Raw genomic sequence first — 217,941 nt, 5'->3', positions numbered from 1 at the left:
TTTTGGCACGCTGTTGAGTTCTCAAGGAACGGACGCTTCCTTTGTACTCACCCGAGAGACTCTCTCAGGCTTTCCTCCGGGCGCTTCCCTTCGGTCTTGCGTTTCCGACTCTATCAGATCTTTTCTCGACCCGATTTCCTCGGTGCTTTCCAGGTTCCCGCTCTCGCGTTTCCCTTTCCGGCGCTTCCGACTTTATCAGAAGCTTCGAGCCGGTTTGACCGGCCGTCGGTTTCCGAATCATCGGGAGGGGCTTCTCGAAATCAGCGACCAATGATCATTGCTTCCGGAAGCAGATAGTTTACTCACTGCTGCCGACCGGTGAACCCAGTTCCAGGCAACTGTTCGAATCTACCTCCCCACAGGCGCTGTGTCAACAGCTCTTGTGGGGCGAAGGAGACAGTAGCAGTTCGATCAGCGTGTCCGCACATCAGGCAGCTGTCGGGAGGGTCGCGCTGCGTTCCGCCTCTGCGACGTCGCCGGTGTCTCCGGCGCGGACCGCACGACCGCCCAGGACCCAGACGTAGGCGAGGAAGGCCAGCTCGGCGAGGACGCCGATGCTGATGCGGGCCCAGGTCGGGAGGCCCGACGGGGTGACGAAGCCTTCGATGGCCCCCGAGACGAAGAGGACCAGGGCGAGGCCGATGGCCATACCGACGGCGGCGCGGCCCTCCTCGGCGAGGGCTGTGCGTCGGGTGCGCGGGCCCGGGTCGATGAGGGTCCAGCCGAGGCGGAGCCCGGTGCCCGCGGCGACGAAGACCGCTGTCAGTTCGAGCAGACCGTGTGGGAGGACCAGGCCGAGGAAGGTGTCGAGGCGGCCGGCGGAGGACATCAGGCCGAAGCCGACACCCAGGTTGAGCATGTTCTGGAAGAGGATCCACAGGACGGGCAGCCCCAGGAAGACGCCCAGGACCAGGCACATCGCGGCGGCCTGGGCGTTGTTCGTCCACACCTGGGCGGCGAAGGCGGCCGCGGGGTGGCTCGAGTAGTAGGTCTCGTACTCGCCGCCGGGGCGGGTGAGCTCACGCAGTTCGCTGGGGGCCGCGATGGTGGACTGCACTTCAGGGTGGGTGCCGATCCACCAGCCGAGGAGTACGGCCACGGCGGTCGAGAGCAAGGCGGTGGGCACCCACCAGCGGCGCGAACGGTAGACCGCGGCGGGAAAGCCGTGGGCGAGGAAGCGCGTCACATCGCGCCAGGAAGCGCGCCGATTGCCTGTCACAGCACTACGCGCGCGTGCCACCAGCTGACTGAGCCGACCGGTGAGCTGCGGATCAGGGGCGCTGGACTGGATCAGGGAGAGGTGGGTGGCGGTGCGTTGGTAGAGGGCGACGAGTTCGTCGGCCTCAGTGCCGGTGAGGCGGCGCTGACGTCGGAGGAGGGCCTCGAGGCGGTCCCACTCGGCGCGGTGGGCTGAGACGAAGACGTCGAGGTCCATCGGTTTTCCTGCTCCTCGGCTCTTCGTCAGCGACCTGTCTTGAGCGTCAGCTTGTCGTACTGCGGCGCGATGCGCTCTCAGCTTGGCAGACTGGCCGTTACAGGGGCAGAGCAGGGGAAGGGACGGCGGACGTGAGTGAGCTGGTGACCGGCGAGGCGGTGGCGTTGGAGCTGCGCCCCGCGAGGCTGCCCAGCAGGGCGCTGGGCATTGTGCTGGATCTCCTGGTGGCCATGTTCGCCTACGTCGTCGTGACCATGGTTCTGGTCGTCTCCGCGGCTTCCCTGGACGAGGCCGCGCAGATCGCCTTGTCCATCGCCACGTTCCTGCTCGTTCTGGTCGGTGGTCCGATCGCTGTGGAGACGCTGACCCACGGACGTTCGCTCGGGAAGCTGGCGTGCGGGCTGCGCGTGGTGCGGGACGACGGCGGGCCCATACGGTTCCGGCACGCGCTGGTGCGGGGTGCGATCGGTGTGGTCGAGATTCTGCTGACGTTCGGGGTCGTCGCCTGTATCGCGTCGCTCGTATCTGCGCGCGGGCGACGGCTCGGTGACGTGTTCGCGGGGACGCTGGTCGTGCGGGAACGGGTGCCCGTCGGGCACGCGGGTTTCGTGCCGCCTCCCCCGCCCTGGCTCGCCGGACGCTTCTCCGGGCTCGATCTGTCGGCGGTTCCAGATGCGCTGTGGCTCGAGATCCGGCAGTACCTGGGTCGCATGCAGCAGTTGGATCCGGTGGTCGGTTGGACGATGGCCGAACGACTCGCCGCCGATCTCGCGACCCGTACGGGCACTCCGATGCCGCCGGGAGTTCCGCCGGCCGCATATCTGGCGGCCGTGATGCAGGAGCGGCAGGTGCGGGAGGCCCGGCGGACCTTCGGGAACAGTGTGGCGGCCGGTCGGCACGCGGCGGAGGGTGGCGCCGCCGGGGGTCGAGCGACCGGGACCGGTGCAGCAGTAGGGGTGCCGGGCGCTTACGGGCCTCCCGGCGCCCCCGGACCTTCACCTTCTGTGGGCCAGCGACCGCCGGCGGGCGCTCCTCTGCCTTCTGCCTCGGCGCCCCTCCCCGGGTTTCACCCCGGGCAGCCTCAGGCATCGGCTTCTGTGAGCGGGCCCTCGGTCCCCGAGAACGAGCCCCCGGTCGATCGCCCGTCTACCGGGTTCGTGCCGCCGGCGTGACCCTGCCCGGGCCGCGCGGAAGGCCCGGCGGCTCAGGCGTCGCCTTTCCCCTGACGTGCGCGCCTCACCAGAACGCCGATGGCGGTGACTCAAGGTCCTCCAGCTCGATGCCGGGTGCCGCGAGGACCACGTCGCCGGCGATGTGCACGGTGTGCTGTTCGCCGGTGTCCAGGGCTGTGACCTGGTATTCGTCCACGGTCAGGGGGCCGTTGTCAGTGGGGTGTGCTTCGCTTTTCACCAGGGCCCAGGACTGGTCGACGGTGCGCGGGGCGAGGACCGGGTCCGTGAAGGCGACGAGGCGTACGCGGGTTGCGTAGGCGGAAGGGGTGAGGCGTAGGAGACGGGTGATGGCGATGAGAAATGCGGGGGATGTGCCGGTGAAGGCGTGGGCGCGGACGTTGCCTTCCGTGGCCTGAGTGCCGGTGGGGTCTGTGCGGACCCAGGTGACGCCGTCCAGTGCGGCGCCGCGCACCTGCCAGCTCCTCGCGTGGAGTTCGAGGCGGATGGGGCGGCCCAGTTCGTCGAGGGCCAGGTCGACGGAGCCGAGGTGGTCGCCCGAGGGGGTGGTCAGCTGGGAGACGTAGCGCCAGCCGGAGGGGCCGGGGGCGCAGTGGAAGTGCTCGTCTGCGAGGGGGGTGTGATCGTGCGGATCGTGGAGCGAATAACGGCCGCGGGGCATGGGGGTCCTGGATCTTGACGGGCTGACCGGGATCGGTGCGGTCGAAGGCCAAAGGGGCAGGCCCCCGGCACGGGGGTGCGGGGGCCTGCCTCGGAGGACCTGCCGCTGCGGAGCGCGTCAGTGCACGGACGCGCTCGCAGCGGGCGGGAGCGCCGCCCCGGCTCCTACCGACCCGGTACCGAGTTGGTTACCGACTCGGTGACTGCGACCGGCTCAGTAGCGGTAGTGGTCCGACTTGAAGGGGCCCTCGACCTCCACGCCGATGTACGCGGCCTGCTCGGGGCGCAGCTTGGTGAGCTTCACGCCGAGTGCGTCCAGGTGAAGGCGGGCGACCTTCTCGTCGAGGTGCTTGGGGAGCACGTAGACGCCGGTCGGGTACTCGTCGGGCTTGGTGAACAGCTCGATCTGGGCCAGGGTCTGGTCCGCGAAGGAGTTGGACATCACGAACGACGGGTGACCGGTGGCGTTGCCCAGGTTCAGCAGGCGGCCCTCGGAGAGGACGATGATCACCTTGCCGTCAGGGAACGTCCAGGTGTGGACCTGCGGCTTGACCTCGTCCTTGACGATGCCCGGGATCTTCGCGAGGCCGGCCATGTCGATCTCGTTGTCGAAGTGACCGATGTTGCCGACGATCGCCTGGTGCTTCATCTTGGCCATGTCCGAGGCCATGATGATGTCCTTGTTGCCGGTCGTGGTGACGAAGATGTCGGCCTTGTCGATGACCTCGTCGAGGGTCGTGACCTGGTAGCCGTCCATCGCCGCCTGCAGGGCGCAGATCGGGTCGATCTCGGTGACGATGACGCGGGCGCCCTGTCCGCGCAGGGATTCCGCGCAGCCCTTGCCCACGTCGCCGTAGCCGAAGACGACCGCGGTCTTGCCGCCGATGAGGACGTCGGTCGCGCGGTTGATGCCGTCGATCAGGGAGTGGCGGCAGCCGTACTTGTTGTCGAACTTCGACTTGGTGACGGCGTCGTTGACGTTGATCGCCGGGAAGAGGAGGACGCCGTCGCGCTGCATCTCGTACAGGCGGTGGACGCCGGTCGTGGTCTCCTCGGTCACGCCGCGGATCTCGGAGGACAGCTGGGTCCACTTCTGCGAACCGTCCGTGATGGTGCGGTGCAGCAGTTCGAGGATGACGCGGTGCTCGTCGGACTCGGCGGTGTCGACGGAAGGGACCTTGCCGTCCTTCTCGTACTCGACGCCCTTGTGGACGAGGAGGGTGGCGTCACCGCCGTCGTCGAGGATCATGTTCGGGCCGCCGGTGGGGCTGTCCGGCCAGGTCAGGGCCTGCTCGGTGCACCACCAGTACTCCTCCAGGGTCTCGCCCTTCCAGGCGAAGACCGGGACACCCTGGGGGTTGTCCGGGGTGCCGTTCGGGCCGACGGCGATGGCCGCGGCCGCGTGGTCCTGGGTGGAGAAGATGTTGCAGGAGGCCCAGCGGACCCGTGCGCCCAGGGCGGTCAGGGTCTCGATCAGGACGGCCGTCTGCACGGTCATGTGGAGGGAGCCGGTGATACGGGCACCGGCAAGGGGCTGCGCCTCGGCGTACTCCTTGCGGATCGCCATCAGGCCGGGCATCTCGTGCTCGGCGAGGGTGATCTCCTTGCGGCCGAACTCGGCCAGGGAGAGGTCGGCGACCTTGAAGTCCTGTCGGTTTTCGACAGTCGTCATTACGAGCTGCTCCTCGGGGTTGGGGCGAGGTTGGGTACGGCTGGTCTGCGCGGCGGCGGACACACGGGTGCCCGAAGGAGGACACAGGCATGCCCGCGTACACGCAGCGCAGTCCGTCGGAGGCCCTCTCTCCCTCGGTCGGTCCGTGGTGGGACCGCCCGACCGCCATCAGCAGCGACGTCTGGCTCCGTCCCAAGCTACACCGGTCGTCCCGGCCGCCCCAGTCCGCCTTCGTAGACATCCTGCCAAGTACGGCGATGGAGCGGTGTCCCCTGTTTGCGGGAGGGAGAGGCCCGGGAGGGGTGGAGCGGCGGGCGGCAGGCCGGGAGGACCAGGGGGTTTGGCGTCTTTGGCGGCGGGGGCAGGTGTTGGCAGGATGCGTGGAGATCGGAACAAGTGATCGATCCCGCGGGGCGTCCGGGACGGCGGCCCGTGTGACGAAGGCGTGAGGAGATCGATGTGACCAGTCCGGCCGGCCCTCCCCCCACGGGCAGCGGCGACGGCGAGCGGAAGAGGCTGAAACTGCTCGCGGTGACCGCCTGTCCGACCGGCATCGCGCACACGTACATGGCGGCGGAGAAGCTCGCGCAGGCCGCCGAGAGCCGCGGTATCGACATGAAGGTGGAGACGCAGGGATCCATCGGGGCTGAGAACGTCCTCGACGACAACGATGTCAGGACCGCCGACGGCATCATCGTCGCGGCGGACAAGGACGTGGACCTGAGCCGTTTCGTGGGCAAGCGGGTCCTGACCGTCGGGGTCGCCGAGGGGATCCGTCACCCCGAGCGGCTGATCGAGCAGGTGCGGTCCGCGCCCGTACACACGGCGGACGGCGCACCGTCGTCGGCGCCTACGGGCGGGGGCCGGGGCGGTGAGCGGAGCGTGGTGTACAAGGCGCTGATGAACGGCGTCTCGTACATGATCCCGTTCGTGGTAGTGGGTGGTCTGCTGATCGCGGTCTCGCTCGCGCTCGGGGGCGACGCGACGGCCAAGGGCTATGTGATCCCCGAGGGCAGTTTCTGGGCGGACGTGAACGAGATCGGTGTCATCGGCTTCCAGTTGATGATCCCGATCCTGTCCGGCTACATCGCGTATGCCATAGCCGACCGGCCCGCGCTCGTGCCGGGCATGATCGGCGGGTGGATCGCCAACACCGGGTCGCTGTACGACTCGGAGGCCGGGGCCGGGTTCATCGGGGCGATCGTGACCGGGTTCCTCGCCGGGTATCTGGTGCTCGGCATCAAGCAGGTGAAGGTGCCGAGGTTCGTGCAGCCGATCATGCCGATCATCGTGATCCCGATCGTGGCGACGACGGCGTTGGGCCTGTTCTTCATCTACGTCGTCGGGAAGCCGATCTCCTGGGTGTTCGAGCACCTGACCAGCTGGCTCAGCGGGATGACGGGCACGAGTGCGGTGCTGTTGGGCGCGATTCTCGGGCTGATGATCGCGTTCGACATGGGCGGGCCGGTCAACAAGACGGCGTTCCTGTTCGGCACGGGGCTCATCGCGACCGGCAACCAGACGGTCATGGGCATGTGCGCGGCCGCGATCCCGGTGATGCCGCTGGGGCAGGGCCTCGCCACGCTGATCCGCAAGCGGCTGTACACCGAGCAGGAGCGGGAGACGGGGCTCGCCGCGCTGTTCATGGGCTGCTTCGGCATTTCTGAGGGCGCGATCCCGTTCGCGGCGGCGCGGCCGGCACAGGTCATCCCCGCCAACATGCTCGGGGGCGCGGTGGCCGGCGCGGTGGCCGGGCTCGCCGGGGTGGAGGACGCGGTGCCGCACGGCGGGCCGATCGTGGCGGTGCTGGGCGCTGTGAGCGGTGTGCCGATGTTCTTCGTGGCCGTCCTGATCGGCACGGTGGTGACCGCGGTGACGACGGTTCTGCTGGTGGGCTTCGGCGAGCGCGGAGGGCCCGTTGCGCCGGGTGTGGGCGCGGGCGTGCCCGGTGCCGAGCCTGTGCTGGTCGGGGCCGGCGCGGGGGCGCTGGGCGCGGAGCAATCCGTATCGGCACAGGGTGCGAGTGTGGCCGTACCGGCGCAGGGCACGGAAGCGGCCGTATCCGGACAGGCGGCGCGCGCGGACGACGATCAACCTGAGGAGCCGGAGCAGCCGGAGGTTCTCTCCGGGTATCTCAGCGGGCAGACCGTCGAGGTCCGGCTCGAGGCGTCTGACAAGGAGGCCGCGATACGGGAGTTGGCTGGGCTGCTGGCGCGGACCGGGCGGGTCGGGGATGTGGATGAGTTGATACGGGCGGCGTTGCGGCGGGAGGAGCAGGGGACGACCGGGCTCGGTGAGGAGATCGCGATACCGCATGCCAAGACGGACGCGGTGACCGCGCCGGTCGTCGGGTTCGCGCGGTCCTGCGAGGGCGTCGAGTGGGGCTCGTTGGACGGTACGAAGGCCCGGCTGGTGTTCATGATCGCCGTACCGGAGGCGGCCGCGGGGGACGAGCATCTGCGGATCCTGGCGTTGCTGTCGCGGAAGCTGATGGACGGCGGGTTCCGGGAGCGGTTGCTGGGGGCGCCGGACGAGCGGGCCGTGCTTAGGGCGCTGGCCGAGATCCGGTAGCCGCTGGCCTGCCCTCGCCACACGGGCTGTTCATGGTCGGCCGCCACCCTCTGCGGCCGCGGACGTTCCGCGCGGGCGGGGAGCGGCAATGAGCGGTGCGCGGAAACTCGCGGTCACGGCCTGGGGGGTTGCGGTCGTTGGGGATGCTGCTGGCGATCGGGTTCTTCTGGGGTCTGCGGGCCGGCTAGTGCTGCGACCGGAAAGGTTCACCGGCTCGCGACGCCCGGCACGGCACCTCGCCGCGTTGTCGCATCACCCGAGTACATCCAGTACGCGGGTCATGCTCCGCCTTGCGAGGCACCGCACCGGACGCCGCGAGCTTCCCGGCAAACCTTTCCGGTCACAGCACTAGCAGAGCAGCACGGTCTCCAGCGACAGCATTCACCGACGAACCGGCCCGGTGACCGGGTCGCGTTCGAGCGGATCGGCGGGGACGAGGTGCGGCAGGGTGACGTGGTGCTCTCCTCCGTGCCGGAACGTTTCCAGTGCGATGGCGGTGTCATGCACCGGGTCATCGGCGTCGGCGGCGATCACGTCGTGTGCTGCACCGGTGAGGGCGCGGACGAGCACCTGACTGTCAACGGTGAGCCGCTGGACGAGCCGTATGTGAAGGACGGTGTGGTCGACGGACTGAACCGCCCGTACGAGTGAAGGTGCCGAGGGGCGGCTGTTCGTGCTCGGTGGCCATCGGGCGAGGGCGGTGGACTCGCGGCTCTTCACGGACGGCCAGGGAGGGGACGGTGCCGGTCGGTGCCGTACGGGGCCGGGCGACGGACGACGTCATGGGGCTGGGGCTGCTGGGTCTGGCCGGGCTGCTGGGGTGGCGTCGTGGCGTTGACGGGGCTGGGGTTCGGGATCGCCGCCCTGGTCGTACGACGGCGGCGGCCGGTGCCGGTGCGGCCGTCGTGGCCCACGCACGTCTGAGCGCGCGCGGACATGCGTAAGGGGCCCGCCGATCTTGCTCGGCGGGCCCCTATGGCGTGCGCGTGTGCGAGGAGTTCAGTGCTCGGTGGGGTGCTGGGAGGGGCCCCCGGGGGTCGCCTCGCGGTCGGGGCCCTTGGCGGCCTCGGCCTCGCTGTAGATGTCGGGCTCGAGGTAGATCACGCGGGCGATCGGCACGGACTCGCGGATACGGGCCTCGGCGGCGTTGATGGCGGACGCGACCTCGGCGGCCGTGTCGTCGTGCTGAACGGCGATCTTGGCGGCGACCAGCAGTTCCTCGGGGCCGAGGTGGAGCGTGCGCATGTGGATGATGCTGGTGACGGTGTCACCGTCGACGATCGCGGTCTCGATCTTCTTGACCTCTTCGACGCCCGCGGACTCGCCGAGCAGCAGGGACTTGGTCTCGGCAGCCAGGACGAGGGCGATCAGGATGAGCAGGATGCCGATGCACAGGGTGCCGATGCCGTCCCAGACGCCGTCGCCGGTGAGGAGCGCCAGGCCGACGCCGCCGAGGGCGAGGATCAGGCCGACGAGCGCGCCGAAGTCCTCCAGGAGGACGACCGGGAGCTCGGGCGCCTTGGCGCGGCGGACGAACTCCTTCCAGGAGAGGTTGCCGCGCAGGGGGTTGGACTCCCTGATGGCCGTGCGGAAGGAGAAGCCCTCGGCGATTATCGCGAAGACCAGGACGCCCACCGGCCAGTACCAGTGCTCGATCTCGTGCGGGTGCTTGATCTTCTCGTAGCCCTCGTAGATCGCGAACATGCCGCCGACCGAGAACAGGACGATCGAGACGAGGAAGGCGTAGATGTAGCGCTCGCGGCCGTAGCCGAAGGGGTGTTGCGGGGTGGCCTCGCGCTGGGCCTTCTTGCCGCCGAGCAGCAGGAGGAACTGGTTGCCGGAGTCGGCGAGCGAGTGCACCCCCTCGGCGAGCATCGACGACGAACCGCTGAACGCGAACGCCACGAACTTCGATGCCGCGATCGCGAGGTTGGCCCCGAGTGCCGCCACGATCGCCTTGGTGCCGCCTGACGCGCTCATGTGTTCGCGTGTTCCCTTCGCCTTCGTACGTACGCCGTCCAGGCCTTTGCCCGTGCTTTGCCGGTGGGCCATTGTTGCAGCCCGGTCCGGCAGCGGTGGGACGGGCCGTCGGCGGTGCGACCTCAGGCGACGACGGTGGCCCGGAAGACCGTTCCGGCTCCGGACACCTCGGCCGTTTCGCCCGCCGGGACGAAGACCGACTGGCCGGGCGTCAGTTCGTGTTCCCCCGCGCGGACGGTTCCAGCCGTGCAGAGCAGGATCTGCGGGGTCGCGCGGGTGAGGTCGTGGGCGCCGCCGCTCTCGGGGAGGACGTGGCGGGAGAGCCGGAACTCGTCGATGGGGGTCTCGTAGACCTCCTCGCCGTCCGGTGTGGCTTCCGGGCGCAGCACGCCGGGGTCGCCGGCCTCGAAGCGGACGATGCGCAGGAGTTCGGGTACGTCCACGTGTTTGGGGGTGAGGCCGCAGCGCAGGACGTTGTCGGAGTTGGCCATGATCTCTACGCCGAGGCCGCTGAGGTAGGCGTGCGGTATACCGGCTCCGAGGTACAGGGCCTCGCCGGGCTGGAGCCGGACGTGGTTGAGCAGCATCGCCGCGATGACTCCAGGGTCGCCCGGGTAGTGGTGGGCGATGCCCGCGTAGGGGGCGTAGTCGCCGCCGAGTCGGTCGCAGGCGGCCGCGGTCTCGGCGACGGTGTGGGCCATCTCCGCGGGGTCGGCGGTCAGTACGGCGGTGAGGACCTCGCGCAGCGCCGCGTCCTCGGGGTGGGCGCGCAGGACGTCGACGTACGGCTTGAGGGAGTCGACGCCGAGACCCTCGAGGAGGTCGGCCGCGCGGGCCGGGTCGCGGAAACCGCACAGCCCGTCGAACTCGCTGAGGGCGCAGATCAGCTCGGGCTTGTGGTTGGCGTCCTTGTAGTTGCGGTACGGGGCGTCGACGGGAATGTTGCGGCGCTCCTCGTCGGCGTAACCCTCCCGGGCCTGCTCCAGGTCGGGATGCACCTGAAGGGAGAGCGGGGCGCCGGCTGCGAGGATCTTGAGGAGGAACGGCAGGCGGGGGCCGAACTTGGCGACGGCCTTTTCGCCGAGCTCTCGCTTCGGGTCGGCGTCGATGACCTCGACGAGCGTGCCGCGCGCGGTGCGCGAGGGGGCGCCCGGGTGCGCACCCATCCACATCTCCGCCTGCGGTTCACCGGTCGGCTCGGTGCCGAGCAGCTTCGGGATGGCGGTGGGGGAACCCCAGGCGTAGGGGCGCACGGTGTTGTCGAGGCGGTCCATGTACGTCGTGCTTCTCTCTGCTGGTTCTCTCGTACGACTCTCGGGACGGTCCGTAGGCTCTCTCGGCTGCCCTGCGACTCCCTCGGCGTCCGTACGACGCTCAGGTAGTCGTGGTCATGATCGGGCACCCGAGGCGAGCGCCAGGTAAACGGCGGCGAAATCCGTGATGGCGATCAGTTCGGCGAGGGTCTCCAGTTCGCCGCCGGGCTCGGGCTCGAGTTCGCTGATCGGGGTGTCGTGGCTGAGGGCCAGGTCACGGGCGGCGGGGGCGGCGGTGAGGCCGCCGATCGGGCGGTCGCGGAGCAGCACCACGCGCGCGTGGAGGGCGGGCGGTTCCTCGACGCGGTCGCGGAAGAAGTCGTCGGGGTCGGCGCTGGCGGCCAGCGGGCCGGCGAGCAGGGCACTGTGCCCGGCGAGCGCCTCGGGCAGTTCGGCGACGACCGCGGGGGTGCCGGAGAGCTCGGCGAGGGCGGCGGCGAAACGGTGGCCGGCGGGGCCCGCGGAGGTGCCCTCGGTCCAGATCACGGGGAGGGAGTCGGCGAGTTCGGCGGCCAGCGTCTTGGCGGGGTTGCTGTAGGTCGCGATCGCGGGGCCGCAGCGTTCGGCGACCTGGTCGAGGCGGTCGGCGACCTTCTCGAGGGCGTCGGGCTGGGCGGAGATCAGGCCGGCGCGGTCCAGGATCGCGAGGAGCGGGGTGAACAGGGCCCACAGGACGCCGGGGGCGGAGGCGGCGACGGGCGGCTGTTCGTCCTGCTCGTATGGGGCGGTCGCCATGGGCACGAACAGGCCGTGCGAGGTGCTGACCGACTCGGTGAGCGGGGAGCCGGCGGGGGCGACGGCGACGACGGTGACGCCGCGTCGGTAGGCCTGCTCGGCGAGGAGGGCGAGGGACGGTTCGGAGCCGTCGGGGGTGGCGACGATGAGCAGGTCCACGGAGCCGGCCCAGCCGGGGAGTTCCCAGCGCAGGGCGCCGGCGGCGGGGGCCACGCCGGTGGGGGTGAGGCGGATGACGGGGCAGCCGGTGCCGGCGAGGGAGCCGAGGAGGTCGGCGACGCAGGTGGCGGCGGCGCCGGGGCCCGCGATGAGGATCGCGCGCGGGCGGCCGTCGGGTTTGAGGTCGTTGACGCCGGCCTCGGTGGCGTGCCGCAGGGCCGTGCGGACGCGGGCGCCCGCTTCGGCGGCGCCGCGCAGGAGGGCGCGGTGGTCGGCCTCGGCGAGGGCCTCCGGCGTGTCGAGCAGCGATTCGTCGAGCATGGGCGGCAGTCTCCGATCGCCGGGTCGTCGTTGCGCGTTACGCGGGGCGGCGGGCCTCGTCGACGAGGAGGACGGGGATGCCGTCTCGGACGGGGTACGCCAGGCCGCAGTCCTGTCCGGTGCAGATCAGCTCGGTCTCCTGCTCCTTGAGGGGGGCGTGGCAGGCCGGGCAGGCGAGGATCTCCAGGAGGCCGGCTTCGAGCGGCATGGGGGGTCCCTTCGGGGCGGGGGTGTGCGGGTGGGTTGTGCTGGTGGTTCGGGTCCGTGCTTCACGGCTGGTGGCTCAGGTTTGTGGTTGTGCGGATGTGCCTGGTCAGGTTACCGCCGGTGGGGGTGCGGTGTGGGGGTTGGGCGGGGGTGGGGTGGGCTGGGGGGCGGATGGGGTGTGGCCGGGGCTGGGGGTGGGCTGGAGCGGGTGGCGGGGCGGGGGTGGAGCTGGAGCTGGGCGGGAACGGGTCGCGGGGCGGGGCTTGGGCTGGGCGGGGACGGGTCGCGGGGCGGGGCTTGGGCTGGGCGGGAGCGGGTCGCGGGGCGGGGCTTGGGCTGGGCGGGAGCGGGTCGCGGGGCGGAGGTGGAGCTGGGGTGAGGCTGGAGCTGGGTGAGGCTGGGGCGGGGGTCGGTCGCGTAGCCCGGCGCTTACGGGGTGCCGTCCGCGCCCACCCGTGCATCCCCAGCGGCACGACTGCCCGCGGACCAACGGCACGGCTGAGCGCCGCGGGTGCCTGCGGGAAGGAGCGGGGGCTCGGGCAGCTGGCCGAGGCCGCGCGGGACGGCATGACAAACACCTGGGCCGTACCTGGGAACGCCGTGCCTGGGGGCTATGCCCCCAGTTATCCATCGGCCTCAACGGCCTCGTCCTCAATCGCTGATGGGCTGAGACGGCCTACCGCGCAGCCCAACCACCCGCCCCTGCAGCGCGACGCCCAGCCACGCCATCCCTTCGCCGCTCAGCGACCCGTCATTTCCGGCGGCGCGGCAGTGTGAGGGGCGAGCCCCCGGGCCCTGTGCCGTCAGCTCCTGATGATGGACAGGACCTCGTCGCGGATTTCGGTGACCGTTTTCTCGTCGCGGGCCTCGGCGTTGAGGCGGAGGAGGGGTTCGGTGTTGGAGGGGCGGACGTTGAACCACCAGTCGGGGGCGGTGACGGTGAGACCGTCGAGGTCGTCGAGGGTGACGTCCTCGCGGGTCTCGAACGCGGAGCGCACCGCCGCGAGGCGGCCCGCCTGGTCGTCGACGGTGGAGTTGATCTCGCCGGAGGCGGCGTAGCGGTCGTACTGGGCGACGAGGCCCGAGAGCGGGCCGTCCTGGCCGCCGAGGGCCGCGAGGACGTGCAGGGCGGCCAGCATGCCGGTGTCGGCGTTCCAGAAGTCCTTGAAGTAGTAGTGGGCGGAGTGCTCGCCGCCGAAGATCGCGCCGGTGCGCGCCATCTCGGCCTTGATGAAGGAGTGGCCCACGCGCGTGCGGACCGGTGTACCGCCGTTCTCCTTCACGACCTCCGGGACCGACCAGGACGTGATCAGGTTGTGGATGACCGTGCCCTTGCCGCCGTGCTTGGCCAGCTCGCGCGAGGCCACCAGCGCGGTGATCGCGGACGGCGTGACCGGGTCGCCGTGCTCGTCGACGACGAAGCAGCGGTCGGCGTCGCCGTCGAAGGCGATGCCGAGGTCGGCGCCCTCCTCGCGGACCCGCTTTTGCAGGTCCACGATGTTCGCCGGGTCCAGCGGGTTCGCCTCGTGGTTGGGGAACGTGCCGTCAAGCTCGAAGTACATCGGCACGAGCTCCAGGGGCAGGCCCGAGAAGACCGTGGGGACGGTGTGTCCACCCATGCCGTTGCCCGCGTCGACGACGACCTTCAGGGGGCGGACGGAGGTCAGGTCGACGAGGGAGCGCAGGTGTGCCGCGTAGTCCTCCAACGTGTCGGTCTGCGTGATCGTTCCCGTCGTCGCCGCCGGTGCGGGGGCGCCCGTGTCCATCCACTGCTCCGCCAGCTCACGGATCTCGGCCAGGCCGGTGTCCTGCCCGACCGGCGCCGCGCCCGCCCGGCACATCTTGATGCCGTTGTACTGCGCCGGGTTGTGCGAGGCCGTGAACATGGCGCCCGGCAGGTTCAGCGCGCCCGACGCGTAGTACAGCTGGTCGGTCGAGCACAGGCCGATCTCGGTGACGTCGACGCCCTGTGCCGACGCTCCACGCCCGAAGGCCCGCGACAGTCCGGGCGACGAGGGCCGCATGTCGTGGCCGATCACGATCGCATCCGCGCCGGTCACCCGGGCGAAGGCCGCCCCGAAGAACTCGGCCAGCGACTCGTCCCACTGGTCGGGGACGACACCGCGTACGTCGTACGCCTTCACGATCTGCGACAGATCAGCAGCCACGGCGAACCTTCCTGAAAGTCCTATCGGTCATCCCAAACTACCCGTCCGAGGCTGACAGTCCGCTGTGTGGACCGTGAGTGGATTCCAAGCCGTCACCTCAGGTCAGGGCGGCGTTCGCGAACGGTCGAAGAACGACTCAGGGCAGCATCCAGTCCAGCACCGGCGAACTCCGGCCGACCACGATCAGGCACCTCACCTGCAACAGGCCCGCGTTCCACGGCAGCTTTTGCGCAGCAGTCCCCCTCGCGGCCCGTGTGGCCCACGGCCCCGCAGGCGATGGTGAGGTTCTGCGGCGAGATCATCTTGCGCGTGGCCCCGCCCGGACTGTGGGCGGCGGCGAGGACTTCGGGCGACAGCCCCGACTCGCGCGCGGCCGTCACCTGGAGGGCGCCGAGAGCGCGTTGGCGGAGGTGTGCGGCCCGGTGCCGGCGACGCCGAACCAGCCGAGGACTGGTGACAGGAAGGCGAGTGCCGCGTCGGCCGCCGCCACGAAGTGGCCGATGGTGGCGCAACCAGTCCTTGACCGCCGGTAATTGAGCGAGGGAGAAGACCGCGACGATCAGCGCGTACGGGGCGTGGGCGCGGACGACCTCACCGCGAGGGTCGGCCTCGTCGAGCTCCTCGCTGCGCGCCGGTCCGTACGGAGGCGCGGAAAGGACTCGGCGACCGGCACACACGTGTGCGGTACGGCGGCCAGGGCGCCCGCACCCGCCAGGGCGGCGCCGATGGCGGCGAGTTGCGCGGAGACTTAGTTGGAGGCGGCGAACTGGGCGAGACGAAGGCGGATCCATGCCGTAGGCGAGTCAAGCGACCAGGGCGGCCGCCAGGAGCCCTGTGAGGCCCCCCGGGGGCCTGAGGCGGACGCCGCCGAGCAGGCACCAGGACCAGGGCGAGGGGACGAGGGGCAGAGCCGCCACGAGGGCGGCGAGGCCGAGTGAGCCGGCGACGGGTTCCGGTTCCTGGACGTACGCGGACGCCTCCCCGATTCCACCGCGTGGAAAGCGATTTCTCGTTTCGGCTCGAACGCGAGACTGCCGTAAGGGGACTGCCGTAAGGAGACTCAGTTGTCCGGCGAGCGCAGTACCCGCAGATGGCCGCGGCGCGCGACCTCCATCGGGTCGGCTCCGCGCCCCCCGCCGCCACCGGCCCCGGCCTTGCGCTCCTGCGGACGGGCCGCCTCGCGCACCGCGTTGGCAAGCGCTTCCAGATCATCGCCACTGGGGCGCGCGGGAGCGGAGCCGTCGAGGAGCCGGACGACCTCCCACCCGCGCGGGGCGGTGAGGCGCTCGGAGTGCTCGGCGCACAGGTCGTAACAGTGGGGTTCGGCGTAGGTGGCGAGCGGGCCGAGGACCGCGGTCGAGTCGGCGTAGACGTACGTCAGCGTCGCGACGGCGGGTCGGCCGCAAGCGGTGCGCGAACAGCGACGTACAGGGCTCACGACGTTGGACGGTACCGCACTCTTGAGCGGGCCGCGACGACTCTGCCCCAGGTCACCTCACCGTGTCGCCCTGTGAAACGCCCCACACACCTTTCCAGGCGCACGTCGCTGACCTGCATAGACCTACTTGTCCGAGGTGTCGGACGATTCCGGATCCGGTCACCAGTCGGTACAAACGCCGTCAATTGTCTTGAGATTGACGGTCTCGGAGGGATACGGAATCGAGCCCAAGCTTGGCCGGAATGGTCATCTCGCGACATGCCGTACGAGGCCGCCGGGCGTGGCCAGCGCCGCCCGGTGGGGCCGCGTGGGGACCGGCGCGCGACCCCGGCGGGGACTACGCTTCACCAGTGATGGACAACCCCGTACCGCCCCGTGCCGCCGGCCCCGGGCCCCGCCGTCGTGATCGCCACGGCCGGGGCATGCGCGGGCCGATCGCGCCGCCGCAGGTGCCGCTCGCCGCGAGCCGTGCCGAGGTGTTCGCGGACCTGGTGCAGGACTCCGTGGAGCGCCTGGAGCGACGGTGGCCGCAGCTGGCCGACATCGATTTCCTGGTGCTCGAGGTGCCGCGCCTCGACGGGCCCGGCGGGCCCTGGAACGACGAAGCGGTGCCCTTGGGTGGCACGGCGCCCGCGCGGGACGGGCGCCGCGCCCGCGTGGTCGTCTACCGGCGGCCCGTCGAGATCCGCACGAAGGGGCGGGACGAGCGGGCGGCACTGGTGCACGAGGTGGTCGTGGAGCAGGTCGCCGAGCTGCTGGGGCTGACTCCGGAGACGGTGGACCCCCGCTACGGCGAGGACTGACCGGGGCCCGTACCCGCCACACCCGCGCGGAGGACTGACCCCAGGCCCGTCCGCCGCCCCGACGTCCCCTTACTTGTCCAGAACCGAGAGGTCTTGGTCCGCCTCCGGTACCGCCACAGTCCCCCGGTCGTCCGGCAGGGTCTGGACCGTGAAGCCCGGGACACCCTCCTCGGTGGCGGCCAGGGTGCGGGCCGCGTACACCGGGGCGCCCGAGACGGGCTCCACGGTGAGCGCGTACGTGCCCTTCAGGCCGCTGGGGACCGGCGGCTCGACGTCCATGGTCGTGCCGGACTTGATCGTGTACGTCTTCGACGCCGCCGTGCCGCCCTCGCTGCCCGCGGAGGCCGTGACCTTGACCTTGGCGGTGCCGGTCGGAGCGGTCAGGGAGAGCGTGGAGCCCTTGCCGCTGTTGTCGGCGGACGTCGCGCGCGTGCCGACGGGGTTCGTGGCGGGGATGAACGCCGTCTCCTGCTTGCCGCCCTTGCCGCGGACCACGCGGACGGCAGCCACGACCGGCACCGACCGGTCCGTCGGGGTCAGCACCAGCGAGCCGGCCTCCCCGCGCGTGACGTCGCCCAGGTCGACCGCGGTCGTCATACCGCCCTTGACGTGCAGCGTCTCGTTGCCGGCGGGCGTGATCAACCCGGAGGGCGAGGCGAGGCGCACCTTCAGGTCCGCGTCGGCGTCGCCCGGCGTGAAGGCGATCAGGCGCACGGACGTGGCGTCCTTCGGGATGCCCGGCAGGACCAGGCTCGCCGCCGGGTCGGTGGACGCGGGCAGCCAGTCGCCGCCGAGCTTCTCGTCCAGCGCCTGGACGGCGGCCCCGACGCGGCCGCTGCGGACGTTCACGTGCACGGTGAGGTCGTCCTGCTTGGCGTCGGTGAGCGTGGACAGCAGGACCGGCTCGCTGGAGTGCGGCTGGATCGTGATGCCCTCCCCCACCGTGGTCTGCAGGGCGCCGTCCTTGCCGTAGAGCTCGATGTCGACGACGGCGGCGGAGTCGTCCGGGTTGGTCAGGTGCACGTAGTCCGTGCGGTCGGTGGCCGTGCTGGCGCCCGGGAACCAGAACTCCGTATCGGGTGCGGTGCAGTTGACCCCCTGCAGGCCGCGGCCGGTGCCGGCGGCGACCTCGGTCGTCTCCTGGACGGTCCAGCCGGGGGCGAACTTCCCCTCGGCGGTGCCGACGAGCGCGGGCGAGTCGGCACCGGAGGCGTCCACGGTGACGGGCGTGCCGGGTGCCTTGGGAGTGAGGACCGACGTGCCCTCACCCTTGCCCTTCTCGCTCTTCTTGTCCTTCTCGCTCTTCTTGTCCTTCTTGTCCTCGACATCCTTGTCCTTGGCGGACGTGTCGCCCGTCCCGTCGCCCGACTGCTCCGTGGCGGACTCGAGTTCGGCCGTGCCGTCGCTCTCCGCGCCCTTGGTGACGGGCGTGAAGGAGGTGTACGACGTCTCGGCGAGGTCGGAGGTGCTGGGCGCCGGGCAGAGCAGGCTCGTACGTTCCACGGGCAGCTCTGCGGCCGCCTTCGCGCTGTCCGTGCCGGAGCCGGAGGCGTCCGGCGGGGTCAGCGCGGCGAATCCGGTGACGGCGGCGAGCGCGGCCACGCCGGCGAACAGGGAGATGGTCGTGCGGTTCACTGCTGGCTCCCGTCGGGGCGCTCACTGCCGTCGCCGTGCTGCTGCTGTTGCTGTTGCTGTTGCGCCGGGTCGTACGTGGGGTCGTACCCCTGGCCGTACGACGGGTCGTACGACGGGTCGTACGTCTCGTACGTCTGGTCGTACGGCGCCTGGCTCTGGCCGCCGTAGGCGTACGGGTCGTACTGGCCGCCCTGGTAGGGGTCGTAGGTCTGCGTCTGGTCGTACGTGCCCGCCGAGTACGGCTGTTGGGTGCCCTGGTACTGGTCGGCGCCGTAGCCGCCGTCCGCGGCGCCCGGGTAGCTCGCCGCGTCCCACTCACCGTACGGCTGCTGTTGGGGCACCGCCGCGACGGGCTGCTCCTGCGGAGGAGCCGGCGTCTCCTGGGCGGCCTCCTCGGCCTCCGCCTGGGCCCTCAGGCGGCGGGCGCGGCGGCCCTCGCCGGCGACGGGCTGGGCCGGGACGACCGGCTCCTCGGGGAGGTCGTCGTCGACGTCGCGGCGGCGGCCGGGCAGGGCCAGCACGACAAGGACGACGGCGAGCGCGCCCTGGGCCCACAGCCAGGCGGTGTGGCCGATCGGGTCGTCGTAGGTGACGTCCAGCTTTCCGCCGGAGGCGGGGAGTTCGAAGCCCTGGGCCCAGCCGTCGACCGTGGTGCGGGTGAGCGGCTTGCCGTCCAGGGTGGCCGTCCAGCCCTCGGCGGCGGTGTCGGCGAGCCGCAGGATCCGGCCGTCCGCGCCGCTGGGGATCGTGGTGTGGATGTCGACGGGCCCGGCGGCGACCGACTGCGGGGTGCCCGAGCCGGCGGCGGAGACGATGGCCGCGCGCGAGACCTGCTGGTCGACCCGCCACAGGGCGCCGCCGTTCTGCTCGCTGAGCCGGCGCAGTCCGGGCGTGGCGTCCAGGATGCGGGTCACCTCGCGGGGCGCGCCCTTGTGGACCAGGACGTAGCGCACAGCGAACTTGCCGAGCTGGTCGACCTGGTCGGCGCCGGAGCCGGCGACCAGGTTGGCCACGATCTTGTCGAGCTTGGCGTTCTCGCCGTCGGCGGCGGCGAGTTCCGCGTCGCCGAGGCGGGCGCCGGAGCCGCGGACCAGCATGTAGGCGACGTGGGCGGCGGAGTCGCTGTCGAGGACGAGGGTGCGGGCCTGGTCACGGTTGTTGCCGTCCTCGGCGACGAACGCGGGCACCTGGACCGGGTCGCGGCGCTCCAAGGGGTCGTCGGCGCCGCGGATCATCCAGCCGGCGGCGACGAGCAGCGGGCCCGCGGCCGAGGCGAAGGCGATCAGGACGGCGACGGGCTGGCGCCAGCCGAAGCTCTGCTCGGCCACGCGCGCGCGTGCCCCGTCGGCGCCGAGCGCGGCGGCGGCCAGGAGGGCGATGCCGTACACGAGGGTCGCGGGTCCGGCCCAGGTGGAGCCGTTGGAGAGGACGGCGAAGACGAGGCCCACCAGAGCGACGACCCAGGCCGCGACGATGCCGGCCTGCCGCTCGGAGCGCAGCAGGGCGGCGAGAGCGGCCAGGACGATGCCGATGAGCATCAGTCCGCTGACCGTGCCGGGGCCGCCGGGGCTCGCGCCGAGCAGGTCGAGGGCGGAGGCCGCCGAGGAGCCGTACTCCAGGCCGGCTTCCTTGGAGAAGCCGAACGGCAGCAGCGACAGCGACCAGGGCGCGAGGATCAGCAGCGGAGTGCCCAGCTGGGCCAGGAAGCGCAGTCCGTAGGCGGTGAGGTCGGCGCGGCGCACGGCCAGCACACCGATGCCCAGGATCAGCGCGATGGGCCACACGATCGGGGTGAACGCGGTGGTGACGGTCAGCAACAGCGCGTACGCCCAGGTGGCGCGCCAACTGCCGCGTGTGTCGTCGGCCTTGGTGAGGCCCGCGGCGGCGATGCCCGCGCGCGCGATGAGCGGCAGCAGGACGGCCAGGACGGCGGTGCCGATGCGGCCGCCCGCGAGGGCGCCGGTGGCCGCGGGCAGGAAGGCGTAGACGACGGCGGCCCACGCGCGCAGGAGGCGGGATTCGACGAGCGGGCGGGAGGCGAAGTACGCGGTGACGCCGGCGAGCGGGACCGAGCAGATCAGCAGGACCGTGACCGCGAGGCCGGTCGAGCCGAACAGCAGGGAGGCCAGCAGCGCGACGATGGCGAGGTAGGGCGGAGCGGACGGGGTGCCGCCGGCGCCGACGGGGTGCCAGGCGTCCAGGTAGCGCGACCACAGTTCGGAGGCGTCGGCCGGGGCGGGCAGCAGGGTGCCGCCCGCGAGCGCTCCGCCGCCGAGGAGGGCACGGCAGGCGGCCAGGGAGACGAGCAGCAGCACCAGGAAGAGCACGGGGCCCGGCTTGCGGGCGACACGCTTGAGCCGGGCGAACTGTTCGATCTCCAGGAAGTCGGCGTCATCGCCGCCGGGTCCGGACTCGATGGCGCCGCCGTGCCGGCCCGCGCCCGCGGCGGCCTCGGCGTCGGAGCGGCTGACGAGGTTGCCCGCGGCCTGTTCGACGGTGGCCCGCACGGTCGCGCCGGGCGGCGGGAACAGAGCCCGCAGTTCGTCCTTGTCGATGACCGGCTTACCACGTTTGCGTCGCCCGGCGATGATCCGCTCTGGCCGCAGGAGGGTCCCCAGAAGGCCGCGGATCTCGTCGACGGCCTGTCCGGGGACCTTGCCCACGAGGTAGGCGACGGTCCGCAGCAGGGTGCCGAGGACGAGGCGCAGCAGGACCCAGGGCAGGGCCGCGGTACGGGAGTTGACGAGGAGGGTGTAGGCGGCGCCGGCCTTGTCGACCTTGTGCGGGGAGGCGGTGGTGCGTCCGGCGCAGTCGACGGCGCGGCGTTCGCGGGAGGCCGCCTCGGCGTGCCGTACGACCGCGTCGGGGGCGACGAGGACGCGGCGGCCGGCGGCCTGGGCGCGCCAGCACAGGTCGACGTCGTCGCGCATCAGGGGCAGTCGGCGGTCGAAGCCGCCGAGCTGCTCGAAGACGTCACGGCGGATGAGCATGCCGGCGGTGGAGACGGACAGCACGGACCGGACGTGGTCGTGCTGTCCCTGGTCCTGTTCACGGCGGTCCAGGCCGGTCCAGCGGCGGCCGGAGTTGGCGATGGTGACGCCGACCTCCAGGAGCTGACGGCGGTCGTACCAGCCGCGCAGCTTGGGACCGACGACGGCCACGTCGTCGCGGCCCAGATCGAGTTCGTTCTCCACGACGCGCAGCAGCTCGGCGAGGGCGTCGGGCTCGGGGGCGCAGTCGTCGTGCAGCAGCCACAGCCACTGGACCGGCTCGCCGTGCGGGAGCTCCGGCATGTCGTAGGCGTCGTCGCGCCACGAACGCGTGACGGGGTCCCAGCCGCTGGGCCGCTTCAGGTAGGGCAGGTCGTCCGGGGTGAGGACCGGGGCGGTGCGGGCGGCCTCCTCGACGGCCTGGCCGAAACCGGTGCGCCGTGCGAGGTGCAGCACCTGGTCGGCGCCGAGGGCGTCGGAGAGCAGCTGGGCGGAGTCGTCCGCGCTGCCGGTGTCGGCGGCCAGGGCGAACTGGACCGGGCGCTCCTGGCCGAGCAGTCCGGCGAGCGCGTCGGGCAGCCAGCGGGCGCCGTCGTGGGAGACGAGGACCGCGGTCACCACATGACGCGGAAACTCAGGTGTGGCAGCGCCGTCTTGGCGGGCTGCCGTGTGGCTGTGCACGGACATCGAGGTACGGGCCCCGGTTCGATGGACTGCGGTGGACGCCTGTGCCACCAGGGGGCGGCGGGGCGTCTCGGACGAGCGACCACACTATCGGCTGGGCAGGACGACGGCCCGCCGCCTGTGGACAACCCACGGGCGACGGGCCGCTCGTCCTGTGGACAACCAGGGCCTGTCGTTTGGATCACGCCGCAGACGCGGGGTGATCCGAACGAGGCCCGAGCCGCGTGCGGACGCACGCCCTCCGTTCAGGACGCACGCCCTCCGTTCAGACGGCCGCCTTCTTCAGCCGCCGGCGCTCGCGCTCGGACAGACCGCCCCAGATACCGAAGCGCTCGTCGTTGGCGAGGGCGTATTCAAGACATTCGGAACGGACTTCGCAGGCGAGGCAGACCTTCTTGGCCTCGCGGGTCGAGCCGCCCTTCTCGGGGAAGAAGGACTCGGGGTCGGTCTGGGCGCACAGTGCGCGCTCCTGCCAGCCGAGTTCCTCGTCCGCGTCGTCGACCAGCAGTTGCTGCACCAGCTCGGTCATGTGCGCCCCTCGTCTGCTCTTTCGCGTCCCCGTGATGTTGCCGTTACCGTTTTCGGCTGAACGACACGAGTGAAATTACAGGTGTGCTGCTCCGGGCGAGTCAAGCCGAGATCTGCTATTGGGCCCCTTATTCACTCTGCGGAACCAGTCTGGCGCAGAAAGTGTTCAAATCGCCATAAACTCAGGCACGCAGATGAGCCCCCGAGGGGCGTCGGACCCGGAGCAGAGCCTGCACTGGGAAGGACGCCCACGAGTTCGACCCCGTTGCGCCCCGCACGCAGAAGCGAACCGGATCACAGTCGGATCACGGGACCGCAACGAGGCTTGCGCGACCGGATGGACCGCATGTGTCCCGAGGACCGCACGCACAAACCTTTCACCTTCGAGGTGAACCGGATGAGGTGAAACACGTCCCACAACCCGGGTGCCGAGTTGACAGTCGAGGTGTGAACCGATGTCCTTGTGGGCATGCTCGCGAACTTGGCACTCACCTCGACCCGCACCGCCGGGTCCCACGGTGCTGCCCGCGCTCGCTGTAGCTGTTGCTGTCCCAGCTGTTGAGCCCAACGCGCTCCGGCTGCTTTTGAGTCCACCGCGACTCGGCTGCTGTTCTCTCTGCCCCCACCAGGGTTTCCCTCCCGCCCGCGACCCGGGCGGACGGTACGCGTCCCCAGCCAGCCCCCACTCTTCCGCCGAGGAACCACCGCACCTCATGAACAGCGACAGCGACCTCCAGATCGCCGGCGACATCCTCGAAGTCCCGCACCTGCTCCAGGCCCCACGCGAGCACCCGGCCACCGTCGCCGAGTTCGTCGGCCTGGCCCGCTCCATCGCCGCCGACCGCTCCGAGTGGGAGCACCTCGTGCGCTACGACGCGACGACGCGCTGGTACCACCGGCTGCGCACCGGCCCCGGCTACGAGGTGTGGCTGCTGTCCTGGGTGCCCGGGCAGGGCAGCGGGCTGCACGACCACGGCCGCTCCTCCGGAGTGCTGACCGTGCTGGAAGGCACCCTGACCGAGCGCACCGAGCGCGGCACGCGCGCGTTGGGCGCGGGCGCGGAGCGGGTGTTCGCACCCGGGTACGCGCACGAGATGGTGAACGACGCGCTGGAGCCCGCGGTCAGCCTGCACGTCTACTACCCGGCTCTGACGGAGATGCCCATGCACGAGCCGCGGTGCTCGGCCGGCACGGCGCACGGCCCGGTCGACGCCGTGCCGACTGCCTGACGCGTTGTCGTACCCGCCTGCAAGACTGCTCCCATGCGCATTGTGGTTCTGGCAGGCGGCATCGGCGGTGCCCGCTTCCTGCGCGGTCTGAAGCAGGCCGTGCCGGACGCGGACATCACGGTCATCGGCAACACCGGGGACGACATTCACCTCTTCGGACTGAAGGTCTGCCCGGACCTCGACACGGTGATGTACACGCTCGGCGGCGGCATCAACGAGGAGCAGGGCTGGGGGCGGGCCGACGAGACCTTCCACCTGAAGGAGGAGCTCGCCGCGTACGGCGTCGGGCCCGAGTGGTTCGGACTGGGCGACCGGGACTTCGCCACGCACATCGTGCGGACGCAGATGATCGGCGCCGGGTATCCGCTGAGCGCGGTGACCGAGGCGCTGTGCGACCGGTGGAAGCCGGGGGTGCGGCTGATCCCGATGACCGACGACCGCGTGGAGACGCATGTCGCCGTCACGCTGCCCGACAGCGGCTCCGGCGCGGGCTCCGGCGAGCGCAAGGCCGTCCACTTCCAGGAGTACTGGGTGCGGTTGCGGGCCTCCGTGCCGGCCGAGGCCGTCGTGCCGGTCGGCGCCGAGCAGGCCAAGCCCGCGCCCGGCGTCCTGGAGGCCATCGCCGAGGCGGACGTCGTCCTCTTCCCGCCGTCCAACCCGGTCGTCTCCGTCGGCACCATCCTCGCCGTGCCCGGCATCAGGGAGGCCATCGCCGACGCCGGGGTGCCGGTGGTGGGCCTCTCCCCCATCGTCGGGGACGCGCCCGTGCGCGGCATGGCCGACAAGGTGCTCGCGGCGGTCGGCGTGGAGTCCACGGCCGCGGCGGTCGCCGAGCACTACGGCTCGGGGCTGCTCGACGGCTGGCTCGTCGACACGGTGGACGCGGGCGTGGTCGAGCGGATCGAGTCGGCCGGCATCCGCTGCCGGGCCGTACCGCTGATGATGACCGACATCGACGCGACCGCGCGGATGGCCCGCGAGGCGCTGGCGCTGGCCGAGGAGGTACGGGGGGCATGAGCGACGCATCCGCCGACGGCTACCGGGTCTGGGCCGTGCCGGGCCTGCCCGAGGTCGCGCCCGGCGACGACCTCGCCAAGCTGATCGCCGACGCCGCGCCCGGGCTGGTCGACGGGGACGTGCTCCTCGTCACCTCGAAGATCGTCTCCAAGGCGGAGGGTCGCCTGATCGAGGCGGCCGACCGGGAGGCCGCGATCGACGCCGAGACCGTGAGGGTCGTGGCGCGGCGCGGCCCGCTGCGGATCGTGGAGAACCGGCAGGGGCTTGTCATGGCCGCCGCCGGTGTGGATGCCTCCAACACCCCTTCCGGCACGGTGCTGTTGCTGCCCGAGGATCCTGACGCGTCCGCGCGCGCGATCCGGGACGGGCTGCGGGACGCCCTCGGCGTCGAGGTCGGCGTCGTCGTCACCGACACCTTCGGGCGCCCCTGGCGCGCAGGGCTCACCGATGTCGCGATCGGGGCGGCCGGCGTGCGGGTGCTCGACGATCTGCGCGGGGGCACGGACGCGTACGGCAACCCGCTCAGCGCGACGGTCGTGGCGACGGCGGACGAGCTGGCCGCCGCCGGTGATCTGGTGAAGGGCAAGGCCGCCGGGCTGCCCGTCGCCGTCGTGCGCGGACTGCCGCACATGGTCGTCGAGGGCGACGGCGAGGGGGCGCGGGCCATGGTGCGCGGCGCCCGCGACGACATGTTCCGCCTCGGGACGTCGGAGGCGGTACGGCTGGCGGTCACCCAGCGCCGTACGATCCGGGCGTTCACGGACGAGCCAGTCGACCCCGGAGCCGTACGACGGGCGGTCGCCGCGGCCGTGACGGCGCCGGCACCGCACCACACGACGCCATGGCGGTTCGTGCTGTTGGAGTCGGCCGGGGCGAGGACGCGGCTGCTGGACGCGATGCGGGACGCGTGGATCGCGGACCTGCGGCGGGACGGCAAGACGGAGGAGTCCATCGCCAAGCGGGTGCGGCGCGGGGACGTCCTGCGGAACGCGCCCTGTCTGGTGGTGCCGTGTCTCGTCATGGACGGGTCGCACACCTACGGGGACGCGCGGCGGGACGCGGCCGAGCGCGAGATGTTCGTGGTCGCGACGGGCGCCGGCGTGCAGAACCTCCTGGTGGCGCTGGCCGGGGAGCGGCTGGGGTCGGCGTGGGTGTCGTCGACGATGTTCTGCCGGGATGTCGTGCGGGAAGTGCTGGAGCTGCCGGAGGACTGGGATCCGATGGGCGCGGTGGCGGTCGGGCATCCGGCGGAGGAGCCGAGGGCTCGGGGGGAGCGGGATGCGGGAGCGTTCATCGCGGTGCGGTGAGAGGACATACGGTCGCTTCGTCGGCGTACGGCTGACGGGGACCGCCTAGTCTCAGTCTCGTACGGCACCCTTCGACATCCCGGGACTCACTCGTGGCAGGACGTTTCGCTCCCCGGCCCACTCGTACGACCGTGCGCGGCGGGCAGGCCGCTGTGCCCCCGGTGGTGCCGCGGCAGGCCGGTGCGCCGGAGCGGGCGCGCGGGCTGGTGCGGACGTGGGTGCCGGACGGGCCGCTCGATCTGGGGCTGGTGCTCGGGCCGCTGCGGCGTGGGCCCGGGGATCCGACGTTCCGGGCGACGCCGGACGGGTCCGTGTGGCGGACCTGCCTCACCCCTACCGGTCCCGGGACGCTGCGGGTCGTCGCGCTCGGCGGTGGGGTGCGGGGGGAGGCGTGGGGGCCCGGTGCGCAGTGGCTGCTGGAGCAGTTGCCGGAGCTGCTCGGGGCCGCCGACGATCCGTCCGTGTTCGTGCCCCGGCACCGGATCGTCGCGCTCGCTCGGCATCGGCGGCCGGGGCTGCGGTTGACGCGGAGCAGGCGGGTGCTGGAGTCGTTGATCCCGTCGATTCTTGAGCAGAAGGTCACGACCGACGAGGCGTATCGGGCGTGGCGGCTGCTCGTACGGAAGTACGGGGAACCGGCGCCCGGGCCCGCGCCCGAGCGGATGTCCGTCATGCCGGCGCCTCGGACGTGGGCGCTGATTCCGTCGTGGGAGTGGCATCGCGCCGGGGTCGACAACAAGCGGGCCTCGACGATTCTGCGGGCGGTTCGGGTGGCCGGGCGGTTGGAGGAGGCGGCCGGGATGGAGCCGGCGGCGGCTCGGGCGCGGCTGGAGCTGGTCTCCGGGATCGGGCCGTGGACGTCGGCGGAGACGGTGCAGCGCAGTCATGGGGCGGCGGACGAGGTGACCGTCGGGGATCTGCATCTGCCGGGAATCGTGGGATGGGCGTTGGCCGGGGACCGGGATGCGGATGACGCGGTGATGTTGTCGTTGCTGGAGCCGTATGCGGGGCAGCGGCATCGGGCGGCTCGGTTGGTGTTGTTGAGCGGGGTCACGCCGGCGAGGCGAGCGCCGAAGATGCGGCGGGTTGATATCGGGCAGTGGTGAGTGGGTCCGCGGTGCGGAAGGGTGTGCGCGGCCGGGGTGCATGCGGGGCGGCGTGCTGCGGCTGCCGTCGGGGCCCGCGGCGGAGTCGCTGATGGATGCGGTCGCCCCCTCCGCCCCTGCCCTTCCCGTCCCTGGGGGCTGCGCCCCCAGCCCCCTGCTTCGGCCCTGAACGGGCCTTGTCCTCAAACGCCGGACGGGCTGGGGTGCCGTGACCGGCACTGAGATGGCGGGCCGCGAGCGTGTGCCCGTCCGGCGTTCGGCCAGTGGCGGCTACTCGTCGGAGGAGAAGCGCACTGCACCCGCTGGGATTTGCGCGTCGCACCAGACTCGGGCGCCGTCCCGGAGTTCGTTGTCGGGGCCGACGACGGCGCCGTCGCCGATGACGGTGCCGGTGAGGACGGAGCGTTCGCCCACGCGGGCGCGGGTGCCGATGAGCGAGTCGGTGATGACGGCGCCGGGTTCGATGACGGCGCCGGGGAGGATCGTCGAGCCGAACACGCGCGCGCCCTCGGCGACGAACGCGCCCTCGCCGACGACCGTACCGCCCGTCAGCTTCGCGTCGGGCGCGACGGTCGCCGTAGGCAGGACCAGGCGGTCGCCGCAGCGGCCGGGAACCGCGGGGGACGGGGCGCGGCCGAGGACGAGGTCGGCGGAGCCGCGCACGAAGGCCGCCGGGGTGCCGAGGTCGAGCCAGTACGTCGAGTCGACCATGCCCTGCAGGTGCGCTCCGGCTGCCAGGAGGTCGGGGAACGTCTCGCGTTCCACCGAGACCGGGCGGCCGAGCGGGATCGTGTCGATGACAGAGCGGCGGAAGACGTAGGCGCCCGCGTTGATCTGGTCGGTGACGATCTCCTCGGGCGTCTGGGGCTTCTCCAGGAAGGCGAGGACGCGGCCGGTGTCGTCGGTGGGGACGAGGCCGTAGGCGCGCGGGTCCGTCACCTGGGTCAGGTGCAGGGAGACGTCCGCGCCCGTCGTCTCGTGGGTGTCGACGAGTCTGCGGATGTCCAGTCCCGTCAGAATGTCACCGTTGAAGATCAGGACCGGGTCGTCGGGGCCCGAGTGCAGACGGGACGCGACGTTGCGGATCGCGCCGCCCGTGCCCAGGGGCTCCTCCTCCGTGACGTACTCGATGTGGAGTCCGAGCGACGCGCCGTCGCCGAAGTACGGTTCGAAGACCTCCGCCAGATAGCTCGTCGCGAGCACGATGTGTTCCACGCCCGCCGCTCTCGCCCGCGCCAACTGGTGCGTGAGGAACGGCACCCCCGCCGCCCTGACCATGGGTTTGGGCGTGTGCACCGTGAGCGGGCGCAGCCGGGTGCCCTTGCCGCCGACCAGGAGGATCGCTTCTGTCACCTTCGTCTCTGCTTCCTGCCGGGACCGGCCGAACTGTCTTTCGACCGGCCAGTGTATGCAGACCGTTGTGTGGCGCCTTCGATGGCCGTGCGTTGTTGGTTGTCCCCCGCTGCCCGTGCCCCCGAGTCAGCGCCCCTGGTAGCGCGCCGCCGTCGAACGGGCCGCGCCGAGCTTGCCGTAGAGCTGCCTCCCTGGGCATTCCGTGGCAAAGCCGTCCCGGTGTCCGGAGATCACATGCAGTCGTACGTTCTTACCTTTTGCGTAGAGATTGCCACCGCCGGACTTCAGGTATGTCTTTCCGTTCGGATTGGCCCCGAACAGGCCCAGCTTCCACGCCGTCAGCCGGGCGACGCCCTTGACCGCTGAGGAGGACGGTTTGGAGGATCCGAACGTTCCGAGGACGGCGATGCCCATGCTGTTCGTGTTGAACCCGAGGGTGTGGGCGCCCTGGACCGGCTTCGCCACGCCCCCCGCGCGGCCCTCGTAGATGTTTCCGCACTTGTCGACGAGGAAGTTGTAGCCGATGTCGCGCCAGCCCATGCTCTTGACGTGGTAGCGGTAGATACCACGGATGAGCGAGGGCGACTGCGAACACTTGTACTTGTTGCCGGACGCCGTGTGGTGCACGAAGGCGGCCTTCACCTTCTTCGTGTAGACGAACGACCGCTCGCGCAGTGACTCGTCGGCGCCCCAGCCGCGCCGGGTGACGATGTGCGGGCGCGGGCCGATGTACGGCTTCGCGCGCTGCTGCTCCGTCAGTTCGCCGCCGGCCAGGGTGGACAGCTCCTGCTCGGTCTCCGCCTGGGTCAGCGCGGGGATGTCGGTGGCGCCGAGCGGCACGCGCAGAAGGTCGGTGTTGGTGGCGGAGGCCGCGGAGGCCTCCGCGGTCAGGGCGGCCGGGTCGTAGGGGTTGCGCAGGGGGCCGGTGCGCGGGACGTACACCGGGGCGTGGAGCGGCGGGGCGGCGGCGGCTCGCTCGCCGGTGTCGTCGGCGCCCGGGTCGACGAGTTCTAGGCGCAGGCCCGAGGGGAGGGGGGAGGCGGGGCCGGTGGCCGTGCGGGGCCCGCGGGTGTCGGTGGGCGTCTCGGTCGCGGTGGCGGTGGCGCTGTCCGCGCGGACGCGTACCTCCACGCCGTCGGAATCGCCCACCCACAGCGGTGCGGTGGCTCCGCGCACGCGGCCCGAGGTACGTTCCGCGGTGTCGGGGTCGGCGCCGTGGTCGGCGTTGTGCGTCTCCACGTCCTGCCAGTCGGACCAGGTGCCGGTGCCGGCGGCTCGGGTGCGGACCTGGACGCTGCCGTGGAGTTCCGTGGCCGGGTCGTCCCAGACGACGCCGACGAGGGAGAAGTGCCGTACGTCACGACGGGTCAGGCCCTGTTCGGTGGCGGGGCCTCGGGGGCGGGTGAGGGGGGCGAGGGGCAGCGACTGGGTGCTACCGGAGAGGTCCGGGAGCTCGGGAGCCTGGGCACGGGTGTCGGGTGCGGCGGGCGCGCCGGGGACGGTTGCCGCGTCCGCGGCCGGCGCCGCGGGGGTCGCGGCGGCGGGCGGGGTCAGCGGCAGGGCGAGGGCGGCCGCGCAGGTGACACCGATCGAAGAAGCAAGCAATCCATGCATGCTCCCGATCCTGGACATATCTAATTATTTCTGTCCATTGGGGAGCTGACGGGCTGTCGGGGGCCGTTCGTCCGATCCGGTGGTGGAGTGGTGGGGTGGTGGTGGGCCCGGCGGTGGGTGGGAAGGTGTGTCGGCGCGTACGCTTGCGCGGGTGAACGCCACTGATCGCACCCCTGCCGACCTGCTGCGTTCCGCGCTCGCCGCGGACCCCGCGCGGCCCTTGGTGACCTTCTACGACGACGCCACGGGCGAACGGGTCGAATTGTCCGTGGCCACCTTCGCCAATTGGGTGGCCAAGACCGCGAACCTCCTTCAGGACGAGCTGTCCGCGGAACCCGGCGACCGGGTCGCGCTGTTGCTGCCCGCGCACTGGCAGACGGCGGTGTGGTTGCTGGCGTGTTCGTCGGTGGGGGTCGTCGCGGATGTGGGCGGGGACGCCGGGCGGGCCGACTTCGTCGTCGCCGGGCCCGGGGAGTTCGAGGCGGGGCTGGCGTGCGGGGGTGAGCGGTACGCGCTGTCCCTGGCGCCCTTGGGGCGGCGGTTCGTGCCGGCTCCTCCCGAGGGGTACGCCGACTATGCCGTGGACGTGCCGAGCCACGGGGACCGGTTCGCGCCGTACGCGCCGGTGGATCCGGAGGCTCCCGCGCTGATCGTGGCCGGGCGGGAGTTCAGCGGGGCGGAGATCGTGGAGCGGGCGTCCGCGGAGGCGCCGGGGGTCGGGCTCACCGGGCCGGGGGCCCGGGTGCTGTCGGCGCTGCCGTACGACACGTGGGAGGGGCTGGCCGCGGGGTTGTACGCACCGTTGGCGACCGGGGGGTCCGTGGTGTTGTGCCGGCATCTGGAGATGCTGGACGAGGAGGCGGTGGCCAAGCGGATCGAGAGCGAGAGGGTTACGGCCACGGCGCGGTAGCCCTTCGGGGGGCGGGGCCTACGGGGGTGCCGGCGCCGTTTCGCTGTCCGGCGCCCGGTGCCGATGCGTTCGTCGGGGTGGGTCGCGCAGCCCGGCGCTGACGGGGCACCGCCCGCGCCCACCCGTGCCGCCCCAGCGGCACGACTGCCCGCGGGAGGAACGGCGCGGTGAGGCGCGGCGCGCCCACGGGAGGGACGACATCTCAAGCGGCCCAGCACCCAGCCGACCTCCTCCGCCCGCCCCAGCGGCGCGACTGACCACGCGAGGGAAGCCCGGTTGAGCGCCGCACACGCCCGCAGGCGCGACCACATCGCAAGCGCCCCAGCCTCCACCCGGCCCCCTCCACCCCGCCCCAGCGGCGCGACTGACCACGAGAGGGAAGCCCGGTTGAGCGCCGCGCGCCCGCGGGCGGGACGGCGTGGGCTGGCGCCGCGCATGACCGCGGGCGGGGCGGCGCCGTTGAGCGCCGTGCGTGCCGGGGGATGGACAGCGCCTCAAAGCGGCCCAGCGTCCATGCGACCGACCCGCCCCGCGCCCACAGCCGCCCCCGCCCCTCCCCCGTTCGGCCCACCCCCACCCCCCACCGCCGCCTCTCCCGCGTCACCCTCGTAAGTGCAGGTGGGCAGGACGGCCCGTACGTGAGGGGTGGAGGCGGACGTGGGTGATGGCGTGGGCGGTGGGCCGGGGGTGGTGGGGCCCGGGCCTGGGTGTTCCGCGCTGGGGTTGGGGCTCGCGCGGCGGAGGCGGCGGCGTTGGGTGCGGTGGGGAGCGGGTGGGGTCGGCGGGGTCGTGGTGGTGGTCGTGGGAGTGGGGTGGGGGGTCTATCTCAAGCTGGACGGCAACATCACCGCCGACGAAGCGGCCGCGGCCGAACTCAGGCGGTACGAGAAGGAGCGGCCGACCTCGCTTGTGCGGGGCGCGCAGAACATTCTGCTGATCGGGTCGGACTCGCGCTCGGGGGAGGAGAACCGCAAGTACGGGCGGGACAGCGGGACCGAGCGGTCGGACACGACGATCCTGTTGCACCTCGCGGCGAACAGGGACAGCGCGACCGCGATCTCGGTGCCGCGCGACCTGATGGTGGACGTGCCGAGCTGCCGGCGACCCGACGGCACCCGCACCGGCCCCATGTTCGCGATGTTCAACCACGCCTTCCAGATGGGCGGCTCCGCCTGCACCATCCGTACCGTCGAAAAGCTGACCGACATCCGGATCGACCATCACGTCGTCGTCGACTTCCACGGGTTCAAGGAGATGGTGGACGCCGTGGACGGGGTCGAGGTCTGCCTGAAGGAACCCGTCAACGACAAGGCCGCCAAGCTGCGCCTGCCCGCGGGGCGGGTGACGCTCAACGGTGAGCAGGCGCTCGGGTACGTCCGGGCCCGTAAGTCGCTGGGCGACGGGAGCGACACCGACCGCATCGACCGGCAGCAGCGTTTCCTCGGCGCGCTCGTCAACAAGGTGCAGAGCAATGACGTGCTGCTGAATCCGGCGAAGCTGTATCCCGTGCTGGACGCGGCCACTTCTTCCCTCACCATCGACCCGGGCCTGGCCAGTCTGCGCGGTTTGTACCAACTCGTACGCGGAGTGCGAGACATCCCCACCGAACATGTGCGTTTCCTGACCGTTCCGAGGGAGGCTTACATCTACAACGCCAATCGCGACCAGCTCGTGGAGCCCGAGGCGGAGAGGTTGTTCGAGCGAGTACGTCGGGACGCCCCCGTGGAAGTCGCCCCGGGAGGCGGTTCGGGCGTCGAAAAGGCGCGCGGAAACGGCTCGCGGGAGCCCGACGAGCCCACTTCCCCCGCCCCCACGTTCCGCGGAAACACGGCGGCCGAGGACACCTGTGGGTAAAGCGCTTGCCAAGTCGACGAACTCGAGTTCAAAGAAATGGGTGAATTGCCCGCTTGTAGGGACGTGGAATTTGTCACCGTCGTCGCTTGACGCTGAACTGGGCGGATAGTGTGAGCGATCCGGTGCACCCGGCCCAGAGGACCGTCCTGGGGGTCGCGCACTGTTTGTACGAGACCCGAGCGCCTTGGAGGGGGAAAGGCGCCGCGTGGCCCCGACGGAGGATTCGAGACAACCGTGGACGCGCAAGGCCGTGGGCGGGCGGACAACATCGACCCCGCAGACCAGTGGGTGCTCAATCCGAACACCGGTGAATACGAACTGCGACTGAGCGCTTCCGCACCGCAGTCGGCGGTACCCGGACCCCGTAGATCCGCCTCGCGCGGAGCGGGAGCCGGTGCCAACGGCACGGTGCGCAGCCGCACGGCCGCGCCCGGCCGTGACGCGCCGGGCCGGAACGTGCCGGGGCCGCGTCGGCGGCGCGGCGCGCCCGCGCCCGAGGACCCGCTTCCCGGGCGGCGCGGGCGACGGCAGCCGCCGAAGAAGTCGAAGGCGAAGAAGGCGTTGGCCTGGACCGGCGGCACGCTGGCGTTCATCGTGCTCGCCGCGGCCGGAGCGGCGTACCTCTACATCGAGCATCTCAACAACAACATCGCGTCCTCGCCGGACGACGGCGCGAGCACCGGCGGCTTCCAGAAGGACAGGGCCATCAACGTCCTGTTGATCGGCACCGACAAGCGCACCGGCGCGGGCAACGAGGGCTACGGCGACGCCGGCAGCGTCGGCCACGCCGACACCACGCTGCTGGTGCACGTCTCCAAGGACCGTACGAACGGCACCGTGCTCAGCATCCCGCGCGACCTCATCGTGAACGTCCCGGACTGCCCGACCACGCAGGAGGACGGCTCAACCAAGGTCATCCCGGGCACACAGGGCGTCCGCTTCAACACCAGCCTCGGCCAGGACGACCGCACACCCAGCTGCACCATGCGCACGGTCACCGAGCTGACCGGGATCACCCCGGACAACTTCATGGTCGCCGACTTCAACGCGGTCAAGACGCTGACCACGGCGGTCGACGGCGTGGACGTGTGCCTGGCCAAGGACCTCAAGGACCCGGACTCGCACCTGGACCTGAAGAAGGGCACGCGGCACATCGAGGGTGAGACGGCGCTCGCCTTCGTCCGCACCCGGCACGCCGTCGGCTTCGGCGGCGACCTGAGCCGGATCGGGCTGCAACAGCAGTTCCTCAGCGCGCTGATGCGCAAGCTGAAGTCCAACGACACGCTCACCAGCCCGACCAAGATGATCAAGCTGGCCGAGGCCGGCACCAAGGCGCTGACCGTCGACTCCAAGCTGGACAGCATCGGCAAGCTCAAGGACCTCGGTCTGGAGCTGGGCAAGCTCGACACCAAGAACCTGACCTTCGTCACCGTGCCGGTGGTCGACAACCCGGCGGAGAAGGTCAAGGCGACGGTCGTCCTGAACCAGACGCAGGCGCCCCAGGTCTTCCAGGCGATCCAGGACGACGTCTCCTTCACCGCGGTGAAGCAGAAGGAGAAGGAGAAGAAGGACGCGGCGGCCCAGGCCGCGGCCGCCCGTCTGCAGGGCACCAAGTCCGAGGCCTCCGAGGTGCGGGTGCGCGTGCTCAACGGCGGGGCTCCGCCCGGCAGCGCGCAGGAGACTCTCAACTGGCTGCAGAACACCGAGGGCGTGGAGAAGTCCGAGAACGGCGGCAACGCGCCGGCGGAACTGAGCAAGACAACGCTCGAGTACGCGCCCGACCAGGCCGACCAGGCACGCAAGCTGGCCGAGCTCATGGGGCTCTCCGGAGCGGCGATGAAGCCGGGCAAGAGCGTGACCAACTCCCAGGGCCTGCCGGCGATCACGCTGACCCTGGGCAAGGACTTCAAGGGCGCGGGTGTCTCGCTCACCGCTCCGACGAAGGCTCCGGACGTGGAGAAGTCGACTGCGGACAAGGTCGAGTGCGCCAAGTGACCCGACAAGTACGCCAAGTGATCCAAAAAGCAGGTCAAGTCACCTGACTGAGACATCAGGCGACCTAACCAAACGGGTCCGTCGCGCGTCTAACGAGGCGCGGGGCGGACCCGTGTCATGCGCAGGGTGGGGAGGGGCTGGAGTTGGCGGGCAGCAGTGTGCGGGGGGAGGCGCCCGCGGCCGGGGGCAAGACGTCTCCCGAGTCGCGGAGCGAAGAGGCACCGGGCAGGCGTGGCCGGCACGGCGGCGGTGGGGGCCGGCGCCATGGCGGCGGACGCGGAACCGACCGGGGGCCGCGCAAACGCCGTGCGCTGCGCTGGTCGGCGTCGGTGCTGGCGGTGGTGATACTGGGCACCGCGGGCGCCGGTTACCTCTACTACCAGCACCTCAACAACAACATCAAAAAAGACGCCCTGAACATCGGCGACGAAAAGGACCGGGCGGCCAAGACCGAGGCCAACGCGGCCGGTCAGACGCCGCTGAACATCCTCCTCATCGGTTCGGACGCGCGGAACACCAAGGAGAACCAGAAGCTCGGCGGGGCCAAGGACACCTTCGACGGTCCTCCGCTCGCGGACGTCCAGATGCTGCTGCACGTGTCGGCCGACCGCTCCAACATGTCGGTCGTCAGCATGCCGCGCGACACGCTGGTGGACATCCCCAAGTGCACCGACCCGGAGAGCGGCGAGGAGTTCGAGGCGCTCACCCGGAGGATCACGAACCGCTCGCTGAGCCGTGGCGGTCCGGGCTGCACGGTGGCGACCTGGGAGAAGCTCACCGACATCCACATCGACCACTTCATGATGATCGACTTCTCGGGTGTGGTGTCGATGGCGGACGCGATCGGCGGTGTCCCGGTCTGTGTGCGGGCCAACGTGTACTCGCACACCCGCGACGGCAAGGGCTCGGGCCTCAGGCTCAAGGAGGGCACCACCTCCATCAAGGGCAAGCAGGCCCTGCAGTGGCTGCGCACCCGCTACGGCTTCGAGGACAACACCGACCTCGCGCGCGCCAAGGCCCAGCACCAGTACATGAACTCGATGGTCCGCGAGCTGCGTGAGAACGCCACGCTCAGCAATCCGAACAAGCTGCGCAAGCTCGCCGAGGCCGCCACGAAGGCGATCACGGTGGACCCGGACCTGGGCAGCCTCAAGAAGATGTACGACCTGGCCAACGAGCTGAAGAAGGTGCCGACCGAGCGCATCACCATGACGACGATGCCGAACCGGTACGCCGGCGAGCGGGTGGAGCCCACCGAGGACGCCGGCAAACTGTTCCGGCTGGTGCGCGAGGACATCGCCCTCGACGGCAAGGACAAGGACAAGAAGAAGGCCCCCGAGACGCCGGCCACCGAGGACAAGGCCGCCGCGGACGGCGAGATCGCGGTCCAGGTCCACAACGGCACCGCCGACGCCACGCTGGGCGCCGCCCGCGGGCGCGCGACGGCCGTGAAGGAACTGCTGGTCGGCAAGGGCTTCACGCAGGCCGTGGCGGATCCGTCGGCGGCGACGTCCGAGAAGACCACAGTGATCCGCTACCCGAGCGCCGACCTCCAGGGCGACGCGGAGCGGGTGGCCGAGGCCCTCGGCCTCCCCGCGAGCGCGGTGAAGAAGTCCACGGACGTCTCCGGCATCACCCTCGTCGTCGGCGCGGACTGGCGGTCGGGTACGGCCTACAAGGCGCCGAAGGAGGACGACACGACGCCCGATTCGGCGAACGCCCTCAACGCCTCCGACAAGTCGGCGTGCATGGAGATCGCCCCGGGCTTCACCTGGTAGGCCGGGCGCGCGGGCCGGTTCGTCCGGCGGGACTCATCGCGAGGTGAGGACCGCCGGGCGGCGGGAGGCGATGACCTTCCTGGCCAGCGCGCGCGGGCTGGTGAGGAAGCCCCAGCCCCACGACATGTGCATGGTGGCGAGGGCCACGGGGATCTGCAGCCGCGCCTTCAGCGGCAGCCCCTTGCCGGCGGGCAGCGACCCGGCGACGATCGCCGCGAGGTAGCCGCCCGGGACCACGAAGCCCCACGGGGTGAGCAGTCCGCCCACCAGGACCCCGGCGGCGATCGCGCACACGGCGGTCGGCGGGGCGAGGTAGCGCAGGTTGATGGAGCCCTCGTGGTAGCGGGCGACGACGTGCCGCCAACGCCCGTAGTCCTTGTACTGCTTGGCGAGCGCCTTCACGCTGGGCCGCGGCCGGTACGACACCCTCAGCTCCGGCGAGAACCAGATCAGCCCGCCGGCCTCCCGTATGCGGAAGTTGAGCTCCCAGTCCTGGGCGCGGATGAACTCCTCGTTGTAGCCGCCCTGTTGCTCCAGCGCCTCGCGCCGGAACACTCCGAGGTAGACCGTCTCGGCCGGGGCCGCCTGGCCACCCGTGTGGAAGGCGGCGTTGCCGACCCCGATCTTGGAGGTCATCGCGGCCGCGACGGCGTGCTCCCAGTCGTTCTCGCCCTCGGCGTGCATGATGCCGCCGACGTTCTGCGCGCCGGTCTCCTCCAGGAGCCGTACGGCGGTGGCGATGTAGTTCGGCGAGAGCATGCCGTGCCCGTCGACGCGGACGACGATCGGATGGCGGGATGCCTTGATCGCGGCGTTCAGCGCGGCCGGCGTACGGCCGGTGGGGTTGGGCACGGTGTGTACCCGCGCGTCTTCGGCCACGAGCTGGGCGGCGATCTCGTCCGTGCGGTCCGTGGACGGACCGAGGGCGATGACGACCTCCATCTCGCCGGCGTACTCCTGCGCGAGGATCGCTTGGACGGCTCCGCGCAGATGCCGCTCCTCGTTGAGGACGGGCATGATGACGGACACGGCGGGGAGCTGCACGTCGGGGTTGGCGTTCATAGGGGGCTCACGTTACCGCGAACGGGGGACAGCCCCGCGCCCCGCCGGGTGCGCTGCTCCGGGCGACAGATCGTATGGGCCTACGGTGTTCACGGATCCCCCACGTACGGCCGACGCCCGGAGGTGTCCCCTTGCCCACGCCGCCCCGGTCCCCCGCCCGGCCGCAGCGCCCCCCGCACCCGTCCCGCCGCCCGACCCGGCGTCCGCCGCGGCCGCCCGTACGGCGCAGGCGGCCGCGCTGGGCCGTGCGGGCGGCGACGACGCTGTCCGTGGTGGTCCTCGCGGCAGCCGGGATCGGGCACTCGCTGGTCACCAGCCTCGACTCGGACATCGACCGGGTGGATCCCTTCAAGGACATGAAGAACCGGCCCCGCGCGGGTCACGGCATGAACGTCCTGTTGGTCGGCACCGACGGCCGCGAGAAGATCTCGCGGGCGGAGCGGCGCAGATACCGGCTGGGCGGCGCCCCCTGCCACTGCACCGACACGATCATGATCGTGCACATCTCGGCGGACCGGGAGCGGGCGAGCGTGGTGAGCCTGCCGCGCGACTCGTTCGTGGAGACGCCCCCGCACGTCGACCGGACCACCGGCGAGCGGCACGCCGGACATCCGCTGAAGATCAACGCGGCGTACGCGGAGGGCGGGCCGCAGCTGACCGTGCGGACGATCGAGCACATGACCCACGTGAAGATCGACCACTATCTGGAGGTCGACTTCACCAGCTTCATGAAGACGGTGGATGTGCTCGGCGGGGTGAGGATCTGCACCGCCGAGCCGCTGAAGGACACCTACACCGGGCTCGACCTCCCGGCCGGCAAGCACACCCTCACGGGCGGCGCGGCGCTTCAGTACGTGCGCTCCCGGCACGTCGACGCCACCGCCGACCTCAGCCGGATGAAGCGCCAGCAACGTTTCCTGGCGGCCCTGGTGGACCGTGCGAGCTCCTCCGGTGTCCTGCTGAACCCGCTGCGGTTCCGGGACGTGGCGCGGGCGGTGCTGGGGTCGGTGCGGGCGGACCGGGGCTTCGGCACGAACGAACTGCTGGACCTGGGGCGGGCGATGCGGAACTTCTCACCGTCGTCGTCGGAGTTCACGACCGTGCCGATCAGGGACATGGGCTACGCCGTGAAAGGCATCGGCTCGACCCTGAAGTGGGACCCCGTCCGTTCTGAGCGCCTCTTCAGGGCCCTGCGCGACGACAGGCCGCTGTCCGCCGGGCCCCGGCCGCGCAGCCCGTTCCCGCACGTGGAGGTGGCCCCACAGCGGATCCGCGTCCAGGTGGAGAACGGCACGGCGACGAACGGACTCGGCCGGCGGGTCGACGCGGCGCTGGTCGCGGCCGGATTCCGTACGACGGGGCGGCCGGTGACGGCGGACCACACGGTGAAGCGGACGGTCGTCACCCACGACCCGCGCTGGGACCGCTCGGCGCGGTCCCTGGCGGCCGCGCTGCCCGGCAGCGAACTGCGGGCGGTGCCGGGGCTCGGGCCGACACTGAAGGTGATCGCGGGGCCGGACTTCCGCGAGGTGCGTAAGGTGCGGGCGCAGGATCCGGACCGGGCGGAGTCGGGGGTTGTGCGGGGTGACGAGGTGGGGTGCGCGTAGGGCTCCGGCGGTCGGGGGAGGGCGCGCTCAGCAGGCCGTCGAGAGCCGGGGCCGTCTCGGCGTCCTGCCGCCGCGCAGACGGGCCGTCGGGTGGTGCGGCGGGCGTGCGGAGGGGCCATCGGGACCGTGCGAGTCGCCTGCCATGTCATCCGTGGTGGACGGGGCGAGCCTGGTGCCCATGCGTGCCGTGTCGACCGTTCCCCCCCCCACACCCAAGGCGGTGAACAGCAGCGCGGCGAACCGTACCGCCCTCCGGCGGGGCGCATCGCGCGGTCAGTCCTCGTACCCGTCCGCCGCCCGCCTCTCGCGCAGTTCCTTGATGGCGCGGCGGCGGGCCAGGCGGTGGGTGCGGCGGATCTGGGCCTCCTGGTAGCGCCGCTTGTCGCGCTCCGTCTCGGGGATGACGTGCGGCACCCGGCGCGGCTTGCCGTCGGCGTCGACGGCGGCGAAGACCAGGTAGGCCGAGCCGACCTGGGTGGCCGGGGCGGACTCGTTCCAGCGCTCGGCCAGGACCCGCACGCCGACCTCCATGGACGTCCGGCCGGTCCAGTTGACCTGAGCCTTCACATGGACGAGGTCGCCGACGCGAACCGGCTCCAGGAAGACCATCTCGTCCATGGAGGCGGTGACGGCGGGTCCGCCGGAGTGGCGTCCGGCCACCGCGCCCGCCGCGTCGTCGACGAGCTTCATGATCACGCCACCGTGCACGGTCCCCAGCAGGTTCGTGTCGTTGTGGGTCATGATGTGGCTGAGGGTCGTCCGGGAGGCCGCGGTCGGCTTGCCCGGGATATCCGGAGTTTCCGATTCCGCGACGGGGGCCTGTTCTGTCATGGCCTCAACCTTATGCCGAGGTGACATCTGCGGAATTTGTGTCAGCTTCGCAACAGCCGGGCCCTTATTTTCCGACGAACCTTGTAAGGCACATGCCCCTGCCCTGCACACTGGGGCGCATGAACGATTGGCCCGAGGGATGGTCCGACGACAACCGCGGCTCCCGGTACGGAGGCGGCAGCGCGAGCGCACAGCCTGAGAGCGCTCGCGTCATGCGGCAGGTCCGCCGGCCCGCCCCGGGCGCGTACGGCGGCCCCGCCCCCGCGTCGCCGCCGTACGCGGGCGGAGTCCCGCAGCAGCCGTCGTACGTGGACGGCAGCGAGGCCTACGACAGCGGCTACAACACCGGGCAGGTGTACGGCTCCCCCGGCGGCGGAGGGGGCGATCTGCCCGGCTCGCGCATGCGGGAGCCCGGCAGACCCGCGCCGGACTGGCGGCGCCGGATCAAGTGGACGGCGATCACCGTCGTGACCGTGCTGGTGGTGACCACCGTAGGCACGTACTTCTGGGCCGACTCCAAACTCAAGCGCGAGGTCGACCTGTCGACGGTCATCGACCGGCCGGAGGCAGGCGACGGCACCAACTACCTGATCGTCGGCTCCGACAGCCGTGAGGGCATGACCGCCGAGCAGAAGAAGGATCTGCACACCGGGTCCGCCGACGGCAAGCGGACGGACTCGATGATGATCCTGCACGTCGGTGACAGCGGCGACACACTGATCTCACTCCCCCGCGACTCCGACGTGGAGATCCCGTCGTACGTGGGCTCGGAGTCCGGCAAGACCTTCAAGGGCTCGGGCCGGCACACCAAGCTGAACGCCGCGTACGCGGAGGACGGCCCGACGCTGCTGGTCCGCGCGATCGAGTACAACACCGGTCTGCACATCGACCACTACGTCGAGATCGGCTTCAACGGCTTCGCGAACATCGTGGACGCGGTCGGTGGCGTCGACATCACCATCGACAAGGGCTTCAAGGACAAGTACTCGGGCGCCGACTTCAAGGCGGGCAAGCAGACCCTGAACGGCGAGCAGGCGCTCGCCTTCGTCCGCACCCGGCACGCCTTCGCCACGTCCGACCTCCAGCGCACGAAGAACCAGCAGAAGTTCCTGTCCGCCCTCGCCCACCAGGTGGCGACCCCCTCAACCATCCTGAACCCCTTCAAGCTCTACCCGACCATGGGCGCGGGCCTGGACTCCCTGATCGTCGACAAGGACATGGGCCTGTGGGACCTGGCGTCGATGTTCTGGGCAATGAAGGGTGTCAGCGGCGGCGACGGAAAGTCCCTCAACATGCCCATCTCGGGCAATACCCCCAACGGCAACCTTCAGTGGGACAAGACGAAGGTGAAGACGCTGGTGAACGAGCTGAACAGCGGCGAGAAGGTGACGGTTTCCAGCAACTGAGCGCGCGCACGCTGTTCGAGGGGCACCCCTTCCCGGAGTGCCCCTCGACCGCGTTCAGGGGGACGTCACATCGCGGCGCCCGCCATCGTGCGGCACGTCTCGGCGCAGCGGCGACAGGCCTCGGCGCAGCGCATCATCATGGGGTCGTCCGGCATGGACATACACGCCTCGGCGCACATGTCACAGGCCTTGGCGCACATCGCGCACATCTCGGCCGACATCGGCGAGCGGCGCATCATCATGTCCGCGCACATACGGGTCGTCTCGGAGCAGTCCATCAGCGCGCGCATGATGGGCATACGGTCCGGGCCGCCCGCCTGCAGGCAGGAGCTCATGGTCTCCTCGCAGGCGGTGTGGCAGGACATGCATGCCTCGACGCAGGCCTGCATCTCCCTGCTCATGGCGGTCATGCCGGTGGACTGCGTACCGCGCCTCATTCCGGACTGGGTCATGGCTCCTCCTGCGGGTGAGTGTGCCTCGGGCTCTCGTGGGCCCGGGTGCCCTTCCGGCATACGCCTCCCGGCGGCGACGCGCCATCCGGCGGACGTGAATAATCCGCTTCGTGTGCGAAGGGGCCGGTGGAGTTACGGCTTGCGGCCCACCCCGGCGAAGTGCGTGACGTCGACGATGTCGGCCTCCGCCGTGTCGGGGCGCCAGCGCGAGCAGGTGACGACGCCCGGGTCGAGGAGTTCCAGGCCCTCGAAGAAGCGGAGGAGGTCGGTACGGCCGCGCAGGGTCATCGGCGCCGACCCCTGGCTGTTCCAGTACTCCACGGCGCCCGTCATCGCCTCCCCGTCGACCTCGGTGGTGGGGTGGGAGACGACGAGGTGACTGCCGGCGGGAAGGGCGTCCATCAGGCGGCGCACGACGGCGACGGCCTCCTCGGTGTCCATCACGAAGTTGAGGACACCCAGCAGGGTGACGGCCACGGGCCGGTCGAGGTCGAGGGTGCGGGCCGCCTCCCGCAGGATCGCCTCCGGGTCGTGCGCGTCGGCCTGCACATAGGCGGTGGCGCCCTCGACCGTGCTGGTCAGCAGCGCGTGGGCGTGGCTGAGCACGAGGGGGTCGTTGTCGACGTACACGATCCGCGCCTCGGGCGCGACCCGCTGGGCCACCTCGTGCGTGTTGTCGGCGGTCGGCAGACCCGAGCCGATGTCCAGGAACTGCCGTATCCCCGCCTCCCCCGCCAGGTACCGCACCGCCCGAGCCAGGAAGCGGCGGTCGGCGACGGCCGAGCGGGGCAGCGCCGGCACGAAGGAGAGAATCTGGTCCCCGACCTCCTTGTCGACGGGGTAGTGATCCGTCCCGCCCAGCCAGTAGTTCCAGATCCGAGCCGAGTGGGACACATCTGTACGCAGGTCGGACATCGGGTCGGTCTCCTTCGGGCATCAGCGATCGGGGTGTACACCAACGTAATGAGGGAGGCCGCGGACCATAACTGCTTTTGCCTGAACCTGAGTTCCGGGCCCGTGCGAGGATTCCCCGATGATCCCCAGCACTCCCGTACCGGCCGCCGTCCCCGCGGGCCGGATGTCCGCCGACGCCCAGCCGGTGCTGCCCCTGCCGGGCTCCGGCCTGGAACTGCGCCCCTGGGAACCGTCCGACGCCGACGCCCTGGTGGCCGCCGGCCGGGACCCGGCGATCCGGCAGTGGAACCTCCTGGTCGTGGAGACACCCGAGGAGGCACGTCGACGCATCACGCGTATGCACGAGCGCTGGCGGGCCGAGACCGGCGCCGTCTGGGCCGTCGCTCGGCCGGACGGCGGCGAGGTCGTGGGGCTCATCGGGTTCAACGACGTGGACCTCGCGGGCGGCGGCGCCGAGATCGTCTACTGGGTGCTGCCCCCGGCCCGCGGCAACGGGGTCGTGGTCGAGGCGACCCGGCGCGTCAGCCGGTGGGCCCTGGACGACCTCGGCCTGCACCGGCTGCGGCTGTGCCACTCCGTGATGAACGAGGCGTCCTGCCGGGTGGCCGCCAAGGCGGGGTACGCCTTCGAGGGCACGATGCGGGGTGCGCTGCTGCACGCCGACGGGTGGCACGACCAGCATTTGCATGCGCTGGTCCAAGGGGACGTATGAGAAAGGGGCGCCCGGAGATCCGGACGCCCCTCTGTCGTCGACTCGCCTGTGGTTACGGCAGGTTGCGCGCCATCACGATCCGCTGGACCTGGTTCGTGCCCTCGTAGATCTGGGTGATCTTGGCGTCGCGCATCATGCGCTCGACCGGGTAGTCGCGGGTGTATCCGTAGCCGCCCAGCAACTGCACCGCGTCGGTGGTGACCTCCATGGCGACGTCGGAGGCGAAGCACTTGGCCGCCGCGCCCTGGAAGGTGAGGTCGGAATCGCCGCGCTCGGACTTGGCCGCCGCCGCGTACGTCAGCTGGCGGGCCGCCTCGATCTTCATGGCCATGTCGGCGAGCATGAACTGGATGCCCTGGAAGTCGGCGATCGGCTTGCCGAACTGCTTGCGCTCGCGGACGTAGCCCTTGGCGTAGTCGAGGGCGCCCTGGGCGACACCGAGGGCCTGGGCGGCGATGGTGATGCGGGTGTGGTCGAGGGTCTTCATCGCCGTGGCGAAGCCGGTGCCCTCCTCGCCGATCATGCGGTCGGCCGGGATGCGCACGTTGTCGAGGTAGACCTCGCGGGTCGGGGAGCCCTTGATGCCGAGCTTCTTCTCCGGGGCGCCGAAGGAGACACCCGGGTCCGCCTTCTCGACGACGAACGCGGAGATGCCCTTGGAGCGCTTCTCGGGGTCGGTGACCGCCATCACCGTGTAGTAGTCGGACACGCCCGCGTTGGTGATCCAGCGCTTCACGCCGTTGAGGACGTAGTGGTCGCCGTCGCGGACCGCCTTCGTCTTCATGCCGGCCGCGTCGGAGCCCGCGTCGGGCTCGGACAGCGCGTACGAGAACATCGCGTCGCCCTTGGCCAGCGGGGTCAGGTACCTCTTCTTCAGATCCTCCGAGCCGGACAGGATCACCGGGAGGGAGCCCAACTTGTTCACCGCGGGGATCAGGGAGGAGGAGACACAGGCGCGCGCCACCTCCTCGATCACGATCACCGTCGCCAGCGCGTCCGCTCCCGCGCCGCCGTACTCCTCGGGTACGTGCACGGCGTGCAGGTCGTTGGCCACGAGCGCGTCCAGCGCCTCCTGCGGGAAGCGCGCCTCCTCGTCCACCGCTGCGGCGTACGGCGCGATCTTCGCCTCGGCCAGTGAACGGATCGCGTCCCGGAGCATGTCGTGCTCCTCGGACGGGCGGTACAGGTCGAAGTCAGCCGATCCGGCCAAGGTCTCTCACGCTCCAAAAACGCTGGGGTGATGCTGAGGTGATCTCGCTAATTACCGTTAAGTAACTCAAATTTTAGAGCGCCGCCCACGCGACTGATACGTGACCTTGGCGACAGAGGAAAATCTGCCCGGTGAAAGGCTCCGGCACGCCCCGACTATGCTCGCTCCCGCACCGACGACATCCAGACCAGGAGCACCCATGGCCCTCAAGATCACCGTGATCGGCACCGGTTATCTCGGCGCCACGCACGCCGCGGCCATGGCCGAGCTCGGCTTCGAGGTGCTCGCCCTGGACGTCGTCCGCGAGAAGATCGAGAAACTGGAGCGGGGCGAGGCCCCGATGTACGAGCCCGGCCTGGAGGAGCTGCTGCGCCGGCATGTCGCCGGATTCCAGGGTACGACCGGACGGCTGCGCTTCACCCAGGACTGGGCGGAGATCGGCGCGTTCGGCGACGTCCACTTCGTCTGCGTGAACACCCCGCAGAAGCACGGCGAGTACGCCTGCGACATGTCGTACGTCGAGTCCGCCATCGCCTCGCTCGCTCCGCATCTGCACGGGCCCGCTCTCGTCGTCGGCAAGTCGACCGTGCCCGTCGGTTCCGCCGACCGTCTGGCCGCCTACCTGGCCGAGAACGCCCCGGCCGGCGACGACGCCGAGCTGGCCTGGAACCCGGAGTTCCTGCGCGAGGGCTTCGCCGTCGACGACACCCTGCACCCCGACCGGATCGTGGTCGGCGTGCGCAGCGAGCGCGCCGAGAAGCTGCTGCGCGAGGTGTACGCCACCCCGGTCGAGGAAGGGTCGCCGTTCGTCGTGACGGACTTCCCGACCGCCGAGCTGGTGAAGACGTCCGCGAACTCCTTCCTCGCCACCAAGATCTCCTTCATCAACGCGATGGCGGAGGTCTGCGAGGCCGCCGGCGGCGACGTCGCCAAGCTCGCCGAGGCGATCGGCTACGACGACCGGATCGGCAAGAAGTTCCTGCGGGCCGGGATCGGCTTCGGCGGCGGCTGCCTGCCGAAGGACATCCGCGCCTTCATGGCGCGCGCCGGTGAGCTCGGTGCCGACCAGGCGCTGACCTTCCTGCGCGAGATCGACTCCATCAACATGCGCCAGCGCGGCCAGATGGTGGAGCTGGCCCGGCAGGTGCTGGGCGGCGGCCCGTTCCTGGGCAAGCGGGTCGCGGTGCTCGGCGCCACCTTCAAGCCCGACTCCGACGACGTACGGGACTCGCCCGCGCTGAACGTCGCCGGGCAGATCCACCTCCAGGGCGGCCAGGTGACCGTCTACGACCCCAAGGGCATGGAGAACGCCCGCCGGGTCTTCCCCACCCTGGGCTACGCCGACTCGGCGCTGGAAGCGGTCCGGGGCGCCGACGTCGTACTGCACCTGACCGAGTGGCGGGAGTTCCGCGAGCTGGACGCGGCCGCACTCGGCGAGGTCGCGGCGGCCCGGGTGATCCTCGACGGGCGCAACGCCCTCGACCCGGAGCTGTGGCGCAAGGCCGGCTGGACGTACCGGGCGATGGGCCGGCCGACCGCGTAGTACAGCTCCTGGACATGACAGCGACGTCGGTTCGGCCGGGGCTCAGCCGGCCGAACCGACGTCTGTCTGCATTCTGCCTCACGGGACGGCCGCATGGCCGGTGAACTCCCTGTGGGTCACCCCTCCTTGGCGCGGTACCGGCGCATCTTCGCGCGGGCCCCGCACACCTGCATCGAGCACCAACGGCTGCGCCCGGCCGGACTGCGGTCGTAGTACGCCCAGTGGCAGGTGACCGCCTCGCAGGCCTTCAGCCGGGTCCAGGTACCCGCGACGAGCGACTCGGCGACGGCCGCGGCGACGCGGGAGAGCAGCGGGCCGTCGTCGCCGGGTGAGAGGTGGGCCGAGCCGTCCCGCGCGTCGACCGTCACGAGCAGCGGGGCCGCCGCGAGCAGGTCGCCGAGCGGGGTGACCGCGCGGTGCGGGGGGTGGCCGGCGTGGGCGAGCAGGGTCGCGCGCAGCGACTCGCGGAGCTCGCGGGCGTACGGCAGGTCGTCCTCGGCGAGACCGAAGCGCTCGCGCGCGTCGGCCGTGTCGAGGGCGTCCGTGCCCGTCTCGACGTCCAGCGTGTTCACCAGGGACTCGATCAGAGCCAGGCCGCCCGGCGCGGGCGATCTTCCACTCATGGCTGCACGCTACCTCCCGCATTTCCCCTTGCGAGGTTACCGGCTATGCGCAAGCATGCAGTAACGGTTACTGGTTACCCCCTCCTAGGGGTAACCTTCGCCTTCGAGGAGGAGTCATGGCACTCGCCAAGCTGGGACAGGTCGTCCTGGACTGTCCCGACCCGTACGCGCTGGCCGGTTTCTACGCCGAGGTGCTCGGCGGCACCGTCGAGGGAGAGGGGGACTGGGTCGACCTGCAGGTGCCCGGAGGACAGTCGCTGGCCTTCCAGGCCGCCCCCGGTTTCGTACCGCCGGCGTGGCCTGCGGCCGACCACTCGCAGCAGTTCCACCTGGACCTCACCGTCGACGACCTGGACACGGCCGAGAAGGGCGTGCTCGCGCTTGGCGCGAAAGCGCTGGACGCGGCGGACCGCTCGCGCTCGTTCCGTGTGTACGCGGACCCGGCGGGGCACCCGTTCTGCCTCTGCGCCTGCTGAGAACTGCGCGCCGCTGAGAACTGGAGGCCCCATGCCGCCCGTGGCACATCTCCGCTCTGTCGTGATCGACTGCCCCGACCCGCCCGCGCTCGCCGACTTCTACGCCCGGGTCGGCGGCGGCACACCCCAGGCGGAGGACGACGACTGGGTCGTCCTGCAGGTCCCCGGAGGGCCGCGGCTCGCCTTCCAGCGGGCCAAGGGCCTCGCCCCGCCCGAGTGGCCGCGCGCCGACCGCAACGCCCAGCAGTTCCACCTGGACTTCGACGCCGGGGCCACGTGGGAGGAGATCGACGCGGCCCACGAGAAGGTGCTGGCACTGGGCGCGCGGCCGCTGGACCTGGAGGACCGGGAGAAGAAGGACTTCCAGGTGTACGCCGACCCGGCCGGGCACCCGTTCTGCCTGTGCCGGATCGAGCACCCGGAGGGGCTGGACTAGAAGCCCACTGGGGCGTGTTCAGCCGTCCAGCTCGGCGATTTTCGCCGTGGACGGCTCCCTGCGCTGCTGGGCGGCCTTCGCGGTGAAGTCGGCCGTGCGCAGGGCGCGCTGGACGTTGCCCCAGGCGAGGAGGGCGACGTCCGGCTCGGACCAGCCGCGGCGGAGCAGTTCGGCGATGAGGCGCGGGTAGCAGGAGGCGTCGGCGAGGTCCTGGGGGTGCGCCGCGCCGGAGTCGTAGGTGCCCGACAGGCCGACGCTCTGCGGCCCGGCGACCTCGCGGACGTGGTCCAGGTGGTCGGCGACGTCACGGACCGTCGGTCCGGTCTGCTCGGCGGTCAGCGGCACCAGGCACACGCCCTTGGCGGCGCCCAGGTCGGCGAGCAGGTCGTCGGGGAGGTTGACCGGGTGGGGGCGCAGGGCGCGGGCAGCGGAGCGAGTGAACAGCACCGGCGCCTTGGACAGGGCGAGCGTGCGCCGGATCGTGGCCTCGGAGGCGCCGGAGAGGTCGGGGAGCACCCCGAGCCGGTTCATCTCGCGCACGACCTCCTCGCCGAACCGGGTCAGGCCCGCCTCGCTCGCCCAGGACGTGCCGGAGAGGGTGAGCACGCGCAGGCCGAGCGAGTGCAGGACGCGCAGGATGCTCACGGAGTCGTCGACCGCGGCGGCCGCGGCGGGCCCCAGCAGGACGGCGACCCGGCCGCAGTTGCGGGCGTCGATGACCTGCCCGGCACTGCCGGCCAGCCGCAGCCCCTCGGGATGCGCGCCGATCACCGACCGCACCAGGTCCAGCTGCTCCAGGGTCGCCCCCACGGCCCGGTCGACGGCCAGCCCCTCCGGCAGGTGCAGCGACCACAGCAGCGCGCCGACATGCCCGGCGCGCAACCGTGGCACGTCCGTGTCGACGGCGCGCTCGCCGTCCTCCAGGTCGTACCAGGGCAGGTGCCGCAGCGCCCAGGGCAGCCCGCTGTAGCCGTCGGCGACGGGGTGCGCGGCCAGGATGGTGTGGGCGCGCTCCAGAGGGGCGGCATCCGGGTCGGAGACGAGCGTGTACGCGTCGAAGGGATCAGACAGCTCGTCGAGCTCGCCGACCTCGGGAGGGGTGTGCAGTTCGTCCTGGAGGTCTGCCATGGAGGTCTCCGTACGTCGTGATCGGCGTCCTGATCAGCAGTACGGTCACCGTCCCACGGAGGCGAGGGGGCTTCCTGGTGGGTGGGGCGTTCGGGGGTACTCCTCGCGCTTCGGCGGACCGGTCAGCGGCCCTGCGCCACCTGGATGACCTCGTCCAGGGTGTCGCGGGAGCGGATCAGGTCGCGGATCATGCCGTCGATGCCGTCGCGTTCGGCGGTGAGGTTCTCGACCAGCTTGGGGATGGCGACGGTGGAGGGGCCGCCGTCGGTGTCCCGCATTCAAGGGAGCAGTTCCGCGATCTTCGCGCTGTGGAGCCCGGCCGCGAAGAGTTCCTGGACGTGGACGACCCGGTCGCGGCCGCGTCCGGGTGCTCCCAGTGTCCGCCGGGCGTGCGCTCGGGGCGTGAGCCGGCGCCGATCTCGTCGCGCTCGGCCGGCCCTTCCTCGCCCAACCCGACCTCGTGGCGCGGCTGCGGCTGGGGGCGCCGCTCAGCGAGGTGCGGGACCGGTACCTGACGTACGTGGGCGGGGCGACCGGATACACCGACTGCCCCGCCCTCTCACAGGAGGCCCAGGAGTGTCCCAGGAGTCCCAGGAGTCCCGGGGCCCAGGAATCCGACGAGTCCGGTCAGCCGTCGAGCGACTCGATCGTCGCGTTGGACGGCGAGCGCGTGGCCTGAAGGTCGCGGGCCACGTCCTCCGCCGCGCCCAGCACCCGTACCGCGTTCTGCCAGGTCAGCTTGGCCAGGTCGGTCTTCGACCAGCCGCGGTCCAGGAGTTCCGCGATCAGGTTGGGGTAGCCGGAGACGTCGTCGAGGCCGTCGGGTGTGAAGGCCGTGCCGTCGTAGTCGCCGCCGATGCCGAGATGGTCGATGCCGGCGACCTCGCGCATGTGGTCGAGGTGGTCGGCGACCGTGGACGCCGTGGCGATCGGACGGGGGGTGCGCTCCTCGAAGGCGCGGTGGACCTTCATCGCCTCGGCGGTCGTGTCGAGGTGGTGAAAGCCGTGGGCGCGCATGTTCGCGTCGGCCTCGGCCGTCCAGTCGACGGCCGCCTGGAGCACGAACTTCGGCACGAACGTCACCATCGCGACACCGCCGTTGGCGGGCAGCCGCTCCAGCACGTCGTCCGGGATGTTGCGCGGGTGGTCGCACACGGCCCGCGACGAGGAGTGCGAGAAGATCACCGGGGCGCTCGTCGCGTCCAGCGCGTCCCGCATGGTCGTCGCCGCCACGTGGGAGAGGTCGACGAGCATGCCGAGACGATTCATCTCCCGGACCACCTCGCGCCCGAACGCCGAAAGACCGCCGACCGCCGGCTCGTCAGTCGCAGAGTCCGCCCACGCCACGTTGTCGTTGTGCGTGAGGGTCATGTAGCGCACGCCGAGGCCGTACAACCCCCGCAGGGTGCCGAGGGAGTTGGCGATGGAGTGGCCGCCCTCCGCGCCCATGAGCGAGGCGATACGGCCGTCCGCGCGCGCCTCCTCCATGTCGGCGGCCGTCAGCGCGGCGCGCAGGTCCGCCGGATGGCGTGCGATCAACTGCCGTACGCAGTCGATCTGTTCCAGCGTCGCCGGGACGGCGTCGGGCAGATCCGAGCGGACGTACACCGACCAGTACTGCGCGCCGACACCGCCCTCGCGCAGGCGGGGGAGGTCGGTGTGCAGGTGCGCGCTCTGGGAGGTGGCGATGTCGCGGGCGTCGAGGTCGTAGCGGACCTGTTCGCGCAGCGCCCACGGGAGGTCGTTGTGCCCGTCGACGACGGGGAACTCCCGCAGCAGCTGCCGGGCTTGCGCCAGCGAGGTCATCCGCGTCACTTCCCGAAGCCGAAGCCGCTGCCCGAGCCCTCGACCTTGGAGCGCAGGCGCTTGCCCTTCTCGGTGGCCTGGTCGTTCAGTTCCTGCTGGAACTCCCGCATACGGCCGAGGAGTTCCTCGTCGTGCGCGGCAAGGATGCGCGCCGCGAGCAGACCCGCGTTGCGCGCGCCGGCGACCGAGACGGTGGCGACCGGGACACCGGCCGGCATCTGCACGATCGACAGCAGGGAGTCCATGCCGTCCAGGTACTTCAGCGGTACGGGCACGCCGATCACCGGCAGCGGGGTCACCGAGGCGAGCATGCCGGGCAGATGGGCGGCGCCGCCCGCACCCGCGATGATCACCTTGAGCCCCCGGTCCGCGGCCTGCTCGCCGTACGCGATCATCTCGCGCGGCATGCGGTGCGCGGAGACGACGTCGACCTCGTACGCGATCTCGAACTCGTCGAGCGCCTGGGCCGCGGCCTCCATGACGGGCCAGTCGGAGTCCGAACCCATGACGATGCCTACAACGGGGCTCATTCGGTGATCGTGCCTCTCAGGTAGCCGGCTGCGTGACGGGCGCGCTCCAGCACGTCGTCGAGGTCGTCGCCGTAGGTGTTGACGTGGCCGACCTTGCGGCCGGGCTTCACGTCCTTGCCGTACATGTGGATCTTGAGCTGGGGGTCGCGGGCCATGCAGTGCAGGTACGCCGAGTACATGTCCGGGTAGTCGCCGCCCAGGACGTTGACCATGACCGTCCACTTCGCGCGCGAGCGCGGGTCGCCGAGCGGGAGGTCGAGGACCGCGCGGACGTGGTTGGCGAACTGTGAGGTGACCGCGCCGTCCATCGACCAGTGGCCCGAGTTGTGCGGGCGCATCGCCAGCTCGTTGACGAGGATGCGGCCGTCGCGGGTCTGGAACAGCTCGACGGCGAGGTGGCCGACGACACCGAGCTCCTGGGCTATCCGCAGCGCCATCTCCTCGGCGCGCAGGGCGAGGCCCTCGTCGAGGTCGGGGGCGGGCGCGATCACCGTGTCGCAGACGCCGTTGACCTGCTGCGACTCGACGACCGGGTAGGCCACGGCCTGGCCGTGCGGGGAGCGTACGACGTTCGCGGCGAGCTCGCGGACGAAGTCGACCTTCTCCTCGGCGAGCACGGGGACGCCGGCACGGAAGGGGTCGGCGGCCTCCTCGACGGAGTCCACCACCCACACGCCCTTGCCGTCGTAGCCGCCGCGGACGGTTTTGAGGACGACGGGGAAACCGTCGCCCTCCGCGGCGAACGCGGCCACGTCCTGCGGGTCGCTGACGAGACGGTGGCGTGGACACGGCACGCCGATCGCGTCGAGTCTCGCGCGCATCACGCCCTTGTCCTGGGCGTGCACGAGCGCGTCGGGGCCGGGGCGCACGGGGATGCCGTCCGCCTCCAGGGCCCTGAGGTGCTCGGTCGGCACGTGCTCGTGATCGAAGGTGATCACGTCACAGCCGCGCGCGAACTCGCGCAGCGTCTCCAGGTCGCGATAGTCGCCGATGACGACATCGCTGACGACCTGCGCCGCGGAATCCTGAGGAGTGTCACTGAGGAGCTTGAACCTGATGCCCAACGGGATGCCCGCTTCGTGTGTCATACGCGCGAGCTGGCCCCCGCCGACCATGCCGACTACCGGGAACGTCACGCCCCCAGGGTATCGGCCAGGCCACGCGGGCCGGATCCCGCGCCTCTCACCCGCCCCTTTCCGGACTCATAACGGGTGTTTTCCGACCTCTTTCCGAGCTGTGGCCCACCCGTGAGCGGGTCCACAGGAAAACCCTCCGGGGGGTGGTTAGCATGACTGAGTTGACGAAATCCGACCGGACGGGGGCCTGTACGACCATGGAACGTGGTTCCGCAAGGCTTCGACGGCTCGTGCACGAAGTGGCCAAGTTCGGCGCCGTGGGCGGTGCCGGGCTTCTCGTCAACCTGGGCGTGTTCAACCTGGTACGCCACGTCACCGATCTCCAGGTGGTGCGGGCCAGCGTCATCGCGACCGTCGTCGCGATCGTCTTCAACTACGTCGGCTTCCGCTACTTCACGTACCGGGACCGTGACAAGAGCCGCCGCAGCAAGGAACTCACGCTGTTCCTGCTGTTCAGCGTGGTCGGCCTGGTCATCGAGAACGGCATCCTGTACGCGGCGACGTACGGCTTCGGCTGGGACAGCCCGCTGCAGAGCAACGTCTTCAAGTTCCTCGGCATCGGCGTCGCGACGCTCTTCCGCTTCTGGTCCTACCGCAGCTGGGTGTTCCGCACGCTGCCGGCGCGCGAGGCCGTCGCGGACGCGGAATCGTTCCTCGAGGCGGAGGCGAAGGAGAAGCCGAGGACGCGGGTCAGCTGACGCTCGCCGTACGGCGCCGTCTCAGCGGACCGTCGGCTCCTCGTCGTCCGGGGTCAGCGCCCGCTTCACAGGCGTACGGGACAGGAACAGGCCGAAGACCGGCGGCTGGGCCTGGAGCATCTCCAGGCGGCCTCCGTCGGCCTCCGCGAGGTCGCGGGCGACGGCCAGGCCGATGCCCGTGGAGTTGCGTCCGCTGATCGTCCGTTCGAAGATCCGCGCGCCGAGGTCGGCGGGGACGCCGGGGCCCTCGTCGGTCACCTCGACGACCGCCTGGTTGCCGATGACGCGGGTGCGCATCGCGACCGTGCCGCCACCGTGCATCAGCGAGTTCTCGATCAGCGCCGCCAGGACCTGCGCCACGGCGCCGGGCGTGCCGACGGCCTGGAGGTGGCGCTTGCCCGAGCTGACGATCGCGCGGCCCGCGCTGCGGTACGCCGGGCGCCACTCCGCGAGCTGCTGCTGGATGACCTCGTCGAGGTCGAAGGAGACGGCGGAGCCCGTGCGCGGGTCGCGGGAGTTGGTCAGGAGGCGTTCGACGACGTCCGTCAGGCGTTCCACCTGGGTGAGCGCGATGGTCGCCTCCTCCTTCACCGTGTCCGGGTCGTCGGTGAGGGTGATCTCCTCCAGCCGCATGGACAGCGCGGTGAGCGGCGTACGCAGCTGGTGGGAGGCGTCGGCGGCGAGGCGGCGCTCGGCGGTGAGCATACGGGCGATGCGCTCGGCGGAGGAGTCGAGGACGTCCGCGACCCGGTCCAGCTCATGGACGCCGTACCGCTTGTGACGGGGGCGCGGGTCACCCGACCCGAGGCGCTCGGCGGTCTCCGCGAGGTCGGTCAGCGGGGAGGCCAGGCGGTTGGCCTGACGGATCGCGAGGAGGACGGCGGCGATCACCGCGAGCAGCGCCACCGCGCCGATGATCAGCAGCGTGCGGCCGACCTCGCGGGTCACGGTGGAGCGCGGCTCCTCGACCCGGACGAGCTCGCCCTCCTCGCCCCGCTCCTCGGCGTGGATGACGTCTCCAGCCGGTTTGTCGCCGATCTCGATGTCCGGCCGCCCGGGGATATGGATCACGGCGTAACGGTCCTGCGTGACCTGGTCGTGCAGGATGTCCGAGGTGACGTCCTCCTTGCCGAGCAGTCGGCTGTCCACGATGCCGACCAGCCGGACCGCCTCGGAGTCCACGCGTTCCTGGGCGCTGCTGGTGATCGTGCGGCTCTCGACGATCACCAGGGACACGCCGAAGACCGCGATGACGACGAGCACCACGGCGAGCGTGGACTGGATCAGTCGGCGACGCATGTCCTCTTATCCCACACAGCCCGTTGTCCCGAGGGGTGCCCGCGGGCTCAGCTCTTCTCGAAACGGAAGCCCACGCCGCGCACGGTCGCGATGTAGCGGGGGTTCGCCGCGTCGTCGCCGAGCTTCTTGCGCAGCCAGGAGATGTGCATGTCGAGGGTCTTGGTCGACGACCACCAGGTGGTGTCCCAGACCTCGCGCATCAGCTGGTCGCGGGTGACGACCCGGCCCGCGTCCCGCACCAGGACCCGCAGCAGGTCGAACTCCTTGGCGGTGAGCTGGAGCTCCTCGTCGCCCATCCACGCGCGATGCGACTCGACGTCGATGCGCACGCCGTGGGTGGCGGGCGGCTGCTGCGGCTCGGCGGCACCGCGCCGCAGCAGGGCCCGGACACGGGCGAGCAGCTCGGCGAGCCGGAAGGGCTTGGTGACGTAGTCGTCGGCGCCCGCGTCGAGGCCGACCACGGTGTCCACCTCGTCGGCACGCGCGGTCAGGATGAGGATGGGGATGGTGTGCCCCTCGGCGCGCAGTCGGCGGGCCACCTCGAGACCGTCCATGCCGGGCAGGCCGAGGTCCAGCACGACCAGGTCGATGCCGCCCTGGATGCCGGCGTCGAGCGCCGTCGGGCCGTCCTCGCGGACCTCGACCTCGTAACCTTCCCGGCGCAGTGCGCGGGCCAGCGGCTCCGAGATGGACGCATCGTCCTCGGCGAGCAGTACACGGGTCATGAGCTGATGGTAGTCCGCCCGGTGGTCACTCAGAGGTGTGATCGGCGCCTCTGTTTCTTACCGAGGGACATGCCGGACACACCTGCACACAGATCCCTCACGGACCCCCCGCATCACCTGCCGCGATCTTGATGCTGACCTGTGGTCGCGGGGTGTCATCCTGGGATGGACCTTCAAAACAGCGTTCACGGTTCCTTGATCCCCTGTGATACCTGTCTCAAGTCCTTTCATATCCGGCACTGTCCTGCCGTATGGTGAATCTACGCCTGTAGCACCGTGGGGACCTTTGGCGCTCATTTGACGCTGAAGGTCTCTTTTGTGTGCGGGCCGGCAACCGTCGGCCTTGAAAGGAAAGACCCCCAGCAAGGAACGACCATGGCGTCCAGCCTGACGACGGTCCGCCCGGGTACCCCCGGCTCCGGGAAGACCTTCTTCGGCCACCCTCGAGGACTGGCCACTCTCTTCATGACCGAGATGTGGGAGCGCTTCTCCTACTACGGCATGAAGGCCCTGCTCCCGCTGTACCTGGTGGCACCGGGCGGGCTGCACATGAGCGCGGCCACCGCGACCGCGATCTACTCGGTGTACCTGTCCCTGGTGTACCTGCTCACCCTCCCCGGCGGCTGGTTCGCCGACCGCGTCCTCGGCCCCCGCAAGACGGTCGCCGTCGCGGGCGCGGTCATCATGCTGGGCCACCTGACTCTGGCCCTGCCGAGCTCCGGCACCTTCTACGCGGGCCTCGGCCTGGTCGCGATCGGTTCCGGTCTGCTGAAGGCCAACATCTCCACGATGGTCGGCCACCTCTACGACGGCCCGCAGGACCCGCGCCGCGACGGTGGCTTCACGATCTTCTACATCGGCATCAACCTCGGCGCCTTCGCGGCCCCGCTGGTCATCGGCACCGTCGGTGAGAACGTCAACTGGCACCTGGGCTTCGCGCTCGCCGCGCTCGGCATGGCACTGGGTCTCGCCCAGTTCCTGCTCGGCAGCCGCCACCTGAGCGCGCACTCGAGCGTCGTCCCGACGCCGCTCACGGCCGAGCAGAAGACGGCCACGCTGCGCAAGTCGGCGCTGTGGGCGGGTGTCGCGGCCGTCTTCTACGCGATCGTCGGCTTCTCCGGCCACTACACGCTGAACTGGCTGCTGGTCCCGATCACCCTCGCCGGTCTGATCATCCCGGTCCTGGTCATCGCCCGCATCAAGCGGGACAAGGAGCTGGACCGCGCCGAGCAGTCGAAGATGTCCGCGTACATCTGGTTCTTCGTCGCCGCGGCCGTGTTCTGGATGATCTACGACCAGGGTGGCTCGACGGTGTCGCTGTTCGCCGAGTCGTCGGCCAAGAACACCGTCTTCGGCTGGGAGTTCCCGGTCTCCTGGTACCAGTCGGTCAACCCGGTCATGATCATGGCGCTGGCTCCGGTCTTCGCCTGGGCGTGGCTGGCGCTGGCGCGGCGTGACAAGGAGCCGAGCACCGCTGTGAAGTTCACGATGGGCCTGGTCCTGATCGGCGCCTCGTTCTTCCTTTTCCTCGCGCCGCTGTCGATCGCCGAGGGCGGTCACAAGGCGGCCGCGCTGTGGCTGGTGGCGATCTACTTCGTCCAGACCGTCGGTGAGCTGACCATCTCCCCGGTGGGTCTGTCCGTCACGACGAAGATGGCTCCCGCGAAGTACGCCTCCCAGATGATGGGCGTCTGGTTCCTCGCCGTCACCGCCGGTGACGCCACGACCGGCCTGCTCTCCATCGCGGGCGTCAACCTCAACAGGTCGGGCATCGTGGCCCTGGAGGCGGTCCTCGCCGTCATCGCCGGTACGGCGGTGTGGATGTACCGCAAGCGGGTCAAGGAGCTCATGGGCGACGTCAACTGACGTACGTCCGGCTGTCCCGCGCAGGGCGGAGGGCCACCGCGTCTTCGGACGCGGTGGCCCTCCGGGCGTTCGTACGGGGTGGCCTTCCGGCGTTCGTACGGGGTGTGTCAGCGCGTGCGCCTGCCCGGCAGGAACGTGAAGATGCCGCCGCCCAGAAGGACCGCCGTCCCCGCGACCAGGGCCAGGGCCTTGAGGGCGCCGTGGTCGCCGGCGCCGGTCTCGGCGAGGCCGCCCGAGGTGGACGTACCGCCGGAGGACGAGCCGCCGGAGGACGAGCCGCCGGAGGAACCGCCCGAGGACGACGAGCCGCCCGAGGCTCCGCCGGGCTGCTGGGTGGTGTCGAGGGTCAGGGAGACCACCGACGTCTCGGGGGTGCAGGTCGTGGTCGTGCCGAGGGCCTTGATCGTCAGGACACCGGGCGACAACGTCGACTTGCCGTTCGCGCCCGGCTTGTACGTGCCGGTCAGGTCCGGGATCTCGATCGGGTCGCCCGCCTTGATGTCCGACGTGTTGGCCGGGCCCGCCACCTGCACCGTCCCGGTGTCGGCGCCGCCCAGGACGACCTGCATCGACGGCTCGACCGAACCCTTGGGGATGTTCGCCGGGCTGTCCATCACCGACTTCCCGAACCGCACGCTGAGGTCGTAACTCCCGCCGTTCTTCTTGGCGTTGATCTGCACCGGCGACGTCGCCTCCTTGTCGCCGATGGGCGTCTTGCAGGCGTAGGGAACCTGGACCTCCTTGCCCGTGAAGTCGGTCTGCCCGTCGTCGCCGCTCGGGCTCGAACTCGGCGACGCGCTCGGGGACCCGCTGGGCGTGCCGGACGGCGTCGGCGAGGTCGACGGCGAGCCCGTCGGATCGGGCGTGGTGCTCGGCGAACCGCCGCTCCCGGAGGTCACCGTGATGGTCGCCGCCGGCTGCACGGCCTGCGTCGGCGCGCACTTGGTGTCGGTCCCCATGGCGTTGACCACGTACGCGTCCGGCGTCAGCGTCACCTGCCCCGCCGCCGTCAGCTTCAGAGTGCCCTTCATGTCGGACAGCACCATGGCGCCGCCCTTGGGGATCGCCGGGTTCTCACGCGGCCCCTGCATCGCGACGTCGGCGCTCTGCGCGCCGGCCGCCTTGAGGGTGCCGGACGGCTGGACCGAGTTCGCGGGCAGGTCGATGATGTCGGGGTTCTTCGAAGCGGCCTGCGTGAACTTCCAGACGATGTCGACGGTGTCGCCGACCTTCGCCGTCGCCGGGGCGGTGATCTCGACCTTGGTGGTGCCCTCGACGTCGGGCAGGCCTACGCCCGCCGGCGGGATGCACTTGGTCGCGTACGACACCTCGGCGGCCTGCGCGGGGGCGGCCACCGCCAACCCCAGCAGGACGCTCGCCCCGCCGCAGACCAGCGCGACGCCCGCCGCGCCCGCTCTCCTTCGCGTTCTCACATGGGTCCCTTCCTGGTGGGAGTCCTAGGACTCGCCGGGCTGTCGTCGTGCGGGTTGTCGTCGTGTTGTGCGGGGAGCCGGCCGGTCGTGCCCGGGTCGGAGTCCGGGGAGAACCACGGCAGGGTCGCGGCCGTCGGGGACGCGCTCTCGGCGACCCCGAACCTGGGCAGGCGCAGGGTGCGTTCGGGCAGGCTCGGGGCGCGAGGCCGGCTGCGGCCGGGCCGCCGCTGGTGCCCACCGGCCGACCCCGGGTGTCGAGGCCGGACCCGGTCCACCACGGCCAACCCGATACGGAACAAGGCCGTCGGCACGACCACGCAGAGCAGGATCCAGAACAGGGTCACGCCCCAAGGGCGGCCGACGCCCCACGGCTGCTCGGCGAGCACCTTCCCGCCGTACTTCAAGGACACCGTGTAGTCGCCGTGGGCCCCGGCCGCGAGCTCGACCGGCAGTCTGATGCGCGCCTTCTTGCCGGGCGCGAGGGTGCCGCGCCACTGCTGTTCCTGCCACTGCGGGGCGAACACGCCGTGTGAGGTGCCGATCTGGAAGACGGGGTCCTTCACCGGGCCTGAGCCGACGTTTCCGACCGTGAGGACGAGTGTGCGGGACGGGGGCGCCCCGAACCACGTCAGCAGCCCGCTGGAGCCCTCGAGCCGGGTGTCGGTGAGCACGGAGAGGCGTCCGCCGTCGGTCTCCTTCGGCAACGGCTCGACCGGATGCCCGGCGACCTGGAAGACGGCGTCCGCCTCCGCCTTCGCGCCCGTCACGGTCGCCACGTGCACCACACAGGGGCACGGCACGGGTGGTTCGGTCACCGGCAGCTGCCTGCTGAAGCGTCCGTCGGCGTCGGTGGTGACGGCCCGGCCGTCCGCGTTGGCGCAGGAGTTGGTGCCGCCGGGTACACCGCGCGAGGGTACGGACTGGCCGCAGATCAGCATCATCAGCAGGGCACGCGGACGCCAGTCGGTGCCGGTGACGGTGAGGGAACCTCCGGTGCCGGCTTGCGACGTGGAGAGCTTCACGGTGGGCGTGTCCGCCATGGCCGTCCCGGCCAGGGGCAGCAGGAGCATGACGAGCAGCGCGAGCGCCGCCGCCGACGCGGTCGCGATCCGCGCCCTGCCGGTCATGTCAGCGCTCCCGTCAACTCGGGGCTCCGGGTCGGGGATTCGGCGGCTTCGGCGGCTTCGGAGGCTTCGGCGGCTTCGGCAGCTTCGGCAGCTTCGGCAGCTTCGGAGGCTTCATCCTCGGGCCCACGGCGCCTGCGCCGCCGTACGACCGCGGTGGTGACAAGGAGCAGCGCGCCGGCCGCGGCGCCCGCCACCGCGTCCCACGGCACGAACCGTGCGGAGGCATGGGCCGTGTCGTGCGCGCCGCCCGCCGCGGTCACCGTCAGCCGGACGTCGACGGCGTCCAGGGCGGGCGGGTCGGGCCATGGCTCGGTCAGCTTCAGGCGGCTGCCCGGGGCAAGTTCGACTGGCAGGGTACGTGGAGCGCGGTCGAGAACCCGTCCGAGGACGCCGTCCGCGCGCACCGCGAGCCTCGGCACGAGGGCCGTGGTGCCCCGGTTGACCAGCTCGTACGTGATTCGGTCGCCGCGTACGGCCACGTGCTCCACGGTCAGCGCGGCGAGCTCGGGCCCGCCGGTCCGCAGCAGCAGCCGCACGGCGCCCTGCCGGCCGTCGGCGTCCCGCACGACGATCGCGCCGGTACGGTCCCCGGGCGCGCTCCCTGCCGGGACGCGCACGGTGAACGGGACGTCGGCACGGGTGCGGGCGGGGATCCTCACGGCGGTCTCGGCGAAGGCCACGGGCACGCCGGTGCCGGTCAACCGTACGGTGACCGGTCCCGCGCCCCGGTTGGTCACGGACACCGTGTCCCGCAGGGCCGTCCCGGGCACGCCCTCCACGTAGAAGGACGGCCGCCCGGTGCCGGAGGGCGCGACCGACCAGCCATCGGCCGCGGCAGCGGTGGAGGTCATGCCCAGAACGCACAGCGCGGCCAGGAGCAGGACACGGGCGACGTGGCACATCGGCGGCTCCAGCGGTGGTGGCGAGGGCGGCGGGCTTGACGGTGTCGGCGGGCTCGGCGGCGCGGGTGGCTTCGGGGGGCTTGGCGGCCCGGTGGCTGCACTGGTCTCGGCGGGCTCGGCGGCTTCGGCGGGGCTGGGGGCTCGGCGGTCGTATCGGCTACAGCGGTCTCGGGGGCTCCGGCGGTCTTGGGCTCCGAGAGCTCTCGGCGGCGACGAGAGGCTTGGGGCTCGGCGGTTGTACCGACTTCAGCGGGCGGGTCGGCGGAGGTCAGCGGCGGGCGCGTGCCGGCTGGTTCCGGCGGGTCAGCCAGAGGGTGCCGGCGGCGCCGGCGAGGAGGACGGTGCCGCCGAGTGTGGCGAGGGCGACGGCGGAGTCCTCGGGGCCGGTCTGTGGAAGCTCGGCGCCGGAGTCGCCGCCGTTCTGGGTGCCGCCGTTCTGGGAAGCGCCTCCCGACGCCACCGTCACGTCGAGGGTGAGGGACGGCCCGGGGGTGTTGGTGGGGGTGCACGTCGTGGTCGTACCGAGGGCCTTGATGGTGAGCGTGCCGGCCGTGAAGGTGACCTTGCCGCTCTTCTTCGGGGTGTACGTGCCCGACAGGTCGCTGATCTTGATCGGGGTGTCAGCAGGGATGGCGGCCTGGTTGGCGGGGCCGCTGACGGCGAGGATGCCGCTGTCGGCGCCGCCGAGCTTGATGGTGGCGCTCGGGTTCATCGCGCCCTTGCCCAGTTCGACGGGGCTGGACGAGACGCCCTTCTGCCAGGACATGGTGATCTTGTAGCCGGAGCCGCTCTTGACGCCCTTGATGTCGATGGGCGAGACGGCGCTCTTGTCGCCGATGGGTGTCTTGCAGGCGTAGTTGACGTCGACGACGTCGGCCCGGGCCATCGGGGCGGCCCCCCACACCGCCGAGCCGGCCAGGGCCGCGACAGTCGCGAGCGCCGCGGTTCGCTTCTGATACGACACGGTCCCTCATTCCTGACGGCACATCAGATCGGTCCGTCAAGGTACGCCCGGGTACGTGAGGAAGGAAGACACGGGGCGGGCCGGAGTTGTGGGGATCCGTGGCGAGCGCGGGAAGGGCCCGGGGACGGCGCGATGCGGGGCCGGGGTGGGTACGGGAGGGATCCGGAGGCGGCGCGATGCGGGGCCGGGGCGGGCACAGGACGGGGCCGGGCCGCGTGCCGCCCGGGCGGGCGTCCTGGCCGAGCGTGCCGGGCGGTGCGGGGTGACTGGAGGTCGGGCAAGCCACCGAAAGCCGTACGGACGCCGGGCGCCGCTGGAGCCCGGGCCCGCGTAAGCGCTGCTCGGACGGCCGCACGAGGCGTCCCGCAGCGCAGCCTGCGTAAGACGGCGCGGGGCGCGAAAAAACGCGGCACGGCGAGCGCAAGGCCCGGGCGCGTGAGGCGGCGCAGCCTGCGAAACGCTCAACCTGCGCAAGGCGGCGCAGCCTGCCGGGCACGTCAACCCGACGCCCGGCCGTGCAAGGCGGCGCAGCCTGCGTAACGCTCAGCCTGCGTAGCGCTCAGCCTGCGTAACGCGGCGCGTCGCGCAAATCACGGCACGGAGTGCGCAAGGCGGCTCAGCCTGTCCAAGGTCGTGTGGTCCCCTGAAGCGCCGCAGGCGTGTGTGCCGGTCAGGCCGGAGCGCCCAGTTCCGCCCAGACCTTCTTGCCCGTCAGGCCGGGGGTGCGGACGACGCCCCAGTCCAGGCAGAGGCGCTGCACGATGAACATGCCGTGGCCGCCGGGGCGGCCGGCGCGGTGGGGGGTGCGGGGGGCCGGCTGGCCGGTGCCGCGGTCGGAGACCTCGACGCGGATGACCTTGTTGTCGCAGCTGATCTGCAGCTCGTCCGGCCCCTCGGCGTGCAGGCACGCGTTGGTGACCAGCTCGGACACCACGAGCAGCACATCCTCGGCGGCGGCCCGCTGGTCGGCGGTGGCGGCGGGCAGCCAGCCCCACGCGTACAGCGCCTGGCGGGCGAAGTCGCGGGCGAGCGGTACGACGCCGCTCGCGTCGTCGAAGCTCAGCCGTCGGACCTGCCGGCTCGACGGCACCGCTTCGGTCGAGCCCGGCACCGCTTCGGTCGAGCCCGGCGCCGCGGGCCCTCTGGGCGCACCTGACATCTCCACCGCCCCCGGCGCTCCCGTCGAGGCGGGCGGCACGGCCGTACCGCCCCCGGACGCACCGCCCCCCGGCGCGCTCCCCGAGGTCGCCCCGGACCCCGGCGCGCCGCCTCCCTGGAACGCCCCGGAAGCGCCGCTGGGCTCAGGGGAGCCCGGCGAGTAAGGCCGGGTGGTGCTCATCAGCGCTTCACCTCACCGATTCACCAGTTCACGATTCAAAAGTCATTCTGTCCGGTCAGTCAGTACACACGACTCTTGCAGTACACACGGTTCCGGCTCGGTCCGCCGCCGTTCCTTACGGATTCACGGCCGGTCGTCCTCGATTCTGGCGCAGGAACGCCGGTTCCCCGTCCTCCCGTGACCATGTGCCACCGACATGTTCAGGAGGTCTCCTGCCCGACCGAACCGGCAGAACACCCCTCTTTTCGGCGCGGATGGTGTGACGTAGGGGACGCGTCCGCGCACGGGTGCCAGGGGCGCGGCGATGAGCAGGCACGACGGCCAGGCGTCTCACCGGTCCCGTCCGCCGGGTCAGCCGGCGTCGCCGGCCAGGGCCGCCTCGACCGTGTCGTGCACGGTGAAGACCGCGTCCGCGCCGGTGATCTCGAAGACCCGGGCCACCACGGGCAGCATCCCCGCGAGATGCACCCCGCCTCCGGCGGCCTCCGCCTTGAGCCGGGCACCGAGCAGTACGTTCAACCCGGTGGAGTCGCAGAACTCCAGCCGTGAGCAGTCGACGACCAGTCGACTGAAGCCCTTGTCGAGGCAGTCCTCGAGTGGCTCACGCAACAAATCGGCCGTGTGGTGATCCAATTCACCTGCCGGAGTCACGACGGCACTGGAGCCTTCTTGCCGCACCTCCACCAGAAGCCGGCCCGACTGCGCGCTGCCGACCGTCCCGTGGTCCATGCCGTCTCTCTCCCGAGGTCGTGGCTGCTGACTGACGCCCTCGAACACTACGCCTTCCTCACACACTCCGACACCCGAACAACCACCCACAAACGGACATTTACCAACGAAACGCACTTGCGAGGGGCTCGGGAAAGCGGGTAGGGCTAGTAAGGACACGTACCCGACACGGCCGGCTTTGGAGGCGCCGCACACCGCAGTGCACGAACTGGCTCCGGCAGCCATATGCCGAGAACGATGGAGGACATCATGTCACCCCGGCTCGACGCCTCGCATACCCAGACGGCGACGTCGACACCCCCTCCGGAACATCTGGATCCCATCGAACAGGACCACGGCGCTCACGCCGAGCACGACGACTTCCTGTCCGGACTTCCGGAGATACCCCCGTACGACGAGGTGGGTCCCGTCGACGCACGGGCGCTGTCCAAGACGCTCTTCGAGCGGCTGGAGTCCCTCGAGGAGGGCACCCACGAGTACTCGTACGTTCGCAACACCCTCGTCGAACTCAACCTCGCCCTGGTCAAGTTCGCCGCCTCCCGCTTCCGCTCCCGCAGTGAACCGCTCGAGGACATCATCCAGGTCGGCACCATCGGCCTGATCAAGGCGATCGACCGCTTCGAGCTCTCCCGTGGGGTCGAGTTCCCCACGTTCGCGATGCCAACCATCGTCGGCGAGATCAAGCGTTTCTTCCGCGACACCTCGTGGTCCGTGCGCGTCCCGCGCCGGCTTCAGGAACTCCGGCTCGACCTGGCCAAGGCCGGTGACGAGCTCGCCCAGCAACTGGACCGAGCCCCCACGGTCCAGGAGCTCGCGGAGCGCCTCGGCCTGTCCAGGGACGAGGTCGTCGAGGGCATGGCGGCGTCGAACGCGTACACCGCCTCCTCCCTGGACGCCCAGCCCGAGGAGGACGACTCCGAGGGCGCGCTCGCGAACCGGATCGGCTACGAGGACCACGGACTCGAAGGCATCGAGTACGTCGAGTCGTTGAAGCCGCTCATCGCCGAACTCCCGCAGCGGGACAGAAAGATCCTTTCCCTGCGTTTCGTCGCCAACATGACCCAGTCGGAGATCGGCGACGAGCTCGGCATCTCCCAGATGCACGTCTCGCGACTGCTGTCGCGGACGCTCGTACGCCTGCGGAAGGGACTCACGGTCGAGGAGTAACCCGACACGGAGCAACAAAACCCCACAGCCTTGCCGACCTGCCTCGGCGCTCACCCGTAGCGCTCGTGGGCAGGCGGATCAGGCGACCCGTACGCCCCTGCGCCACACCTCCGACACCAGCGGAACGCCCGGGCGGTAGGCCAGGTGGACGTGGCTCGGGGCGTCCAGCAGGGTCAGGTCGGCGCGGGCGCCGGGGCTGAGGCGGCCGATGTCGTCGCGCCGCAGGGCCGCCGCGCCGCCCGCCGTGGCCGACCAGACGGCCTCGTCCGGGGTCATGCGCATGTCCCGGACGGCGAGCGCGATACAGAACGGCACGGACGAGGTGAAGGACGAGCCAGGGTTGCAGTCCGTGGAGAGGGCGACCGTGGCACCCGCGTCCAGGAGACGACGGGCGTCCGGCCACTCGGCGCGGGTGGAGAACTCGGCGCCGGGGAGGAGCGTGGCGACCGTGCCGCTGTTGGCCAGGGCGTCGACGTCGGCGTCCGTCAGGTGGGTGCAGTGGTCGGCGCTGGCCGCGTCGAGTTCCACGGCGAGCTGGACGCCGGGGCCGTAGGACAGCTGGTTGGCGTGGATGCGGGGGTGCAGGCCCTTCTCCTTGCCCGCGGTGAGGATCGCGCGGGCCTGGTCGCCGTCGAAGGCGCCCTTCTCGCAGAAGACGTCGATCCACCGGGCGTACGGGGCGCAGGCGTCGAGCATCTCTCCGGTGACCAGCGCCACATAGGCGGCCGGGTCGTCGGCGTGGTCCGGGGAGACGATGTGGGCGCCGAGGTAGGTGACCTCGTCGGTGTGGGCGGCGGCGATACGCAGGGCGCGGGCCTCGTCCTCGACGGTCAGGCCGTAGCCGGACTTGGTCTCGAAGGTGGTCGTGCCCTGGCGGAGGGCCTCGGCGAGGTAGCGGGTGAGGTTCGTCTCCAGCTCGGCGTCCGTCGCGGCGCGGGTGGCTGCGACGGTCGTACGGATGCCGCCCGCGCTGTAGGGCCGACCGGACATGCGGGCGTTGAACTCCTGCGTACGGTCCCCGGCGAAGACAAGGTGGGAGTGGGAGTCCACGAAGCCCGGGAGGACGGCCCGGCCGCCCGCGTCGACCCGATTGTCAGTGGCGGGTGCTTTGCTTGATTCACCGGTCCACACGACACGGTCGCCGTCGATGACGACGGCCGCGTCCTGGATCAGGCCGAGGGGGGATCCGTCACCGAGGGAAGGGTCGTTGGTGACCAGCGTGGCGATGTTGGTGATGACAGTGGCGCTGCTCATGGTGTCCTCGTGGGTCGTCGTCAGGCGCGCAGGGCTTCGACTGCCTGTGCGAGGGCTCGGGGCACATCCGGCACGAGGGCGTGGACCCCGTCTCGTACGACGTGGCGTCCCCCCACGACCGTGTGCCGTACGTCCGCTGCCGTCGCCGCGAATACGGCCGTCTCGGCGCCGAGCCTGGGCAGCGGCCCCGCTGTCCTGACCGAGTCGAGCGCGATCGTCGTGAGGTCGGCGAGCGCCCCGGCCTCGATGGTGCCCGCGCCCTCCCAGCCAAGGGCGGCGTGGCCGTCGGCGGAGGCGGCCCTCAGCAGGGCTGCGGCCGTCCAGTGGCCCCGGGTGCGGGTGCGCAGGCGCTCGTTCAGCTCCATCGCGCGAGCCTCTTCGAGCAGGTCGATCACGGCGTGGCTGTCGGAGCCGAGGGAGAGGGGGGAGCCGGCCTTCTGAAGGGCGGCGGCCGGGCCGATGCCGTCCGCCAGGTCCCGCTCCGTCGTCGGGCACATGCAGGTGCCGGTCCCGCTGCCACCGATCAGCGCGATGTCCGTGTCCGTGAGGTGCGTGTTGTGGACGCCGGTGGTGCGCGGCCCGAGGACGCCGTGCTCGGCGAGCAGCTGTGTCGGGGTGCAGCCGTGTGCCTCGCGGCAGGCGTCGTTCTCGGCGGTCTGCTCGGAGAGGTGCACATGGAGCGGGGCCCGCCGCTCCTCGGCCCACCGTGCGACGGTCGCCAGCTGCCGGGCGGGCACGGCCCGTACGGAGTGGATGGCCGCCCCGATCCGTGCGTGATCCCGTTCCTTGAGAACTGAACAGCGTTCGGCCCAGGCGTCCGCGCTGCCGTCGGAGAAGCGGATCTGGTGGGTGTTGGGCGGCTGTCCGAAGCCGGAGGAGAGGTAGACGGTGTCGAGGAGGGTGATGCGGACACCGGCGTCGGCGGCGGCCGCGATGAGGGCCTCGCCCATCGCGTTGGGGTCGGCGTAGGGGGTGCCGCCGGGGGCGTGGTGCACGTAGTGGAACTCGCCGACGGCCGTGACTCCGGCCAGCGCCATCTCGGCGTACACGGCCCGCGCGAGCGCGTGGTAGTTCTCCGGGGTGAGCCGGTCGGCCGTGGTGTACATGACCTCGCGCCAGGTCCAGAAGGTGCCGGAGCCGACCTGGACGGTGCCGCGCAGGGCGCGGTGGAAGGCGTGGCTGTGTGCGTTGGCGAGGCCGGGGAGGGTGAGTCCGCGCAGGGTCTCGGCGCCGGGGGGCGGGGTGCCGGTGCCCGTGCGGACGTCGGTGATGCGGCCGTCGCTGATCTCCAGGGTCACCCCCGGCTCGACGTGGGTGTCGAGCCAGGCGTGCTCCAGCCAGTACGTCTGCGTCACGTGCAGGCCAGTCCTTCCAGTACGTCGGCGAGTGCGAGCACCCCGGCCACGCAGTCGTCCTCGGCCGCGAACTCGGCCGGGGAGTGCGAGACGCCCGTGGGGTTGCGCACGAACAGCATGGCGGTCGGGATGCTCCCGGAGAGGATCCCGGCGTCGTGTCCGGCACCTGTACCCAGGACCGGCACCTTGAGTGCCGTCTCCTTGCCGAGAATCCGGGCGAGTTCATCGCGCAGGACGTGGTCGAACTCGACGACGGGCGTGAAGGACTCACGGACCACGTCGAGGTCGACGCCCTGGGCCTCGGCGTACTCCCGGGCGGCCTTCTCGACGCCGGCGACCACCTGGTCGAGGCTCTCCTGGTCGGCGGCGCGGGAATCGAGCCAGCCGCGGACCAGGGAGGGAATCGCGTTGACGCCGTTCGGCTCGACGGCGATCTTCCCGAAGGTGGCGACGGCACCGGCGAGTTGGGCCTCACGGCGGGCGGCGAGCACCGTCTCGGCGTACGACAGCATCGGGTCGCGCCGGTCGACGAGCCGGGTCGTACCGGCGTGGTTGGCCTCGCCCCGGAAGTCGAACCGCCAGCGCCCGTGCGGCCAAATTGCACTCGCGATGCCGACCCGGTCGCCGGACAGGTCGAGGGCGCGCCCCTGCTCGACGTGCAGTTCGACGAACGCACCGATACGGGCCAGTCGCTCGGGGTCCGGCCCGATGCCGTCGGGGTCGTATCCGGCGGCTTCCATGGCCCGGGGCAGCGTGATCCCGTCCCCGTCGGTCAGCCTGTGCGCCTGCTCGACGGTGAGCTGACCCGCGGCCAGCCGGGACCCCACGCAGGCAAGCCCGAACCGGGCCCCCTCCTCGTCACCGAAGTTGACGATGGCAAGGGGCTTGCTGAACGCGACGTCCCGCGCGCGGAGTTCATCAAGCGCGGCGAAGGACGACACGACGCCGAGCGGTCCGTCGAAGGCCCCACCGTCGGGCACGGAGTCGAGATGCGACCCGGTGACGACGGCATCCCCGGTGGCCGGATCCCCGAGCCAGGCCCACTGGTTCCCGTTCCGGTCCACCTCGTAGGCCAGCCCGCGGGCCTCGGCCTGCCCCTGGAACCAGGCCCGGCAGTCGGCGTCGGCGGGGGTCCAGGCGAAACGCCGGTAGCCGTGGGAGTCGGGGTGCCGTCCGAGGGGGTGCAGTTCGCGCCACATCTGGTGAAAGGAGGACCCAGCCGCTGCAGGCCGTGGGCCGGGGGCCGCATCCGCTCCAGGCCGTGGGGCGTCGGCCGCAGCCGCAGCCGCAGCCGCTACAGGTTGTGGGCAGTCGTTCCGCAGGGCGATGGGGGTCCCCCCGGTCGAGCGAAGCCGAGACTGGGGGCGGGTGGGCACAGCCGGACCCGCACCCGGCGACGAGGCATCGGCCCCCACCGGACGGTCGCCGCGCCCGGCGTCCCTGGGGCTCACGTCCCCTCACCCTCACGCATGGGCACCCGCACACCCCGCTCGTCCGCCACCGACTCCGCGATGTCGTACCCGGCATCCACATGCCGGATCACACCCATCCCGGGATCATTCGTCAGCACCCGCCGGATCTTCTCCCCACCCAGCTTCGTGCCGTCGGCCACCGTCACCTGCCCGGCATGGATGGACCGCCCCATCCCGACGCCGCCCCCGTGGTGGAGGGAGACCCAAGACGCCCCCGACGCCACGTTCACCATCGCGTTCAGCAGCGGCCAGTCGGCGATCGCGTCGGACCCGTCGAGCATCGCCTCGGTCTCGCGGTAGGGAGAGGCGACGGACCCGCAGTCCAGGTGGTCCCGTCCGATGGCCAGCGGAGCGGCCAGCTCCCCGCTCGCGATCATGTCGTTGAACCGCTCACCGGCCTTGTCCCGCTCGCCGTAGCCGAGCCAGCAGATGCGCGCGGGCAGGCCCTGGAAGTGGACCCGCTCCCCCGCCAGCTTGATCCAGCGCGCGAGGGACTCGTTCTCGGGGAAGAGGTCCAGGATCGCCTTGTCGGTCTTGGCGATGTCGGACGCCTCACCCGACAGCGCGGCCCAGCGGAACGGTCCCTTGCCCTCGCAGAACAGTGGCCGGATGTAGGCGGGCACGAAGCCGGGGAAGGCGAACGCGCGGTCGTATCCGGCGAGCTGTGCCTCGCCCCGGATGGAGTTGCCGTAGTCGAAGACCTCCGCACCGGCGTCCAGGAAGCCGACCATCGCCTCGACGTGCCGGGCCATCGACTCGCGGGCGCGGGTGGTGAAGCCGGCCGGGTCCTTCGCGGCGGAGGCGGCCATGTCCTCGAAGGCGACGCCGGTAGGCAGGTAGGCCAGCGGGTCGTGGGCCGAGGTCTGGTCGGTGACGATGTCGATGGGGGCGCCCATGGCGAGGAGCTGCGGGAGGAGGTCAGCCGCGTTGCCGAGGACGCCGATGGAGAGCGGCCTGCGCTGGTCACGCGCCTCGACGGCCAGCTGGAGCGCGTGGTCGAGGGAGTCGGCGCGCACGTCGAGGTAGCGGTGCTCGATGCGCCGCTCGATCGCCCGGGGGTCGCAGTCGATGCAGAGGGCGACGCCGTCGTTCATGGTGACGGCGAGCGGCTGGGCGCCGCCCATGCCGCCGAGGCCGGCGGTGAGGGTGATCGTCCCGGCGAGGGTGCCTCCGAACTTCTTCGCGGCGACGGCGGCGAAGGTCTCGTAGGTGCCCTGGAGGATGCCCTGGGTGCCGATGTAGATCCAGGAGCCGGCGGTCATCTGGCCGTACATGGTCAGACCCAGCTGTTCCAGCCGCCGGAACTCCTCCCAGTTGGCCCAGTCGCCGACGAGGTTGGAGTTGGCGATGAGGACGCGCGGGGCCCACTCGTGGGTCTGCATGACGCCGACGGGGCGGCCCGACTGGACGAGCATGGTCTCGTCCTGCTTGAGGGTGCGCAGCGTGCGGACCATGGCGTCGAAGGAGCGCCAGTCGCGGGCCGCCTTGCCGGTGCCGCCGTAGACGACGAGCTTGTCGGGGTGTTCGGCGACCTCGGGGTCGAGGTTGTTCTGCAGCATGCGCAGGGCGGCTTCCTGCTGCCATCCCAGGGCGCTCAGTTCCGTACCGCGCGGCGCTCGGACGGGGCGGGGTCCTGACATGGTCTGCCTCCTGGAGGTTGCACGAGTTATTCACATCCTGACTTCCTGAATAGACCTAGTCAATACATCGGGGTGCCAGCGCGTCCGCGTCGTGGGTGTTTGGCTGGATGTGTGAGCACGGGCATCGAACGGACGGGGGACGCCGTGGGAGACGACAACGGTGCGGACGAGGCGCGGGCGGCCCGGCGCCATGAGGCGGTGCGGGCGGCCGTCGAGCAGGGGCTGCTCGGCCCCGGCGCGCCGCTGGTGGGCCTGCTCGACGTCACCGGCATCCGGGAGTCGGCGGCGTCGCTGCGGGCGGCGTTCGACGCGGTCGTGCCGCCCGGGACGCCGGTGCTGCACGCCTTCGCGGTGAAGGCGACCCCGTTGGTGCCGGTGCTGCGGCTGCTGCGCGAGGTGGGGATCGGCGCGGAGGTGGCGAGCCCGGGAGAGCTGGCGCTGGCGCGGGCGGCGGGGCTGCCTCCGGCCCTGACGGTGCTGGACTCCCCCGCCAAGACGCCTGCCGAGCTGCGGGAGGCGCTGGCGCTGGGGATCGCGGTCAACGTGGACAATCCGCAGGAGCTGGACCGTATCGACGGCCTGATGCTCCCCCATGGCCCCGAAGGCAGGGGAGGTGCCCCCATGGCCGCCAGCCGCTCTCCCCTCGGCATCCGGGTGAACCCGCAGGTCGGGGCGGGTGCCATCGAGGCGTTGTCGACGGCCACGGCGACCTCGAAGTTCGGGGTGGCGTTGCGTGACGAGGGGGCGCGCGAGTGGGTCGTACGGGCGTTCGTGCAGCGGCCGTGGCTGACGCGGCTGCACGCGCACACGGGGTCGCAGGGCGTTCCGCTGTCGCTGATGGCGCAGGGCATCGGGGAGACGTACGCGCTCGCCGAGGAGATCAACCGGCGGATCGGGCGGCGGCAGATCGACACGATCGACATCGGCGGTGGGCTGCCGGTGAACTTCTCCTCGGACGTGACGACGCCGACGTACGCGCAGTACGCGCGGCTGCTGAGCGAGGCGGTGCCGGGGCTGTTCGACGGCCGGTACGGGCTGGTCACCGAGTTCGGACGGTCGCTGCTGGCCAAGCACGGCACGGTGGTGGCGCGGGTGGAGTACGCCAAGAGCGCGGGCGGGCGGCCGGTCGCGGTCACGCACGCGGGCGTGCAGGTCGCGACGCGGACGGTGTACGTGCCGGGGGCATGGCCGCTGAGGATGGCCGCGTACGACGCGAAGGGGCGCCCGAAGGAGGGCCCGGCGGTGGTGCAGGACGTGGCGGGTCCCGCCTGTTTCGCGGGCGACCTGCTGGCGCGGGGGCGCGCGCTGCCGCTCCTGGAACAGGGTGACTACGCGGTGGCGCTGGACACGGGCGCGTACTACTTCGCGCACCACTACGCGTACAACTCCCTCGCCCGGCCCGGCATTTACGGCTTCGCCCCGGACGGGGCCGGGGGTGTCGCCTTCGCGACGGTGCGCGAGCCGCAGACGCCGGAGGAGATCGTGGCGGAGTCGGGAGGGGCGCACGCGGCCGCGCTCACCACCCTGCCGAGGCCCGGGCGCCGTTGACCTACGCCCGTGACCTGCGCAATTGATAGGTGATCAACTCCGCGGAAAAAGACGTCAGCTGACCCATGTTAGCCATAGGGCGCATGTTCCACTGGAAAATGCCAGAACGCTCACCCGCCGCACACACGTTGCGTAGTTTCACTGTCACTCAGCCGAACCCCAGGCGGGAGGGGAGCGACGGTGCCCGGAATCGACGAGTGCCTACTGGAGGCCATGCGGCTGCCCGGTGCGTTGGGCGCATCGCTGGTCGACTGGACGAGCGGGCTGGCCCTGGGCACGGTCGGGGACGCCCCGGGCGGCGACCACGAGGCGTCGGCGGCCGAAGCCGCGGAGCTGGCGCGGCTGGCCGCCGAGCAGCGGGCGTTCGCGCCCGGTGACGACGCCGGAGCGGCGGGCCGCCCGGACCCCCCGGTCGAGGACCTGATCATCAGCAACCGGGACAGCTACCACCTGCTGCGGTTCGTGCCGACGTCGTTCGACAGCAGTGTGTTCCTGCACCTGTGGCTGGGCCGCGCGGACGGCAACCTGGCGCTGGCCCGCATCCGGCTGGGCGAGATGGCCGGACGGCTGGTGCTGGGATGACCGTGATCGGGACGACTCCGCCACCCCGGCTGCCGGTGCGGAACAAGACGACGGCCCACGAGCACGCGGCCACGGCCCTGTCGCCCATGCTGACCCGGCTCGCGGCCGAGCGGGCCACCGGTGTCCTGGTGCGCGAGTGCGGCACGCTCTACCTCGCCGACGGCCATGTCGTGCACGCCGAGAGCCCGCTGGCCCCCGGCCTCGACGTCCTCCTCACGGCCCACGGCACCCTCGACGCCGAGAGCTGGCGGCAGGCCGCGGACCGGGCCGACGAGCGGCACGGCGCCGGCCGTCTCCTGCTCGACGCCCGGCGCGTCACCCGGGGAACGCTGGAGCTGTGCCACCTGGGGGCGCTGTACGACGCCGCGTACTTCGCGCTCGCCCCCAGCAGCACCCCGGGCCGCTTCCGCTACGGCACCGGGCACTGGCTCGGCCCCGTACGGCCGGTCCCGGTCGCGGCCGTGGAGCGCGAGACACTGCGCCGCCGCGAGCTGTTGCACCGCATCTGGCCGGACCCGTGGGCGGACAGCGCGCCGCTGATCCGGACCGCCCCCGGCCCGGCCCCCGCGGTGCCGCCCCGGCAGGTGGCGGTCCTGGCCCTGGTGGATGGCGCCCGCTCGGCGCCGGACATCGCGCGGGAGCTCGGCCGGCCCGCGTTCCACACGCTGGTGGACGTACGACGCCTGACGGCGGCGGGGCTCGTGACCCCGCACGCCCCGCCGCCCGCCCCAAGCCCGTTGCCCGTCGTCACCGACACCGACATCACCCTGCTGAAGAGGCTCAGGGATGCGCTGGAGGCCCTTTGAACGGCAAAGCCCGCGTGCCGAGAGGAGTAACCCGATGGCGGCCGAGCCCCAGATACTCGACGAACTGCGCCGACTGAGATCCCGCGTGCCACAGGTCAACGGCGCCCTCGCGGCCAGCGTGGACGGGCTCGTCCTCGCCCACGACACACCCGGCGTCGAACCGGAGCACGTGGCCGCGCTGACCGCGGCCGCGCTCGGCGTGGCGGTGCGCATGGCGGACGCGACCGGCCGGGGTGACCTGCGCGAACTGCTCGTGCGCGGCGCGTCCGGCTACGTCGCCACGTACGCGGCGGGCCGCACCGCCGTGCTGACGCTGCTCGCCGAGGACCGCGTCAACGTGGGCCGCCTGCACCTGGAGGGCCGCCGCGCCGGCGCCCGCATCGGGGAGCTGGTGGACGCCGAGATCGCCGCCCGGGCGGCGGCCGCCGAGAGCGTGGCCGTCAAACCGGCTCCCCCACGGACCAGAACCACCCGCGCGCCGCGCACCACTGCCACCAACGCGCGCACCACAACCGAGAGTTGAGAGGAAACGAGGAGACCACCATGGCCAACACCGAGACCGCACTGAAGGAAGCGCTCGCCTCCATCGAGGGCGCCACCGGCGCCGCGCTCGTCGACTACACCAGCGGGATGGCGCTGGGCACGATCGGCGGCAGCAAGAACTTCGACCTCAATGTCGCCGCCGCCGGCAACACCGACGTCGTGCGCGCCAAGATGCGCACGATGGAGCACCTCGGTCTGAAAGCCGAGATCGAGGACATCCTGATCACCCTGTCCGGCCAGTACCACCTGATCCGGCTCCTCAAGGGGCGTGGCGGCAACGGCCTCTTCCTCTATCTGGTGCTGGACGCCACCCGGGCGAACCTGGCGATGGCCCGGCACCAGCTCAAGCGGATCGAGGAGGACCTGGAGGTCTGACCCCGGCTCAGGGGTCCTTGCACTGTGCCCGCCCGGGCCGCGCGGCCTGGCACCGCGCCTCGCCGCGTTGCCGCGCCGCACGGCACCGGACCACGCGACCTCATCGGGCGCGCACAGTGCAAGGACCTCTCAGACCAGCGCGGCGGTGCGGCGCCGGGCCCCGCCCGGGGCCGCGTCGCCCGCCGCGATGCCCGTTCCGCGGTACGCCTTGACGGCTTTGCCTGCCGGCCGACCGCCGCGCCGGTCCAGCCAGTCGACACGCACCCACAGCAGCGCGTCCCCGGCCCGCTCGCGCCGCCCGAGCCACGTGGCCTTCAGCCGCAGCCCGGCTCCGCATCCGGCGAGCAGCATGCCGCCGGCGGCGGGCACGGCGAACGCGCTGCCGAGCGCCGCCGCGAAGGCGAGCAGCAGCCACCAGCGGTGCCCCCGGCGCCAGTTGCGTACGGTCACCGCTCGGTCCTGGAGCACGTCGTGCTTGCCCGCGCGGGCCGCCGAGCGGGCGAGGTCGGCGTACCGCCCCCGCCGACGGACGGCCACGAAGGCGAGGGCGAGCAGGAACAGCGCGGCCCCCGCCATGACCCCGATCCGCCGTCCGGTGATGCCGGGCACCAGCACCCCGATGCCCGCCGCGAACACTCCGAGCCACCACAGGGGCGCCGCCCCGGCCCGTACGACGACCGCCACCCGAGCCAGCCCCTGACCTCCGCGTGCCACGTCCCGCCTCCTCGTCGCCTTCGACCCAGCCTTCGACACGGCCTTCCGTACGGCCTTGCGTACGGCCTTCTTGGGCGCGCAGATTAGCGAGCGAAGGTGAGACGAGTCTGAGAGCGACACGGGCCGGGCGTCACTCCACGAACAGCCCCCGCGCCGCCGCCCGCGCGTCGAACTCCTCCAGCCGCGCCTGCGCGTCCGGCAGGTCGTCGCACATCGCCTCCAGGAGCACGCGGCCGAGCAGCATCGGCGCGCAGGCCGTGTCGAAGGCGAGGCCGGTGCCGACGGCGGCGGGCAGCAGCAGGTCGGAAACCTTGGCGACCGGGGCGAAGGCGGAGTCGGCGACGGTGACCACGGTCAGCCCCGCCTCATGGGCGTAGCCGAGGGTGTCGACGACCTCGCGGGGGTGACGCGGCAGCGCGAAGCACAGCAGCGCCGAGGCGCCCGCCCGCACGGCCGCGTCGATACGGTCGTGGATCATCGTGCCGCCCTCGTTGAGCAGCCGTACGTCAGGGTGGACCTTGGCGGCGAAGTACGCGAAGCCGTACGCCTGGGAGGCCGCGGCCCGCAGCCCCAGCACGGGCAGCGGGCGGCTGGCGGCGAGGACCTGCCCGGCCCTGCGCACCGGCCCCGGGTCGGCCAGCAGCTCCGCCAGGTGCCGGAGGTTCTCGATCTCGGCCTCGACGGCCTGCTGGTACTCGTTGTACGAGGCCGGCTGCGCCGTCTGTTCCGTGGGCGCGACCTCGCGCAGGTGCCGGCGCAGCGCCGGGTAGCCGTCGAAGCCGAGGGCGACCGCGAACCGGGTCACCGACGGCTGGCTGACCCCGGCCAGCTCGGCCAGTTCCACGCTGGACAGGAACGGCACGTCGGCGGCGCGGCGCACCATGCAGTGGGCGATGCGCCGCTGGGTCGGCGTGAGCCGGCGCCCCTCGAAGAGCGCCTGCAGCCGTGCGGCAGGGCTGTCGGTCGCGCCCATCACGTGCTCCCCCTCGACCTATTCAGGCACCATCAACTCTGCATGCCGTTATACAGGCGAACGGGCGTCGGCGCACGACCCCCGCAGAGCGCACGTTGAAAATGAGAGTGCGCCGAGGCCTGTGCTCAGGTTGCCGAAACCAGTCCGATGTCCAGCGCGTGGCAGGCGCCGAACGCGCCACCCATGGCCGGGGCCGGCCAGGTCAGCCGGTAGAGGTGGGACCGGCCGCCGGATCATCGATTTTGATATCCCCGACATGGAGCCCAGGCCACCGACTGAAGCGATCAGTCCTGCTGCTCGGCATCCAGCAGTGCCAGGGCGTTGCGGATTCCCTGTTCGAGGAGTTGGTCGGCGAGCTGCCGGTCGGTCAGGGCACGGGAGAGTTGCAGTGTCCCGGCCAGCATGCCGAGGAGGCTGAGTGACTTCAGACGCGCCGACGGCGGATCGTGGGGTGCCAGGCGGGCGGCGAAGCCGTCGATGAGGACCAGGGCGCCGTCGGTGTAGGCCTGCCTGGTGCGATCCGTGGAGCGTCCGATCTCGTCGAGCAGAGCGGCGTTGGGGCAGCCGTCCTCGATGCTGTCGCGCTGCTCGGTGGAGAAGTACCAGCGAATCATCTGTTCGAGTCCGGCACGGCCGGGCGCCGCCTGCGCGACGATGTTCTCGTGCTGTGCGCGCATCTGGTCGGCGACCGCGGTGGCGATGAGTTCCTCCTTGGAGGCGAAGTAGGCGTAGAAGGTGCCGTTGGTCAGGCCCGCGTCCTTCATGAGCGTGGCGACTCCGGAGCCGTCGATGCCGTTGCGCTTGAGCCGCCGGCCGGCCGTCGTGATGATCTGCTGCCTTGTCTCCTGTTTGTGTTCTTTTGTGTACCGCACGATGTGTTCCTCCATCGCAGCCGGGGCTCGGGGACGCCGCCGTCGGTGATTTACAGCCGGTCGCCGCGAACGGCGGTGGCGGAGGGTGAGGCGAGACCGTCCGCGCTGGTCAGGACGGGCTTGTAGGTGCCGTTCGGGTAGATCACCACGACCCTGTCCGGATCGTTCTGCGAGGAGGAGCCGTTCTGCGCGGCGAAGACCACGTCGGACCAGGGGGGGCAGGAAGCTGAGATCGTCGATGTTGGGCAGGCCGCCCGTGAGGAGGTGGATGGGGCCGGGCGCGCCGGTGGCGGTGACCGGTACCCGCAGCAGTGTTCCCTTGTTGAAGTTGCTGACCCACAGGGCGCCGTTGTGGAATCTGAGCCTGTTGGCGCCGATCGGCAGGGCTTCGGTCGGGACCGGCGCGAGAGCGGCGTCGGTCAGCCACGGGGTCGCTGATCCGCCCGACACCGGAACGGACCAGATGACGCCCTTCAGGCTGTCCGCGATGTAGAGGGTGCGTCCGGCCGGGTCGACGGCCAGCCCGTTGGGGCCCGAGTCGGCGGGCAGAGCGGCGACGCGCTGAGGGGTACTGTCAGAGGCACCCGGGCGGGATCGGCGCCCTTGAAGCCGGACCGGGATGTCAGCCGGGCAGGCGGTTGTTCTTGCGGATCTGCTTGTCGAACGTTCCGGCGGGGACGAGGCGGCGCGCTGTGGTGACGCGTGAGGCCAGCGGGCCGGCGGTGTAGCGCAGCTTCGGCTTCTTGTCGGTGGCCGCGGTGACGATCGTCTTGGCGACGACGGCGGGGTCGTCGCCGTCCTTCATCGCCTGCGCGATCACCTCGTCGAAGACGCGGCGTCGCTCCGCGTACAGAGGCAGCGGGGTGTCGGGCTGCGCGGCGTTGGTGTCGAAGCTGGTCTTGGTGTAGGCGGGCTGCACGAGGAGGACCCGGACGCCGTGCTCGCGGACCTCGTGGTCCAGGGACTCGGAGAAGCCCTCGACGGCGTGCTTCGACGCGACGTAGAGGGCCATGAAGGGCTGGGGGGCGACCCCGAGGACGGACGAGATGTTGATGACGCGTCCGCCACCCTGGGCGCGCATCTGCGGCAGGACGGCCTTCGTCATACGGATGACACCGAGGACGTTGATGTTCAGGACGCTCTGGGCCTGGGTGACGGAGTTCTCCTCGACGGCGCCCGCCGAGCCGATGCCCGCGTTGTTGACGAGGACGTCGATGCGTCCGAACCGGTCGATCACCTCTGCGACCGCGGCGGTGGCCGAGTCGTCACTGGCCACGTCGAGATCGAGGTACGTCACACCGGCTGGCGGGGTGAGCCCGGAGGTCTTGCGGCCGGTTCCGATCACCTCGTAACCCGCTGCGGCGAAGGCACGGGCCGTCTCCTTGCCGATTCCTGATGAGGCACCCGTCACGAGCGCCACCGGCCGAGTTGCCGTCATCACGATCTCCCTTGATTTGAATTACGTTCGTATGCCTTACGTTCGTACGACCATATGGCGCCCGTCGGCCGATGGCAAGTGCTCACGTCCGGCGATCCAAGAAAGGATCCGGAAACGTGGAGCGCGTTACGGGAAAGATCACGAGCGGACGACGAGCAGGCGACCGAGACCGCCACCGCCAGCCCTCGCATCACCGCCTCGGCGCGGGCTCATGGTCAGTGCTCAGGTGCATGCCGGAAAAACGGATGAGTGCTCGCGTCTGGGACCAGGACGGGCTGAGCCTCCCCATTCCCCGCTGACGCCGGAGCGAGGACGCAACCGCCCGCGTGACCGCGACCCGCCGACCGGCGAGCAACTGCGCGACGTCATTCGCTGGGCAGGCAGCTTCATGGCGATGCGCAGGGCCGCGTACGTGCGCCCCGAGATGTCCGCGAAGCTCGGCCGGCTCCGGGAGACCGTCCAGGAACGAGCCGTGTCCTGGCGGTACTGACGTTCCTCAGTGCGTGAAGAGGGGGGATATCCCCCGTGCGGTCGGCGCCTCCGCTCCCTACCGTGAGGTGCATGACGGGAATGGAGATCGGTATGGACACGCGGGACGCCGACCTGAAGAAGGAGCTCAACGCCACCCTGCAGGCCCGCAGGGAACTGGGCGAGGAGTACGAGTCCGCGTTGGTCGACTCGTTCCTGGAGAAGGTCGACCAGCGCATCGACGGCGCCGTCGACCGCCGGGTGCGCCGCCAGCTCGCCGAGCAGCAGATGACGGCGGCCCGCGACTCCCGGTCGCCGAGGCCCACGGACTCCTGGGGCGAGCGCTTCGGCTTCGGCATCGTCTCGCTGGTCCTGGCGATCCCGCTGTCCGCGATCGGCGCCGGCACCGCGCACCTGCCCGGCCTGCTGATCTCCTGGCTCGGCATCGTCGGGGTCAACGCGGTGCAGGCCGCCCGCAGCAATCCTGGCCTGTTCGGCACCCGGCGCGGCAGGAGCGACCGGGACGGCGACTGGGAGAAGTAAAACCTCACGCCTGCCTCGTCGGCAGCACCATGATCTGCCGCAGGTTGACGTGCCGGGGACGGCTCGCCACGTACGCCACGACGTCCGCGACCTCCTCGGACGCCAGCGCGCCGATCTCCTCGAGCATCCCGTCGAGCTGCCCCCGCAGCTCGACGCTGCCGATGTGCGACGCCAGCTCGGTCTCCGTGAGCCCCGGCTCGATGTTGGTGACCCGCACGTCACGCGGCCCGAACTCGGTGCGCAGGGACTGGGAGAGATGGGTGAGCGCGGCCTTGGTCGCCCCGTACACCGCGTAGTCGGGGAACGTGACGTGCGCGGCGATCGACGAGATGTTCACCAGGTCCGCGGTACGGCCCCGCCCGGCCGCGTCCACCAGGTCACCGCTGAAGGCGCGGATCATCCGCAGCACACCCGTGACGTTGGTGTCGATCATGCGCTGCCACTCGTCGAGGCGGCCGTCCGTCATGGGGTGGGGCAGCATGACCCCCGCGTTGTTGACGACCAGGTCCACGGCGCCGTAGGCCTCGTGGACCGCGGAGACCGCGGCCTCCACGGACGCGTCGTCGGTCACGTCGGCCACGACGGCGAGGGCCTCGCCCCCACCGGCCCGGATCTTCCCGGCGACCGCCTCCAGCCGCTCCCCGCGCCGGGCCAGCAGCGCGACCCGCGCCCCCTGCGCGGCCAGCAGCACGGCCACGGCCTCACCGATCCCGCTGGCGGCCCCGGTGACGACGGCGGTACGTCCGGCCAGGTTCTCGTACGACATGAAGTGCTCCCTGGATGTTCGCGTCGCCGGTCCGTCCGGCGACGACCACCACCCTCGTCCGAACCGCCGGCGCCACCCAGGGATGCGCTTTTCCTGGGTCTGCCAGTACCAGGTTGAGCAGGCGCCGTTTCCCCTACGATCGAACGCATGGACGGGGAACTCGGAGATTTTCTGCGCTCGCGCCGTGCCCGCATCCAGCCCGAGGAGGTGGGGCTGGCCTCGTACGGGCGGCGTCGTGTCCCGGGCCTGCGCCGCGAGGAGGTGGCGCAGTTGGCGGGGGTGAGCGTCGACTACTACATCCGCCTGGAACAGGGACGCGGCCCGAGCGTCTCCGACGCGGTGCTGGACGCGGTGGCGCGGGTGCTGCGTCTGGACGAGACGGAGCACGCCTATCTGCACGCGGTGGCCCGCCCCCGCAAGCAGGCCGCGCGGCCGGCGACGCCCCGTGTCCGCCCGGGCGTCCAACTGCTGCTCGACAGCATGGACCGCACCCCCGCGTTCGTGATCGACCACCGCATGGAGGTCCTCGCGTGGAACCCCCTGGCCGACGCGGTCTTCGGCTACGGCGGTACGGCGCCCACGGCCCGCAGCATCCCGCGTCACGTCTTTCTCGACCCCGGCGCCCACGACTTCTACCCGGACTGGCAGGCGGTGGCCGCCCAGTGCGTCTCCCACCTGCGGGTACTGGCGGGTCACCACCAGGAGGACCGGAAACTCACCGCGCTGGTCGGCGAACTGTCCCTCAAGAGCGAGGACTTCCGCCGCCTGTGGGCCGACCACCAGGTCAGGGAGTGCGCCTACGGCGTGAAACGCGTCCAGCACCCGGTCGCGGGCCTGCTGACCTTCCCGTACGAAACCCTGACGGTCCCGGGAGACGGAGCCCAGACGCTGCTGGTCTACACGCCGGAGCCGGGTTCGGAAACGGCGGAGAGGCTGGCGCTGCTCGGCAGTTGGGCCACCACGGGCGCGTAGAAGAAGTATCCGCGGGGACCGCCGCACCCCCGTTGACGGGGGGCGGGACGACGGCGGTCCCCGCGAGGGACGTTGACCGGGTCAGGCCGGGTCTCACGTCCGGCGTCCATGGAGGTCCGGGAGCCGCTCCGGAGGTCCTAGGACGTTCGGTGCCGGCCGGGGCGGGGAGCCGCTCCCGCCCTTGCCGACACCCACCAATGTGCCGGACGCGTGTTAAGCGGGTGCTGCGCGGACGTGACACGCACGTACCACTTCCGCGAAGTCCACCACTCCGGTAGGTAAACGGAAGTTCGCCGTCAGCACCGCCCGTTCACCGGACGTTTCCCGCTACTTTCCGCCCTTGGCGAGGAAGGCCAGCAGGTCCTGGCGACTGACCACACCGGTCGGTTTGCCCTCGACGAGCACGATCGCCGCGTCCGCCGCGCCGAGCACGGACATCAGGTCCCCGACCGGCTCGCCGGAGCCGACCTGGGGCAGCGGCGCCGACATGTGCTTCTCCAGCGGGTCCTCCAGCGAGGCCCGCTTGGCGAACAGGGCGTCGAGCAGCTCGCGCTCGACCACGGAGCCGACGACCTCGGCGGCCATGACGTCCGGGTGACCGGCGCCCGGCTTGACGATCGGCATCTGTGAGACGCCGTACTCGCGCAGCACCTCGATGGCCTGACCGACCGTCTCGTCCGGGTGCATGTGGACGAGGGACGGGATGGCGCCGTGCTCCTTGTCGTTGAGGACGTCACTGACGCGGGCGCTGGGGCCCTCGTCCTCCAGGAAGCCGTAGTCGGCCATCCACTCGTCGTTGAAGATCTTGCTGAGGTAGCCGCGCCCGCTGTCGGGCAGCAGGACCACCACGACGTCGTCGGGACCGAGCCGCTCGGCGACCCGCAGCGCCGCCACGACGGCCATGCCGCAGGAGCCGCCGACGAGCAGGCCCTCCTCCTTGGCGAGCCGGCGCGTCATCTGGAAGGAGTCCTTGTCGGACACGGCGACGATCTCGTCGGCGACGGTCCGGTCGTAGGCGCTCGGCCAGAAGTCCTCACCGACGCCCTCGACGAGGTACGGCCGCCCGGACCCGCCGGAGTACACGGACCCCTCGGGGTCGGCGCCGACGACCTGCACCTTGCCGTCGCTGGCGTCCTTCAGGTACCGGCCCGTGCCCGAGATGGTGCCGCCCGTGCCCACACCGGCCACGAAGTGGGTGATCCGGCCCTCCGTCTGCTCCCACAGCTCGGGGCCGGTGGAGTGATAGTGGGAGAGCGGGTTGTTGGGGTTGGAGTACTGGTCGGGCTTCCAGGCGCCCGGTGTCTCACGCACCAGCCGGTCGGAGACGTTGTAGTACGAGTCCGGGTGCTCCGGGTCCACGGCGGTCGGGCAGACCACGACCTCGGCGCCGTACGCGCGCAGCACGTTGATCTTGTCCGTCGATACCTTGTCGGGGCACACGAAGATGCACTTGTACCCCTTCTGCTGCGCCACGATGGCCAGGCCCACACCGGTGTTTCCGCTGGTGGGCTCGACGATCGTGCCGCCCGGCTTGAGCTCGCCGCTCTGCTCGGCCGCCTCGATCATGCGCAGGGCGATGCGGTCCTTCACGGAACCGCCCGGGTTGAAGTACTCCACCTTGGCCAGGACGGTCGCCTGAATGCCCTTGGTCACGCTGTTGAGCCTCAGCAGCGGGGTGTTGCCGACGAGGCTGATCATCGAGTCGTGGAATTGCACCGTTGTCTCCGGATGCTTGCAAAAACGTGGTCGTAGTGGTGCCGCCAGCCTACGGCCCGCCGCAGGCGTTCACTCCCGGTTGAGATTGACCGACGGTCGGTACGGGGCAAGGAGTGGATGTACGGCTACGAGGAGGTGGCGGCGACGTATGAGCAGCATGTCGAGGGCGCGGGTGGCGCGGCGCATCGCGGCCGGTGCGGCGTACGGCGGCGGTGGCATCGGGCTGGCGGGGGCGGCGGCGGTCGGCCTGCTGCTGGCCGAGGTGCAACTGGCCCGCCGTCAGGTGGGCAACAACGGCACGCTCCCGCACGTACCGAACGCGCAGGGACTGTACGGCGACGTCTACGCCACCCCGACACAACCGCCCCTGCGTCTGACGATGCTGGGTGACTCCACGGCCGCGGGCCAGGGCGTGCACCGGGCCGGGCAGACGCCGGGCGCGCTGGTGGCGTCGGGGCTCGCGGCGGTGGCGGAACGTCCGGTGGAGCTGCGCAACGTCGCCCTGCCCGGGGCCCAGTCCGACGACCTGGAACGCCAGGTGGCCGAGGTGCTGGCGGCTCCGGGCCCGGTGCCCGACATCTGCGTGATCATGATCGGCGCGAACGACGTGACGAACCGGATGCCGCCGACCCGCTCCGTGCGCTGCCTGGCGACGGCGGTGCGGAGGCTGCGGACGGCCGGTGCGGAGGTGGTGGTCGGCACCTGTCCGGACCTGGGCACGATCGAGCCGGTCCAGCAGCCCCTGCGCTGGCTGGCCCGCAGAGCCTCCCGCCAGTTGGCGGCCGCCCAGACGATCGGGGTCGTCGAACAGGGCGGCCGCACTGTGTCCTTGGGCGACCTGCTGGGCCCCGAGTTCGCGGCGAACCCGCGCGAGCTGTTCGGGCCGGACCAGTACCACCCCTCGGCGGAGGGGTACGCCACCGCCGCGATGGCGGTCCTGCCGACCGTGTGCGCGGCGCTCGGCCTGTGGCCGGCGGAGGAGGAGCGGCCGGACGTCTTCCGCCGCGAAGGGTTCCTGCCGGTGGCCCGAGCGGCGGCGGAGGCGGCGTCGGAGGCGGGAACGGAGGTGGCGGCGGCGATGCCGACCGGTCCCCGGGGGCCATGGGCGCTGCTGAAGCGGAGGCGCAGGCGGAGGATGCCGGAGGTGGAGCCGGCGCCTGCTCCTTCGTCGCCGTGAGCACATTCAGCCCGTCCGGCGTTTGAGGACGAGGCCGTTCAGGCCGACGGGGGCCCGGGGGCGCAGCCCCCAGGGACGGCCGGCGCCCAGGCCCGCGCCTACTTCGGCTCAACCGCCGAAGGAAAAAAGCAAGCGCTTAGTAAACTGCGGTCTGAGTCACACCGCCCAGCCCGTGACCCCAGCCATACGTACGGGTAACTTGCCAAGCAGCCCTGCCCAACCCCACGTGTCAATGGAGCCGTGATGCCCGAAGCCGTGATCGTCTCGACCGCCCGCTCCCCCATCGGCCGCGCATTCAAGGGCTCCCTGAAGGACCTGCGCCCGGACGACCTGACCGCCACGATCATCCAGGCCGCCCTCGCCAAGGTCCCCGAGCTGGACCCGAAGGACATCGAGGACCTGATGCTCGGCTGCGGCCTGCCCGGCGGCGAGCAGGGCAACAACCTCGGCCGTATCGTCGCCGTACAGATGGGGATGGACCACCTCCCGGGCTGCACGATCACCCGCTACTGTTCCTCGTCGCTGCAGACCAGCCGCATGGCCCTGCACGCCATCAAGGCCGGCGAGGGCGACGTCTTCATCTCGGCCGGTGTCGAGATGGTCTCCCGTTACGTCAAGGGCAACTCCGACAGCCTGCCCGACACGCGCAACCCCCTCTTCGCCGAGGCCGAGGCCCGTACCGCCGCCGTCGCGGAGCAGGAGGGCACCACGTGGCACGACCCGCGTGAGGACGGCCTCGTCCCCGACCCGTACATCGCGATGGGCCAGACCGCCGAGAACCTCGCCCGCTCCAAGGGCGTCACCCGGCAGGACATGGACGAGTTCGGCGTCCGCTCGCAGAACCTCGCCGAGGAAGCCATCAAGAACGGCTTCTGGGAGCGGGAGATCACCCCGGTGACCCTGCCCGACGGCACCGTCGTCAGCAAGGACGACGGTCCGCGCGCCGGCGTCACCATGGAGGGCGTGGCGGGCCTCAAGCCGGTCTTCCGCCCCGACGGCCTGGTCACCGCCGGCAACTGCTGCCCGCTCAACGACGGCGCCGCCGCGGTCGTCATCATGAGCGACACGAAGGCCCGCGAGCTCGGCCTCACCCCGCTCGCCCGCATCGTGTCGACCGGCGTCTCCGGCCTCTCCCCCGAGATCATGGGCCTCGGCCCGGTCGAGGCGTCCCAGCAGGCCCTGCGCCGGGCCGGTCTCACCATCGACGACATCGACCTCGTCGAGATCAACGAGGCGTTCGCCGCCCAGGTGATCCCCTCCTACCGGGACCTCGGCATCGACCTCGACAAGCTGAACGTCAACGGCGGCGCCATCGCCGTCGGCCACCCCTTCGGCATGACGGGCGCCCGCATCACCGGCACGCTAATCAACTCGCTCCAGTTCCACGACAAGCAGTTCGGCCTGGAGACGATGTGCGTCGGCGGCGGCCAGGGCATGGCGATGGTCATCGAGCGCCTGAGCTGACCCCCCTGGGTAGCCGTCACGGCACCCATCGTGATCCCACGGCCCAGAGTCCGGGAATCGCCCGGGCTCTGGGCTGTTTTGTGATCCAATCTCCCTCAGGATGTGACCTATCTCCCTCACCGCAGGGATTCACGCAGGTCAGCGATGCTTCGCACGGGACGCAACCCCCAGGACCCTGTCCGTTTCGTGACGTTACGCACTGACAGCTGGATAGTCCACCCTTCAAGCTGATGTAGGAAGTCGGGGGTCGATTTTGAACCGGGAGTACGTCAGTGAGCGCCATGCCGATCGCCTTGCTGGTCACCACGGCCGCCACCGGCGCCGTGGGCGTCGCCGTCCTGCGCACCCTCGTGCTGCTGCGCCGACAGGTCGCGGCCCTGCACACGCAGCTCGCCGAGAACCATGCGGCCGCGACCCGTGGACTCGTGCCCGCTGCACGCAGCACCGCCGACGCCGATGAGATACGCGCCGCCGTCGCCGAGGCGCTCGCCGAGGAACGCGAGCGCGAGCTGGCCGAGGCGCGGGCGTTCTGGGCGGCCCAGGAGGCCCGTGACGCCTCCGACGCGCCGTCCCTGCTGGGTCTGCCGGACAGCGAGCTGTTCCTGCCCCGTCAGGCCGATTTCGTGGGCCTGGAGCCGGTGGCCGAGCCGACCGCGGACGCCGACGACTTCTCCGGCGATTCCCCGGAACTGGCCGCGGCCCGCCGCCGCCACCCCTCCCACCCGGACTTCGTCCCGGTCCAGTCACCGGTCGTGAACGACCACGAGCGCACCGTCGCCATCCTCGAGGAACTGGCCGCGTCCCGCGTCGAGCTCACCGACGTCCGCCCCGGCCCTCTCGGCACCCTCGACGTCTACGTCTTCGCCGACGGCACCACCCTCTGCATGACCCCGGGCCACCGCGAAACCGCCGACCGCCTGGCCGCCGCCCTCACCGCCGGCGAAGCCCCGATCCTCCTCGGCGGCTCCGGCATCTCAGGCGCGTACACCCTCACTTTCGAATGCGGCGAGGAGAACGTCTACATCCTGGCGGACCGGGTCATAGCGTCCTTGTAGGTCTGACGCGACCTACACCCCCGCCCTCCGCTGCGCCTCCTCCACCAACCGCACCGCCTCACTCACCTCGGCCTCACTGCCCAGCACGACCGCCAGATCATGCCCGGCCACAGTGATCTGATCTGCCGCTGCAAACATCCCCGCATCCGGCATCTCCCGAGGCTCGGCCCCCGGCGACTCCGTCCTCTGGGCCCACCGGGCCAACTCCCTGGCCAACCCCAGCGCCTCCGCCGCAGCGCCTCGCTGCAAGCGGCTCTGTGGCGCCGCCCGCAACCGGTCGGCGAAGTGATCCACGGCTCGGCTCAGACGCGTCGTATCCACCACGCGGTGAGCGTACTCGCACCCGGACTGTTGCCAACACGCGAACGCTCAGGCACGGTGACCTGAAGGACCGGCTTACATCCCATTGCGTCCGGAGGCGCCGATGTCCCAAGTCTTCTCCGAGGAGACCCACCGCAACATGCTCGCCCGCATCCCCCACTGCACCGGTCGTGAAGTCGCCGACTGGCTGCGCACCGTCGAGGACGGTCCGGCCCTCTTCCGCTTCGAGGAGAAGGTCAGCTGGCTCCGCCACGAACACAACCTCGCGTACGGCCACGCGAAGGCGATCATCCACGAGTACGACCTGAGGAGGGCCGCGCGCAAACTGCTCTAGGCGCGCACCTGGAGAAGCACACAGAACGGCGGCACAACGGCGAAGGGCCCCGGGAGAAGTTCCCGGGGCCCTTCGGTGCCCTACCGTCGGCGAACTCCGCCGACGCGGATCAGTCGCTGTTGAGGATCGAGATGAGCCTCAGGAACTCCATGTAGATCCACACCAGCGTCAGCGTCAGGCCGAACGCGGCCAGCCACGCCTCCTCGCGCGGAGCGCCGTAGGCGATGCCGTCCTCGACCTGCTTGAAGTCCAGGGCGAGGAAGCAGGCGCCGAGCAGGATGCCGACGACGCCGAAGAAGACACCCATCGCACCGCTGCGGAAGCCGAGGCCGTCACCGCCGCCGAACACCGCGAACAGCAGGTTGACCGCCATCAGCAGGACGAAGCCGAGCGCGGCCGCCATCACGAAGCCGTAGAAGCGGCGGTTGACGCGGATCCAGCCCGCCTTGTACGCCACCAGCACACCGGCGAAGACCGCCATCGTGCCGATCACGGCCTGCATGGCCGCGCCGTCGGCGATACGACTGTCGACGACGTTGGAGACGACACCGAGGAAGACACCCTCGAACGCCGCGTACGTCAGGATCAGCGCCGGCGAGGCCTGGCGCTTGAACGACTGCACGAGTGCCAGGACCATACCGATCAGCGCGGCACCGATACCGATGCCGTACGACCGTCCGATGTTGGCGTCGTCCACCGGCAGCAGCGCCCAGGCGAGCGCGGCGGTGACGATGAGGACACCGAGCGTCGTGCCCGTGCGCAGGACGACGTCGTCGATCGTCATGCGGCCGGTGGTGGCCGGCGCCTGCGGCGGCGCGCCGTACTGCTGGCCCTGCTGGGCGTAGGGGTTCTGCGCGTACGGGTTGCCGGCCGGCTGGGCATAGGGATTGCCCTGCGTTCCGACAGCGGCGCCCCCGGCCTGCGGCGCGGTGTTGAAGCCCGCGTAGCCGTTGTCGCGGCTGAACCCCCGTCGCGAGAAGACCGGGTTGCTGCTCCTCATTTCACTCCTCCGTGGCCACCCTGCGTAGCCTTGGCCTCAAGAGTAATGGAAGGGCAAAGAAATGACCCTAGTGCTTGAGTAGGATCTTTCCCTGCCACGTGCGCAACACGCTACGCGCAAGCGTGATTCCCGGCACCGGGCGGGCTCATTCATGACCAACCCGCGACACGTCCGGAACCGGCCGGTGATCAGGCCCTTATCCGGAGCGAACCCTTCCCCCGCACGCTCAGCCGAAGGCGAACCCCGTGTACCCCTCCGCCAGGTCCGTCTCGGCGGCCCGCGAGGACGCGATCCGCTCCAGTCGGGCGAGCTGGAGGCGGTCCTCGAAGGGGGTGGCGTCGGGGGCCCGGTGCAGCAGCGTCGTCATGTCGTACGAGAACCGCTCGGCCTGCCAGACGCGGCGCAGGCAGGTCTGCGAGTAGGCGTCGAGGAGGTCGGAGGAGCCCGTCTCCTTCTGGTGCGTCAGGGCCCTGGCGAAGGTGACGACGTCCCCGACGGCGAGGTTCAGCCCCTTCGCGCCCGTGGGCGGCACGATGTGGGCCGCGTCCCCGGCGAGGAAGAGCCGGCCGTGCCGCATGGGCTCGTGGACGTAGGAGCGCATGGGGGTGACCGACTTCTGGGTGATCGGGCCGCGCTCCAGGCGCCAGTCGTCGGCGGTCTCGAAGCGGCGCTCCAGCTCGTCCCAGATCTCGTCGTCGCCCCACGCCTCGGCGTCCGTGCCCTCGGGGACCTGGAGGTAGAGGCGGGAGACCGACGGGGAGCGCATGGACAGCAGGGCGAAGCCGCGGTCGTGGCGGGCATAGACGAGCTCGTCGTGGGAGGGGGCGACGTCGGCGAGGATGCCGAGCCAGCCGAAGGGGTACGTCCGCTCGAAGACCCGGGTCAGCTCGGCCGGGACGGCCTTGCGCGCGACGCCCCAGAAGCCGTCGCAGCCCACGACGTAGTCGCAGTCGAGGACGTCCTCGACCCCTTCGTACCGGAAGCGGACGCGCGGGCTGTCGGTGTCGGCGCCCTCCACGGTCAGCGCCTCGGCCCCGAAGAGCAGCGGGCCGCCGTCCTTGAGCTGGAGGGCGATCAGGTCCTTGCAGACCTCCGTCTGGGCGTAGACCATCACGGACCGGCCGCCGGTGAGGGCGGGGAAGTCGACGCGGTGCCGCTGCTTGTCGAACCGCAGTTCGATGCCGTCGTGGCGCAGCCCCTCGCGGTCCATGCGCTCCGCGGCCCCGGCCGCGCGCAGCACGTCCACCGTGCCCTGCTCCAGGATCCCGGCGCGCTGCCGGTGCTCGACGTAGGCGCGGTCGCGACTCTCCAGGACGACCGAGTCGATGCCGGCGTTGTGCAGCAGCCGGGCGAGGAGGAGGCCGGCCGGGCCGGCGCCGATGATGCCGACGGTGGTGCGCATCGGGCGTTCCCTTCGGTGGGCGGTGTCGTGCGGGGGCTCGTGTTCGCTCAGTGAAGTTTTCTTCACCTGCTTCCGCCCGTGAGTCTGCGCCCGCCTCCACCCGCTGTCAACGGTCGCGCGGTGAAGCGTGCCGTGAGGTTGGGGTGTGGCTGCGGTGAAGTCCTCAATGGACGATGCAGCCAATCCGAACAGCGTCGGAGGTGCCCGGAACCGGACTTGAACCGGTACGCCCGCGAGGGGCAGCGAGGTTTAAGCTCGCCGTGTCTGCATTCCACCATCCGGGCAGGCCATGGGCTCCGCGTCGAGGTTCCGAGACTATCGGGATACATCCCCCGAACAGCGGACGGGCGGACCGATGTTGTCTTATTTTATTGGCGCCTGAGGGTGCATCAGCACACGGTACGGGCCATCAGCACTTGCCACTAGCCTGTCGTGCGGCGGCCGGTCGCGCATGCGGAATGACGGAATTTCACCGCCCGAACAAGGGGGCTCCACCTGTTCTTGACTCACCCGCTCGCAGGGGGCGGCCGTCATCCCCAGGTATGACACGGCGGCCCGCGGTCAGACCCGAGTCTGTCTTCGGAACCAGAACAACGGGTGACTACAAGTACGCGCCTTGCCGAGACGATGGTTCACGTCCTCGAGAAACCACCGTCGTCCCCCAGGAGCGTCAACCCGTGACCACCACTCCCATCGCCGACCGGACCACCACCGTGGCCGCGCGTGCCACGGATCTGTCGAAGATCTACGGACAGGGCGAGACCCAGGTGGTCGCCCTCGACCGGGTCTCCGTCGACTTCCGCCAGGCCGAGTTCACGGCGATCATGGGCCCCTCGGGCTCCGGCAAGTCCACGCTGATGCACTGCGTGGCCGGGCTCGACACCTTCTCCTCGGGTTCCGTGCGCATCGGCGACACCGAGCTGGGCTCCCTGAAGGACAAGCAGCTCACCAAGTTGCGGCGGGACAAGATCGGCTTCATCTTCCAGGCGTTCAACCTGCTGCCGACGCTGACCGCCCTGGAGAACATCACCCTCCCGATGGACATCGCGGGCCGCAAGCCGGACAAGCAGTGGCTCGACACGGTCATTCAGATGGTCGGGCTCTCCGGCCGGCTGAGCCACCGGCCCTCCCAGCTCTCCGGCGGTCAGCAGCAGCGCGTCGCCGTCGCCCGCGCCCTGGCCGCCAAGCCGGACATCATCTTCGGCGACGAGCCGACCGGAAACCTCGACTCCCGCTCCGGCGCCGAGGTGCTGGGCTTCCTGCGCAACTCCGTGCGCGAGCTGGGGCAGACGGTGGTGATGGTGACGCACGACCCGGTGGCCGCCGCGTACGCGGACCGGGTGGTGTTCCTCGCGGACGGGCGGATCGTCGACGAGGTGTACGGGCCGACGGCCGACTCGGTCCTCGACCGGATGAAGCAGTTCGACGCCAAGGGCCGCACCAGCTGACGCCCGGCTGACACCCGGTCAAGAACCTTCGGAGTAGACAACCTCATGTTCCGTACCGCCTTGCGCAACGTACTCGCGCACAAGGCCCGGCTCCTGATGACCGTGCTCGCCGTGATGCTCGGCGTGGCCTTCGTGTCGGGGACCCTGGTCTTCACCAACACCATCTCCGACGCCTACCAGAACAGCTCGGCCAAGGGCTTCGACCAGGTCGACGTGGCCGTGTCGGCCGAGTACCAGGAGGACAAGGGCGACACGCTCGGCAAGACGCCCGACCTGACGCAGGCGCTGCTCGACCGGAGCGCCAGGGTGCCGGAGGCCGCCTCTGCCATCGGCGTCGTCAGCGGCTTCACCGCCATCGCCGACAAGGACGACAAGCTCATCGGCGGCGGCTTCCAGTCGCAGGGCGGCAACTACTGGGGCGACAAGGACCCCCGGTACCCGCTGAAGTCCGGCTCCGCGCCACACGGCGAGAAGCAGGTCGCCATCGACTCGGAGACCGCGCGGCGCGCCGGGTACAAGGTCGGCGACACCGTGCGCCTCTCGATCGACGGGCCCGTCCTCTCCCCGAAGATCGCCGGCATCTTCACCACCGACGACGGCAACGTCGCCGCCGGCGGCAGCCTCGCCCTGTTCGACACGGCGACGGCCCAGAAGCTGTTCGGCAAGCCGGGCGCCTACGACGAGATCGACGTGAAGGCGAAGGCGGGCACCAGCCAGCCGGCACTGAAGGCCGCGCTGGACAAGGCGCTGCCGAAGGGCGTCACCGAGACCACCACCGGCCAGGAGCTCGCCGACGACCAGGCGGAGGCGATCTCCTCCTCGATGAGCGGACTGCGGCAGGGCCTGCTGGTCTTCGCGGGCATCGCCCTCTTCGTCGGCACGTTCATCATCGCCAACACCTTCACCATGCTGGTCGCCCAGCGCACCAAGGAACTGGCACTCATGCGCGCGGTCGGCGCCTCCCGCCGGCAGGTGACCCGGTCGGTGCTGATCGAGGCGTTCGTGGTGGGCACGGTCGCCGGTGTGACGGGCCTCGTCGCCGGTATCGGCATCGGAGCCGGGCTGCGCTCCCTGATGGGCTCGCTCGGCGCGACCGTGCCGGACGGGCCGCTGGTCATCACCCCGAGCACCATTGCCGCCGCCCTCGCGGTGGGCATCGTCATCACCATGCTCGCCGCCTGGCTGCCCGGCCGCCGGGCCGCGAAGATCCCGCCGGTCGCGGCGATGAGCAGCGTGCACGCCCAGGCGACCACCCGGTCGCTGGTGCTGCGCAACACCATCGGGGCCCTGTTCTCGGCGGCGGGCGTCGCGGTCGTCCTGGCCGCCACGACGATGAGCGGCTCGGACGGGCAGGCGCCCATGGGCCTCGGCGCGGTGCTGCTCATCATCGGCGTGTTCATCCTGACCCCGCTGCTGTCCCGCCCGCTGATCGCGGCGACGGCCCCCGTCCTGCGCGCGTTCGGCGTCTCGGGCAAGCTGGCCCGGCAGAACTCGCTGCGCAACCCGCGCCGTACGGCGGCCACGGCCTCCGCGCTGATGATCGGCCTGACCCTCATCACCGGTATGACGGTGATGGCGGGCAGCCTGCAGAAGTCGATCGACAAGATGGCATCGTCCGCGATCCGCGCCGACTACGTGGTGTCGATGGCGAACGGCAACGAGCTCTCCGCCGACGTCGGCAAGAAGCTGACGGCCACCGAGGGCGTCACCGACATCAGTCCGCTGCGCAACGCCCCCTCCCGCATCGACGGCGAGACCGAGTACCTGACCGGCGTCAACGGCGCCGCGATCGGCAAGCTGACCGACCTCAAGGTCGACAACGGCAGGTTCGAGGTCGGCGGCGACAAGGTCGTCGTGGACGCCGACACCGCCAAGGCGCAAGGCTGGAAGGCCGGTTCGGCCTTCACTGCGGCGTTCGAGGACGGAAAGAAGCAGCGGCTGACCGTCGCCGGGGTCTACGAGGGCAACGAGCTGGTCCGCGGCATCATGGTCGACCTGACCACCCTGGCCCCGCACCAGACGGACACGGCGGACATGCAGGTCATGGTCAAGACGTCCGACGGCCCGTCCGACGCGACGAAGGACCGGCTGGAGAAGGCCCTCGGCTCCAACCCTGCCATCAAGGTCCAGAGCAAGCAGGACCTCTCCGACGACATCGCGAAGATGTTCACGCTGATGCTGAACATGCTCTACGGGCTGCTCGCGATGGCCGTGATCGTCGCGGTGCTCGGGGTCATCAACACCCTGGCCATGTCGGTCTTCGAGCGTTCCCAGGAGATCGGCATGCTGCGCGCGATCGGCCTGGACCGCAAGGGCATCAAGCGGATGGTCCGCCTGGAGTCCCTGGTCATCTCCCTCTTCGGCGGCGTGCTCGGCATCGGCCTCGGGGTGTTCTTCGGCTGGGCGGCCGGTGAGCTCATCGGCACGAAGATGCCGACGTACGAGCTGGTCCTGCCCTGGGCCCGGATGGCCGTGTTCCTTATCCTCGCGGCGACGGTCGGCATCCTGGCGGCGCTGTGGCCGGCCCGGCGGGCGGCCCGCCTGAACATGCTGACGGCGATCAAGTCCGAGTAGCGGCACGCCCACGGCCGCGAAGGGCCCCGTTCCCGGCACCGGGAGCGGGGCCCTTCGCGGTCGGTCCCGGTCAGTTCCAGGTACGGGCCCGCAACGGCATCCCGGAGGCTCCGGAGCCGGGGGTGCGCACCGCCAGGACCTGGTTGACGCCGATGTTGTTGCGTTCGAAGGACAGCGCGGAGGCCGCCATGTACAGGCGCCAGACCCGGGCCCGGCCTGGCCCGGCCAGCGCCACGGCGCGCGACCAGCCGGCCTCCAGGTTGGCGACCCAGCGGCGCAGGGTGAGCGCGTAGTGCTCGCGGATCGACTCCACGTCCCGCACCTCGAACCCGGCGCGCTCCAGCTGGGTGACGGTGGTGCCGAGCGGGACGAGTTCGCCGTCGGGGAAGACGTAGGCGTCGATGAACTCGTCCACGTCGTACGACGACTCGTCGTGTTGCGGGGGGCGGGCGATCTGGTGGTTGAGCAGCCGGCCACCGGGGCGCAGCAGGGCGTACAGGTCCTGGGCGTACTCCAGGTACCGGTCGGCGCCGACGTGTTCGGCCATGCCTACGGAGGAGATCGCGTCGTACGGCCCGTCGGTGACGTCCCGGTAGTCCTGCACCCTGATCTCGACCCGGTCCGTGAGGCCCTCGTCGGCGACGCGTTTACGGGCGTACGCGGCCTGCTCCTGCGAGAGCGTGACGCCGACGACGCTCACACCGTGTTCGCGGGCGGCGTGCGCGGCCAGGGAGCCCCAGCCGCAGCCGACGTCGAGCAGGCGCCGCCCCGGTCTCAGATCGAGCTTGCGGCAGATGAGTTCGAGCTTGTCGCGCTGGGCGTCCTCGAGGGTGGCCTCGGGTTCGGGGGCTTGCCAGTAGGCGCAGGAGTAGACCATCGACGGGCCGAGAACGATCTCGTAGAAGTCGTTGCCGACGTCGTAGTGGTGGCTGATGGCGCGTCGGTCGGTGTGCCGGGTGTGGAGGTGGCGGCGGCGCCGGACCTCCTCGCGGGGCGGGGCCGGCGGCAGCGGTAGGCCGGCGAGTCTCACGAGGCCGCGGGCGGCGGCCCACACCTCGGGGTCGCGCAGCGCCTGGCTGAGGGTTCTGGCGTCCTCACCGCGCTCCCAGACGGTCCCCGCGAGCAGGTCGAGGGTCTGGTAGAGGTCGCCCTCGATGTCCAGGTCCCCGGCGACCCAGGCGCGGGCGAGGCCCAACTCGCCGGGTTTCCAGAGCAGTCGGCGCAGGGCGCGGCGGTTGCGGACGACCAGTGCCGGCGCGTCCGGCGGTCCGGACTGCGAACCGTCCCAGGCGCGGATCCGGATCGGGAGCGGGGCTCCCAGTACCTGTTCGAGCAGGCTTTTGAGCCGCAGCGCGGCATCGGCCATGGTGCACACCTCCGTGACAATCGATCCCGGAATGTCCAGCACCACGTAAACACCTGCGGGGCCCGGCCACAGTCCCCCACGCGCGTTACGTCTGAGGAAAAACTCTCGTACGAACACCGACGGACGCAGAGGGACCTCCCGCACCACGGATGGCGGGAGGTCCCTCGGGTGGATCAGGTGACCGGGAGGGTCAGGAGGCCTTGGCCTTCTCCCCGGACTTCTCGGTCTTCTCGGCCCTGCTCGCGGCGGCGACCGGCGCCGGCTTGGCGGCCTCGTAGAACTCCTCGCGCGGAGTCTCCAGGGCGCCGAGGGCGACGACCTCGCGCTTGAGGAACATGCCGAGGGTCCAGTCGGCGAAGACGCGGATCTTGCGGTTCCAGGTCGGCATGGCCAGACCGTGGTAGCCACGGTGCATGTACCAGGCGAGACGGCCCTTGAGCTTGATCTTCATCTTGCCCATGACGATCATCGCGACGCCCTTGTGGAGGCCGAGGCCGGCCACCGCGCCCTTGTTGGCGTGGCTGTACTCCTTCTGCGGGAAGCCCCGCATGCCGGAGACCACGTTGTCGCCGAGGACCTTCGCCTGACGCAGCGCGTGCTGGGCGTTCGGCGGGCACCAGGCGTTCTCGACGCCGGCCTTGCGGGCGGCGACGTCCGGGACCTGGGCGTTGTCGCCGGCGGCCCAGATGTAGTCGGTGCCCTGGACCTGGAGCGTCGGCGCGCAGTCGATGTGACCGCGGGGGCCGAGCGGCAGGCCGTAGCGGGACAGGGCCGGGTTCGGCTTGACGCCGGCGGTCCAGACGATCGTGCTGGAGTCGACCTCGAGGCCGTTCTTCAGCACGACGTGGCCGTCGACGCAGGAGTCCATGGAGGTGGAGAGGTAGACCTCGACCCCGCGGGCCTCCAGGTGCTCCTTGCCGTACTGGCCGAGCTTGGGGCCGACCTCCGGAAGGATCTTGTCGGCGGCGTCGACGAGGATGAAGCGCATGTCCTCACGGGACACGTTCTTGTAGTACTTGGCCGCGTCGCGGGCCATGTCCTCGACCTCACCGATGGTCTCCGCGCCGGCGAAGCCGCCGCCGATGAAGACGAAGGTGAGCGCCTTGCGGCGGATCTCCTCGTCGGTGGTGGAGTCGGCCTTGTCGAGCTGCTCGAGGACGTGGTTGCGCAGGCCGATGGCCTCCTCGATGCCCTTCATGCCGATGCCCTGCTCGGCGAGGCCGGGGATCGGGAAGGTGCGGGAGACCGCGCCGAGCGCGACGACCAGGTAGTCGAAGGGCAGCTCGTACGCCTCGCCGACCAGCGGGGCGATCGTGGCGACCTTGCGGTCCTGGTCGATGGTGGTGACCCGACCGGTGAGAACCTCCGCCTTGGGAAGCACGCGTCGCAGCGGGACGACGACGTGACGCGGGGAGATGCTGCCGGCGGCGGTTTCGGGAAGGAAGGGCTGGTAGGTCATGTACGACCGGGGGTCGACGACCGTGACGGTCGCCTCTCCGTAGCGCATCTTCTTCTGGATGCGCCGAGCTGCGTACAGGCCTACGTACCCACCGCCTACTACGAGGATCCTGGGACGCTCCGTGGTGCTCATGCCATCGAGTATCCACCCGCCCCTAGGGGGTCGCTCGTGCGCCCCTTCACAAGCTCCGACGGGGTGTGTGTTATCCTCCCCGGCTCGCGTGATCCACATCATGATGACAACCGGGATCCATTGTGCACCGCGCGTCGTTGTCAATGCCGCGTGAGCTGCTTCTCTGGGTCACGAGGCCCCCTGTGAGCCTCCTCTCGACCCTCCCTCCAGAGGCCTTCCAGCGCACCCCCATACCATGCTTCTGAACACGTTCAAAGGCTCGTTGGGCCCCCAGAAGGGTCAACCCGACCCATCTCTTCGCTCTGGAGTGCCGAATTCCTTGTGAAGAACTTCACGAACTTTTCCGGCGGGGGGCCACGGAAGGGGGACACGTGACCCTCTCAGGCGCACTCATACGTTGTTCGACCTGCTCAACCGAGGCTACTGGCCAGTAGAAAAGGTCTCCAGCCGCTCGGCCACCGCAGCCAGCCAGCCGCTCGGCGCGTACGGCGCCGGCCAGTCGACTTCCATGCCGAGTTCGGCCATGCCCAGCGCGTACTCCGACTCGTCGAGCTCCAGCGTGAGCAGTTCCCGTAGCTCGCCCACGACACGGGCGACGATCTGCGGATCCGTGGCAGCGGCGTAGTCGGCGAGGGCTGCCCCATGAGGGTCGTCCCGCGTCCCGAACTCATCGGGCATGTCCTGCGAGAACCACCCGCCCAGGAACTGCCCCAGCTCCGGAAACCGGGCGTGCCACTCCCAGTGGGTGACCGGGGCCGACGGGGCCGGTACCTCGCCCTCCTCCACACTGCGCCTGATGTGGTCGGCGACGAGCAGCAGCCAGTCCTGGACACCGGCTTCGGGCAGGCCGACATCGGGCACCGCGTAGAACTCGCCGAGCCGGCGCCGCAGAGTCCCCGGGGGATTGCGGGCGTACTCGCGCAGTTGCGCCTCGGCCATGCCGAGGGCCCAGGGCCGGTTGTGCCAGGTGTGCCGCAGGTAAGCGGTCAGGGCGGTGCTCGGCCGGTCCTCCGTGTCGTCGGGGGCAAGCCCGGCGTACGCGCGCATGACCTGGTCCAGCTCGCCGTAGCGGCGGTCGTGCTCGAGGGGGCTCATGGGCATGGGGCGACGGCCTCTACAGGTGGATCGGGAAGGTGGCGTGCACGACGAAGCCGTGCGGGGATGCGTTGTCCCGCCTGAGGATCACCCGGGCCGCCCGTACGTCGACCGGGCCGCGGCCCGCCAGCATCATCGCCTGGAGCAGGACTCTGCCCACCGGGTCGGGACGGGAGGGCCAGGCCGCCTCGATGGTCAGGCGCGGGCGGGTCGACTGGGCGAGCCAGCGGTGAATGAGCTGTTCGTTGGCGGTGACGGTCTGTTGGGTGGCCCATTGGGCGGTTTCCCGGTCGGGATACGTGGCGGAACGGTTCGGTCGGGGCACGGGAAGGCCTCAGTGCGCTTCGAGGAGGTGGGCGGAGGCGGCTCGCAGAACGTCCCGCAGGACGGGTGGTGTGGCCCAGGGGACCACCGACCGGAGGGAGGCGACGGATCGCGTGTCCCCTTCGAGAAGCAGCGCCTCGTGGAGTTCCGCGACGAAGGGGGGAAGCACGTGCGCGCAGCCGCCCGGGTGTTCGCTGGTCACCCCCGCGAGCACACCGTCCTCGAAGGTGTCGTACTCGTCCGACTCGACCCACCAGGAGAAGTCCCGCAGATGGGTGTACCTCAGTTCCGCCTCCCAGGCGGACATCGGGACGTCCTCGAACCGGGCGATCCCCTCGCGTTGTGACGTCCTCAGTGACGAGGCCGTATCCGTGAGGAAGGCCGTCCTGTCCTGATCCCCTGCCAGCGCGTCGAGCCTCTGCAGGAACCCCGGTGGCAGGTCCCTGTCGGGGGAGGTCCGCAGCTCTTCCGCGACGAGATCGAGCAGAGCGGCCAGCGTGGCGCTCGGCATGGCCCACCTGGTGGTGGCACAGCTGTCCAGGGTCCGGTTGACGCGCGCGATCTCTTCGGTGAACGGCGCCGTCTCGCCCCGTTCGCGTGCCGTGGCGAGGATGTCGAAGAGCCTCGCCACCACCCCGTTGTTGAAGACGGCACCGGTGTACGTAGTCACGGCCGGCCGCTGCTCCTTTCCGCTTCCAGCTCGGTCGCCGACCGTCATGCGGTCGGCATGGACGTGAGGACGACAAAGGGTGGGTCGATGCCTCTCTTGTACCGCAGGACGACGTTGACGCCGTGCGCGTCGGTCCCCCGCGCCTGCAGTCCGTCCGCGTCGTAGGCGGTACGGGACACGGTGCGCCCCGTCACATCGGTGAAGGACCTGTCCAGGGTCAGGGTCGATCTCTCGTTGGCGACCGGTTGCTGTTCGAGCCGGTCCAGCCAGCGCTCGATCTTCTCGGCGTTGCCGATGTCGTCCAGGGTCGCCTGGGTGAGCCGCTGAGCGGACGCCAGGTCCGTGAACGACGACGCCGCCAGCGGCCGTACCGAGCCGTCGGGGCGGACGACCTGCTGGTCCCTGAGCCGCTGCGCCAACTGCTCGTCCGTCTTGCCCACGTGCTTGTCCACGCTGTGTCCGCCGTACAGACCTTCCGCGTTGGCCAGGTCGATCGCGTAGAAGTGGTTCTTCTCGTCGGCGTCGGTGGTGTATTTGTGCTCCTGCTTGAAGTCGTTCAACGCCCGCGCCCCGAAGGCCTCGGCACGCGCTTCCTCCGCGGCATAGGTCGGGGCGCTGCGACGCGCCTCCTCCAGGGGACCCATGAGTGCGTCGAACTGGGGCGTGAGCGCGTTGACGCGGCGGTTGTACGACTCGACGACGGCGTTCAGGGCGGCTGTGTCGATGTTGAGCGTGATCTCCGCGCCGAGTTCCGCGGCGCCTGTGGCTAGCCCCTTCAGGAAGCGGCCCACTCCCTTCGCGCCCTCCTTGACGTCGTTGAGGTCCACGCCGTCACTGAGGTCGATGTTGCCGACGGCCTGCTTGACCGCCTCCATGTAGATGTCCCACACCTTGCCGTTCAGGTCGACGGCGGCCTCGGCGAACTCGCGCAGGAGGTCGCTGATCTTCTTCGCGGTGTCGAACAGGACGGTCATGACCGGGTGGCTGGCGGTCGGGGAGGCGGAACTGTCGTGCTTCCACTCGTAGCCCGCCCTGCTCTGCCCCCAGTCCGCGGTCCCCCACAGCGAGCTGCAGAACTTCCGCATCGCGTCGTACCACTCGCTGTTGCTCTGCTGGGTGATGCCGCTGACGAGCCCGGTCAGACCGCTCTCCGTCATGGACAGCGACATGGTCGTGTTCGACCAGGCCTGGGACAGCGAGTTGAGGTAGTGCTGCTGCGGGAACGGATAGACCTCGGCGACCTTGCCCCAGCGGAACGCGTGCTCCAGGAGAGGACGGATGATGTGCCACACCAGATCCGGGATCCACTCCAGGATGGAGCGGATGAAGTCGTCACCGCCGTCGTCGTCGCCCCATTTCAGATCCGGCACCGAGCCGTAGTCGGGCACGGTGTCGATGACGACGGGCGGCGGTTGGGTCCGGGCGACGGTCTGGCCCGAGGCGTCGTTGGCCGCCTCCGCCTTGGCGTAGTTGTTGGCCGTCGTCGCGAAACCGACCGCCGCTCCTCCGACACTGACCACGGACTTGGCCCACACGTCGAGGAATTGGTTACCGGCCTTGACGTACGCCGTCGCGAAGGCCTGTGCCGCTGTCCCGTAGCCGCCCGCGTCGGGATATTCCTTGAGGGCGGTGAGAAGGTCCTTGGCAGCCTTGTCGAAGGGGGTCTGCTGTGCCGCGAAGCCGCCCGCCACCTGGTGCAGGTTGGACGGCTTGACGTCGATGGTTCCGCCGCCCGGCGTCGCCGAGGGGGTCGCCATCAGGCAGCTCCCCAGCCGCGCAGGACTGCCAGGTGCGCGGCCGTGTAGTTGGTCCGGCCGGTGGTCACGACCTCGTGCAGCCATTTCTGGGCCGCTTTCAGGTCCTGCGCCGAGCGATCCCACTCGTCGAGCTTGTCGACGAAGGCCTCGCGGGCCTCACCGCTCCATGACAGTACGACCGGTTCCACTCGGTCGTACAGGTCGTCGAGCTTGCCGTTGAGCTGCTTGAGGATGTCCTCCAACTCGCCCGCGAGGTGCTGCAGCGTGGCGAGCCTGACGGTTATGTGGTCGTCTCCGGCGCTGGGCGGCATGTGTTCCCCGTCCCTCGAGCCGGCAGTCCGCGACGCGGATGCCGGACGGCGGTGTCAGAAGTCGTCGAGGCTGCTGTTCGGCCGCGTCGGCGGCTCGGCGGTGGGCAGGTTCGGCGTGGACAGCCGGTCCACCTCACTGGCGACGTCCACCTGGATCCGGCGCAGGCTGTCCAGAACGGCCAGTTCTCGCTCCGTGAAGCCGTCCCGGCTCAACCGCACCGCCGACTCCAGCAGTTTCATGACTTCGCGGACGCGCACGGCGTCCTCGGCGGCAGCGCGGTGGAACCTGCGGTATGCCGTGGCGGCCGGGCCCTGCCAGCCCGCCTCGATGCTGTCGACGATGCCGTCCATGCGCCGCACCTGACGGGTCAGGTAGTCCTGCATGTCGTTCAGATCGTCGGCGAGCTTGGTCAGGTCCTCGTGCTTCGCCCGAAGATCCGCGGCGCCCTTCGCGCCCTGCGGCTCTGCCATGACGCATCCCCCGCCACATCAGTGTCCGTGATCCCACGATTCGCACATGTGAGCCTAGCTCAAGGACCTTTGACGGTCAGGAACCTGAGTCGAGGCTCACAGGCCCCCGGGCATCCACGCGGATGCCCGGGGGCCGGAAAGCGACTGCGCGGCGAGCCGGTTCAGGCGAGGGACCAGGCGATGCCGTCGAGGATGTCGTGTTCGCTCACCACGACCTCCTCGGCGCCGATGCGTTCCATGATCGACAGGAGGACCAGGGCGCCCGCGGCGATCACGTCCACGCGGCCGGGGTGCATGGAGGGCACGGCGGCGCGTTCGGCGTGGGTGGAGCTCAGCAGCCAGTCGGTGATCTCGCGGACCTTGTCGCGGGAGACGCGGGAGTGGTGGATGGCCTCCGAGTCGTACTCGGGCAGCTCCTGGGCGATCGCCGACACGGTCGTCACGGAACCGGCCAGGCCCACCAGCGTGCGTGCCTCACGCAGCGGCACCGTCTCCTCGGCGAGGTCGAGGGCCGTCTCGATGTCGGCGCGCATCGCGGCGATCTGTTCGGCGGTGGGCCGGTCGGACACGACCCCGTCCCGGACCAGGTGCCGCTCGGTCATACGGACGCAACCGACGTCGACGGAGCGCGCCGCGCGGACGTGGTCGTCGCCGACGACGAACTCGGTCGAGCCGCCGCCGATGTCCACGACCAGGTAGGGCGTGGGCAGGTCGCCCGCCCGTCGCCCACGACCCTCCTTCGCAGGGCGCTCCGCGCCCCCCTGGTGGTGGCCGGTCAGCTCCTTGGTCGCCCCGGTGAAGGAGAACTCGGCCTCCTGGTCGCCGGAGATGACCTCGGGCTCGACGCCGAGGATGTCCACCACGCCGCGCACGAAGTCGTCGCGGTTCGAGGCGTCCCGGGACGCCGACGTGGCCACGAACCGCACCTTGCCCGCGTCCAGTTCACGGATCACGTCCGCGTACTCGCGGCACGCCGCGAACGTGCGCTCCAGCGCCTCGGGGGCGAGCCGGCCGGTGCGGTCCACGCCCTGGCCGAGCCGCACGATCGTCATGCGCCGGTCGAGTTCCCGGAGCTCACCCGTGGCCCGGTGGACGTCGGCGACGAGGAGCCGGATGGAGTTCGTGCCGCAGTCGACGGCGGCGACCCGGCTGAAACCGGCGGGGACGGCGGGAGCCTCGGCGAAGGAGCCGCTGCGGGCCTCGGCGGGGTCGGCGACCGCACCCTCCGCGCCGGGGAGTTCGTCCGCCGGGTCGGGTGCCGCGAGCGGCTGCACGCACGGCCCCTTGAGCCACCACTCCGGCAGCATCGCGATCGCCTCGTCGCCCAGCGGGTTCACCCCCGGGCCCGCGGCCAGCGAGTGGCCCACCAGCACGTGCAGGCACTTCACCCGGTCCGGCATGCCGCCCGCGCTCGGGAAGCCCTTGAGGACCTCGATGGCGTCACGGCGCGCGATGTAGTCCTCGTGGGCGGCGCGGTACGCGGCGGCGAGTTCCGGGTCGGTCTGCAGCCGCTCCGTCATCTCCTTCATGACGCCGTTCGCCTCCAGCGTGCCGATCGCGGAGGCGGCGCGCGGGCACGTCAGGTAGTACAGCGTCGGGAAGGGCGTGCCGTCGGGCAGGCGGGGGGCGGTCTCGACGACGTCCGGCTGGCCGCACGGGCACCGGTGCGCGATGGCGCGCAGCCCGCGTGGCGGGCGTCCGAGCTGCTGCTTGAAGGCCTCGACGTCCGCGTCGGTGGGCTCGGTGCGCGGAGTGGTCGGCGGGGGCGTTTCCATGCCTGTCTTTCTATCGGTCTATCGGTCTCGCTGGTCGGGTCTCACTGGTCCGAGGCGTCGGACTTGTCGACCCCGTCCCAGACGTTCGAGTACCAGGGGCGGTCGGCCGCCACCAGGTCGGCACGTGCCTGCTTGGCCGCGGCCGGGTTGATCACGATGTAGCCGGTCTCGCCGGGCAGCACATAGTGCAGCCGCTGCCGGATCTGCTGCTCCGCGTACGCGTCGTCCTGCCAGCGCGCCTTGAGGTCGCGCAACTGTTCGACCCGCTGTCTGGCCTGTGCCTTCTCCCGCTCCAGATCGGCGATCTCGGCGCGCTGGGAGACGTACTGCCTTATCGGATAGGCGAGCGCCACGATCAGCGAACACAGCACGAGGGCGAGCAGGGCCGCCCGGCTGGTCAGGCGGGAGCGGCGGGCCTGCCGCTTGGTCTGGGAGCGGTAGACACGGGCCGCCGTCTGCTCACCGAGCAACCGGATCCTGGTCGCGGTGGAGAAACGGTCCCGGTCCTTCACGGCCATGTCCCCGCGCCTCCCGTTTCACACGTGCGTACGTCCCCGCACACGGTACGGGACCGAGTACGGGGACGTACGTACGACTGGCTAAGGCGTGACCCGGTTCGGGTCAGCCCTGGGCGCTCAGCCCTTGAAGCGCGGGAACGCGCTGCGGCCGGCGTACACCGCCGCGTCGTCGAGGATCTCCTCGATGCGCAGCAGCTGGTTGTACTTGGCGACGCGCTCGGAGCGGGCCGGGGCGCCGGTCTTGATCTGGCCGCAGTTGGTGGCGACGGCCAGGTCGGCGATGGTGACGTCCTCGGTCTCGCCGGAGCGGTGGGACATCATGCACTTGAAGCCGCTGCGCTGGGCGAGCTCCACGGCGTCCAGGGTCTCGGTCAGCGAACCGATCTGGTTGACCTTGACCAGCAGGGCGTTGGCGGCGCCCTCCTCGATACCGCGGGCGAGACGCTCGGGGTTGGTGACGAACAGGTCGTCGCCGACGAGCTGGACCTTGTCGCCGAGCTTCTCGGTGATGGTCTTCCAGCCGGCCCAGTCGTCCTCGAACAGCGGGTCCTCGATGGAGACCAGCGGGTACGCCTCGACGAGCTCGGCGTAGTAGTCGGTCATCTCGGCGGCGGAGCGCGTCTTGCCCTCGAAGACGTAGGAGCCGTCCTTGTAGAACTCGGACGCGGCGACGTCGAGCGCGAGGGCGATCTGCTCGCCGGGGGTGTAGCCGGCTTCCTTGACGGCCTCGAGGATGAGGTCGAGGGCCTCACGGTTGGAGCCGAGGTTCGGGGCGAAGCCGCCCTCGTCGCCGAGGCCGGTGGCCAGGCCCTTGCTCTTCAGGACCTTCTTCAGGGTGTGGTAGACCTCGGTGCCCCAGCGCAGCGCCTCGGAGAAGGACTCCGCGCCGATCGGGGCGATCATGAACTCCTGGATGTCCACGTTGGAGTCGGCGTGCGAGCCGCCGTTCAGGATGTTCATCATCGGCACCGGCAGCAGGTGCGCGTTCGGGCCGCCCAGGTAGCGGAAGAGGGGGAGGTCGCTGGCCTCGGAGGCGGCGTGGGCGACGGCGAGCGAGACGCCGAGGATGGCGTTGGCGCCGAGGGAGCCCTTGTTGTCGGTGGCGTCCAGATCGAACATCGCCTGGTCGATCAGACGCTGCTCGGTGGCGTCGTAGCCGACCAGCTCCGGGCCGATCTGCTCGATGACGGCGAGGACGGCCTTCTCGACACCCTTGCCCTGGTAGCGGTTCGGGTCACCGTCGCGGAGCTCGATGGCCTCGAAGGCGCCCGTGGAGGCGCCGGAGGGGACGGCGGCACGACCCGTGCTGCCGTCGTCGAGGCCGACCTCGACCTCGACCGTGGGGTTGCCTCGGGAGTCCAGGATTTCCCGGGCTACGACGACGTCGATGGACGGCACGAGCATCTCCTTCTTGGGATGTGACGCTGGAAGTGCGGGGCCCGCGGGCCTTGCGACTAGAGCCTAACCGCCCCCGCGGCATCGGCATCCGACCGACCGCCCCGTGGACAGGCTGACCGTACACATTGTTCCCGGCCGGAACAAAGAGCGCACGGAGATTGCGGGCGAAGGGCGGGCAAAGAAAAACCCCGCTCCGGTGCGTACGGGGGAAGACGCACCGGAGCGGGGAGCCCGCGTCCTGCTTCGGACGGAAGCTGTCGGCCCGGCTTACTTCAGGTGAAGCTGCTGGCCCGGGTAGATGAGGTTGGCGTCCTCGACGATGTCCTTGTTCAGCTCGAACAGCTTCTCCCAGCCGCCCGCGACCTTCTGCTTCGTGGCGATCGAGCTGAGGGTGTCACCCGCGACGACCTTGTACTCGCCGTCACCCTTCTTGACCTTCTTGCCGGTCGGCGTGGTGACGGTCTTCTTGGCGGCGGGACGCTCGGAGGAGCGGGAGGCCTGCTGCTCGGTCGAGCGGGTGCTGGTGCCGCTGTCGTTCGAGGAGCTGCTGGAGTTGCTGGAACCGCTGGAGGAGGAGCCGCTGCCGGAGGAGGTGTCGGTGCTGCCGCTGGAGGAGGCACCGGACAGGCCCTTGCCGCAGACCGGCCAGGCACCCTTGCCCTGGGAGGCGAGGACCTTCTCGGCGACGGCGATCTGCTGCGCCTTGGAGGCCTGGTTGGCCTGGGAGGCGTACTGCGTGCCGCCGTACGCGGCCCACGTGGAGGCGGAGAACTGCAGGCCGCCGTAGTAGCCGTTGCCGGTGTTGATGGACCAGTTGCCGCCCGACTCGCACTGGGCGACCGTGTCCCACTCGGAGGTGGTGGCGGCGGAGGCGTTGCCGGCCGCCATCAGCGGGGCGGCGACAGCGGCGCCGGTCACACCGGCGATGGCGATGGCGCGAGTGGCCTTGGACGGACGACGGTGCTTGCCCTTGCCGGAAAACAGCATGGTTGGATCCCCTCACCGACGCCTGCGAGGTGAGCTGTCGGGTTCGGGCCGGTTGAGTTGCCCGGCCGCACCTCTCACGAGGCGCGGCTTCACCCCAAGCCGGATCCGGTCTCAATGTCCGGGCCCGGCACTTACCTTGGGTCCCCCGCTCCTGCCTACGGCGCTTTACGCGACGACTGTTCCCGTACGGCCGCTGGCAGGATTCGGCGTTGCGGCAGCCGGGGCTCGTGTTGGCGAGCGGTCATGACCGTAGACACGCCGTCCGCGGAATTTCAAAGACGATCAGGGCTTCTGAGACTCATCCCACACTTTCGCCAAATTGGACATTCGGCGCGAAGTAGGGCGTGAACTCCCGCCACTTTTCGCCCTATTCAGCCCCGACTCGGAGGGTCTGACCGGCGGAGATGTTGTTCGGGTCGGCGCCGATCGCCTGCTTGTTACCGGCATAGAGCGCGGACCATCCGCCGTCGAGGCCAAGGGAGTCGGCGATGGACGCCAGGGTGTCACCGGGACGGACGGTGTAGGCGTGACGACCGGAGGAGGCGGTGGCGGCTCCACCGCCCGTGGCCTCGTCGGCACTGTTGCCGCGGTGACGGCCGGTGCCGGTGGAATCGGCACTCACGGAGCCGGTGTCCACAAGACTCCAGGAACCCGCACCCTGCTGCGCATTGTCCGAATCGTCGGACTTGCCGGATGCGGGGTCTTCCGTGGGCGAGCTTTCGGGGCTCCGTGAGTCCTTGGCGCCGGAATCCGCGGACGAATCAGACTTCGCGGAATCATCCGACTTGGGAGATGAAGGGGACGAAGGGGACGGCGACGCGGAGGATCCGGTCGCGGATTCGTCGGGGGCGCCGGCGTCCGAGGACCCTTCGGGTGCCTCGGGGGAACCTGAGGCGTCGGAGGAGCCGGAGGAGTCCGATGAGTCGGATGATTCGGATGAACTGGGCGAACTGGACAGGCCCAGGCCCCGGGAGGGCACGTCGTCGGCCACGCCCGTGTCCACGTCGGCCGAGCCCGAGTCGTTTCCGAGCCCGGAGAGCAGTCCACAGGTGGGCCAGGCGCCGGGGCCGATGTCGGCGAGGATCTTCTCGGCGACGGCTATCTGTTGGGAACGGCTGGCCTTGTCGGCGCTGGAGGCGAATTCGAGGCCGCCGTACTTCTCCCAGCGCTCCTGGGTCAGATGCAGCCCGCCGTAGAACCCGTTGCCCGTGTCGGCGCTCCACGCTCCGCCGGTCTCGCAGTCGGCCACCTTGTCCCACGTGGTGCCGTCGGCCGCGCTCGCGCCGGTGGCACCGAGGAGCGGGATGGCGATGGCGGAGCCGGTCACCCCGGCCGCGACGAGAAGAGCCGGAGCCTGACGAGGGCGACGGTGGCGACCGTTCCCGGAGAGCATGCGGTGACCTTTCGCGAGACAGCACTTACCCACGCGGCGAGTGAAGCCGAGGTGCCGCGTTGACGAGTGAACGTATCGACAGCCGATCACTTGTCACAAGTTAATGCCGCGTAGATCACGTGAAGATCACAGAGTTGAATGCATGTCACCCTGGCGCATCGGGTACACAGCGCACTCGCTCGATCACCGTGTGGGCGTGAACTCCACGGGCAGTGTGCGCAGTCCCCGCATGATGAGTCCGCCACGCCACCTCAAATCGGCCGGATCCTCCCCGAGTCGCAGGTCGGGAAGCCGGGTGAGCAGTGTGGCGAGCGCGGTCTGCCCCTCCAGACGGGCCAGCGGCGCGCCGAGGCAGTAGTGGATGCCGTGCCCGTACCCGAGGTGCTGGTTGTCCCGCCGACCGAGGTCGAGGACATCCGGCTCCGCGAACCGCTCCGGATCCCGGTCCGCGGCGGCGAGTACGACGAGGACGGGGTCCCCGGCCGCGATGTCCTGCCCGCCGATGCTGAGCGGCTCGGTGGCGAAGCGCCAGGTGGCGAGCTCGACGGGGCCGTCGTAGCGCAGGAGTTCCTCGACGCCGGTCTCTAGGAGGTCGGTGTGTCCGGCGGTGAGGGAGTCCCGGAGGCGGGCTCGTTGCTCGGGGTGGGTGAGGAGGGCGTACGTGCCGTTGCCGATGAGGTTGACGGTCGTCTCGAACCCGGCGAACAGCAGGATGAACGCCATCGCGGCGGCCTCGTTCTCGGTGAGGTGCTCGCCGTGGTCGGAGGCGCGGATCAGGCCGGAGATGAGGTCCTCGCCGGGCGCGGCCGTGTCCGGGAGGGCCTCGCGCTTGCGGTGGATGAGGTCGGCGAGATAGCCGCGCATCTTCTTCACCGACCGCGCGACCCCGCCCCGTGGGCCTCCCCCGTGCCGGATCATCATGCCCGCCCAGTCCCGGAAGTCGTCCTGGTCCTCACGCGGCACGCCGAGCAGGTCGCAGATCGCGTAGATGGGGAGAGGGAACGCGAACTCGTGGATGAGGTCGGCCGAGCCCCGGTCGGCGAACTGGTCGATGAGGTGGTCGGTGAGCTCCTGCACCCTCGGGGTGAACTCGGCGACCCGGCGGGGCGTGAAGGCCTTGCTGACGAGCCGTCGGAGCCTCGTGTGGTCCGGCGGGTCGATGTTGAGCAGATGCGTCATCAACTCGGCCTTGCGCTCACCGGGGATGCCGGTCTTGCCCTTGGCGTGCGCGGGTTCGTCGTGATGCGCGGGGTTCTTGCTGAGCCGCTGGTCGGCGAGGGCTTGCTTCGCGTCGACGTAACGGGTGACCAGCCATGCCTCGACGCCGCTGGGCAGCTTCGTACGGTGCACGGGGGCGTGCTCACGCAGCCAGGCGTAGGCGGGGTAGGGGTTGGTGGCGAACTCCCAGGTGAAGAGGTCGGGGGCGGGGGTGGGGGGCTGGGGGTGGTTGGTCACTCCTTGACCGTAGCTCGCTTTGCGGTCATGTCCGCCAGGGCCTTACGGGCGGTTGGGTGCCCCATGCTGGCAGCCTTGTGGTACCAGATGATGGCATCGCTGGTTTTGCCCTGCTTTTCGAGCAGGGCTGCTAGGCGGTGGGCGCCGTAGGGGTCACCGAGGTCGTGGCTCAGCTGGTAGAGGTTCCGGGCGTCTGCCAGGTTGCCCTGCTCCTCCAAGCTCATGCCGACGTTCGTTACAACCGACGGTTGGAGGGACCTGCGCGCGAGCAGCTCTCCGGCAGCGGCATCCTGCCTGACCTGGGACACATGACGCGCCGCCTCCTCCAGCAGCTCGGCCGCCTGCCCGGCCTCTCCGTCACCCCCGTCCGCGGCCTTCCGCAGCCAGTGCTCGGCCAGCGCAAGGTGGGCCTGCCCGAGGAGGCGCCCCTCACGGCCCCCCGGGCTCCGCTCCGCCGCCGCCCGCAGATACGGCAGCGCGTCCTCCGCCTCCCCCCGCGCCAGCAGTAGCTCCCCGACGCGCGCCGCAAGCTCCGTCTTCCCCGCGTCCGCCGCCTTGCGGTACCACTCCAAGGCCGTGGCCTCGTCCTCCGCCGCCTCCCCGAGCAGGCCCAGCATGCTCATGGCTTCGGGGTCGCCCTCCTCGGCCTTGGGGGCGAAGAAGGAGTCGGCGGTGCTACGGACGTTGCGGTGCACGTCGGTGTCGGAGCGCGTCCCGTCCAGCGCGCAGCGCCAGATGGCGAGCGGCATCGGCTTCGACGCGGGGTCCCGCAGGACGTCCGCGACCAGTGAGCCGTACGGCCGCAACGTCCCGTCGCTCTCGTTCCGCACCAGCAGCCCCGTGACCCCGTGCCGCTCCTCGGTCGCCCACGTCAGCGCGTCCGCCGGCGACTCCCGCTCCGGCCGCCCCGACACATGGCCCGGCCCGTAGCAGCCGCTCGCCGCTTCCAGTAGTTCCTGCGGTATGCCCCCGGTGATCCCGCAGCGCACGAGGTCGATCGCGGCCCTTACAACCAGGTGTCCGAGCGGGTGCCTGCTGTTGGAGTAGGCGGCGTGGTGCCACATCTCCCAGAGCTCGGGGCCGACGGCGAGGTACTGGGTGACCCCGCTGTCGCCTCGCCACTGGATGGCGTCGACGAGCCGGGCGTCGTCGGTCACCTCCGCGAGCCGTTCGAGCTCGGCCTCGCTCCAGCGTGAACTCAACCGCACCGGCCTGGTCCCGCCCAGGAGACGGGACGCCGGTCCGCCGCCGAACCGGTGCTTCTCGTACTCCTCGTCGCTCATCGTGGCCACCACCGGTACGCCGAGCCTGTTCAACTCGTCCAGCAGCCCCATGTCCAGCCCCTGGTCGCCGAGGTGGCGCTCCAGTTCGTCGAGCCAGAGGACGTACGCCCCCGGTCGGGCACGGAGTAGGCCGGGGAGACTACGGAGGTCCGTGCCGGGAGGGGGTGCGTAGACGCGGGTGTGGAGCTCAAGGTGGTTGAACATGGCCGTCCAGGCGGTCCTCGACTTGCCTGTGAGGGAACCGCCGGTGATCACGAGCAGACCGTCCCGTTCGTGCCACCCCCGCAGGGCCTCGTCCACATCCCGCGTGATGTAGCACGCGAGCCCGGACTCCTCCCCCAGTCGCCGCGTCTGTCGCACCCCGAGCGTCACCGGGTTGACGTCCTCGAGAGTCGGCCAACTGTAGGGGTCGGGCAGCCCGGCGCCGGGCTGCGGCCCGTAGTTGTACTGCTTGCCTATGACCTGCCCGGGGAACGTGCCGCCCCGGAAGTCGAGGTGGTCGCCGGTCACGGGCGGCTCGTTGACGGTGGCCGGGCCGGTGGAGCCGACCTGGCCGCCGATGGAACCGGCCTGGATGACGGTGCCGTTGACGGTGGTGGAGGAGAGGGTGTTGGAGACGCGGAACCCTGGCGGTTCGGGCGTGAACTGTGCGATCAGGTCCGTGAGTTCGGCCGCTGCCTGCTCGTCGACCGCAGAGGTGAGGATTTCTTGGAAACGCCCACGCCACCTACCCCGGCCCTCTGCGAAGTACCGGACGTCTGCGAGGAAGGAAAGAGTGTGCCAAGAGGTGTCGAGCTCCCCGAGATAGCGAGCCTCATCAAGCTGACCATGGCGTGCGAACCACTCCGCGAACTTCCGCCTGACGGCGCCCCGGAGCGGCGACGTCATCCCCCGATGGAGCACCCCCTCGGCCCTGGCCGCCAGCTCCTCCAACTCCCGGTCCACTCAAGCCCCCTGACCACTCGCCCGTCCCTGAGTCAACGGTACTCATCGAAGCGGCCGGATGCCTCAGCCCTCCGCCGCCCGTATCGCGTCCCGGTACGCCCGCGCCGCCGCGCGCAGCGCCGCCTCGGGATCCGCGCCCTCCGCCTCCGCGCGTACGGCCAGCGCCAGCAGCTCGTAGCCGACGCCGTCGCCCTGGGGAAGCGGCACGTCCAGGCCCGCGGTCCGCACGCGTGACGCCAGCTTCGCCGCGAGGGCCAGGCCGGGCTGGCCCAGGGGGATGCCCTCAGTCACGGACGTGCGCTGCTTCTCCACCGCCTTGGTGCGCAGCCAGTGTTCCTTGACCTCTTCGGGCGTCGTCGCGGTCTCGTCGCCGAAGACGTGCGGGTGGCGGTGGATGAGCTTGGCGACGATGCCGCCGGCGACGTCGTCGATGGAGAAGGGCGTGTCGGGGTCCTCCTCGGCTATGCGGGCGTGGAAGACGACCTGGAGCAACACATCGCCGAGTTCCTCACGGAGTTCGTCGCGGTCTCCCTCCTCGATCGCCTCGACCAGTTCGTACGCCTCCTCGATGCCGTACTTCGCCAGGCCCTTGTGGGTCTGCCGGGACGACCAGGGGCATTCGGCGCGGATGCGGTCCATGACCTGGACGAGGTCGAGGAGGCGGGCGCCGGGCAAGTCGTAGGAGGCTGGGAGCAGCTCCAGCTCCGGCATGTGGACGCGGCCGGAGCCGGCGAGGCGGGCGAGGCCGTCGGTCAGGGTCGGTTCGCCCTCGCCGGTCGCCACGACCACCACGGTGCGGCCGCCCGTGCAGGCGTCGACCAGGTCCTCGGCGGTCGGGGACGCCTCGTCGACCGCTATGCCGGCCTCGCGCAGATAGGGCAGCTGCGGGTGCGCGCCGTCCGCGCACAGCACCTGGTCGGCCGCGTGCAGCGCCTGCCAGGCGGGCCAGGACAGCAGGCCGGGGGCGACGCGGTGCGAGGTGGTGAGCAGGACGATGCGGCCGGGGGTGGCCTTGAGGCGGGATGTGTTCACGCTTCGAACGTAACGCACGCCGCGGACAGGCCCCGGCGGTTGTCCACAGGCCGGGTGACGTGGCGTGATCGTACGATCATCGCCCCTCTCCCCGGCCCGTCACAGCGCCGAGGCCGACGCCCTCACGCCGACTGCTGCGACCCCGCCGCCGAAACCTCCCGCACCCATGGCGTCTTCCCGTCGACCCTGCTCACCTTCTGGACGTCCCAGCTGCCGTAGCGGGGGTTGAGGTCGACGTGGAGTTCCTCGGAGGCCTTGGACAGGGCCTTCCAGAAGGCGGGCTGGCTGGTGTCGGTGCCGAGCTGGGTGGCGAGCTTCTGCGCCTCCAGCTGGAGGCGGAGGTTGTCGTCGAGGCGCTGCGGCGGGATCCCGTACTGCTGGAGCCAGGCCGTCTCCAGGCCCTTGGAGCCGCCGGCCTGCTGCTCCAGGCCGGCCCGCATCCGCTGGACCTCGTTGCGGTTGACGGCGATGCCCGCGTCCCGCGCGGCGCGCTGGAGGACCCGGTCGAGGACCATGCCGTGCAGGGTGTCGCGGGTGAGGGTGCCGGTCTGGGCGACGGTCTGCGCGTACTGCGCGTCGTCACGCACCGCGGCGCGCTGGGCGGAGCGCACCTCGTTCACCCGGTTCTCCAGCTGCGAGACGGTGATCCGCTGGCCGCCCACGACGGCCGCCGCGCCAGGATGCGCTTCGTTTCCGCAGGCGGTCAGGAGGGGGGCCGACGCGACGATCGCGGCGGACAGGAGGAGCGCGGTGCGACGGCGGCGGTGCAAGGAAACCTCCCGAGGAGATTGTGCGACGGTGCACAAAGTCTTGCGGTGATCGATGGTAGGCAGTGGTCCAGCTCTGGCCAACCCATTCGACCAACGATTCACCACGACTTCCGGCACCGCCGCGCGCCCGCCCTCGGTGAGACCTGGCGGGAAGGGCCTCGGGAAGGGCCCGTCAGCCGGTGATCGCCACCGGGCCGTCCCACGCGTCCCGGTCCACGGTGATCGTGTAGCCGCCCCGCGACTCCTTGCTGTTGACCAGGTACTGGTGACCCCGGCTGTGGTTGGTGAACTGGGTCGCCCCGAACGGCCAGTCCGCGGTGGTGGTGTTCTGCTTGTCCCACAGCGCGTACCAGAGGTTGCCCGGCAGGTCCGTCTTGTCGGTTGCGTCGGCGATCGCCTTCGCGCTGGAGCTGGTGAAGCCGTAGTAGCCGCTGCGGTACGTCTTGGCGCGCAGCCCCTTGTCGAACGCGCGCACGTACGTCAGGACGGCGTCGTTGCACGCCTTGTTCGTGATGTCGTACGACTCCATGTCGAGGTAGACCGGGCTGCCGGCCTTGATCCCGAGGGCGGCGGACTTGGCGACTGCGTCGGCGGCATCGCTCGCGCCGAGGGAGGCGGCGGTGGAGGCGCTGATCTTCTCGGGGCTGGAGCCTGTCTGGCAGGGCGGCTGGGCGCCGACGTAGAGCGGGATGAGCTTCCAGCCGACGGTGCTGACCGACTTCACCCAGGAGGCGGTGAGGTTGGGCTGGGAGCAGCCGCGGTTCTTGCCGCCGACGTAGACGGCGGCGGCACCGTAGAGGCCGCCGTGCCAGGCCTTCATCGCGGACAGGGAGGGCGCGGCGCAGGTGTCGAAGGCGCGACCGGTGTAGGTGCGCTGCGCGGGCCACGTGGTCGCCGCCATGGAGGTCTGCGCGGCGATGCCCGCTCCGGCGACGACGGCGGCACCGGCCACCACCCACGTGATGTATCTGCGCTTCTTCGACTGACGATGGCTGGACACGCGAGAACCCCACCCCGGTTGTGCTGGTTGTGACGAAAGGATCGCAACCTAACCGGCGTCCCTACCGGATTCGGGAAACCGCGTCCCCAGGGGCTCACAAGATTCCTTCACGGCACAGCAAAATCTACCCGCGCACCTGTCCCAGCCACTGCAGGGTCCGGCGGACCTCCGTCGCGAGCGGGTGTCCGGGGCCCTGGAGCCGCTCCACGTCGTGCAGCAGCCGGGCCAGCGTGTCGTGGGCCGCGGCGCGGTCGCCCAGGGCGAGGAGCAGGTGGCCGATGCGGCGGCGGACGTCGAGGGCGAGCTCGGGGTCACCGGCGACGTACTGGTTCTCGTAGTACGGCAGCAGCGCGCGGTACTCGGCGAGCGCCGCCGCGGGTTCGCCGAGCTGTTCGAGGCACTGGGCGGCGTCGAAGCGGAAACGCAGGGACTGCGGGTCGGCCTGGCCGGCCTCGGCAGCGCGTTCGTCGGCGAGGCGGCGCAGTTCGGGCAGTGCGCGCCGGTACTGGCCGTCGTCCATGAGCGTGGCCGCGTACTGCTTGCGCAGGGTGCGCACGACCGGCGAGTGCTCGCCGTGCTGTTCGGCCGCGGCGGGCAGGATCGCGCCGAGGATGTCGACGGCCTGGGTGATACGGCCCTCGCCGAGCAGGCGCTTGACCTCGTCGACGGCGGCGGCGACGTCCGGTTTGTCGGCCGCGGGCGGCGCGGGAGCGGCCTGCGGCTGGGGCGCGGGCGTGCGGGCGCGGTCCGGCCAGGGGGCGTGCGGGCGGAGGAAGGGGCGCGTGGGGTCGAGGGGCGCCCCGGTGGGGGTCCCGCGCGCGGGCAGGAGCAGTTCCAGGTGCTCGTACACCTCCTGCGCGGAGGCAGGCCGGTGCTGCGGGTCCTTGGCGAGCAGGCGCAGGACCAGCGCTTCGAGCGCCTCGGGGACCTCGGGACGGGTCCGGCGCACCGGCAGCGGCGGCTCGTACAGGTGTCGGTGCAGCACGCCGAGCGCCGTGGAGCCGGAGAACGGGACGTCACCGCTGAGCAGTTCGTGCAGCAGCACACCGAGCGCGTACAGGTCGGTGTACGGGCCGACCGCGCCGCCCATGGCCTGTTCGGGCGCCATGTAGGCGGGCGAGCCGATGGGCGAACCGGTGTGTGTGAGCCGCGTGGTGTCGGTGTCCATGACGGAGGCGACACCGAGGTCGAGGACGGTGACCGTGCCGTCCTGCTTCACCATCACGTTGCGTGGCTTGAGGTCGCGGTGGACGATCGGCACGGCGTGCACGGCGCTCAGCACGGCGCACAGCTGCGCGGCGACCGCGACCGCCCACTGCCAGGGGTAGGGGTCGTGCTCGGCGAGGTGGTCGGAGAGGTCGGCGCCGTCGACGTACTGCATGACGAGGAACAGCTCCTCGCCCTCGCTTCCGGCGTCGTGGACGGTCACCAGGCCGGGGTGGTCGACCTGGGCGGTCACCCGGCACTCGCGCACGAAACGGCGGCGCAGCTCGTCGGCCTCCTGGCCGGCCACCTTGTCGGGGCGCAGCAGCTTCACCGCGACGCGGCGGTCGAGGCGCCGGTCGTAGGCCGTCCAGACCTGGCCCATGCCGCCCTGCCCGATGAGCGTGGCCAGTTCGTACCGACTGGCGACGACGCGTCCTGTCGCCACGGTCACCGTCCGCCCTCGCTGTCGCCGCCCTGCCGGCCGTCCTGCTGGCGCAGGTAGTCACTGAGCTCGTCGAGCTCCGCCCGCACCTGGTCGATCCGCGCGGGCGCGGGGCGCTGGGGCGGCGCTGGGGCGGGTATCGGCGTCTGCTGCACCGGGGTGCGGTGCGGCGGTTGGGGTACCGGGGTGTGGTGCGGCTGCTGGGGCGCGGGCGTGCGGGGCGCCAGGGGCGGGGTGTGCGGCGTGGGGTGCACGCTCGTCGCGGTGTACGGCGTCGTGGGCTGCGGGTAGCCGTACGCCGACGGGCGCGGGGCGGCGTAGGGGCCGTAGCGGAGCTGGTGGAAGTGGCGGATCTCCGCGGCGAGGTAGTACGCGATCGCGGCCACGAGCGTGCCCAGGAGGAGCGCGATGCCCGTCCAGCCGCCCGCGGTGTGGACCTCCTCGCCGGGCTCCCTGCCCAGCAGCACGATGCTGAGCACGTCGATCGCCAGCACGGCCACGAACAGACCCCAGTCGAGGGACTTGCGGGTCACGATGGCCAGCCGCAGCAGCATCGTCCAGGCCAGGAAGCCGATGCTGAACACCGAGACCACCACGAACAGCACGCGCACGAAGACCAGCCACCCCGTGTGGGGCGGCTGCTTCACCGGCTGCGTGTAGCCGTGGCCATGCATGACAGCTCCTGATGCCTGAGAGGGACGTACGAGGCCGGCCGGCGTCCGACAACGCCGGTCCCATGGTTGCCGCTTCGAGCGTATAGGCCGACACGGACAAGCGGTCCCGGGTTGTACCGAACCGTTGTCGTGCTGATCACTTCACGCGATGCGGCGGACAGGCGCCGAGGCGCGGCAGACTGAGCCGGTGAGGCGCGGCAGACTGAGCCGATGATCGGATCAGACGCCAAGTCGGACCTTCGGCGCTGTCTTCAGGACGCGCGTGACGCGCTCCTGTGGAAGCTCGAAGGGCTCTCCGAGTACGACATCCGCCGCCCCCTCACCCCCACCGGCACCAACCTCCTGGGCCTGGTCAAGCACATGACCGGCGCCGAGGCCCTGTACTTCGGCGCGACCTTCGGGCGGCCCTTCGCCGCGCCGCCCCTGTGGATCACCGGCGACGCCGAGCCGAACGCCGACCTGTGGGCGACCCCGGCCGAGACGCGCGCGTACATCGTCGGCGGATACCGCCGGGCATGGGTCCACTCCGGCGAGACGATCGACTCCCTGCCCCTGGACACGGTCGGCCGCGTGCCCGGTGGGCGGGGCGAGCTGACGCTGCACCGGATCCTCGTCCACATGATCGGCGAGACCCACCGGCACGCGGGACACGCCGACGTCGTCCGCGAACTCGTCGACGGGGCGGTCGGTCAGCGCAACGAGGGCGGGAACATGGCTCCCGGCGACGCGGAGTGGTGGCAGCGGCACCGGGAACGAGTGGAGCGGGCGGCCAGGGAGGCCGCGGACGAGGGTCCGCGGGCCGACGGCTGACCGCGCGGGATCGCACGGAGGGGGCTCAGCCCGGGGTGACCGTCCCGTCCGTCAGACCGTCGTACATCCCGCGTACGAGTTGTTCGCCGAGGCGGCCCGCGTGGCGCAGCGCCTGCTCGAACTCGTCGAGGGCTCGGAAGCGGGCGCCGTAGCGGCGCTGTTCGTCCAGCGGGAGCCGGGGCAGTTGGAGGCGCCGTACGTCGAGGCGGGTGGCGGTGGACGCGTAGCTGCTGGCCTGGCGGTTGTTGGCGGTGCCGCGCAGGAACCCGGCGAGGAACCACGGGTCGAGCGCCGCCGGATCGGGTCGCAGGAGCACGAGGTTGCGCCCGAGGGCGGCGCCCCCGGTCGCGTCGTCGATCACGCGCGCCACCGCGCCACCGCCGAGCACCGGGAGGACGATGTCACCCGGCTCGGTGAGTACAGCCTCCTCGTCGCTCTCTGGCAGCGTCCCCGAGGGTGCGGTCCCGGCCAGGACGTCGTGGTCCGTCAGCACGGGCACGCGCGCGTGGCCGCCGTTTCCGCCGGTACGCAGTACGAGGGCGCCCCCGCGCGCGAGTTCACCGACGGTGGTGAGCGGCCAGCGCACCACCTGTGCGGCCTCGGCGGGCGGCGGGGTGAGGTCGGCGGTCAGGCGCAGCGTCTCGCCCAGCCGCTCGCGCACCGCCGTGAGCGCCTCCGCTCCATCGGCCGCCGCAGGAGGCGGCAGGTGACGGGCCGGTGCGAGGTCCACGTCGTCGTCGAGGAGCTCGATGACGGGCACGGAACGGGCCAGCCCCGGGCGCTCGTCGAGGGTCCCGGCCCGGTCGAAGCCGCGCCAGGCGTCGAGTACGGCGTCCCGCACGGCCCGCCAGTCCGGCCCGCCGCGCCCCTCCGTGGCGAACTGCCCCACGTCCGCGAGCAGCACCTCCGGCTGCGCGGGCGCCCTGCCGGGCCTGCGCAGCACCCACAGGTGCAGCGGGATGTTGTACGGCGGCGCCGCCCCGACCGGCAACGCGACGACGGCGCGCAGCGCTCCCCGGCGCAGCAGGTCGGCGCGGATACGGCGGCCCGAGCGGCGGGAGGCGGAGGCGGGCGGCATGAGCAGGACGGCGGTGCCGCCGTCGTGGAGACGGGCGAGCGCGTGCTGCACCCAGGCCAGCTCGGACTCGTTGCGCGCCGGGAACCCGTACTCCCAGCGGGGGTCGTACGCGAGTTCGTCATGGCCCCAGTTGCGCTCGTTGAACGGCGGATGGCACAGGACGGCCTCGGCGCGCAGCTCCGGGTAGGCGTCGGCGCGCAGGGTGTCGCCCGCGGCGCCGCGCACGGTCGCCCGGGTGTGCAGGGCGAGCCGGAGCGCGGTGAGCGCGGCGAGGTCGGGCGCGCTGTCCTGCGCGTACAACTCCTGGTCGGGACGGGCGGCGACCGCCCGCAGCAGGGCGCCGGTGCCGCAGGCCGGGTCGAGGACGCTGTCGGCGGGCCCGGCCAGGTCGGCCATGAGGCGGGCCAGCTCGGTGGGCGTGAGCGTGTACTGGCGCGGGTTGGCGTCGAGGTGTCGGCCGATGAGGAATTCGAAGGTCTGCCGCGCACCCATTTCGGCGGCCAGCTCCGCGACTCCGCGCAGGAGAGGTGCGGAGGGGAGGAGTTCGGGGCCGGAGGGGGCGTGAACAGCCGGAGTGTGAACAGCGGGGGCACCGCCGTTCGGGGCGTGAACCGCGGGCTTGGTGTTCACAGATGGTGATGAGTTCACAGCGCCGAAGCGCGGCGTGATCACCTGCTCCAGCGCGCCCGGCAGCATCGCGGCGAGGCGCTCGTCGGAGCCCGCGCTCACCTCCAGCCAGACCGTGGAGCGGTCGTGGATGAGCAGCAGGACGCAGCCGGCGTGCCCCAGCGCGGTGACCGGGCCCTCTGGATGGCCGGCGAGCTGCTGCCACACCCGTTCACGCAGCGGCACTTCGGCGAGTTTGCCCTGGTGGCGCAGCCATGCCTCGACCTCGGCGAGGGCGAAGGAGGGGCTGGTCTCGGTGCCGCCGACCGGTTTCGGGAAGTCGGCGTGACGGCGACGCCAGTTGCTGACGGCGGCGCGGCCCACGCCGGCGAGCCGTGCGATCCCGGCAGCGGTCACCTCTGTCGCGTTGTCCTGCACCCGCCCCGCTCCCCTCGTCCGGTGTGTGGCGCCGAGCATACCGGTGAACGTGGGATCCACCTCTTCACGGCCGTGTACGCACCCCCCTCCATGAACCGTGTTGACTCGGTTCACAGCTCATGTTCTCATTGACCCGGCGAACGAGCGGCTGCCGAACGGAGGCAGTTGCCACGCCTTGGGGAGGGAACAGCCATGGGCATGAAGGGCAAGGTCGCGCTGGGGGCCGTCGTGGGAATCGTCGTCATCGGTGCCGTGTCGGCGAACGCCGGCGGCGACCACGACAAGAAGGCCGACGCCGCCGACAAGGGCGCTTCGGCCTCCGCGCAGAAGACGCCCGGCACCAAGAAGGACTCGGGCAAGGCGGGCGGGGGCGAGAAGGCGGAGGCGGCCGAGAAGAAGGCCGCGTTCGAGGGGGACGGCGACTTCCAGGTCGGTACGGACATCAAGCCCGGCACCTACCGCACCACCGGCAACACCGACGACATGTGCTATTGGGAGCGCGCCAAGGACGCCTCGGGCGAGCTGGACTCGCTGCTGGCCAACGACAACGTCAGCGGCACCAGCTACGTCACCGTCAAGGCGTCCGACAAGCTCTTCAAGTCGAGCGGCTGCAACGACTGGGAGGCCGTCGACACCAAGGCCAAGGGCTCCCCCGCCACCAAGATGGCCGGCAGCGGCGGCATGTTCCGCGTCGGCACCGACATCACCCCCGGCACCTACAAGTCCACCGGCAACACCGATGACTCCTGCTACTGGGAGCGCGCCAAGAACGCCGAGCACGGACTGCAGTCGATCATCGCGAACAACAACGTGACCGGCACGGCCGTCGTCACGATCAGCGCCTCGGACGGCTTCTTCAAGACGGCCGGCTGCAAGGACTGGCAGAAGACCGGCTGACCGTCTCGCATCCGACGGTCACTTCACCCCGCATCACGACACTCCGCATCACCTCACCTCAGATTCACGCGTCTCACCAAGGAACTCCCATGCGTCGCACCGCACTCGCCGCCCTCTGCCTGACCGCCGTCGCCGCCACGGGGCTCACCGGCTGCTTCCCGGGTCAGGACAAGGCGGAAGACAAGCCGAGCAACTCCAGCCCTTCCGATCAGTCCGGCAAGTCCGGCAAGTCCAACCGGACCAGCGCGTCCGGCACGTCGAAGGAACCGTTCGCCGGACTGAGCGCCGAGGAGATCGCCGAGCGGGCCATGGACGCCACCAGTGGCGCCTCGTCGCTGCGCTTCAAGGGTGACGTCCCCGACGACGAGACCAAGGGCACGATTCAGATCGACCTGGCCCTGAACAAGAAGGGCGAGTGCGCCGGCACGATGAGCATGAACGGCCAGGGCAAGGCCGACCTGGTCAAGTCCGGGGACCACCTCTACATGAAGTACGACGAGGCGTTCCTGCGCGCCCAGAGCGAGGGTGAGTCCAAGTCCGACACCGACGCGGTCGTGGCGATGCTCGCCGACAAGTGGACCAAGATGTCCGCCACCGGCCAGGACGCCAAGGACATCGCGGGATTCTGCGACCTGGACTCGGTGCTGGAGGGCCCGGTGGGCGTGGGCTCCGACGCGTCCCACGACAGCGGTGCCGACGCCACGGTGTCCAGGGGCAAGACGACCACCATCGACGGCACGCCCGCCCTCGTGCTGAACGCCGCCGAGGGCAAGGACCGTTACACCCTCTACGTCGCCAGCGAGGGCAAGCCGTACCTGCTGCGCATGGACAGCACCTCCGCGGACGACCCGGGCACCCTCACCTTCAGCGAGTTCGACGAGCCGGTCCCCGCGCAGAAGCCCACGGGCGAGATCGTGGACCTCGACGCCCTCTCCGGCTGAACCGGCTGAACCGGCTGAACCGGCTGAACCGACTGGTGAGGGGCGCGACCGGCCCGTTCAGAGCGGGTGTCGCATCCACACGTTCGGCTCGACGTACACGGCATACCCGCGCTGCGGCTCGCACCGCACCGGCACCAGCGCGCCGGGCACTTCGACCTCGCCCTCGGTGTCGAAGGGCAGCCCCGTCCAGCGGCGCCACTCCTCCAGGGAAGCGGCGACCGTCATCGACGCCGGTGCCACACCCTCGATGGTCGCCCCGGCCCGCGCGTGGACGCGCAGCCATGGATCGTGCGGCAGCCCGTCCTCCCGTACCCGGTAGGCGTACTCCTCGATGGGGGTACGGGGTTCCAGGTGCTTGGCGTTGGGGCGGACGGGGGCGACGACCTCACGGAAGCCGCGGGCCCGGGCGTTGTCGCGCATCGCGGAGAGCATCAGCCCGGACAGGCCGAGGCCCTGGGCGTGGGGGGCCACGACGATGGAGATGGCGCTGACGGTGTCGGGAGCGACCCCGCGGCGCAGGTCGGCGAAGGCCCACACGAGCACCTCGTCCCAGCCACGGGCGGGCAGTGCACCGCGGCCTTCGGCGGCCAGGGAGAAGGGCACGCTGTAGGCGTGTGCGACGACTTCGCCCCGCTCGTCCTCGGCGAACAGGACGTATTGGGGGAGTTCGCCGGCAATGCGACCGTAGTGGGCGTTGCCCACGAGGTCCTGGACGGTGAACTCCGGCCAACTGTCGGCCATCCCGACGATCCGATCAAGCGCCTCGGGCCGCTCGGCCAGGCTAGATACCTTCAACTCCATAGGGTCACCGTAGGCGCGGGGCGGAACCTCGGAAAACGGTTTTTGCGGCGCGGCCGCCCGGCGCCGCTCAGTGGAACCGCGCCGGTGCCTCGGTCGGGTTTCCGCCGGAGGGGAGTTTCTGGTCGGGGCAGCCGGAGAGGACCTTCTCCATCGCGGACTTCTCGGCGGCGGTGACCCACAGCCCGTACTTCTTCTTCACGGCGACCTGGGCGGCGACGTACGTGCACCGGTAGCCCTTGTTGGGCGGGAGCCAGGTCGCCGTGTCGCCGTCGCCCTTGGAGCGGTTGGTGCTCGCGTCGACGGCGAGCAGGTTGAGCGGGTCGTTGGCCAGGGCTATCCGCTTGCTGGCGTCCCAGTACTTGGCGCCCTTCTGCCAGGCGTCGGAGAGGGCGACGACATGGTCGATGTCGACCTTGCTGCGGCCGCGCCGGTATGTCACGTCCTTGCCCGAGTACGGGTCGGACTCCAATATCCCGTAGGAGACTTTGCAGGTGCCGCCGGTGAACTTCACCTTTTCCAGGTCTCGTTTGAGGATGTCGTCGCGGGTGTCACAGTCGTTGGAGTCGGTGTCCGCCCAGGCAGTGCCGAACCTGTCGCGGTCGTAGCCCGTCTTGGGCGCCCGCCCCTTCACCGTCAGCGACTCGGCGGCCGTCATGGCAGCACCCCCGCCGGTGCCCCCGGCTCCGGCACCGGCGGTCGCTTCGGCGGACTGACCGGGGTCGGCGGACCCCGTGGTCTGTTCCTTGCAGCCCGTCACAGTGAGCACCAGCACAGCGGCGGCCACGGCCCCGCCCCTCAGACGCATCACGGCGCGCCCCTCCCCTTGCCTGCCGGTCCGCCCCGCCCCGCACGGGTGGGGCGGTTTCTTCCCTGGTGCCCTCGTAAGGGCTTCGCACACCGTAGCGGCCGAGCGCACGGGGGCGTTGGGGTGGTCCGGGGCGCACCGATCTCCGGTGCGCATTCTTCGCATCTCGGGCGTATCGTCGGGTGTGAGTCACCTCTGCAAGGAGCTCTGCATGGGCATCTTCGACAGGTTCAAGAACCAGGCGCGGGGCAAGGCCAAGTCCAAGGACATGTCCGACACCGCGGAACGACGGATCAACGAGAAGACGGGCGGGAAGTACGAGGACCAGGTCGACGCCGCGCAGCAGAGAGCTGAGGGCGCGCTCGGCATGGACCGCGATCGTGACCGGCCCGACCAGCCGTAGGTCCGAGAACCAGCCGCCCGGGGGCGCCTCCCGTGGGCGGCTTTCCCTGCACCGGTCGCCGTCGCGGGCCGCACCCGCTCACCCCGCGTCGGCTCGGCTCACACCTTCCCGATCCCCAGCGTCGATTCCGAAGGCAACAGGCCGGAGCCGATCACCGCGACCCAGTAGTCGCCGAGCAGTTCCCTGAGGCGGTCCAGGGCCTTCGGGTCGAGTGACTGCCAGGGGCCCGCGGCGAGTCGGTCGGTGTGCTGTTCGACGCGGCGGCGCAGCTCGTGGCCCGCCTCCGTGGCCGTACCGTCTCCGTGGACCAGGCCGCGGGCGGCGAGGCGGTTTCGTCCGGCCGCCCATGCGTCCGCGCTCCAGCCGCGACTTTCGAAGCGTTCGACGGACGCGGCGCCTATCGCGGCGAAGGAGACGAGCGACTCGACGGGGTCCAGGCCGGCCACGAGGAGGGCGGCCAGGTGGCCGTCGCCGCGGTGTTCCCGCAGGATGGTCGTCGCCTGCCACAGTTGCAGGTGCGGCTCCTCGGGCCAGTCCAGCACGGCGTTGCCCGCGGCCAGCGGCCGCCCCGCCGTGTCGGCCGCCTCCGCCACGCTGCGGGCGAGGGCTGCGGCCTCCGCCAGCTCGGGGCTGTCGACACGGTCGCCGAACAGCGTGCGGTACGCGCGGTCCATGCCGCGCAGTCGCGCCTTCAGCACAGCCTCGGGGCTCGCCACCGACCACGCCGACTCCATGTACGCGGCGACCATGGCGGGCGAGAAGCTGTAGAAGACGGAGGCCACGATCTTGCTGTCCACGGGGCCCAACGGCGCGGCGCGCAACGGGAAGTAGCTCGACCAGCGGTCCCGCACGTCGTACCCGAGTGCGGCCGCCTCCTCGAGGACCTCCGGGGCGAAGTACAGCACCGCGTGCAGGGGCTCCAGCAGATGCCAGAGCTGACGCACTTGAGCGGGCTCCACCGCACCCGCCCCACCCGCGCCGCCCGTCTCGTCCACGAGTTCCGGCATTGACGTTCCCCCTCGTCATCCATCCGTCCAGCACTGCGCGACGACGCCCAGCACACAACTTGACACGGACAAGTGTGCCGGAGCCGCCCCCTCCCTGCGGCTCCGGCACCACCCAGGAACGCCGCTCCCCTACGACCCCAACACCGACGCCAGGAACTCCCCCACCCACCCCAGCAACTCCCGCCCGACCAGCGGCTTGCCGCCCACCTTCGCGGTCTTCGGGCGAGGCACCAGCACCTGGTGCGCGGCCGGCTTGATGACGGTCCCCGGGTACAGGCGCTTGAGGCGCAGTTCTTGGGACTCCCGCAACTCCACCGGTGCGAAGCGGATGTTGGTGCCCTGGAGGACGATCTCGCCGACGCCGCACGCGCGGGCGAGCATCCGCAGGCCGGCCACCAGCAGCAGGTTCTCCACCGGTTCGGGCAACTTGCCGTAGCGGTCGACGAGTTCCTCGCGGACGGCCTTGATGTCCTCCTCCGAGTTGGCGGAGGCGATGGCGCGGTAGGCCTGGAGGCGCAGCCGCTCGCCGGGCGCGTAGTCGTGGGGGACGTGCGCGTCGACCGGCAGTTCGATCTTGACCTCGAGCGGCGGCTCCTCCTCGATCGCGCCGGTCTCCAGCTGGCGCCGGTAGTCGGCGACCGCCTCGCCGACCATCCGCACGTACAGGTCGAAGCCGACGCCCGCGATGTGGCCGGACTGCTCGCCGCCGAGCAGGTTGCCCGCGCCACGGATCTCGAGGTCCTTCATCGCCACGTACATGCCCGCGCCCATCTCGGTGTGCTGGGCGATGGTGGCGAGCCGCTCGTGGGCGGTCTCCGTCAGGGGCTTCTCCGGCGGGTACAGGAAGTAGGAGTAGCCGCGCTCGCGGCCACGGCCGACGCGGCCGCGCAGCTGGTGCAGCTGGGAGAGGCCGAAGGTGTCACCGCGCTCCACGATGAGGGTGTTGGCGTTGGAGATGTCGATGCCGGACTCGACGATCGTCGTCGACACCAGCACGTCGAACTTCTTCTCCCAGAAGTCGACGACCACCTGCTCCAGCGCCGTCTCCGACATCTGGCCGTGTGCCGTCGCGATGCGCGCCTCCGGGACGATCTCCCGCAGACGGGCCGCCGCCCGGTCGATCGACTCCACCCGGTTGTGGATGTAGAAGACCTGGCCCTCGCGGAGCAGTTCGCGCCGGATGGCCGCGCCGATCTGCTTCTCCTCGTACGGGCCGACGAAGGTCAGCACCGGGTGGCGTTCCTCCGGCGGGGTGGTGATCGTGGACATCTCGCGGATGCCGGTCACCGCCATCTCCAGCGTCCGGGGGATCGGGGTCGCGGACATCGTCAGCACGTCGACGTTCGCGCGCAGCTTCTTCAGCTGCTCCTTGTGCTCGACACCGAAGCGCTGTTCCTCGTCGACGATGACCAGGCCGAGGTCCTTGAACTTGGTCTCGGAGGAGAACAGGCGGTGCGTGCCGATGACGACGTCCACGGCGCCTTCGCGCAGCCCCTCCAGGACGGCCTTCGCCTCCGTGTCGGTCTGGAAGCGGGACAGCGCCCGCACGTTGACCGGGAACTGCGAGTAGCGCTCGGAGAAGGTGCCGAAGTGCTGCTGCACCAGCAGTGTCGTCGGGACGAGGACAGCGACCTGCTTGCCGTCCTGGACGGCCTTGAAAGCGGCCCGTACCGCGATCTCGGTCTTGCCGTAGCCGACGTCGCCGCAGATCAGGCGGTCCATGGGGACCGACTTCTCCATGTCGTCCTTGACCTCGGCGATGGTGGTCAGCTGGTCGGGGGTCTCCGCGTAAGGGAAGGCGTCCTCCAGTTCGCGCTGCCACGGGGTGTCCGTGCCGAAGGCGTGGCCGGGGGCCGCCATGCGCGCGCTGTACAGCTTGATGAGGTCGGCGGCGATCTCCTTGACCGCCTTCTTCGCGCGAGCCTTCGTCTTCGTCCAGTCGGCGCCGCCGAGCCGGTGCAGGGTCGGAGCCTCGCCGCCCACGTACTTGGTGATCTGCTCCAGCTGGTCGGTGGGGATGTACAGGCGGTCGCCGGGCTGGCCGCGCTTGGCGGGGGCGTACTCCACCACCAGGTATTCGCGCGTGGCGCCCTGCACGGTCCGCTGCACCATCTCGATGTAGCGGCCGACGCCGTGCTGCTCGTGGACGATGTAGTCGCCCGCCTCCAGGGTGAGCGGGTCGATGGTCTTGCGGCGGCGTGCGGGCATCCGGGCGCCGTCGCGACCGGCGGCCTTCTGGCCGGTCAGGTCGGTCTCCGTGAGCACGGCGAGACTGAGCCCCGGGTCGACGAAGCCGTAGTCGATCGAGCCGCACGCCACGTGCACCACGGACGGGCTCAGCTGATCGAGGTCGCCCGTCTTTGAATCGGATGCAGTCAGGCGGGCCGCGATGCCCTCCCCGCCGAGCACCTCGACGGTTCTGGCCGCCGGGCCGTGCGCCTCGGTGACGAAGACCACGCGCCAGCCGTCGGCGAGCCAGCCCTTGGTGTCGGCGAGCGCCTTCGCGGTGTCGCCGCGGTACGTCTCCGGGGCGTGCATGCCTAGCTTCAGCGTGTCCGCGTCCAGCTCCTCGTCCGCCGCGAACGGCGAGACCGACCACCACATCATGTCCAGCTCGCGCGCCCGGTCACGGACGTCCGCGATGGACCACAGGGAGGCCGCGCCGACGTCGATCGGCGCCTCGCCGCCGCCGGCGGTGGCCGCCCACGAGGCCTGCAGGAACTCCTGGCTCGTCGCCACGAGGTCGGACGCACGCGTGCGGACGCGCTCCGGGTCGCACACGATCGACATGGCGCCCTTCGGCAGTACGTCGATCAGCAACTCCATGTCGTCGACCAGGACCGGCGCCAGGGACTCCATGCCCTCGACCGCGATCCCCTCGGCGATCTTGCCGAGCAGCTCGCCCAGCTCGGGGTGCTGTTCGGCGAGGGCACGCGCGCGTGCGCGTACGTCGTCGGTGAGCAGCAGTTCGCGGCACGGCGGGGCCCACAGGCCGTGCTCGGCGACCTCCAGGGAGCGCTGGTCGGCGACCTTGAAGTAGCGGATCTCCTCGACGTCGTCGCCCCAGAACTCGATGCGCAGGGGGTGTTCCTCGGTGGGCGGGAACACGTCGAGGATGCCGCCGCGTACGGCGAACTCGCCGCGCTTCTCGACGAGCTCCACGCGCGCGTACGCGGCGGCGGCGAGGGCGTCGACGATGGCGTTCAGGTCGGCGGTCTGGCCCGTCCTCAGTGCGACCGGTTCCAGGTCGCCGAGGCCCTTGACCTGCGGCTGGAGCACGGAACGGACGGGGGCGACGACAACGGAGACCGGGCCGGTCTCGGGGTCGTCCGGGCGGGGGTGGGCCAGGCGGCGCAGCACGGCGAGGCGGCGGCCGACGGTGTCGCTGCGGGGGCTCAGGCGCTCGTGCGGGAGCGTCTCCCACGAGGGGTACTCCACGACGCCGTCCGCCGGGAGCAGGGAGCGCAGGGCGGCAGCGAGGTCCTCGGCCTCGCGGCCGGTCGCGGTGACCGCGAGGACGGGGCGGGCGGACTCGCGGGCGAGGGCGGCGATCGCGAAGGGGCGGGCCGCGGGAGGGCCGACCAGGTCGACGTGCATGCGGTTGCCGTCTGCGGCCGCCTTGATCGCTTCCGCGAGGGCGGGGTCCTTGACTACGGCGTCGAGCAGACCGTGCAGGCTCATTCGGGGGCGGCTTTCGTCCGAGGGTGGGCATCGCGGAGCGCCCGACACGCGCTGCGGGCCGGGGGTCCATCCAGCGTACGTCGCTGACGGCGTGGCCGTTGGGGGCTGTGGACAACCCTGGGATTCGAGGTGCGCGGCGTCGGAGCGGGCGTCGATTGTTTCGCCCCCGCCGCCCCTCCCCGTCCCGCCCCTGGAGGCTGCGCCCCCGGACCCCCGCTTCAGCCCTGAACGGGCTTCGTCCTCACACGCCGGACGGGCTGAGAACACACGTGCCCGGCGCCGAGAACACCCCCGTGGGTTCTCGGCGCCGGGCTCCCCCGCGGGCCGTGGCTCTGTGTGGTTGCTACTCCGTGGCGATCGCGTTCAGTACGTTCATCCGGCCCGCCCGGAACGCCGGGACCAGCGCGGCGAACAGGCCCACGAAGGCCGAACCGATGAAGACGCCCGTGATGGTCGGCCAGGGGATTTCCAGGACCGTCAGGCCCTGGAGGGCGAGGAGTTTCTGGGCCGTGGCGCCCCAGCCCATGCCCAGGCCGAGGCCGAGGAGGGCGCCGAAGAGGGCGATGACCACCGACTCCATGCGGATCATGCGGCGCAGCTGGCGGCGGGAGAGGCCGATGGCCCGCATGAGGCCGATCTCGCGGGTCCGCTCGACGACCGACAGGGCCAGGGTGTTCACGACGCCGAGGATGGCCACGATGATCGCCAGCGCCAGCAGGCCGTAGATCATGTTCAGCAGCTGGCCGATCTGGTCCTTCAGCGCCTGCTTGTAGTCGGTCTGGTCGCGGACCTGGTACTGCGGGTAGTCGTGCATCGCGGACTTCAGCGCCTTGTAGGCGGTGTCCTGCTGTCCCTCCTTCGCCGTGGCGAAGACCAGCTGGTCGAGCGGCATCTTGTCGGCCGGGACGTACTTGGCCAGCGTGGCGATGGACGTGTACATCGCCCCCTGGTCGATGACGACGTCGCTGCTGGTGATCGCGCGGACCGTCAGCTTGGCGGTGGAGCCGTCCTTGAAGGCCACGGAGACCTTGGAGCCGAGGTGGATCTTGTGGTCCTCGGCGAAGTCCTCGTGGACGGACATCGCGTCGGGCCGGTAGGCGTCCGTGAGCTTGCCGGCGACCACCTCGGTGCGCAGGTCGGTCGCGTAGGTCGGGTCGGCGGCGGTGATCGCGGTGTCCTTGAGCGTCTTGCCGTCGGGGGTGGTGAAGTCGGCCTGGGTCCCCTTGTACTCGGTGACCCGCTCCAGGCCCGGCGTCGACTTCACGGCCTTGACCGCCTGCGGGGTGACCAGCTGCCCACGGTCGTTCTGGATGATGAAGTCCGTGCCGACGGTCTTGTCGAGCTGATCGGTGGCCGAGGCGACCATGGACGAGCCGACCACCGACAGGCAGGCGACCAGCGCCAGCCCGATCATCAGGGCGGCGCCCGTGGCCCCCGTACGGCGCGGGTTGCGCAGCGCGTTGCGCTCGGCCATGCGTCCGACGGGACCGAACATCCGCAGCAGGACCGCGCCCAGCACCCGGACCACGCCGCCCGCGAGCAGCGGGCCGATGACCACGAACCCGATCAGTGTCAGCACCACGCCCAGGCCCAGCCAGAGCGAGCCCTCCTTGGCCTGGTCGGCGGTGCCGGCCAGGTAGAGGCTGTAGCCGCCGGCGCCGGTGAGGAGGGTGCCGACCAGCGCCCGGATCCAGCCGGCCTTGGCGTCGGCTGGGGCGCCCGCGTCGCGCAGGGCGGCCATTGGGGAGACCTTGCCGGCGCGCCGGGCCGGGAGGTAGGCGGCGAGGACGGTGACGACGACGCCGAGGACCAGGCCGATGACGGGGGTCGTCCAGGCGACGGTCAGGTCGTCCGTGGACAGGTTCATGCCGGTCATGCCCATGAGCTTCATCAGCCCGACCGCGAGGCCGACGCCCGCGCCGACGCCCAGCACGGAACCGATCAGGCCGAGCAGCAGCGCCTCGGCCAGCACGGAGCGGTTGACCTGCTTGCGGGACGAGCCGATGGCGCGCATCAGGCCGATCTCGCGGGTGCGCTGGGCGACCAGCATCGAGAAGGTGTTGATGATCAGGAAGATGCCGACGAGGAAGGCGATCCCGGCGAAGCCGAGCATCGCGTACTTCATGACGTTCAGGAACTCGCCGACGTCCTTCTGGTTGGCGTCGGCGGTCTCCTTGGCGGTCTGCACCTTGTAGGCGCCGCCGAGTTCGGCGACGACGTTCTTCTTCAGCTGCGCGTCGGTGACACCGGTCGCGGCCGTGACGTTGACGTTGGTGTAGACGCCGGTCTCGCCGACCAGCCACTGCTGCGCGGTCTTCGTGTCCAGGTAGAAGATCGCGGCGCCGGGGTTGGTGACGGTGAAGGCGGCGATGCCGGAGATCTTCGCGGTGTGGTTGCCGACCGCGCTGATCACGCCGAGTTCGTCACCGAGCTTCAGGTGGTGCTTGTCAGCGGTGTCCTCGTCGACCATGACCTGGCCGGAGCCCTTGGGCGCCGCACCCGAAGTGATCTCCATGGTTCGGGCTTCGTTGGCGTTCCAGCCGCCGACGATGGTCGGCGCGCCGCTGGAGGGCGACAGGTTGTCCTTGTCGGCGTCGACGACGGTCACCGACGTCGAGAAGACGGCCCCCTCCGCGGACTTCACGCCCTGTGTCCCCCGCACCTTGCCGAGGACGGCGGCCGGCATGACCGGCGGCTTGCCGTTGTCGGAGGTGGTCTCACCGGTGTCGGAGGCGCCCTTGGCGCTGACGGTCACGTCCGAGGAGGTGGCCTCGAAGAGCTTGTCGAAGGTGGTGTTCATCGTGTCGGTGAACACCAGGGTCCCGCACACGAAGGCGACCGACAGCAGCACCGCGACCGCCGACAGGGCCATCCGGCCCTTGTGCGCGAAGAAGTTGCGCATCGAGGTCTTCATGACGGTCATGACGTGCGCCCCCGGGCGTCGAAGTCCTTCATGCGGTCGAGGACGGCGTCCGCGGTCGGCTTGAACATCTCGTCGACGATCCGGCCGTCGGCGAGGTACAGCACACGGTCCGCGTACGAGGCCGCCACCGGGTCGTGCGTGACCATCACGATGGTCTGGCCGAGCTCGTCCACCGAGCGGCGCAGGAAGCCGAGGACCTCGGCGCCGGCCCGCGAGTCGAGGTTTCCGGTCGGCTCGTCACCGAAGATGATCTCGGGGCGGGCGGCCAGCGCCCGGGCCACGGCGACACGCTGCTGCTGGCCGCCGGAGAGCTGGGTGGGGCGGTGCTTGAGCCGCCCGGCGAGCCCGACGGTCTCCACGACCCGGTCCAGCCACCCCTTGTCGGGCTTGCGGCCGGCGATGTCCATGGGGAGCGTGATGTTCTCGAGCGCGTTGAGCGTCGGCAGCAGGTTGAACGCCTGGAAGATGAACCCGATCCGGTCCCGGCGCAGCTGCGTGAGCTTCTTGTCCTTCAGGCCGGTGATCTCGGTGTCGTCCAGGTAGATCTGACCGCTCGTCACGGTGTCGAGCCCGGCGAGGCAGTGCATCAGCGTGGACTTGCCGGACCCCGAGGGGCCCATGATCGCGGTGAACTGACCGCGGGAGATGTCCACGTCGACGTGGTCGAGGGCGACGACACGGGTCTCCCCGGACCCGTACGCCTTGACGACCTGCCGCGCCCGCGCGGCAACGGCCGTACGCCCTCCAGTGCCCCCGTGCCTGGGAATGGTCACAGCCGATGTCACGGTATGTCTCCTATGTCGGTCAGCAAGTGGGGTGCACCGATCCGCAGGTCGTGTGCCCTGCTCGTCGCTGCGGCGGTGCGGTGCTGCGGCGGTGCGCCCGCCGGTCGGTACGTCGCTCAGTCTGTCGCCGCAGGAGTGCCGGGCGCGCTGGTGCTCGGCACCCTCTTCACGGGGGGTTAACCCCACCCCCCGGGGGTGACGGTGGCCGCCCCCGACGACGTAAAGCCAGGTTAAGGAGTGCCCCCGTGCCGTCTCGTCCTCCGGCGGTACGAACCCTCCCCGAGCCGTAGTACGGAGGTACCCCTAGGGGCCGTCCACCGCCGGGTGGAGCGCTTCTCGGGGTCGGTTCCACCCTTCGGTGCACCCAGGCTGCACCCTCCCGCCGCGTGAGGGTCAATGGGAAGCTGTCCCACGGCAGATAGATGCAGGGGGCACGACAGGGGACTGTGAGTGAGCGGTACGAGCGGTACGACACCGGCGACACGCGGCGCCGCACGGCGCACGGCCACCGGCAGACGAGGCGCCGTCGTCGCCGCGCTCATGCTGTCGATGGCGCTGGCGGCCCTGGACTCCACCGTCGTCTCCACCGCCGTACCGCAGATCGTCGGCGACCTCGGCGGCTTCTCCGTCTTCTCCTGGCTGTTCTCGGGCTACCTGCTGGCCGTCACCGTCACCCTCCCGGTCTACGGCAAGCTCTCCGACACCTTCGGCCGCAAACCCGTGCTGATCGTCGGCGCGGCCGTGTTCCTGCTGGGCTCCCTGCTGTGCGCGCTCGCCTGGAACATGGCGGCGCTGATCGCGTTCCGTGTCGTCCAGGGCCTGGGCGGCGGGGCGTTGCAGGGCACGGTGCAGACGCTCGCCGCCGACCTGTACCCCCTGAAGGAGCGCCCGAAGATCCAGTCCAAGCTGTCCACCGTGTGGGCGGTGTCGGCGGTCGCGGGCCCCGGCATCGGCGGCCTCCTTGCGGCATACGCCGACTGGCGGTGGATCTTCCTCGTCAACCTGCCGATCGGTGTGGTGGCGTTGTGGCTGATCGCCCGTCATCTGCACGAACCGCAGCGGGAGTCGCCGCGGGCATCCCAGCCGAAGGCGCCACCTCACCCCCACGCGCGCGTGGACTGGCCGGGCGCGCTCGCGGTGTTCGCGTGCGGCGGCGTCCTGCTGACCGCGCTGGTGCAGGGCGGTGTGGCATGGCCGTGGCTGTCGGCGCCTTCGCTCACCCTGTTCGCCACGGGGCTGGCGCTGGCCGCGCTGGTCGTGGTCGTCGAACGCCGGGCGGCCGAGCCGATCATCCCGGGCTGGGTGTGGCGCCGCCGTACGATCGCCGCGGTCAACCTCGCACTGGGCGCGCTGGGCCTGCTGATGGTGGCCCCGACGGTGTTCCTGCCGTTGTACGCACAGTCGGTGCTGGACCTCGGCCCGGTCGCCGCCGGATTCGTGCTGTCCGTATGGACGTTGAGCTGGCCGCTGTCGGCCGCGCTGAGCCAGCACGTCTACCGCAGGATCGGCTTCCGGGACACGGCGCTGCTCGGCATCGGCGCGGCGGCACTGGTGCTGTTCGCGTTCCCGTTCCTGCCGTACCCGGGCGAGGCCTGGCAGCCGACGCTGCTGATGCTGCTGCTGGGTGCGGCCCTCGGCCTCTTCCAACTCCCCCTGATCGTCGGCGTCCAGTCGACGGTCGGCTGGGCGGAACGCGGCACGACGACCGCGTCCGTGCTGTTCTGCCGTCAGACGGGCCAGACCGTCGGCGCGGCGGTCTTCGGCGCCATCGCCAACGGCGTGCTGGCCGCGCGCCTCGGCGGCGCCGGCGACCTGGAGTCGGTCACCGGGGCCCTCGACGCGGGCACCGCCCCCCAATCCACCCGGCACGCGATCGCGGACGCGGTGCACGCGGTCTACCTGGGCGCGGCCTGCGCGGCGGCCCTGGCGTTCCTGGTGCTGCTGTGCGTGGCCCCGCGCCGCTTCCCGGTGCTGAAAAATCCCGGTGACCGGGAGGGGGCGGCGGTCTAGGGTCTTTCGTTCGGATCAGGCCGGACTCCGCGAGCCCGGCATGATCCAGACGAGAGGCCTTCGTGTCGCGGCACGCAACGTGTGCCCGTGAAGGAGCGGCGCCCGATGCGTGCTCTCGGCGTGTACTCGGTGTGCTTGGTGTGCTTGGTGTTCTCGGTCACTCCGCCGCCCGCCCCGTCAGCGCCGTCAAACTGCTGGCCACGTGGTCCATGTGCGCCTGTACGTCGTCCCGGCGCTCCCTGTGCTCGCGCAGCACCCGCTCCGTCTCGCGTGCGATGCGCTCCTCGCACGACCGCGCCTCGGCCCCCAGCTCCGCGGCCCGCGCCTGCGCCTCCTCCTGCCGCCGCCGGGCCGACTCCTCCGCCTCGGCGAACGCCTGCTTCGCCTCGGACAGCGCCTCCTCCGCCCGCGTCACCAAGCGGGCGTGCCGCGCGTCCAGCGCGGCGGCCCGCTCGGCCGCCTCCCGCTCCACCTCGGCAATCCGCTCGGCGAACTCCTTGCCCTGCTCGGTGAGCATCGCGGTGGTGCGCTGACGCATCTCCCGCAGCGCGGCCAGCGCCTCGCCCCGGCTCTCCTTCACCTCACGCCGGGCGCTCACCCGGACCTCGTCCGCCTCGGCACGCGCCACGAGCAACCGCTGACGGGCGCGCTCCTCGGCCTCCGCGCGCAGCGCGTCCGCCTCCTCCTGCGCCCCCTGGCGCACCTCCAGCGCGTCCGCCTCGGCCTCGGCACGGCACTCCCGCGCCTCGCACCGCGCACGCTCCCGCTCGGCCGCCGCCTCCTCCTCCACCAGCTCGAAAAGGCGCCGGGCGCGTTCCCCCAGCGCCTCGTACGACTGCGGAGCGAGGTGCGTCACCGCCTCCCGCAGCCACTCCGCCTCCTCGTCCATGTCCCTGGCGAGCACGGTGAGGCGGGCGGCCCGCTCCCAGGCGGCGTCACGATCGTCGGAGAGCGCCTCGACGTACGCGTCGACCTGTTCGGGCCGATAGCCGCGCCCCCGGACGATCACGAAACCGTGGGCCGACACCGATGCGCTGCTCATCCTGGAACCCTCTCCGCCGGATCCATTTCGCGCACATCTTGATGGATCAGACGGAAGTGTTCATAACGCGACACTCCGCTTATAAGCCGCGAACGTCTGCGAGGCATGGCACGAAAGGGGGCCGGGGGGGGGGTGGGGCGCTCCCCCCCCCCCCCCCCCCCCCCCCCCCCGGCCCCCTCACCCGACAGCTGTCGTCAGAGCAGCCCGTCCCACATCTGCTCCAGCAGCACCGACCACCAGCTCTCCGGCGAACCGAGCGCCGCCGGATCGAGCGAGGCCAACTGGGCCTGGAAGTCGACGGTCCACCGGCCCGCCTGCTCCTGGTTCAGCCCGAACCGCAGCCGCCACATACGTCCGAGCAGCGCGAGACACCGCGCGAACTCCGGCAGACCGGTGTTCACGAACTGCGGGGGTACGGGCGCCCCGCCGGGCCCCGCCTCCACGGGCACGGCGACGATGTTCGCCGTGCCGTACTGCACGCAGATGGCCTTGCCGAAGTCCGTGCCCATCACGAGGTACGAACCCGCGTCCGAGGCCGGCTGCACCCCACGCTCCTGCGCCAGCTCGGCCAGCGTCGGCACGGGCCGATTGGCCTGGGTCTGCGCCCAGAAGAACGGGCCCATGTCCCCCGGCAGCCCCGCCACGACCAGCGTGTGCGCCACGATCGGCGGCACCCCCTGACGGGACACCGCCGCCTGCTCGAACCGGAACACCCCCGGCCCGAACGCCGCCGCCAGCTCCTGCGCGACACCCTCCGGCGGAATGGGCGGCACCGGCTGCACGGGCGGCAACGGAGCACGCACCGGCGCGGGGCGCGCGGGACCGTCGGCCACCTGGTGCAGCTCACCCTGGTGGGCCAGCAACTGCTGCATGCCCTGCTGCCGACTCGCGTGATCCGTGCCGTACGGGGCGATGCTCGTGATCCGCGCCTGAGGCCACTGCTCCCGGATCATCCGCGCACAGTACGCACCCGGCAGCTCGCACGACTCCAGCTCCGTGTGCAGCTCCAGCACCTGGTCCGGAGGCACGTTCATGCCCCGCAGCTCGTGGTAGATCTGCCACTCCGGGTGCGGCGTCCCCGGCTGGGAACGCCGGATCAGCTGCTGCTCGGAACCGTCCTGCGCGCGGTAGCGCAGCACGGCCTGATAACCGGGCCCGACCGTCGGCACACCGGCCTGCTGCGGATAGCCGTACGCGGGCGGCGGCCCCCCGGGTCCAGGCTGCCCGGGCGGCGGGACCGCACCGGGGGGCATGGGGGGCTGGGGGGCGCCTGGGGGGACACCGGGCGCACCAGGGCGGTGTGCGCCGGGCGCCCCGGGTACGCCGGGTACGCCGGGGGGAGCTGGCGGTGCACCGGGGGCACCGGGCGCGCCAGGGACAACGGGCGGGGGGCCGGGGACACGGGGCGCACCCGGAGCACCAGGCGGGCCAGGCGGAGCACCAGGGACGCCCGGGGCTCCGGGCATGCCGGGGGCCTGCGGCGGCGGGGGCGCGCCCGGACCGCCCACCGGGGGCGCGGCCAGCATGGTCTCGGCGTGGTGAACAGCACCGTGCGCGCCACCTGCGGAGCCGTGAGCGCCTGGAGCGCCGGGTGTACCCGGGGCGCCCGGAGGCTGAGGGGCGCCGGGCCTGCCAGGGGCACCGGGAACGCCAGGCGGGTTGGGGGCGCCGGGCGCACCCGGAGCATGCGGCACACCCGGAGCGGCCGGAGGCTGAGGCACACCCGGTACACCCGGGGCACCAGGCGCACCCGGAGCACCGGGGGCACCTGCGGCCCCAGGCGGATTGGGCGCACCGGGGGCACCCGGCGCACCCGGAGCATGGGGCACACCCGGAGCACCCGGAGCACCAGGCGCCTGCGGCGCGCCCGGAGGCTGCGGCGGCGCACCCCCACCCATCCGACCGGGATCGGCGAGCATCGTGGCGGCATGGTGGACACCACCCGGAGGCGTACCACCGGGTGTGTGCGGCGCACCCGGCACGTTCGGCGGAGCGGGCGTGTGGGGGCCACCCGGCGCACCGGGCGCACCCGGGCCGCCCTGGCCCTCAGGGCCGTCGGGGCCGAGCGTCGACACGAGCTGCGTAGGCACATACCCACCGGCGGGAGCGCCCGGCGCCCCCGGCGCGGAGGGCGGCGGAGGCGTACTGCCCGGCCGTGCCCCCGGCGTTCCGGGAGCACCCGGCGGAGGCGGCGGGGTCGCCCCCCGCCCACGACGAGGAGGCGCCGCCTTGCTGGTCGCGGCATCGGCGATGTCCCCGGCATTCGGCGCCAACGGCCGCCCCGGCGCCCCCGGACCACCCGGCCCCTGAGGCGCACCCGGGGGATACCCGTACGAGGGCGCACCCGGAGGCGGAGTCCCAGGACCACCCGGAGCTCCGGGCCCCTGCGGATACCCGTACGGCGAAACACCGGGCCCGGGCGGCGGCGTACCACCGTCGGAAGCACCCGGACCACCCGGGCCGACCCCACCGGGACCACCCGGCCCCTGCGGATACCCGTACGACGGCGCACCGCCGGGCGGCGGTGTGCCGCCCGCCCCCGGCGCACCCTGCTCATCGACCGCCGGTGCCACGGCGGTGCGAGGAAGCTGGCTGCCGCCCGACATCAGCGCCGTCTTGGCGTCCGGAGCGACAGGCGGAGGTGTGTCATCGCCGACGTCGGCCAGGGGCGGCGCGAACACAGTCGCCGGCAGCGGTACGGAACGGTCCTCCCCGGCGTCGGCATTGGTGTCCGTCCCAGCCCAGGGCGTAGCCCCGGCAGGCGCACTCGGCGCACCGGGCCCCTCCACACGCGCCCCAGCCTCGTCGCCACCCGTGCCCGCGGCGGCCGGCCACGAAGCACCACTCCCCGGCGCCGCGGAAGCCGCACCAGGCTGAGAACCCGAGGACGAAGACGGCGAGGACGGCACGGACGGGGACGACGACGGGGCCGACGGCGAAGAGGGCGAAGAGGGCGCACCGAAAGGCACCCCGGCCTGCGTCTCAGGCAGCGCCTCCGAAGCCCCCGAGGCCGCCCCGGAAGGAGAACCCCCCGAAGGACCCTCCTCCCCAGCAGTCCCCCGCTGATCCGGAATTCCCAGCTTGTCCGCCGCCTCCTGCAACCACTCCGGCGGAGACAACAAGAAGGACGTCTGGTTCAGGTCCACCCGAGCCGCAGGCGCCGGCGCCGTATCGGCCGCGCCGTCCGGACGGCCGTACTCCTCCTCGTAGCGGCGGATCACCTCACCCACCGGCAGCGCGGGCCACAGCGTGGCCTCCCCACTGTCCCGGGCGATCACCAGCCGCTGCGCACCCCCGTCCGAACGCGGACCGTCCGCACGGTCCTCGCCCCACACCACGAACCCGAGTTCGAACTCCCGCACCCGCACCTCACGATGCTGGTACGCCGGAACGTCCCCGTTGATCCACTCTTCCGCGCGCTCCTGCGCCTGCGCGAACGTCACCATCGCTGAGCTCACTCCCCCACGGAAGAAACCGGAACGGCACGCGCGAACCCGCCGTCCACCATCAGGTTCGCCACCGTCTCCAACTCCGGCGGATTGCCCGCGAGCCGGGACAGGAAGACGTCGAAATCCTCACCGCACGGCAGCAACAACCGCGCCGTACGCTCCGCCGGCGGCAACGCCGGATCCACGTCCCGCACATCGTCGTACGCGCAGAACCACACCGAACCGACCCGGTCGCCCTTCACCTTCACGGCCAACAACCCACCCTGGACAAAACCGACACCCAGGTAATCCTTCGTCAAATGGTCACGCAGACACTTGTTCACATACACCAGGTCATTGACCGCCGCCTCGTCCCGCACCGTGAAGAACGGCTGGTCCACCAGCAGCCCCAACTCCGCGTCCAGCGCGGCCCCCACCGGCGCACAACCACCCGCCGCCTTCAAGAACGACCGATACGCACCCGGCAACCGGTACCCGAGATCCTCCTCGACCCCCTGCACCTGCTGCTCCGTCACCGCCACACCCGACTTCGGCAACCCGACATGCACCGGCCGCGTCTCCTGCAACGGACGCGTCCCCCGCTTGCCCTGATCGACCAACGCCGTCGCCACACCACCGTGATGCCGCAACAACGCCTTCACCTCGACCGGAACCAACTCCAGCCGCCGCGAACCCACCACGTGATGCCACGTCCAACCATGCGGCGTCGCCACCGCGGGCACCGTGTCCCACAAGTCGTGCCCCGACGCCGCCAGCGCCGCGTTCGCCGACACGTAGTCCGTCAGCCGCAACTCGTCGACCCCGAAACCCTCCGGCGGATCGGCGATCTCCGCCGCCGCACGCGCATAGGGCGAGAAGTCGGGGTAACCGTGCTCGTCCACCCGCACCCCCCTCGGGTGACGAGTGGCCCGGACCGGATCCGGGAAGTGCACGACCTGCCCGGCATAGGCCGCGTTCGGCGGCGCGGCTTGCTGCCCGAGCCGACCTGTCGTCATGGCGGTTGCCCCCTGCGGCACTCTGTACGACCCACAGCGGCCGGCACCGTTCCGGTTCCGGCACGCCACGGCCGTATTCGACTGTCTCCAACGGCACCGACGCGCGTTGACCGCACCTGTCGCGGTGTCGACAGCCTATGCGGTACGAGGACACCGGTCACCGGCACCGGTCCCCGCCCCTCCGCTTCCGTGACCAGCCGTCACCCCGCCGTGACAGCCAGCCCAAACCCGGGCGTGTCGCGCCGCCCCAGCTACCGCACCAGCCCCGCGATTTGGCACCCTGTGACGTCCGGGGGATGCTCGGGAGGGGAAGACGATCATGAACACGACGCAAACGGGACCGCACACCAGCCGCTCCGGCGATCCCCGCATCGGCTGGAGCAGCAACGAAACCCCCACGATCCCCACCCTCCTCCACCGCCGCGACGGCATACTCCCCACCGTCGCCGCCGCCCTCTCCGTCCGCGGCACCACCCTCACCAGCACCGCCGCCCGCGGCGACCAGCCACCCACGCTCCACCCCCTCGTCCAGGACTTCCTGGACAGCCTCACCAGCGCCCAACGCGACCGCTTCACCGGCCGCTGCGCCGAGGCACTCCTCATCTCACGCCACATCGCCAACGCCGACGCCGCCCGCAGCAAACGCGCCGCCCGCAGACCCATGACCAACGGCGAAGCCCGAAAAGCCCTCAAACAAGCCAAACTCACCGCCCGCCGCATCCGCGAGGACGGCGACCCCCTCCACGGCAGCTTCGCCACCCCCTGCCGCGCCTGCACCGCCCTCAGCGCCCACTTCGGCGTCCGCATCGTCGACCCCGCCACGACCGACAACTAACCCCCAGAACAAAGACCGCACCGAACCACACAGCACCACATCGATCAACAAAGGGCAGATGCACACCGACCGCACCTCCACCACCCGCTTCCCCGTCCCCGTGGACGCCGCCCTGCGCAACGCCGGCTGGCAACCCGGACGCTGGGACATCAAACAGGCCGAGATCTGGGCCGACGCCCTCCGCGACCACACCTCACCCGCCGGCCACCGCCACGCCGTCTTCCCCGCCGCCGTAGAGGCCTGGGCGGAATTCGGCGGACTCCACATCACCCCAACCGGCCCCGGCCGCCAGGTCGCCCCCGCCACCCTCCACCTCGACCCCCTCCACGGCCTCCACCTCGCCCGCACCCTCGGCGACCTCGGCCGCGCCCTCGACACCGAAGTCAGCCCCCTCGGCGCCGAAACCGACACCCACTCCCTCCTCGCCATCGACACCGAAGGCCGCGTCTACGCCCTCGACCACACCGGCGACTGGTACCTCGGCCCCGACATCGACCAGGCCCTCGCCGGCCTCGTCACCGGCATAGAGCCGACCCGCCTCGCAGCGAACTGAATCCAGAACGCTCCTCGGCGCTACGACGCCGGAATCACCGCCGACACCCGAAAACCCCCCGCATCCGTCGGTCCCGACACGAACACGCCCCCCAGCCCCAACACCCGCTCCTTCATCCCCACCAAACCGTTGCCCCCCGACGGCAACCGCGCCGACGACGCCATCTCCGGAGGCGGCTCGTTCTCCACCTGCATCGCGATCTCCGACACCCGATGCGCCAACCGCACATGCGTCTTCGCCCCCGCCGCATGCTTGTGCACGTTCGTCAACGCCTCCTGCACCACCCGATACGCCGTCTGCTCCACCTCCCGCGCATACGACCGCGCATCCCCCTCCACCGACAGATCCACCACCATCCCCGCAGCCGCCGACTGCCCCACCAACTCCTCCAACTCCGACAGACACGGCCCCTCCTCCCCATTGCCCTGGGAAGAGACCACCGCCACCGCCACCGCGGCGGGCAGCACCGACGCCGGCTTCCGCGGCGCGTCCCCGCTCCGCAACACCCCCAGCATCTCCCGCAACTCCGTCAACGCCTGCCGCCCCATGTCCCCCACGAGCGCGGCATTCTTCACCGCCTTCTCGGGATCCTTCCGAGCCACCGCCTGCAACGCCGCCGCATGCACCACCATCAGGCTCACCCGATGCGCGACCACGTCATGCATCTCCCGCGCGATCCGCGTCCGCTCCTCGTTACGCGCCCACTCCGCCCGCTCCTCGGCCCGCTCCGCCAGCAGCTGCAACTCCCGCTCAAGACTGTCCGCCCGCTCCCGCAAGCTCTCCATCAGCCTGCGCCGCGCCCCCACGTACAGCCCCAGCAACACCGGCGGCGCCGTCAACCCCAACGACGTCGCGATCGCCGCGAACGGCACGAACCAGTCCCCCAGCGTCAGACTCCCCTGGTCCATCCCCTGCCGCACCCGCACGAACGTCACGATCAACGTCCCCAGCAGCGACATCCCGGCCAGCGACGCGATGATCCGTCGCGGCATCTCGGCGGCGGCGAGCGTGTACAGCCCGACGATGCCCATCAGGTACCCCATCTGAGCAGGCGTGATCGCGATGGCGACCAGCACCACGGCGATGGGCCACCGCCGCCGGACCAGCAGAACCGATCCGGCCGAGAGCCCGAACACCACCCCCACCGCGAGCGGAATCCCCGCGGCCCGCGCGAACGGAACCCCCTCCCCCGCACACTCCAGCGCGGACACCACCGCGAGACTCGAGTCGAACACCGCACTACGCCGTCTGTCCCACCACCACGGCCCTCCCAAGGCCGTCCCGTGGTCTTCCCCCGTCGTGGTCATGCCTCCCAGCCTACGGGCGCCCACCCCCGCTTTTCCGGCGAGTTTCTCCGACTGGCCTACACCACACTCCGTAACGGAATGCCTCCGAAACCGCCTGGTACCGCTCGAACTGCTGAACCATGCCTGTTCGACCCCGGAACCGATCATTCCGCCCGGACGGTATGCACATGGCACATTCACCTGGCAAGTACGCGGACTTCGAGGGGCTGCGGGAGCAGGCGGTCGCTCTGCGGCGGGCGGGACACAGCCGACGCCAGATCCGCGACCGACTGCACGTCGACAACAACGACATCCTCAACCGGCTTCTGGAGGGCGAGCCGCCTCCCGAATGGGCGCCCGAACGCGAAGGACGACCAGAGGGACAGGGCGAGGGAGCTACGGCTTCAGGGCTGGACGTACGACCAGATTCAGGTGGAGCTGGGGTGCTCGAAGAGTTCGATCTCGTTGTGGGTCCGGGATCTACCCAAGCCTGAGCGCAAGCGCAACCCTGAGGAGGCAGCGGCGATCGCCAAGCGCGGCTGGGAGGCAACGCTGCAGGGCGGGAGTGGCCCTTTACTGGGCGGAAGGCGCCAAGGACAAGTCGTACAGCCGCCGGGAAAGGCTCCACTTCATCAACAGCGACCCGAACGTCATCAGCTTCTTCCTGCGCTGGCTCGACCTACTCAACGTGGAACGCGACCGCCTGCGCTTCCGGGTGAGTATCCACGAGTCGGCCAACGTCACGGACGCCGAAGAGTTCTGGGCCGGGCTGGTGGGCGTGGAGCCTTCCGCATTCCAAAAGGCGACCGTCAAGAAGCACAACCCGAAGACGAGCCGGAAGAACACCGCGGAGGCATATCGTGGCTGCCTAATCATCTACGTCCTCAAGAGCGCCGACTTGTATCGTCGCATGGAGGGCGCCTGGTACGGCATAGTGGAGTCCGCACGCGTAGCCGATCAACCGAATCGGACATAGCGCACGAGCCATCCCGGATCGTCTAAGGGCAGGACAAACGGTTTTGGTCCGTTGAATGAGGGTTCGAATCCTTCTCCGGGAGCCCCAGCAGAAGTGGGCCCTGACCTCACCGTCAGGGCCCACTCTCATGTCCTCCACGAAACGCCCCGGTATCCTGCGGATGTCAACCCCCACCCCTCCACAGCCGAAGGGCAACCCCGTGAGCGCCATCCGCCCGGCAGCCGTCGTCGTACTCGCAGCGGGTGAGGGCACCCGTATGAAGTCGGCCACACCGAAGGTCCTGCACGAGATCTGCGGTCGCAGCCTCGTCGGTCACGTGCTGGCCGCCGCCCGAGAGTTGGACCCCGAAAACCTTGTCGTCGTGGTCGGGCACGCTCGCGAGAAGGTCACCGGGCACCTCAGCACCATCGACCCGGACGTACGCACCGCAGTACAGGCGGAGCAGAACGGCACCGGGCACGCCGTCCGCATGGGCCTCGAAGAGCTCGGCGGCACCCTCGACGGCACCGTCGTGGTCGTCTGCGGCGACACCCCCCTCCTCACCGGCGAGACGCTGAAGCAGCTCGCCGGCACGCACGAGGCCGACGGGAACGCGGTGACCGTGCTGACCGCCGAGGTCCCGGACGCGACCGGCTACGGCCGTATCGTCCGCGACGACGCCTCCGGTGCCGTCACGGAGATCGTCGAGCACAAGGACGCGACCGAGACGCAGCGGGCGATCCGGGAGATCAACTCGGGTGTCTTCGCGTTCGACGGAGCGCTGTTGGCGGGCGCCCTCAAGCAGGTTCGTACGGACAACTCGCAGGGCGAGGAGTACCTCACCGATGTCCTCGGCATCCTCCGCGAGGCGGGTCATCGCGTCGGCGCGTCCGTGGCGGCCGATCACCGTGAGATCGCCGGGATCAACAACCGGGTGCAGCTCTCCGAGGCGCGTCGGATCCTGAACGACCGGCTGCTCACCGGCGCCATGCTCGCGGGCGTGACCGTCATCGACCCCGCCACGACCTGGGTCGACGTCACCGTCACGTTCGAGCAGGACGCCGTCGTGCACCCCGGCACGCAGCTGCTCGGCGCTACCCACCTGGGCGAGGGCGCCGAGGTGGGTCCGAACAGCCGGCTCAAGGACACGCAGGTGGGCGCAGGGGCGCGGGTGGACAACACCGTGGCCGATGACGCCCACATCGGTCCCGAGGCGACCGTCGGGCCGTATGCCTATCTCCGGCCCGGTACGCGCCTCGGGCTGAAGTCCAAGATCGGTACGTACGTCGAGACGAAGAACGCCTCGATCGGGGAGGGGACGAAGGTTCCGCACCTGTCGTATGTCGGTGACGCGTCGATCGGTGAGTACTCGAACATCGGTGCCGCGAGTGTCTTCGTGAACTACGACGGTCAGGACAAGCACCACACGACCGTGGGCTCGCACTGCCGTACCGGTTCGGACAACATGTTTGTGGCGCCTGTCACGGTCGGGGACGGTGCCTACACGGCGGCCGGCTCGGTGATCACGAAGGATGTGCCGCCCGGTTCGCTGGCCGTGGCCCGTGGTCAGCAGCGGAATATCGAGGGTTGGGTGGCTCGTAAGCGTCCGGGCAGCGCGGCCGCGAAGGCGGCCGAGGTGGCCTCCCGCCAGGCGGAAAGCGGAAGCTGACCGGAAAGCGGTGCTTCGAACACGGCGTACCGTGATAGGTGCACACCCGCATTCCCCAGCTGAGACGACCTCTCATGCCCAGCCGAGGTCGCTCGCCAGCCAGCTGAGAAACCTCTGAGGAGACAGTGCTGTGACCGGGATCAAGACGACCGGCGAGAAGAAGTTGATGTTCTTCTCCGGCCGCGCCCACCCCGAGCTTGCCGAGGAGGTCGCCCACCAGCTGGGTGTCGGGGTTGTCCCGACGAAGGCCTTCGACTTCGCGAACGGTGAGATCTATGTGCGGTATCAGGAGTCGGCGCGTGGTGCGGACTGTTTCCTGATCCAGAGCCACACGGCTCCGATCAACAAGTGGATCATGGAGCAGTTGATCATGATCGACGCGCTGAAGCGTGCGTCGGCCCGCTCCATCACCGTCATCGTGCCGTTCTATGGTTACGCGCGGCAGGACAAGAAGCACCGTGGACGTGAACCGATTTCGGCGCGTCTGATCGCGGACATGATGAAGGCGGCGGGTGCGGACCGCCTGCTGACCGTGGATCTGCACACGGACCAGATCCAGGGCTTCTTCGACGGTCCGGTGGACCACCTGTTCGCGCTGCCGTTGCTGGCGGACTACGTGGGTGGGAAGGTCGACCGGAACAAGCTCACCGTGGTCTCCCCGGACGCGGGTCGGGTGCGGGTCGCGGACCGTTGGTGCGACCGTCTGGGTGCGCCGCTGGCGATCGTGCACAAGCGTCGTGACAAGGACGTGGCGAACCAGGTGACCGTCCACGAGGTCGTGGGTGAGGTCAAGGGTCGTGTCTGTGTCCTGGTCGACGACATGATCGACACCGGTGGCACGATCTGCGCGGCTGCGGACGCGTTGTTCGCGCACGGTGCGGAGGACGTCATCGTCACGGCCACGCACGGTGTGCTGTCGGGGCCTGCGGCCGATCGTCTGAAGAACTCGAAGGTGAGTGAGTTCGTCTTCACGAACACGCTGCCGACTCCGGGTGAGCTGGAGCTGGACAAGATCAAGGTGCTGTCGATCGCGCCGACGATCGCGAGTGCGGTGCGTGAGGTGTTCGAGGACGGTTCGGTGACGAGCCTGTTCGACGAGCAGTAGGGCGTACGAGCTTCCGCTTGATCAACTTTTCTACGGCCTCCCTCGCCGAGTAGACTGCTCCAGTTGCTCGGCGAGGGAGGCCGTACTCCGTTTCTGACGGGGGTGCGGTTGTCCGTTATCGACGCGCTCTTCGTAGCAGGCCGTTCGTGGCCGGGTGACCACGTCCGTTCCTATGTTCTACGAGGAGTGATCCACATGTCCGAGGTGAAGCTCGCCGCCGAGACGCGGTCCGAGTTCGGCAAGGGTGCCGCGCGTCGTATCCGCCGTGACAACAAGGTCCCGGGTGTCCTGTACGGCCACGGTGAGGCTCCGCTGCACCTGACGCTGCCGGGTCACGACCTGCTGCTGGCGCTGCGTACGCCGAACGTCCTGATCGCGCTGGACATCGACGGCAAGAACCACCTGGCGATCCCGAAGTCCGTGCAGCGTGACCCGATCAAGGGCTTCCTGGAGCACGTGGACCTGCTGCTGGTCAAGCGGGGCGAGAAGGTCAACGTCGAGATCTACGTGCACACCGAGGGCGAGCTTGCGCCGGGTGGCAACCTGCTGGAGCACGTGCTGAACGCGCTGCCGGTCGAGGCCGAGGCCACGCACATCCCCGAGTCCGTGACGGTCTCCGTCGAGGGCCTGACGGCCGGTGACTCCATCCTCGCGAAGGACATCCCCCTGCCGTCGGGCACCAAGCTGGCCGTCGAGGAGGACGCTGTCGTCCTGCAGGTGCTGGCCGCGCAGGCCGAGGAGGCCGTCGAGGGCGCAGAGGGTGCCGAGGGCGAAGAGGTCGCCGAGGCCTGATCCTCGCTCCCCCTTTCTTTCGTTGGCCGGCCGCCGCTCCCTCCCGGGGGCGGCGGTCGGCGCGTATCAAGGAGATATGCAGGTGACGACCGATGCCAACGCCCCCTGGCTGATCGTGGGGCTGGGCAATCCGGGGCCCGAGTACGCGGGTAACCGGCACAACGTGGGCTTCATGGTGGCCGATCTGCTGGCGGAGCGGGTCGGGGGCCGGTTCAAGCGGGCGGGGAAGGCGCAGGCGCAGGTCGTGGAGGGGCGTATCGGTCCGCCGGGTCCGGCGAATCGCCGGGTGATCCTGGCGAAGCCGATGTCGTTCATGAACTTGTCGGGGGGTCCGGTGAACGCGCTGCGGGAGTTCTACAAGGTGCCTCTGGCGCATATCGTGGCGATCCATGACGAGTTGGACATCGACTACGGGATGTTGCGGCTGAAGCTGGGGGGCGGTGACAACGGGCACAACGGTCTGAAGTCGATGACGAAGGCGATGGGTGCGGAGTATCACCGGGTGCGGTTCGGGATCGGGCGGCCGCCGGGTCGTATGCAGGTCGCGGACTTCGTGTTGAAGGACTTCGCGTCGGCGGAGCGCAAGGAGTTGGACTATTTCGTGGACCGGGCGGCGGATGCTGTGGAGTGTCTGGTGATCGAGGGGTTGGAGCGGGCGCAGGGTACGTACAACTCCTGACTTGTCCGATGCTGGGCTGAGTTGACTGGCCGTCCGGGTATGGCCAATGATCCCGGCCATGCCTGCCACAGCCCTCTCCTCCCGTCAGGCCTCTTTCGTCGCGTTGCGGTTCGGGCGGTTCGCGGCGATGGGGACGGTTGCCGTGTTGATCCTGATCGCGGGGGTCTGGGCTTCGTGGGGTTCAGCTCAGCACGTGATGCTGACCAAGGGGCGGGAGAGCGGCACGGTCGAGGTGACGCGGTGTGGTGAGGACACGTGTTCGGGGCCGTTCACGCCGATGTCGCAGGGGGCGTCCGCGCGGAAGCGGGTCGTCATCGAGAAGTCGGTGGCGGTGCGCGACGGGCAGACGTACACGGTGGTGGTGAAGCCGGGGTCGGACGACGTGGTGCGGTCGGGGCCGGCGGGGGTGTTGTTCGCGTGGATTCCGCTGGGTGGTGCGCTGCTGCTGGCGTCGGTGGTGGTCGCGGGTGGGCTGGGGCGGGTGCGGGCCGGGTGGGTGCTTGCGGGAGCGGGGGTCACTCTGCTCACGGCTGCGTTCGTGACGATCTGAGGGTTGCGCCGTTCTCCGGGGCGGCGGAGGGGACGAGTGTTGCCTGTTCGTGCTTGACCTGGTCACGGCTGGGGCTGGATGCTGAGCCGCCCCCTCCACATCTTCCGTTCGTTACTCGAAGATGGACTGCCCATGCGTAGCTTCTCCCGTGCCGGCGTTCTCGTCGCCACGTCCTCGGCTGTGTTCCTGCTGGCTCCCGCCGCCCATGCCACCGGCGACGACACGTACACCGTGCAGCTGCGGCAGCAGCTTCCGCGCACGGCGACCACCGCGGACGGGGGCGCCCCGCAGGAGTCGCGGGCGGAGTGCCCCGGCGTCCCCGACGGCAAGGACGGCTGGCACTTCGTGCTGCCGGGCAACTCGACGGACTTCGTGAAGCTGACGGTGACCTTCCAGCCGGGCGGGCAGCAGGTGGTGACCGACTTCGGTCCGCCGTCGGACAAGCACGCGTACGTGTGGTCGCTGCCGGGTGCGGAGCTGACGTCGGCGGTCGCCGAGGTGCAGGGCGGTGACTTGAAGCTGTTCAACCTGTCGCACACCTGCCCGGTGACCGGGGGCAGTACGCCGAGCGGTTCGCCGGAGCCGTCGGGCAGCACGAGTTCCACGCCGTCGGGCAGCACGAGCCCTGAGCCGTCGGGCAGCACGAGCTCCGAGCCGTCGGCTGGAACGGGCTCGGAGCCGGTGGCGTCGCCGTCCGACAGCCCCGTTGCCTCTGCGTCGGTGTCCGCGTCCGTGGCCCCGGGCGGGCCGGGCGGCGGCGATCTGGCCGAGACGGGCAGCAGTGCCCCGGCCGGGCTGCTGTCGGGGGTCGCGGCCGCGCTGGTGGCCGCGGGTGGCTTCCTGGTTGTGCGCCGTCGGAGGGCTCAGCGAGGCTGATTCCGCGGCGGAACGAGTAGTGCCCCCGAGGACGATCGGTCCCCGGGGGCACTGTCGTGTCCGGCGTCAGCCGGTGTTGCGCAGGCCGGCCGCCACGCCGTTGACGGTGAGGAGCAGGGCGCGGGCGAGCAGCGGGTCGGGCTCTTCGCCGGCGGCCGCGGCGTCGCGCTGGCGCTTGAGGAGGGTGACCTGGAGGTAGGAGATGGGGTCCAGGTAGGCGTCGCGGATGGTGAAGGTCTGCTTGAGGACGGGGTGAGCCTCCAGCAGTTCCTTCTCTCCGGTGACGCGCAGTACCTCGCGCACGGTGAGCTCGTGCTCGGCCTTGATGGTGTCGAAGACGTGGCGGAGCTCGTCGGGGACGAGGGTGTCGACGTAGTGCTGGGCGATGCGCAAGTCGGTCTTGGCGAGGGTCATCTCGACGTTGGAGATGAAGTTGCGGAAGAAGTGCCACTGTTCGTGCATCTCGTCGAGCACGGTGTCGAGGCCGGCTTCGCGCAGGGCCTTGAGGCCGGAGCCGACGCCGAACCAGCCGGGGACGATCTGCCGGGACTGGGTCCAGCCGAAGACCCAGGGGATGGCGCGCAGTCCGTCGAGCGAGACGCCGGAGCCGGGGCGGCGGGAGGGCCGGGAGCCCAGGTGCAGGTCGGCGAGCTGGTCCACCGGCGTCGACGCGAGGAAGTACGTCGGCAGGTCGGGGTCCTCGACGAGGCGGCGGTAGGCGGCGTGGGCGGCGTCGGAGACGACGTCCATGGCGGCGTCCCAGCGGGCGAGGGCCTCGTCGGACTGGCGGGGTGCGGTGTGCAGGGCGGACGCCTGGAGGGTGGCGGCGACGGTGAGTTCGAGGTTTTCCCTGGCCAGGGAGGGGATGAGGTACTTGTCGGAGATGACCTCGCCCTGTTCGGTGACCTTGATCTCGCCTTCGAGGGTGCCCCAGGGCTGGGCGAGGATGGCGTCGTGGGAGGGGCCGCCGCCGCGGCCGACGGTGCCGCCGCGGCCGTGGAAGAGGCGCAGGCGTACGCCGTAGCGGTGGGCGACGTCGCGCAGGCGGCGCTGGGCGCGGTGGATCTCCCACTGGCTGGTGGTGATGCCACCGAACTTGGAGGAGTCGGAGTAGCCGAGCATGACCTCCTGGACGTCGCCCCGGAGCGCGACGAGGCGCCGGTAGGACGGGTCGGAGAGCATGTCCTCCAGGATGGTGTCGGCGGCCTTGAGCTCGTCGGTGGTCTCCAGGAGCGGGACGATGCCGATCTTGGCCCAGCCGGCGTGGAGGTCGATCAGGCCGGCCTCGCGGGCGAGGACGGCGGCGGCGAAGACGTCGTCGGCGCCCTGGCACATGGAGATGATGTAGGACTCGATGACCTCGGGTCCGAAGACCTCCAGGGCGCGCTTGACGGTCTGGAAGACGCCGAGGCTCTTGGCGCCGGCGGCGTCGACGGGGGCCGGGGTGGGGGCGAGGGGCCTTCTGGAGCGGAGTTCCTTGGCGAGGAGCTTGGAGCGGTACTCGCGGGGCATGTCGGCGTAGCGCCAGGATTCCTCGCCGAGGCGGTCGAACAGTTGACCGAGGGCGTGGTGGTGGGCGTCGGCGTGTTCGCGTACGTCCATGGTGGCGAGCTGGAGACCGAAGGCGGCGAGGGTGCGGATCGTACGGTTCATGCGGCCGTCGGCGAAGAGGCCGCCGCGGTGTTCGCGCAGCGAGGTCTGGATGAGCGTGAGGTCCGTGAGGAGCTCGCTGGTGCCGAGGTAGTCGCGGCCGTCCTCGTGGGGGGTGCCCTTGGCGAGGCGCTGCTTGGTGTTCTCGAGCTTCTGGCGGATGCAGGTGGCCTTGAGGCGGTAGGGCTCTTCGGCGTTGAGGCGCTTGTAGCGGGGGCTGATCTCGGGCAGGCGTTCGAGGTCGGCCTGCAGGGATTCCAGGAGTTCCTCGGTGGCTCCGGTGTACCTGATGGAGTTGGAGAGGAAGCCGCGGAGCTCGTCGATCATGTCCAGGGCGTCGTTGATGCCGTGTTCGTGCTGGAGGATCAGCACGTCCCAGGTGACCTGGGGGGTCACGTTGGGGTTGCCGTCGCGGTCGCCGCCGATCCAGGTGCCGAAGGTGAGCGGACGGGTGTCGTCCGGGAGGGTGACGCCGACACGTTCGAGTTCGGACGTGAGGTCCTCGAGGACGTCGCCGACGGCGCCGGCGTGGAGTTCGTCGAGGTAGTAGACGGCGTTGCGGGCCTCGTCGGCGGGTTCGGGGCGTACGACGCGCAGTTCGTCGGTCTGCCAGACGAGGTCGATGTTCTCGGCGAGGCGGATGTCGTAGCGGCGGCGGTCGGCCTCGATGACGGGGGTTTCCAGGAGTGCGGCGATGCGCCGGAGCTTGTTGAGTACCGACCGGCGCGCGGCCTCGGTGGGGTGCGCGGTGAACACCGGGCGGACGTTGAGGTGGCGGACGGTCTGCCGGATGTGCTCGGGGTCGGCGTCCTTGAGGCGGTCGGCGGTGCGGGCGAGGAGGCCGCCCTCGGCGGCGCGGCGGGCGCGCAGTTCGCGGCCGCGGTGGACCTGTTCGGTTACGTTGGCCAGGTGGAAGTAGGTGGAGAAGGCGCGGACGAGCTTGGCGGCGGTCTCCAGTTCGGTGCCGCGCAGCAGCTCGGCTGCGGCCTCGCCGTCTTCGCGGGTGAGGCGGCGGACCTTTTCGACCAGGTCGAGGAGCTCGGGGCCCTCTTGGCGGACGAGGGTCTCGCCGAGGAGGTCACCCAGTCGGCGGATGTCGGCGCGCAGTTCGCTGCTGGTCGTCGTCTGGTCGTCGGCACTGCTCACAGGTGCGGCTCCTTGCAGTGTTGAAGCTCGTCTGGGAGGGGGTACCCGGACAGAGGCTCCGGCGCGGCGGGTGCCGCATACGGGCGATACATCCGGGAAGGATTCAGAGCGGACCGCGCTGTCCGACCGACTCCCAGGATAGGTGTCGGTGTGGACGCGCAGACTCTCGGGCTCTTGCCGCGGGGCGACACGCTGCCATACTTACGACGCCGTAGGTTACGGAACCGTAGGTGAGTCCCGCTCGACTCCCGCTCGGTTTGTGTACCCGGCATCTTCCACACCTCTCGACCCCACAGGGGACGCCCATGACCTCAAGCTCCGACGTGATCCAAGACGCCCAGAAGGCGAGTGCCGACGCTGTTTCCTCGGCCACGCTGGGCGGGGAGCAGAAACGCTCGATCGAGCAGATCACCCTTCTGCTCTTCATCACCGTCCCGTTCCTCGCGCTGCTCGCGGCGGTGCCGCTGGCTTGGGGGTGGGGGGTGAGCTGGCTGGACCTCGGCCTGCTGGTCTTCTTCTACTTCCTGGGGTGCCACGGCATCACGATCGGTTTCCACCGGTACTTCACGCATGGTTCCTTCAAGGCCAAGCGGCCCTTGCGGATCGCGTTGGCGATCATGGGTTCGATGGCGGTGGAGGGGCCCCTGGTCCGCTGGGTGGCGGATCACCGCAAGCACCACAAGTTCTCGGACGCGGAGGGTGACCCGCACTCGCCGTGGAGGTTCGGCGAGACGGTTCCGGCGCTGATCAAGGGCCTGTGGTGGGCGCATATCGCCTGGATGTTCGACGAGGAGCAGACGCCGCAGGAGAAGTACGCGCCGGATCTGATCAGGGACCCGGCGATCCGTGCGATCTCCCGCCAGTTCGTGCTGTGGACGGTCGTGTCGCTGGCGCTGCCCGCTGTGATCGGGGGTCTGGTGACGATGTCCTGGTGGGGCGCGTTCACCGGCTTCTTCTGGGGCTCCCTCGTCCGGGTGGCCCTGCTGCACCACGTCACGTGGTCGATCAACTCGATCTGTCACGCGGTCGGCAAGCGGCCCTTCAAGTCGCGGGACCGTTCGGGCAACGTGTGGTGGCTGGCGGTCCTGTCGTGCGGGGAGTCCTGGCACAACCTGCACCACGCGGACCCGACGTCGGCGCGGCACGGTGTGATGCGGGGCCAGCTGGACTCCTCGGCGCGCTTCATCCGCATCTTCGAGAAGCTCGGCTGGGCGTACGACGTGCGCTGGCCGTCACGCTCGCGTATCGATTCGCGCCGGAACACCGGTGAAGACGGCTCCCGGCGCCGGAAGGAGACGGCCGAGGCGGCATGATTGACGCCGTGGCGACCGACTCCAGCAGCACCCCGAGCAATGAGAAGCCGCGGCGTGCGCGTCGCACCCGGATGACCGGGGCGGAGCGTCGCCAGCAGCTGCTGGAGATCGGCCGCACGCTGTTCGCGACGAAAGGTTTCGAGGGCACGTCGGTGGAGGAGATCGCGGCGAAGGCCGGGGTGTCCAAGCCGGTGGTGTACGAGCATTTCGGCGGCAAGGAAGGCCTGTACGCGGTCGTCGTGGACCGTGAGATGCGGCGCCTGCTGGACATGGTCACGAGTTCGCTCACGGCCGGTCACCCCCGCGAGCTGTGCGAGCAGGCTGCCTTCGCCCTCCTGGACTACATCGAGGAGTCCACGGACGGTTTCCGCATCCTGGTCCGTGACTCCCCCATCCCGCAGTCGACGGGTTCCTTCGCGTCACTGATCTCGGACATCGCCACCCAGGTGGAGGACATCCTGGGTCGCGAGTTCAAGAGCCGCGGCTTCGACCCCAAGCTGGCCCCTCTCTACGCCCAGGCCCTGGTCGGCATGGTCGCCCTGACCGGCCAGTGGTGGCTGGACGTCCGCCGCCCGAAGAAGGCGGAGGTGGCGGCGCATCTGGTGAACCTGGCGTGGCACGGCCTGGACGGACTGGAGGCGAAGCCTCACCTGATCGGGCGGCGGAAGGCCTGAGGCACACGAGTGGGCCCCCTCCCGTCGGGGCGGGGGCCCACTCATGTGTGTCGTCGTCAGTGCCGGAAGACGTCCTTGGCCTTCTCCTTGGACTGACGTGCGTCGCCCTTGGCCTGCTCGGTCCGGCCCTCGGCTTCCAGCCTCTCGTTGCCCACCGCGCGGCCTGCGGCCTCCTTGGCCTTGCCCTTGGCCTGCTCCGCCTTCGCCTTGGACTTCTGCTCGTGTGCCACCGTCGATCACTCCCACTTGATTGACTCCGGTGTCGTCACAGCGGGTAACCCGGGGGGTACCGCTCAAACGTTGCCGGCGGGCTGCAGGAACTCCAACCGGTTGCCCACCGGATCCTCGGCGTAGAAGCGCCGGTGGCCCGGAAGGCCGGTGTCCCAGGTGACCGTCACGCCCCGCGCCTCCAGGCGGGCGGCGTACGCGTCGATGCCCGTGACCCGCAGCCCCGGGTGTGCCTTCTTCGCAGGGCGGAAGTCCGCCTCGATGCCGAGGTGCAGCTGCACGCTCCCCGCCTGGAACCAGCAGCCTCCCCGCGCGGCGAGGGCGGGCGGCTTGGGGATCTCCGTCATGCCGAGGGCGTGGATGTAGAAGGGGCGCAGCAGGTCCTCGGAGCCGGGTGGGGCCGCGAGCTGGACGTGGTCGACGGCGGTGAGCATCAAGCCCCCTTCCGGGCCACCGCGAACAGGCGGCGGAAGGGCAGGACCGTGCCGTAGCCGGTGCTTGGGTAGGCCTCGCGGAGCAGGTCGCGGTATTCGGCGACGAAGGTGTCGCGGGCCTCGGGGTCGTCGGCGAGGGCGGTGAGGGCGGGGCGCAGGCCGGTGCCCTTGACCCAGTCGAGGACGGCGTCGTCACCCTGCAGGACGTGGTGGTACGTCGTCTCCCACACGTCGGCCTCGCAGCCGAGGCGGGCGAGCCGGTCGAGGTAGACGCCGGGTGCGTGCACAGAGTCCGTACGGCGCAGGACGTGGGCGAGCCGGTCCTTCCAGCGGGGCGTGCCGGCGAGCTCACGCATGAGGGTGTGCAGGGGCGCGTCGATGTTGTGGGGGACCTGGAAGGCGAGGGTCCCGCCGGGGGCGAGGCCGTCGAGCCAGGCCGGGAAGGCGTCGAGGTGCCCCTCGACCCACTGGAGCACGGCGTTCGACACGATCAGGTCGTACGTCTCCGGGGGCGCCCAGGTGACGGCGTCGGCGTGGGCGAAGTCGAGGTGTCCGCCGCCCGGGGTGGGTCCGGCGTACGCCTGTGCCTGCTGGAGCATCTGCGTGGAGTTGTCGTAGCCGGTGACGCGGGCGGTGGGCCAGCGGTCGGCGAGGTGGGCGGTGACGTTTCCGGGGCCGCAGCCGAGGTCGGCGATGCGGGGCGGGTCGCCGGGGAGGCCGGGGACGCGGGCGAGGAGGTCGGTGAAGGGGCGGGCGCGGTGGCCGGCGTGACGCAGGTACTGGGCGGGGTCCCAGACAGGAGCGGGCATGGCGGGGCCTCCCTCGGAAGTCGCCGGGGGCGAGGTCGGGTCACGTCCACCCTCCCCCCGAAAGTCTCTTGACGTCAAGAGACTTCATGTCGACACAACCACTACACTGATCGTCATGGAGGACGAGGTCGATCGGCTGGTCGCTGCGTGGCGCCGGGAGCGCCCGGACCTCGACGTGGAACCGCTCGAGGTGCTCAGCCGGGTCAGCAGACTGGCCCGGCATCTGGACCGCGCACGCCGTCTGGCGTTCTCCGAGCACCAGCTGGAGCCGTGGGAGTTCGACGTCCTGACCGCGCTGAGGCGCGCGGGATCGCCGTACCAGCTCTCACCCGGTCAACTGCTCACCCAGACACTCGTCACATCGGGCACGATGACGAACCGGATCGACCGCCTGGCCAAGAAGGGCCTGGTGGAGCGCCTCCCCGACCCGAGCGACCGGCGCGGCGTGCTGGTTCGCCTCACCGCCGAGGGCCGCGACCGCGCGGACCAGGCCCTCGCCGGACTCCTCGACCAGGAGCGCGCGATCCTCGCCGAGCTCTCCCGAGCGCAGCGCGGCGAGCTGGCGGGCCTGCTACGCCAGCTGACCGCCCCGTTCGACAACATCCCCGGCTAGATCCACGGGACCCACCCCGGCGCGGCGGGCGAGGGCGACGGCGGCGAGGGTGGAGTGGACGCCGAGCTTGCCGAGGACGTTCTGCATATGGGTACGGACGGTGTGCGGGGAGAGGAACAGCCGCTCGGCGACCGCCTTGCGCCCCAGCCCGGCGACCATGCAGCGCAGCACCTCACGCTCGCGGGGCGTGAGGGACTCCACCAACCGCTCGCTCTCCGTGCGGTGCTTGCGGGCGGCGGTCAGCTCGCGCAGCACGCTCGTGAGCAGGGCGGGCGGCAGATGCGTCTCGTCCCGCAGCACCCCCCGGATGACGGTGAGCAGCCGCGACAGCGAGCAGTCCTTCGCCACCCACCCGGACGCCCCCGCCTGCAGAGCGAGGGCGGCCCGGCGCGGATCGTCCTTCTCGGCGAGCACGACGATCCGTACGGCGGGCTGCGCTGTGCGGACCCCGGCGACGAGGGAGATCCCGTCGACGAGCCCGTCCTCGCCCACCTCCTGCACGGGCACGGCAGGCCGTACGCCCGGCAGATTCCCGCCCAGATCGGCATCGACGAGCAGCACGTCGAAGCGGCGCCCCTCGGCCGCCGCGCGCTCCATACTGCGCAGCGCGGCCGGGCCGCTGCCGGCGGCGGACACGTCGACGTCGGGCTCGGCGGCCAGGGCCGCGGCGAGTGACTCGGCGAAGATACGGTGGTCGTCGACGACCAGGACTCGGATGCGAACCACGAAACCCCCTTCCCCAAGCTCCTGAAGGAGCAGGGGATACCCAGGCCCGGAGAACGACGACCGGCGCGGATACGACGCCCCGAGGGGTCGCCACCGCACGGCCGCCGCCGTGCAGAAACTGCTACCCCCACTGCGGGCGTCGTACCCGACTTGTCTCGCCCCCTGATCAGCACCGGCCCCCACCGGTGCTGTTCATCAGGGTACGGGCGGGAGGCAGGAGCGGAAGTCGATTTGCAGAACTGGCTGTCCTGGGCGTTTATGGTGTGCCGCATGTTTCGTATCGAGACAGAAGTCGACAAATCCCGGCGCGATCTTCTCCGCTCCCGGCTCCGCGACTCCGACACGTCGGCCTCCCCCGTACTACGCGCCCTGCGCGGCACCCCCGCCGAACGCGAACACCCCCTCCACGTCTGGGCGTTGACCGACACCGGCGCCATGGCCGGCGGCCTGGTCGGCCACACCTGGACGACCTGGCTCCACATCACGTACTTCTGGGTCGCCCCCCATCACCGCGGCAGGGGCCTCGGCACCCACCTCCTCACCGAGGCGGAACGCGTCGCGTCCGAGGAGCGTCGCTGCACCCGGTCCCGCCTGGAGACCTGGGACTTCCAGGCCCCGGAGTTCTACAAACGGCGGGGATACGAGGTGGTGTGCGCGATCGAGGACTACCCGCCGGGGGTCACGGAGTTCACGTTGACGAAGAGGTTGGGGTGAACCGGGAGACGGGAGAACAGGGACGGCGATGGACGAGGACACCTGGCTGGAGCGCCACGGCCTGCGGCCCGACGGCCGAGACCTCGACGACGTGCGTGAACTGCTGGCCCGACACACGGAGCGCGAACGCGCGGCGCAGGGACAGGGCAACACGGAGCTGATGAAGCTGGCCTGCGTCCAGTTGTTCAACGCCGGAATCCTCGACGACGTGCTGCTGATCTGGCGCGCCAAGACGGCCGGCATGGACGCCGACGCCTCGATCGACGTACAGCTCCTGTGCGGCAGCGGACTGGCCCTCACCAAGCACTACCTCCCCACCCACCCGTCACACGAAGCCGCAGCCGCACTGCGGCACCTGCTGCGGTGCGAGGACGCCGGCGACTTCGAGGATTTCTCGCCCGCCCGGCAGTCCGCCTGGTACAGGGCCTACTACGCCTGACGGGTCGGCCGCCCGGTCGGCGGGCTGTCGTCACCAGCCGGGGCACTTCATTCCGCGTCGGAGGCCGGGGTGACGGCCGGCGGTGGTGGCGGCGCGGGCGGAGGCGGGTAACCCGGGCGGGGCGGCACGCCCGGACTCGCCGGCCCTGTGACGGGCGGCGGCGGAGGCGGACCGTCGGGCACCGGGAGCCCCGGCCGGGGTTGGGGCGGGGGCCCCGCGAGAGGCGGTGGAGGGGGTGGCAGCGGCGGTGGCTCAACGAACTCGGGCATCACCGGGCCGCCGCTGCGCAACCGCTGGATGGTCCGCTCGGCACGGCGGCGGGCGAGAGGGGAGTCGTCGCGTTGGTAGACGAGCTGCCAGCCGAACCTGCGGCGATTGACGCTGGAGAGCAGCCGGTAGCCGAGCTGATGGGCGACCTGCTCGATCCGGCGCATCTGCGAAGCGGCCGCGTGGCGGCCGATCCGCAGTTCGACCTGACCGCGACCGTCGAAGTACCTGACGATCTCCTCGTCCTTCACGACCGGCCCCTCAGACGTCCTCGTAGCGGGGAAGCTCGTCGGGAAACTCGCGGGCTTCCTTACACTCGGCCAGTTTGTAGGTGTGCTCGGTGAGGCGATAGGCGATGTCGGTCAGAATCTGTCGTAGTGCCGTGCCAGTGGCCTTGGCGTCTCCGCTGACACTCACCTCGGTGATGACCGCGTAGGTCTCGGAGGCGTTGTAGGAGGGGACGACAGGGGGAATACAGGGCACGAACACGCCCGCGACGGCGTCGTCGAGGTCGAGCTGAGCCAGAGCCTCTATCCCATCGACGGACACACTGACGATCCGGTTAGGCTCTCCACTTCCACGATAACTTTCGAGCCAGTGCTCCTTGGTAGCGGGTTCGACTTCAGCTCGGCCCCACAGGGACGAAGCGCTGCTCGTATGCACGTAGCAGGAGAAACTGAAGCTTTCTCCTGCGCCTAGACGGCCGGAGCCGTCTTCCGCCGATCGCACGTGCGGCAGGACCTGAGTCACCACGCCCCGCTTAAGCGTGCCCTCACACATGTTTTCCGGCAGAAGATAGAGACCTTTAATCATGAAGAGCCAAGTGCCACCACCCACAAGACAAAGAATCAGGAGGCCGAGGAGGAAGCCTTTCCCACTCTCCCAGGTGGCGATCGCTCCCCGACTCCACGCCGACTTGTCCACTAGGGGCGCTCCTTCGTCCGGCTCAGCAACTCGCTACTGGCGTCATAACCCTTGTTCACGGCATCACGAACCAGGTCGCTGGTGCCTTGCTTGGGAAGATCCAGGCCGTTCCGGTCGATGGTGTCCTGCGCGGCCCACTGCGCCTGCTGACTCACCGAGTCCCGCGACTCGTAAAAGTCCATGGCGCTGGCGTAGAGGGCCTCGTCCTTGGCGCCCTCGAGGTTCTGGCCCTCGAGTACACGGTCGACGGCCAACCCGGCGACGGCTCCGAGCATTCCTCCGCCCACGGCCCCCATGGCCGCCCCTCCGTACGCCTCAGGGACCGACACGTTAGCCAGACCGATCGCGACCCATGTCTTGGCGAAGTCCCCCTTCGCCTTGAGAGCGTCGTTGTACTCCGTCTCGCCCTTGACGGCTGCTCGCACTTCGTCGTCCGCCAAGGTGTGAGCAACTATGCCCTCGATGGTCCCCGCGTTCTTGCCGATGTTCGCGAGCACCTGCTCATCTGAGCCGTCGAACAACGACGGGTCGGTGAGGTGCGTTTCGAGGAGCGTGCTGGTGTAGATGCTCTCCCCGAGGATGATTCCCGCCCTTCCGTCGGGGTCGGTGGACACCGCGGAGAGAAATCTGACGACGTTCGGGACCTGCTCCAGGCCGTCGGGGTCGTCGCTGTTCGTGAGGAAGACGAATTCCGCACCATGGCCGGCGAGCGTCTGGCTGATTTCCGGCATGTAGGAGGCCGCCATGTTGCCGAAGCTCTCCCCTAACCCCTTGCTCACGAGGTCCGCGCCGCCCCCGGGCTGCGCGACGGCCTCCATGATGTTCTTCATGATCCGCACCTGCGTCTCGCTGTGCGGCGGGGCCGGCTGGCTGGTGTCGCCCACGACCGCGCCGGTTGTGGCGGCCTCCAGGGCGCGTCCCAGGGATTCCCCACGGTTCGTGTACACGGTGGTGCCCAGCATGTGGTCCAGGTCCGGCTTGGACTCGAACGCGTTCGTCGCCGCCTCGGGATTGTGGGAGAGGCCCTCGAAAAGGCCCTCCAGCGGGTCCCGGCCGTTGCCGTCGCCGAAGACGAGGTCCAGGGCGTCGTAGCCCTTGACCCACAGGTCACGGGTGCCCGCGTCCCCCGCCCCCTTGTCGGCCTTGAAGATCTTCTCCCGGTAGTCGTCGAGAAACTCGGTGTCGTACTGGCCCTGCCGCATAAGACTGCTGATGACCTGGGAGCCGAGGGCACCGACGGGGTTGAAGGAGTCCGCGGCACGGAAGTTGGTGTTCCGTTCGCCGATGAGGTCCTTCTTCCAATCCTGCATGGCGGCGGAGTCCGAGAAGGAGGCCGTGGCCAGGGTCAGGCTCAGGTTGTTCTGCAGGCTCTTCATCGTCTCGAGTTCCGAGCCCCTGGCGCCGGCGTGAGCGTAGGTCATCTCGGTCCAGAACTGGAGCGTTCCCTTGGGGCCGAGCCGCGTCGCGAACTGCTCGGCGAACAGCGAGTCGCCGCTGTACAACTCCGTCGTGCGGTTGAAGTCGGCGATGTCCTCGAGGGTCATGTCGGCCGGATCCTTGGCCATCTTCGCCAGCTTCTCCGCCGCGGCGACAGCCTTCGCCGCGGAGTCCCGGTCCGGGTAGGAGGCGTCGGTGAAGCCGTACTTGGCCTGGTCGACGAGCAGCCGCAGGACCTTCGCGGCGCTGTTGTCGCTCTCCGTCGCCTTGCTCAGGATGCCCTGAATCTCGTCGCAGAGGTCGGTCACCGCCTTCTGGTCCGCCGCGTCGGACTTTCCGCTGGGGTCGGAGGCCCAATCGGGCCGGGTGTTCCTTGTGACCGTGAACGAACCTTCGCCGGTGTCGATCACCGTCAGATTCTGCTTCGCGCCTCGGGCGATGGCGTCGTTCACCTGTGTGCGGAACTCGATGAGCTCGCCACGGGTATCGCTGAGGATCTTGGTGATGGAGTCGGCCTGCGTGTGCGCGTCGGCGAACTCGGCGGCGGTCTTGGTGATGAACTCGCGGCTGACGGTGGCGTTGACCCCCGCCCACTTGGCCTTGTCCGCCTTGGCCTTGAGATTGCTCTCGGCATCCTTCTGCAGGTCGGCGAGCTTCTTCGTCATCTGTTCCCAGTCGGTGACCGCTTCACCGAGCTTCGCGAAGTTGCCGTAGCGCAGGGCGTCGAGGTCCATCGGCGTCAGTGGCCCTTCCGGTCGTCGAAGCCCTCGTCCAGCAGGGCGATGCTGCTGACCGTGCCGGCGATGTACGACTCGTCGGCAGCGTGCTGGTTCTTCGTGAAGCGAAGGTGGTTGGAGATGTGGGCACAGGCGTCGAGCAGGGTCTTCGTCTGCTCGCTCCAGCGCTCCGCCACGTGCTCCAGCGCGGCCCCCAGAGAGAAGCCGTCGCTCTTCAGTCCGCCTGCGGCCGCAACGGAAGCCACACGTGCGTGGCCGCTGTACGTCGTGAAGTCCTCGAACAGGTCATGGGCAGCCTTGCCGACCGCCTCAAGGTCCTGTTGCCCCGCTACGAGGTCTCCTTGCGTGCCGTCCCCGCCCTGGTCTGCCGGGTATTGATTGAGCTGCATTCCTGTGGACTGCCGTCCGGCCGCCTTGGCCTTCAGCTGCTCCCACTCCTCCCACGCCATGCGTGGCCCCTCCCCGTGACGACGCAGTGATCAGGCGTACGCTACCGGCCCTTCGCCAACTCGGCGGGGGGCAAGGGCTGATCCGTGTCGTACAGACCGTACGCAAAGGCCCGGACACCGCACGTCGGCCCCGTACGCGACCAATGCGTACGGGGCCGGTGCGGTCCCTCGAAGGGCTGGTGAGCGCGGCTCAGCTCAGTCGCTCTGCCCCCGCCGAAGGCACCGCCTCGAAGACGCGGGGGGCCGTGAAGCCTGCCGTGGTGAAGGCTTCTTCGACTGCCTTGGTGATGGTGTCGACGTCGGTGGCCTCGGCGAGGACGATCGCGGAGCCGCCGAAGCCGCCGCCGGTCATGCGGGCGCCGAGGGCGCCGGTGGTGAGGGCGGTGTCGACGACCAGGTCGAGTTCGGGGCAGGAGATGCGGAAGTCGTCGCGGAGGGAGGCGTGGCCCTCGGTGAGGACCGGGCCGATGGCGCGGGTCTTGCCCGACTCCAGCAAGGACACCACCCGCTCGACCCGCTCGTCCTCGGTGACGACGTGGCGGACCAGGCGGCGTACCTCCTCCTCGTCGCCGAGGCGGGCCAGGGCCGCGTCCAGGTCGGTGTACGGGATGTCGCGGAGGGCGTCGACGCCGAGGAGGGCAGCGCCCTTCTCGCAGCCGGCGCGGCGCTTGCCGTACTGGCCGCCGCTGTGGGCGTGCTTGACCTGGGTGTCGACGACCAGCAGGCGCAGCCCCAAGGCGGCCAGGTCGAAGGGGATCTGCTGCTGGGACAGGTCACGGGTGTCGAGGAACAGGGCGTGGCCGGCCTCGCAGCAGGCGGACGCGGTCTGGTCCATGATGCCGGTGGGGGCGCCGACGTAGACGTTCTCGGCGCGCTGGCACAGGCGGGCCAGCTGCCAGCGCTGGAGGCCGAGGTTGTAGAGGTCGTTGAGCGCGAGCGCGATGACCACCTCCAGGGCCGCCGACGACGACAGGCCCGCGCCCGACGGGACCGTCGAGGCGAGGTGGACGTCGGCTCCGGTGACGGGGTGGCCGGCCTCACGCAGGGCCCAGACGACGCCCGCGGGGTACGCCGTCCAGTTCTTGTCCGCCTCGGGGGCCAGCTCGTCCAGCCGCAGCTCGACCACGCCGCCCTCGACGTCGGAGGAGTGCAGCCGAAGGACGCCGTCCTCGCGCCGGGAGACCGCCGCGACCGCGGTGTGCGGCAGTGCGAAGGGCATCACGAAGCCGTCGTTGTAGTCGGTGTGCTCGCCGATCAGGTTGACCCGGCCCGGTGCCGACCACACGCCCTCGGGCTCGACTCCGTACAGCTCGACGAAGCCGTCCCGTACCTGCTCTGCGCCCACTACTGCTCCCTAGCGATGTTCTGCGCGAACTCCCACGCGTCCGCGACGATACCCGCGAGGTCCGCGCGGGACGGGTTCCAGCCCAGCTTCTCGCGGGCGGTGGCGGCGGAGGCGACCAGGACCGCCGGGTCGCCGCCGCGACGGGGGGCCACGACCTCGGGGATCGGGTGGCCGGTGACCTGGCGGACGGTCTCGATGACCTCGCGGACGGAGAAGCCGTTGCCGTTGCCGAGGTTGCAGATGAGGTGCTCGCCGGGCTGGGCGGCCTTGAGGGCGAGCAGGTGGGCCTCGGCCAGGTCGGCGACGTGGATGTAGTCGCGTACGCACGTGCCGTCGGGCGTCGGGTAGTCCTCGCCGAAGACGGAGATCGCCTCGCGGCGGCCCTGGGCGACCTGGAGGACGAGGGGGATGAGGTGCGACTCGGGGTCGTGGCGCTCGCCCTGCGCGCCGTAGGCGCCGGCCACGTTGAAGTAGCGCAGGGAGACCGCGCCCAGGCCGTGAGCGTTCGCCTCGCCGGTGATCATGTGGTCGACGGCGAGCTTGGAGGCACCGTAGGGGTTGGTCGGCTGGGTGGGGGCGGTCTCGACGATCGGGACCTGCTCCGGTTCGCCGTAGGTGGCGGCCGTGGAGGAGAAGACGAGCTTGCTCACGCCGGCCTCGCGCATGGCGCCGAGGAGCGCCATCGTGCCGGCGACGTTGTTGTCCCAGTACTTCTCGGGCTTCACGACCGACTCGCCGACCTGCGAGGACGCGGCGAAGTGCAGGACCGCGTCGAAGGAGGCGTCCAGCCACTTGGCAGCGTCGCGGATGTCGCCCTCGACGAAGGAGGCACCGGCCGGGACGCCCTCGCGGAAGCCGGTGGAGAGGTTGTCCAGGACGACGACCTCGTGCCCCGCCTCCAGCAGGTGCTGGGCGACCACGCTGCCGACGTACCCCGCACCGCCCGTGACCAGATACTTCCCGCTCATGAACTCGCTACCTCTCGCAGTCGCTCGGCCGCGCGCTCCGGCGGCACGTCGTTGATGAACACGTTCATGCCGGACTCGGAACCCGCGAGGAACTTCAGCTTGCCGGAAGTGCGGCGGATGGTGAAAAGCTCGAGGTGCAGCGCGAAGTCGTCGCGGTTGACGCCGTCGAACTCCTCCAGCTGGCCGAACGGCGCCTGGTGCCAGGCGGCGATGTACGGCGTCGGAGGCTCACCCTCGCCGAAGATCCGGTCGAAGCGCCTCAAGAGTTCCAGATAGACCTGGGGAAACTCTGTGCGCGCCTCCTCGTCGAGGCCGAGCAGGTCGGGCACGCGGCGCTTCGGGTACAGGTGGACCTCGTACGGCCAGTGCGCCGCGTACGGCACGAATGCCACCCAGTGTTCACCCCCAAGGACGACCCGCTCGTCGGCGAGTTCACGCGCCAGGACGGCGTCGAAGAGGTTCTCCCCGCCGGTCGCGTCCTTGTGGGCGGCCAGCTGGCGCAGCATCAGGGCGGTGCGGGGCGTGGTGAAGGGGTAGGCGTAGATCTGCCCGTGCGGGTGCCCCAGGGTCACACCGATCTCGGCGCCGCGGTTCTCGAAGCAGAACACCTGTTCCACGGAGGACAGATGCGACAGCTCGGACGTCCTGTCGGTCCACGCGTCGAGCACCAGTCGCGCCTGCTCCTCGGTGAGGTCTCCGAAGGACGCGTTGTGGTCGGACGTGAAGCAGACGACCTCGCAGCGGCCGGAGTCACCGGCGAGCGAAGGGAAACGGTTCTCGAAGACGACGACGTCGTACGAGGAGTCCGGGATCTCGCTCAGCCGCTCGCCCTGGGAGGGGCACAGGGGGCACTCGTCGGCCGGCGGGTGGTAGGTGCGCCCCTGGCGGTGCGAGGCGACGGCGACGGAGTCGCCGAGCAGCGGGTCGCGGCGTACCTCCGAAGTGGTGACGGTCCGCTCCAGGGGGCGCCGGTCCACCGCGTCACGCAGCGAGTCGTCCTTCAGGTCGTAGTAGATCAGCTCACGACCGTCGGCCAGCCGGGTCGAAGTCTTCTTCACGCCGGACTCCCCATCCCTACACCGCTCAAGGCACTCAAGGCGCTCAAAGCACTCAACAGAAGCAAACACATCAAACCACAAACCACCACGTTCGTCACCATCACAATCAAACAAAGAACACCAAAAGAAGCGAGCAGTGCATGCGAAACCCCACACCTCTCGCGACAGGTCTCGCGGCGGAGCTGCGGCTCCCCACGAACTGGCTCGACTACACGATCCTCGGGATCTACTTCGTCGTGGTTCTGGGCATCGGCTTCGCCGCCCGCCGCTCGGTGAAGACCAGCCTGGACTTCTTCCTCTCCGGCCGCTCCCTGCCCGCGTGGATCACCGGCCTCGCCTTCATCTCGGCCAACCTGGCCGCCACCGAGATCCTCGGCATGGCCGCCAACAGCGCGCAGTACGGCGCCTACACCGTCCACTGGTACTGGATCGGCGCCATCCCGGCGATGGTCTTCCTCGGCCTGGTGATGATGCCGTTCTACTACGGCAGCAAGGTCCGCTCGGTCCCGGAGTTCCTGCTGCTGCGCTTCGACAAGGCGGCCCATCTGCTCAGCTCGCTGCTCTTCGCCTTCGCGGCGATCCTGATCGCGGGAGTGAACCTGTACGCGCTGGCGATCGTCGTCGAGGCGCTGCTGGGCTGGCCGCAGTGGGTCGCGATCGTCGTCGCCGGCGCCTTCGTCCTCGCGTACATCACCCTGGGCGGCCTGTCCTCGGCGATCTACAACGAGGTGCTCCAGTTCTTCGTGATCCTCGCGGCGCTGATCCCGCTGTCCGTGCTCGGCCTGAAGCGGGTGAACGGCTGGGACGGCCTGACGGACTCCTTGACGAAGACGCACGGGGACGACTTCGTCACGGCGTGGGGTGGCACGGGCATCGGCAGCGACAACCCGCTGGGGGCGAACTGGCTGACGATCGTGCTGGGGCTCGGGTTCGTGCTGTCCTTCGGCTACTGGACGACGAACTTCGCGGAGGTGCAGAGGGCTCTGTCGGCGAAGAACCTGTCGGCGGCGCAGCGGACGCCGCTGATCGCGGCCTACCCGAAGATCTTCATCGTCTTCCTGGTGATGATCCCGGGGTTGGTGGCGGCGGTCCTGGTCCCGAAGATCGGTACGGCGGACTCGGATCTCCAGTACAACGACGCGATCCCGTATCTGATGGCGCGGTTGCTGCCGAACGGGGTGCTGGGGATCGCCGTCACCGGTCTGCTGGCGGCGTTCATGGCGGGCATGGCGGCGAACGTGTCGTCCTTCAACACGGTGTTCACGAACGACGTGTGGGCGAGGTACGTGGTGCGGGGCCGGGAGGACGCGTACTACGTCCGCTTCGGCCGGCTGATCACGGCGATCGGCGTCGCGGCCTCGGTCGGCACGGCGTTCCTGGCGTCGTCCTTCTCGAACATCATGAGCTACCTGCAGACGCTGTTCAGCTTCTTCAACGTGCCGATGTTCGTGGTCTTCATCGTGGGCATGTTCTGGAAGCGGGCGTCGATGAAGTCGGGGTTCTGGGGCCTGCTCGCGGGCACGACCGCCGCGATGATCAACTACTTCGTCCTCTACAAGCAGGACATCATCTCGATCCCCTCCGACCAGGGCGCGAACTTCGTCTCGGCGATCGCGGGCTTCGTGGCGGGCGCGGTGGTGATGGTGGCGGTGTCGCTGTTCACGGCGCCGAAGCCGGAGGAGGAGCTTCAGGGTCTCGTGTACGGCACCCGGTCTCCGGGGATGGCCGAGCCGCCGGCGGCGGGCGACGACGCCTGGTACCGGAAGCCGGCGCTGCTGGGGTGGGGCGCGGTGATCCTGGCTGCGGCCTGCTACATCCCGTTCTCGTTCTGAGCCCGCCAGTGCTTTGCGCGGGAGGATGGAAGAACCATGGCTGAGCAATTCGAACCCGACGAGCGCGCCGAGGCGGCCGAGCGGTTGCGGCGGGCGGGGTACTCCGAGGCGGATGTCCAGCGTGAGGTCACCGAGCTGGAGGAGAAGTCCGCGACGGCGGCCCGCATCTTCGACCTGCGCCGCATCATCGGAGGCCTGTTCGTCCTCTACGGCGTCATCCTCACGATCACCGGCCTGACCGACAGCGACGCCGACATCGACAAGGCACAGGGGATCAACATCAACCTCTGGACGGGGCTGGGGATGCTGGCCCTGGGGATCTTCTTCCTGGCGTGGCTGTGGCTGAGGCCGATGGCAGTGCCTGCGCCGCCGTTGCCGGTGGGGGAGGAGAAGGGGGCGCCGGAGTAGCGGATGGGACGGGGCTGGAGCCGCAGGGGAGAGGTCCAGCCCCGTTTCGCTGTAAGGGGGGCTACTCCGCGGCGAACAGTTCGTCGGCCTCGTTGGCGTGGACGGCTCGCTCGGACCAGACCGTGAGCTGGTCGATGTCGGTGCAGGCCTCGACACGCTCGCGCACGGCGTCGGAAGTCGAGGCCGCGCCAGCGCAGGATGCTGAGAGTCACCTTGGCGAGCGCATCGACGCGGCCCTCCTCCCGGCCCTGTTCCCGTACCTCCTCGGCGAGCGGTCGGCTTCGCCGGTGCCGACGCGTCGATGATGTACATGGGCGGACCGCTCCGCCAACTGGACTCTGTGCTGCGTGACGCCCCCACCGGCACTCTGTTCATCGATGCGGAAGCGCAGCTGAAACGGCTCCGAACACTCTCGGAGGGCCTCAGAGCGAGCCGGTACGTATGCCTGCCAGGAGGTGCGCGAGGGCGGCTGGGGTGGTGGTGAGGACCGTAGCGGGGGTGTCGCTCTCGCGGAGGTGAAGGGTCGTGGGGGTGGCGGCGAGTTCGACGCAGGTGTTGCCCTCGCCGCCTCCCGAGAACGTGGACTTTTGCCAGCGCAGGGCATGCTTCATGGGGGTGACCGTCGGGCCGCCCGCTTCTACGTCTGTGTCGTGCCTCCGCGCCCCGAGTAGAGGGCGCTTCGCGTCGGCTGCGCCGATGGCCCTGCGGGCCACCCTTGAATGCCCGCCAAGGCCCCGGAGTCCTGGCCCAGACACCGGCCGCAAGGTGACCGGTGGCCTCGAGAGCTTCGTTTGCGGCTGGCGGCGGGTTCCTACCGCCCTGCTGATCGCGCGGCTTCTGCGGCCCGCCGCTGAGAGACGGCCCGCTCGGAAACCGTGGCCCGCTCAGAAGTCGTAGCAGACGTAGGCGCCCTCGGGCTCGCGGGCGATCCGGTCCGAGCCCCAGCAGTGGAGCCTCGGCTCAACGCGGTACAGGGCGGCGCCACCGGCCAGCTGGACAAGGTTGGCCAGGCAAAGAGCAGGGCTGGGCACCGCAGGTGTGGCACACACCCTCCGATCGCGCCCAGGTCGAGCCGTCCCGGGCCTACGCGTCCGGGGTCGAGCCCGGGTGAGGGCCCGCTCGGTCCAGTAGGCCCGTCCTCGCCGCCAGGGCCGCTGCCTCCAGGCGGGAGCCGACGCCGAGTTTCATGAGGACGCGTTGGACGTGGGTGCGGGCGGTTGAGGGAGCGATGCCCATTCCGGCGGCGATGAGGCGGGTGTCCTCGCCGTCGGCTACTCGGACCAGGACCTCGATCTCGCGTGGGGTGAGCATTTCGAGGAGGCGTTGGCCCTCGTCGTCCGGCTGGGCCGCCGGGTTCAGCAGTTCGGCGAACGCTCCCTGCAACAGCTGCGGAGCCACCGCCGCCTCGCCCGCCCTCGCCTTCATGATCGCGCGCTCCACGCCCTCGATGCGTTCGTCGTGGCGTACGTAGCCGGACGCGCCCGCGGCGAAGGCTGCCGCGATGCCTCGGGGGCTCGGTACCGGACCCAGGACCAGGACCGCCACCTGCGGGCGCTCCCGCTTGATACGGACCACCGGGTCGAACATGCCCGGCTCGGCCGGTGTCGCCGTACCGAGCAGGCACACCTCCGGTGCCCGGGTGATCACCAGTTCCGCCGCGCCTGCGGCCGGTGCCGCCGCGGCCAGCACGCGGTGTCCCCGCAGCTTCAGCGCCGAGGCCAGTGCCTCGGCCAGCAGTCGGTGGTCGTCGACCACCATCAGCCGCACTCCCATCGAGCCAACCCCCCAGTCCCCCGGCGCCCCCCGGCACCCCCGCCCTTCATGCCCCCGGAAGCTACACGCTTGTTCGACGTTGCGCTTCCCCTACTCGTGAGAAGTGCCCTGGATCGCCGAAATACCGCTCATTCGAGGGTGATGCGCGGTAAGTGAATGACCCCGCCCCTGAGCAGGGACGGGGTCGACGGTGCGGGAGGGCGTCAGCTCTTCGTGCCGAAGCCGACCGCCAGGTACTCCTTCTCGCCGCCGCTGGAGGAGTCCGCGTACACCTGCGACATGAACAGGTGCCCCTGGGCGTAGAGGATCTCGGAGTAGTCCGGGGACATGCTGGTCTCGACGTCCCGCACCGACTCGGTGTCGGGGTTCTGCAGCAGCTTCGTCTGCTTGAAGGAACCGCCCTCGATGGTGACGACCTGGCCGCCCTCGTCGTACGGCGGGCGCTTGTACGCGATCAGGTTGCTACCGTCCATGCGCAGCGGCGTGATCTCGAAGCCGTCCCCGGCGTCGGCGCGCTGGCCGGTCTGCTTGCCGGTGCCCAGGTCGAACGCGACGATCTCGTTGGTCCGGCTGTACTCACCGGTGCCGTCGTGCTCCTCCGTCGGGATGTAGAGGCGGTCGTTGCCGACGACCAGGCCCGTGCAGTACTCGATCCTGGTGATGCCGTCGCAGCGGGCCGCGTACGAGTCGCCCGGCGCCGAGATGCGGGTGCGCAGCTTGCCGGTCTTGTTGTCGATGGAGAAGAAGTCCGAGATGCCGCTGCCGTCACCGGCGCTGTCGCCGACGTCGGCGGCCACGACCAGCGGGTCGGTGGAGACGATGCTGGCGTACTCGATGCCCTTCGCCAGCTTGTACTCGGAGATCACCTTCCCGGAGGCCGGGTCGATGGTCTGGATGTGCAGCTCGCGCGCCTCGTAGTCGCCGCACTTGCGCACCGCGACGAGCTTGGGGCCGCCGCCGTAGCCGTCGTCGTAGCAGGTGTCGGTCTGCTTCGGCTGCCACAGCACCTTGCCGGTGCCGATGTCGAAGGCGGCGCCGCCGTCGCTGCTGCCGACGGCGACGGTCTTGCCGCTGACGGTGACGTTGTCGAAGGTGATCGGGTAGTCACCGGACTCGACGGTCTTCTCCCACAGCTTCTTGCCGCCGGAGAGGTCGATCGCCGCGACCTGGCTGCAGCCCGCGGTGTCGTTCTTGGACGACATCTTGGGCCGGAAGACGATCGCCGTCTTGTCGTCGTCCGTGGCGAACCGGCTGGCCTGGCACACCTCACCGGGCAGCTTGATCGTCCACAGCTTGGTGCCCTTGTCGAGGTCGTAGCCGACGATCTCGGCGAAGCCCGTCTTGACGTACGCCTTGTCGGTCAGCCAGGAGCCGTTCACCGAGGCGCTGTCGTCCTCGCCGACCTGCGGCGAGGGCACCTTGAAGAGAACCTGGGCGCTGGGGTCGGCGGGTGCCTTCTCCTTGCCCCCGGAGGACGTGCCGCCGGAGCCGCCCTTGTCGTCCTTGCCCCCGGTGCCGCCGTTGGAGCTCGCGGTGTCGTCCTTCTTGGTGTCGTGACCGGAGGACGAGGCGTACCAGACACCACCGCCGATGATCAGCGCGATCGCCACGACCGCGCCGACGATGATCGCCACCTGCGCGTTGAACTTCCGCCCCCCGGTGGAAGCCTGCGGCTGCATCGGCATGGTCGGCTGGCCCGGGTAGCCGTAGCCCGGCTGTTGGCCGTAGGGGTTCGGCTGGGGTGGCTGGCCGTACGGCGGCTGCGGCTGCGTCGCGTACGGGTTCGGCTGCTGGCCGGGGAAGCCGTAGCCGGGCGGCGCCTGTGGGGGCTGGCCCTGCTGGGGGTAGCCGTAGCCCGGCTGCTGCTGTGGTGGGCCGGGCGGTGGCACCTGGGGGGTCTGCGGGTAGCCGTAGCCCGGCTGCGGGGGGCCGGGAGGGGCGGGCGGGGTCTGCGGCGCGCCGTAGCCCGGCTGCTGCTGCGGCGGAGGGGTGTCCTGCGGGGGCTGCGGCGCGCCGAAGCCCGGCTGCTGCGGGGGCTGGTTGGGTGGTGGGGGCGGCGGCTGGGTCATGGTGTGGGTACCTCGGGGAGACGGAGCGGAAGAAGTCGGGGATGAGGCGTCGGCCGGCTCACTTGCCGAAGGCGAGCATCAGCTTCTCCTTCGCCTCGTCCCTGCCCGACAGCCGCGTGCTGGAGATGTAGAAGCGCCCGTCGACCCAGTCGATGTCCCGCGAGAAGAAGCTGTTCTCGATCTCGGCGGTCGCCTCCGGCAGTTGCAGCAGCTTCGACGTCTTGTGGCTGCTGCCGATCGTCGGGATCGACACGATCTGCCCGGCGGCGTCGTACGAGGGCTCGACGTACGCGACGAGCTTGCCGTCCTCGACCTTGATCGGCACCATCGACTCGTCGGTCGGGGACTTCACACGCCACTTCTCCTTGCCGTCGGCGAGGTTGATGGCGACGATCTCGTTGGGACCGCTCTTCGCCTCGGTGGGCAGGTAGAGGGTGGCGGCGTCGGACGCCACGCTCTCGCAGCCGGTGAGGTCGCGCTGCAGGACGGTGAAGCCGCAGTCGGGGGCGAAGTCCTCGTCGAAACCGACCTGGGAGCGGAAGCCACCCTCGGACTTGAACGTGGCGATGTTCCAGGCGTTCTTGTCCTTGTTGGTGCTGTAGACGACCAGCGGGTCGACGGAGAAGGTGTGCGAGACCGTCCAGCCCTTGTCGAACTTCTGGGTCCACTTGACCTTGCCGGTCGTCGGGTCCAGCTCCTGCATCTCGTCGTGCTCGTTGGCACCGGTGGCGTCGCAGGACGCGACGGAGATCAGCTTCGCGCCGCCCGCGAACGCGGTCGGGAAGCAGGCGTCGCCGTACTTCTTCTTGTCGAACAGCTTCTTGCCGGTCTCCACGTCGAACGCCGAGCCGGACTGCGAGCGGCCCACCATCAGCGTCTTGCCGGTGATGGAGAGCTCGATGCTGAGCGCGCTGTCGAACAGTTCGCCGTCGGAGACGGTGCCGCTCCAGCCCTTCTCGCCGGTGTTGAGGTCGATCTGCTGGAGCTGGTTGCACTTGGCGCGGTCGCTGGAGCCACTCATGTACGCGACGACGATCTTGTTGTCGGAGGTCTGCTGCGGAGTGACCGCGCAGATCTTCTCCTTGAAGGTGATGGCGTCCCAGGTGGGCGTGCCGTTACCGACGTCGTAGGCGACGAGGTCCTTGTAGGCCGCCTTCACGGCGGCCTTGTCGGTGATCCACATGCCGGGGGCGTCGGCGCCGGAACCGGGCGCGTCGGGCGCCTCCTTGTACCAGAGCACCTTCGCCTCGCCGGCCTGCCGGTCGGCGTTGAAGTCCTCGAGGTCCTCGCCGCCGTCGCCGCTGCCGTCACCTTGGTTGACCGGGCTTTCGGTGGCGGTGGGCTTGGCGTCGTCGCTCTGCTGGGTGACCGGCTTCTTCTCGCCGTCGCCGTCGTCACCCGATACGGCCCACACGGTGCCGCCGATGACGAGCAGCGCCGCCACCGCGGCCCCGATCACCATCGCGGGCTTGCCCTTGAAGGGGTTGCGCGAGCCGGATCCGGGCGGCGGGGTGCCGGGCGCGCCGGGGAACTGGGGCTGGGGCGGGTAGCCGTAGCCGGGCTGGCCGTACGGGCCGGGCTGCTGGGGCTGGCCGTACGGACCCGGCTGCTGCGGCTGGGCGTACGGGCCCGGTTGTTGCGGCTGGCCGTACGGGCCTGGCTGCGGGGTGCCCGGGGGGCCGTACGGGCCGCTGGGCTGGCCGTAGGGGCCAGGCTGTTGCGGGTAGCCGTAACCGGGCTGTTGGGCGGGCGGGCCCTGAGGTGCGGCGGGCGGTGGGCCCTGAGGTGCGGCCGGCGGTGGGCCCTGGGGTGGCGGTGGGGTCTGGGGCGCGCCGAAGCCGCCGCCCTGCTGGGGCGGTTGGTCCTGCGGTGCTCCGAAACCGCCCTGCTCGGGCGGTTGGTTGGGCGGCTGAGTCATCAGCGTGTCCCCCTCGCTCACTGATTTTTAGCCACGCCCTGAGGTTCGTGAAGGACTCAGAGTCGTACTCAGGCAGTTACAGACGGCTCTTTCTATCACCCGGTACTGACAGCGCAGCGGCCCGGATCCGCCGCTGTTCCCAAGGGCGAACCGGGCCGTGACACCCCCGTTATGCGCCTTCACGCCCCCTTCACGCGGCGCGCGCGCCGCCTACGCGTCCTCGGCGAGTTCCAGCCAGCGCAGCTCGAGTTCGTCCCGCTCACCGGCCAACTCGCGCAGCTCGGCGTCGAGTTCCGCGACCTTGGCGAAGTCGGTGGCGTTCTCGGCGATCCGCGCGTGCAGCTTGGACTCCTTCTCCGAGACCTTGTCCAACTGCCGTTCGATCCGCTGGAGTTCCTTCTTGGCGGCGCGCTGGTCGGCGGCGTTCTTCTCCGGGGCGGGCCGACTCGCCACGGGCGCGGCGGCGGCCGCGGCCTCCTCCATGCGCTGCCTGCGCTCCAGGTACTCGTCGATACCGCGCGGCAGCATCCGCAGCGCGCCGTCGCCGAGGAGGGCGTACACCTTGTCGGTGGTGCGCTCGACGAAGAACCGGTCGTGGGAGATGACGATCATCGAGCCGGGCCAGCCGTCGAGGACGTCCTCCAGCTGGGTCAGGGTCTCGATGTCCAGGTCGTTGGTGGGCTCGTCGAGGAAGAGGACGTTGGGCTCGTCCATCAGCAGCCGCAGCAGCTGGAGCCGGCGCCGCTCACCGCCGGACAGGTCGCCGACCGGCGTCCACTGCTTCTCCTTGCTGAACCCGAACGTCTCGCACAGCTGCCCGGCGGTCATCTCGCGGCCCTTGCCGAGGTCGACGCGCTCACGGACCTGCTGCACGGCCTCCAGCACGCGCAGGGCCGGATTCAGTTCGGCGACCTCCTGGGAGAGGTAGGCGAGCTTGACGGTCCTGCCCACGGAGACCCGGCCGCCGACAGGCTGGCGCTCTCCCTCACTGCGGGCGGCGTCGGCCATGGCCCGCAGCAGGGACGTCTTCCCGGCGCCGTTCACCCCGACCAGGCCGATACGGTCGCCCGGGCCGAGCTGCCACGTCACGTGCTTCAGCAGCACCTTCGGACCGGCCTGGACGGTGACGTCCTCCAGGTCCATGACGGTCTTGCCGAGCCGGGAGGAGGCGAACTTCATCAGCTCGGAGCTGTCCCGGGGCGGCGGTACGTCCGCGATGAGCTCGTTGGCGGCCTCCACGCGGAAGCGGGGCTTGGAGGTACGGGCGGGCGCCCCTCGGCGCAGCCAGGCCAGCTCCTTGCGGACCAGGTTCTGCCGCTTGGCCTCCTCGGTCGCGGCGATGCGTTCGCGCTCGGCGCGGGCGAAGACGTAGTCGGAGTAGCCGCCCTCGTACTCGTGGACGGTGCCGCGCTGGACGTCCCACATGCGGGTGCAGACCTGGTCGAGGAACCAGCGGTCGTGGGTGACGCACACCAGCGCGGAGCGGCGCACCTGGAGGTGCCGGGCGAGCCAGGCGATGCCCTCGACGTCGAGGTGGTTGGTCGGCTCGTCGAGGACGATCATGTCCTGCTCGTCGATGAGCAGCTTGGCGAGCGCGATACGGCGTCGCTCGCCGCCGGAGAGCGGGCCGATGACGGTGTCGAGACCCTGCGGGAAGCCTGGCAGGTCCAGGCCGCCGAACAGCCCGGTCAGTACGTCCCTGACCTTCGCGTTGCCCGCCCACTCGTGGTCGGCCATGTCCCGGATGACCTCGTGGCGGACGGTCGCCTCCGGGTCGAGGGAGTCGTGCTGCGTCAGCACGCCCATCCGCAGCCCACCGGAGTGCGTGACCCGGCCGGTGTCCGCCTCCTCCAGCTTGGCGAGCATCCGGATCAGCGTCGTCTTGCCGTCCCCATTGCGGCCCACCACTCCGATCCGATCCCCCTCGGACACGCCGAGCGAGACGCCGTCGAGCAGGGCACGGGTGCCGTACACCTTGCTGACGTTCTCGACATTGACCAGGTTGACGGCCATTTCACTCCTGCCCGGGGGGATGGATCGACCCTCCAGGGTAGTCGGCTCGCGCCCAGGGGGTCCGGGGTGCGTGGTTCGGCAGCTGCGGGTACTGCGGGTGCGCGGTGGCTGGTCACGTCCACGCGGCGGAGCCGCCTGTCGGTACAGCCCCGCGCCCTTGGTCGGCTGGGCGGAGCGTCACACCACCGTCGCTCCCCGCGCCGGTCCCGACGCGACACGTACGGTCCGACATGTTCCAGAAGTCCCCAGTGCCTCCGCGACCTTCGCCGCCGACTCCGCGTCGCGCACGAGGAACGCCGTCGTCGGGCCCGAGCCCGAGACCAGTGCGGCGAGTGCGCCTGCCGTGCGGCCTGCCGTGAGGGTGGCGGTGAGTTCCGGGTAGAGGGAGAGCGCTGCGCGCTGGAGGTCGTTGGAGACCGTCGCGGCGAGCGCGTCGGGGTCGCCGGCGGCCAGGGCGTCGAGGAGTCGCTCGGAGGCGACGGGCTCGGGGACGTCCGTGCCCTCGGCGAGCCGGTCGAACTCGCGGAAGACGGCCGGTGTCGACAGCCCCCGCTCGGCCATCGCGAACACCCAGTGGAACGTGCCGCCGACCTCCAGGGCCGTCAGCGTCTCACCCCGTCCGACGCCCAGGGCCGCCCCGCCCACCAGGCTGAACGGCACGTCACTGCCCAACTCGGCGCAGATGTCGAGGAGTTCCTCGCGGGACGCCCCCGTACCCCACAGCGCGTCGCACGCGACCAGCGCGCCCGCGCCGTCCGCGCTGCCGCCCGCCATGCCCCCGGCGACGGGGATGTCCTTGGTGATGTGGAGGTGCACGGCCGGGTCGATCCCGTATCGCCCGGCGAGCGCCTCGGCCGCGCGGGCCACGAGGTTCGTACGGTCCAGGGGGACCCGGTCGGCGCCCGGGCCCTCGCAGGTGACGGTGAGTTCGGCGGCCGGGGTCACGGTCACCTCGTCGTAGAGGCCGACCGCGAGGAAGACGTTGGCAAGGTCGTGGAAGCCGTCCGCGCGGGCGGCCCCCACGGCGAGCTGGACGTTGACCTTCGCGGGCACGCGCACGGTGACACTCACTGGGCCGCCTCCGCGATCCGCGTGAACTCCTCGACCGTCAGCGACTCCCCGCGCGCCTGGGGGGAGACACCCGCCGCGACCAGTGCCTTCTCCGCCGCGGCCGCCGACCCGGCCCACCCGGCGAGCGCGGCCCGCAGCGTCTTGCGGCGCTGTGCGAACGCCGCGTCGATCACCGCGAAGACCTGCGCCCTCGACGCCGTGGTCTTGAGCGGCTCGCTCCGCCGCACCAGCGACACCAGCCCGCTGTCGACGTTGGGCGCGGGCCAGAAGACAGTGCGGCCGATGGCACCGGCCCGCTTGACCTCGGCGTACCAGTTGGCCTTCACGGACGGAACGCCGTAGACCTTCGAACCGGGTGCCGCGGCGAGCCGGTCGGCGACCTCGGACTGGACCATGACCAGGGTGCGCTCGATGGTCGGGAAGGTCTCGAGCATGTGCAGCAGGACGGGCACGGCCACGTTGTACGGGAGGTTCGCGACCAGCGCGGTCGGCGGCGGTCCCGGCAGTTCGGCGACGTGCATCGCGTCGGTGTGGACCAGCGCGAACCGGTCGGCGCGCTCCGGCATCCGGGCGGTGATCGTGGCGGGCAGCGCGGCGGCCAGCACGTCGTCGATCTCGACGGCGGTGACCCGGTCGGCGACCTCCAGCAGCGCCAGCGTGAGCGAGCCGAGCCCGGGGCCCACCTCGACGACCACGTCGTCGGGGCGGACGTCGGCGGTGCGGACGATGCGGCGGACGGTGTTCGCGTCGATCACGAAGTTCTGGCCGCGCTGTTTGGTGGGGCGTACGCCGAGCGCGGCCGCCAGCTCACGGATGTCGGCGGGGCCCAGCAGGGCATCAGGGGTGGGGCTGCTCACGGGCACAAGGGTACGGGGCGGGCCACGGGGTCCGGACCGCGATCACGCGGGGTGACAGGTGAGGGCGCTCAGCCGCGCCGGCGACCCCCGGCCCGGCCCGGCCGTCGTCCCGCCCCGCCATGCGAGCCCTCAGCCGTGCAGGCGAGCCCCGCAGTGCGGCCATGGTGCCGACCCGCGCCGCATGTACAGCTTCTTCGCGCGGTACGTCTGCTCCGCCGCCGGTGCGTCCTGGGGGCGTCCGGTGCCGCCGAGGCTCTGCCAGGTCCGGGTGTCGAACTGGTACAGGCCGCCGTAGTTGCCGGAGGGGTCGACGGCGTCGGGGCGGCCGCCCGACTCGCAGACCGCGAGGCCCCGCCAGTTGAGCCGGTCCGCGCCGCCCGTCGACGTCGGCAGCGGCTTGGTGCCCACCCGCACGACCTGTGTCCGTGGCTCGTGCACCACCTCGGTCCTGGTCCGGCGCGGTTTCTGACGTACCCCGTTGACCGTGCGCAGGAAGTAGGTGATCCGGCGCAGCCCCGGCCGGCCCGCCTGGTCGACGACCTGCGTGCCCCGGAACAGCGAGGGGTCCTCGGTGCGCCGTACCGCGAACGGGATCGGCTCCTCACGGACCTCCTTCGTGGCGGTGATCCGCAGCACGGTGACGGTCTGGCCGTCGCGCGGGAAGCTGCCGGGCGGGACGGAGGTGGTGTCCTGGCCGCGCAGGGTGATCCCGGCCTGCGCGACGGCCTCGCGGACGGTCGCGGCGTTGGTGCGCAGGGTGCGGGCCCGGCCGTCCGCCATGATCGTCAGGGAGCGCTCGGTGCGCACGTCCAGCGCGAGTCCCTCGCGCCCGATGCGCAGGTGGCGCGCGGTGGACACGTAGGCGCCCTCCGCTCGCACCCCGAGCTGTCGCAGCGCCTCCTCCACCGTGTGCGCCGTCGTCCACACCTCGTGCCGCTGCCCGTCCAGGGTGAGCCGTACGGGACGCCCGTAGTGGACGGCGATCTCGTCGCCGCTGGTGAGCTCGGAGCCGGGGGCGGGCGCCACCCTGTCGTGCGCCCCGACCTCGACGCCCTCCTCCGCGAGCAGTTCCGTCACGTCGTCGGCGAAGGTGTGCAGGGTGCGCGTCTTGCCGTCGACGGTCAGTTCGATCGCCCTGTCCTCGGCGACGAAGGCGGTGGTGCCGCCGGCGAGGAAGGCGACCACCAGCGCCTGCGGGAGCAGTCGGCGCAGCGGGCCGTCGACGCGCTCGGCGTACCGCGCCCTGCGCCGGCGCGCGGAGCGCCGCCCCGCCGTGGCGCGCGCGAGCCCGGACGCGGGCTCGGGACTGGCCGCATGGCGGGGTAACGGCAGCCCCGGGGTCTCGTAGGCGGGCCGGTAGGTGTCCTCGTAGGTCCCGGGCGCCGCGCAGACCCCGTACACCTGGGTTCCCGCACCGTGCACGTCGGCGGCGGGCGCCTCGGAGTCGGCGGACGGCTCGGTCGGGCCGTACGTCTCGAACGTCTGGTACTTGCTCACGCCGACACGCTCCAGAAGGCCAGAGGGGTCCGGATCGGGCCTCCAGAACCTAGCGGAGCGGTGGTCACTCTCCAAAGCGACGCGACTACGGACAGTCAGTCGGTACGGTCCGTGACCGAAGCCTCCGTACGGTCAGTAATCGAACGCGCGGGCCGTGTTCGCCGCGAGGGCCGTCGCGAGGGTGTCCTCGTCGATGCCGCGCACGGCGGCCATGGCACGCACCGTCACCGGCACGAGATACGGGGCGTTGGGCCGCCCGCGGTAGGGCGCCGGCGTCAGGAAGGGCGCGTCGGTCTCCACGAGGACCAGCTCCAGCGGGGCGACGGCGAGGGCGTCGCGCAGGTTCTGGGCGTTCTTGAAGGTGACGTTGCCCGCGAAGGACATGTAGTAGCCGGCGCGGGCGCAGATCTCGGCCATTTCGGCGTCGCCGGAGTAGCAGTGGAAGACGGTGCGCTCGGGGGCGCCCTCCTCCTTGAGGACGCGCAGGACGTCGGCGTGGGCGTCGCGGTCGTGGATGACGAGGGCCTTGCCGTGCCGCTTGGCCATCTCGATGTGGGCGCGGAAGGACCGCTCCTGCGCCGCCTTGCCCTCGGGGCCGGTGCGGAAGTGGTCGAGGCCCGTCTCGCCGACACCCTTGACGTGGGGCAGCGCGGCCAGGCGGTCTATCTCGGCGAGCGCCTCGTCGAGGCCGGCGTCGCCGCCCGGCTCGCGCGCCCCCTGGCGCGACCACCCGTCGGGGTCGCCGTGCACGATCCGCGGTGCCTCGTTGGGGTGCAGGGCGACCGTCGCGTGGACGCTCTCGTACGCGGCGGCCGTTTCGGCGGCCCACCGCGAGCCCTTCACGTCGCAGCCGACCTGCACGACGGTGGCGACCCCGACGGACGCGGCTTTCGCGAGTCCCTCCGCCACGGTCCCCGACTGCATGTCGAGGTGGGTGTGGGAATCGGCGACCGGTACCCGCAGGGGCTCCGGGAGCGGCGGCGCCGCGTTCTTGTCGTTCTTCGAAGGCATGCCCCGATCCTACGAAAGGGGCACGCCCCGCCCCCGAACCCGTTCGCTCAGCTCGCCTTGCGCTGGAACGGGTGCAGCAGGTCGGACAGGTGCCAGTGGTGGTCCCTGGCCGCCTCGTCCTGCGGCCGGTCCTGTGCCGCCTCGTCCTCGGCCCGCTCCCCCTGCCGGGGCACCGACGGCTGTCGCCGCGCGGCGCTGAGCGCCGAGGACACCTGGCCCGCGCGCATGATGCGCACGACGTGGCCGTCGCAGTTCCTGCAGGCGGGCCGGCTCAGCGGCGACGGCACGGCACGGCCGTCGGCTATGTAGGTCACGAACTCCCGGCCCTCCCCGTCGACGTGGTGCTCGATGTCGTACGACTGCTCCCAGCCGTGTCCGCAACGCATGCAGACGAAGGAATACGACTCGTGGACGACGGCGGTCTCACTCATGCCAGCTCCTCGTTTCCGCCGGGCGAGGGGACGGGTCTGTCCCCTCGGTCCAGTGGACGCCTCCGCGGACGTGAACGCATCGGGCCTGTCGAGTGTTGGAGCCGATTTGGACTTTCCTTGCCGAAGCGGCCCCGGTCGAGGGGGCTGGGCTTTGCCTTTCGCGCCCGCGCTTTAACCGCCCATGGGGCGCCCGCTCATCGGAAATGCGCCCTGCTCAGAGGGCGTCCCTGGCCGAAATTCAGCGCTGGATTCACCGCGCGTTCTTGGCCGCGACCACCGCGTCGAACACCTCCCGTTTCGGCAGTCCCGCATCGGCCGCGACCGCCGCGATGGCCTCCTTGCGCCGCTCCCCCGCCTCCTCGCGCACACGCACCCTGCGCACCAGTTCCGCGGCGTCGAGTTCCTCGGGTCCGCGCTCGGGCGCGCCCTCGACGACGACGGTGATCTCACCCCGTACGCCCTCGGCCGCCCACGCCGCCAGCTCGGCCAGCGGACCGCGCCTGACCTCCTCGTACGTCTTGGTCAGCTCGCGGCAGACGGCGGCCCGCCGCTCCGCGCCGAAGGCCTCGGCCATCGCGGCGAGGGTGTCGTCGAGCCGGTGCGGGGCCTCGAAGTAGACGAGGGTGCGCCGCTCCTCGGCGACCTCGCGCAGCCGCGACAGCCGCTCGCCGGCCTTGCGCGGCAGGAATCCCTCGAAGCAGAACCGGTCGACGGGCAGGCCGGAAAGCGCCAGCGCGGTGAGCACGGCGGACGGGCCGGGGACAGCGGTGACCCGGACGTCCTTCTCGACGGCCGCGGCGACCAGCCGGTAGCCGGGGTCGGACACGGACGGCATCCCGGCGTCCGTGACGAGGAGCACACGCGCGCCGCCGATCAGTTCCTCGACCAGTTCGGGCGTACGGGCGGACTCGTTGCCCTCGAAGTAGGACACGACACGCCCCTTGGGCGTCACGCCCAGCGCCTGGGTCAGTCGCCGCAGCCGCCGCGTGTCCTCGGCCGCGACGACGTCCGCGCCGGCCAGTTCCTCCGCGAGCCGGGGCGGCGCGTCCGAGATGTCGCCGATGGGGGTGCCCGCCAAAACAAGGGTTCCAGTCACATATCCATCCTCGCAGGGGCGTGCCCCGGCCACGGTTGGGGGCCAAGCGGTCCTGTAAGGACCCTAAGCACAGGACGCGCAAAGAACGGTTCCCTACGATGGCGCGGTGACCAGTACCGCGTCCTCCACGGACACCCGCCAGGGCCAGGCGCCGCACGACCAGCGCCCGACGTGGCAGCAACGGCTGCGCCGTTTCGGATACCCGGCGAAGCCCACCGCCGATGTTCGCGAGCGGTTGGTGCCGCCGTTTGCCCAGCCCAGCCCCCGGTTGTGGCAGGTGTTCGGGGTGCCGCCGGTGCTCGCCGACCGGATCACGCGCTGGTCCGGCTGGGGCGGTCCGCTGCTGGTGACGCTGATGGCGGGCGTGATGCGGTTCTGGAACCTGGGCAGCCCGAAGGCGGTGATATTCGACGAGACGTACTACGCCAAGGACGCCTGGGCGCTCGTCCACCGCGGCTTCGAGGTCAACTGGGACAAGAACGTCAACGACCTCGTGCTGTCCTCGAACGGGCACGTCCCGATCCCGTCGGACGCGGCGTATGTCGTGCATCCACCGGTCGGCAAGTACGTCATCGGGCTCGGCGAGCTGATGTTCGGGTTCAATCCCTTCGGCTGGCGCTTCATGACGGCGCTGCTGGGGACGCTCTCCGTGCTGATGCTGTGCCGCATCGGCCGCCGTCTTTTCCGCTCGACGTTCCTGGGGTGCCTGGCGGGTGCCCTGATGGCCGTGGACGGCATGCACTTCGTGATGAGCCGGGCTTCGCTGCTCGACGGTGTGCTGATGTTCTTCGTGCTGGCCGCGTTCGGCTGTCTGGTCGTCGACCGCGACAGGACGCGGGAGAAACTCGCGGCGGCGATCCCGCCCGACGCGGAGGGCCGCTACCGCCCCGACGCGCAGGCCGCCGAGACCACCCGCCTCGGGTGGCGTCCCTGGCGCTGGCTGGCGGGCCTGATGCTGGGCCTGGCCATCGGCACCAAGTGGAACGGCCTGTACGTCCTCGCCGCGTTCTGCGTGATGGCGGTGCTGTGGGACGTCGGCTCCCGCAAGGTCGCCGGCGCCCGTCACCCGTACTCGGCGGTGCTGAAGCGGGATCTGGGCCTCACGTTCCTGGCGACGGTCCCGGTGGCGGTCTTCACCTACATCGCCTCGTGGACGGGCTGGATCCTCTCCCCCGCCAACGGCTCCGGCGGTTACTACCGCGACTGGGCCACCGCCAACGGCAGGTCCAGCAGCTGGTCCTGGCTGTTCCCGGACTGGTGGCTGAGCCTGTGGCACTACGAGCACGAGGTCTACAAGTTCAACATCAACCTCTCCTCGCCCCACCCCTACGAGTCCAATCCCTGGAGCTGGATCGTCCTGGGCCGCCCGGTCTCCTTCTTCTACGAGTCGCCCGCCCCCGGCAAGGACGGCTGCCCCGCCGACGCGGGCGAGAAGTGCGCGCGCGAGGTGCTCGCCCTGGGCACGCCGCTGCTGTGGTGGGTCGCCTGCTTCGCGCTCCTCTACGTCCTGTGGCGCTGGTTCTTCCGCCGTGACTGGCGCGCGGGCGCGATCGCCTGCGGCATCGCGGCCGGCTACCTCCCCTGGTTCCTCTACCAGGACCGCACGATCTTCCTCTTCTACACCGTCGTCTTCGTCCCCTTCCTCTGCCTCGCGGTGGCCATGCTCATCGGCGCCCTCGCCGGCCCCCCGGGCTCCTCCGACACCCGGCGCGTCGCGGGCGCGACGGGCGCGGGCGTCCTGGTGCTGCTGATCGCCTGGAACTTCATCTACTTCTGGCCGCTGTACACCGGGACGGCGATCCCGATCGACCAGTGGCGGTCGCGGATGTGGCTGGATACGTGGGTCTAGCTGGGCAGACACACCAAGAGGGCGCGGCAGTCCACCGCGCCCTCTTGGTCGTTGTTGGTCATCAGTGGCTGTCGTCGGTCCCCCTCGGACGGCCCGAGGACGGCCCGGCCCTGGAGCTCGGCAGACCTACAGTCCCCTCAATATCGCAGGGTCGATCTTTGCCTGACCAGTAGAGATGCCCTCTTAGCAGCGCCATGGACTGCGCACCGTCCGCGCCCCGTCCAGACGCACACTCGGCTGTGCCCGTGTCGCCACGGGCGCTCATTCGCAAAGAAGGCTCACAGTCTGCTCGTCTTCAGCGACATACGGGGGCGTTGCAATGCTGCTCCCGCTGCGCAGGAACGTAGCGGACTCGGAGGGGGAGTGGGAGTTGTGGCGATAGCGCCGTTGAGTCATGAGGATCTGCTGCCTGGCGAAGGAATCATCCTGCGCAAGAACGCCAACGCCGTCATCGACGTCCGGGAGGCCGGTCTGTCCCGGTTCGCCTCGCCTCACCTGGCTCGCAGCTAAGTACTCCAGCTGTAGATCGTGATCTTCAGGCGTCCGGCCGTGTGACCGGGCGGAGTTCACGCTCCGCGTCGGCGATTGACCGGAGTGAGCACTCACTCCGATACTTGCCTCCATGACGACCACACCCAGTCGGCGAAGAGCACCGGCGATGGACCCCGACAGCCGCCGGGAGATGATCGTTCGTGCCGCACTTCCCCTCGTGATCGAGCACGGCAGCGCGGTGACGACACGCCAGGTCGCCCGGGCCGCAGGCATCGGGGAGGGCACCATCTTCCGCGTCTTCGCGGACAAGGAGGAACTCCTGGACGCGTGCGTGACCGAGGCGCTCAGTCCGGCCCACGCCCTCGACGAACTCGCCCTGGTGTCCATGGACCAGCCACTCGCCGACCGGCTGACCGAGGCTGCCTCGGCGCTGCACGCCCACCTGGACCGTGTCGGCGCGGTGGTCGGGGCGCTTCATGCGACGGGCGGGCGGGAACGAAGTGGCCGTCCCGGCGGCGCAGGGGCCCCGCCTGATCGTGCGGCCGGTTCCCTGCCCGTTCGAGAGGCGCTGGCCGAACTCTTCGAGCCTGAGAGGAAGTCGCTGCGGTTGCCTCCCGAGCAGGCGGCATTGATCTTCCTGGGTCTCCTGTTCGTCGGGGCCGGCAGGCCGCCAACCGGAGGCGAGCCGACGGATCCGGCGCAGCAATTGCGAGTGTGCGACCTCGTCGACGTCTTCCTGCACGGCGTCCTGTCCCAGCCAGTCGAGATCTGAGAGACGGAGCATGTCCATCACGCTGAACCACACCATCGTTCCAGCCGTCGACAACGAGGCGGCCGCGCGCTTCTTCGCCTCCGTCATGGGGCTGGACTATCAAGGCGCAGACCGGCATTTCGCGCCGGTGCAGGTCAACGATTCCCTGACGCTGGACTTCATGTCCGTCGAAAATCCGGTCGGTCACCACCTGGCCTTCGACGTGGACCCGTCGTCCTTCGATGAGATCCTCGCCCGGCTCATCTCCGCCGGGGTGCCCTATGGCAACGATCCCAGCGAGCCCGACAACGGCCGGATCGACCACCCGTTGTGCCCTCGCGGCCTGTACTTCACCGATGACGCCGGAAACCTCTACGAGGTCATGTCCCCCAGGTAGCGGCCATCCGGCTTTGTCGGCGGAAATGGCTGGCGCGGGCTCGGGCTTGATGGCGGCGTCGCCAGGTGGACCAGCTGAGCCGGTGGGCCGGGCCGTGATCGGGGCGGACAGCGACAGTGATGAACAGGCGCTGGATCTCGTTGCAGGTCAGCGGGATCAGGTCGTCCGGTGCGCGGCGGTGTGCGTGTTCGTCGGCGCGGACAACGGCGGGAACGCGTGGGCGAGCATGGCGAGGGTGACCCAGCGGGCCCAGGAGGGGTAGCGGCGGACCTGGTGCTCATCCAGCCCGGCCAGCCCCTTCTCGCTTTGGAAGGTCTCCTCCACCCGCCATCTGGAACCTGCGACCTTGACCAGGTGGCCAGGGATGCCGGCGCGGTGGAGTGGCAGCGGTAGTAGGCGAGTTCGCAGTGGTGCGGTTGCGGCGGATCAGCAGCTGGTGGCGGCCCGGTGCCGCTTCGGAGAGGTCGATGACGGCCCAGTCGTAGAACCGCTGTCCCTTTGCGCCGCGTCCGGCCGAGAGCTTCTGCCAGGCCCGCTTCGGCACCTTCTTCGCCAGGGCATCGGCTCGGAACTGCCTGAGCAGGCCACCGCGAGGACGTAACCGATGCCGCGGTCCTCCAGAGCCGTCCGCAGTTTCGGGTTGCCGCCGTAGACCTCGTCCCCGTCACCCAGCCGACGCGGTGTCCGGCGGCCAGGAACCGTTCGATCCTCACCCGGGCCAGTTCCGGCTTGGTCGCGAAGACGGTGTCCTCGCCGAGTCCTGCGGCCCGGCAGCGGTCCGGGTCGCACGTCCAGGAGCGCGGGATGTACAGCTCCCGGTCCACCGCCGCGTGCCCGCGCTGGCCGGCGTAGACGAGGTAGACGGCGACCTGGGAGTTCTCGATCCGCCCGGCGGTGCCGGTGTACTGGCGCTGGACCCCGACGGTGTGCATGCCCTTCTTCACGTCGCCGGTCTCGTCGACGACCAGCACCGCGGCCTCGTCGTGGAGGTGCTCGACGACGTAGTCGCGGACATCGTCGCGGACGGCATCGGCGTCCCAGGAGGCCCGGGACAGCAGGTGCTGCATGCCGTGCGGGCCGGCCTCCCCGGCCCACTCGGCGATCGTCCAGCAGTTCTTGCGCGGCAGGTCCGCCAGCAGGCCCAGCACCAACCGCCCGGCCCGCAAACGGGGTTCGACCCGCGCGAAGCGGGCCGCGATACGGCCCATGGCCACCTCGAACGCCTCCCGCCAACGCGCGGGATGCGCTTGCTGAGCCTCGCCCACAGTTCGTCATGGCTGGCCGCTAGTGCTGTGACCGGAAAGGTTTGCCGGGAAGCTCGCGGCGTCCGGTGCGGTGCCTCGCAAGGCGGAGCATGACCCGCGTACTGGATGTACTCGGGTGATGCGACAACGCGGCGAGGTGCCGTGCCGGGCGTCGCGAGCCGGTGAACCTTTCCGGTCGCAGCACTAGGTAAACGAGCACAGGAGCCGCGCCGGCATTATCCCGACGCGGGAGGCAGGCAAACGGTACGCGTCGACCCCTGAACACGGCATGCACGCGCTCAGGCACTTCTACGCGTCGGTCCTGCTGGACGCGGGCGAGAACATCCGGGCCCTGAGTCAGTACCTGGGGCACAGCGATCCCGGGTTCACTCTGCGGACGTACACGCACCTCATGCCGAGCAGTGAGGGACGCACGCGCAAGGCTGTCGACAGCCTCTTTCTGGCATCGAATCCTCAAGATCACGGCCCAGAGACGGCCCAAGCAGCCTGATACGGCCCCGACCAGCGGCAAACACCCTGGTCGGGGCCCCACGGGGCCGAATCGCGCAGACTTCATCTACTTCTGGCCGCTGTACACGGGGACGGCGACTCCCATCGACTCCTGGCGTTCACGTACGTGGCTGGATACGTGGGTCTGAGTCATGTCCCTGATCTCCGTTAGGACACAAGTTCCCTGAACACCTGCCCCAGTAGCCCTTCCTTCCGCTTACAGTGCGAGGCGCGACCGATTTTCTGAACGTGTTCAGAAAATGCGGGGGAAGGTCCTACGGGGAACGGAAGAGGGGACGGGGCATGCACAAGGGGGCCAAGGCCGGCATAGTCGGCACGGTGTTCGCGGTGATGGTGGGTGGGGCCGGGTACGGGGGCTACAACATCCTGTCGGCACTGAACGACAGCGGGACCACGGGCGGATCGACCACGACCGCGACGACGAAGAAGAGCGGTCCGCCGACCAGTTCGGAAGTGAAGGAGACGACCGCCGGGTTCTTCGCGGCCTGGGAGAAGGGCGAAGCGACGACGGCCGCCGCGTACACCAACAACGCGGAGAAGGCGGAGCCGCTGCTCACGTCGTACAGCGAGGCCGCCCACATCACCGGCGTGAAGATCACGCCCGGGAAGGCCAACGGCGACACCGTGCCCTTCACGGTCAAGGCGAAGGTGTCGTACGACGGGAAGTCCAAGGCGCTCGACTACAAGAGCACGCTGACCGTGGTGCGCGGGGTGTCGACCGGGAAGGCGCTGGTCGACTGGCAGCCCTCCGTCGTGTACCCCGCGTTGAAGAACATGGACGACACGCTCGTCACCGGCGAGTCGGCGAGCCCGCCCATCGAGGCCGTCGACCGCGACGGCAAGGTCCTGACGAAGGAGAAGTACCCCTCCCTCGGCCCGATCCTGGACGAACTGCGCGCCAAGTACGGCGAGCAGGCGGGCGGCACGGCCGCCGTCGAGCTGGCGATCCACCACGCCGACGCGAACACCGCCGACACCACGCTGCTGACCCTCGCCAAGGGCAAGGCGGGCAAGCTGCCCACGACGATCAGCGCGAGCGCGCAGGCGGCAGCCGAGCAGGCGGTGAAGAAGTACGGGCAGTCCTCGGTCGTGGCCGTGAAGCCGAGCACGGGTGAGGTGCTGGCCGTCGCCAACCACCGCGACGACGGCTTCAACGCGGCGTTCCTGGGCCAGGTCCCGCCCGGCTCCACCATGAAGATCGTCACCGCGGCGACCCTCATCGACAACGGGCTCACCACCGCGACCGGTCCCGCGCCCTGCCCCGACACCGTGCTGTGGGAGGGCCAGACCTTCCACAACCTCAAGGACATGAAGCCCAACGAGAGCGCCACGCTCGCCGACAGCTTCGCCGTCTCCTGCAACACCGCCTTCATCAAGTACGTGAAGTCCCTGAAGACGGAGTCGCTGACCGAGGAGGCCCAGAGCCGCTTCGGGCTCGGCCAGGACAACTGGAAGACCGGCATCCCGTCCTTCGACGGCTCGATCCCCGCGGCCGGCGGCCCGGACAAGGCGGCCAACCTCATCGGCCAGGGCCAGGTCCAGATGAGCCCGCTCAACATGGCGTCGGTCACGGCGACCGCGATGACGGGCGCCTTCCGGCAGCCGGTGATCGTGGCGCAGAGCCTCGACGACCGCGAACTGGCCACCGCGAAGGGCCTGTCCGCGAGTACGGTGCAGCAGCTGCGCGCCATGATGAACCGCACGGCCACCAGCGGCACCGCCGCCGGTGTGATGTCCGGGCTGAGTGGCCGGATCGGCGCGAAGACCGGTTCCGCGGAGATCGGCGGACAGTCCAAGTCCGACAGCTGGTTCACCGGGTACCGAAACGACGTCGCCGCGGCGGCCATGGTCCAGGACGGCGGTCACGGCATCGACGCGGCCGGTCCGATTGTCGCAGCCGTGCTACGAATTGGTGGCTGACGTCACCCACGGAGATCGGGACTCTAGTGTGGTTGCCGTCGTTGGGGTGTGTGAGGACAACGAGGGCAGTGGGGCGGTGGGGGCGCCCTCCACGATCACGCGGAGGAACGCAAGCAGTGGGCAAGAGAGGGCGCGCCGCCGAGCGGCGGAAGACGAACCCCGCCGTCATCGGCGGGATGATCGCCATAGTCGTCGGTGGCGCCGGCTTCGGTGTCTACGCGCTGTACGGCGGCGGAGCGGCGGCCGACGACGGTACGAACGCGTCGGCCTCGGCGGGCGAGAAGTCGCCGTCGGTCAAGACCGGACCGCTGTCGGCGACCGAGGTGACCACCGCGGCCCGGACGTTCCTCACGGCCTGGCAGCGGGGTGAGGTCGCGGAGGCGGCCGCCGGCACGGACGACTCCACGGCCGCCGCCTCCCTCCTGACCGGCTACACCAAGGACGCCCACGTCAAGGACGTGACGCTCACCGCGAGCCCGCGCAAGGGCGACGAGGTGCCGTTCTCCGTGAAGGGCACAGTCGAGTACAAGGGCGTCCGCAAGCCGCTGGCCTACGAGAGCGCGCTGACCGTCGTCCGGCGGGCGAAGGACGGCAAGCCGCTGGTCGACTGGCACGCCTCCGTGGTCCACCCCGACCTCCAGGACGGCGACACGCTCGTCACCGGTGAGTCCGGCACCCCGCCGGTGAAGGCGCTCGACCGGGACGGCGGGGAGCTGACCACCAAGAAGTACCCGTCCCTGGAGCCGGTCCTCGACGGGCTGCGCGAGAAGTACGGCAAGAAGGCCGGCGGGAAGGCAGGCGTCGAGCTGCGGGTGATCCGCGGGAAGGAGTCGAAGGCCAAGAAGGCCTCCGACAAGACGCTCCTCGAACTCAGCGAGGGCACCCCGGGCACGGTGAAGACGACGCTGAGCCCCGGCCTCCAGGCCGACGCCGAGGCGCAGGTGGCCAAGAAGGCGCGGGCATCGGTCGTACTGATGCGCCCCTCGACCGGCGAGATCCTCGCGGTGGCCAACTCCAACCCCCACTTCAACACCGCGTTCCAGGGTTCCCTCGCCCCCGGCTCCACGATGAAGGTCATCACCTCCTCGCTGCTGCTCGACAAGGGGCTCGCGAAGGCGGACAAGAAACACCCGTGCCCGAAGTACTTCACCTACGGCGGCTGGAAGTTCCAGAACGACGACAAGTTCGAGATCAAGCGCGGCACGTTCAAGGCGAGCTTCGCCCGCTCCTGCAACACGGCCTTCATCAGCCAGGCGCCCGACCTGAAGAACGACGACCTGACCAAGCAGGCGCAGCAGGTGTTCGGCCTGTCGATGAACAACTGGGCGATCGGTGTCCCGACCTTCGACGGCCGGGTGCCGGTGCAGTCGCAGGCCCAGATGGCGGCCTCGCTCATCGGTCAGGGCGGGGTGCGGATGAACCCGCTGAACATGGCGTCCGTCGCCGCGACGGTCAAGGCGGGCTCCTTCCACCAGCCGTACCTGGTCGCTCCGTCGGTCGACGACCGCACGCTGGCCAAGGCCTCGCGCACGATGTCCGCGTCCACGCTGTCCCAGCTCCGTGAGCTGATGCAGTACACCGCCGCCGCCGGCACCGCCGCCGAGGCGATGTCCGGCCTCGGCCCCGACTACGGCGCCAAGACCGGCTCGGCCGAGGTCGACGGCCAGAAGAAGCCCAACGGCTGGTTCACCGCCTACCGCGGCGACCTCGCCGCAGCCGGCGTCGTCCAGGCGGGCGGCCACGGCGGCGACACGGCGGGCCCGATCGTGGCGGCACTGCTCAAGGCGGGCGGCTGAGCGGTTCACGCCTGCGGACCACCCCGTTCCGCCCGGACTCCACGACGCCGTGCGAGCGGCCGTCCCCCGACCTGGAGGTGCCGGCCGGGCCTCGACCAAGCCCCTAGTGGGGCACCGGCTTCGCCGCCGCCATGTATGTACGACGCAGAAAGCGCAGCAGCGTCTTGGACTCGAACTGCACGACCGAGACGCCCTGGGCGGAGTGGAACTCGACGACGGCCTGGACGCGTCCGCAGGGCCATACGCGGACGTTTCCGGAGGCGGCGGGCGCGCGCAGGCCCTGTTCGAGCAGGGAGCGCGAGAAGGTCCATTCGGTGGTGCCGGGGAGGCGGACCCGGACCGTACGGGGGTCGGTCTCGGGGTCGTAGCGCAGCATGACGGGGACGGCCGCGTGTTCTTCCTCGACCAGGTCCGCGTCCGTGACGACATGGGCTCGCGCGTACTGTTCGACTACGGACATCCGACGGCCCCTTACACTGCGTGACCTATGCGAAAGCTGTGCATCCGCTTCCCATCCAATGTCGCATATTTTCCGGAGCGCGCTTCCCGGGACCGGCGTATCTCACACCCGCGATGCACGACTGATGCGCTCTTGCGAATCGTTCGCATCAAGCCACTATCATCGAACGGTGCACGTACCTGACGGATTCATCAACGCCCCGACCTCCGCCGTGACCGGAGTCGTCGCCGCGGGCGCCATCGCCGTGAGCCTGCGCGGCGCGCGGCGCGAACTCGACGAGCGGACGGCGCCGCTGGCCGGTCTGGTGGCCGCGTTCATCTTCGCGGTACAGATGCTCAACTTCCCCGTGGCGGCCGGGACGAGCGGTCATCTCCTGGGTGGTGCGCTGGCCGCGATACTCGTGGGCCCCTTCACCGGGGTCCTGTGTGTCTCCGTGGTCCTGCTGATGCAGGGCATCCTCTTCGCCGACGGCGGACTGACCGCGCTCGGCGTGAACATCACCGACATGGCGATCGTGACGACGATCGTGGCCTACGCCGTCTTCCGGGGCCTGGTGAAGGTGCTGCCGCGCACCCGGCGTTCCGTCACCGCCGCCTCCTTCGTCGCCGCGCTGCTCTCCGTCCCGGCCGCCGCCGTCGCCTTCACGCTGCTCTACGCGGTCGGCGGCACCACGGACGTGTCGATCGGCAAGGTCGCCACCGCGATGATCGGCGTGCATGTGCTGATCGGCCTCGGCGAGGCCGCGATCACCGCGCTGACCGTGGGCGCGGTCATCGCCGTACGGCCCGATCTCGTGTACGGGGCGCGCGGTCTGACGCAGAAGCTCAAGCTGCGGGTGAACGGCGAGCTCGTCGACGCGCCGGACACCGCGCCGGTGCCGGTCGCCGCGCGGTCCCACCGCACGGTGTGGATCACCGGCCTCGTCACGTCCCTGGTGCTCGCCGGGTTCGTCAGCTTCTACGCCTCGGCCAGCCCCGACGGCCTGGAGAAGGTCGCCGCCGACAAGGGCATCGACAAGAAGACCGAGAAGCACGCGTCCTCCGACTCCCCGCTCGCCGACTACGGCGTGAAGGACATCACCGACGCCCGCCTCTCCGGTGGCCTCGCGGGCGTGATCGGCGTCGGAGTCACCGTCGTCGCGGGCAGCGGCGTGTTCTGGGCGGTGCGCAGGCGCCGTACGGCGGACGCGTCCCCCACGGCCGTCGAGAACGTCTGACGTCATGGGTGCCGGACACGCGCACAAGCTCTACCGGCACGGGCACTCCCCCGTGCACGGTCTGCCGCCGCACACCAAGCTCGCCGCCGCCTTCGCCTTCGTGGTGGTCGTGGTGTCCACACCACGGGAGGCGATGTGGGCGTTCGGTCTGTACGCGGTGCTGCTTGGCCTGGTCGCCCGCCTCTCGCGCGTACCGGCCGGCTTTCTGCTGCGGCGGCTGCTGATCGAGGTGCCGTTCGTCGCGTTCGCCGTACTGATGCCGTTCGTGGCGGAGGGCGAGCGGGTCGAGGTGCTGGGCATGTCCCTGAGCGTCAACGGCCTGTGGGGCGCCTGGAACGTGCTCGCCAAGGGCACCCTCGGCGTCGCCGCCTCCGTCCTCCTCGCCGCCACCACCGAACTGCGCGAACTCCTCCTCGGCCTCCAGCGGTTGAAGCTCCCGCCGCTGCTGGTGCAGATCGCGTCCTTCATGATCCGCTACGGCGACGTCATCACCGACGAGATGCGCCGCATGCGGATCGCCCGCGAGTCGCGCGGCTTCGAAGCCAAGGGCGTACGGCACTGGGGTGTGCTCGCGAAGTCGGCGGGCGCGCTGTTCATCCGCTCCTACGAGCGCGGCGAGCGGGTGCACCTGGCCATGGTCAGCCGGGGGTACGCCGGTTCGATGCCCGTCATCGACGAGGTGACCGCCTCCCGGGCGCAGTGGTCGTACGCCCTCGCCCTCCCGTTCGCCGCCTTCGTCGTCTGTCTGCTGGGATGGGCCCTGTGACTGCTTCTCTTTCCCTGGAGGTCTCCGGCCTCGCCTTCGCCTACCCCGACGGCCACCAGGCCCTGTTCGGTGTGGACTTCTCGATCGAGCGCGGTGAGCGGGTCGCGCTGCTCGGGCCGAACGGCGCCGGCAAGACGACGCTCGTACTGCACCTCAACGGCATCCTGAGCGGCGGCACGGGCACGGTGACGGTTGCCGGGCTGCCGGTGAGCAAGCGGCACATGGCGGAGATCCGGCGCAAGGTCGGCATCGTCTTCCAGGACCCGGACGACCAGCTGTTCATGCCGACGGTCCGCGAGGACGTGGCGTTCGGGCCGGCCGCCGCCGGAATCAAGGGGCCCGAGCTGGAGGAGCGTGTCGACCGGGCGCTGGAGCGGGTCGGCATGGCGGAGTTCAAGGAGCGCCCGCCGCACCACCTCTCCTTCGGCCAGCGGCGCCGGGTGGCCGTGGCGACCGTGCTGGCGATGGAGCCGGAGATCCTCGTCCTGGACGAGCCCTCCTCCAACCTCGACCCCGCCTCCCGCCGCGAACTCGCCGACATCCTGCGCTCGTTGGACGTGACCGTCCTGATGGTCACCCACGACCTGCCGTACGCGCTGGAGCTGTGCCCCCGCTCGCTGATCCTGAGCGACGGGGTGATCGCGGCGGACGGGAAGACGGCGGAGCTGCTCGGCGACGACGAGCTGATGCGCGCCCACCGTCTGGAGCTCCCCTTCGGCTTCGACCCGCGTTCCGTGCGTCCCGTGACGGCGGGCACGGACCGTCCGTGACAATGGGCGCGTGACGAACGAGGACCCCGAGAGCTCGCTGCTCCTCGACGAGCAGCTGTGCTTCGCGCTGTACGCGGCCCAGCGCGCGGTGACGGCCGCGTACCGGCCGCTCCTCGACGAGCTCGGTCTCACCTACCCGCAGTACCTGGTGCTGCTGGTGCTGTGGGAGCGGGGCGAGACCACGGTCAAGGAGCTGGCCGAGGCCCTGCGGCTCGACTACGGGACCGTCTCGCCGCTGCTGAAGCGGCTGGAGGCGGCAGGCCTGGTGCGCCGGGAGCGCTCAGCGCGGGACGAGCGCTCGGTGCTCGTGGTGTGCACGGGGCGCGCGGAGGAGCTCAAGGAGCGCGCGACTCGGGTGCCCGGCGCACTTCTCGGGGCGACAGGGCTCGACATGGCGGCGGTGGCGAGAATGCGCGAGGAACTGTGGCAGCTGGCGCGGCGGGCCGAGGCGGCGGCGGAGCGGCGACGCTGACCTCGGGTTACCCGCGGTTGCTACCCCCTGGTAAGAAACACCACCGCTACTCACGAGTACCTTGTGCACGATGTACTCGTGCGCACTTGTCCTGGGGGGACCCGGCCATGACTGACGGCACCGCCGCCGACACCCGTCCAACGAAGATCATGTACGTCGCCGAGGCCACCGCGCACGGCGGCCGGGACGGCTATGTCACCAGCCAGGACGGCCAGATCGAGCTGAAGGTCGCGATGCCCCCGGAGCTGGGCGGCGACGGCAATGGCACCAACCCCGAGCAGCTGTTCGCGGCCGGCTACAGCTCCTGCTTCCACAACGCCCTCGTCCTGGTCGGCCGCCGGGCGGGCTTCGATCTCACCGGCTCCACGGTCGCCGCGAAGGTCGGCATCGGCCCCAACAAGCAGCGCGGCTACGGTCTCGCCGTCGCCCTGAGCGTCTCGCTCCCGGTGCTCGACGCGGACGTCGCCGCGAAACTGGTGGACGCGGCCCACGAGGTCTGCCCGTACTCCAACGCGACCCGCGGCAACATCGAGGTAACGATCCTGCTCGGCTAGTGCTGCGACCGGAAAGGTTCACCGGCTCGCGACGCCCGGCACGGCACCTCGCCGCGTTGGCGCATCACCCGAGTACATCCAGTACGCGGGTCATGCTCCGCCTTGCGAGGCACCGCACCGGACGCCGCGAGCTTCCCGGCAAACCTTTCCGGTCACAGCACTAGCGGGACCAGGGAATCGCAGGCCCCCTCCGGGTGTTGCCCGCACTGTCGCAGGCGAGCCGGAGGGAAGTGCGGGCGTGGACGTGAACGGCACAGTCGCCGAGGGCTTCGAGCCGGTCAGGGAGGCGTTCGCGGGCAACTTCGAGGCGCTCGGGGACCGGGGGGCGGCGGTGACCGTCTACCGGGACGGGCACAAGGTCGTCGACCTGTGGGGCGGCACGAAGGACGTCGACGGCACGGCGGCCTGGGAGCGGGGCACGGCCCAGATCGTCCGCTCGGCGACGAAGGGCGTCGCCGCCGCCGTACTCCTGCTGCTGCACCAGCGCGGGGAGCTGGACCTGGACGCCCCGGTGGGCGCGTACTGGCCCGAGTACAAGGCGGCGGGCAAGGAGCGGACCCTCGTACGGCATCTGCTCGCGCACCGCGCGGGCGTGCCGGTGCTCGACCGGCCGCTGACACCGGCCGAGGCCGCCGACCCGGCGCTCGGCGCACAGGCGGTCGCGGCGCAGGCACCGGTGTGGGAGCCGGGGACGGACCACGGGTACCACGCGCAGACGTACAGCTGGCTGACCGGCGAGCTGGCGCGCCGGGTCACCGGCCGTCCGATCGGGGAGTGGATCGCGACCGAGATCGCCGGGCCGGTCGGGGCGGACCTGTGGCTGGGGCTGCCGCCGGGCGAGGCCGGGCGCGTGGGCCGGGTGGGCCAGGTCGAGGCGCCGGTACAGACGGGCGCGCTGCGGACCCGCCCCAAGCGGGCCGTCTCCGAGGCCTACGCCGACCCCGAGTCGCTCACCCGGCGCGCGTTCGCCGCGATCACCCCGCTGCCGGACGAGAACGACCCCGCGTACCGGAGCGCCGCCCTGCCCGCCTCCAACGGCATCGCGACCGCGGAGGGCCTGGCCCGCTTCTACGCCTCGCTCATCGGTGAAGTCGACGGCGGCACACGGCTGTTCACCCCCGAGACCGTCGACCTGGCGCGCGGCGAGCAGTCGGCGGGCCCGGACCGCGTCCTCGTCGTCGGCACCCGCTTCGGCCTCGGCTACATGCTCCACGGCAGCGCGTCCCCCCTCCTCTCCCCCGGCTCCTTCGGCCACCCGGGGCGCGGCGGCGCCCTCGGCTTCGCCGACCCGGACTCCGGCATCGCGTTCGGCTATGTGACGAACGGCTTCCGCAAGAGCGTGACGGCGGATCCGAGGGCGCAGGCGTTGGTACGGGCGGTGCGCACCGCGCTCGCGTGACGCAGACGTCGATCGCGGGACAGGCGTCGCTCCCGTGACGCAGACGTCGACCGGATGGCTCAGTCGTTGATCGGATGGCTCAGACGTTGATCGGGTGCGAGGTCCGGCCGGACGCCGCGTCGATCTCCTCGTGCGCCTTGGTCAGCAACTGCATCGCGAGTTCGTTGAGCGCGCGTGCCCCTGCGATCTCCTCACCGACCCTCGGCTGATTGGAGTCGGTGCGGTGCCGTGTGGCGTGCCCGCGGGCCCGTACCTCGCTGCCGTCGGGCAGGCGCACGAGCGCGGCCGCCCGCGTGTGCTGCTCGTCCTCCTGGAACTCCAGCTCGACATGCCACCCCACAGTGGTGTGCATCATGACGATCACCTCCAGAACACCTGCTTCCAGAGTGCTCCTGCCGACGAGCGGACGCACCCACGGGGGCAGAAATGAGGCGGCGGAATCGTGTGGGAGGTGGAGGAACGGAGACTTGGGGCAAGAGCGGGCGCTGGGGCGGCGGTTCGGGTGGCTGTGGACGGCGTACACGGTCAGTACGTTCGGTACCTGGCTCGCCTTCGACGCGTTTCCGCTGATCGCCGTCATCGTGCTGCACGCCGGGACGGCCCAGGTGTCGCTGCTGGCGGCCGCGGGACTCGCGGTGGGCGCGGCGGTGGCGGTGCCGCTCGGGCCGTGGGTGGAGTTCCGCCGCAAGCGTCCGGTGATGATCGCGGCTCGGGCTGATCACGTGCTGCGCCGTGTACAACCGGTGGGCGACGACCGCGGCCCTGACGGCGCAGTGGGGACTCCTGGCGCCCCTGACCGGTCCGCGCGCGGCGATCGCGGTGGCGCGGTGGCGGGCGTACTGCTGCCGGCGACACCGCTGCTGCTGCCTCGGGGGGCGGCGCTGGAGGAGAAGCGCGAGGAGCGGGACGAGCGGGCCGACGTCCGTTGAGGAAACGGCCGTCTCACCCGGCGCGCAGCATCAACCCGATCCCGACCACCAGCAGCCCCGCCGCCACGATCCTCGGCGCTCCGAACCGCTCCTTGAAGAACACCGCGCCGATGGCGGCGCCCACGATGATCGACGACTCGCGCAGCGCCGCGACCGGCGCGAGCTCCGCGCGGGTCTGCGCCCACAGGACGAGCCCGTACGCCGTGACGGACAGCGCGGCGCCGAGCAGCCCGACCGCCGCGAAGGGCCGCAGCGTGGCGACGGTGTCCCGACGCCAGCGCGAGACCGCGTACGCGGGGATGGCGAGACCCTCGACGGCCATCAGCCAGGCGATGTACCCAGGGGCCGACCCCGAGGCGCGCACTCCCAGCCCGTCCACGACGGTGTACGCCGCGATGGTCATCCCCGTCGCCAACGCGGCCCCGATCGCCGCCCAGTTGGGCCGCTGCCCGCGCAGCCCCCACAGGGCGACGCCGGTCAGCCCGGCGCAGGACAGCGCGATGCCGGCGGCGGCCCAGCCGTCGGGCACCTCGTGCGCGAAGAGGGCGGCGAGCACGGTGACGACGAGAGGGGCGGAGCCGCGCGCGATCGGATACGCCTGCCCGAAGTCACCGAGCCGGAAGGACCGCATGAGCAGGAGGTAGTACGCGATGTGGATGACGGCGGAGCCGGTGAGGTAGGGCCACGCCTGCGCCGCCGGGAACGTCACGAAGGGCGCCATGGCGAACCCGATCAGGCTGCCGCCCCCGGCGATGAGCGTGAACCCGACCAGCTTGTCGGTGATGCGGTGCGCGAGGGCGTTCCAGCCGGCGTGCGTGACCGCCGCGACAAGGACGGCCGCGGCGACGGCCGGGGTCACGGGGTCCGCTCGTCAGTTGTGGTCATCCACAGCACGCTAGTGGGTGCAAGGGGCACGTGACTCACGGTCGCACCAGAAGGAAGGCGCCCCAGGAAAGAAAGAAGCCGGTGAAGGCAGCCCGTCCCCACGGAAGCCCTCACCGGCCGCTCTTTCAGCGGAGCCGGTGCGTCAGGCGCGCACCAGCTCCCGGTCCTCGTCGGGGTCGCCGTCCTTGTCCTTCGCGTCGCTCAGGTCCTTCAGGCCCTCGCCCTCGACGTCCACGTTGGGCAGCGCCCGGTCCAGCCACTTCGGCAGCCACCAGGCCTTCTTGCCGAGCAGGGCCAGCACCGCCGGGACGATCGCCATGCGGACCACGAACGCGTCGAAGAAGACCGCGACGGCGAGACCGAAGCCGATCATCTTGATCATGGACTCGCTGGAGCTGATGAAGCCTCCGAAGACGGCCATCATGATGATCGCGGCGGCGGCCACCACCCGGGCGCTGTGCCGGAACCCGGTCACCACGGCCTGGCTCGGCGACTCTCCGTGCACGTACGCCTCCCGCATGCGGGTCACGAGGAACACCTCGTAGTCCATCGCGAGACCGAAGACCACGCCCACCATGAAGATCGGCATCATCGACATGATCGGACCGGTCTCCTCGACGCCGAGCAGGCCGCCGAGCCAGCCCCACTGGAAGACCGCCACCACGGCACCGAGCGCGGCGAGCACGCTGAGCAGGAAGCCGAGGGCCGCCTTCAGCGGGACCAGGATGGAGCGGAAGACCACGATCAGGAGCAGGAACGCGAGACCGACCACCAGACCCAGATACGGGATCAGCGCGTCGGTCAGCTTCTGCGAGAAGTCGATGTTCATCGCGGTGGTGCCGGTGACCAGCACCTTCGCATCCGTGTCGGCCTTGATGTCGCCGCCCTTGTCACGGATGGCGTGCACCAGGTCCTCGGTCTGCGTCGAGGACGGTTTCGACCCCGGGATGACGGTGATCGTCGCGGTGTCGCCGCCCTTGTTGAACATCGCCGGGGTCACCGTCGCGACATCCTCCAGGCCCTTGATGCTGTCGGTCACCTCGGTGGCCGCCGCCTTGGGGTCGTCGCTGTCCTTGGCGTCGACGACGATCATCAGGGGACCGTTGAAGCCGGGGCCGAAGCCCTCCGAGAGAACGTCGTACGCGCGACGCTGCGTCGTGGAGGTCGGCTGCGAGCCGTCGTCGGGCAGACCCAGTTCCAGCTGGGTGGCAGGGACGGCCACCGTGCCCAGACCGACCACGCCGAGCAGCAGCACCGCGGCCGGACGGCGGATGACGAAGCTCGCCCAACGGGCGCCCAGGCCGGGCTCGGCCGGCTTCTCGACGGTCCCCTCGTCGCGCTTCCCCCGCTTCTCGCCGGCCGGCTTGATCCGCTTGCCCGCGTACCCGAGCAGCGCCGGGATCATGGTCAGCGCGATGAGGACGGCGACCACGACCGTGCCCGCCGCCGCGAGGCCCATCTTGGTCAGCATCGGGACGTTGACGACCGCGAGGCCCGCCAGCGCGATCACGACCGTGAGGCCCGCGAAGACCACCGCCGAGCCGGCGGTGCCGGTGGCGCGGCCGACCGCCTCCTCGCGGGAGCGGCCCTCGGCGAGTTCACCGCGGTAGCGGGAGACGATGAACAGCGCGTAGTCGATGCCGACCGCGAGACCGATCATCAACGCCAGCGTGGACGTGGTGTCACCGAGGTCGAGCGCGTTGGCGAGGGCGGTGATGGTGGAGACACCGATACCGACGCCGATGATCGCCGTCAGCAGCGGCAGTCCGGCCGCGACCAGCGAGCCCAGGGTGATGACGAGGACGACCGCGGCGAGGGCGAGACCAACGACCTCACCGATCGCTCCCGGCTCGGCCCCGGCCTGCAGCGCGTCACCGCCGATCTCGACGGTCAGCCCGGCCTTCTGCGCGTGCTTCCCGGCGTCCTCCAGGGCGTCCCGGGAGGAGTCCTTGAGTTCCATGCCGGACACGTCGTACCGCACGGACGCGTAGGCGATCGTGCCGTCCTTGCTCACGGCGTGCGCCTGGAACGGGTCGGCGACGGAGGTTACCTCGGAGCCGTCGGCCAGCTCCTTCACCGTCTTCTCGAGGGTCGCCTTGTTGTCGGCGTCGGAGATCTTCTCGCCCTTGGGGGCCTTGAAGACGACCCGGGCGGTCGCGCCGTCGGCGTTCGAGCCGGGGAAGCGCTGTTCCAGCAGGTCGAAGGCCTTCTGCGCCTCGGTGCCGGGTATCGAGAAGGACGTGGAGCCCGCGGCGGGGGCGCTGGCCGCGCCGACGCCCGCGAGGGTCAGCAGCGCCACCCACAGCAGGGCGACGAAATGCCTTCGCCGGAAGGCGAACCGGCCGAGTTTGTAGAGGAACGTGGCCACGAGGGCGTACTCCCGGTCAGGTCGTAGGTGAATCAGGGCAGGGGTGACCAACCCGGCGGGGAGGCAGGGGTGATCGGCCCGACGACGTGAGCGGTCGCGTCAGGTGGTGACTGCGGGGAGGGAGATCAGGTGGTGCGTACGCCGAGAGCGGGGAGGACCACGGCGTCGATGTACGACAGGAGGAAGGCCTGGGTCGGCGGCTGCTCGTCGATCAGGGTGCGGGCGGCGAAACCGCCCATCATCATGTGCATCACGAACTCGATCGCCGGGTTGTCCGGGCGGACCTCGCCCCGGTCGATCGCGCGTTGCAGCACGCGACGGAACACTGCCATCTCCGGCTCGATGAGATGGTCGTGGAACGCGCGCAGCAGCTCCGGATTGCCGTGCACGACCATGGCCAGTCCCCGCATCAGCGCGGAGTTCTGCTCCATCGTGCAGTCGTCCGACATCAGCGTGAGGGCGTGCAGATCGCCCTTGAGGGACCCGGTGTCGATCTCCTCGAGGGCCATGCCGCCCGGCTTGGAGTGCCGCACCGCCTTGGCCACCAGTTCGGCCTTGCCGCCCCACTGGCGGTAGAGCGTGGCCTTGCTGGAGCGGGTGCGCGCGGCGACGGCGTCCATGGTGAGGGCGTCGTAGCCGACTTCGCGGAGCAGCTCGAGCACGGCCTCGTACAGTTCGGCCTCGCGCTCGGGCGTGATCCGACTGCGACGCGTCGTCGCGACCTCGGTCATGGCTGGCCTTCCTGCTCCCGTGCCCTTTCGTGTTCGTACACCACGAAGATACCCCGTCGGGCATCGAAACGAAACCGTTTCGTACGTGTGGTGGGTCACGTCTGTCAAGGACGCATAAGGTGACCCGCCTGTTTCGCCGGAAAAGCCCGGAAAGGTGAGCATGGAAGGGTGAGCTATCTGCGCCTGCCGCATCTGAGCGGAGACCTGCTGTGCTTCGTGGCCGAGGACGATCTCTGGCTGACCTCGCTCGACGGCCCCGGCCGCGCCTGGCGGCTGACCGTCGACCGCACCAAGACCGGCCACCCCCGCTTCTCCCCCGACGGCCGCCTGATCGCGTACACCAGCTGGCGCAGCCTCGTCCCGGAGATCCACCTGGTGCCGGTCGACGGCGGGCCGGGACGACAGCTCACCCACTGGGGCAGCCCGGACACCCAGGTCACCGGCTGGACCCCGGAGGGCGACATCCTCGCGGTCGCCTCCCACGGCGAGCCCTTCTCGTACTTCACCTGGGCCTACAAGGTCACCCCCGACGGCGACCCCGGCCGCAAGCTCCCCTGGGGCCCGGTCTCCGACCTCCAGGTCGCCGACATCGAGGGCGAACGAAAGACCCTGCTGCTGACCGGCACCCCGCCGCACGAACCGGCCTCCTGGAAGCGCTACCGCGGCGGGGCCATGGGCCGGCTGTGGCTGCACGGCGAGCGGCTCCTCGCCGACATCGGCGGACATCTGCACTCCCCGATGTTCGTCGGCGGCCGGATCGCTTTCCTCTCCGACCACGAGGGCGTCGGCAACCTCTACTCCTGCGCGTACGACGGCTCCGACCTGCGCCGCCACACCGACCACGACGCCTTCTACGCCCGGCACGCCTCCAGTGACGGCACCCGGGTGGTCTACCAGTGCGCCGGTGACCTGTGGATCGTCGACGACCTGTCCCCCGCAACCGTGCCGCGCCGGCTCGACGTCCGGCTGAGCGGGCCGCGCGCGGGCCGCCGCCCCTACCCGATCCCGGCCGCGCGGCACGTGGACGGACTGTCGGTGGACGAGACGGGGCGGGCCAGTGCCGTCGTCGTGCGCGGCAGCCTGTACTGGCTGACCCACCGCGACGGCCCCGCCCGCACTCTCATCGACACCCCGGGCGTACGCATCCGGCTCCCGGAGATGCTCGGCGCCGCCGGTCAGGTCGCGTACGTCACCGACGCGGAGGGCGAGGACGCCGTCGAGATCGCCTACCTGCCTCGCGCGACGGGCGCCCGTGAGCCGCGCCGGCTGGCCTCCGGGCAGCTGGGCCGGGTCCTGGAACTGGTCTGCGATCCGCAGGGCGAGCGGCTCGCCATCGCCTCGCACGACGGACGGCTGCTCCTGCTCACCGTGTCCGACGAAGCGGCTGCCGTCGCGGGCACGGAGGACTCCGACGGCGAGGTGACCGAGCTGATCCGGTCGATCAACGGGCCGGTGCGCGACCTCGCCTTCTCCCCGGACGGGGCGTGGCTGACGTGGTCGCATCCGGGGATCGGGCGCTCGCTGCGCCAGATCAAGATGGCGCGGATCTCCGGAGCCGGGAACGGCGACTCGCTGATCGTCGACGTCACCAACGGCCGCTTCGAGGACGAGAACCCGGTCTTCACCAGGGACGGCCGCTATCTCGCCTTCCTGTCCTGGCGCGGCTTCGACCCGGTGTACGACGTCCACACCGGCGACCTCTCCTTCCCGCTCGGCTGCCGCCCCTACCTGGTGCCCCTGTCGTCCGCGACGCCCTCCCCCTTCGCGCTGAACCCCGAGGGCCGCCCGGCCGCCGGGGGCCTGGACCCCGCCGAGGACGACGAGGGCGGCGACGGCACGGTGACCGTGGAGACCGAGGGGCTGGAGAGCCGGGTGACGCCGTTCCCGGTCGCCGCCTCCAAGTACTCCGCGCTGCACCCGGTCGCGGGCGGTGGGCTGGTCTGGCTGCGCTGGCCGATCTCCGGCGCGCTGGGCGAGACCTTCGCCAACCCGGACGACACCACCGGCCGTCCGACCCTGGAACACTTCACCATCAGCAAGGCGAAGAAGTCCGAACTCGTCGAGCACCTCGACTTGTTCACCGTGAGCGGGGACGGCACCCGGCTGGTCGTGGTCGACGAGGACGACCTGCGGGCCGTGCCGTCCACGGAATCCGGCGACTCGGACACGACGGTCTGGATCGACCTGCGGCGCATCCTGCACCAGGCCGACCCGGGCGCCGAGTGGCGCCAGTCCTACGCCGAGGCGGGGCGGCTGATCCGCGCCTACTACTGGGATCCGGGGATGTGCGGCATCGACTGGGACGCGGTCCTCGACCAGTACCGGCCGCTCGTCGAACGGGTCGCGTCCCCGGACGAGTTCGCCGACCTGCTGCGCGAGGTGCTGGGCGAGCTGGGCACCTCGCACGCGTACGTCAGCGCCGCCCGCCGCAACGAGGGGCCGCCCCAGTACCAGCGCCGGCAGGGCCTGCTGGGCGCCAACTTCGTCCGCAGGGACGGCGGGTGGGCCGTCCGGCGGATCCTGGCCGGCGACTCCTCCGACTCCAGGGCCCGCTCCCCGCTGGCTGGCACCGGGATCCGCGAGGGCGCGATCCTGACCCACGTGGACGGCCGCCCGGTGGACCCGGTGACGGGCCCGTATCCGCTGCTCGCGGGAGCGGGCGGTACGACGGTGGAGCTCACCTTCACCGCGGCGGACGACGAGACCGGGCCCCCTCGCCGGGTGGCCGTGGTGCCCCTCGTCGACGAGCGGCCACTGCGCTACCAGGACTGGGTGGCCAAACGCCGCGAGGTCGTACGGGAGTTGAGCGGCGGCCGCTGCGGGTACCTGCACATCCCCGACATGGGCGGCTCCGGCTGGGCCCAGTTCAACCGCGACCTGCGCATGGAGGTCTCCCGTCCCGCCCTGCTCGTCGACGTACGCGGCAACGCGGGCGGCCACATCAGCGAACTGGTCGTCGAGAAACTGACCCGCACCATCCTGGGCTGGGACCTCACCCGCGACGCCCAGCCCGTCTCCTACGCCTCCAACGCCCCGCGCGGCCCGGTCGTCGCCCTCGCGGACGAAGCGACCTCCTCCGACGGCGACATGATCACGGCCGCCTTCAAACTGCTCAACCTGGGGCCGGTGGTGGGCCAGCGCACCTGGGGCGGCGTGGTCGGCATGACCGGCCGCCACCAACTCGGCGACGGCACCGTCATCACCGTCCCCATGAACGCCGCCTGGTTCGACGCATACGGCTGGTCCATCGAGAACAAGGGCGTCACCCCCGACGTAGAAATCCTCCGCACCCCCCTCGACTGGGCCGAGGGCCGCCACGCCCAACTCTCCGACGCGGTCTACTTGGCCCTGGAACTCCTGGAAACGAACCCCCCGGCAACCCCACCGGACTTGCACAACGTCCCGAACCGCTCAAGGCCAGGACTCCCCCCGCGCTCATAGGCAGGGGCTGGGAAACTTACCCAGGGGCGCGGGGAACTGCGCGACCAACCCCCACCCACCCGCACCCGACAACGCACCGAAAACGCGCAACCAAAACGTGGGGCGCCCTCACAAACCCAGGGCACCCCACGCTTCAACGGTCAAGCCCAGCGGCAGCGGCTACGCGTCGTAGTCCTGCGCGAAGCGGTCCTCTTCCTCGCGCTGCTGACGCTCACGCTCCGTCTCCTCGTCGCGCCGCCCGCGCTCGGGACGCTCACCGCGCTCACCCCGCTCGCCGCGCTGGCCGGCACGCTCCCTGGCCTGGTCCATCTTCTCCCGGCCCTGCTGCTGCCGCTGCTCGGACTTGTCCTGGAACTGGTCCTTCATGCCCATGTGGGTTCACTCCCGTAGTGGGTGTTGGATTGGCCCCTCAGTGGGGCCTCGACCAGATTCACACGCCACGACTACCCACGCATTTCGATCAACTACGCTGCGTAGCCCGAGCCTCCTCGTCAGCCGCCCCACCTGCACCGAAGAGTCCCGTACGCATCCCCTGCAAGCGGGGCGCGAACCGCTTCATCTCCCGCTGTCCGACGGTCCCGATGATCCCCGGGAGATACCCGCGGACGCCCTGCATGCCGCGCAGCCACCACTGCCCGTACACATGGCTCGACCGCCGCTCGATCCCGGCCACGAGCCGGTCCACCGCGGGAGACAGCGGGTAGGTCTTGTTGGACGGCCACGGCAGCCGCTGCCGCAGCTCCCGCATCACCGCTTCCTGGTCGGCCCCGCGCACCATGTCGGTGTCGGTCCACGACAGGTAACCGACGCCCACCTTCACGCCCTTGTAGCCGACCTCTGCGCGCAGGCTGTGCGCGTACGCCTCCACGCCCGACTTGGACGCGCAGTACGCGGTCATCATCGGCGCCGGGGTGATCGCGGCGAGCGAGGCGATCTGGAGCAGGTAGCCCCGGCTCTCCGTCAGCACCGGCAGGAAGGCGCGGGCCGTCACCGCCGAGCCGATGAGGTTGACCTCGATGACCCGTCGCCACGCCTCGGGGTCGGAGTCGGCGAAGGGGCCGCCGGACGCGACACCCGCGTTGGCGACCACGATGTCGACCTTCCCGAAGCGTTCCTTGACCTCCTGCGCGACCCGGGCCATGGCCTCGTGGTCGGTGACGTCGGCGTACCAGTGGGCGCTGTCCGTGTGCAGCCGCTCGGAGACCTGCTTGAGCGCGTCCGGCTCCAGGCCGACCAGCGCCACCTTCACCCCCCGCGCGGACAGCTTGCGGGCTAGCAGTTCCCCGACGCCGCGCGCGGCCCCGGTGACGACGGCGACCTGTCCTTCGAGGCTCACCCTGCTCATGCGCCCTCCTTGATCCCTACGTAGGTGGTGCCGAGTTCGCGGACGATGCGGGTCACCGTCCGCGGTGCCTCGACCGGTGTCATGTGGCCGACTCCGGGCAGTTCGGTGAGTCCGACGCAGTGCGGCAGCGCGGCCACCAGCGAGCGCGCGTGCACCGGTGGCGTCAGCCGGTCGGCCGTGCCGGTGACGACGGCGGTGGGCACCGTCAGCTCCCTCACCCCGTGGTCGAGGTCGAGCATTTCGAGCACGTGCGACCAGGCGTACCGGACGCGGCGCGGGCAGGCGTGCACGATCCGCGCGCACGCCTCGACCATGTGCGGGGCCGAACCCGGGCCCATCGTCCCGTACTTGAGGATCCGCCTGGCCAGTGGAGTGACCGGCCCGAGCGGCGCCTTCGACCCGAGGATGTGCCGGGTCAGCCAGGTCCGCAACCGCCCGGCCCGGATCGGTACGACGGTCGACTCGGCGACCAGCGCCGAACTGCCCGTGCTGCACAGCAGGACGGCCGCCGTATGCTCCCGGAAGCCAGGGCGCGTCGAGGCGGCCATCACCGTCATGCCGCCCATGGAGTGACCGACGATCACCGCCTTCTCGCCCGGCGCGAGCGTCGCGTCCAGAACGGCGACGAGGTCGTCGGCGAGCGCGTCCGTACTGCACGCCGGGCTCGCCGGGCTGCGTCCGTGGCCGCGCTGGTCGTAGGCGATGACCCGGTGGTCGACGGCCAGGTCGCGTATCTGGGCCGCCCAGAAGGCGGTCGAGCAGGTCCAGCCGTGCGCGAGGACGACGGCGGGTGCGCTCTTCGGGCCGTGCACCTCCACGTGCAGCGGGGCGCCGTCGGCGGAGATCGCCGTCAGTTCGTGCGCGGGCGTGGGTGGGGTGTAGGCGCCGGAGGAGACGGAGGTGGGGCGGCTCATGCGGAGGCCTCGGCGTTCTTCTGGGCGTCGGCGGCCTCGCTGATGTCGGCGATCTCCGTCACCGGCGTTCGCAGCACCTCGTACTCCGCCAGCTCCACCCGCCGTGTGGCCCGCCGGAACTCACTCGTCGTCCCGGGCCAGATGGTCGTGTTGCGCCCACTGGCGTCCAGGTACCAGCTGGTGCAGCCGCCGGTGTTCCACACCGTGCGCTGCATGCGCTCCTGCACCCGGTGGTTCCAGGCGCGCACGGCGCCCGGGCGGGCGTCGAGGGCGACGCGGCCGCCGAGGACGTCCAACTGCCGTACGAAGTCGGCCATGTAGTTCAGCTGGGACTCGATCATGAGAATCATGGAGGAGTTCCCGAGGCCGGTGTTGGGCCCGATGATGGAGATCCAGTTGGGGAAGCCGGCCGCCGAGGCACCGCGCAGCGCCTCCATCCCGCCCTGCCACGCCTCCGCGAGGGTCCGCCCGTCCACGCCGACGACCCGTTCGGCGATCGGCATGTCGGTGACGTGGAAGCCGGTGCCGAAGATGATCGCGTCGACCTCGGCCTCGCTGCCGTCGGCGGCGACGAGGGTGGAGCCGCGCACTTCGGCGAGTCCGCCGGCGACGACGTCGACATTGGGCCGGCTGAGCGCCGGGTAGTACGCGCTCGACAGCAGGATCCGCTTGCAGCCGATGCGGTAGTCCGGGGTGAGCTTGGCGCGCAGGGCCGGGTCCTTGATGGCACGGGCCATGTTGCGTTTGGCCAGCCGCTCCACGAAGCCGAGCTCGTCGGGGTGCTTGGTGAACGCCTGGACCTGCACCTCCCGGATGCCCCACAGCAGCCCGCGCCTGAGGCGGGTGGTGAAGGGGAGCCGGCGGTGGACCCAGCGTTCGGCCTCGCCGATCGCGCGGTCCACGCGGGGCATGACCCAGGGCGGGGTGCGCTGGAAGAGGGTGAGGCGGCCGACCTCAGGCTGGATGGACGGCACGATCTGGATCGCGGAGGCCCCGGTCCCCACCATGGCGACGCGTTTGCCGCGCAGGTCGTAGGCGTGGTCCCAGCGGGCGGAGTGGAAGACCTTGCCGGGGAAGGAGTCGAGGCCCGGGATGTCCGGGATCCTCGGGTCGGACAGCGGCCCGGTGGCGGAGACGACGACGTCGGCGGTGAGGTTTCCGCCGCTGGTCTCGATGTCCCAGCGCAGCCGCCCGGCGTCCCAGGTCATCCGCTTCACCTCCGAGTCGAAGCGGAGGTGCGGGCGCAGCCGGAAGACGTCGGTGACGTGCTCCAGGTAGGCGCGGATGTGCTCCTGCCCGGAGAAGGTGCGCGGCCAGTCCGGGTTGGGCGCGAAGGAGAAGGAGTACAGGTGGGACGGCACGTCGCAGGCGCACCCCGGGTAGCTGTTGTCCCGCCAGGTGCCGCCGACGCTGTCGGCGCGTTCGAGGACGACGAAGTCCGTGACGCCCTCGCGCCGCAGCCGTACGGCGGCCCCGAGCCCCCCGAACCCGGACCCGATCACCGCCACCCGCACATGCTCGGTCATGCCGACGCGCCTCCTGCCCGTACATAATTCCGCCAGTGAACACTGGCGCAATGGGGAGAGTAGAGCAGCGCCGTACCGATGGGTAGGGGTCGGGCGAGGGAAAGCAACCGCGGGTACGCCGGGCCCTGCCGGACAGGCCCTAGGCTGCTGACGTGGCAGAAGACGGCGAACGACGCGAGTACCGCATGGAGGAGCTGGCCCGGCTGGCCGGCATCACGGTGCGCACCCTGCGCTTCTACCGCGAACGCAAACTGATCCCGCCGCCCCGCCGCGAGGGCCGTATCGCCTGGTACGACGATCACCACCTGGCCCGCCTGCGCACGATCTCCGCGCTGCTGGAACGCGGCCACACCCTCAGCGGCATCGCGGAGCTGGCGGAGGCCTTCGACCACGGCCGGGGCGTCGGTGACCTCCTGGGCATGGACACCCCGACGGAGGAGATACCGGTCCGTCTGAGCGCCGGGGAACTCGCCGACCGTTTCGCCGGCGAGGTCACCCCGGAGAACCTCGCCGCCGCGATGGAGCTGGGCTACCTGGGCATCGACGGCGAGGAGATCGTCCACATCAGCCGCCGTCTGCTGGACGTCTCCTCCGCCCTGGTCCGCGAGGGCATCCCCCTCGCCGAGGTCCTCGCCGCCGGCCGCCGCGTCCGCGAACACGCCGACGCCCTCGCCGAACTCTTCACCGACCTGATCCTGCGCCACGCCCCCGAGGAGGACGTCCAGCGCCTGCGCCCCCTGGCGAGGAGTGTGATGGATGCGGAACTGTCCCTGGCGCTGGATCGCAGGATGCGGAAGGCGCCCTAGGGTCTTTCGTTTGGATCAGGCCGGATCAGGGAGCGGGGTCCGGTGCCGTGCATCGCAAGGCGGAGGAGGGCGGCAGGGCGGAGCCCTGCCGACCGACGACAACGCGGCGAGGCGCGGTGCCGGACCCCGCGAGCCCGGCATGATCCAAACGAGAGGCCCTAGCGGTCCCCGGAGGTCTTGCGAGGTCTCCAGGGTTCCTCAGAGCTCTTCAGAGCTCTTCAGAGCTCTTCAGAGGTCGTACACGACGGTGACCGGCGCGTGGTCGGACCAGCGCTCCGCGTGCGTGGCCGCCCGCTCCACGAACCCCTTGACCGCCTTGCCGGCGAGGCCCGGCGTGGCGACCTGGTAGTCGATGCGCCAGCCCGTGTCGTTGTCGAAGGCCCGCCCCCGGTACGACCACCACGAGTAGGGCCCCTCCACGTCCGGATGCAGGGCGCGGACCACGTCCACGTAGCCGCCCGCCTCCGGCGTGAGCACCTGGGTCAGCCACTCGCGCTCCTCCGGCAGGAAGCCGGAGTTCTTGGTGTTCCCGCGCCAGTTCCTCAGGTCGGCCTGCTGGTGGGCGATGTTCCAGTCGCCGCAGACGACGACCTCGCGGCCGTCGGCGGCGGCCCGCTCGCGCAGCTCCTTGAGATGGGCGAGGAACGCGTCCATGAAGCGGACCTTCTCGTCCTGGCGCTCGGTGCCGACCTCGCCGGAGGGCAGGTAGAGGGAGGCCACCGTGACGCCGGGCAGGTCGGCCTCGACGTAGCGGCCGCTGCCGTCGAACTCGGCGGAGCCGAAGCCGACGCGGACGGCGTCGGCTTCGCGGCGGGTGTAGAGGGAGACGCCCGCGCGGCCCTTGGCGGTGGCGGGGGCGTGCACGGTGTGCCAGCCCTCGGGGGCGCGGACGTGCTCGGGCAGCTGCTGCGGCTCCGCGCGCACCTCCTGCAGGCACAGCACATCGGCGGAGGTGTCGGCGAGCCATTCCACGAAGCCCTTCTTCGCGGCGGCCCTCAGCCCATTCACGTTCACGGTGGTCACAGTCAGCACCCGCGGCACGATACCGGCAGCCCCGCACCAGCCTGGACGTGGTCCGAACTTCGATCCAGTACAGATGTACGATTATGCGCATGCATATACGCCGGGTCCCGTTCGACCACCCCGACGCCGTGAAGCTGAACAACGCCGTCCAGGCCGAATACCACGTGCGCTACGGCGACGGCGGCGACGCCACCCCGCTCGCCCCGTCGGACTTCGAACCGCCGAACGGGGTCTACCTCATCGCCTACGACGAGGCCGGCCGGCCCGTCGCCACGGGCGGCTGGCGCCGCCAGGACGCCAACGGCGAGGGCAATGTGGACGGTGACGCCGAGCTCAAGCGCATGTATGTGATCGACGACATGCGCGGCCGCGGTCTCGCCCGGCGCGTGCTGGCCGCCCTGGAGGAGGACGCCCGTGCGGCGGGCCGCCTCCGCATGGTCCTGGAGACGGGCACCGAACAGCCCGAGGCCATCGCCCTGTACACCTCCAGCGGCTACGAGCCGTGCGTCAAGTTCGGCTACTACCGGCACTACGAGGCCAGCCGCTGCTACGCGAAGGCGCTCAGCTCCTGAGGTAGGCCAGCACGGCGAGCACCCTGCGGTGCACGTCGTCCGCCGGCGGCAGGTCCAGCTTGGTGAGGATGGAGCCGATGTGCTTGCCCACGGCCGCCTCCGACACCACCAGCTCGCGCGCGATCGCCCCGTTGGACTTCCCCTCCGCGACCAGCGCCAGCACCTCCCGCTCGCGCGGGGTGAGCCGGGCGAGCGGATCCCGGCGCCGGCGCAGCAGCTGTCGTACGACCTCCGGATCGACGACCGTGCCGCCGGCCGCGACCTCGCGGAGGGCGTCCACGAACTCCTCGACCTGGCCGACGCGGTCCTTGAGCAGATAGCCCACGCCCGTTCCGTCACCGGAGTCGAGCAGTTCGGCGGCGTACGCCCGCTGCACGTACTGGCTGAGCACCAGCACCGGCAGCCCCGGCCGCTCCTCACGCAGCCGCACGGCCGCGTGCAGCCCCTCGTCCTGGAAGCCCGGCGGCATCCGTACGTCCGTCACGACGACGTCCGGCTGATGCGCGGCGACAGCGGCGAGCAGCGCGTCGGCGTCACCCACGGCAGCCACCACCTCGTACCCGAAGCGGGCGAGCAGGCCGGTGAGCCCGTCGCGCAGCAGCACGCTGTCCTCGGCGAGGACTACGCGCAGCGGTCGGCCCGCCCCGTCCGTATCTCCTCCATCGGCTCTCCCTCCATCGGCCTGCACGGCAACTCCACACGCAGCACGGTCGGCCCGCCGGGCGGGCTGGACAGCGCAAGTCTCCCATCGAGCACTGACACCCGGTCGGCGAGTCCGGTGAGGCCGCTGCCGCGGGCGCTGTCCGCGCCACCGCGCCCGTCGTCGCGCACCTCGACCCGCAGCCGTCCCCGCTCATGACGTGCCATCACCCCTGCCCGCTCGGCGCCGCTGTGCCGGGCCACGTTGGCGAGGGCCTCGCAGACCACGAAGTACGCGGCGGCCTCCACGGACTCGGGCAGCCGCCCCGGCAGTACGACGTCCACATCGACCGGCACGGGTGAACGGTCGGCGGCGTCGGCGACGGCGGCCTCGATGCCGTAGTCGGCGAGCACCTTGGGGTGGATGCCCTGGATCAGCTCGCGCAGTGCGGCGAGGGCCGCGCCCGCCTCCTCGTGGGCCTTGGTGAGTTGGTCGGCGAGCGGTCCTGGCGGGGCGTCGAGGCGGGCCAGACCGAGGGTCATCGTGAGGGCCACGAGCCGCTGTTGGGCGCCGTCGTGCAGATCCCGCTCGATCCGGCGCCGCTCCGCCTCGAACGCGTCGACCAACCGGATGCGGGAGCGGGTCAGTTCGACCACCTTCGCGCCCAACTCCCGCTCGGGCGGAGCGACCAGCAGCCGGGTCAGCGCGGCCCGCGCCCCGGCGGCCACCCCGACGACGTACGCGCCGGCGGCCAGCAGCAGCACGCCGAGTACGGCGGCGGCGAAGGCGGTCGGCCAGTCGGTGACCGTCCACTGCTTGAGCACCTTGGCCTCCCGGCCGTCGCCGACCGTGGCCATCAGCAGCGGTGTCGCGACCACCGACAGCGGCAGGAGCAGCGCACTGGTGACCACGAGCGCCTCCGCCGGCCACAACAGGCAGGCCCACAGCAGGGCATGGCCCAGCTCCCGCCAGGTCGCCTGCTCTCGCAGCCGGGTACCGAGCCAGCTCCTGAGCCCGGGCGCGGCGGGCTCCGCGTGCGCTCCCCGCGCCGCCTCCCCGTCGACCAGCCTCAGGCGCCGCCGCTCCAGCGCGCCCACGGGCAGCCCGGCCAGCGCGGTGACGGTGAGCAGGGGCAGCCCGACCAGGACGACCGCCAGGACACCGCCGGCCACGACCAGGGCCACGAGCGCCACCAGCAGGACGGCTCCCGCCACCACGCCCGTCAGCAGGTAGGCGGCGGCGCGCCAGGGCCACGGCGACAGCAGGAAGGCCGGGCGGGACATGGCCTGCCACAGGGTGCGAGGGTGCATGCGGACCACCGTAGAAGGGTGGTCGGAACCGGGCCATCGGTCCAGGGGGTGGGCCGGGGGTATGCCTGGCCCTACCCCAAGTCTCGGTCCTGCCGCACTGATAAGGGGCGGGGCCGCGGGGTTTCGTTGTCGGCATGAACAGCCACGCCATCGAACTGCGCTCCGTGAGCCGGACACACGGCTCCGGCGACGGCCGCGTCCTCGCGCTCGACCAGGTCTCCCTCGCCTTCCCGCGGGGCACCTTCACCGCCGTCATGGGCCCGTCCGGCTCCGGCAAGTCGACTCTCTTGCAGTGCGCCGCCGGGCTGGATCGGCCCACCTCCGGCTCCGTCCGTATCGGGGACACGGAGCTGACCGGGCTGAGCGAGCGCGGGCTGACCCTGCTGCGCCGTGAGCGGATCGGCTTCGTGTTCCAGGCGTTCAACCTGTTGCCGTCCCTCACCGCCGAGCAGAACGTCGCCCTGCCGCTGCGGCTGGCCGGGCGGCGCCCTCCGAAGTCCCGGGTGCGTGAGGCGCTGCGCCAGGTCGGCCTGGGCGACCGTGCCCGCCACCGCCCCTGCGAGCTCTCCGGCGGCCAACAGCAGCGGGTCGCCCTGGCCCGGGCCCTGATCACCCGCCCGGAGGTCCTCTTCGGCGACGAACCGACCGGCGCGCTCGACACCCGCACCGGTCAGGAGGTGCTGACCCTGCTCCGCGAACTCGTCGACCGTGAGCGACAGACGGTCGTCATGGTGACCCACGACCCGGTGGCGGCGTCGTACGCGGACCGCGTGATCTTCCTGGTCGACGGGCGGATGAGCGGCGAACTGGTGGGCGCGGGGGCGGAGACGATCGCGGCGCGGATGGCGGGTGAACCGGCGGTCACGCCGAACGCTCCTGAGGAGGTCACCCCGTGCTGAGCATCGCCCTGAGCACCCTGCGCACCCGCTGGGTCACCTTCGTCGGCAGCTTCGTCGCCTTGTCGCTCGGTGTCGGCCTGATCGCCGTGATGGGGCTGGCCCTTGCCTCCTCGCAGAACGCGCCCGAGCACCGCCCGGAGCGCTTCGCGGCAGCCCCTCTGGTCGTCAAGGGCCGGGACACCCTGCGCGTCCCCACGCCGATCGGTGAGCGCACGTCGAGTCTTCCGCAGCCCCAGCCCGTCCCCCCGGCTGCCGTCACCGCCCTGAAGAGGCTGGGCACGGTCACCGAGGACCGCTCCTTCCCCGTACGGGCCGAGGGCGGCCCGAGCGATCTGGTGGGCCACCCGTGGTCGGTCGCGAGGTTCGCCCCGTACGCACTCGGCACGGGACGTGCCCCGAGGACCGACGGCGAGGTCGTGACCACCGGTGACTGGGCCGCCGTGGGCGAGCGGCTGCGCACCGCCCACGGCACGGTCCGGGTGGTCGGGACGGTCCCCGCGCGCGGGTTCGAGAACGCCGTCTTCTCCACGGACGCGCGGGCCGCCCGGCTCGCCCCTCGCAGCACGCAGCTCGTCGTGGACACCGCCGACGTCGCCGCCGTACGCGCGGCCGTACGAGGCAGCGACGGCGTCCGTGTCCTCACCGGCGACGCCCGCCGCCTCGCCGACGCCGACCCGGAGCGCGACGCCAGATCCCTCACCGCGTTGAACGCCTTGTTCGGTACGGCGGGCGGTGTGACCGGCTTCGTGTCGGTGTTCGTCGTGGCGTCCACCTTCGCCTTCGCGGTGGCCCAGCGGCGCCGGGAGTTCGGTCTGCTGCGCACCGCGGGCGCCACACCGGGCCAGCTTCGCCGGATGGTCCTCACGGAGGCGCTGCTCGTCGGCGTCCTCGCCTCCGCCACGGGCTGTGTCCTCGGCGCGTACGGTGCTCCATGGCTGGCCGGCCGGGTCGTCGACGGCGGCCTGGCCCCGGCGTGGTTCACGATCGGCGACGCCGTGTGGCCGTACCACCTGGCGTTCTGGACGGGCCTGCTGGTGGCTCTGTGCGGGGCGGTCGCCGCGTCGTGGCGGGCCGGGCGCACGGGGCCGACGCAGGCGCTGCGCGAGGCGTCCGTGGACCACGGCACGCTGACCTGGGGCCGTCGGCTGTGCGGTGCGATCCTGCTGGTCGCCGCCGTGGCGACCCTGGCTCACGCGCTGGTGACCGAGCCGGGCGACCTGCTGCACCGCAAGACGTACGTCAGCCGCCCGATGCTCCTGATCACCGCGGTCGCGCTGCTCTCGCCGGCCCTGGTCGGCCCGCTGACCCGGCTGCTGGCCTGGCTGCCCGCCCGGCTGCCCGGTGCCCTCGGTCTGCTGGTCCGCGAGAACGCGACGACCGGCGTCCGCCGCACCGCCGCCGTCGCGGCGCCCGTCCTCGTCACCGTCGCCCTCGCCGGTTCCCTGCTCGGCGCCACCTCGACGCTGAACGAGGCGAGGGCGCAGGAGGTGGCACGCCGGACGTCGGCGGACTTCGTGGTGACCGCCGACCAGGCCTTCGCCCCCGCGACGCTCACCCGTCTGCGGCGGACACCGGGCGTCGACGTCTGCCCCACCTCCGCGACGGCCGTCCATGTCCTCGAGGACGGCGTGGCCCTCGTCAAGTCCGGGGCCCGCGCGGCCGATCCGGCGCTGCTCGCCGCGACCGTACGGCTTCCGGTGACGGCGGGTCGGGTCTCCGACCTGGACGACGACTCGATCGTCGTGAACGAGGAGTGGGCCCGGCACACGGTCGGACAGCGCGTCGAGGTGTGGCTCGGCGACGGCACCCGCAGATCCCTGCGGATCGCCGCGGTCCTGGCCACCGGCACCGGCGACAACGGCGTCTACGTGACCCCGGCCAACGCCCCCGGCGCGTCCGTCGACCGGATCGACGTGAAGGTGCGAAACGGCGCGGACCGTGCCGCCGTGGCCACGGCCCTGGGCGAGGCGGTACGGCAGCAGCCGCTGGCCGAGCTGCTCACGAAGTCCCAGTGGATCCGGGCGAGTTACCCGCGGACCAACTCCACCACCCGGCTCGGCCTGCTCCTGATCCTGGGCATCGCCCTGCTCTACACCGGCATCTCACTCGCCAGCACCCTGGTCATGGCCACCTCCGACCGCACCCGCGAACTCGCGTCCCTGCGCCTGGCCGGCGCCACCCCACTCCAGGTACTGCGCCTGGTCGGCGCGGAGGCCCTGACCGTGGTGGCCGTCGGCGCGGTGCTGGGCGTGCTGGTGACGTTCCTCAACCTGCTCGGCATGGACGCGGCGCTCCACCTGCTGGCCGCCCCGGCCCCCCTCACCGTCCCCTGGCCCGCGCTCGCCGCGACGACGGCGGCCTGCGCCGTACTCGCGGTCCTGTCGGCGACGACCGCGACGGCACTCGCCCTGCGGCGCGGCGGTGTCCTGTCCCACTAACACGATGGAGCCCCAGTCGGCTCTCGCCGACTGGGGCTCCATGCTGCGTGGACCTGAGGGGATTTGAACCCCTGGCCCCCTCGATGCGAACGAGGTGCGCTACCGGACTGCGCCACAGGCCCTTGCAACGAGTGAAACTCTAGCATCCCCGTCCGGGTGCTTGGAAATCCGTTCCGCGCCGACCAGGGGCGGAGCACCCGGCGGCGGCCGGCGGGCCTCACTCGTTGGCGGCGCGCGGCCGTTCGCCGTCCTCGTACTGGTCGAACAGGGGTGTACGGCCTCGCTCGCGCGCCCGGCGGGCGGATGCGGCGCGGCGGGCGTCGGTGCGGCCGTCGGCCGACGGCTTGTCCTCGGCGGGCGGCGGCTCCGCCGCTTCTTGGTGCTGCGCCTCGGGCTCCGGCTCCGGTGCGACGGAGCTCGACCGGGCGGAACTCCACGCGTCCGGTGCCCCCAGGTCGACGTCGGCGGTGGCGCGCGGGGCGACCGGCGCGGTCACGTACGTCGGCAGCGGGACCGGTACCGGCTCCCAGCTGTCGCCGTGGCCAGGGCGCCGCTGCCGCTCGCGCTGCTGGTCGACCCATTCGGCGTGGTCGGTCTGCTCGACGAGGGCGCGCCGGTCGGCGGCGAGCGCCGAAAGGCCGGGGTCCGTCTCCGGCTCGGGCCCCTCCTCGGGTTCGTCGACGACGTCGTCGGCGCCCGTGTCGAGGGTGGGGCGGCGGCGCGGCTGGCGGGCGCGCTCCCGCAGCCGCTGGGCAGCGGCCTCGGCCCGGCGCCGGTCCATCTGGAAGGCGAAGCGGCGGCGCTCCTGGGCACGCAGATGCCCGATGTAGATGCTGAGCATCACCGCGGGCACGCCCGGCGCCCACAGGAACGCGAGGCCTCCGACGGCGGCGACGATCGCGCCGAGCGTGAAAGCGAGGAAGAGCATCACCGTGGTGCGCCGGCGGCGCGCGAGCGCCTTGGAACGCCGGGCGCGAGCCGCGTCGGCCTGCGCGGAGGACGTGCGCCGGGGGGAGGGGACGCGCTTACGGGCCGGCGCGGTGCCGGACTCGGGGTGCCGGCCTGCGTCGCCCGCGGACGGCGCCTGCTTGGCGGCCCCTCCGCGCGCGGCCCTGGCCGCCTGTTCCCGCTCCGGGTCGCGTGCCGGTTCCGGCCGAGCCTGCTCCTGTGCCTGGACCGGCGCCTTCACCTGCGGGCGGGTCGGAGGCACGGCGAAGGCCCGGACGTCCACCGAGTCGGTGACGGCGTCCGGATCACCGGCGTCGTACTCCCCCTCCTCGGTGGAGCGCGCCCGCAGGTCCCTGGCGTATCGGCGCTCCATGCCCGCTCGTCCGGACAGGAGCCGGATGGCGGTGCTGAAGCGTTCCGTCGGACGGGCCTCGTTCAGCTCGTCCTGCCTACGGAGCCACATCGGCACCAAGTAGGCGGCCCAGGCCCCGACAATGACTGCGTAGATGAGGCCGCTGCTGCTCACGCCTCACACGGTAGAGGGGTTTGCGTGAGGCCATCCGCCAATTGAGCCGGTGTGTCGCACGATCCGGCTGATATTTCGAGCTTTTTTTGTGACCGATGCGATCAGCAGGCTGCCCGAGGGGCGAATTCAATGCCCCTAGATGGTCATCGAGCGATCATTTTCGAACACTTATTCAATTACCGGGGCCCGGAGTGTTCTGCGGGTTCTGTGAGCTCTGCGGGTTCTGCGCGCTTTGCGAGTTCGTCGAGTGGGTCCGGCGCCATCGGTCGAGCAGCCCTTCCGGCACCTCCTCCGCGGTGAGCGCGAAGACGAGGTGGTCGCGCCAGGCGCCGTCGATGTGGAGATAACGGGGCCGCAGGCCCTCCTCGCGGAATCCGAGTTTCTCCACGACCCGGCGGCTGGGCCCGTTCTCGGGGCGAATGCAGACCTCGATGCGGTGCAGACCGACGGAACGGAAACAGTGGTCCACGACGAGCGCCACGGCCGTCGGCATGACCCCGCGTCCGGCCACCGTCTGGTCCACCCAGTACCCGACGTGGCCCGAGCACATCGAGCCCCAGGTGATTCCCGCGACCGTCAACTGCCCCACCAACCGGCCCTGGTACTCGATGACGAACGGCAGCATCCGGCCCGCGTTCGCCTCGTTGCGCAGATGCCGGACCATCTGGCGGTACGTCGGCCGGTGCGCGATCGGACCGGCGGGCGTGGGCGGCGGGATGGTCGCCTCCCAGGGCCGCAGCCAGTCCCGGTTGCGCCGGTTGACCTCGCGCCAGGCCCGCTGGTCGCGCAGCTTTATCGGCCGGAGGAGGACATCGCCCTCCGCCAGTTCGACGGGCCAGGACGGGCTGTTCAGCTCGCACCCCCACTGCCGGTGCCGGGTCTGGGGTGGTCGCCGCCGCGGAGCTGGTCGACGGCGTGGACCAGCAGGGGCTCCAGGACGGCCAGTCCGTCCTTCACCCCGCCGGTGGAACCCGGCAGATTGACGATCAGTGTCCCGGCCGCCACTCCGGCCAGGCCGCGGGAGAGCGCCGCGGTCGGCACCTTCTCCCGTCCGAACGCCCTGATGGCCTCGGCGATGCCCGGCACCTCGTGGTCGATCACCCGACGGGTCGCCTCGGGGGTGCGGTCGGTCGGCGAGATGCCGGTGCCTCCGGTGGTCACGACCACGTCGTACCCGGCTTCGACGGCGGCACGCAGGGCGGCCTCCACCGGGTCACCGTCGGGGACGACCTGCGGGCCGTCCACGGCGAACCCGAAGCCTTCGAGGCCCTCGGCGATCAGCGGGCCGCCCTTGTCCTCGTAGACCCCTGCGGCGGCACGGTTGGAGGCGGTCACGACCAGCGCGCGGTACGACGCTCGGGGCGCGCCACCGGCGGACGGCCCGGCGCTCACGACCGGCTCCAGTCGCCCGACTTGCCGCCCGTCTTCTCCTCGACCCGTACGTCCGTGATGACCGCTCCCTTGTCGACCGCCTTGACCATGTCGATCACGGTGAGCGCGGCGACGGAGACGGCGGTGAGGGCCTCCATCTCGACGCCCGTGCGGTCCGTCGTCTTCACCGTGGCCCGGATCTCCACGGCGTCGTCCGCGACCGACAGATCCAGTTTCACACCGGACACCGACAGCGGGTGGCACAGCGGGATCAGGTCCGGGGTGCGCTTGGCGCCCATGATGCCCGCGATCCGCGCGGTGGCCAGGGCGTCGCCCTTGGGCACGCCCTCCCCGCGCAACAGCTCGACCACGCGGGGTGAGACCAGGACGCGGCCGCTGGCGCGGGCGGTGCGCGCGGTCACGTCCTTGTCGGACACGTCGACCATGCGGGCCGCGCCCGCGTCGTCGATGTGCGTCAGTCGCTCCTGCGCAGAGGGTCCGGGGGTCTCCCCCCGGGAAGGGACAGTCATGGTGTGTCGCGCTCCCGGTCCGGGCCCGTCGCGGTGCGGCGCTCGGGCCTGTTGTGCGCGACACGGTACCCCCAACCAGGAGGGCTGGGGTCTTTCGTTTGGATCAGGCCGGATCAGGGAGCGGGGTCCGGTGCCGTGCATCGCAAGGCGGAGGAGGGCGGCAGGGCGGAGCCCTGCCAACCGACGACAACGCGG

At 70.9% G+C, this 217,941-nt stretch carries 189 protein-coding genes, 3 tRNA genes, 8 pseudogenes and 1 riboswitch; of the genes and pseudogenes, 76 read left to right on the top strand and 124 right to left on the bottom strand.

Annotated features, from left to right (window positions below):
- Nucleotides 1–427: 427 nt before the first annotated feature.
- Nucleotides 428–1,435 carry a stage II sporulation protein M gene (locus AC067M_RS23315; RefSeq protein WP_478698929.1) on the bottom strand — a complete coding sequence of 336 codons (1,008 nt, stop codon included), beginning with the start codon at nucleotides 1,433–1,435 and terminating at the stop codon, nucleotides 428–430.
- A gap of 131 nt (nucleotides 1,436–1,566) precedes the next feature.
- On the opposite strand from AC067M_RS23315, the gene AC067M_RS23310 reads away from it, so the two are divergent.
- Nucleotides 1,567–2,607 (top strand): RDD family protein, encoded by a 1,041-nt coding sequence (locus AC067M_RS23310; protein WP_478698928.1) that lies wholly within the window; start codon nucleotides 1,567–1,569, stop codon nucleotides 2,605–2,607.
- A gap of 64 nt (nucleotides 2,608–2,671) precedes the next feature.
- Here the strand turns inward: AC067M_RS23310 and AC067M_RS23305 are convergent, their stop codons facing one another.
- A complete protein-coding gene (locus AC067M_RS23305; protein WP_478698927.1) occupies nucleotides 2,672–3,286 on the bottom strand; it encodes a hypothetical protein in 615 nt (204 codons plus the stop codon).
- 213 nt (nucleotides 3,287–3,499) lie between these two features.
- Complete coding sequence (ahcY, locus tag AC067M_RS23300) at nucleotides 3,500–4,957, bottom strand: adenosylhomocysteinase (protein ID WP_478698926.1); 1,458 nt, start codon at nucleotides 4,955–4,957, stop codon at nucleotides 3,500–3,502.
- Between the two features lie 459 nt (nucleotides 4,958–5,416).
- On the opposite strand from ahcY, the gene AC067M_RS23295 reads away from it, so the two are divergent.
- Together AC067M_RS23295 and AC067M_RS23290 are read left to right on the top strand one after the other, a co-directional pair.
- Complete coding sequence (locus tag AC067M_RS23295) at nucleotides 5,417–7,528, top strand: fructose-specific PTS transporter subunit EIIC (RefSeq protein ID WP_478698925.1); 2,112 nt, start codon at nucleotides 5,417–5,419, stop codon at nucleotides 7,526–7,528.
- A 3-nt stretch (nucleotides 7,529–7,531) separates the two neighbouring features.
- Nucleotides 7,532–8,179, top strand: a complete 648-nt coding sequence (locus AC067M_RS23290; protein ID WP_478698941.1) for a S26 family signal peptidase — start codon at nucleotides 7,532–7,534, stop codon at nucleotides 8,177–8,179.
- A gap of 65 nt (nucleotides 8,180–8,244) precedes the next feature.
- Here AC067M_RS23290 and AC067M_RS23285 read toward each other — a convergent pair whose 3' ends face one another.
- The 8 genes and pseudogenes from AC067M_RS23285 to AC067M_RS23250 all read right to left on the bottom strand — a co-directional run bounded on the left by AC067M_RS23285 (nucleotide 8,245) and on the right by AC067M_RS23250 (nucleotide 15,900).
- Complete coding sequence (locus tag AC067M_RS23285; protein ID WP_478698924.1) at nucleotides 8,245–8,466, bottom strand: hypothetical protein; 222 nt, start codon at nucleotides 8,464–8,466, stop codon at nucleotides 8,245–8,247.
- Nucleotides 8,467–8,527: 61 nt separating this feature from the next.
- Complete coding sequence (locus AC067M_RS23280) at nucleotides 8,528–9,508, bottom strand: cation diffusion facilitator family transporter (protein WP_478698923.1); 981 nt, start codon at nucleotides 9,506–9,508, stop codon at nucleotides 8,528–8,530.
- A gap of 122 nt (nucleotides 9,509–9,630) precedes the next feature.
- A complete protein-coding gene (gene manA, locus AC067M_RS23275) occupies nucleotides 9,631–10,782 on the bottom strand; it encodes a mannose-6-phosphate isomerase, class I (RefSeq protein ID WP_478698922.1) in 1,152 nt (383 codons plus the stop codon).
- Between the two features lie 114 nt (nucleotides 10,783–10,896).
- Nucleotides 10,897–12,036 (bottom strand): SIS domain-containing protein, encoded by a 1,140-nt coding sequence (locus AC067M_RS23270; RefSeq protein ID WP_478698921.1) that lies wholly within the window; start codon nucleotides 12,034–12,036, stop codon nucleotides 10,897–10,899.
- Nucleotides 12,037–12,073: 37 nt separating this feature from the next.
- Nucleotides 12,074–12,244 (bottom strand): Trm112 family protein, encoded by a 171-nt coding sequence (locus AC067M_RS23265; RefSeq protein ID WP_133928598.1) that lies wholly within the window; start codon nucleotides 12,242–12,244, stop codon nucleotides 12,074–12,076.
- An 802-nt stretch (nucleotides 12,245–13,046) separates the two neighbouring features.
- Nucleotides 13,047–14,411 (bottom strand): phosphomannomutase/phosphoglucomutase, encoded by a 1,365-nt coding sequence (locus tag AC067M_RS23260; RefSeq protein WP_478698920.1) that lies wholly within the window; start codon nucleotides 14,409–14,411, stop codon nucleotides 13,047–13,049.
- 136 nt (nucleotides 14,412–14,547) lie between these two features.
- Nucleotides 14,548–15,276: pseudogene (locus AC067M_RS23255) on the bottom strand (L-lactate permease); the annotation flags it as partial.
- Between the two features lie 195 nt (nucleotides 15,277–15,471).
- A complete protein-coding gene (locus AC067M_RS23250) occupies nucleotides 15,472–15,900 on the bottom strand; it encodes a DUF3499 domain-containing protein (protein WP_478698940.1) in 429 nt (142 codons plus the stop codon).
- A gap of 302 nt (nucleotides 15,901–16,202) precedes the next feature.
- Here AC067M_RS23250 and AC067M_RS23245 point away from each other — a divergent pair, with 302 nt between their 5' ends.
- On the top strand, nucleotides 16,203–16,652 hold the full coding sequence (locus AC067M_RS23245) for a metallopeptidase family protein (protein ID WP_478698939.1): 450 nt from the start codon (nucleotides 16,203–16,205) through the stop codon (nucleotides 16,650–16,652).
- A gap of 69 nt (nucleotides 16,653–16,721) precedes the next feature.
- Here the strand turns inward: AC067M_RS23245 and AC067M_RS23240 are convergent, their stop codons facing one another.
- The 3 genes from AC067M_RS23240 to AC067M_RS23230 form a co-directional block, all read right to left on the bottom strand.
- Nucleotides 16,722–18,287, bottom strand: coding sequence for a DUF5719 family protein (locus AC067M_RS23240; protein ID WP_478698919.1), 1,566 nt, complete (start codon nucleotides 18,285–18,287; stop codon nucleotides 16,722–16,724).
- Complete coding sequence (locus tag AC067M_RS23235; RefSeq protein ID WP_478698918.1) at nucleotides 18,284–21,964, bottom strand: glycosyltransferase family 2 protein; 3,681 nt, start codon at nucleotides 21,962–21,964, stop codon at nucleotides 18,284–18,286. The genes AC067M_RS23240 and AC067M_RS23235 overlap by 4 nt, the downstream gene beginning before the upstream one ends.
- A gap of 262 nt (nucleotides 21,965–22,226) precedes the next feature.
- Entirely contained in the window at nucleotides 22,227–22,490 is a 264-nt protein-coding gene (locus AC067M_RS23230) for a WhiB family transcriptional regulator (protein WP_003975777.1), read from the bottom strand.
- A gap of 712 nt (nucleotides 22,491–23,202) precedes the next feature.
- Here AC067M_RS23230 and AC067M_RS23225 point away from each other — a divergent pair.
- From AC067M_RS23225 to AC067M_RS23210, 4 genes are all read left to right on the top strand, one after another.
- The gene (locus tag AC067M_RS23225; RefSeq protein ID WP_478698917.1) at nucleotides 23,203–23,718 is read left to right on the top strand and encodes a cysteine dioxygenase; all 516 of its coding nucleotides are present in this window, start codon (nucleotides 23,203–23,205) and stop codon (nucleotides 23,716–23,718) included.
- Between the two features lie 33 nt (nucleotides 23,719–23,751).
- Nucleotides 23,752–24,735: a 2-phospho-L-lactate transferase gene (cofD, locus tag AC067M_RS23220; protein ID WP_478698916.1), complete on the top strand. Its 984-nt coding sequence runs from the start codon at nucleotides 23,752–23,754 to the stop codon at nucleotides 24,733–24,735.
- A complete protein-coding gene (locus AC067M_RS23215; RefSeq protein ID WP_478698915.1) occupies nucleotides 24,732–26,042 on the top strand; it encodes a coenzyme F420-0:L-glutamate ligase in 1,311 nt (436 codons plus the stop codon). The genes cofD and AC067M_RS23215 overlap by 4 nt, the downstream gene beginning before the upstream one ends.
- Nucleotides 26,043–26,134: 92 nt before the next feature.
- Nucleotides 26,135–27,148, top strand: a complete 1,014-nt coding sequence (locus tag AC067M_RS23210) for a DNA-3-methyladenine glycosylase family protein (RefSeq protein WP_478698914.1) — start codon at nucleotides 26,135–26,137, stop codon at nucleotides 27,146–27,148.
- A gap of 270 nt (nucleotides 27,149–27,418) precedes the next feature.
- Here AC067M_RS23210 and manB read toward each other — a convergent pair whose 3' ends face one another.
- Together manB and AC067M_RS23200 are read right to left on the bottom strand one after the other, a co-directional pair.
- Nucleotides 27,419–28,501: a mannose-1-phosphate guanylyltransferase gene (manB, locus tag AC067M_RS23205; protein ID WP_478698913.1), complete on the bottom strand. Its 1,083-nt coding sequence runs from the start codon at nucleotides 28,499–28,501 to the stop codon at nucleotides 27,419–27,421.
- Between the two features lie 126 nt (nucleotides 28,502–28,627).
- Complete coding sequence (locus AC067M_RS23200; RefSeq protein WP_478698912.1) at nucleotides 28,628–30,115, bottom strand: peptidoglycan recognition protein family protein; 1,488 nt, start codon at nucleotides 30,113–30,115, stop codon at nucleotides 28,628–28,630.
- Between the two features lie 151 nt (nucleotides 30,116–30,266).
- Between AC067M_RS23200 and AC067M_RS23195 the strand changes: the two genes are divergently transcribed.
- From AC067M_RS23195 to AC067M_RS23180, 4 genes are all read left to right on the top strand, one after another.
- Nucleotides 30,267–31,025: a TIGR03089 family protein gene (locus tag AC067M_RS23195; protein WP_478698911.1), complete on the top strand. Its 759-nt coding sequence runs from the start codon at nucleotides 30,267–30,269 to the stop codon at nucleotides 31,023–31,025.
- Nucleotides 31,026–31,682: 657 nt separating this feature from the next.
- The gene (locus AC067M_RS23190; RefSeq protein WP_478698910.1) at nucleotides 31,683–32,879 is read left to right on the top strand and encodes an LCP family protein; all 1,197 of its coding nucleotides are present in this window, start codon (nucleotides 31,683–31,685) and stop codon (nucleotides 32,877–32,879) included.
- Nucleotides 32,880–33,113: 234 nt separating this feature from the next.
- Nucleotides 33,114–34,874, top strand: coding sequence for an LCP family protein (locus AC067M_RS23185; RefSeq protein WP_478698909.1), 1,761 nt, complete (start codon nucleotides 33,114–33,116; stop codon nucleotides 34,872–34,874).
- Between the two features lie 143 nt (nucleotides 34,875–35,017).
- On the top strand, nucleotides 35,018–36,652 hold the full coding sequence (locus AC067M_RS23180) for an LCP family protein (protein WP_478698908.1): 1,635 nt from the start codon (nucleotides 35,018–35,020) through the stop codon (nucleotides 36,650–36,652).
- Between the two features lie 33 nt (nucleotides 36,653–36,685).
- On the opposite strand, the gene AC067M_RS23175 is transcribed toward AC067M_RS23180, so the two are convergent.
- Entirely contained in the window at nucleotides 36,686–37,714 is a 1,029-nt protein-coding gene (locus AC067M_RS23175; RefSeq protein ID WP_478698907.1) for a glycosyltransferase family 2 protein, read from the bottom strand.
- Between the two features lie 131 nt (nucleotides 37,715–37,845).
- On the opposite strand from AC067M_RS23175, the gene AC067M_RS23170 reads away from it, so the two are divergent.
- Entirely contained in the window at nucleotides 37,846–39,321 is a 1,476-nt protein-coding gene (locus tag AC067M_RS23170) for an LCP family protein (RefSeq protein WP_478698906.1), read from the top strand.
- A gap of 273 nt (nucleotides 39,322–39,594) precedes the next feature.
- Here the strand turns inward: AC067M_RS23170 and AC067M_RS23165 are convergent, their stop codons facing one another.
- Nucleotides 39,595–40,152 (bottom strand): acyl-CoA thioesterase, encoded by a 558-nt coding sequence (locus AC067M_RS23165; RefSeq protein ID WP_478698905.1) that lies wholly within the window; start codon nucleotides 40,150–40,152, stop codon nucleotides 39,595–39,597.
- A 119-nt stretch (nucleotides 40,153–40,271) separates the two neighbouring features.
- Between AC067M_RS23165 and AC067M_RS23160 the strand changes: the two genes are divergently transcribed.
- Complete coding sequence (locus AC067M_RS23160; RefSeq protein WP_478698904.1) at nucleotides 40,272–41,558, top strand: LCP family protein; 1,287 nt, start codon at nucleotides 40,272–40,274, stop codon at nucleotides 41,556–41,558.
- Between the two features lie 65 nt (nucleotides 41,559–41,623).
- On the opposite strand, the gene AC067M_RS23155 is transcribed toward AC067M_RS23160, so the two are convergent.
- Nucleotides 41,624–42,010, bottom strand: a complete 387-nt coding sequence (locus AC067M_RS23155) for a four-helix bundle copper-binding protein (protein ID WP_478698903.1) — start codon at nucleotides 42,008–42,010, stop codon at nucleotides 41,624–41,626.
- Between the two features lie 132 nt (nucleotides 42,011–42,142).
- A complete protein-coding gene (locus tag AC067M_RS23150; RefSeq protein ID WP_478698902.1) occupies nucleotides 42,143–42,925 on the bottom strand; it encodes an SAM-dependent methyltransferase in 783 nt (260 codons plus the stop codon).
- Nucleotides 42,926–43,043: 118 nt separating this feature from the next.
- On the opposite strand from AC067M_RS23150, the gene AC067M_RS23145 reads away from it, so the two are divergent.
- Nucleotides 43,044–43,637, top strand: coding sequence for a GNAT family N-acetyltransferase (locus AC067M_RS23145; RefSeq protein WP_478698901.1), 594 nt, complete (start codon nucleotides 43,044–43,046; stop codon nucleotides 43,635–43,637).
- Between the two features lie 52 nt (nucleotides 43,638–43,689).
- On the opposite strand, the gene AC067M_RS23140 is transcribed toward AC067M_RS23145, so the two are convergent.
- Nucleotides 43,690–44,847, bottom strand: a complete 1,158-nt coding sequence (locus tag AC067M_RS23140) for an acyl-CoA dehydrogenase (RefSeq protein WP_478698900.1) — start codon at nucleotides 44,845–44,847, stop codon at nucleotides 43,690–43,692.
- Between the two features lie 199 nt (nucleotides 44,848–45,046).
- Between AC067M_RS23140 and AC067M_RS23135 the strand changes: the two genes are divergently transcribed.
- Nucleotides 45,047–46,390, top strand: coding sequence for a UDP-glucose dehydrogenase family protein (locus AC067M_RS23135; RefSeq protein ID WP_478698899.1), 1,344 nt, complete (start codon nucleotides 45,047–45,049; stop codon nucleotides 46,388–46,390).
- A 116-nt stretch (nucleotides 46,391–46,506) separates the two neighbouring features.
- On the opposite strand, the gene AC067M_RS23130 is transcribed toward AC067M_RS23135, so the two are convergent.
- Nucleotides 46,507–47,013 carry a CGNR zinc finger domain-containing protein gene (locus tag AC067M_RS23130; RefSeq protein WP_478698898.1) on the bottom strand — a complete coding sequence of 169 codons (507 nt, stop codon included), beginning with the start codon at nucleotides 47,011–47,013 and terminating at the stop codon, nucleotides 46,507–46,509.
- 116 nt (nucleotides 47,014–47,129) lie between these two features.
- Between AC067M_RS23130 and AC067M_RS23125 the strand changes: the two genes are divergently transcribed.
- Together AC067M_RS23125 and AC067M_RS23120 are read left to right on the top strand one after the other, a co-directional pair.
- The gene (locus AC067M_RS23125; protein ID WP_478698897.1) at nucleotides 47,130–47,489 is read left to right on the top strand and encodes a VOC family protein; all 360 of its coding nucleotides are present in this window, start codon (nucleotides 47,130–47,132) and stop codon (nucleotides 47,487–47,489) included.
- A gap of 31 nt (nucleotides 47,490–47,520) precedes the next feature.
- On the top strand, nucleotides 47,521–47,925 hold the full coding sequence (locus AC067M_RS23120) for a VOC family protein (protein ID WP_478698896.1): 405 nt from the start codon (nucleotides 47,521–47,523) through the stop codon (nucleotides 47,923–47,925).
- Nucleotides 47,926–47,943: 18 nt separating this feature from the next.
- On the opposite strand, the gene AC067M_RS23115 is transcribed toward AC067M_RS23120, so the two are convergent.
- On the bottom strand, nucleotides 47,944–49,053 hold the full coding sequence (locus AC067M_RS23115; protein WP_478698895.1) for a dipeptidase: 1,110 nt from the start codon (nucleotides 49,051–49,053) through the stop codon (nucleotides 47,944–47,946).
- Between the two features lie 122 nt (nucleotides 49,054–49,175).
- Nucleotides 49,176–49,450 (bottom strand): annotated as a pseudogene (locus AC067M_RS23110) (MerR family transcriptional regulator); the annotation flags it as partial.
- Between the two features lie 9 nt (nucleotides 49,451–49,459).
- On the opposite strand from AC067M_RS23110, the pseudogene AC067M_RS23105 reads away from it, so the two are divergent.
- Nucleotides 49,460–49,732 (top strand): annotated as a pseudogene (locus AC067M_RS23105) (hypothetical protein); the annotation flags it as partial.
- Here the strand turns inward: AC067M_RS23105 and AC067M_RS23100 are convergent.
- Genes AC067M_RS23100 through AC067M_RS23090 form a run of 3 tightly spaced genes read right to left on the bottom strand, consistent with a single transcriptional unit; the run spans nucleotide 49,681 to nucleotide 52,525 of the window.
- Nucleotides 49,681–50,859, bottom strand: coding sequence for a dipeptidase (locus AC067M_RS23100; RefSeq protein WP_478698894.1), 1,179 nt, complete (start codon nucleotides 50,857–50,859; stop codon nucleotides 49,681–49,683). The pseudogene AC067M_RS23105 and the gene AC067M_RS23100 overlap by 52 nt on opposite strands.
- 5 nt (nucleotides 50,860–50,864) lie before the next feature.
- Nucleotides 50,865–51,389, bottom strand: coding sequence for a 5-(carboxyamino)imidazole ribonucleotide mutase (gene purE / locus AC067M_RS23095; protein ID WP_078947878.1), 525 nt, complete (start codon nucleotides 51,387–51,389; stop codon nucleotides 50,865–50,867).
- A complete protein-coding gene (locus tag AC067M_RS23090; protein ID WP_478698893.1) occupies nucleotides 51,386–52,525 on the bottom strand; it encodes a 5-(carboxyamino)imidazole ribonucleotide synthase in 1,140 nt (379 codons plus the stop codon). Before AC067M_RS23090 ends, purE begins: the two co-directional genes overlap by 4 nt.
- 197 nt (nucleotides 52,526–52,722) lie before the next feature.
- Between AC067M_RS23090 and AC067M_RS23085 the strand changes: the two genes are divergently transcribed.
- Complete coding sequence (locus AC067M_RS23085) at nucleotides 52,723–53,223, top strand: GtrA family protein (protein ID WP_478698938.1); 501 nt, start codon at nucleotides 52,723–52,725, stop codon at nucleotides 53,221–53,223.
- 21 nt (nucleotides 53,224–53,244) lie between these two features.
- Here AC067M_RS23085 and AC067M_RS23080 read toward each other — a convergent pair whose 3' ends face one another.
- Together AC067M_RS23080 and AC067M_RS23075 are read right to left on the bottom strand one after the other, a co-directional pair.
- Entirely contained in the window at nucleotides 53,245–54,522 is a 1,278-nt protein-coding gene (locus AC067M_RS23080; protein WP_478698892.1) for an ATP-binding protein, read from the bottom strand.
- A 47-nt stretch (nucleotides 54,523–54,569) separates the two neighbouring features.
- Nucleotides 54,570–55,247: a response regulator transcription factor gene (locus AC067M_RS23075; protein ID WP_037677291.1), complete on the bottom strand. Its 678-nt coding sequence runs from the start codon at nucleotides 55,245–55,247 to the stop codon at nucleotides 54,570–54,572.
- A gap of 375 nt (nucleotides 55,248–55,622) precedes the next feature.
- Between AC067M_RS23075 and AC067M_RS23070 the strand changes: the two genes are divergently transcribed.
- Complete coding sequence (locus tag AC067M_RS23070; RefSeq protein WP_478698891.1) at nucleotides 55,623–57,113, top strand: oligopeptide:H+ symporter; 1,491 nt, start codon at nucleotides 55,623–55,625, stop codon at nucleotides 57,111–57,113.
- A gap of 107 nt (nucleotides 57,114–57,220) precedes the next feature.
- Here AC067M_RS23070 and AC067M_RS23065 read toward each other — a convergent pair whose 3' ends face one another.
- The 6 genes from AC067M_RS23065 to AC067M_RS23040 all read right to left on the bottom strand — a co-directional run bounded on the left by AC067M_RS23065 (nucleotide 57,221) and on the right by AC067M_RS23040 (nucleotide 63,607).
- Complete coding sequence (locus AC067M_RS23065) at nucleotides 57,221–58,546, bottom strand: hypothetical protein (protein ID WP_478698890.1); 1,326 nt, start codon at nucleotides 58,544–58,546, stop codon at nucleotides 57,221–57,223.
- The gene (locus AC067M_RS23060; protein WP_478698889.1) at nucleotides 58,543–59,673 is read right to left on the bottom strand and encodes a hypothetical protein; all 1,131 of its coding nucleotides are present in this window, start codon (nucleotides 59,671–59,673) and stop codon (nucleotides 58,543–58,545) included. The genes AC067M_RS23065 and AC067M_RS23060 overlap by 4 nt, the downstream gene beginning before the upstream one ends.
- Entirely contained in the window at nucleotides 59,670–60,575 is a 906-nt protein-coding gene (locus AC067M_RS23055) for a COG1470 family protein (RefSeq protein ID WP_478698888.1), read from the bottom strand. The genes AC067M_RS23060 and AC067M_RS23055 overlap by 4 nt, the downstream gene beginning before the upstream one ends.
- A 268-nt stretch (nucleotides 60,576–60,843) precedes the next feature.
- Entirely contained in the window at nucleotides 60,844–61,539 is a 696-nt protein-coding gene (locus AC067M_RS23050; RefSeq protein WP_478698887.1) for an LPXTG cell wall anchor domain-containing protein, read from the bottom strand.
- A gap of 670 nt (nucleotides 61,540–62,209) precedes the next feature.
- On the bottom strand, nucleotides 62,210–62,878 hold the full coding sequence (locus tag AC067M_RS23045; RefSeq protein WP_478698886.1) for an ATP-binding protein: 669 nt from the start codon (nucleotides 62,876–62,878) through the stop codon (nucleotides 62,210–62,212).
- A gap of 351 nt (nucleotides 62,879–63,229) precedes the next feature.
- Nucleotides 63,230–63,607, bottom strand: coding sequence for an STAS domain-containing protein (locus AC067M_RS23040; RefSeq protein WP_133928635.1), 378 nt, complete (start codon nucleotides 63,605–63,607; stop codon nucleotides 63,230–63,232).
- 249 nt (nucleotides 63,608–63,856) lie between these two features.
- Here AC067M_RS23040 and AC067M_RS23035 point away from each other — a divergent pair, with 249 nt between their 5' ends.
- Nucleotides 63,857–64,774, top strand: coding sequence for an RNA polymerase sigma factor SigF (locus AC067M_RS23035; protein WP_478698885.1), 918 nt, complete (start codon nucleotides 63,857–63,859; stop codon nucleotides 64,772–64,774).
- 78 nt (nucleotides 64,775–64,852) lie between these two features.
- On the opposite strand, the gene hutI is transcribed toward AC067M_RS23035, so the two are convergent.
- The 4 genes from hutI to hutU all read right to left on the bottom strand — a co-directional run bounded on the left by hutI (nucleotide 64,853) and on the right by hutU (nucleotide 70,495).
- The gene (gene hutI / locus AC067M_RS23030) at nucleotides 64,853–66,028 is read right to left on the bottom strand and encodes an imidazolonepropionase (RefSeq protein WP_478698884.1); all 1,176 of its coding nucleotides are present in this window, start codon (nucleotides 66,026–66,028) and stop codon (nucleotides 64,853–64,855) included.
- Nucleotides 66,029–66,048: 20 nt separating this feature from the next.
- Nucleotides 66,049–67,383, bottom strand: coding sequence for a formimidoylglutamate deiminase (locus AC067M_RS23025; protein WP_478698883.1), 1,335 nt, complete (start codon nucleotides 67,381–67,383; stop codon nucleotides 66,049–66,051).
- Entirely contained in the window at nucleotides 67,380–68,582 is a 1,203-nt protein-coding gene (locus tag AC067M_RS23020) for an allantoate amidohydrolase (RefSeq protein WP_478698882.1), read from the bottom strand. The genes AC067M_RS23025 and AC067M_RS23020 overlap by 4 nt, the downstream gene beginning before the upstream one ends.
- Nucleotides 68,583–68,830: 248 nt before the next feature.
- Entirely contained in the window at nucleotides 68,831–70,495 is a 1,665-nt protein-coding gene (gene hutU / locus AC067M_RS23015) for a urocanate hydratase (protein WP_478698881.1), read from the bottom strand.
- A 111-nt stretch (nucleotides 70,496–70,606) separates the two neighbouring features.
- Here hutU and AC067M_RS23010 point away from each other — a divergent pair, with 111 nt between their 5' ends.
- The 5 genes from AC067M_RS23010 to AC067M_RS22990 all read left to right on the top strand — a co-directional run bounded on the left by AC067M_RS23010 (nucleotide 70,607) and on the right by AC067M_RS22990 (nucleotide 74,349).
- A complete protein-coding gene (locus tag AC067M_RS23010; protein ID WP_478698880.1) occupies nucleotides 70,607–72,043 on the top strand; it encodes a type III PLP-dependent enzyme domain-containing protein in 1,437 nt (478 codons plus the stop codon).
- Nucleotides 72,044–72,223: 180 nt separating this feature from the next.
- Nucleotides 72,224–72,625: a hypothetical protein gene (locus AC067M_RS23005; RefSeq protein ID WP_478698879.1), complete on the top strand. Its 402-nt coding sequence runs from the start codon at nucleotides 72,224–72,226 to the stop codon at nucleotides 72,623–72,625.
- The gene (locus AC067M_RS23000) at nucleotides 72,622–73,431 is read left to right on the top strand and encodes a transcriptional regulator (protein WP_478698878.1); all 810 of its coding nucleotides are present in this window, start codon (nucleotides 72,622–72,624) and stop codon (nucleotides 73,429–73,431) included. Before AC067M_RS23005 ends, AC067M_RS23000 begins: the two co-directional genes overlap by 4 nt.
- Nucleotides 73,432–73,465: 34 nt before the next feature.
- On the top strand, nucleotides 73,466–73,954 hold the full coding sequence (locus tag AC067M_RS22995) for a roadblock/LC7 domain-containing protein (protein ID WP_478698877.1): 489 nt from the start codon (nucleotides 73,466–73,468) through the stop codon (nucleotides 73,952–73,954).
- Nucleotides 73,955–73,974: 20 nt separating this feature from the next.
- On the top strand, nucleotides 73,975–74,349 hold the full coding sequence (locus tag AC067M_RS22990; RefSeq protein WP_478698876.1) for a roadblock/LC7 domain-containing protein: 375 nt from the start codon (nucleotides 73,975–73,977) through the stop codon (nucleotides 74,347–74,349).
- Between the two features lie 129 nt (nucleotides 74,350–74,478).
- Here AC067M_RS22990 and AC067M_RS22985 read toward each other — a convergent pair whose 3' ends face one another.
- From AC067M_RS22985 to AC067M_RS22965, 5 genes are all read right to left on the bottom strand, one after another.
- Complete coding sequence (locus AC067M_RS22985) at nucleotides 74,479–75,063, bottom strand: hypothetical protein (RefSeq protein ID WP_478698875.1); 585 nt, start codon at nucleotides 75,061–75,063, stop codon at nucleotides 74,479–74,481.
- Between the two features lie 130 nt (nucleotides 75,064–75,193).
- Complete coding sequence (locus tag AC067M_RS22980; protein WP_478698874.1) at nucleotides 75,194–76,036, bottom strand: MurR/RpiR family transcriptional regulator; 843 nt, start codon at nucleotides 76,034–76,036, stop codon at nucleotides 75,194–75,196.
- A 284-nt stretch (nucleotides 76,037–76,320) separates the two neighbouring features.
- Nucleotides 76,321–76,911 carry a TetR/AcrR family transcriptional regulator gene (locus tag AC067M_RS22975; protein ID WP_478698937.1) on the bottom strand — a complete coding sequence of 197 codons (591 nt, stop codon included), beginning with the start codon at nucleotides 76,909–76,911 and terminating at the stop codon, nucleotides 76,321–76,323.
- Between the two features lie 47 nt (nucleotides 76,912–76,958).
- Complete coding sequence (locus AC067M_RS22970; protein WP_478698873.1) at nucleotides 76,959–77,111, bottom strand: hypothetical protein; 153 nt, start codon at nucleotides 77,109–77,111, stop codon at nucleotides 76,959–76,961.
- A 419-nt stretch (nucleotides 77,112–77,530) separates the two neighbouring features.
- Nucleotides 77,531–78,346: an oxidoreductase gene (locus AC067M_RS22965; RefSeq protein ID WP_478698872.1), complete on the bottom strand. Its 816-nt coding sequence runs from the start codon at nucleotides 78,344–78,346 to the stop codon at nucleotides 77,531–77,533.
- 582 nt (nucleotides 78,347–78,928) lie between these two features.
- Here AC067M_RS22965 and AC067M_RS22960 point away from each other — a divergent pair.
- On the top strand, nucleotides 78,929–79,357 hold the full coding sequence (locus tag AC067M_RS22960) for a hypothetical protein (RefSeq protein WP_478698936.1): 429 nt from the start codon (nucleotides 78,929–78,931) through the stop codon (nucleotides 79,355–79,357).
- Between the two features lie 4 nt (nucleotides 79,358–79,361).
- On the opposite strand, the gene AC067M_RS22955 is transcribed toward AC067M_RS22960, so the two are convergent.
- Nucleotides 79,362–80,123, bottom strand: a complete 762-nt coding sequence (locus AC067M_RS22955; RefSeq protein WP_478698871.1) for an SDR family oxidoreductase — start codon at nucleotides 80,121–80,123, stop codon at nucleotides 79,362–79,364.
- Between the two features lie 147 nt (nucleotides 80,124–80,270).
- On the opposite strand from AC067M_RS22955, the gene AC067M_RS22950 reads away from it, so the two are divergent.
- Nucleotides 80,271–81,095 carry a helix-turn-helix transcriptional regulator gene (locus tag AC067M_RS22950; RefSeq protein ID WP_478698870.1) on the top strand — a complete coding sequence of 275 codons (825 nt, stop codon included), beginning with the start codon at nucleotides 80,271–80,273 and terminating at the stop codon, nucleotides 81,093–81,095.
- Between the two features lie 327 nt (nucleotides 81,096–81,422).
- Here the strand turns inward: AC067M_RS22950 and AC067M_RS22945 are convergent, their stop codons facing one another.
- Nucleotides 81,423–82,811, bottom strand: coding sequence for a cystathionine beta-synthase (locus AC067M_RS22945; protein ID WP_478698869.1), 1,389 nt, complete (start codon nucleotides 82,809–82,811; stop codon nucleotides 81,423–81,425).
- Between the two features lie 148 nt (nucleotides 82,812–82,959).
- Here AC067M_RS22945 and AC067M_RS22940 point away from each other — a divergent pair, with 148 nt between their 5' ends.
- From AC067M_RS22940 to AC067M_RS22930, 3 genes are all read left to right on the top strand, one after another.
- Nucleotides 82,960–83,988, top strand: a complete 1,029-nt coding sequence (locus AC067M_RS22940; protein ID WP_478698868.1) for an SGNH/GDSL hydrolase family protein — start codon at nucleotides 82,960–82,962, stop codon at nucleotides 83,986–83,988.
- A gap of 243 nt (nucleotides 83,989–84,231) precedes the next feature.
- Nucleotides 84,232–85,452: an acetyl-CoA C-acetyltransferase gene (locus AC067M_RS22935; RefSeq protein ID WP_478698867.1), complete on the top strand. Its 1,221-nt coding sequence runs from the start codon at nucleotides 84,232–84,234 to the stop codon at nucleotides 85,450–85,452.
- 272 nt (nucleotides 85,453–85,724) lie between these two features.
- A complete protein-coding gene (locus AC067M_RS22930) occupies nucleotides 85,725–86,507 on the top strand; it encodes a hypothetical protein (RefSeq protein WP_478698866.1) in 783 nt (260 codons plus the stop codon).
- Between the two features lie 12 nt (nucleotides 86,508–86,519).
- Here the strand turns inward: AC067M_RS22930 and AC067M_RS22925 are convergent, their stop codons facing one another.
- On the bottom strand, nucleotides 86,520–86,831 hold the full coding sequence (locus AC067M_RS22925) for a hypothetical protein (RefSeq protein WP_478698865.1): 312 nt from the start codon (nucleotides 86,829–86,831) through the stop codon (nucleotides 86,520–86,522).
- A gap of 100 nt (nucleotides 86,832–86,931) precedes the next feature.
- Here AC067M_RS22925 and AC067M_RS22920 point away from each other — a divergent pair, with 100 nt between their 5' ends.
- Nucleotides 86,932–87,162: a DUF4287 domain-containing protein gene (locus AC067M_RS22920; RefSeq protein WP_389425036.1), complete on the top strand. Its 231-nt coding sequence runs from the start codon at nucleotides 86,932–86,934 to the stop codon at nucleotides 87,160–87,162.
- A gap of 109 nt (nucleotides 87,163–87,271) precedes the next feature.
- Here AC067M_RS22920 and AC067M_RS22915 read toward each other — a convergent pair whose 3' ends face one another.
- The 3 genes from AC067M_RS22915 to AC067M_RS22905 all read right to left on the bottom strand — a co-directional run bounded on the left by AC067M_RS22915 (nucleotide 87,272) and on the right by AC067M_RS22905 (nucleotide 89,848).
- Nucleotides 87,272–88,162 carry a Bax inhibitor-1/YccA family protein gene (locus tag AC067M_RS22915; protein WP_478698864.1) on the bottom strand — a complete coding sequence of 297 codons (891 nt, stop codon included), beginning with the start codon at nucleotides 88,160–88,162 and terminating at the stop codon, nucleotides 87,272–87,274.
- A 226-nt stretch (nucleotides 88,163–88,388) separates the two neighbouring features.
- Nucleotides 88,389–89,564 carry a 4-hydroxybenzoate 3-monooxygenase gene (locus AC067M_RS22910; protein WP_478698863.1) on the bottom strand — a complete coding sequence of 392 codons (1,176 nt, stop codon included), beginning with the start codon at nucleotides 89,562–89,564 and terminating at the stop codon, nucleotides 88,389–88,391.
- A gap of 201 nt (nucleotides 89,565–89,765) precedes the next feature.
- Nucleotides 89,766–89,848, bottom strand: a tRNA-Leu gene (locus AC067M_RS22905).
- A 393-nt stretch (nucleotides 89,849–90,241) separates the two neighbouring features.
- On the opposite strand from AC067M_RS22905, the gene AC067M_RS22900 reads away from it, so the two are divergent.
- Both AC067M_RS22900 and AC067M_RS22895 read left to right on the top strand, forming a co-directional pair.
- The gene (locus AC067M_RS22900) at nucleotides 90,242–91,012 is read left to right on the top strand and encodes an ABC transporter ATP-binding protein (protein WP_478698862.1); all 771 of its coding nucleotides are present in this window, start codon (nucleotides 90,242–90,244) and stop codon (nucleotides 91,010–91,012) included.
- A 45-nt stretch (nucleotides 91,013–91,057) separates the two neighbouring features.
- On the top strand, nucleotides 91,058–93,586 hold the full coding sequence (locus tag AC067M_RS22895; protein ID WP_478698861.1) for an ABC transporter permease: 2,529 nt from the start codon (nucleotides 91,058–91,060) through the stop codon (nucleotides 93,584–93,586).
- Between the two features lie 70 nt (nucleotides 93,587–93,656).
- On the opposite strand, the gene AC067M_RS22890 is transcribed toward AC067M_RS22895, so the two are convergent.
- The 21 genes and pseudogenes from AC067M_RS22890 to AC067M_RS22790 all read right to left on the bottom strand — a co-directional run bounded on the left by AC067M_RS22890 (nucleotide 93,657) and on the right by AC067M_RS22790 (nucleotide 116,049).
- Nucleotides 93,657–94,952, bottom strand: a complete 1,296-nt coding sequence (locus tag AC067M_RS22890; protein WP_478698860.1) for a class I SAM-dependent methyltransferase — start codon at nucleotides 94,950–94,952, stop codon at nucleotides 93,657–93,659.
- A 190-nt stretch (nucleotides 94,953–95,142) separates the two neighbouring features.
- Nucleotides 95,143–96,543 (bottom strand): NAD(P)/FAD-dependent oxidoreductase, encoded by a 1,401-nt coding sequence (locus AC067M_RS22885; protein WP_478698859.1) that lies wholly within the window; start codon nucleotides 96,541–96,543, stop codon nucleotides 95,143–95,145.
- A 420-nt stretch (nucleotides 96,544–96,963) separates the two neighbouring features.
- Nucleotides 96,964–97,644 (bottom strand): contact-dependent growth inhibition system immunity protein, encoded by a 681-nt coding sequence (locus AC067M_RS22880; protein ID WP_478698858.1) that lies wholly within the window; start codon nucleotides 97,642–97,644, stop codon nucleotides 96,964–96,966.
- Nucleotides 97,645–97,657: 13 nt separating this feature from the next.
- On the bottom strand, nucleotides 97,658–97,963 hold the full coding sequence (locus AC067M_RS22875) for an RNase A-like domain-containing protein (RefSeq protein WP_478698857.1): 306 nt from the start codon (nucleotides 97,961–97,963) through the stop codon (nucleotides 97,658–97,660).
- A gap of 9 nt (nucleotides 97,964–97,972) precedes the next feature.
- The gene (locus AC067M_RS22870) at nucleotides 97,973–98,632 is read right to left on the bottom strand and encodes a hypothetical protein (RefSeq protein ID WP_478698856.1); all 660 of its coding nucleotides are present in this window, start codon (nucleotides 98,630–98,632) and stop codon (nucleotides 97,973–97,975) included.
- Between the two features lie 44 nt (nucleotides 98,633–98,676).
- A complete protein-coding gene (locus tag AC067M_RS22865) occupies nucleotides 98,677–100,389 on the bottom strand; it encodes an RNase A-like domain-containing protein (protein ID WP_478698855.1) in 1,713 nt (570 codons plus the stop codon).
- Nucleotides 100,389–100,700: a WXG100 family type VII secretion target gene (locus AC067M_RS22860; protein WP_478698854.1), complete on the bottom strand. Its 312-nt coding sequence runs from the start codon at nucleotides 100,698–100,700 to the stop codon at nucleotides 100,389–100,391. The genes AC067M_RS22865 and AC067M_RS22860 overlap by 1 nt, the downstream gene beginning before the upstream one ends.
- A gap of 54 nt (nucleotides 100,701–100,754) precedes the next feature.
- A complete protein-coding gene (locus tag AC067M_RS22855; protein ID WP_478698853.1) occupies nucleotides 100,755–101,171 on the bottom strand; it encodes a WXG100 family type VII secretion target in 417 nt (138 codons plus the stop codon).
- Between the two features lie 161 nt (nucleotides 101,172–101,332).
- Nucleotides 101,333–102,286, bottom strand: coding sequence for a Ppx/GppA phosphatase family protein (locus AC067M_RS22850; protein WP_478698935.1), 954 nt, complete (start codon nucleotides 102,284–102,286; stop codon nucleotides 101,333–101,335).
- A gap of 210 nt (nucleotides 102,287–102,496) precedes the next feature.
- Nucleotides 102,497–102,946: pseudogene (locus AC067M_RS22845) on the bottom strand (DUF501 domain-containing protein); the annotation flags it as partial.
- 41 nt (nucleotides 102,947–102,987) lie between these two features.
- The gene (locus AC067M_RS22840) at nucleotides 102,988–103,464 is read right to left on the bottom strand and encodes an FtsB family cell division protein (protein ID WP_478698852.1); all 477 of its coding nucleotides are present in this window, start codon (nucleotides 103,462–103,464) and stop codon (nucleotides 102,988–102,990) included.
- Between the two features lie 117 nt (nucleotides 103,465–103,581).
- On the bottom strand, nucleotides 103,582–104,862 hold the full coding sequence (eno, locus tag AC067M_RS22835; RefSeq protein WP_478698851.1) for a phosphopyruvate hydratase: 1,281 nt from the start codon (nucleotides 104,860–104,862) through the stop codon (nucleotides 103,582–103,584).
- Between the two features lie 267 nt (nucleotides 104,863–105,129).
- Complete coding sequence (locus AC067M_RS22830; RefSeq protein WP_478698850.1) at nucleotides 105,130–105,849, bottom strand: transglycosylase family protein; 720 nt, start codon at nucleotides 105,847–105,849, stop codon at nucleotides 105,130–105,132.
- A gap of 4 nt (nucleotides 105,850–105,853) precedes the next feature.
- A riboswitch (cyclic di-AMP (ydaO/yuaA leader) is annotated at nucleotides 105,854–106,022 on the bottom strand.
- A 194-nt stretch (nucleotides 106,023–106,216) separates the two neighbouring features.
- The gene (locus AC067M_RS22825; protein ID WP_478698849.1) at nucleotides 106,217–107,242 is read right to left on the bottom strand and encodes a LysM peptidoglycan-binding domain-containing protein; all 1,026 of its coding nucleotides are present in this window, start codon (nucleotides 107,240–107,242) and stop codon (nucleotides 106,217–106,219) included.
- Nucleotides 107,243–107,425: 183 nt separating this feature from the next.
- Nucleotides 107,426–108,697: a cytochrome P450 family protein gene (locus AC067M_RS22820; protein ID WP_478698848.1), complete on the bottom strand. Its 1,272-nt coding sequence runs from the start codon at nucleotides 108,695–108,697 to the stop codon at nucleotides 107,426–107,428.
- Complete coding sequence (locus AC067M_RS22815) at nucleotides 108,694–110,868, bottom strand: tetratricopeptide repeat protein (RefSeq protein ID WP_478698847.1); 2,175 nt, start codon at nucleotides 110,866–110,868, stop codon at nucleotides 108,694–108,696. The genes AC067M_RS22820 and AC067M_RS22815 overlap by 4 nt, the downstream gene beginning before the upstream one ends.
- 120 nt (nucleotides 110,869–110,988) lie before the next feature.
- Nucleotides 110,989–111,957: a nucleoside triphosphate pyrophosphohydrolase gene (locus AC067M_RS22810; RefSeq protein ID WP_478698846.1), complete on the bottom strand. Its 969-nt coding sequence runs from the start codon at nucleotides 111,955–111,957 to the stop codon at nucleotides 110,989–110,991.
- Between the two features lie 122 nt (nucleotides 111,958–112,079).
- The gene (locus AC067M_RS22805; RefSeq protein ID WP_478698845.1) at nucleotides 112,080–112,727 is read right to left on the bottom strand and encodes a SurA N-terminal domain-containing protein; all 648 of its coding nucleotides are present in this window, start codon (nucleotides 112,725–112,727) and stop codon (nucleotides 112,080–112,082) included.
- 172 nt (nucleotides 112,728–112,899) lie between these two features.
- Nucleotides 112,900–113,727: a glycoside hydrolase domain-containing protein gene (locus AC067M_RS22800; RefSeq protein ID WP_478698844.1), complete on the bottom strand. Its 828-nt coding sequence runs from the start codon at nucleotides 113,725–113,727 to the stop codon at nucleotides 112,900–112,902.
- 124 nt (nucleotides 113,728–113,851) lie between these two features.
- On the bottom strand, nucleotides 113,852–115,342 hold the full coding sequence (locus AC067M_RS22795) for a protein kinase domain-containing protein (RefSeq protein ID WP_478698934.1): 1,491 nt from the start codon (nucleotides 115,340–115,342) through the stop codon (nucleotides 113,852–113,854).
- 38 nt (nucleotides 115,343–115,380) lie between these two features.
- Nucleotides 115,381–116,049, bottom strand: a complete 669-nt coding sequence (locus AC067M_RS22790; protein ID WP_478698843.1) for a hypothetical protein — start codon at nucleotides 116,047–116,049, stop codon at nucleotides 115,381–115,383.
- 210 nt (nucleotides 116,050–116,259) lie between these two features.
- On the opposite strand from AC067M_RS22790, the gene AC067M_RS22785 reads away from it, so the two are divergent.
- Complete coding sequence (locus AC067M_RS22785) at nucleotides 116,260–116,859, top strand: DinB family protein (protein WP_478698842.1); 600 nt, start codon at nucleotides 116,260–116,262, stop codon at nucleotides 116,857–116,859.
- A gap of 25 nt (nucleotides 116,860–116,884) precedes the next feature.
- Here AC067M_RS22785 and AC067M_RS22780 read toward each other — a convergent pair whose 3' ends face one another.
- A complete protein-coding gene (locus AC067M_RS22780) occupies nucleotides 116,885–118,981 on the bottom strand; it encodes an HsdM family class I SAM-dependent methyltransferase (RefSeq protein ID WP_478698841.1) in 2,097 nt (698 codons plus the stop codon).
- 192 nt (nucleotides 118,982–119,173) lie between these two features.
- Between AC067M_RS22780 and AC067M_RS22775 the strand changes: the two genes are divergently transcribed.
- Both AC067M_RS22775 and AC067M_RS22770 read left to right on the top strand, forming a co-directional pair.
- Entirely contained in the window at nucleotides 119,174–119,878 is a 705-nt protein-coding gene (locus AC067M_RS22775) for a hypothetical protein (protein WP_478698840.1), read from the top strand.
- An 89-nt stretch (nucleotides 119,879–119,967) separates the two neighbouring features.
- Nucleotides 119,968–120,819: a hypothetical protein gene (locus tag AC067M_RS22770; protein WP_478698839.1), complete on the top strand. Its 852-nt coding sequence runs from the start codon at nucleotides 119,968–119,970 to the stop codon at nucleotides 120,817–120,819.
- A gap of 57 nt (nucleotides 120,820–120,876) precedes the next feature.
- Here the strand turns inward: AC067M_RS22770 and AC067M_RS22765 are convergent, their stop codons facing one another.
- Both AC067M_RS22765 and AC067M_RS22760 read right to left on the bottom strand, forming a co-directional pair.
- Nucleotides 120,877–121,620 (bottom strand): GNAT family N-acetyltransferase, encoded by a 744-nt coding sequence (locus AC067M_RS22765; protein ID WP_478698838.1) that lies wholly within the window; start codon nucleotides 121,618–121,620, stop codon nucleotides 120,877–120,879.
- Nucleotides 121,621–121,687: 67 nt separating this feature from the next.
- On the bottom strand, nucleotides 121,688–122,425 hold the full coding sequence (locus AC067M_RS22760) for an HNH endonuclease family protein (RefSeq protein ID WP_478698933.1): 738 nt from the start codon (nucleotides 122,423–122,425) through the stop codon (nucleotides 121,688–121,690).
- Between the two features lie 211 nt (nucleotides 122,426–122,636).
- Here AC067M_RS22760 and AC067M_RS22755 point away from each other — a divergent pair, with 211 nt between their 5' ends.
- Nucleotides 122,637–122,828 (top strand): antitoxin, encoded by a 192-nt coding sequence (locus tag AC067M_RS22755; RefSeq protein ID WP_478698837.1) that lies wholly within the window; start codon nucleotides 122,637–122,639, stop codon nucleotides 122,826–122,828.
- A 98-nt stretch (nucleotides 122,829–122,926) separates the two neighbouring features.
- Here AC067M_RS22755 and AC067M_RS22750 read toward each other — a convergent pair whose 3' ends face one another.
- The 4 genes from AC067M_RS22750 to AC067M_RS22735 all read right to left on the bottom strand — a co-directional run bounded on the left by AC067M_RS22750 (nucleotide 122,927) and on the right by AC067M_RS22735 (nucleotide 131,224).
- Nucleotides 122,927–123,835, bottom strand: coding sequence for an SCO6745 family protein (locus AC067M_RS22750; RefSeq protein WP_478698836.1), 909 nt, complete (start codon nucleotides 123,833–123,835; stop codon nucleotides 122,927–122,929).
- A 129-nt stretch (nucleotides 123,836–123,964) separates the two neighbouring features.
- Entirely contained in the window at nucleotides 123,965–127,516 is a 3,552-nt protein-coding gene (gene mfd / locus AC067M_RS22745) for a transcription-repair coupling factor (RefSeq protein WP_478698835.1), read from the bottom strand.
- A 343-nt stretch (nucleotides 127,517–127,859) separates the two neighbouring features.
- Nucleotides 127,860–130,439, bottom strand: coding sequence for an ABC transporter permease (locus tag AC067M_RS22740; RefSeq protein WP_478698834.1), 2,580 nt, complete (start codon nucleotides 130,437–130,439; stop codon nucleotides 127,860–127,862).
- Nucleotides 130,436–131,224, bottom strand: a complete 789-nt coding sequence (locus AC067M_RS22735) for an ABC transporter ATP-binding protein (protein ID WP_478698833.1) — start codon at nucleotides 131,222–131,224, stop codon at nucleotides 130,436–130,438. The genes AC067M_RS22740 and AC067M_RS22735 overlap by 4 nt, the downstream gene beginning before the upstream one ends.
- Nucleotides 131,225–131,674: 450 nt before the next feature.
- On the opposite strand from AC067M_RS22735, the gene AC067M_RS22730 reads away from it, so the two are divergent.
- Nucleotides 131,675–133,234: an MFS transporter gene (locus AC067M_RS22730; protein WP_478698832.1), complete on the top strand. Its 1,560-nt coding sequence runs from the start codon at nucleotides 131,675–131,677 to the stop codon at nucleotides 133,232–133,234.
- A 157-nt stretch (nucleotides 133,235–133,391) separates the two neighbouring features.
- Here the strand turns inward: AC067M_RS22730 and AC067M_RS22725 are convergent, their stop codons facing one another.
- The 3 genes from AC067M_RS22725 to AC067M_RS22715 all read right to left on the bottom strand — a co-directional run bounded on the left by AC067M_RS22725 (nucleotide 133,392) and on the right by AC067M_RS22715 (nucleotide 138,720).
- Entirely contained in the window at nucleotides 133,392–134,276 is an 885-nt protein-coding gene (locus AC067M_RS22725; protein ID WP_478698831.1) for a cellulose-binding protein, read from the bottom strand.
- A 194-nt stretch (nucleotides 134,277–134,470) separates the two neighbouring features.
- The gene (locus AC067M_RS22720; RefSeq protein WP_478698830.1) at nucleotides 134,471–137,722 is read right to left on the bottom strand and encodes an SUKH-4 family immunity protein; all 3,252 of its coding nucleotides are present in this window, start codon (nucleotides 137,720–137,722) and stop codon (nucleotides 134,471–134,473) included.
- Nucleotides 137,723–137,730: 8 nt separating this feature from the next.
- Complete coding sequence (locus AC067M_RS22715; RefSeq protein WP_478698829.1) at nucleotides 137,731–138,720, bottom strand: SMI1/KNR4 family protein; 990 nt, start codon at nucleotides 138,718–138,720, stop codon at nucleotides 137,731–137,733.
- Between the two features lie 319 nt (nucleotides 138,721–139,039).
- Between AC067M_RS22715 and AC067M_RS22710 the strand changes: the two genes are divergently transcribed.
- Both AC067M_RS22710 and AC067M_RS22705 read left to right on the top strand, forming a co-directional pair.
- On the top strand, nucleotides 139,040–139,555 hold the full coding sequence (locus AC067M_RS22710; RefSeq protein WP_478698828.1) for a YwqJ-related putative deaminase: 516 nt from the start codon (nucleotides 139,040–139,042) through the stop codon (nucleotides 139,553–139,555).
- A 58-nt stretch (nucleotides 139,556–139,613) separates the two neighbouring features.
- Nucleotides 139,614–140,108, top strand: coding sequence for an SUKH-3 domain-containing protein (locus AC067M_RS22705; RefSeq protein WP_478698827.1), 495 nt, complete (start codon nucleotides 139,614–139,616; stop codon nucleotides 140,106–140,108).
- Between the two features lie 20 nt (nucleotides 140,109–140,128).
- On the opposite strand, the gene AC067M_RS22700 is transcribed toward AC067M_RS22705, so the two are convergent.
- Entirely contained in the window at nucleotides 140,129–141,415 is a 1,287-nt protein-coding gene (locus AC067M_RS22700) for a sensor histidine kinase (protein WP_478698826.1), read from the bottom strand.
- A 167-nt stretch (nucleotides 141,416–141,582) separates the two neighbouring features.
- On the opposite strand from AC067M_RS22700, the pseudogene AC067M_RS22695 reads away from it, so the two are divergent.
- From AC067M_RS22695 to AC067M_RS22660, 8 genes and pseudogenes are all read left to right on the top strand, one after another.
- Nucleotides 141,583–142,370, top strand: a pseudogene (locus AC067M_RS22695) (hypothetical protein).
- An 11-nt stretch (nucleotides 142,371–142,381) separates the two neighbouring features.
- Nucleotides 142,382–142,452: transfer RNA gene (locus AC067M_RS22690), tRNA-Gln, on the top strand.
- Nucleotides 142,453–142,569: 117 nt separating this feature from the next.
- Nucleotides 142,570–144,018, top strand: coding sequence for a bifunctional UDP-N-acetylglucosamine diphosphorylase/glucosamine-1-phosphate N-acetyltransferase GlmU (glmU, locus tag AC067M_RS22685; RefSeq protein WP_478698825.1), 1,449 nt, complete (start codon nucleotides 142,570–142,572; stop codon nucleotides 144,016–144,018).
- A 130-nt stretch (nucleotides 144,019–144,148) separates the two neighbouring features.
- On the top strand, nucleotides 144,149–145,123 hold the full coding sequence (locus AC067M_RS22680; RefSeq protein ID WP_478698824.1) for a ribose-phosphate diphosphokinase: 975 nt from the start codon (nucleotides 144,149–144,151) through the stop codon (nucleotides 145,121–145,123).
- A 195-nt stretch (nucleotides 145,124–145,318) separates the two neighbouring features.
- Nucleotides 145,319–145,915, top strand: coding sequence for a 50S ribosomal protein L25/general stress protein Ctc (locus tag AC067M_RS22675; RefSeq protein ID WP_478698823.1), 597 nt, complete (start codon nucleotides 145,319–145,321; stop codon nucleotides 145,913–145,915).
- A 76-nt stretch (nucleotides 145,916–145,991) separates the two neighbouring features.
- Entirely contained in the window at nucleotides 145,992–146,594 is a 603-nt protein-coding gene (pth, locus tag AC067M_RS22670) for an aminoacyl-tRNA hydrolase (protein WP_478698822.1), read from the top strand.
- A 58-nt stretch (nucleotides 146,595–146,652) separates the two neighbouring features.
- Nucleotides 146,653–147,144, top strand: coding sequence for a hypothetical protein (locus AC067M_RS22665; RefSeq protein ID WP_478698821.1), 492 nt, complete (start codon nucleotides 146,653–146,655; stop codon nucleotides 147,142–147,144).
- Nucleotides 147,145–147,276: 132 nt separating this feature from the next.
- On the top strand, nucleotides 147,277–148,020 hold the full coding sequence (locus AC067M_RS22660; RefSeq protein ID WP_478698820.1) for an LPXTG cell wall anchor domain-containing protein: 744 nt from the start codon (nucleotides 147,277–147,279) through the stop codon (nucleotides 148,018–148,020).
- A 66-nt stretch (nucleotides 148,021–148,086) separates the two neighbouring features.
- Here the strand turns inward: AC067M_RS22660 and ppc are convergent, their stop codons facing one another.
- Nucleotides 148,087–150,816 (bottom strand): phosphoenolpyruvate carboxylase, encoded by a 2,730-nt coding sequence (gene ppc / locus AC067M_RS22655; RefSeq protein WP_478698819.1) that lies wholly within the window; start codon nucleotides 150,814–150,816, stop codon nucleotides 148,087–148,089.
- Between the two features lie 305 nt (nucleotides 150,817–151,121).
- Here ppc and AC067M_RS22650 point away from each other — a divergent pair, with 305 nt between their 5' ends.
- Nucleotides 151,122–152,129, top strand: coding sequence for an acyl-CoA desaturase (locus AC067M_RS22650; RefSeq protein ID WP_478698818.1), 1,008 nt, complete (start codon nucleotides 151,122–151,124; stop codon nucleotides 152,127–152,129).
- Complete coding sequence (locus AC067M_RS22645) at nucleotides 152,126–152,803, top strand: TetR family transcriptional regulator (RefSeq protein ID WP_478698817.1); 678 nt, start codon at nucleotides 152,126–152,128, stop codon at nucleotides 152,801–152,803. Before AC067M_RS22650 ends, AC067M_RS22645 begins: the two co-directional genes overlap by 4 nt.
- A 56-nt stretch (nucleotides 152,804–152,859) precedes the next feature.
- On the opposite strand, the gene AC067M_RS22640 is transcribed toward AC067M_RS22645, so the two are convergent.
- From AC067M_RS22640 to AC067M_RS22630, 3 genes are all read right to left on the bottom strand, one after another.
- Nucleotides 152,860–153,033 carry a CsbD family protein gene (locus tag AC067M_RS22640; protein WP_478698816.1) on the bottom strand — a complete coding sequence of 58 codons (174 nt, stop codon included), beginning with the start codon at nucleotides 153,031–153,033 and terminating at the stop codon, nucleotides 152,860–152,862.
- A 63-nt stretch (nucleotides 153,034–153,096) separates the two neighbouring features.
- Nucleotides 153,097–153,465 carry a VOC family protein gene (locus tag AC067M_RS22635; RefSeq protein ID WP_478698815.1) on the bottom strand — a complete coding sequence of 123 codons (369 nt, stop codon included), beginning with the start codon at nucleotides 153,463–153,465 and terminating at the stop codon, nucleotides 153,097–153,099.
- Nucleotides 153,465–154,274 carry a trans-aconitate 2-methyltransferase gene (locus AC067M_RS22630; RefSeq protein WP_478698814.1) on the bottom strand — a complete coding sequence of 270 codons (810 nt, stop codon included), beginning with the start codon at nucleotides 154,272–154,274 and terminating at the stop codon, nucleotides 153,465–153,467. Before AC067M_RS22630 ends, AC067M_RS22635 begins: the two co-directional genes overlap by 1 nt.
- Nucleotides 154,275–154,389: 115 nt before the next feature.
- Here AC067M_RS22630 and tamR point away from each other — a divergent pair, with 115 nt between their 5' ends.
- On the top strand, nucleotides 154,390–154,887 hold the full coding sequence (tamR, locus tag AC067M_RS22625) for a MarR family transcriptional regulator TamR (protein ID WP_133928724.1): 498 nt from the start codon (nucleotides 154,390–154,392) through the stop codon (nucleotides 154,885–154,887).
- Here the strand turns inward: tamR and AC067M_RS22620 are convergent.
- Complete coding sequence (locus tag AC067M_RS22620; protein WP_478698813.1) at nucleotides 154,846–155,613, bottom strand: LuxR C-terminal-related transcriptional regulator; 768 nt, start codon at nucleotides 155,611–155,613, stop codon at nucleotides 154,846–154,848. The two genes, tamR and AC067M_RS22620, sit on opposite strands and share 42 nt — an antisense overlap.
- Nucleotides 155,614–155,883: 270 nt before the next feature.
- Between AC067M_RS22620 and AC067M_RS22615 the strand changes: the two genes are divergently transcribed.
- Together AC067M_RS22615 and AC067M_RS22610 are read left to right on the top strand one after the other, a co-directional pair.
- Entirely contained in the window at nucleotides 155,884–156,327 is a 444-nt protein-coding gene (locus AC067M_RS22615) for a GNAT family N-acetyltransferase (RefSeq protein WP_478698812.1), read from the top strand.
- A gap of 28 nt (nucleotides 156,328–156,355) precedes the next feature.
- Nucleotides 156,356–156,766, top strand: a complete 411-nt coding sequence (locus AC067M_RS22610; RefSeq protein ID WP_478698811.1) for a hypothetical protein — start codon at nucleotides 156,356–156,358, stop codon at nucleotides 156,764–156,766.
- Nucleotides 156,767–156,813: 47 nt separating this feature from the next.
- Here the strand turns inward: AC067M_RS22610 and AC067M_RS22605 are convergent, their stop codons facing one another.
- The 7 genes from AC067M_RS22605 to galT all read right to left on the bottom strand — a co-directional run bounded on the left by AC067M_RS22605 (nucleotide 156,814) and on the right by galT (nucleotide 163,951).
- Nucleotides 156,814–157,284, bottom strand: coding sequence for a hypothetical protein (locus AC067M_RS22605; RefSeq protein ID WP_478698810.1), 471 nt, complete (start codon nucleotides 157,282–157,284; stop codon nucleotides 156,814–156,816).
- Nucleotides 157,285–157,294: 10 nt separating this feature from the next.
- Nucleotides 157,295–157,957, bottom strand: a complete 663-nt coding sequence (locus tag AC067M_RS22600; RefSeq protein WP_478698809.1) for a hypothetical protein — start codon at nucleotides 157,955–157,957, stop codon at nucleotides 157,295–157,297.
- Nucleotides 157,957–160,128 carry a hypothetical protein gene (locus tag AC067M_RS22595; RefSeq protein ID WP_478698808.1) on the bottom strand — a complete coding sequence of 724 codons (2,172 nt, stop codon included), beginning with the start codon at nucleotides 160,126–160,128 and terminating at the stop codon, nucleotides 157,957–157,959. Before AC067M_RS22595 ends, AC067M_RS22600 begins: the two co-directional genes overlap by 1 nt.
- A gap of 5 nt (nucleotides 160,129–160,133) precedes the next feature.
- On the bottom strand, nucleotides 160,134–160,580 hold the full coding sequence (locus AC067M_RS22590; protein ID WP_478698807.1) for a hypothetical protein: 447 nt from the start codon (nucleotides 160,578–160,580) through the stop codon (nucleotides 160,134–160,136).
- Nucleotides 160,581–160,770: 190 nt separating this feature from the next.
- Nucleotides 160,771–161,925, bottom strand: coding sequence for a galactokinase (galK, locus tag AC067M_RS22585; RefSeq protein ID WP_478698806.1), 1,155 nt, complete (start codon nucleotides 161,923–161,925; stop codon nucleotides 160,771–160,773).
- Entirely contained in the window at nucleotides 161,925–162,893 is a 969-nt protein-coding gene (gene galE / locus AC067M_RS22580) for a UDP-glucose 4-epimerase GalE (protein ID WP_478698805.1), read from the bottom strand. The genes galK and galE overlap by 1 nt, the downstream gene beginning before the upstream one ends.
- A complete protein-coding gene (galT, locus tag AC067M_RS22575; RefSeq protein WP_478698804.1) occupies nucleotides 162,890–163,951 on the bottom strand; it encodes a galactose-1-phosphate uridylyltransferase in 1,062 nt (353 codons plus the stop codon). Before galT ends, galE begins: the two co-directional genes overlap by 4 nt.
- Nucleotides 163,952–164,091: 140 nt before the next feature.
- Between galT and AC067M_RS22570 the strand changes: the two genes are divergently transcribed.
- Entirely contained in the window at nucleotides 164,092–165,783 is a 1,692-nt protein-coding gene (locus AC067M_RS22570; RefSeq protein WP_478698803.1) for a sodium:solute symporter family protein, read from the top strand.
- Between the two features lie 36 nt (nucleotides 165,784–165,819).
- A complete protein-coding gene (locus tag AC067M_RS22565) occupies nucleotides 165,820–166,191 on the top strand; it encodes a hypothetical protein (RefSeq protein ID WP_478698802.1) in 372 nt (123 codons plus the stop codon).
- A 422-nt stretch (nucleotides 166,192–166,613) separates the two neighbouring features.
- Here the strand turns inward: AC067M_RS22565 and AC067M_RS22560 are convergent, their stop codons facing one another.
- The 12 genes from AC067M_RS22560 to rsmI all read right to left on the bottom strand — a co-directional run bounded on the left by AC067M_RS22560 (nucleotide 166,614) and on the right by rsmI (nucleotide 179,927).
- A complete protein-coding gene (locus AC067M_RS22560; protein WP_478698801.1) occupies nucleotides 166,614–166,802 on the bottom strand; it encodes a DUF397 domain-containing protein in 189 nt (62 codons plus the stop codon).
- A 273-nt stretch (nucleotides 166,803–167,075) separates the two neighbouring features.
- On the bottom strand, nucleotides 167,076–167,222 hold the full coding sequence (locus tag AC067M_RS22555) for a hypothetical protein (protein ID WP_478698800.1): 147 nt from the start codon (nucleotides 167,220–167,222) through the stop codon (nucleotides 167,076–167,078).
- A 52-nt stretch (nucleotides 167,223–167,274) separates the two neighbouring features.
- A complete protein-coding gene (locus AC067M_RS22550) occupies nucleotides 167,275–167,964 on the bottom strand; it encodes a helix-turn-helix transcriptional regulator (protein ID WP_478698799.1) in 690 nt (229 codons plus the stop codon).
- 203 nt (nucleotides 167,965–168,167) lie between these two features.
- Nucleotides 168,168–170,033 (bottom strand): outer membrane protein assembly factor BamB family protein, encoded by a 1,866-nt coding sequence (locus AC067M_RS22545; RefSeq protein WP_478698798.1) that lies wholly within the window; start codon nucleotides 170,031–170,033, stop codon nucleotides 168,168–168,170.
- Between the two features lie 58 nt (nucleotides 170,034–170,091).
- Entirely contained in the window at nucleotides 170,092–171,951 is a 1,860-nt protein-coding gene (locus AC067M_RS22540) for an outer membrane protein assembly factor BamB family protein (RefSeq protein ID WP_478698797.1), read from the bottom strand.
- Nucleotides 171,952–172,161: 210 nt separating this feature from the next.
- On the bottom strand, nucleotides 172,162–173,964 hold the full coding sequence (locus AC067M_RS22535) for an ABC-F family ATP-binding cassette domain-containing protein (RefSeq protein ID WP_478698796.1): 1,803 nt from the start codon (nucleotides 173,962–173,964) through the stop codon (nucleotides 172,162–172,164).
- 177 nt (nucleotides 173,965–174,141) lie between these two features.
- Entirely contained in the window at nucleotides 174,142–175,035 is an 894-nt protein-coding gene (locus tag AC067M_RS22530; RefSeq protein WP_478698795.1) for a 4-(cytidine 5'-diphospho)-2-C-methyl-D-erythritol kinase, read from the bottom strand.
- A complete protein-coding gene (gene rsmA / locus AC067M_RS22525; protein ID WP_478698794.1) occupies nucleotides 175,032–175,892 on the bottom strand; it encodes a 16S rRNA (adenine(1518)-N(6)/adenine(1519)-N(6))-dimethyltransferase RsmA in 861 nt (286 codons plus the stop codon). The genes AC067M_RS22530 and rsmA overlap by 4 nt, the downstream gene beginning before the upstream one ends.
- A gap of 129 nt (nucleotides 175,893–176,021) precedes the next feature.
- A complete protein-coding gene (locus AC067M_RS22520; RefSeq protein ID WP_478698793.1) occupies nucleotides 176,022–177,389 on the bottom strand; it encodes a ubiquitin-like domain-containing protein in 1,368 nt (455 codons plus the stop codon).
- Between the two features lie 132 nt (nucleotides 177,390–177,521).
- A complete protein-coding gene (locus tag AC067M_RS22515) occupies nucleotides 177,522–178,400 on the bottom strand; it encodes a TatD family hydrolase (protein ID WP_478698792.1) in 879 nt (292 codons plus the stop codon).
- Nucleotides 178,401–178,447: 47 nt separating this feature from the next.
- Entirely contained in the window at nucleotides 178,448–178,831 is a 384-nt protein-coding gene (locus tag AC067M_RS22510) for a hypothetical protein (protein ID WP_478698791.1), read from the bottom strand.
- Nucleotides 178,832–179,081: 250 nt separating this feature from the next.
- Entirely contained in the window at nucleotides 179,082–179,927 is an 846-nt protein-coding gene (gene rsmI / locus AC067M_RS22505) for a 16S rRNA (cytidine(1402)-2'-O)-methyltransferase (protein WP_478698790.1), read from the bottom strand.
- A 106-nt stretch (nucleotides 179,928–180,033) separates the two neighbouring features.
- Here rsmI and AC067M_RS22500 point away from each other — a divergent pair, with 106 nt between their 5' ends.
- The 4 genes from AC067M_RS22500 (at nucleotide 180,034) to AC067M_RS22485 (ending at nucleotide 183,416) form a co-directional block, all read left to right on the top strand.
- On the top strand, nucleotides 180,034–181,776 hold the full coding sequence (locus AC067M_RS22500) for a dolichyl-phosphate-mannose--protein mannosyltransferase (protein WP_478698789.1): 1,743 nt from the start codon (nucleotides 180,034–180,036) through the stop codon (nucleotides 181,774–181,776).
- A 387-nt stretch (nucleotides 181,777–182,163) separates the two neighbouring features.
- On the top strand, nucleotides 182,164–182,286 hold the full coding sequence (locus AC067M_RS22495; RefSeq protein WP_478698788.1) for a hypothetical protein: 123 nt from the start codon (nucleotides 182,164–182,166) through the stop codon (nucleotides 182,284–182,286).
- A gap of 112 nt (nucleotides 182,287–182,398) precedes the next feature.
- Nucleotides 182,399–183,040: a TetR/AcrR family transcriptional regulator gene (locus AC067M_RS22490; RefSeq protein WP_478698787.1), complete on the top strand. Its 642-nt coding sequence runs from the start codon at nucleotides 182,399–182,401 to the stop codon at nucleotides 183,038–183,040.
- Nucleotides 183,041–183,050: 10 nt separating this feature from the next.
- The gene (locus AC067M_RS22485; RefSeq protein WP_478698786.1) at nucleotides 183,051–183,416 is read left to right on the top strand and encodes a VOC family protein; all 366 of its coding nucleotides are present in this window, start codon (nucleotides 183,051–183,053) and stop codon (nucleotides 183,414–183,416) included.
- Here the strand turns inward: AC067M_RS22485 and AC067M_RS22480 are convergent.
- Nucleotides 183,400–184,624, bottom strand: a pseudogene (locus tag AC067M_RS22480) (IS701 family transposase). The gene AC067M_RS22485 and the pseudogene AC067M_RS22480 overlap by 17 nt on opposite strands.
- 265 nt (nucleotides 184,625–184,889) lie before the next feature.
- Here AC067M_RS22480 and AC067M_RS22475 point away from each other — a divergent pair.
- The 3 genes and pseudogenes from AC067M_RS22475 to AC067M_RS22465 form a co-directional block, all read left to right on the top strand.
- Nucleotides 184,890–185,171: pseudogene (locus AC067M_RS22475) on the top strand (tyrosine-type recombinase/integrase); the annotation flags it as partial.
- A gap of 302 nt (nucleotides 185,172–185,473) precedes the next feature.
- Complete coding sequence (locus AC067M_RS22470) at nucleotides 185,474–187,111, top strand: penicillin-binding transpeptidase domain-containing protein (RefSeq protein WP_478698785.1); 1,638 nt, start codon at nucleotides 185,474–185,476, stop codon at nucleotides 187,109–187,111.
- Nucleotides 187,112–187,227: 116 nt separating this feature from the next.
- Nucleotides 187,228–188,907, top strand: coding sequence for a penicillin-binding transpeptidase domain-containing protein (locus AC067M_RS22465; protein ID WP_478698784.1), 1,680 nt, complete (start codon nucleotides 187,228–187,230; stop codon nucleotides 188,905–188,907).
- A 103-nt stretch (nucleotides 188,908–189,010) separates the two neighbouring features.
- Here the strand turns inward: AC067M_RS22465 and AC067M_RS22460 are convergent, their stop codons facing one another.
- A complete protein-coding gene (locus tag AC067M_RS22460; RefSeq protein WP_478698783.1) occupies nucleotides 189,011–189,367 on the bottom strand; it encodes an SsgA family sporulation/cell division regulator in 357 nt (118 codons plus the stop codon).
- Nucleotides 189,368–189,536: 169 nt separating this feature from the next.
- Here AC067M_RS22460 and AC067M_RS22455 point away from each other — a divergent pair, with 169 nt between their 5' ends.
- The 6 genes from AC067M_RS22455 to AC067M_RS22430 all read left to right on the top strand — a co-directional run bounded on the left by AC067M_RS22455 (nucleotide 189,537) and on the right by AC067M_RS22430 (nucleotide 194,544).
- A complete protein-coding gene (locus tag AC067M_RS22455) occupies nucleotides 189,537–190,583 on the top strand; it encodes an energy-coupling factor ABC transporter permease (protein WP_478698782.1) in 1,047 nt (348 codons plus the stop codon).
- A 4-nt stretch (nucleotides 190,584–190,587) separates the two neighbouring features.
- Entirely contained in the window at nucleotides 190,588–191,349 is a 762-nt protein-coding gene (cbiQ, locus tag AC067M_RS22450; protein ID WP_478698781.1) for a cobalt ECF transporter T component CbiQ, read from the top strand.
- Nucleotides 191,337–192,119 (top strand): energy-coupling factor ABC transporter ATP-binding protein, encoded by a 783-nt coding sequence (locus AC067M_RS22445; RefSeq protein WP_478698780.1) that lies wholly within the window; start codon nucleotides 191,337–191,339, stop codon nucleotides 192,117–192,119. Before cbiQ ends, AC067M_RS22445 begins: the two co-directional genes overlap by 13 nt.
- Nucleotides 192,120–192,129: 10 nt before the next feature.
- Complete coding sequence (locus tag AC067M_RS22440) at nucleotides 192,130–192,591, top strand: MarR family winged helix-turn-helix transcriptional regulator (RefSeq protein WP_478698779.1); 462 nt, start codon at nucleotides 192,130–192,132, stop codon at nucleotides 192,589–192,591.
- Nucleotides 192,592–192,698: 107 nt separating this feature from the next.
- Entirely contained in the window at nucleotides 192,699–193,145 is a 447-nt protein-coding gene (locus AC067M_RS22435) for an organic hydroperoxide resistance protein (protein ID WP_133928752.1), read from the top strand.
- Nucleotides 193,146–193,383: 238 nt separating this feature from the next.
- The gene (locus tag AC067M_RS22430) at nucleotides 193,384–194,544 is read left to right on the top strand and encodes a serine hydrolase domain-containing protein (RefSeq protein ID WP_478698778.1); all 1,161 of its coding nucleotides are present in this window, start codon (nucleotides 193,384–193,386) and stop codon (nucleotides 194,542–194,544) included.
- Between the two features lie 79 nt (nucleotides 194,545–194,623).
- On the opposite strand, the gene AC067M_RS22425 is transcribed toward AC067M_RS22430, so the two are convergent.
- Entirely contained in the window at nucleotides 194,624–194,899 is a 276-nt protein-coding gene (locus tag AC067M_RS22425) for a DUF1876 domain-containing protein (RefSeq protein WP_478698777.1), read from the bottom strand.
- A gap of 112 nt (nucleotides 194,900–195,011) precedes the next feature.
- Between AC067M_RS22425 and AC067M_RS22420 the strand changes: the two are divergent.
- Nucleotides 195,012–195,251 (top strand): annotated as a pseudogene (locus AC067M_RS22420) (MFS transporter); the annotation flags it as partial.
- Nucleotides 195,252–195,486: 235 nt separating this feature from the next.
- Here AC067M_RS22420 and AC067M_RS22415 read toward each other — a convergent pair.
- The 3 genes from AC067M_RS22415 to AC067M_RS22405 form a co-directional block, all read right to left on the bottom strand.
- Nucleotides 195,487–196,332 carry an EamA family transporter gene (locus tag AC067M_RS22415; protein WP_478698776.1) on the bottom strand — a complete coding sequence of 282 codons (846 nt, stop codon included), beginning with the start codon at nucleotides 196,330–196,332 and terminating at the stop codon, nucleotides 195,487–195,489.
- 168 nt (nucleotides 196,333–196,500) lie between these two features.
- A complete protein-coding gene (locus AC067M_RS22410; RefSeq protein ID WP_478698775.1) occupies nucleotides 196,501–198,726 on the bottom strand; it encodes an MMPL family transporter in 2,226 nt (741 codons plus the stop codon).
- A gap of 125 nt (nucleotides 198,727–198,851) precedes the next feature.
- Entirely contained in the window at nucleotides 198,852–199,457 is a 606-nt protein-coding gene (locus tag AC067M_RS22405) for a TetR/AcrR family transcriptional regulator (protein WP_478698774.1), read from the bottom strand.
- 168 nt (nucleotides 199,458–199,625) lie between these two features.
- Between AC067M_RS22405 and AC067M_RS22400 the strand changes: the two genes are divergently transcribed.
- Nucleotides 199,626–202,898 carry a S41 family peptidase gene (locus tag AC067M_RS22400; RefSeq protein ID WP_478698773.1) on the top strand — a complete coding sequence of 1,091 codons (3,273 nt, stop codon included), beginning with the start codon at nucleotides 199,626–199,628 and terminating at the stop codon, nucleotides 202,896–202,898.
- Between the two features lie 159 nt (nucleotides 202,899–203,057).
- Here the strand turns inward: AC067M_RS22400 and AC067M_RS22395 are convergent, their stop codons facing one another.
- The 4 genes from AC067M_RS22395 to AC067M_RS22380 all read right to left on the bottom strand — a co-directional run bounded on the left by AC067M_RS22395 (nucleotide 203,058) and on the right by AC067M_RS22380 (nucleotide 206,683).
- Nucleotides 203,058–203,270, bottom strand: coding sequence for a hypothetical protein (locus AC067M_RS22395; RefSeq protein WP_478698772.1), 213 nt, complete (start codon nucleotides 203,268–203,270; stop codon nucleotides 203,058–203,060).
- An 88-nt stretch (nucleotides 203,271–203,358) separates the two neighbouring features.
- Nucleotides 203,359–204,243: an SDR family oxidoreductase gene (locus AC067M_RS22390; RefSeq protein WP_478698771.1), complete on the bottom strand. Its 885-nt coding sequence runs from the start codon at nucleotides 204,241–204,243 to the stop codon at nucleotides 203,359–203,361.
- Nucleotides 204,240–205,157 carry an alpha/beta fold hydrolase gene (locus AC067M_RS22385; RefSeq protein ID WP_478698770.1) on the bottom strand — a complete coding sequence of 306 codons (918 nt, stop codon included), beginning with the start codon at nucleotides 205,155–205,157 and terminating at the stop codon, nucleotides 204,240–204,242. The genes AC067M_RS22390 and AC067M_RS22385 overlap by 4 nt, the downstream gene beginning before the upstream one ends.
- Nucleotides 205,154–206,683, bottom strand: coding sequence for a flavin-containing monooxygenase (locus tag AC067M_RS22380; protein ID WP_478698769.1), 1,530 nt, complete (start codon nucleotides 206,681–206,683; stop codon nucleotides 205,154–205,156). The genes AC067M_RS22385 and AC067M_RS22380 overlap by 4 nt, the downstream gene beginning before the upstream one ends.
- Nucleotides 206,684–206,868: 185 nt before the next feature.
- On the opposite strand from AC067M_RS22380, the gene AC067M_RS22375 reads away from it, so the two are divergent.
- Entirely contained in the window at nucleotides 206,869–207,489 is a 621-nt protein-coding gene (locus AC067M_RS22375) for a MerR family transcriptional regulator (RefSeq protein WP_478698932.1), read from the top strand.
- A gap of 228 nt (nucleotides 207,490–207,717) precedes the next feature.
- Here the strand turns inward: AC067M_RS22375 and AC067M_RS22370 are convergent, their stop codons facing one another.
- On the bottom strand, nucleotides 207,718–208,521 hold the full coding sequence (locus tag AC067M_RS22370; RefSeq protein WP_478698768.1) for an exodeoxyribonuclease III: 804 nt from the start codon (nucleotides 208,519–208,521) through the stop codon (nucleotides 207,718–207,720).
- Nucleotides 208,522–208,601: 80 nt separating this feature from the next.
- Here AC067M_RS22370 and AC067M_RS22365 point away from each other — a divergent pair, with 80 nt between their 5' ends.
- Nucleotides 208,602–209,084 carry a GNAT family N-acetyltransferase gene (locus AC067M_RS22365; protein ID WP_478698767.1) on the top strand — a complete coding sequence of 161 codons (483 nt, stop codon included), beginning with the start codon at nucleotides 208,602–208,604 and terminating at the stop codon, nucleotides 209,082–209,084.
- Here AC067M_RS22365 and AC067M_RS22360 read toward each other — a convergent pair.
- Together AC067M_RS22360 and AC067M_RS22355 are read right to left on the bottom strand one after the other, a co-directional pair.
- A complete protein-coding gene (locus AC067M_RS22360) occupies nucleotides 209,074–209,688 on the bottom strand; it encodes a response regulator (protein ID WP_478698766.1) in 615 nt (204 codons plus the stop codon). The genes AC067M_RS22365 and AC067M_RS22360 overlap by 11 nt on opposite strands.
- Nucleotides 209,689–209,705: 17 nt before the next feature.
- Complete coding sequence (locus AC067M_RS22355; protein WP_478698931.1) at nucleotides 209,706–211,007, bottom strand: sensor histidine kinase; 1,302 nt, start codon at nucleotides 211,005–211,007, stop codon at nucleotides 209,706–209,708.
- A 161-nt stretch (nucleotides 211,008–211,168) separates the two neighbouring features.
- Here AC067M_RS22355 and AC067M_RS22350 point away from each other — a divergent pair, with 161 nt between their 5' ends.
- Both AC067M_RS22350 and AC067M_RS22345 read left to right on the top strand, forming a co-directional pair.
- On the top strand, nucleotides 211,169–211,933 hold the full coding sequence (locus AC067M_RS22350; RefSeq protein WP_478698765.1) for an ABC transporter ATP-binding protein: 765 nt from the start codon (nucleotides 211,169–211,171) through the stop codon (nucleotides 211,931–211,933).
- The gene (locus AC067M_RS22345; RefSeq protein ID WP_478698764.1) at nucleotides 211,927–214,371 is read left to right on the top strand and encodes an ABC transporter permease; all 2,445 of its coding nucleotides are present in this window, start codon (nucleotides 211,927–211,929) and stop codon (nucleotides 214,369–214,371) included. Before AC067M_RS22350 ends, AC067M_RS22345 begins: the two co-directional genes overlap by 7 nt.
- Before the next feature lie 48 nt (nucleotides 214,372–214,419).
- Here AC067M_RS22345 and AC067M_RS22340 read toward each other — a convergent pair.
- The 5 genes from AC067M_RS22340 to moaC all read right to left on the bottom strand — a co-directional run bounded on the left by AC067M_RS22340 (nucleotide 214,420) and on the right by moaC (nucleotide 217,746).
- Nucleotides 214,420–214,493, bottom strand: a tRNA-Ala gene (locus tag AC067M_RS22340).
- 95 nt (nucleotides 214,494–214,588) lie between these two features.
- Nucleotides 214,589–215,845, bottom strand: a complete 1,257-nt coding sequence (gene sepX / locus AC067M_RS22335) for a divisome protein SepX/GlpR (RefSeq protein ID WP_478698763.1) — start codon at nucleotides 215,843–215,845, stop codon at nucleotides 214,589–214,591.
- A 172-nt stretch (nucleotides 215,846–216,017) separates the two neighbouring features.
- A complete protein-coding gene (locus AC067M_RS22330) occupies nucleotides 216,018–216,698 on the bottom strand; it encodes a GNAT family N-acetyltransferase (RefSeq protein ID WP_478698930.1) in 681 nt (226 codons plus the stop codon).
- On the bottom strand, nucleotides 216,695–217,237 hold the full coding sequence (locus tag AC067M_RS22325; RefSeq protein WP_478698762.1) for a MogA/MoaB family molybdenum cofactor biosynthesis protein: 543 nt from the start codon (nucleotides 217,235–217,237) through the stop codon (nucleotides 216,695–216,697). The genes AC067M_RS22330 and AC067M_RS22325 overlap by 4 nt, the downstream gene beginning before the upstream one ends.
- Nucleotides 217,234–217,746 (bottom strand): cyclic pyranopterin monophosphate synthase MoaC, encoded by a 513-nt coding sequence (moaC, locus tag AC067M_RS22320; RefSeq protein WP_478698761.1) that lies wholly within the window; start codon nucleotides 217,744–217,746, stop codon nucleotides 217,234–217,236. Before moaC ends, AC067M_RS22325 begins: the two co-directional genes overlap by 4 nt.
- Between the last annotated feature and the right edge of the window lie 195 nt (nucleotides 217,747–217,941).

The sequence above is a fragment of the Streptomyces sp. NPDC043427 genome, from assembly GCF_056436655.1.
This window is presented reverse-complemented; position numbering and strand designations above follow the sequence as displayed.

Bases quoted from the DNA above. Each gene is read 5' to 3' on its own strand.
- AC067M_RS22995 (WP_478698877.1), top strand. From the start codon at position 73,466: ATGGCGGCCGAGCCCCAGATACTCGACGAACTGCGCCGACTGAGATCC.
- manA (WP_478698922.1), bottom strand. From the start codon at position 10,782: ATGGACCGCCTCGACAACACCGTGCGCCCCTACGCCTGGGGTTCCCCC.
- AC067M_RS23200 (WP_478698912.1), bottom strand. From the start codon at position 30,115: ATGCATGGATTGCTTGCTTCTTCGATCGGTGTCACCTGCGCGGCCGCC.
- AC067M_RS22545 (WP_478698798.1), bottom strand. From the start codon at position 170,033: ATGACCCAGCCGCCGCCCCCACCACCCAACCAGCCCCCGCAGCAGCCG.
- AC067M_RS22955 (WP_478698871.1), bottom strand. From the start codon at position 80,123: ATGTCGTACGAGAACCTGGCCGGACGTACCGCCGTCGTCACCGGGGCC.
- AC067M_RS23265 (WP_133928598.1), bottom strand. From the start codon at position 12,244: ATGCCGCTCGAAGCCGGCCTCCTGGAGATCCTCGCCTGCCCGGCCTGC.
- AC067M_RS22775 (WP_478698840.1), top strand. From the start codon at position 119,174: ATGGGCATGAAGGGCAAGGTCGCGCTGGGGGCCGTCGTGGGAATCGTC.
- ahcY (WP_478698926.1), bottom strand. From the start codon at position 4,957: ATGACGACTGTCGAAAACCGACAGGACTTCAAGGTCGCCGACCTCTCC.
- AC067M_RS23225 (WP_478698917.1), top strand. From the start codon at position 23,203: ATGAACAGCGACAGCGACCTCCAGATCGCCGGCGACATCCTCGAAGTC.
- AC067M_RS23060 (WP_478698889.1), bottom strand. From the start codon at position 59,673: ATGACCGGCAGGGCGCGGATCGCGACCGCGTCGGCGGCGGCGCTCGCG.
- AC067M_RS23035 (WP_478698885.1), top strand. From the start codon at position 63,857: ATGTCACCCCGGCTCGACGCCTCGCATACCCAGACGGCGACGTCGACA.
- AC067M_RS23085 (WP_478698938.1), top strand. From the start codon at position 52,723: ATGGAACGTGGTTCCGCAAGGCTTCGACGGCTCGTGCACGAAGTGGCC.
- AC067M_RS22540 (WP_478698797.1), bottom strand. From the start codon at position 171,951: ATGACTCAGCCGCCCAACCAACCGCCCGAGCAGGGCGGTTTCGGAGCA.
- AC067M_RS23150 (WP_478698902.1), bottom strand. From the start codon at position 42,925: ATGTCCGACCTGCGTACAGATGTGTCCCACTCGGCTCGGATCTGGAAC.
- AC067M_RS23135 (WP_478698899.1), top strand. From the start codon at position 45,047: ATGGCCCTCAAGATCACCGTGATCGGCACCGGTTATCTCGGCGCCACG.
- AC067M_RS22720 (WP_478698830.1), bottom strand. From the start codon at position 137,722: ATGGTGACGTTCGCGCAGGCGCAGGAGCGCGCGGAAGAGTGGATCAAC.
- AC067M_RS23165 (WP_478698905.1), bottom strand. From the start codon at position 40,152: ATGACAGAACAGGCCCCCGTCGCGGAATCGGAAACTCCGGATATCCCG.
- AC067M_RS22880 (WP_478698858.1), bottom strand. From the start codon at position 97,644: ATGCCCATGAGCCCCCTCGAGCACGACCGCCGCTACGGCGAGCTGGAC.
- AC067M_RS23215 (WP_478698915.1), top strand. From the start codon at position 24,732: ATGAGCGACGCATCCGCCGACGGCTACCGGGTCTGGGCCGTGCCGGGC.
- AC067M_RS22740 (WP_478698834.1), bottom strand. From the start codon at position 130,439: ATGACCGTCATGAAGACCTCGATGCGCAACTTCTTCGCGCACAAGGGC.
- AC067M_RS22940 (WP_478698868.1), top strand. From the start codon at position 82,960: ATGAGCAGCATGTCGAGGGCGCGGGTGGCGCGGCGCATCGCGGCCGGT.
- AC067M_RS22830 (WP_478698850.1), bottom strand. From the start codon at position 105,849: ATGCTGTTTTCCGGCAAGGGCAAGCACCGTCGTCCGTCCAAGGCCACT.
- purE (WP_078947878.1), bottom strand. From the start codon at position 51,389: ATGAGCCCCGTTGTAGGCATCGTCATGGGTTCGGACTCCGACTGGCCC.
- tamR (WP_133928724.1), top strand. From the start codon at position 154,390: ATGGAGGACGAGGTCGATCGGCTGGTCGCTGCGTGGCGCCGGGAGCGC.
- AC067M_RS22715 (WP_478698829.1), bottom strand. From the start codon at position 138,720: ATGACGACAGGTCGGCTCGGGCAGCAAGCCGCGCCGCCGAACGCGGCC.
- AC067M_RS22790 (WP_478698843.1), bottom strand. From the start codon at position 116,049: ATGCATGGCCACGGCTACACGCAGCCGGTGAAGCAGCCGCCCCACACG.
- AC067M_RS23100 (WP_478698894.1), bottom strand. From the start codon at position 50,859: ATGACCTCGCTGGCGCAAGCCCGGCAGCTGCTGCGGGAGTTCCCCGTC.
- AC067M_RS22535 (WP_478698796.1), bottom strand. From the start codon at position 173,964: ATGGCCGTCAACCTGGTCAATGTCGAGAACGTCAGCAAGGTGTACGGC.
- AC067M_RS22470 (WP_478698785.1), top strand. From the start codon at position 185,474: ATGCACAAGGGGGCCAAGGCCGGCATAGTCGGCACGGTGTTCGCGGTG.
- AC067M_RS23125 (WP_478698897.1), top strand. From the start codon at position 47,130: ATGGCACTCGCCAAGCTGGGACAGGTCGTCCTGGACTGTCCCGACCCG.
- AC067M_RS23315 (WP_478698929.1), bottom strand. From the start codon at position 1,435: ATGGACCTCGACGTCTTCGTCTCAGCCCACCGCGCCGAGTGGGACCGC.
- AC067M_RS22590 (WP_478698807.1), bottom strand. From the start codon at position 160,580: ATGGCGTGGGAGGAGTGGGAGCAGCTGAAGGCCAAGGCGGCCGGACGG.
- hutI (WP_478698884.1), bottom strand. From the start codon at position 66,028: ATGAGCAGCGCCACTGTCATCACCAACATCGCCACGCTGGTCACCAAC.
- AC067M_RS22710 (WP_478698828.1), top strand. From the start codon at position 139,040: ATGAACACGACGCAAACGGGACCGCACACCAGCCGCTCCGGCGATCCC.
- AC067M_RS22855 (WP_478698853.1), bottom strand. From the start codon at position 101,171: ATGGCAGAGCCGCAGGGCGCGAAGGGCGCCGCGGATCTTCGGGCGAAG.
- AC067M_RS22645 (WP_478698817.1), top strand. From the start codon at position 152,126: ATGATTGACGCCGTGGCGACCGACTCCAGCAGCACCCCGAGCAATGAG.
- AC067M_RS22570 (WP_478698803.1), top strand. From the start codon at position 164,092: ATGCGAAACCCCACACCTCTCGCGACAGGTCTCGCGGCGGAGCTGCGG.
- AC067M_RS22425 (WP_478698777.1), bottom strand. From the start codon at position 194,899: ATGATGCACACCACTGTGGGGTGGCATGTCGAGCTGGAGTTCCAGGAG.
- AC067M_RS22675 (WP_478698823.1), top strand. From the start codon at position 145,319: ATGTCCGAGGTGAAGCTCGCCGCCGAGACGCGGTCCGAGTTCGGCAAG.
- AC067M_RS22770 (WP_478698839.1), top strand. From the start codon at position 119,968: ATGCGTCGCACCGCACTCGCCGCCCTCTGCCTGACCGCCGTCGCCGCC.
- AC067M_RS22365 (WP_478698767.1), top strand. From the start codon at position 208,602: ATGCATATACGCCGGGTCCCGTTCGACCACCCCGACGCCGTGAAGCTG.
- hutU (WP_478698881.1), bottom strand. From the start codon at position 70,495: ATGTCAGGACCCCGCCCCGTCCGAGCGCCGCGCGGTACGGAACTGAGC.
- AC067M_RS22960 (WP_478698936.1), top strand. From the start codon at position 78,929: ATGGACACGCGGGACGCCGACCTGAAGAAGGAGCTCAACGCCACCCTG.
- AC067M_RS22510 (WP_478698791.1), bottom strand. From the start codon at position 178,831: ATGAGTGAGACCGCCGTCGTCCACGAGTCGTATTCCTTCGTCTGCATG.
- AC067M_RS22725 (WP_478698831.1), bottom strand. From the start codon at position 134,276: ATGAGCAGCGCATCGGTGTCGGCCCACGGTTTCGTGATCGTCCGGGGG.
- AC067M_RS22390 (WP_478698771.1), bottom strand. From the start codon at position 204,243: ATGAGCAGGGTGAGCCTCGAAGGACAGGTCGCCGTCGTCACCGGGGCC.
- AC067M_RS22860 (WP_478698854.1), bottom strand. From the start codon at position 100,700: ATGCCGCCCAGCGCCGGAGACGACCACATAACCGTCAGGCTCGCCACG.
- AC067M_RS23230 (WP_003975777.1), bottom strand. From the start codon at position 22,490: ATGACCGAGCTGGTGCAGCAACTGCTGGTCGACGACGCGGACGAGGAA.
- AC067M_RS22895 (WP_478698861.1), top strand. From the start codon at position 91,058: ATGTTCCGTACCGCCTTGCGCAACGTACTCGCGCACAAGGCCCGGCTC.
- AC067M_RS22990 (WP_478698876.1), top strand. From the start codon at position 73,975: ATGGCCAACACCGAGACCGCACTGAAGGAAGCGCTCGCCTCCATCGAG.
- AC067M_RS23055 (WP_478698888.1), bottom strand. From the start codon at position 60,575: ATGTGCCACGTCGCCCGTGTCCTGCTCCTGGCCGCGCTGTGCGTTCTG.
- AC067M_RS22385 (WP_478698770.1), bottom strand. From the start codon at position 205,157: ATGAGCCGCCCCACCTCCGTCTCCTCCGGCGCCTACACCCCACCCACG.
- AC067M_RS23175 (WP_478698907.1), bottom strand. From the start codon at position 37,714: ATGAACGCCAACCCCGACGTGCAGCTCCCCGCCGTGTCCGTCATCATG.
- cofD (WP_478698916.1), top strand. From the start codon at position 23,752: ATGCGCATTGTGGTTCTGGCAGGCGGCATCGGCGGTGCCCGCTTCCTG.
- AC067M_RS22665 (WP_478698821.1), top strand. From the start codon at position 146,653: ATGCCTGCCACAGCCCTCTCCTCCCGTCAGGCCTCTTTCGTCGCGTTG.
- AC067M_RS23270 (WP_478698921.1), bottom strand. From the start codon at position 12,036: ATGCTCGACGAATCGCTGCTCGACACGCCGGAGGCCCTCGCCGAGGCC.
- AC067M_RS22380 (WP_478698769.1), bottom strand. From the start codon at position 206,683: ATGACCGAGCATGTGCGGGTGGCGGTGATCGGGTCCGGGTTCGGGGGG.
- AC067M_RS22815 (WP_478698847.1), bottom strand. From the start codon at position 110,868: ATGACGTCGCCGCTCCGGGGCGCCGTCAGGCGGAAGTTCGCGGAGTGG.
- AC067M_RS23130 (WP_478698898.1), bottom strand. From the start codon at position 47,013: ATGAGTGGAAGATCGCCCGCGCCGGGCGGCCTGGCTCTGATCGAGTCC.
- AC067M_RS22885 (WP_478698859.1), bottom strand. From the start codon at position 96,543: ATGAGCACCACGGAGCGTCCCAGGATCCTCGTAGTAGGCGGTGGGTAC.
- AC067M_RS22630 (WP_478698814.1), bottom strand. From the start codon at position 154,274: ATGCCCGCTCCTGTCTGGGACCCCGCCCAGTACCTGCGTCACGCCGGC.
- AC067M_RS22610 (WP_478698811.1), top strand. From the start codon at position 156,356: ATGGACGAGGACACCTGGCTGGAGCGCCACGGCCTGCGGCCCGACGGC.
- AC067M_RS22910 (WP_478698863.1), bottom strand. From the start codon at position 89,564: ATGCGCACCACCGTCGGCATCATCGGCGCCGGCCCGGCCGGCCTCCTC.
- AC067M_RS22760 (WP_478698933.1), bottom strand. From the start codon at position 122,425: ATGCGTCTGAGGGGCGGGGCCGTGGCCGCCGCTGTGCTGGTGCTCACT.
- AC067M_RS22490 (WP_478698787.1), top strand. From the start codon at position 182,399: ATGACGACCACACCCAGTCGGCGAAGAGCACCGGCGATGGACCCCGAC.
- AC067M_RS22950 (WP_478698870.1), top strand. From the start codon at position 80,271: ATGGACGGGGAACTCGGAGATTTTCTGCGCTCGCGCCGTGCCCGCATC.
- AC067M_RS23075 (WP_037677291.1), bottom strand. From the start codon at position 55,247: ATGACCCGTGTACTGCTCGCCGAGGACGATGCGTCCATCTCGGAGCCG.
- AC067M_RS22595 (WP_478698808.1), bottom strand. From the start codon at position 160,128: ATGGACCTCGACGCCCTGCGCTACGGCAACTTCGCGAAGCTCGGTGAA.
- AC067M_RS22915 (WP_478698864.1), bottom strand. From the start codon at position 88,162: ATGAGGAGCAGCAACCCGGTCTTCTCGCGACGGGGGTTCAGCCGCGAC.
- AC067M_RS23020 (WP_478698882.1), bottom strand. From the start codon at position 68,582: ATGTGGCGCGAACTGCACCCCCTCGGACGGCACCCCGACTCCCACGGC.
- AC067M_RS22755 (WP_478698837.1), top strand. From the start codon at position 122,637: ATGGGCATCTTCGACAGGTTCAAGAACCAGGCGCGGGGCAAGGCCAAG.
- AC067M_RS22700 (WP_478698826.1), bottom strand. From the start codon at position 141,415: ATGACCACGACGGGGGAAGACCACGGGACGGCCTTGGGAGGGCCGTGG.
- AC067M_RS23115 (WP_478698895.1), bottom strand. From the start codon at position 49,053: ATGGCAGACCTCCAGGACGAACTGCACACCCCTCCCGAGGTCGGCGAG.
- AC067M_RS22460 (WP_478698783.1), bottom strand. From the start codon at position 189,367: ATGTCCGTAGTCGAACAGTACGCGCGAGCCCATGTCGTCACGGACGCG.
- galE (WP_478698805.1), bottom strand. From the start codon at position 162,893: ATGAGCGGGAAGTATCTGGTCACGGGCGGTGCGGGGTACGTCGGCAGC.
- AC067M_RS22635 (WP_478698815.1), bottom strand. From the start codon at position 153,465: ATGCTCACCGCCGTCGACCACGTCCAGCTCGCGGCCCCACCCGGCTCC.
- AC067M_RS23080 (WP_478698892.1), bottom strand. From the start codon at position 54,522: ATGCGTCGCCGACTGATCCAGTCCACGCTCGCCGTGGTGCTCGTCGTC.
- mfd (WP_478698835.1), bottom strand. From the start codon at position 127,516: ATGAGCCTGCACGGTCTGCTCGACGCCGTAGTCAAGGACCCCGCCCTC.
- AC067M_RS22485 (WP_478698786.1), top strand. From the start codon at position 183,051: ATGTCCATCACGCTGAACCACACCATCGTTCCAGCCGTCGACAACGAG.
- AC067M_RS23000 (WP_478698878.1), top strand. From the start codon at position 72,622: ATGACCGTGATCGGGACGACTCCGCCACCCCGGCTGCCGGTGCGGAAC.
- AC067M_RS22785 (WP_478698842.1), top strand. From the start codon at position 116,260: ATGATCGGATCAGACGCCAAGTCGGACCTTCGGCGCTGTCTTCAGGAC.
- AC067M_RS22405 (WP_478698774.1), bottom strand. From the start codon at position 199,457: ATGACCGAGGTCGCGACGACGCGTCGCAGTCGGATCACGCCCGAGCGC.
- AC067M_RS22375 (WP_478698932.1), top strand. From the start codon at position 206,869: ATGGAGGAGCTGGCCCGGCTGGCCGGCATCACGGTGCGCACCCTGCGC.
- AC067M_RS22565 (WP_478698802.1), top strand. From the start codon at position 165,820: ATGGCTGAGCAATTCGAACCCGACGAGCGCGCCGAGGCGGCCGAGCGG.
- AC067M_RS22350 (WP_478698765.1), top strand. From the start codon at position 211,169: ATGAACAGCCACGCCATCGAACTGCGCTCCGTGAGCCGGACACACGGC.
- AC067M_RS22840 (WP_478698852.1), bottom strand. From the start codon at position 103,464: ATGGCCGTGAAGGACCGGGACCGTTTCTCCACCGCGACCAGGATCCGG.
- AC067M_RS22750 (WP_478698836.1), bottom strand. From the start codon at position 123,835: ATGCCGGAACTCGTGGACGAGACGGGCGGCGCGGGTGGGGCGGGTGCG.
- AC067M_RS22935 (WP_478698867.1), top strand. From the start codon at position 84,232: ATGCCCGAAGCCGTGATCGTCTCGACCGCCCGCTCCCCCATCGGCCGC.
- AC067M_RS23040 (WP_133928635.1), bottom strand. From the start codon at position 63,607: ATGGACCACGGGACGGTCGGCAGCGCGCAGTCGGGCCGGCTTCTGGTG.
- AC067M_RS22965 (WP_478698872.1), bottom strand. From the start codon at position 78,346: ATGACGGCAACTCGGCCGGTGGCGCTCGTGACGGGTGCCTCATCAGGA.
- AC067M_RS22825 (WP_478698849.1), bottom strand. From the start codon at position 107,242: ATGCTCTCCGGGAACGGTCGCCACCGTCGCCCTCGTCAGGCTCCGGCT.
- AC067M_RS22980 (WP_478698874.1), bottom strand. From the start codon at position 76,036: ATGGGCGCGACCGACAGCCCTGCCGCACGGCTGCAGGCGCTCTTCGAG.
- AC067M_RS23305 (WP_478698927.1), bottom strand. From the start codon at position 3,286: ATGCCCCGCGGCCGTTATTCGCTCCACGATCCGCACGATCACACCCCC.
- AC067M_RS23245 (WP_478698939.1), top strand. From the start codon at position 16,203: ATGGACAACCCCGTACCGCCCCGTGCCGCCGGCCCCGGGCCCCGCCGT.
- AC067M_RS22395 (WP_478698772.1), bottom strand. From the start codon at position 203,270: ATGGGCATGAAGGACCAGTTCCAGGACAAGTCCGAGCAGCGGCAGCAG.
- AC067M_RS22445 (WP_478698780.1), top strand. From the start codon at position 191,337: ATGGGCCCTGTGACTGCTTCTCTTTCCCTGGAGGTCTCCGGCCTCGCC.
- AC067M_RS22650 (WP_478698818.1), top strand. From the start codon at position 151,122: ATGACCTCAAGCTCCGACGTGATCCAAGACGCCCAGAAGGCGAGTGCC.
- AC067M_RS22705 (WP_478698827.1), top strand. From the start codon at position 139,614: ATGCACACCGACCGCACCTCCACCACCCGCTTCCCCGTCCCCGTGGAC.
- AC067M_RS23160 (WP_478698904.1), top strand. From the start codon at position 40,272: ATGAACGATTGGCCCGAGGGATGGTCCGACGACAACCGCGGCTCCCGG.
- AC067M_RS22435 (WP_133928752.1), top strand. From the start codon at position 192,699: ATGACTGACGGCACCGCCGCCGACACCCGTCCAACGAAGATCATGTAC.
- AC067M_RS22515 (WP_478698792.1), bottom strand. From the start codon at position 178,400: ATGCCTTCGAAGAACGACAAGAACGCGGCGCCGCCGCTCCCGGAGCCC.
- moaC (WP_478698761.1), bottom strand. From the start codon at position 217,746: ATGACTGTCCCTTCCCGGGGGGAGACCCCCGGACCCTCTGCGCAGGAG.
- cbiQ (WP_478698781.1), top strand. From the start codon at position 190,588: ATGGGTGCCGGACACGCGCACAAGCTCTACCGGCACGGGCACTCCCCC.
- AC067M_RS23145 (WP_478698901.1), top strand. From the start codon at position 43,044: ATGATCCCCAGCACTCCCGTACCGGCCGCCGTCCCCGCGGGCCGGATG.
- AC067M_RS22865 (WP_478698855.1), bottom strand. From the start codon at position 100,389: ATGGCGACCCCCTCGGCGACGCCGGGCGGCGGAACCATCGACGTCAAG.
- AC067M_RS22890 (WP_478698860.1), bottom strand. From the start codon at position 94,952: ATGGCCGATGCCGCGCTGCGGCTCAAAAGCCTGCTCGAACAGGTACTG.
- AC067M_RS22660 (WP_478698820.1), top strand. From the start codon at position 147,277: ATGCGTAGCTTCTCCCGTGCCGGCGTTCTCGTCGCCACGTCCTCGGCT.
- AC067M_RS22560 (WP_478698801.1), bottom strand. From the start codon at position 166,802: ATGAAGCATGCCCTGCGCTGGCAAAAGTCCACGTTCTCGGGAGGCGGC.
- AC067M_RS23070 (WP_478698891.1), top strand. From the start codon at position 55,623: ATGGCGTCCAGCCTGACGACGGTCCGCCCGGGTACCCCCGGCTCCGGG.
- AC067M_RS22355 (WP_478698931.1), bottom strand. From the start codon at position 211,007: ATGTCCCGCCCGGCCTTCCTGCTGTCGCCGTGGCCCTGGCGCGCCGCC.
- AC067M_RS23280 (WP_478698923.1), bottom strand. From the start codon at position 9,508: ATGAGCGCGTCAGGCGGCACCAAGGCGATCGTGGCGGCACTCGGGGCC.
- AC067M_RS22550 (WP_478698799.1), bottom strand. From the start codon at position 167,964: ATGGGAGTGCGGCTGATGGTGGTCGACGACCACCGACTGCTGGCCGAG.
- pth (WP_478698822.1), top strand. From the start codon at position 145,992: ATGCAGGTGACGACCGATGCCAACGCCCCCTGGCTGATCGTGGGGCTG.
- AC067M_RS23045 (WP_478698886.1), bottom strand. From the start codon at position 62,878: ATGAGCACCACCCGGCCTTACTCGCCGGGCTCCCCTGAGCCCAGCGGC.
- AC067M_RS23285 (WP_478698924.1), bottom strand. From the start codon at position 8,466: ATGTCCGCGCGCGCTCAGACGTGCGTGGGCCACGACGGCCGCACCGGC.
- AC067M_RS23120 (WP_478698896.1), top strand. From the start codon at position 47,521: ATGCCGCCCGTGGCACATCTCCGCTCTGTCGTGATCGACTGCCCCGAC.
- AC067M_RS23235 (WP_478698918.1), bottom strand. From the start codon at position 21,964: ATGTCCGTGCACAGCCACACGGCAGCCCGCCAAGACGGCGCTGCCACA.
- AC067M_RS22765 (WP_478698838.1), bottom strand. From the start codon at position 121,620: ATGGAGTTGAAGGTATCTAGCCTGGCCGAGCGGCCCGAGGCGCTTGAT.
- AC067M_RS23155 (WP_478698903.1), bottom strand. From the start codon at position 42,010: ATGACCCAGTCCGGAATGAGGCGCGGTACGCAGTCCACCGGCATGACC.
- AC067M_RS22920 (WP_389425036.1), top strand. From the start codon at position 86,932: ATGTCCCAAGTCTTCTCCGAGGAGACCCACCGCAACATGCTCGCCCGC.
- AC067M_RS22615 (WP_478698812.1), top strand. From the start codon at position 155,884: ATGTTTCGTATCGAGACAGAAGTCGACAAATCCCGGCGCGATCTTCTC.